The 229913-nt window shown below is 60.7% G+C and carries 192 protein-coding genes, 15 pseudogenes and 1 riboswitch (1 of these 208 running past the window's edge); of the genes and pseudogenes, 108 read left to right on the plus strand and 99 right to left on the minus strand.

Annotated features, from left to right (window positions below):
- Window positions 1-50 precede the first annotated feature (50 nt).
- Window positions 51-777: pseudogene (locus tag HKK54_RS22725) on the plus strand (aldehyde dehydrogenase family protein); the annotation flags it as partial.
- A gap of 45 nt (window positions 778-822) precedes the next feature.
- On the opposite strand, the gene tnpC (HKK54_RS22730) reads toward HKK54_RS22725, so the two are convergent.
- Together tnpC (HKK54_RS22730) and tnpB (HKK54_RS22735) are read right to left on the minus strand one after the other, a co-directional pair.
- Window positions 823-2355: an IS66 family transposase gene (gene tnpC / locus HKK54_RS22730; protein WP_169387910.1), complete on the minus strand. Its 1533-nt coding sequence runs from the start codon at window positions 2353-2355 to the stop codon at window positions 823-825.
- An 18-nt stretch (window positions 2356-2373) separates the two neighbouring features.
- Window positions 2374-2733, minus strand: coding sequence for an IS66 family insertion sequence element accessory protein TnpB (tnpB, locus tag HKK54_RS22735; protein WP_237150975.1), 360 nt, complete (start codon window positions 2731-2733; stop codon window positions 2374-2376).
- Between the two features lie 83 nt (window positions 2734-2816).
- Between tnpB (HKK54_RS22735) and HKK54_RS22740 the strand changes: the two are divergent.
- Window positions 2817-3500: pseudogene (locus tag HKK54_RS22740) on the plus strand (aldehyde dehydrogenase family protein); the annotation flags it as partial.
- 1210 nt (window positions 3501-4710) lie between these two features.
- Here the strand turns inward: HKK54_RS22740 and HKK54_RS22745 are convergent.
- The 6 genes from HKK54_RS22745 to HKK54_RS22770 all read right to left on the minus strand — a co-directional run bounded on the left by HKK54_RS22745 (window position 4711) and on the right by HKK54_RS22770 (window position 10735).
- The gene (locus HKK54_RS22745) at window positions 4711-5589 is read right to left on the minus strand and encodes an HDOD domain-containing protein (protein ID WP_169387911.1); all 879 of its coding nucleotides are present in this window, start codon (window positions 5587-5589) and stop codon (window positions 4711-4713) included.
- A complete protein-coding gene (locus HKK54_RS22750) occupies window positions 5582-6016 on the minus strand; it encodes a hypothetical protein (protein ID WP_169387912.1) in 435 nt (144 codons plus the stop codon). Before HKK54_RS22750 ends, HKK54_RS22745 begins: the two co-directional genes overlap by 8 nt.
- A gap of 854 nt (window positions 6017-6870) precedes the next feature.
- Window positions 6871-7623: an SDR family oxidoreductase gene (locus HKK54_RS22755; protein WP_169387913.1), complete on the minus strand. Its 753-nt coding sequence runs from the start codon at window positions 7621-7623 to the stop codon at window positions 6871-6873.
- A gap of 24 nt (window positions 7624-7647) precedes the next feature.
- The gene (locus HKK54_RS22760) at window positions 7648-8343 is read right to left on the minus strand and encodes a histidine phosphatase family protein (protein WP_169387914.1); all 696 of its coding nucleotides are present in this window, start codon (window positions 8341-8343) and stop codon (window positions 7648-7650) included.
- A 2-nt stretch (window positions 8344-8345) separates the two neighbouring features.
- Window positions 8346-9476: a phosphotransferase family protein gene (locus HKK54_RS22765; RefSeq protein WP_169387915.1), complete on the minus strand. Its 1131-nt coding sequence runs from the start codon at window positions 9474-9476 to the stop codon at window positions 8346-8348.
- Complete coding sequence (locus HKK54_RS22770) at window positions 9473-10735, minus strand: acyl-CoA dehydrogenase family protein (protein WP_169387916.1); 1263 nt, start codon at window positions 10733-10735, stop codon at window positions 9473-9475. Before HKK54_RS22770 ends, HKK54_RS22765 begins: the two co-directional genes overlap by 4 nt.
- 79 nt (window positions 10736-10814) lie before the next feature.
- Between HKK54_RS22770 and HKK54_RS22775 the strand changes: the two genes are divergently transcribed.
- Window positions 10815-11750 carry a LysR family transcriptional regulator gene (locus tag HKK54_RS22775; protein ID WP_169387917.1) on the plus strand — a complete coding sequence of 312 codons (936 nt, stop codon included), beginning with the start codon at window positions 10815-10817 and terminating at the stop codon, window positions 11748-11750.
- Between the two features lie 134 nt (window positions 11751-11884).
- Here HKK54_RS22775 and HKK54_RS22780 read toward each other — a convergent pair whose 3' ends face one another.
- Both HKK54_RS22780 and HKK54_RS22785 read right to left on the minus strand, forming a co-directional pair.
- Window positions 11885-12055 (minus strand): hypothetical protein, encoded by a 171-nt coding sequence (locus tag HKK54_RS22780; RefSeq protein ID WP_169387918.1) that lies wholly within the window; start codon window positions 12053-12055, stop codon window positions 11885-11887.
- A 259-nt stretch (window positions 12056-12314) separates the two neighbouring features.
- The gene (locus HKK54_RS22785) at window positions 12315-13181 is read right to left on the minus strand and encodes a LysR family transcriptional regulator (RefSeq protein WP_169387919.1); all 867 of its coding nucleotides are present in this window, start codon (window positions 13179-13181) and stop codon (window positions 12315-12317) included.
- Window positions 13182-13299: 118 nt separating this feature from the next.
- Between HKK54_RS22785 and HKK54_RS22790 the strand changes: the two genes are divergently transcribed.
- Complete coding sequence (locus HKK54_RS22790) at window positions 13300-14274, plus strand: quinone oxidoreductase family protein (protein WP_169387920.1); 975 nt, start codon at window positions 13300-13302, stop codon at window positions 14272-14274.
- Window positions 14275-14390: 116 nt separating this feature from the next.
- Here the strand turns inward: HKK54_RS22790 and HKK54_RS33850 are convergent.
- Window positions 14391-16553: pseudogene (locus tag HKK54_RS33850) on the minus strand (tyrosine-type recombinase/integrase).
- Window positions 16554-16810: 257 nt separating this feature from the next.
- Entirely contained in the window at window positions 16811-17398 is a 588-nt protein-coding gene (locus HKK54_RS34035) for a tyrosine-type recombinase/integrase (RefSeq protein WP_442962311.1), read from the minus strand.
- A 685-nt stretch (window positions 17399-18083) separates the two neighbouring features.
- Between HKK54_RS34035 and HKK54_RS22810 the strand changes: the two genes are divergently transcribed.
- The 3 genes from HKK54_RS22810 (at window position 18084) to HKK54_RS22820 (ending at window position 21284) form a co-directional block, all read left to right on the plus strand.
- Window positions 18084-18569, plus strand: coding sequence for a MerR family transcriptional regulator (locus HKK54_RS22810; protein ID WP_169387921.1), 486 nt, complete (start codon window positions 18084-18086; stop codon window positions 18567-18569).
- Between the two features lie 501 nt (window positions 18570-19070).
- Window positions 19071-20306, plus strand: a complete 1236-nt coding sequence (locus HKK54_RS22815) for an NADH:flavin oxidoreductase/NADH oxidase family protein (RefSeq protein WP_169387922.1) — start codon at window positions 19071-19073, stop codon at window positions 20304-20306.
- A gap of 108 nt (window positions 20307-20414) precedes the next feature.
- Complete coding sequence (locus HKK54_RS22820; RefSeq protein ID WP_169387923.1) at window positions 20415-21284, plus strand: bile acid:sodium symporter family protein; 870 nt, start codon at window positions 20415-20417, stop codon at window positions 21282-21284.
- A 553-nt stretch (window positions 21285-21837) separates the two neighbouring features.
- Here HKK54_RS22820 and HKK54_RS22825 read toward each other — a convergent pair.
- The 10 genes and pseudogenes from HKK54_RS22825 to HKK54_RS22875 all read right to left on the minus strand — a co-directional run bounded on the left by HKK54_RS22825 (window position 21838) and on the right by HKK54_RS22875 (window position 31821).
- Entirely contained in the window at window positions 21838-22233 is a 396-nt protein-coding gene (locus tag HKK54_RS22825; RefSeq protein ID WP_169387924.1) for a VOC family protein, read from the minus strand.
- A 53-nt stretch (window positions 22234-22286) separates the two neighbouring features.
- Window positions 22287-23808: pseudogene (gene tnpC, locus HKK54_RS22830) on the minus strand (IS66 family transposase).
- Between the two features lie 61 nt (window positions 23809-23869).
- Window positions 23870-24127 carry an IS66 family insertion sequence element accessory protein TnpB gene (gene tnpB / locus HKK54_RS22835; protein ID WP_237151091.1) on the minus strand — a complete coding sequence of 86 codons (258 nt, stop codon included), beginning with the start codon at window positions 24125-24127 and terminating at the stop codon, window positions 23870-23872.
- A 180-nt stretch (window positions 24128-24307) separates the two neighbouring features.
- Window positions 24308-25081 carry a sulfite exporter TauE/SafE family protein gene (locus HKK54_RS22840; RefSeq protein ID WP_237150979.1) on the minus strand — a complete coding sequence of 258 codons (774 nt, stop codon included), beginning with the start codon at window positions 25079-25081 and terminating at the stop codon, window positions 24308-24310.
- Between the two features lie 44 nt (window positions 25082-25125).
- Window positions 25126-25629: pseudogene (locus HKK54_RS22845) on the minus strand (AAA family ATPase); the annotation flags it as partial.
- Window positions 25630-25651: 22 nt separating this feature from the next.
- Window positions 25652-27209: pseudogene (gene tnpC, locus HKK54_RS22850) on the minus strand (IS66 family transposase).
- Between the two features lie 81 nt (window positions 27210-27290).
- Complete coding sequence (gene tnpB / locus HKK54_RS33505) at window positions 27291-27920, minus strand: IS66 family insertion sequence element accessory protein TnpB (protein ID WP_237150980.1); 630 nt, start codon at window positions 27918-27920, stop codon at window positions 27291-27293.
- Between the two features lie 232 nt (window positions 27921-28152).
- Window positions 28153-29253: a polyamine ABC transporter substrate-binding protein gene (locus HKK54_RS22865; RefSeq protein ID WP_169387927.1), complete on the minus strand. Its 1101-nt coding sequence runs from the start codon at window positions 29251-29253 to the stop codon at window positions 28153-28155.
- A gap of 12 nt (window positions 29254-29265) precedes the next feature.
- The gene (locus HKK54_RS22870; protein ID WP_169387928.1) at window positions 29266-30297 is read right to left on the minus strand and encodes a histone deacetylase family protein; all 1032 of its coding nucleotides are present in this window, start codon (window positions 30295-30297) and stop codon (window positions 29266-29268) included.
- A gap of 618 nt (window positions 30298-30915) precedes the next feature.
- Complete coding sequence (locus HKK54_RS22875; RefSeq protein ID WP_169387929.1) at window positions 30916-31821, minus strand: LysR family transcriptional regulator; 906 nt, start codon at window positions 31819-31821, stop codon at window positions 30916-30918.
- A gap of 93 nt (window positions 31822-31914) precedes the next feature.
- On the opposite strand from HKK54_RS22875, the gene HKK54_RS22880 reads away from it, so the two are divergent.
- The 7 genes and pseudogenes from HKK54_RS22880 (at window position 31915) to HKK54_RS22905 (ending at window position 39472) form a co-directional block, all read left to right on the plus strand.
- A complete protein-coding gene (locus HKK54_RS22880; RefSeq protein ID WP_169387930.1) occupies window positions 31915-32694 on the plus strand; it encodes an SDR family NAD(P)-dependent oxidoreductase in 780 nt (259 codons plus the stop codon).
- Window positions 32695-32744: 50 nt separating this feature from the next.
- Window positions 32745-33503 (plus strand): SDR family NAD(P)-dependent oxidoreductase, encoded by a 759-nt coding sequence (locus HKK54_RS22885; protein ID WP_169389336.1) that lies wholly within the window; start codon window positions 32745-32747, stop codon window positions 33501-33503.
- Window positions 33504-33544: 41 nt separating this feature from the next.
- Entirely contained in the window at window positions 33545-34945 is a 1401-nt protein-coding gene (locus HKK54_RS22890) for an aspartate aminotransferase family protein (protein WP_169387931.1), read from the plus strand.
- A 69-nt stretch (window positions 34946-35014) separates the two neighbouring features.
- Window positions 35015-36382 (plus strand): glutamine synthetase family protein, encoded by a 1368-nt coding sequence (locus HKK54_RS22895; protein ID WP_169387932.1) that lies wholly within the window; start codon window positions 35015-35017, stop codon window positions 36380-36382.
- Window positions 36383-36672: 290 nt separating this feature from the next.
- Window positions 36673-37665, plus strand: a pseudogene (locus HKK54_RS34040) (methyl-accepting chemotaxis protein); the annotation flags it as partial.
- A gap of 144 nt (window positions 37666-37809) precedes the next feature.
- Window positions 37810-38523: a methyl-accepting chemotaxis protein gene (locus tag HKK54_RS34045; protein WP_442962338.1), complete on the plus strand. Its 714-nt coding sequence runs from the start codon at window positions 37810-37812 to the stop codon at window positions 38521-38523.
- A gap of 133 nt (window positions 38524-38656) precedes the next feature.
- Window positions 38657-39472: a helix-turn-helix domain-containing protein gene (locus HKK54_RS22905; protein WP_169387934.1), complete on the plus strand. Its 816-nt coding sequence runs from the start codon at window positions 38657-38659 to the stop codon at window positions 39470-39472.
- Window positions 39473-39672: 200 nt separating this feature from the next.
- On the opposite strand, the pseudogene HKK54_RS22910 reads toward HKK54_RS22905, so the two are convergent.
- Window positions 39673-40814 (minus strand): annotated as a pseudogene (locus tag HKK54_RS22910) (IS3 family transposase); the annotation flags it as partial.
- A 111-nt stretch (window positions 40815-40925) separates the two neighbouring features.
- Here HKK54_RS22910 and HKK54_RS22915 point away from each other — a divergent pair.
- A pseudogene (locus HKK54_RS22915) lies at window positions 40926-41574 on the plus strand (IS66 family transposase); the annotation flags it as partial.
- Between the two features lie 136 nt (window positions 41575-41710).
- Here HKK54_RS22915 and HKK54_RS22920 read toward each other — a convergent pair.
- The 9 genes and pseudogenes from HKK54_RS22920 to HKK54_RS22960 form a co-directional block, all read right to left on the minus strand.
- Window positions 41711-42193 carry a GNAT family N-acetyltransferase gene (locus HKK54_RS22920; protein ID WP_169387935.1) on the minus strand — a complete coding sequence of 161 codons (483 nt, stop codon included), beginning with the start codon at window positions 42191-42193 and terminating at the stop codon, window positions 41711-41713.
- A 236-nt stretch (window positions 42194-42429) separates the two neighbouring features.
- Window positions 42430-43132, minus strand: a pseudogene (tnpC, locus tag HKK54_RS22925) (IS66 family transposase); the annotation flags it as partial.
- Between the two features lie 64 nt (window positions 43133-43196).
- Window positions 43197-44444 (minus strand): group II intron reverse transcriptase/maturase, encoded by a 1248-nt coding sequence (gene ltrA, locus HKK54_RS22930; protein ID WP_169387936.1) that lies wholly within the window; start codon window positions 44442-44444, stop codon window positions 43197-43199.
- A gap of 548 nt (window positions 44445-44992) precedes the next feature.
- Window positions 44993-45586, minus strand: a pseudogene (locus HKK54_RS22935) (IS66 family transposase zinc-finger binding domain-containing protein); the annotation flags it as partial.
- Between the two features lie 81 nt (window positions 45587-45667).
- Window positions 45668-46009 (minus strand): IS66 family insertion sequence element accessory protein TnpB, encoded by a 342-nt coding sequence (gene tnpB / locus HKK54_RS22940; protein WP_169387937.1) that lies wholly within the window; start codon window positions 46007-46009, stop codon window positions 45668-45670.
- A gap of 877 nt (window positions 46010-46886) precedes the next feature.
- Window positions 46887-48407 (minus strand): IS66 family transposase, encoded by a 1521-nt coding sequence (gene tnpC / locus HKK54_RS22945; RefSeq protein ID WP_169387938.1) that lies wholly within the window; start codon window positions 48405-48407, stop codon window positions 46887-46889.
- 81 nt (window positions 48408-48488) lie between these two features.
- On the minus strand, window positions 48489-48824 hold the full coding sequence (tnpB, locus tag HKK54_RS33665) for an IS66 family insertion sequence element accessory protein TnpB (protein WP_169387939.1): 336 nt from the start codon (window positions 48822-48824) through the stop codon (window positions 48489-48491).
- Window positions 48821-49138: an IS66-like element accessory protein TnpA gene (gene tnpA / locus HKK54_RS22955; protein WP_169387940.1), complete on the minus strand. Its 318-nt coding sequence runs from the start codon at window positions 49136-49138 to the stop codon at window positions 48821-48823. The genes tnpB (HKK54_RS33665) and tnpA overlap by 4 nt, the downstream gene beginning before the upstream one ends.
- Window positions 49139-49248: 110 nt before the next feature.
- Window positions 49249-49998 (minus strand): hypothetical protein, encoded by a 750-nt coding sequence (locus tag HKK54_RS22960; RefSeq protein WP_169387941.1) that lies wholly within the window; start codon window positions 49996-49998, stop codon window positions 49249-49251.
- A gap of 319 nt (window positions 49999-50317) precedes the next feature.
- On the opposite strand from HKK54_RS22960, the pseudogene HKK54_RS22965 reads away from it, so the two are divergent.
- Together HKK54_RS22965 and HKK54_RS33670 are read left to right on the plus strand one after the other, a co-directional pair.
- A pseudogene (locus tag HKK54_RS22965) lies at window positions 50318-50538 on the plus strand (IS630 family transposase); the annotation flags it as partial.
- 12 nt (window positions 50539-50550) lie between these two features.
- Window positions 50551-50715: pseudogene (locus tag HKK54_RS33670) on the plus strand (methyl-accepting chemotaxis protein); the annotation flags it as partial.
- Window positions 50716-51054: 339 nt separating this feature from the next.
- On the opposite strand, the gene HKK54_RS22970 reads toward HKK54_RS33670, so the two are convergent.
- Window positions 51055-51894, minus strand: coding sequence for an EcsC family protein (locus HKK54_RS22970; RefSeq protein ID WP_178120991.1), 840 nt, complete (start codon window positions 51892-51894; stop codon window positions 51055-51057).
- Window positions 51895-52058: 164 nt separating this feature from the next.
- On the opposite strand from HKK54_RS22970, the gene HKK54_RS22975 reads away from it, so the two are divergent.
- On the plus strand, window positions 52059-53186 hold the full coding sequence (locus tag HKK54_RS22975; protein ID WP_169387943.1) for an alpha/beta hydrolase: 1128 nt from the start codon (window positions 52059-52061) through the stop codon (window positions 53184-53186).
- Window positions 53187-53302: 116 nt separating this feature from the next.
- The gene (locus HKK54_RS22980; RefSeq protein ID WP_010173681.1) at window positions 53303-54124 is read left to right on the plus strand and encodes a DeoR/GlpR family DNA-binding transcription regulator; all 822 of its coding nucleotides are present in this window, start codon (window positions 53303-53305) and stop codon (window positions 54122-54124) included.
- Here HKK54_RS22980 and HKK54_RS22985 read toward each other — a convergent pair.
- The 8 genes from HKK54_RS22985 to HKK54_RS23020 form a co-directional block, all read right to left on the minus strand.
- Window positions 54121-55191 carry an alpha/beta fold hydrolase gene (locus HKK54_RS22985; RefSeq protein ID WP_169387944.1) on the minus strand — a complete coding sequence of 357 codons (1071 nt, stop codon included), beginning with the start codon at window positions 55189-55191 and terminating at the stop codon, window positions 54121-54123. The two genes, HKK54_RS22980 and HKK54_RS22985, sit on opposite strands and share 4 nt — an antisense overlap.
- Before the next feature lie 69 nt (window positions 55192-55260).
- Window positions 55261-56043: a 2-oxo-tetronate isomerase gene (otnI, locus tag HKK54_RS22990; RefSeq protein ID WP_169387945.1), complete on the minus strand. Its 783-nt coding sequence runs from the start codon at window positions 56041-56043 to the stop codon at window positions 55261-55263.
- Between the two features lie 21 nt (window positions 56044-56064).
- On the minus strand, window positions 56065-57525 hold the full coding sequence (locus HKK54_RS22995) for a GntT/GntP/DsdX family permease (RefSeq protein ID WP_010173675.1): 1461 nt from the start codon (window positions 57523-57525) through the stop codon (window positions 56065-56067).
- A 181-nt stretch (window positions 57526-57706) separates the two neighbouring features.
- Window positions 57707-58345 carry a 3-oxo-tetronate 4-phosphate decarboxylase gene (gene otnC / locus HKK54_RS23000; protein ID WP_169387946.1) on the minus strand — a complete coding sequence of 213 codons (639 nt, stop codon included), beginning with the start codon at window positions 58343-58345 and terminating at the stop codon, window positions 57707-57709.
- A complete protein-coding gene (otnK, locus tag HKK54_RS23005; RefSeq protein WP_010173671.1) occupies window positions 58342-59634 on the minus strand; it encodes a 3-oxo-tetronate kinase in 1293 nt (430 codons plus the stop codon). Before otnK ends, otnC begins: the two co-directional genes overlap by 4 nt.
- A gap of 10 nt (window positions 59635-59644) precedes the next feature.
- Window positions 59645-60580: an L-threonate dehydrogenase gene (ltnD, locus tag HKK54_RS23010; RefSeq protein ID WP_272903153.1), complete on the minus strand. Its 936-nt coding sequence runs from the start codon at window positions 60578-60580 to the stop codon at window positions 59645-59647.
- Between the two features lie 249 nt (window positions 60581-60829).
- A complete protein-coding gene (locus HKK54_RS23015) occupies window positions 60830-61552 on the minus strand; it encodes a FadR/GntR family transcriptional regulator (RefSeq protein WP_010173668.1) in 723 nt (240 codons plus the stop codon).
- 56 nt (window positions 61553-61608) lie between these two features.
- Window positions 61609-63345 (minus strand): IlvD/Edd family dehydratase, encoded by a 1737-nt coding sequence (locus HKK54_RS23020; RefSeq protein ID WP_169387947.1) that lies wholly within the window; start codon window positions 63343-63345, stop codon window positions 61609-61611.
- A gap of 192 nt (window positions 63346-63537) precedes the next feature.
- On the opposite strand from HKK54_RS23020, the gene HKK54_RS23025 reads away from it, so the two are divergent.
- From HKK54_RS23025 to araH, 7 genes are all read left to right on the plus strand, one after another.
- A complete protein-coding gene (locus HKK54_RS23025) occupies window positions 63538-64860 on the plus strand; it encodes an MFS transporter (RefSeq protein ID WP_010173666.1) in 1323 nt (440 codons plus the stop codon).
- A 21-nt stretch (window positions 64861-64881) separates the two neighbouring features.
- Window positions 64882-65874: an AraD1 family protein gene (araD1, locus tag HKK54_RS23030; RefSeq protein ID WP_169387948.1), complete on the plus strand. Its 993-nt coding sequence runs from the start codon at window positions 64882-64884 to the stop codon at window positions 65872-65874.
- An 11-nt stretch (window positions 65875-65885) separates the two neighbouring features.
- Complete coding sequence (locus HKK54_RS23035; protein ID WP_169387949.1) at window positions 65886-67466, plus strand: aldehyde dehydrogenase (NADP(+)); 1581 nt, start codon at window positions 65886-65888, stop codon at window positions 67464-67466.
- Between the two features lie 39 nt (window positions 67467-67505).
- Window positions 67506-68381 (plus strand): SMP-30/gluconolactonase/LRE family protein, encoded by an 876-nt coding sequence (locus tag HKK54_RS23040; protein WP_169387950.1) that lies wholly within the window; start codon window positions 67506-67508, stop codon window positions 68379-68381.
- 56 nt (window positions 68382-68437) lie between these two features.
- Window positions 68438-69442, plus strand: a complete 1005-nt coding sequence (locus HKK54_RS23045) for a substrate-binding domain-containing protein (protein WP_010173662.1) — start codon at window positions 68438-68440, stop codon at window positions 69440-69442.
- A gap of 64 nt (window positions 69443-69506) precedes the next feature.
- Window positions 69507-71048, plus strand: coding sequence for an L-arabinose ABC transporter ATP-binding protein AraG (gene araG / locus HKK54_RS23050; protein ID WP_169387951.1), 1542 nt, complete (start codon window positions 69507-69509; stop codon window positions 71046-71048).
- 10 nt (window positions 71049-71058) lie between these two features.
- Complete coding sequence (gene araH / locus HKK54_RS23055) at window positions 71059-72027, plus strand: L-arabinose ABC transporter permease AraH (protein WP_169387952.1); 969 nt, start codon at window positions 71059-71061, stop codon at window positions 72025-72027.
- 45 nt (window positions 72028-72072) lie between these two features.
- Here the strand turns inward: araH and HKK54_RS23060 are convergent, their stop codons facing one another.
- A complete protein-coding gene (locus HKK54_RS23060) occupies window positions 72073-73221 on the minus strand; it encodes an aldose epimerase family protein (RefSeq protein ID WP_010173656.1) in 1149 nt (382 codons plus the stop codon).
- A 139-nt stretch (window positions 73222-73360) separates the two neighbouring features.
- Here HKK54_RS23060 and HKK54_RS23065 point away from each other — a divergent pair, with 139 nt between their 5' ends.
- The 5 genes from HKK54_RS23065 (at window position 73361) to HKK54_RS23085 (ending at window position 78158) form a co-directional block, all read left to right on the plus strand.
- The gene (locus tag HKK54_RS23065; RefSeq protein WP_010173654.1) at window positions 73361-74143 is read left to right on the plus strand and encodes an SDR family NAD(P)-dependent oxidoreductase; all 783 of its coding nucleotides are present in this window, start codon (window positions 73361-73363) and stop codon (window positions 74141-74143) included.
- 132 nt (window positions 74144-74275) lie between these two features.
- Window positions 74276-75145, plus strand: coding sequence for an isocitrate lyase/PEP mutase family protein (locus HKK54_RS23070; RefSeq protein ID WP_010173651.1), 870 nt, complete (start codon window positions 74276-74278; stop codon window positions 75143-75145).
- A 162-nt stretch (window positions 75146-75307) separates the two neighbouring features.
- Window positions 75308-76294 carry a taurine ABC transporter substrate-binding protein gene (tauA, locus tag HKK54_RS23075; RefSeq protein WP_010173649.1) on the plus strand — a complete coding sequence of 329 codons (987 nt, stop codon included), beginning with the start codon at window positions 75308-75310 and terminating at the stop codon, window positions 76292-76294.
- 2 nt (window positions 76295-76296) lie between these two features.
- Window positions 76297-77130 carry a taurine dioxygenase gene (tauD, locus tag HKK54_RS23080; RefSeq protein WP_010173647.1) on the plus strand — a complete coding sequence of 278 codons (834 nt, stop codon included), beginning with the start codon at window positions 76297-76299 and terminating at the stop codon, window positions 77128-77130.
- Between the two features lie 14 nt (window positions 77131-77144).
- Window positions 77145-78158 carry a GNAT family N-acetyltransferase gene (locus HKK54_RS23085; protein WP_169387953.1) on the plus strand — a complete coding sequence of 338 codons (1014 nt, stop codon included), beginning with the start codon at window positions 77145-77147 and terminating at the stop codon, window positions 78156-78158.
- A gap of 8 nt (window positions 78159-78166) precedes the next feature.
- Here HKK54_RS23085 and HKK54_RS23090 read toward each other — a convergent pair whose 3' ends face one another.
- The 13 genes from HKK54_RS23090 to paaG form a co-directional block, all read right to left on the minus strand.
- On the minus strand, window positions 78167-78718 hold the full coding sequence (locus HKK54_RS23090; protein WP_169387954.1) for a GNAT family N-acetyltransferase: 552 nt from the start codon (window positions 78716-78718) through the stop codon (window positions 78167-78169).
- A gap of 141 nt (window positions 78719-78859) precedes the next feature.
- On the minus strand, window positions 78860-80914 hold the full coding sequence (gene paaZ, locus HKK54_RS23095) for a phenylacetic acid degradation bifunctional protein PaaZ (RefSeq protein WP_169387955.1): 2055 nt from the start codon (window positions 80912-80914) through the stop codon (window positions 78860-78862).
- A 29-nt stretch (window positions 80915-80943) separates the two neighbouring features.
- Window positions 80944-82590, minus strand: coding sequence for a cation acetate symporter (locus tag HKK54_RS23100; RefSeq protein ID WP_178120992.1), 1647 nt, complete (start codon window positions 82588-82590; stop codon window positions 80944-80946).
- The gene (locus HKK54_RS23105; RefSeq protein WP_010173637.1) at window positions 82587-82895 is read right to left on the minus strand and encodes a DUF485 domain-containing protein; all 309 of its coding nucleotides are present in this window, start codon (window positions 82893-82895) and stop codon (window positions 82587-82589) included. Before HKK54_RS23105 ends, HKK54_RS23100 begins: the two co-directional genes overlap by 4 nt.
- Window positions 82896-82943: 48 nt before the next feature.
- Window positions 82944-84020: a 1,2-phenylacetyl-CoA epoxidase subunit PaaE gene (gene paaE / locus HKK54_RS23110; RefSeq protein ID WP_010173635.1), complete on the minus strand. Its 1077-nt coding sequence runs from the start codon at window positions 84018-84020 to the stop codon at window positions 82944-82946.
- A 33-nt stretch (window positions 84021-84053) separates the two neighbouring features.
- The gene (gene paaD / locus HKK54_RS23115) at window positions 84054-84587 is read right to left on the minus strand and encodes a 1,2-phenylacetyl-CoA epoxidase subunit PaaD (protein WP_010173633.1); all 534 of its coding nucleotides are present in this window, start codon (window positions 84585-84587) and stop codon (window positions 84054-84056) included.
- Complete coding sequence (gene paaC / locus HKK54_RS23120; RefSeq protein ID WP_169387956.1) at window positions 84574-85335, minus strand: 1,2-phenylacetyl-CoA epoxidase subunit PaaC; 762 nt, start codon at window positions 85333-85335, stop codon at window positions 84574-84576. Before paaC ends, paaD begins: the two co-directional genes overlap by 14 nt.
- Window positions 85336-85343: 8 nt before the next feature.
- A complete protein-coding gene (paaB, locus tag HKK54_RS23125) occupies window positions 85344-85625 on the minus strand; it encodes a 1,2-phenylacetyl-CoA epoxidase subunit PaaB (protein WP_003208899.1) in 282 nt (93 codons plus the stop codon).
- Between the two features lie 27 nt (window positions 85626-85652).
- Window positions 85653-86642 (minus strand): 1,2-phenylacetyl-CoA epoxidase subunit PaaA, encoded by a 990-nt coding sequence (paaA, locus tag HKK54_RS23130; RefSeq protein ID WP_003208897.1) that lies wholly within the window; start codon window positions 86640-86642, stop codon window positions 85653-85655.
- A 1001-nt stretch (window positions 86643-87643) separates the two neighbouring features.
- Window positions 87644-88969, minus strand: coding sequence for a phenylacetate--CoA ligase PaaK (paaK, locus tag HKK54_RS23135; RefSeq protein WP_010173628.1), 1326 nt, complete (start codon window positions 88967-88969; stop codon window positions 87644-87646).
- Window positions 88970-89070: 101 nt separating this feature from the next.
- Complete coding sequence (gene pcaF, locus HKK54_RS23140) at window positions 89071-90282, minus strand: 3-oxoadipyl-CoA thiolase (protein WP_169387957.1); 1212 nt, start codon at window positions 90280-90282, stop codon at window positions 89071-89073.
- Entirely contained in the window at window positions 90275-90724 is a 450-nt protein-coding gene (gene paaI / locus HKK54_RS23145; RefSeq protein WP_169387958.1) for a hydroxyphenylacetyl-CoA thioesterase PaaI, read from the minus strand. The genes pcaF and paaI overlap by 8 nt, the downstream gene beginning before the upstream one ends.
- Window positions 90725-90737: 13 nt before the next feature.
- Window positions 90738-91529, minus strand: a complete 792-nt coding sequence (gene paaG, locus HKK54_RS23150; protein WP_169387959.1) for a 2-(1,2-epoxy-1,2-dihydrophenyl)acetyl-CoA isomerase PaaG — start codon at window positions 91527-91529, stop codon at window positions 90738-90740.
- 362 nt (window positions 91530-91891) lie between these two features.
- Here paaG and paaY point away from each other — a divergent pair, with 362 nt between their 5' ends.
- From paaY to feaR (HKK54_RS23165), 3 genes are all read left to right on the plus strand, one after another.
- Window positions 91892-92482 (plus strand): phenylacetic acid degradation protein PaaY, encoded by a 591-nt coding sequence (gene paaY, locus HKK54_RS23155; protein WP_010173617.1) that lies wholly within the window; start codon window positions 91892-91894, stop codon window positions 92480-92482.
- A 61-nt stretch (window positions 92483-92543) separates the two neighbouring features.
- On the plus strand, window positions 92544-93467 hold the full coding sequence (gene paaX, locus HKK54_RS23160; protein ID WP_010173615.1) for a phenylacetic acid degradation operon negative regulatory protein PaaX: 924 nt from the start codon (window positions 92544-92546) through the stop codon (window positions 93465-93467).
- A 76-nt stretch (window positions 93468-93543) separates the two neighbouring features.
- Window positions 93544-94458 carry a transcriptional regulator FeaR gene (gene feaR / locus HKK54_RS23165; RefSeq protein ID WP_169387960.1) on the plus strand — a complete coding sequence of 305 codons (915 nt, stop codon included), beginning with the start codon at window positions 93544-93546 and terminating at the stop codon, window positions 94456-94458.
- A gap of 162 nt (window positions 94459-94620) precedes the next feature.
- On the opposite strand, the gene HKK54_RS23170 is transcribed toward feaR (HKK54_RS23165), so the two are convergent.
- The 7 genes and pseudogenes from HKK54_RS23170 to HKK54_RS23200 form a co-directional block, all read right to left on the minus strand.
- Entirely contained in the window at window positions 94621-95142 is a 522-nt protein-coding gene (locus HKK54_RS23170) for a cytochrome C (protein ID WP_169387961.1), read from the minus strand.
- Window positions 95143-95267: 125 nt separating this feature from the next.
- A complete protein-coding gene (locus HKK54_RS23175; RefSeq protein ID WP_003208877.1) occupies window positions 95268-95789 on the minus strand; it encodes a methylamine dehydrogenase light chain in 522 nt (173 codons plus the stop codon).
- A 19-nt stretch (window positions 95790-95808) separates the two neighbouring features.
- Complete coding sequence (gene mauD, locus HKK54_RS23180; protein ID WP_169387962.1) at window positions 95809-96429, minus strand: methylamine dehydrogenase accessory protein MauD; 621 nt, start codon at window positions 96427-96429, stop codon at window positions 95809-95811.
- A 3-nt stretch (window positions 96430-96432) separates the two neighbouring features.
- Entirely contained in the window at window positions 96433-96972 is a 540-nt protein-coding gene (locus tag HKK54_RS23185) for a MauE/DoxX family redox-associated membrane protein (protein WP_169387963.1), read from the minus strand.
- Window positions 96973-96984: 12 nt separating this feature from the next.
- A complete protein-coding gene (locus tag HKK54_RS23190; protein ID WP_169387964.1) occupies window positions 96985-98133 on the minus strand; it encodes an amine dehydrogenase large subunit in 1149 nt (382 codons plus the stop codon).
- Between the two features lie 486 nt (window positions 98134-98619).
- Window positions 98620-100172, minus strand: a pseudogene (locus HKK54_RS23195) (IS3 family transposase).
- 575 nt (window positions 100173-100747) lie between these two features.
- On the minus strand, window positions 100748-101872 hold the full coding sequence (locus tag HKK54_RS23200; RefSeq protein WP_169387965.1) for a sensor histidine kinase: 1125 nt from the start codon (window positions 101870-101872) through the stop codon (window positions 100748-100750).
- 211 nt (window positions 101873-102083) lie between these two features.
- On the opposite strand from HKK54_RS23200, the gene HKK54_RS23205 reads away from it, so the two are divergent.
- The 9 genes from HKK54_RS23205 (at window position 102084) to feaR (HKK54_RS23245) (ending at window position 110033) form a co-directional block, all read left to right on the plus strand.
- On the plus strand, window positions 102084-103232 hold the full coding sequence (locus HKK54_RS23205) for an acyl-CoA dehydrogenase family protein (RefSeq protein ID WP_169387966.1): 1149 nt from the start codon (window positions 102084-102086) through the stop codon (window positions 103230-103232).
- 17 nt (window positions 103233-103249) lie between these two features.
- On the plus strand, window positions 103250-103621 hold the full coding sequence (locus HKK54_RS23210; protein ID WP_169387967.1) for a hypothetical protein: 372 nt from the start codon (window positions 103250-103252) through the stop codon (window positions 103619-103621).
- Window positions 103622-103624: 3 nt separating this feature from the next.
- Window positions 103625-104095, plus strand: a complete 471-nt coding sequence (locus HKK54_RS23215; RefSeq protein WP_169387968.1) for a nuclear transport factor 2 family protein — start codon at window positions 103625-103627, stop codon at window positions 104093-104095.
- Window positions 104092-105219: an amidase gene (locus tag HKK54_RS23220; protein ID WP_169387969.1), complete on the plus strand. Its 1128-nt coding sequence runs from the start codon at window positions 104092-104094 to the stop codon at window positions 105217-105219. The genes HKK54_RS23215 and HKK54_RS23220 overlap by 4 nt, the downstream gene beginning before the upstream one ends.
- 24 nt (window positions 105220-105243) lie before the next feature.
- Window positions 105244-106527, plus strand: a complete 1284-nt coding sequence (locus HKK54_RS23225) for an aromatic ring-hydroxylating oxygenase subunit alpha (protein ID WP_010173602.1) — start codon at window positions 105244-105246, stop codon at window positions 106525-106527.
- Window positions 106524-107015: an aromatic-ring-hydroxylating dioxygenase subunit beta gene (locus HKK54_RS23230; RefSeq protein ID WP_169387970.1), complete on the plus strand. Its 492-nt coding sequence runs from the start codon at window positions 106524-106526 to the stop codon at window positions 107013-107015. The genes HKK54_RS23225 and HKK54_RS23230 overlap by 4 nt, the downstream gene beginning before the upstream one ends.
- A 208-nt stretch (window positions 107016-107223) precedes the next feature.
- Window positions 107224-107964, plus strand: a complete 741-nt coding sequence (locus HKK54_RS23235; protein ID WP_169387971.1) for an SDR family NAD(P)-dependent oxidoreductase — start codon at window positions 107224-107226, stop codon at window positions 107962-107964.
- 137 nt (window positions 107965-108101) lie between these two features.
- Window positions 108102-109052 carry a PDR/VanB family oxidoreductase gene (locus HKK54_RS23240; protein WP_169387972.1) on the plus strand — a complete coding sequence of 317 codons (951 nt, stop codon included), beginning with the start codon at window positions 108102-108104 and terminating at the stop codon, window positions 109050-109052.
- A 60-nt stretch (window positions 109053-109112) separates the two neighbouring features.
- Window positions 109113-110033: a transcriptional regulator FeaR gene (gene feaR, locus HKK54_RS23245; protein ID WP_169387973.1), complete on the plus strand. Its 921-nt coding sequence runs from the start codon at window positions 109113-109115 to the stop codon at window positions 110031-110033.
- Between the two features lie 599 nt (window positions 110034-110632).
- Here the strand turns inward: feaR (HKK54_RS23245) and HKK54_RS23250 are convergent.
- A complete protein-coding gene (locus HKK54_RS23250; RefSeq protein WP_169387974.1) occupies window positions 110633-111238 on the minus strand; it encodes a response regulator transcription factor in 606 nt (201 codons plus the stop codon).
- A 219-nt stretch (window positions 111239-111457) separates the two neighbouring features.
- Here HKK54_RS23250 and hpaC point away from each other — a divergent pair, with 219 nt between their 5' ends.
- Window positions 111458-111970 (plus strand): 4-hydroxyphenylacetate 3-monooxygenase, reductase component, encoded by a 513-nt coding sequence (gene hpaC / locus HKK54_RS23255; RefSeq protein WP_169387975.1) that lies wholly within the window; start codon window positions 111458-111460, stop codon window positions 111968-111970.
- A 127-nt stretch (window positions 111971-112097) separates the two neighbouring features.
- On the opposite strand, the gene HKK54_RS34050 is transcribed toward hpaC, so the two are convergent.
- The 3 genes and pseudogenes from HKK54_RS34050 to HKK54_RS23265 form a co-directional block, all read right to left on the minus strand.
- A complete protein-coding gene (locus tag HKK54_RS34050; RefSeq protein WP_442962339.1) occupies window positions 112098-112928 on the minus strand; it encodes a methyl-accepting chemotaxis protein in 831 nt (276 codons plus the stop codon).
- Window positions 112929-112952: 24 nt separating this feature from the next.
- A pseudogene (locus tag HKK54_RS34055) lies at window positions 112953-114239 on the minus strand (HAMP domain-containing protein); the annotation flags it as partial.
- Between the two features lie 53 nt (window positions 114240-114292).
- A complete protein-coding gene (locus HKK54_RS23265; RefSeq protein WP_169387977.1) occupies window positions 114293-115615 on the minus strand; it encodes a hypothetical protein in 1323 nt (440 codons plus the stop codon).
- Window positions 115616-115841: 226 nt separating this feature from the next.
- Here HKK54_RS23265 and HKK54_RS23270 point away from each other — a divergent pair, with 226 nt between their 5' ends.
- From HKK54_RS23270 to HKK54_RS23295, 6 genes are all read left to right on the plus strand, one after another.
- A complete protein-coding gene (locus HKK54_RS23270; RefSeq protein WP_169387978.1) occupies window positions 115842-116231 on the plus strand; it encodes a c-type cytochrome in 390 nt (129 codons plus the stop codon).
- Window positions 116232-116244: 13 nt separating this feature from the next.
- Entirely contained in the window at window positions 116245-117735 is a 1491-nt protein-coding gene (locus HKK54_RS23275; protein WP_169387979.1) for an aldehyde dehydrogenase family protein, read from the plus strand.
- Window positions 117736-118686: 951 nt separating this feature from the next.
- The gene (locus tag HKK54_RS23280; RefSeq protein ID WP_169387980.1) at window positions 118687-119196 is read left to right on the plus strand and encodes a sigma-70 family RNA polymerase sigma factor; all 510 of its coding nucleotides are present in this window, start codon (window positions 118687-118689) and stop codon (window positions 119194-119196) included.
- A 9-nt stretch (window positions 119197-119205) separates the two neighbouring features.
- Complete coding sequence (locus tag HKK54_RS23285) at window positions 119206-120162, plus strand: FecR domain-containing protein (RefSeq protein ID WP_169387981.1); 957 nt, start codon at window positions 119206-119208, stop codon at window positions 120160-120162.
- 91 nt (window positions 120163-120253) lie between these two features.
- A complete protein-coding gene (locus tag HKK54_RS23290; protein WP_169387982.1) occupies window positions 120254-122047 on the plus strand; it encodes an ABC transporter ATP-binding protein in 1794 nt (597 codons plus the stop codon).
- On the plus strand, window positions 122041-123780 hold the full coding sequence (locus tag HKK54_RS23295; protein WP_169387983.1) for an ABC transporter ATP-binding protein: 1740 nt from the start codon (window positions 122041-122043) through the stop codon (window positions 123778-123780). Before HKK54_RS23290 ends, HKK54_RS23295 begins: the two co-directional genes overlap by 7 nt.
- A 35-nt stretch (window positions 123781-123815) precedes the next feature.
- Here the strand turns inward: HKK54_RS23295 and HKK54_RS23300 are convergent, their stop codons facing one another.
- Window positions 123816-125555 (minus strand): dipeptidase, encoded by a 1740-nt coding sequence (locus HKK54_RS23300; protein ID WP_169387984.1) that lies wholly within the window; start codon window positions 125553-125555, stop codon window positions 123816-123818.
- Between the two features lie 199 nt (window positions 125556-125754).
- Between HKK54_RS23300 and HKK54_RS23305 the strand changes: the two genes are divergently transcribed.
- On the plus strand, window positions 125755-126678 hold the full coding sequence (locus tag HKK54_RS23305) for an ADP-ribosylglycohydrolase family protein (RefSeq protein ID WP_169387985.1): 924 nt from the start codon (window positions 125755-125757) through the stop codon (window positions 126676-126678).
- A gap of 7 nt (window positions 126679-126685) precedes the next feature.
- On the opposite strand, the gene rtcR is transcribed toward HKK54_RS23305, so the two are convergent.
- The gene (gene rtcR / locus HKK54_RS23310; RefSeq protein WP_169387986.1) at window positions 126686-128293 is read right to left on the minus strand and encodes an RNA repair transcriptional activator RtcR; all 1608 of its coding nucleotides are present in this window, start codon (window positions 128291-128293) and stop codon (window positions 126686-126688) included.
- Window positions 128294-128496: 203 nt separating this feature from the next.
- Here rtcR and HKK54_RS23315 point away from each other — a divergent pair, with 203 nt between their 5' ends.
- The 5 genes from HKK54_RS23315 (at window position 128497) to HKK54_RS23335 (ending at window position 135069) form a co-directional block, all read left to right on the plus strand.
- The gene (locus HKK54_RS23315; protein WP_169387987.1) at window positions 128497-130047 is read left to right on the plus strand and encodes a vWA domain-containing protein; all 1551 of its coding nucleotides are present in this window, start codon (window positions 128497-128499) and stop codon (window positions 130045-130047) included.
- A 337-nt stretch (window positions 130048-130384) separates the two neighbouring features.
- Window positions 130385-131611 (plus strand): RtcB family protein, encoded by a 1227-nt coding sequence (locus HKK54_RS23320; RefSeq protein ID WP_010173547.1) that lies wholly within the window; start codon window positions 130385-130387, stop codon window positions 131609-131611.
- Window positions 131612-131615: 4 nt separating this feature from the next.
- Window positions 131616-132947, plus strand: coding sequence for a hypothetical protein (locus tag HKK54_RS23325; protein ID WP_010173546.1), 1332 nt, complete (start codon window positions 131616-131618; stop codon window positions 132945-132947).
- A gap of 35 nt (window positions 132948-132982) precedes the next feature.
- A complete protein-coding gene (rtcA, locus tag HKK54_RS23330) occupies window positions 132983-134008 on the plus strand; it encodes an RNA 3'-terminal phosphate cyclase (protein ID WP_169387988.1) in 1026 nt (341 codons plus the stop codon).
- A 104-nt stretch (window positions 134009-134112) separates the two neighbouring features.
- Window positions 134113-135069 carry a Dyp-type peroxidase gene (locus HKK54_RS23335; protein WP_169387989.1) on the plus strand — a complete coding sequence of 319 codons (957 nt, stop codon included), beginning with the start codon at window positions 134113-134115 and terminating at the stop codon, window positions 135067-135069.
- Between the two features lie 14 nt (window positions 135070-135083).
- On the opposite strand, the gene HKK54_RS23340 is transcribed toward HKK54_RS23335, so the two are convergent.
- A complete protein-coding gene (locus HKK54_RS23340) occupies window positions 135084-135953 on the minus strand; it encodes an undecaprenyl-diphosphate phosphatase (RefSeq protein WP_010173540.1) in 870 nt (289 codons plus the stop codon).
- Window positions 135954-136144: 191 nt separating this feature from the next.
- On the opposite strand from HKK54_RS23340, the gene HKK54_RS23345 reads away from it, so the two are divergent.
- Window positions 136145-136651, plus strand: coding sequence for a GNAT family N-acetyltransferase (locus HKK54_RS23345; RefSeq protein ID WP_029616027.1), 507 nt, complete (start codon window positions 136145-136147; stop codon window positions 136649-136651).
- 4 nt (window positions 136652-136655) lie between these two features.
- Here HKK54_RS23345 and HKK54_RS23350 read toward each other — a convergent pair whose 3' ends face one another.
- A complete protein-coding gene (locus HKK54_RS23350) occupies window positions 136656-137612 on the minus strand; it encodes a GlxA family transcriptional regulator (RefSeq protein ID WP_010173536.1) in 957 nt (318 codons plus the stop codon).
- Between the two features lie 166 nt (window positions 137613-137778).
- Here HKK54_RS23350 and HKK54_RS23355 point away from each other — a divergent pair, with 166 nt between their 5' ends.
- Together HKK54_RS23355 and HKK54_RS23360 are read left to right on the plus strand one after the other, a co-directional pair.
- The gene (locus HKK54_RS23355) at window positions 137779-138456 is read left to right on the plus strand and encodes a type 1 glutamine amidotransferase domain-containing protein (protein ID WP_169387990.1); all 678 of its coding nucleotides are present in this window, start codon (window positions 137779-137781) and stop codon (window positions 138454-138456) included.
- Between the two features lie 97 nt (window positions 138457-138553).
- The gene (locus HKK54_RS23360; protein ID WP_169387991.1) at window positions 138554-139678 is read left to right on the plus strand and encodes an alkene reductase; all 1125 of its coding nucleotides are present in this window, start codon (window positions 138554-138556) and stop codon (window positions 139676-139678) included.
- 8 nt (window positions 139679-139686) lie between these two features.
- On the opposite strand, the gene HKK54_RS23365 is transcribed toward HKK54_RS23360, so the two are convergent.
- Window positions 139687-140292, minus strand: coding sequence for a glutathione S-transferase (locus HKK54_RS23365; RefSeq protein WP_169387992.1), 606 nt, complete (start codon window positions 140290-140292; stop codon window positions 139687-139689).
- 350 nt (window positions 140293-140642) lie between these two features.
- On the opposite strand from HKK54_RS23365, the gene HKK54_RS23370 reads away from it, so the two are divergent.
- Complete coding sequence (locus HKK54_RS23370) at window positions 140643-141131, plus strand: hypothetical protein (protein ID WP_169387993.1); 489 nt, start codon at window positions 140643-140645, stop codon at window positions 141129-141131.
- Between the two features lie 28 nt (window positions 141132-141159).
- Here the strand turns inward: HKK54_RS23370 and HKK54_RS23375 are convergent, their stop codons facing one another.
- Entirely contained in the window at window positions 141160-142158 is a 999-nt protein-coding gene (locus HKK54_RS23375) for an NAD(P)H-quinone oxidoreductase (RefSeq protein WP_169387994.1), read from the minus strand.
- Between the two features lie 176 nt (window positions 142159-142334).
- On the opposite strand from HKK54_RS23375, the gene HKK54_RS23380 reads away from it, so the two are divergent.
- Window positions 142335-143210, plus strand: a complete 876-nt coding sequence (locus HKK54_RS23380) for a LysR family transcriptional regulator (RefSeq protein WP_169387995.1) — start codon at window positions 142335-142337, stop codon at window positions 143208-143210.
- Between the two features lie 107 nt (window positions 143211-143317).
- Entirely contained in the window at window positions 143318-143716 is a 399-nt protein-coding gene (locus tag HKK54_RS23385) for a DoxX family protein (RefSeq protein WP_010173513.1), read from the plus strand.
- Window positions 143717-143771: 55 nt separating this feature from the next.
- Here HKK54_RS23385 and HKK54_RS23390 read toward each other — a convergent pair whose 3' ends face one another.
- The 3 genes from HKK54_RS23390 to HKK54_RS23400 all read right to left on the minus strand — a co-directional run bounded on the left by HKK54_RS23390 (window position 143772) and on the right by HKK54_RS23400 (window position 146987).
- Entirely contained in the window at window positions 143772-144590 is an 819-nt protein-coding gene (locus HKK54_RS23390) for an alpha/beta fold hydrolase (protein ID WP_010173511.1), read from the minus strand.
- Window positions 144591-144702: 112 nt separating this feature from the next.
- Window positions 144703-146094 carry an alginate export family protein gene (locus HKK54_RS23395; protein WP_169387996.1) on the minus strand — a complete coding sequence of 464 codons (1392 nt, stop codon included), beginning with the start codon at window positions 146092-146094 and terminating at the stop codon, window positions 144703-144705.
- Window positions 146091-146987 (minus strand): glyoxalase, encoded by an 897-nt coding sequence (locus HKK54_RS23400; RefSeq protein ID WP_169387997.1) that lies wholly within the window; start codon window positions 146985-146987, stop codon window positions 146091-146093. The genes HKK54_RS23395 and HKK54_RS23400 overlap by 4 nt, the downstream gene beginning before the upstream one ends.
- Before the next feature lie 149 nt (window positions 146988-147136).
- Between HKK54_RS23400 and HKK54_RS23405 the strand changes: the two genes are divergently transcribed.
- Window positions 147137-148204: an NAD(P)-dependent alcohol dehydrogenase gene (locus tag HKK54_RS23405; protein WP_169387998.1), complete on the plus strand. Its 1068-nt coding sequence runs from the start codon at window positions 147137-147139 to the stop codon at window positions 148202-148204.
- A 136-nt stretch (window positions 148205-148340) separates the two neighbouring features.
- Here the strand turns inward: HKK54_RS23405 and mntP are convergent, their stop codons facing one another.
- From mntP to HKK54_RS23450, 9 genes are all read right to left on the minus strand, one after another.
- The gene (gene mntP, locus HKK54_RS23410) at window positions 148341-148904 is read right to left on the minus strand and encodes a manganese efflux pump MntP (protein WP_169387999.1); all 564 of its coding nucleotides are present in this window, start codon (window positions 148902-148904) and stop codon (window positions 148341-148343) included.
- Between the two features lie 5 nt (window positions 148905-148909).
- Window positions 148910-149082: riboswitch (yybP-ykoY riboswitch) on the minus strand.
- 40 nt (window positions 149083-149122) lie between these two features.
- A complete protein-coding gene (locus HKK54_RS23415) occupies window positions 149123-150073 on the minus strand; it encodes an oligopeptide/dipeptide ABC transporter ATP-binding protein (RefSeq protein ID WP_169388000.1) in 951 nt (316 codons plus the stop codon).
- Window positions 150070-151065, minus strand: a complete 996-nt coding sequence (locus tag HKK54_RS23420; RefSeq protein WP_010173499.1) for an ABC transporter ATP-binding protein — start codon at window positions 151063-151065, stop codon at window positions 150070-150072. The genes HKK54_RS23415 and HKK54_RS23420 overlap by 4 nt, the downstream gene beginning before the upstream one ends.
- Window positions 151062-151961: a D,D-dipeptide ABC transporter permease gene (gene ddpC / locus HKK54_RS23425; protein ID WP_010173497.1), complete on the minus strand. Its 900-nt coding sequence runs from the start codon at window positions 151959-151961 to the stop codon at window positions 151062-151064. The genes HKK54_RS23420 and ddpC overlap by 4 nt, the downstream gene beginning before the upstream one ends.
- A gap of 1 nt (window position 151962) precedes the next feature.
- Window positions 151963-152979, minus strand: a complete 1017-nt coding sequence (locus HKK54_RS23430; RefSeq protein WP_008431420.1) for an ABC transporter permease — start codon at window positions 152977-152979, stop codon at window positions 151963-151965.
- A gap of 188 nt (window positions 152980-153167) precedes the next feature.
- The gene (locus HKK54_RS23435) at window positions 153168-154718 is read right to left on the minus strand and encodes an ABC transporter substrate-binding protein (protein ID WP_010173493.1); all 1551 of its coding nucleotides are present in this window, start codon (window positions 154716-154718) and stop codon (window positions 153168-153170) included.
- Window positions 154719-154836: 118 nt separating this feature from the next.
- A complete protein-coding gene (gene ddpX, locus HKK54_RS23440; RefSeq protein ID WP_169388001.1) occupies window positions 154837-155379 on the minus strand; it encodes a D-alanyl-D-alanine dipeptidase in 543 nt (180 codons plus the stop codon).
- Between the two features lie 21 nt (window positions 155380-155400).
- A complete protein-coding gene (locus tag HKK54_RS23445) occupies window positions 155401-156255 on the minus strand; it encodes a MurR/RpiR family transcriptional regulator (RefSeq protein WP_010173489.1) in 855 nt (284 codons plus the stop codon).
- 136 nt (window positions 156256-156391) lie between these two features.
- Window positions 156392-156703, minus strand: coding sequence for a hypothetical protein (locus HKK54_RS23450; protein WP_010173486.1), 312 nt, complete (start codon window positions 156701-156703; stop codon window positions 156392-156394).
- A 162-nt stretch (window positions 156704-156865) separates the two neighbouring features.
- Here HKK54_RS23450 and HKK54_RS23455 point away from each other — a divergent pair, with 162 nt between their 5' ends.
- Genes HKK54_RS23455 through HKK54_RS23465 form a run of 3 tightly spaced genes read left to right on the plus strand, consistent with a single transcriptional unit; the run spans window position 156866 to window position 159047 of the window.
- Window positions 156866-157540, plus strand: a complete 675-nt coding sequence (locus tag HKK54_RS23455; protein WP_050543216.1) for a secretin and TonB N-terminal domain-containing protein — start codon at window positions 156866-156868, stop codon at window positions 157538-157540.
- Window positions 157537-158082, plus strand: a complete 546-nt coding sequence (locus tag HKK54_RS23460) for an RNA polymerase sigma factor (RefSeq protein WP_169388002.1) — start codon at window positions 157537-157539, stop codon at window positions 158080-158082. Before HKK54_RS23455 ends, HKK54_RS23460 begins: the two co-directional genes overlap by 4 nt.
- A gap of 38 nt (window positions 158083-158120) precedes the next feature.
- Window positions 158121-159047, plus strand: a complete 927-nt coding sequence (locus tag HKK54_RS23465) for a FecR family protein (protein WP_010173480.1) — start codon at window positions 158121-158123, stop codon at window positions 159045-159047.
- A gap of 850 nt (window positions 159048-159897) precedes the next feature.
- Here HKK54_RS23465 and HKK54_RS23470 read toward each other — a convergent pair.
- Both HKK54_RS23470 and gspH read right to left on the minus strand, forming a co-directional pair.
- Complete coding sequence (locus tag HKK54_RS23470; RefSeq protein ID WP_169388003.1) at window positions 159898-160494, minus strand: type II secretion system protein GspJ; 597 nt, start codon at window positions 160492-160494, stop codon at window positions 159898-159900.
- On the minus strand, window positions 160487-160939 hold the full coding sequence (gene gspH / locus HKK54_RS23475; RefSeq protein ID WP_169388004.1) for a type II secretion system minor pseudopilin GspH: 453 nt from the start codon (window positions 160937-160939) through the stop codon (window positions 160487-160489). Before gspH ends, HKK54_RS23470 begins: the two co-directional genes overlap by 8 nt.
- Window positions 160940-161024: 85 nt before the next feature.
- Between gspH and HKK54_RS23480 the strand changes: the two genes are divergently transcribed.
- Window positions 161025-161456, plus strand: a complete 432-nt coding sequence (locus HKK54_RS23480; protein ID WP_010173463.1) for a type II secretion system protein N — start codon at window positions 161025-161027, stop codon at window positions 161454-161456.
- Here HKK54_RS23480 and gspI read toward each other — a convergent pair.
- Window positions 161443-161841, minus strand: a complete 399-nt coding sequence (gene gspI / locus HKK54_RS23485; protein ID WP_169388005.1) for a type II secretion system minor pseudopilin GspI — start codon at window positions 161839-161841, stop codon at window positions 161443-161445. The two genes, HKK54_RS23480 and gspI, sit on opposite strands and share 14 nt — an antisense overlap.
- Before the next feature lie 148 nt (window positions 161842-161989).
- On the opposite strand from gspI, the gene gspG reads away from it, so the two are divergent.
- The 9 genes from gspG to HKK54_RS23530 all read left to right on the plus strand — a co-directional run bounded on the left by gspG (window position 161990) and on the right by HKK54_RS23530 (window position 185095).
- Window positions 161990-162427 (plus strand): type II secretion system major pseudopilin GspG, encoded by a 438-nt coding sequence (gspG, locus tag HKK54_RS23490; RefSeq protein ID WP_010173458.1) that lies wholly within the window; start codon window positions 161990-161992, stop codon window positions 162425-162427.
- An 8-nt stretch (window positions 162428-162435) separates the two neighbouring features.
- The gene (gene gspK / locus HKK54_RS23495; protein ID WP_169388006.1) at window positions 162436-163383 is read left to right on the plus strand and encodes a type II secretion system minor pseudopilin GspK; all 948 of its coding nucleotides are present in this window, start codon (window positions 162436-162438) and stop codon (window positions 163381-163383) included.
- Window positions 163380-164492 carry a type II secretion system protein GspL gene (gene gspL, locus HKK54_RS23500; protein ID WP_169388007.1) on the plus strand — a complete coding sequence of 371 codons (1113 nt, stop codon included), beginning with the start codon at window positions 163380-163382 and terminating at the stop codon, window positions 164490-164492. The genes gspK and gspL overlap by 4 nt, the downstream gene beginning before the upstream one ends.
- The gene (gene gspM, locus HKK54_RS23505) at window positions 164485-165009 is read left to right on the plus strand and encodes a type II secretion system protein GspM (RefSeq protein WP_169388008.1); all 525 of its coding nucleotides are present in this window, start codon (window positions 164485-164487) and stop codon (window positions 165007-165009) included. The genes gspL and gspM overlap by 8 nt, the downstream gene beginning before the upstream one ends.
- Window positions 165006-167315 (plus strand): type II secretion system secretin GspD, encoded by a 2310-nt coding sequence (gspD, locus tag HKK54_RS23510; RefSeq protein ID WP_169388009.1) that lies wholly within the window; start codon window positions 165006-165008, stop codon window positions 167313-167315. The genes gspM and gspD overlap by 4 nt, the downstream gene beginning before the upstream one ends.
- 856 nt (window positions 167316-168171) lie before the next feature.
- Window positions 168172-169590: a type II secretion system ATPase GspE gene (gspE, locus tag HKK54_RS23515; protein WP_169388010.1), complete on the plus strand. Its 1419-nt coding sequence runs from the start codon at window positions 168172-168174 to the stop codon at window positions 169588-169590.
- The gene (gspF, locus tag HKK54_RS23520) at window positions 169590-170801 is read left to right on the plus strand and encodes a type II secretion system inner membrane protein GspF (RefSeq protein ID WP_010173446.1); all 1212 of its coding nucleotides are present in this window, start codon (window positions 169590-169592) and stop codon (window positions 170799-170801) included. Before gspE ends, gspF begins: the two co-directional genes overlap by 1 nt.
- Before the next feature lie 369 nt (window positions 170802-171170).
- Window positions 171171-172394, plus strand: coding sequence for a substrate-binding domain-containing protein (locus tag HKK54_RS23525; RefSeq protein ID WP_169388011.1), 1224 nt, complete (start codon window positions 171171-171173; stop codon window positions 172392-172394).
- A 185-nt stretch (window positions 172395-172579) separates the two neighbouring features.
- A complete protein-coding gene (locus tag HKK54_RS23530) occupies window positions 172580-185095 on the plus strand; it encodes a filamentous haemagglutinin family protein (protein ID WP_169388012.1) in 12516 nt (4171 codons plus the stop codon).
- 65 nt (window positions 185096-185160) lie between these two features.
- Here the strand turns inward: HKK54_RS23530 and HKK54_RS23535 are convergent, their stop codons facing one another.
- The 3 genes from HKK54_RS23535 to HKK54_RS23545 all read right to left on the minus strand — a co-directional run bounded on the left by HKK54_RS23535 (window position 185161) and on the right by HKK54_RS23545 (window position 190406).
- The gene (locus tag HKK54_RS23535; protein WP_169388013.1) at window positions 185161-186768 is read right to left on the minus strand and encodes a hypothetical protein; all 1608 of its coding nucleotides are present in this window, start codon (window positions 186766-186768) and stop codon (window positions 185161-185163) included.
- Between the two features lie 78 nt (window positions 186769-186846).
- On the minus strand, window positions 186847-188583 hold the full coding sequence (locus tag HKK54_RS23540) for a hypothetical protein (RefSeq protein ID WP_169388014.1): 1737 nt from the start codon (window positions 188581-188583) through the stop codon (window positions 186847-186849).
- Entirely contained in the window at window positions 188580-190406 is a 1827-nt protein-coding gene (locus HKK54_RS23545; protein WP_169388015.1) for a tyrosinase family protein, read from the minus strand. Before HKK54_RS23545 ends, HKK54_RS23540 begins: the two co-directional genes overlap by 4 nt.
- Window positions 190407-190565: 159 nt before the next feature.
- Here HKK54_RS23545 and HKK54_RS23550 point away from each other — a divergent pair, with 159 nt between their 5' ends.
- The 12 genes from HKK54_RS23550 (at window position 190566) to HKK54_RS23605 (ending at window position 204196) form a co-directional block, all read left to right on the plus strand.
- On the plus strand, window positions 190566-191030 hold the full coding sequence (locus tag HKK54_RS23550) for an Lrp/AsnC family transcriptional regulator (protein WP_032882017.1): 465 nt from the start codon (window positions 190566-190568) through the stop codon (window positions 191028-191030).
- Between the two features lie 977 nt (window positions 191031-192007).
- A complete protein-coding gene (locus HKK54_RS23555) occupies window positions 192008-192601 on the plus strand; it encodes a transposase (protein ID WP_010173422.1) in 594 nt (197 codons plus the stop codon).
- 59 nt (window positions 192602-192660) lie between these two features.
- Window positions 192661-194259, plus strand: coding sequence for a ShlB/FhaC/HecB family hemolysin secretion/activation protein (locus tag HKK54_RS23560; RefSeq protein ID WP_169389338.1), 1599 nt, complete (start codon window positions 192661-192663; stop codon window positions 194257-194259).
- A gap of 24 nt (window positions 194260-194283) precedes the next feature.
- A complete protein-coding gene (locus tag HKK54_RS23565) occupies window positions 194284-196083 on the plus strand; it encodes a DUF2341 domain-containing protein (RefSeq protein WP_169388016.1) in 1800 nt (599 codons plus the stop codon).
- 11 nt (window positions 196084-196094) lie between these two features.
- Window positions 196095-196520, plus strand: coding sequence for an ExbD/TolR family protein (locus tag HKK54_RS23570; RefSeq protein WP_010173416.1), 426 nt, complete (start codon window positions 196095-196097; stop codon window positions 196518-196520).
- Between the two features lie 3 nt (window positions 196521-196523).
- Entirely contained in the window at window positions 196524-197231 is a 708-nt protein-coding gene (locus HKK54_RS23575) for an energy transducer TonB family protein (protein ID WP_169388017.1), read from the plus strand.
- Between the two features lie 41 nt (window positions 197232-197272).
- Window positions 197273-198976, plus strand: a complete 1704-nt coding sequence (locus tag HKK54_RS23580; protein WP_169388018.1) for a putative porin — start codon at window positions 197273-197275, stop codon at window positions 198974-198976.
- A 17-nt stretch (window positions 198977-198993) separates the two neighbouring features.
- Window positions 198994-199620 carry a hypothetical protein gene (locus HKK54_RS23585; RefSeq protein ID WP_010173410.1) on the plus strand — a complete coding sequence of 209 codons (627 nt, stop codon included), beginning with the start codon at window positions 198994-198996 and terminating at the stop codon, window positions 199618-199620.
- A 20-nt stretch (window positions 199621-199640) separates the two neighbouring features.
- Window positions 199641-200129 carry a YbjN domain-containing protein gene (locus HKK54_RS23590; RefSeq protein ID WP_010173408.1) on the plus strand — a complete coding sequence of 163 codons (489 nt, stop codon included), beginning with the start codon at window positions 199641-199643 and terminating at the stop codon, window positions 200127-200129.
- A complete protein-coding gene (locus HKK54_RS23595) occupies window positions 200126-201061 on the plus strand; it encodes a peptidylprolyl isomerase (RefSeq protein WP_169388019.1) in 936 nt (311 codons plus the stop codon). The genes HKK54_RS23590 and HKK54_RS23595 overlap by 4 nt, the downstream gene beginning before the upstream one ends.
- 51 nt (window positions 201062-201112) lie before the next feature.
- Window positions 201113-202090, plus strand: a complete 978-nt coding sequence (locus tag HKK54_RS23600; protein ID WP_010173403.1) for a LysR family transcriptional regulator — start codon at window positions 201113-201115, stop codon at window positions 202088-202090.
- 555 nt (window positions 202091-202645) lie between these two features.
- Complete coding sequence (locus HKK54_RS23605; protein WP_169385884.1) at window positions 202646-204196, plus strand: IS3 family transposase; 1551 nt, start codon at window positions 202646-202648, stop codon at window positions 204194-204196.
- 421 nt (window positions 204197-204617) lie between these two features.
- On the opposite strand, the gene HKK54_RS23610 is transcribed toward HKK54_RS23605, so the two are convergent.
- From HKK54_RS23610 to HKK54_RS23620, 3 genes are all read right to left on the minus strand, one after another.
- Window positions 204618-205451 carry an alpha/beta fold hydrolase gene (locus tag HKK54_RS23610; protein WP_237150981.1) on the minus strand — a complete coding sequence of 278 codons (834 nt, stop codon included), beginning with the start codon at window positions 205449-205451 and terminating at the stop codon, window positions 204618-204620.
- Between the two features lie 65 nt (window positions 205452-205516).
- Window positions 205517-206836, minus strand: coding sequence for a putrescine-ornithine antiporter (gene potE / locus HKK54_RS23615; protein WP_169388020.1), 1320 nt, complete (start codon window positions 206834-206836; stop codon window positions 205517-205519).
- A gap of 50 nt (window positions 206837-206886) precedes the next feature.
- Window positions 206887-207783 carry an AraC family transcriptional regulator gene (locus HKK54_RS23620; RefSeq protein WP_178120993.1) on the minus strand — a complete coding sequence of 299 codons (897 nt, stop codon included), beginning with the start codon at window positions 207781-207783 and terminating at the stop codon, window positions 206887-206889.
- Window positions 207784-207922: 139 nt separating this feature from the next.
- Between HKK54_RS23620 and HKK54_RS23625 the strand changes: the two genes are divergently transcribed.
- Together HKK54_RS23625 and HKK54_RS23630 are read left to right on the plus strand one after the other, a co-directional pair.
- Window positions 207923-208666, plus strand: a complete 744-nt coding sequence (locus HKK54_RS23625; protein WP_169388021.1) for an SDR family NAD(P)-dependent oxidoreductase — start codon at window positions 207923-207925, stop codon at window positions 208664-208666.
- A gap of 16 nt (window positions 208667-208682) precedes the next feature.
- The gene (locus HKK54_RS23630; protein WP_169388022.1) at window positions 208683-209087 is read left to right on the plus strand and encodes a VOC family protein; all 405 of its coding nucleotides are present in this window, start codon (window positions 208683-208685) and stop codon (window positions 209085-209087) included.
- Window positions 209088-209109: 22 nt separating this feature from the next.
- On the opposite strand, the gene HKK54_RS23635 is transcribed toward HKK54_RS23630, so the two are convergent.
- Window positions 209110-209541 carry a hypothetical protein gene (locus tag HKK54_RS23635; protein ID WP_169388023.1) on the minus strand — a complete coding sequence of 144 codons (432 nt, stop codon included), beginning with the start codon at window positions 209539-209541 and terminating at the stop codon, window positions 209110-209112.
- Between the two features lie 148 nt (window positions 209542-209689).
- Between HKK54_RS23635 and HKK54_RS23640 the strand changes: the two genes are divergently transcribed.
- The gene (locus tag HKK54_RS23640; protein ID WP_169388024.1) at window positions 209690-210082 is read left to right on the plus strand and encodes a RidA family protein; all 393 of its coding nucleotides are present in this window, start codon (window positions 209690-209692) and stop codon (window positions 210080-210082) included.
- Here HKK54_RS23640 and HKK54_RS23645 read toward each other — a convergent pair whose 3' ends face one another.
- The gene (locus HKK54_RS23645; protein ID WP_010173393.1) at window positions 210083-210979 is read right to left on the minus strand and encodes a LysR family transcriptional regulator; all 897 of its coding nucleotides are present in this window, start codon (window positions 210977-210979) and stop codon (window positions 210083-210085) included.
- A gap of 159 nt (window positions 210980-211138) precedes the next feature.
- On the opposite strand from HKK54_RS23645, the gene HKK54_RS23650 reads away from it, so the two are divergent.
- Window positions 211139-212152, plus strand: a complete 1014-nt coding sequence (locus tag HKK54_RS23650) for an ABC transporter substrate-binding protein (RefSeq protein ID WP_169388025.1) — start codon at window positions 211139-211141, stop codon at window positions 212150-212152.
- 74 nt (window positions 212153-212226) lie between these two features.
- Here the strand turns inward: HKK54_RS23650 and HKK54_RS23655 are convergent, their stop codons facing one another.
- Entirely contained in the window at window positions 212227-213126 is a 900-nt protein-coding gene (locus HKK54_RS23655) for a LysR substrate-binding domain-containing protein (RefSeq protein ID WP_169388026.1), read from the minus strand.
- A 172-nt stretch (window positions 213127-213298) separates the two neighbouring features.
- Here HKK54_RS23655 and HKK54_RS23660 point away from each other — a divergent pair, with 172 nt between their 5' ends.
- The 7 genes from HKK54_RS23660 to HKK54_RS23690 all read left to right on the plus strand — a co-directional run bounded on the left by HKK54_RS23660 (window position 213299) and on the right by HKK54_RS23690 (window position 219768).
- A complete protein-coding gene (locus HKK54_RS23660) occupies window positions 213299-214246 on the plus strand; it encodes a branched-chain amino acid ABC transporter permease (RefSeq protein ID WP_010173388.1) in 948 nt (315 codons plus the stop codon).
- Window positions 214243-215328 carry an ABC transporter permease subunit gene (locus tag HKK54_RS23665; RefSeq protein ID WP_169388027.1) on the plus strand — a complete coding sequence of 362 codons (1086 nt, stop codon included), beginning with the start codon at window positions 214243-214245 and terminating at the stop codon, window positions 215326-215328. Before HKK54_RS23660 ends, HKK54_RS23665 begins: the two co-directional genes overlap by 4 nt.
- On the plus strand, window positions 215325-216098 hold the full coding sequence (locus tag HKK54_RS23670) for an ABC transporter ATP-binding protein (RefSeq protein ID WP_169388028.1): 774 nt from the start codon (window positions 215325-215327) through the stop codon (window positions 216096-216098). The genes HKK54_RS23665 and HKK54_RS23670 overlap by 4 nt, the downstream gene beginning before the upstream one ends.
- Window positions 216091-216807, plus strand: coding sequence for an ABC transporter ATP-binding protein (locus HKK54_RS23675; RefSeq protein ID WP_169388029.1), 717 nt, complete (start codon window positions 216091-216093; stop codon window positions 216805-216807). Before HKK54_RS23670 ends, HKK54_RS23675 begins: the two co-directional genes overlap by 8 nt.
- A 66-nt stretch (window positions 216808-216873) precedes the next feature.
- Window positions 216874-218013: a branched-chain amino acid ABC transporter substrate-binding protein gene (locus tag HKK54_RS23680; RefSeq protein ID WP_169388030.1), complete on the plus strand. Its 1140-nt coding sequence runs from the start codon at window positions 216874-216876 to the stop codon at window positions 218011-218013.
- A 31-nt stretch (window positions 218014-218044) separates the two neighbouring features.
- Window positions 218045-218536: an L-2-amino-thiazoline-4-carboxylic acid hydrolase gene (locus HKK54_RS23685; RefSeq protein ID WP_169388031.1), complete on the plus strand. Its 492-nt coding sequence runs from the start codon at window positions 218045-218047 to the stop codon at window positions 218534-218536.
- Window positions 218533-219768, plus strand: a complete 1236-nt coding sequence (locus HKK54_RS23690) for a Zn-dependent hydrolase (protein WP_169388032.1) — start codon at window positions 218533-218535, stop codon at window positions 219766-219768. The genes HKK54_RS23685 and HKK54_RS23690 overlap by 4 nt, the downstream gene beginning before the upstream one ends.
- 72 nt (window positions 219769-219840) lie before the next feature.
- Here HKK54_RS23690 and HKK54_RS23695 read toward each other — a convergent pair whose 3' ends face one another.
- Complete coding sequence (locus HKK54_RS23695) at window positions 219841-220629, minus strand: AraC family transcriptional regulator (protein WP_010173375.1); 789 nt, start codon at window positions 220627-220629, stop codon at window positions 219841-219843.
- A gap of 85 nt (window positions 220630-220714) precedes the next feature.
- Here HKK54_RS23695 and HKK54_RS23700 point away from each other — a divergent pair, with 85 nt between their 5' ends.
- The 8 genes from HKK54_RS23700 to HKK54_RS23735 all read left to right on the plus strand — a co-directional run bounded on the left by HKK54_RS23700 (window position 220715) and on the right by HKK54_RS23735 (window position 228038).
- Window positions 220715-221713 carry a bile acid:sodium symporter family protein gene (locus tag HKK54_RS23700; RefSeq protein ID WP_169388033.1) on the plus strand — a complete coding sequence of 333 codons (999 nt, stop codon included), beginning with the start codon at window positions 220715-220717 and terminating at the stop codon, window positions 221711-221713.
- 88 nt (window positions 221714-221801) lie between these two features.
- A complete protein-coding gene (locus tag HKK54_RS23705) occupies window positions 221802-222992 on the plus strand; it encodes a sugar transporter (protein ID WP_010173373.1) in 1191 nt (396 codons plus the stop codon).
- A gap of 42 nt (window positions 222993-223034) precedes the next feature.
- Entirely contained in the window at window positions 223035-223601 is a 567-nt protein-coding gene (locus HKK54_RS23710) for a hypothetical protein (RefSeq protein ID WP_010173372.1), read from the plus strand.
- 361 nt (window positions 223602-223962) lie between these two features.
- Window positions 223963-224166 carry a toxin-antitoxin system YwqK family antitoxin gene (locus HKK54_RS23715; protein ID WP_442962340.1) on the plus strand — a complete coding sequence of 68 codons (204 nt, stop codon included), beginning with the start codon at window positions 223963-223965 and terminating at the stop codon, window positions 224164-224166.
- A complete protein-coding gene (locus HKK54_RS23720) occupies window positions 224163-224591 on the plus strand; it encodes a hypothetical protein (RefSeq protein ID WP_010173370.1) in 429 nt (142 codons plus the stop codon). Before HKK54_RS23715 ends, HKK54_RS23720 begins: the two co-directional genes overlap by 4 nt.
- A gap of 18 nt (window positions 224592-224609) precedes the next feature.
- The gene (locus tag HKK54_RS23725) at window positions 224610-225080 is read left to right on the plus strand and encodes a hypothetical protein (RefSeq protein WP_010173369.1); all 471 of its coding nucleotides are present in this window, start codon (window positions 224610-224612) and stop codon (window positions 225078-225080) included.
- A gap of 482 nt (window positions 225081-225562) precedes the next feature.
- Window positions 225563-227116 carry a TerC family protein gene (locus HKK54_RS23730; protein WP_169388034.1) on the plus strand — a complete coding sequence of 518 codons (1554 nt, stop codon included), beginning with the start codon at window positions 225563-225565 and terminating at the stop codon, window positions 227114-227116.
- A gap of 79 nt (window positions 227117-227195) precedes the next feature.
- On the plus strand, window positions 227196-228038 hold the full coding sequence (locus HKK54_RS23735; RefSeq protein ID WP_178120994.1) for a PhzF family phenazine biosynthesis protein: 843 nt from the start codon (window positions 227196-227198) through the stop codon (window positions 228036-228038).
- Here HKK54_RS23735 and HKK54_RS23740 read toward each other — a convergent pair.
- Both HKK54_RS23740 and HKK54_RS23745 read right to left on the minus strand, forming a co-directional pair.
- The gene (locus HKK54_RS23740; protein ID WP_029616022.1) at window positions 227974-228351 is read right to left on the minus strand and encodes a thioredoxin family protein; all 378 of its coding nucleotides are present in this window, start codon (window positions 228349-228351) and stop codon (window positions 227974-227976) included. The two genes, HKK54_RS23735 and HKK54_RS23740, sit on opposite strands and share 65 nt — an antisense overlap.
- Window positions 228352-228499: 148 nt before the next feature.
- Window positions 228500-228736, minus strand: coding sequence for a hypothetical protein (locus tag HKK54_RS23745; RefSeq protein WP_169388035.1), 237 nt, complete (start codon window positions 228734-228736; stop codon window positions 228500-228502).
- Between the two features lie 334 nt (window positions 228737-229070).
- On the opposite strand from HKK54_RS23745, the gene HKK54_RS23750 reads away from it, so the two are divergent.
- On the plus strand, window positions 229071-229913 hold the 5' portion of the coding sequence (locus tag HKK54_RS23750) for a transporter substrate-binding domain-containing protein (RefSeq protein WP_010173359.1). It continues 6 nt past the right edge of the window; 843 of the gene's 849 nt are visible here — the first part of the coding sequence; it begins with the start codon at window positions 229071-229073; the stop codon falls past the right edge of the window.

A 229913-nucleotide genomic window follows, 5' to 3' on the forward strand; every position in this document is an offset into this window, starting at 1 on the left:
CAGGGCTCATGGGCGTTTGACGTGCAGGGCTGTTCCGCCAGTAAGTCTTCATTGATGGCGCTTGGGTCGATGCGGACAATGGTCAAGCGATCAAGGCCAACAACCCCGCGACCGGCGAAATCCTCGGTACCGTGCCAAAATGGGCGCGACCGAACCCCGTCGTGCCATTTGAAGCGGCTGACAAGGCGACCTGCGGCCTGGCGTGCACTGACCGGCAAGGACTGCGCCAACAAGCTGCGTCGCTGGTTCGAGCTGATCATCGAGAACCAGGACGACCTGGCTCGCCAGATGACCCTGGAGCAAGGCAAGCCGCTGGCTGAAACCAAGGGCGAAATCGTTTACGCCGCTTCGTTCATCGAGTGGTTCGCCGAAGAAGCCAAGCGCGTCTACGGCGACGTGATTCCGGGCCACCAGCCGGACAAGCGTCTGATTGTGATCAAGCAGCCAATCGGCGTCACCGCCGCCATCACGCCGTGGAACTTCCCCGCCGCGATGATCACCCGTAAGGCCGGCCCAGCCCTGGTTGCCGGTTGCACCATGGTGCTCAAGCCTGCGTCGCAAACCCCGTTCTCGGCGTTCGCCCTAGCTGAACTGGCCCAGCGTGCCGGCATTCCGAACGGCGTGTTCAGCGTGGTCTCCGGCAGCGCCGGCGACATCGGCAGCGAGCTGACCAGTAACCCGATCGTGCGTGAGTTGTCCTTCACTGGCTCCACCGAAATCGGTCGCCAACTGATGGCCGAATGCGCCAAGGACATCAAGAAAGTATCCCTGGAGTTGGTAAGCGCTCCATAAACCCCACCGACTTCAAGATGGGTAATGCGCCTAGCTAGGCGATGCCGGCGAGCAGTTCCACGGTAACAGCGCTTCGTAATCTTCAACCGAGGTCGCCATTGGCAGCCGCTCTAATGCGTGGCGCAGCCACGCATAGGGCTCTTGGCCGTTGGCTTTAGCAGTCTCGACCAGGCTGTAAAGTTGAGCGCTGGCCGTTGCGCCTTTGGGCGTATCGCTGAACAACCAGTTCTTTCTTCCGATGACGAAGGGCCTGATCGCACGCTCGGCGGGGTTGTTGTCGATCGGCAAATAGCCTTCCTCGGTGTACCGTTCGAGTTTGTTCCAGTTACTCGCCAGATAGCCGATGGCTTTGCCTAAGGCGTTCTGAGACGTAACGTGTGGCTGCGTCTTTTCCATCCAGCTTTTTAACTGAGCCAGCACTGGCAGGCTCCGATCATTCCGGCCGGTTTTACGATCGTCGTCGCCCGTATCCTTCAGATCACGCTCGACGCCATAAAGTTTATTGATCAGATTCAGTGCGATATCAGCGCGTCCTGTCTTGCCTTTCGGCTGCACTTTTTGCGCCTCAACAAACTTGCGCCTTGCGTGCGCCCAGCAGCCCAAACGTTCGACTCCAGCCTGCGCGCCCAACGCGTTATAACCGGCGTAATCATCGGTCACCACGTAGCCACGATAGCCATCGAGCAGGCGTGTCGGCACCTCCTGCGCGCGGCTGGTGGAGTAGTCAAAAAGGATCACTGGTTTATCTGGCGGGCCGCCGGTTTGCACCCACATCCAGGACTGGCTGCTTGGGTCTCGGTCAGGCTCTTTCAACACCTGTACCCGTGTTTCATCGCAGTGGATAACACGGCTGCCCAGTAGGCTATCGCGCATTAAATTCAGCAGCGGCTGGAAGTGTTCACCGAACTGGATAACCCAGCGTGCCAAGGTCTGGCGCGGGATATCGACGCCATGGCGGCCCAAGACTTTTTCGAAACGGTGAAGCGGTAGTCCATCGACGTACTTGGTGGTCAGCAACATCGCCAGAACACTTGGGCTGGCCATGCTTTTTTCAATCAGTTGAGCCGGCTTGTCAGCAGTGACCGGCGCCATCTCGCAGTCGCGGCAACCGTAAACTTTCCGAACGTGTCTGATCACACGGATCTGCATCGGAACGATTTCAAGCTGCTCGCTGACTTCTTCGCCAATAGTGTGTTTGCGGCAGCCGCAGACGCACGTCAGTTCATGCTCGGGAAGTTCGTGGATGATCTCGATGCGTGGCAGATCGGCGGGCAGTGGCTTGCGTTTGCCGCGGCGCTTGGTCGGGGCAACGACCTCTTCATCTGAGGCTTCGTCCACAGGCTCGACGACGCTTTCTACTTCATTGAAGAGGGCCAGTTGCGACGTTGCCGCATCAGCTGTTTGCTCGGACTTACGTCCGAACAGACGCTGAAGCAGGAGGGCATTCTGTTCTTCTAGCCGAACAATCTTTCCCTTGTCCAACTGACGCTCGTCGAGCATCTGCCCAAGCATTTGCTTGAGCAGAACGGGATCATCTGGAAGATTTTCGGGCAAGGAATTCATGCCCTGGATTATACCGAATCAGGCTACGAATCGCGGCGTCAAAACTTGATGAGGACGGTTGCGCCAGAGGTCGAAGCCATCGAGCATCCAGTTGAGTTCCTGGACGGTCAGAACGATCGCCTCGTCGGTGGCGTCAGGGGATGTTTTGAATCGTTCGGACTCGAGACGTTTGAGCCAAAGACAGAAGCAGTTGCGCTCCCAATATAAAATTTTCACTCGGTTGCGGGGCTTGTTGAGGAAGACGAAAAGCACGGGGTCGAATACTGCGACTTTAATATCCAGCTCGACTAGCGCAGCCAAGCCGTCGATCGATTTTCGGAAGTCGACCGGCTTGGGGTACAGATACACTTTTTCGACTTTGGCATCGGGTCGCATCATGGCGAGCTGGCTCCTGAGGGAATCGGGAGCACAGCATCCGGGATCCGATAAGCGCTTTGAATGTGGGGTTTATGGAGCGCTTACTGGAGTTGGGCGGCAACGCGCCGTTCATCGTGTTCGACGACGCACACCTGGATACGGCCGTCGAAGGCGCGATCATCTCCAAGTACCGCAACAACGGCAAGACCTGCGTTTGCGCCAACCGTCTGTACATCCAGGATGCGGTGTACGACGCGTTCGCCGAAAAATTGAAAGTGGCTGTGGCCAAGTTGAAGATCGGTAACGGTCTGGAAGAAGGCACCACCACCGGCCCGCTGATCGACGAAAAGGCTGTGGCCAAGGTTCAGGAGCACATCGCTGATGCCCTGAGCAAAGGCGCCAAACTGCTGGCCGGCGGCAAGGTCATTGATGGCAACTTCTTCGAGCCGACCATTCTGGTCAACGTGCCGAAAGACGCTGCCGTGGCCAAGGAAGAAACCTTCGGACCATTGGCGCCATTGTTCCGCTTCAAAGACGAAGATGAAGTGATCGCGATGTCCAACGACACCGAGTTCGGCCTGGCTTCTTACTTCTATGCCCGCGACCTGGGCCGTGTGTTCCGTGTGGCTGAGGCCCTGGAATACGGCATGGTCGGCGTCAACACCGGGTTGATCTCCAACGAAGTGGCACCGTTCTGCGGCATCAAGGCTTCGGGCCTGGGCCGTGAGGGCTCCAAGTACGGGATCGAGGATTATCTGGAAATCAAATACCTATGCCTTAATATCTAAAAACAAGAGAATTGTACAATTTTAGGCCCAGCTTTCAGTTTGGAGGATGCTGCGGAATTCGCTCCGCGGCTTGTCCTCGGGTTAGTTTTTGATAAAGACAGCCAAGCATGGCGGCTAGTAGCACATTAACCACTTGCATTGGGCGTTCTTCGGTTACACAACTGTCTAGGCGCTCTATACGCAGAGTCATGGAGCATGGGCTTACCTTTCATAAATCGCGTCAATACTTTTCTTCGACATCCCGAGATATCTCAGAATTCATTGATTGGAATGGACACGTTGAATTCGCAGCGCTCAACTTTCATCATTACACTGAATCAAAATAGGATACCGATGCACCAGTCCGTATCATTTTACTGGGGATTACGACACCTCCAGAGGCAATATCGCTCTACCCGTCGACTATACGAAGTGTCGAAATCGGCATCCTTGTTGCATCTTTATTGCCTGTATTTCAGATAAAGGCCTGCTCGATCTTAATCGTTGCTCGCACGGGCACATCTCGACGGAAACAGGGCCGGCGGAAGTGAAAGCTCACCCTGGGAGATTGCTGAAAATATTGCGTAATTTATCCTGGATACGGTGAGGGCTCGAACATTATGCAGGGGGTTCAGCAGGGATTACCCGACGATCACGCAACTTAGGTCCGAAGCAGACACTTGCACCGGATTATTTTTTTTGGAGGGGGTGGCTCGGAATGAATTACCATTTCCAAAAAGCAGACTCAGTTCGCTTCACGTCAAGAAGCATAAGTCGATAGCACTCCGTACGGCATCTGAGTCAACACGTATTTTATTATTTGGTTTTCGTCTTAACAATTAAGCGCCACTCAATTTTACGAGCATTTTTACCGATATGTTCATGCGATACTGGAAAAGGCTCCCCTTTGGGTGAAGCAAGTTCATCATCGCACCCTTCGCACCGGTAGATACCTGATGCAGGGGCTAGGTTACCCACTTTGTATGGGGTGTTCCACTCAATATTGGTAAATATGAAACATAGGTTTGAGTTAGGTGCTGAACAGCTTTTTCGAATACAAGTGCCATCTTCTGCTGGTCCTTAATAATAGTGATGATTCAATGATTTTCATCGAGCGAAAATCTGATTCTAAAACCTTTTGCTTTGAGTCTCGCCAACTATAAAAATTTTTACTTTTGTCGGCCTGTTCAAAGCATTATTCATAGTAAATAAATATTTATTTTGCTTTCGGTCATCGATAGCTTGTCGCGCCGAAATCAATAATGTCATTTTTAATCTGTGAGAATTCGTACTCGCTCAGCCCTACCTGTTCAAGGATTTCAGCGCCCACAATTTTCCATTCATAGTCTATTTTTTGGTTGCCAAGGATCTTTGAAGATTTACATATGTTATCTGCCATTTTCAGAATAGCTAGATGTTGTTTGACACGCATAGTGCAAGGTGATTTGTGCTTAAATATAGGTATCACATTATGATGATATGCTATAGAAATACAGAGATCGTCAGGTAGTTGCCAAGCTTTTGAAATGTAATGTCCTACTACAGCATGATTCGTATTAAAATGTATATTTTCATAATCTACGACACGCCTGTTCTCGGAGACTTCAGCATATGCCGTTTCCAATGTAGGGAAATAGTTAGCAAAACGCTTCATCATTAGAGGTATGCCACAGTCATGGAATAAACCCAGTGCGTACATCTCATCCGGATTTTCAGAAGATAAATGCTTCGCCAAGGCTAGCGACGTCATCGCAATGTCCTGAGCGCCATCCCAAAACCTATTGAGTGATATTATTTGATCGTTGCCTAGCGCTTCTCTCACCGATAGTGAGTTAATAATATTTACTACTGATCGGCTTCCCAGGAGAGAGACCGCTTTATGAATGGAAAGAACTTTTGTGCTTAAGCCAAAATAAGAAGAGTTTACGAGTTTTAGTAAGGCCCCTGACAGCCCTGGATCTTGGGCGATCAACTTAGATATCTTGCCAAAGTCCGGATCTGGCATGCACTGCTCAATTTGTAGGTCTACCATGATTTGGGGTTGCGGCGGTATGACAATCCCTTTTAGGAGTTGCTCAATATCCGCGTTAGAAAGCTTATCCTCATTCATGAGTTTTACTCTTATTGAATATATCGTTGTGATCATTTAAAGAGGCTTGCAAATTTTTAATCATGCGCTCCTGTTCCGCACTCTCTAAATCCAATCTTCCGAGTAGGACGTCAAATAGCTCAATTTGCCAATCGATTAGAACAAAGCACTGCTGCAAAGCATAAATTGTAGAGTCTTTCATGCAAATATCAATATTCGTGTCTTCAAAAGTATCGATTATCAGGAGGCAGAACTCCGAGGTTTCTTTCATGCCAGTTTGCATGGCAGATTCGGATAGTTCAAAAAGTGTCTGAAAGAGCTTGGTGCAAGCATCTTTATCATTGGGGAAATGTTCAAAATGCTCAGCGCAAGAACAAAGAACATTGAGCAATGCAGATGCGCGACCAATCAGCAAACCTTGTTTTGTCCTATAAAAATGTGTATCCATGCTTCCTCCCAAAAACCTACAGATCCAAATTTTTAGGCTGCTCCAAACTTGAGTGTGTAAAAGATGCTACGAATTAGCGTCTTGTCGCGCTATTAAAAATTTATGGGTTGAGGTTGTAGAGCAACTCAATCCATTAACTATCTTTTGTGCCAGCTATACTAATGGCTTGCGGTAGCGAGCCAGTGACGGCAAAAACTATTGACTGGTAGTTCAAAGTGTCAATATCAAGGGCAGCAATTGCAACCTGATAAGTCATAAATAAAGCGATGCTACTAGTGCGATATTGTGAAGTGCTGGCATATTCCGAAATCGTATTGCATTCATTCGCAATGAACTAATCGGCATCAAGAGCTAAATAGTTTTAAGATGGGATTTGATTGACAACTAATAGTTCGCTGTCCTAGACAACGTCTGCTCCGATATCAGGACTCTTTGTCTACAGTTGGTTGAATGATCGATAGCAAGAACTCCTCTGTGTCAACCATTATCGCTATTTAATTTGGTTTTCATGATTTTAATAACTCCTCAAAGGCAATAGCTAGCGGATCTGATAAGCGGCTATTGTCTGTTGGTAAAACAGTCAGGCAGCTTCTCATGAAGGTACATAGTTTGCGTATTGCCGGGAAGCTAGCGTTTAATCTCTGGAGGGCGATAACTCCACGCCCTTGTTGCCAGCAGTAATGGCTAAATTCTCCCTTCCATTAAACAGCGCTTACCTGGATTTACCAAAGCTGCCACCATTGATGGCTGTTGATCAATGCATCTGTCCCGCTGCGCAAACATATTTTCTCTATATTCATACCGCGCGACTTTGAAATCCTGACAGGGGCGAGGCTACAAAAGGTAGCTCGGGATCAATTGAGACGGGCCACCCAGCGCAGTGGCAACACCTGCATCAAAACCCCCACCACCTTCCACGGCCAAGCAGGAACACAGGCGCTGACAGGTTCGCGTTCTATTGCGCGTACAAGTGCGTGACATCCGATGTCCTGATCTATCTCAAAAGGCAGCTTTTTAGCTCCAGCATTGAGCTCTGTGCGTATGTAGCCCGGATAAATGGTGCTGACTTTGATGGGAGTACTTAACAACTCTGCTCGTATGCCTTCACAAAGAAACGCCAAGCCGGCCTTGCTAGCGGCATAGGTTGTCAAGTGTTTCGGCAAACCTCGCTTGGCGCTCATTGAAGACATCGCAACAAGGTGGCCGGAGTTTTGTTTTCGGAAGATTTCCACGGCCGCTTCACACTGAGCCAACGCGGCAATGAAATTTGTTTCCGCGGTTTGTCGATTGATGGCAAAGTGTCCAGTGCCTATCCGTCGTCCGTTGCCTACCCCTGCGTTTACGATGATTCGTTCCAGGCTACCGAAGGTTCTTAAAAAGTCCTGAAAGACTTCGAATACTTGGTCGTGGTCATTCACATCCAGAGACCGCACTTCAATACGAACGTCATAAGACTCTTCCAATCTGTTTTGAAGATCGGTTAATCGCTCAGTACGCCGAGCACATAGCGCAAGGTTGTAGCCGCGGGCGGCGAACTCATGGGCGAGACCAGCACCCAGCCCCGAACTTGCGCCCGTAATCAGGACAGTCTTACGCTTTTGCAACATGTCACTCTCCGGATAAATGGGCGTTTAGCGCCATGTCAACATGTGGATATGTTCGCCCCGAAAATGCGCGTGCTCGTTCAAACTCAAAAGCCTATGTTCGCCGCGGCTATTGTTCTGAACGCAGGTTATGCTGGCGTTGGCAAGCGTCCAATTCACCTGCATAGCTACTGTGTCACTTAGTCCGAGAAGAGCCTGTGTTATGACGGCGATGACTCCACCTGAAGTGATCACGATATGGGTTTCGCCGCTTTGCGTAATTCTGAACAACCTTTCCAGCGTAGCCATGACTCGACGTTTGAACTGAGTCCAAGTTTCGTTATATTCGTCATCTGCATTGCCCTCGTACCAGCGTTTCAATGCGGCACTAAACATTTTGGCGAATGCATCCTGAGGCACATTTGCCGCACCAAGCTCATCGAGCATTATTTGGTGATTGTGGTAACGCGGCTCATAGCGCTCGATTACCTCTTGGTGGTCGAACTCATCAAAGCCGCGAAGGCTTTGGGGTAAGAACTCCCAGTCAGCGCCCATGAGCAGGCGCTGAGCTGTTTGTAGGTGACGTCGGAGAGAACCAGTCCATAGGCCATCGATATTTTCGCCGCTCTCTCGCAGGACTCGCCCCAAGTGTTCGGCCTGCTGTATTCCTACATGGGAAAGGGCGTCATAGTTAGCCTCACCAAACGACGCCTGACCGTGGCGAATCAAGATAAGTCGTGCCATGCCTATCCCTTCTCACTCTGGCGAATCAGGCGCAGACAGCGTCTATGCAACGCATGCCCCATAAGCCAAAAATGCTTGAATCCTGGATTACGTGTTTGCTTATGGTAATAGCGGTAGTAGATCTGCTGAATGATGACTGCTAGACGAAACAGGCCGAAGACTTCGTAAAATAACCAGTTTTCAGTCGTTACTCCGGTTTTTTGCTGATAGTAATAAATCACTTCCTGGCGGGTTAGCATCCCCGGCAAGTGAGTCGGCTGCCGTCGTGATGCGCGAAATAGATAGTTGTCGTCGGGCTCCACCCAATAGGCTAGCATCGTGCCGAGATCCATCAGGGGATCCCCCAGAGTTGCCATCTCCCAATCCAGAACGCCGATGACACGTGTTGGTTGCTGCACACACAGCACCACGTTGTCGAAACGCCAGTCGTTGTGGATGATGCAAGTTTTGCTGTCATCGGGAGTATTGGCTTTAAGCCATGCACGCACTTTGCGGTATGACGGAACATTCCATGTCACGCTCTTCTCATACCGCGCGTCCCAGCCCTCGATTTGGCGCTTGCAGTAGCCAGCGCCCTTGCCTAGATTTTCCAATCCTGCCTTGCGGTAATCAACTTGATGCAGGGCTATGAGCTGATCCAACACATTCAAGCACAGCTCTCGAACACGGGTTGCTGTGAAGTTCAAATCGCGAGGAAGGGTGGCGCGAGGGATGATTCCGATAATGCGGTGCATGACATAAAAATCGCAACCGATCACTGAATGATCCAAGCATAGTGCGACCATGGTCGGCACTATGGGGTAAGCCGATTTGAGTTGCTTCTGGATGTGGTACTCACGCGCCATGTCATGTGCGCCGGCAGCTTTTGTACCTGTTGGTGGGCGCCGCAAGATCAAGTCTTGGTCAGGGTATTCCAGTCGATACGTCCAGTTGGACGCTCCGCCTGAATATTGGGTTACCTTTGGTTGACCGATCAAATCTTCGAGCTGTGTTTTGAGCCAGCGATCCACCGCAAGCACATCAAGTTCTTCACCAAGGCGTACTGCTCCCCCCTGATCGATGGCTGTACTGATTAGGCTTGTGCTTTTGCTGAATTTACCGGCCGCGTCGAGGCTGGATTCACGCTTGTTCATTTGCTTGCACCTTTTACACCGGCACTCGACTTCGAAAACCCACGTTTAGCGATCTCTACCTTGGCGATGACTCCTTTATGGACCTCGTCCGGTCCATCGGCCAGGCGAAGGCTACGAGCTTGCGCAAAGAATGCCGTCAGAGGGGCATCGTGACTCAGACCTGCACCTCCGTGTAACTGGATTGCCATATCGACCACTTGTTGCAGAACATTGGGAGCAACCACCTTGATTGCGGATATCTCGGTCATTGCGGCGAAGGTCCCCAGTTTGTCCATTTTCCAAGCGGCATACAGTGTCAAAAGTCGAGCTTGGTCGATCGCAATGCGCGCATCGGCCACCCGCTCGCGATTACCGCCCAAGCTCAGAAGGGGTTTGCCAAAGGCAGATCGTTGCATTCCGCGATCAATAGTCATTTCGAGTGCCTTTTCAGCGGCGCCGATGCATCGCATACAATGGTGAATTCGGCCAGGGCCAAGGCGACCTTGGGCAATTTCAAACCCCATACCTGGGCCGCCGATGAAATTGTCGATTGGGACATGCACATTCGTAAAACTAATCTCGCCATGGCCATGCGGTGCGTCGTATTCGCCAAACACTGGCAGCATGCGTTCAATTTTCACACCTGGGGTATCGAGTGGAACCAGTACCATCGAATGCTGATGATGGCGATCTTTGCTGGCATCCGGTGTATGGGCCATGAAGATGACAACCTTGGCGTTCGGGTCACCAATGCCACTTGCCCACCATTTGCGGCCATTGAGGACTACCTGGCCATCCTCAACGATGGCGGTAGCTTGCATGTTGGTGGCGTCGGAAGAAGCTACTTGAGGCTCTGTCATGCAGAACACAGAGCGAATTTCACCGGCCAACAGAGGCATAAGCCAACGCAGCTTTTGCTCATCACTACCGTAGCGCCAGAGCACTTCCATGTTTCCGGTGTCAGGGGCGTTGCAGTTGAAAACTGTTGGGGCTAATAGACTGCGACCCATTTGCTCCGCGATCAGCGCGTAGTCCTGGATTGGAAGACCTGCACCTAGCGTCTCGTCAGGTAGAAACATGTTCCAAAGTCCCTGGCTGCGGGCCTTAGCCTTGAGGTCTTCGAGAATATGCGGAACCTTCCATTGGCTCCAGGCGCCACCGGGGCAGTTAGCAGCTACCTCTGCCCAGTAAGCCGCTTCAACCGGTTCAATTTCCTCTTTGATGAAGGCTACTACCCGGGTAAAGTAATTACGCCCCTTGGTGCTGCTCTCGAAGTACATAGCCGAATTCTCTGGTGAATTGCGGTCATCCTACAAACTTGCGTATGATGAGCGAAATGATAAATACTCATCGAAAGTCATGAATAAATCTAATGACTCACAAGGTCTAGCAAGGCTTGATCTAAATCTCTTTCGGGTCTTTGCGGTGATTTACCAGGAGCTCAATTTGACTCGCGCGGCTGAACGCCTGTGCATTAGCCAATCAGCGGTCAGTCATTCATTAGCTCGAATGCGTGAACAGCTGGACGATCCTTTATTTGTCCGAGAGTCGCAGGGAGTGCTGCCAACGCCATTAGCGAAGCGTATCTGGCCGGATGTAGAGGAGGGGCTTCGGTATTTTCAGCGGGCGTCCAAGCGCAGTGAGAATTTTGATCCATCACGCGATATTGAACAGATCACCTTCGCCATGAATGACGAAGTAGAGCCCACGCTGCTTCCGATTTTGGTGAGTGCTCTCCGTCAGGAGGCGGCATACATTCGTATCGCTTGCGTCAGGGTCGATCGATCGTCGCTGAAATCTGACTTGGCAACTGGAAGGTTGGATTGCGTCATTGATGTTGCCCAGGCCGCAGATGAACAACTCATGCATACCTCATTGACCAAGGATGATTTTGTTGTCATGAGTCGTAGCCAAGCCGTTATTGATTATGCAACCTACTTGGCGGGTGAGCACGTTACAGTATCGTCCCGAAGGGCAGGGCGCAGCCTGGAAGACTGGGAGCTCGCCAGGTTAGGTATTCATCGCCAAATTACGGTACGTGCTCAGCACTATCAGTCGGCCTGTCGATTGGTCGCAGATAGCGATTTGCTCCTGACCATCCCGCGAAGCCTTGCCCAATCACTGAATGCGGTTTTTAACAACTGCGTCCAAGAGCTGCCGGTGCCCATACGACCCGTCGAACTGCATCTTTTCTGGCATGAAGAGCGGGATAAAAATCCTGGCAGCGTTTGGTTGCGCGATACCGTGTTAAACGCACTCGGTGCTGTGCGAGTGAGCGAACATTTAAGGCACTGAATCCCCCCCCAAAAAAAACCTTGCCGTGATCAGTATCACCTCAATCTGCCGGTAGCCCTGAATCTGCCGGTACGGTGTGGTCTCCCTTATCCGCTTGGATCATCAGATAGCGCACAACCCGTTCAACGGGTATGTCACAGTTCTTCCATGATTAAGGTGCGCCCATATGGTTTGAAATTACCTGGAAAGATCCAACTTGCGGACGGCTGGTGTATTTCACTCCGCAGATGGTCGAAGTCTTCGAGCGGTACATCAAGGGTGAGAACGGTGCAAATGCGGGCGTTATTCTGCTTAATTAGTTTCATGGTATCCACCTGGAGGTCATGCAGCCCAGGTCTAAGGGGCGTGCGGCTGAAGTATTTTTTTTATGTGGAATAGAAATTCAATGGGAGTGAATATTTTTTCTCCTCGTGGCTCCTAATACGCAATCTGTATTTATGATGACTCTCCTTAGCTTTCTACACGTCGATTCATCAATGAAAGCCGCCGCATGTCAGATCACCAGAGAGCGCCCGAATAAGCGTATCAATATAGAAAGGTTATTGCGTAACTAACCAAAAATGCTCAAGGTCGTAGGTCCATATTGTTCGCAAAAGACTCAGCAAAATAATCCATCACAGTACGCACAATTATTGAGCGTTTCATGTCCCGGTGGGTGACTAACCAAATATCACGTGAAAACGACATCCCGTCATGCTCTAACTTTATTAACGCTGAATCTGCATCACCCAAAAAGCAAGGCAGACCGGCAACCCCCACGCCAGATCGAGCGGCAATTAGATGGCTGCTAATATCGCTAAGTTCGCACACCACTTTGCGGTTGCCTGCTATCTCAAGTAGCCATCTTTGTTGGGGCATATCGGAGAACTCTTTTTGATATGCAATGAACGCCCAATTCTCCGGTATCGGAAGATCCGAATAAATATGGCTTGCGTATAGCTCGAACCGCATCGTTCCCACCCGCCGAGCGACGTTACTCGGTTCGCTCGGGCGAACGTGCCGGACGGCGATATCTGCTTCACCACGGCTTAGAGAGACCTGATGCGCCTGCGCGCTGATCGATAACTGAATATCCGGATACTTCTGGCGGAAATCCAACATGCGTGGCGCGATGAAGTGAGTGGTGAGCACAGGGGATGCGCTTAATGTAACGCGCCCATTCAACGACACCTGATCGGACTTCACCTGCCGAGTGACGTCGAACGCGACGCTCTCCATGCGCCTTGCCTGTTCAGCGATCACTGCGCCCGCTGCCGTCAGGCGGCATGCTCGTGGCAGACGCTCGACTAAAACCGTTTGCAGTTCAGCCTCAAGCGCCGCGACTCGTCGACCGACTGTCGCGTGGTCCACTCCCAATTCGCGTGCGGCACCCGAGAGCGTCCCAGATTTCGCCACAGCTAAAAAATTACGCATGTTTTCCCAGTCAAACATCGGTGCAAATTCTCACATTAGCATTGCATGTATGTGGAATTTACATGATAAGCACGCCAAGAATAGCCTTCCGTTTACGGGCTGAAGCCGGATTAACGTATTAGGGGGCAAAGAAAAAATGAATCTTTCTATGGCGATGACGCGAACCGGTGATCCGGATGTCTTACAACCAATTGATATCAAAGTCGGAAGTCCTGGACCCCTTGAGGTGTTAGTTACCCAATCGGTGATCGGCGTCAATTTTGTCGACACCTATTTTCGAAGTGGTCTTTACCCGGTTGCGACGCTTCCAGCCGTTCTCGGCTTCGAAGGTGCTGGCGTGGTGGTTAGTATCGGTAAGGAAGTAAGCCATTTACGACCGGGCGACCGGGTTGCCTATGCAGGCGGAGCGCTCGGAGCCTATACGGAGTCGCGCCTGCTCCCTGAGAGCCGACTCGTTAAGCTTCCTGACGAGGTGTCTTTCGAGGCAGCTGGCAGTTCCATGCTACGCGGGCTCACCGCGCATATGCTCTTACACAAAGTTCATGCGACGAAGCAGGGCGATTGGATTCTTGTCCATGCAGCGGCAGGGGGATTGGGGCAGATCGTTATTCGCTGGGCGAAACGGCTTGGTGCCAACGTCATTGGCACTGTTGGCTCAGTTGAAAAGGTAGCGCTTGCTCGCCAAGCAGGTGCCGACTTTGTGCTTTTGCATCCTAACGGTGATTGGGCAGAAGAAGCCGTGCGCTTGTCAGATGGAAAGGGTGTCCATCTTGCAATCGATGGCATCGGAGGCAGCATGGTGAACCAATCATTGAGCGTCGTCCGACCTTTTGGAGTTGTCGCGAGCCTAGGTCAGCCTGCCGGGCCGATTCCACCGGTACGGGTCGAAGATCTGGGCTTCACCCGCTCAATCTCTCTTATACGACCCAGCTCTCTTCTGTACGCAAATGATCCACAGTTATACAAAACAGGAACCGACGAGCTATTAGAAGTACTGATGGACGGCATGATCACACCGATCGGTGCGCGCTATCCGCTAATAGACGCTGCAAGGGCTCACGCTGACCTGGAATTAGGCAAGACGACGGGGAGTGTGATCCTCATGGTATGACAGCGGACTAAAACGACGCTTAGATTTGACCTTTTCAAGTGTAAGAGCATCAACGAGTCGGGCGCCAAAAACGTTTCGGATTAAATTCGACCACCAAGTTGTAATGGGGCTACAGTCTATTGCTGTCCTTTACTCGCATCTATCTCGCTCGGCGTCCCACCATCCAGAATTGGCACTTTGTCCAGCTTTCGAATCATGCTGTCGAGCTTTTCCAAGTCGCCATCCACAATGGCCCGTTCATCCACCGTCAACGGCACCGCCTCCAGGTAACGTCCAATTGAAACTTTGCTTTCCAGGGCCTGGGCCCGAGCGCTGGCTTTCGGCAGGTTAAAATCACATCCAGCACAAGCCATGCGGTGCGGGCAACTGCTCCAAAACGGATTCGAGCAATACGAGTCGCCTAAGTCATAAAATGCGTAGGGTTCTTGCGCCTGGCGGGAGATGACATCATGGTCAATGAGTAATGACACTATGTGCGACATCTGATCGGCCTTGGCAAAAGAGGCCGCCAGCTTGGTGGATCGGATCCGAATATAATGCAACGTCGAACTCGGTGAGCTGTGTCCCGACCACTGCATCAATTCAATCAGTGACATGCCCTGTGGAACGCTGGCCAGCGCCGTCACTGCGGACGCTCGACCACGGTGACTAGTAATACGGCCACGGCTGTCCTCCAGTGGCACACCGGCTTTAGCGCAAAGCATGGGAATGATCGTGCTATTGATGACACCAGCCCCCATGCGTTTACCGCGAAACTGGAACAGGTAGCTGACTTTTTTCACCCGTCCGCTCATCCAGCAGCGATGCTTGATTGACGGGCCTTTCGAGCAGCCAGCCGTCAATGCGCTCTTTGACTACGGCTGCTACGGGTTTGACGAAGGCTTTAAACGTTTTACTGGCCGGAATATCAAGGTAGCACAAGGTTCCTGCAGGAACGGTGTTACCGTCTTCATGCACGACATCGCTCGACTGAGTATGGGGGCAACCGATGGCAAGTCGCCTAATTTCATTGCTGCGCAGCCCCGAATGCGTCCATACGACGGCCATTGCTTGGACCATGGACAGCGGGTAATGAATTTCCGAGAGCAAATCCTTGCGTTCTAAATTAAGACTGGCCCAGATCAATTTGAGCCAGCTTGAATCGTCAATGATGCGAGGGTTGATACCCGAATTGAAGGCCACGGACTGAGGAGTCGCCAGATGGTGCCGAGGACTGAATTTCAAGCGCGCCCAGCCCCACAGCTCAACGTCGATAAAAAACCGTCGCATGGCATGCAAAAAACAACCTTTTGAATTGGGCGCGATCGGTAGGCCAAGCCTCCTGAGCTTGGTACCACGCCCCGACGGCAGAGCCCATTCACCGACGGTCATGCGATCAACCGATGCAATAAACGCGGCGCAGGTCGACATGCTCCAATCAACAGGGGAGCTAACCCCAGGTTGCTCACGCGCGAGCCAGATGCCGGTTCTCAAGATAAAACTGTAGTTGCTTTCCCGAGTACGGGGACGCAAGGTTGAGGTGTCTCGCCATCGACGACACCAATTGACCCAGCCGGATCAATGCCCTCAATGCTTTTTGTACACCAGCTCACATAGCTGCGCATGCGCAGTGGTTTTTCCAAAATCCCCAGCGCAGCCAGCCCGTGCGAAACCTTTCCAACCGATCTGGCCACACCTTCGCTTCGATGCGCCTGGCCTTTCAACAAAAGCGCTTCTGTGAAGGTTTCAAGCCGCGGGTCGCCATTTTCCAACATCAGTGCACCGAGCACACTGCTCAGAAATTGCTTGAGGTGACGTGCCTCATATCCCAGTGATTTCAACACCTTGCTTAAACGCGCATGTTCAGATTCGAATATCGAGTGGCCAGAGATAAAGGATGCGTAGATCGCCGATTGGCGAAATTTCGCGATGCGTTGGGGCGTATGAAAGCCTCCCAGTTGGTAAGCGACCGCCGCCAGGTACGGACGAGATCCTGCTCGAGTGTTGAGTAAGTCGAGCCATTGCATGTCTGACCAGGCCCAATAGGGGCTGCCAATCTTGCTGATCTGCCACAGTATGGTCGCTACTGACGGCGCGGCCAATCGATCAGACACTCCACTGTAGACGACGAGGTCAATCAGGGGATTTATAAGCCCCGGCATTATCGATTGCAGATAAGGCCAATCAGAACGGTAAAAGTGATTAGAAAGCACGACCTGCTCATCATCGGACAGCACCTCTTGCCGCGTATACCGACCCGCATCAAACGCTACATAATCCGCTACCGGTGCAAGGTTCATGACAATGACTCCGAACTAAAGAGCTCACTGAACAACCGCTCATCCAGGCTACCCACTGATTTCGCCATTTTCGCGGTTAGGTCTGCGCCGGATAAGTGCAGGTATATCCGGGGGGGGGCGGATCGCGATCACCGGCGTAGGCCGTGAGCTCATGGAGCTTCCAGCCTGCGCGAGCCAAATGCGTCAGCCGCAGGTGGCGGAAGGTGTGCGTGCTGAGACCGTCAAGGTCCGACTGCCTGGCCCAGGCCTCTACTGTTTTACTCCAGGTCCAGCGTGTCAGCCCCGCGCCCCGGTTGCGGTCTGAATCGGAGCGAAACAGGGGGCCTTTTGTCCACCCGGTACGGTGAAGCTGTTGAAGGTGGGTCATCAAGACGGGGGGCAATGGCGGGGGTGTAGCACACCACTCGGCTAAGTCGGCCCTTAGTTGTTTCAGCCCGCACCGAGATCAGTCGGTGAGCCACGTCAAGATCTTCGACTCTTAAGGCCACCAATTCCGCGCGCCGTAGTGCCCCACAATAAGCCAGCGAGAGTATCAGTCGGTCGCGCACCGACGCGCTGGCGGCAATGCTCAAGAGATGCCGCCATTGTTCATCGTTGAGGATGTTGGGTAGTTTGACCAGACGAGGCACCAGGCCCCGGGTAAACCCCGCGTGAGTCGGTGGGTGGAGCAGACGCGTATGTTGTCCGCGCGGCACGGGGTTTTGCTCGCGAAGGCCCTGAAAGACCAAGTGGTCGTACCATAAGCGGAGGGCGGTGAGGCGTTGGTGCAAGGTGGCATTCGCCACCGCGTTGGCTTGACCGGGTAGAAGTTGGCGGATGTAGAGGGTGATCTGCTCAAAAGTCACGGCTTCAGCGTCCCACCCAGCGGTTTCGCAGTAGCACAGGTAATGCGCCAGACCCCGCGCATACGCATCGAGCGTAGCCGGTGCACGGCCCAGGTTACCGAGCAGTTGCAGCCACTCGTCAACACTGGAGTAGCGGTTTAAAAATCACGGCATAGGAGGGCGTGGAAGTCATGGGTGTATCCCCAGAACGCCAGAGGGTTCAGCCCAGCTCAAGAAAAAGCCTTCCACCTAACTTACTCGAGCGTTTAGTCGATGGATCACGGTATTGCCGAACGCCGGTGGCGAGATAGCAACAGGTTGGTACGGTTTTTCGGAGAGTTTACGCGCGCATCCTGAAGATCGTCCGGCGCCGTCTGGTTTAGATATCGCGAGTGTCTCGCGGTCAGTGGCTTTTTACTGTCACCCAAGCCGGCCCTCGAATTTACGTTTCAAGACCAATTGCGATTTGAAGATATATCTTGCCAACCTCGCTAGATATCTAGCCGCAGCTATCGGCGTTCTGTCACTTTGTCCGTTGCTGACTTTTTTGCGGATATTAATCACCTTAGCTTTTTCCTGCCCAAGCGGGAAAACGTAAGTGCCTTTGTGCTGGCGTATAACAACGTCATTCTAGAAAACCTAGCCGAATACTTTAATGTTAAAATGGAGCTCAGCGCCAAATCAACAGATAAAGGAGCCTTAAAACATGAAAATTGGCGAGTTGGCGGAGCAAACTGGCCTTGCTCCTTCGCGTATCCGGTTCTACGAAAGCATAGGTCTTTTGAAGATGGTAAAGCGCCAAGCAAACGGCTACCGCGCCTATCCGAGTGAAGCAGTTATGGTACTCAATCTGATCAAGACCGCGCAGAAGGCGGGCTTCAGCCTCGATGAGCTTCGCACACTACTGCCCTCCGACCTATCTCAATGGGAGCATGGTGCATTGCTCGAAACACTCCGTAGCAAGGTGCGGGATATTGAGGCGCTGGAGGAGCGACTGGTGCAGGCCAAGGCGCAAATCGTTGCGCTGACAGCGGAGATTGAGGCGAAGCCAGCAGATATCGACTGCGCTGCCAACGCTAAAAGAGTATTGTCGTGGGTGCAGGGCGAACAGAAAAAATCGCGCCCCACGATCCAAGACAGCTCGTTAAGCGAGCGCGGGCCATCCAAGAGTCGTCCGACCAACAACGGATGACTGCATATCATCAAGTGACACTCCCACCATCGAACTCGCGCCGCCACATAAATGATCACCATGGCCCAACGTATAACCGATGGTGCCACTGATTGACGAAGATACCCGCCCTTGAGCTACCAGAACAGCTTCATCAGGAAGCGTATGGGATTGATGAAGGTGTTCACTATGAATGCCCTTATCGCGACTAAAACTGACAGTGCCTCCATACGGACTCAAACGCCAGCACCCGTCCGCACAACTCCGAAATAGATTACTGGCAGCTAAAACCAGAACATTGGAGCAGCAAGTAATCCCCGCGTTGCTGGCCGCAATGACGAATGAAGCGATCCGAATATCAAAGTCAGTAGCGAGCTTCCCACTTGTCTAGAGGTAACCGACGCTCGAAATACCGAGTCTTTGTTCTGCATCAATCTCAAGTAGAAAACCTCGAAAAGACATGTTGACATTAAAGCCAGCTTTAACCTTAGAGTAAGGGCACGATAAACCGAGGTTTTCCTAATGAACGTGTTCGACAAGTTAACACTCCCCAACGGTTCGAGCATTCCGAACCGCATCGCTAAGGCCGCTATGGAAGAGAACATGGCGGATAATGACCATGCTCCGTCCGAGAAGTTGATGCGTCTCTATCAGGCTTGGGCGGATGGCGCGGCCGGCCTGATCATCACTGGCAACGTAATGGTCGACAACCGCGCAATGACAGGCCCAGGCGGCGTGGTCCTTGAGGATGACAGGCACCTGGATAGGTTCAAGCGCTGGGCCCAGGTTGGCCGCTCCAGAGGGGCGCAATTTTGGCTGCAGATCAATCATCCCGGCCGCCAGATGCGAGCCAATCTGGGACAAAAGACTTGGGCTCCCTCGGCGGTCCCCTTGAATCTGGGCAAGATGTCCAAGCATTTCAACACGCCCTATGAAATGACGCAGAATGTCATCAACGAGGTGATTCAGCGATTCGCCCGTACCGCCCAGCTGGGGGAACTGGCCGGTTTCACTGGTGTGGAAATACATGCAGCCCATGGCTACTTGCTGAGCCAGTTTCTTTCACCACTCACCAATCACAGAACGGATGAGTGGGGGGGATCTTTGGAAAACCGCGCCCGCTTATTGCTGGAGATCGTCAAAGCTGTTCGCGCAGTGGTATCTTCCCGATTTGCGGTTGCTGTCAAGCTCAACTCCGCAGATTTCCAGCGCGGTGGTTTTAGTACTGACGATGCCCTGCACGTGGTCACACTGCTCAACAAGTTGGACGTCGACTTGGTCGAGCTGTCGGGAGGGAGCTACGAAGCCCCCGCCATGCAGGGAGATTCCCGGGACGGCCGCACGCTCGCCCGTGAAGCCTATTTCCTGGAGTTTGCCCGCGAGATCCGGACGGTAGCTAAGATGCCCGTGATGGTCACCGGAGGAATCCGCCGTCAGCCAGTTGCTGAAAAAGTGATTAACAGCGAAGTGGACATGGTCGGTATCGGTACGGCTTTGGCCATCGATCCGTATCTACCGCGTGACTGGCGTATAGGCAAGGACAGTGCCCCAGAACTACAGGCAATAACTTGGAAGAACAAGGCACTGGCTTCCTTGGCGAACATGGCTGTCGTCAAGTTCCAGTTACGCAAGCTGAGCGTGGGTAAGGCGCCCAATCCGCATGTTTCGCCTTTGCGGGCGCTAATCATACAACAGATAGCAAATGCACTCCGTACCCGCCAGTACCGCCGAAGAATGACGCAGCGCGTGCACAACTGACGTCAGATGAGAACGCCAGCAGTGCCGGAAGTAAAACGAAATCCCATAGTTGAGGGGTGTATGGCACAAAATCCATCAGCACACGATCCAAAATAAGGAATTAAAGAAATGGAGCAATCAGTACTGATAGAGATAGGCCTACCGGCTGCGCTGTTCATCATCATGGCAGGCATGGGCATGACGCTCGTGCCGTCGGACTTTTATCGCGTGGCCTCAAGTCCGAAGGCGCTAATATGGGGTAGCGTGGCGGCGCTACTGCTGTTGCCGATAGTGGGCATCCTTTTGGCCATGTTGCTGCGACTACCTCCAGAGATAGCGGTCGGCCTGGTTATTATCGCCGCCTGTCCTATCGGTACTACCTCCAACTTGATCTCGTTCCTGGCGCGAGGCAAGCTTGCACTGTCGATCGCAATGACCGTCGTTGGCAGCCTGGCAACGATCGTGACCTTGCCACTTTTCGTGAACTTTGCCCTTGAGCGTTTCGTCGATGCCGATACACGCGTCTACCTGCCGGTGCTAGAAACCATCAGTATGTTAGTATGTATCGTCCTGATCCCAGTCCTCGTCGGTATGTTTACTCGCTACAAGGCCCCCGCGTTAGCCGCTCGGATTGAGCGCGCAGTGAGTGTCTTCGGTGCGGTCGTGCTACTTACCTTGATCATCGGAATTAGCGTTTCGGTAGTCGACCAATGGGCGAAAATTCTCACCACTGCCGGGCCTGCGGTGGTCGCTCTGAGCATCTGCGGCATTGTGCTCGGGTTTCTCGGATCTCGCCTGCTTGGTATATATGCAGTGGAAGCTATTTCCGTGGTGGTGGGCATGAGCGTCAGGAATGCCGCCATAGGCATGCTGATTGCAATCAACATGATGAACTCACCTGAAACGGCTGTGCCGGCAGCCCTCTACGGCCTGCTCATGTATCTCTTCGGCTTCGGCCTGATCGGCTACGGCCGTATGACGATCAAGTCAGCTGTGTAAAGAGAAACGAATGGACGGCTGACCACCACGTTGCGACGTGTGAAAGGTCACCGTTCTACCACAAGGTAGCAATTTGCATTATGCAACAATCGGCAGGAATGAATGTTCAATAGGCACAACTAGGATTATTTTTTGCTCCACATCTGGCGACAGCACAAATGGGCACCAACTCATCTCTGAAGTGCTATTGACCTAACGTTCCATCGGTCACTCAAGGCCTGCGCAAGTATCAGTTTTTTCGCAACAGAAAGTATCCCGTGTTAAGAATTGTAATCCTAGGCAATGCCAGTGGCAGCAAATTTACCTTTGCCAGAGCAATTGGTAAGGGCATGCTTTCCTCCAGTACACACAGTACACAGGAAAAGCTGTTTAGTGGGAGCCCGCCTGGGTCGGACCTGACGCCAAACAGTTCCGCATATAGCCTGCAAATTGATCGGACCGAATACCTGATTTTTTGAACACACCTATGCCTAGTGTGCGCTCAACGTAAGCGTCTGCCCAAGTCACCTTGCGTGACTCAGAACCCGCTGAGTCGGCAACCAGAAGTCGAAGGTCAGTCAGCGCTGTGGCATACGCAACATATCCTGTTGCCGTCGGGGTCTCTGATGTAAGCACCGTAATAATCCGGAGAGTACTGAGGACGCAGCCCTGGTGCGCCTTCGTCTGATGCCCCGTTAGCCATAGCAATCGCGTAGAAGTCATCAACCTGCGCCCGCGTTTGGGCTTCGAACGCAACCATCGACCCGTTACCTGGTGTCGCGCGTTCGCCATTTAGAGGGCTATAGATGCAGAACGCCGTACCTGAGTCAGTCGTGCTTTGGGTGAATAGAACGCGTTCAGGATTGTGCTTGAGGGCAAGCAACGTGATGCCTAGCGGTGTAAGTAGCCGCCCATAGAAGTTTGTGGCGCTGGCGAGGTCGTTGGTGCCGATTGTGATATGGCTGAACATGAGGCGCTCCGATGGGATTAGGGTATGCGTCCACCCAACTTACCTTGTGTAAGTTAGGCGGGCACCCATTGATGCGGCAAAAGGTTACCGATTTCACTCGCCCTCTGCGTCGGCAGGCGCGTGAGGACGTCCTTCAAATAAGCATACGGATCATGCCCGTTGAGCCGCGCCGACTGGATCAAACTCATGATCGCCGCCGCGCAGTGATCCGGCAAAAAACCAGTTTGAGCGTCCAAGTGCCCACGGGCGGACCTGGTTCTCGACCTGGTTGTTGTCAATGGGCACAGCCCCTTCGTCCAGGTAGCGCGTCAGCGCTACCCAGCGTTTAAGGCTGTAATCCAGGGCTTTGGCTGTTGCCGATCCGTTGGGCGCCAGATCACGCTGGTCCAACATCCAGTCATGCAGCGTTTTGATGATCGGTGCTGCCTTTACCTGGCGTATTCGCCAACGATCCTCATTGCTCATGTCTCGTGCCAGGCGTTCAACCTCGTACAAGCCGCCAATCGAGTGCAGCATCTGTTCGGCCAACTGGCTTTTGTTCGCCACGTGCAGATCGAAAAACTTCCGGCCTGCGTGAGCCATGCGGCCAATTTCAGTCATGCCTTTCTCAAAACCGGCTTTGTAGCCTGCAAAATCGTCGCACACCAGCTTGCCGTTCCACTTCCCAAGGAAGTTGCGCGCATGCTCACCGGCACGGCTGGGACTGAAGTCGTAAACCACGGCCTTGAGCGCCGAAAACGGCGTGGTGCTGTAGGCCCAAACATACGTGCGGTGAGTTTCCCTCTCACCCGGCGCCAGCATTTGAACCGGGGTCTCATCGGCGTGGATCACGCCCTCGGACAGCACCGCTTCGCGCAGCGCATCGACCAAAGGCTGAAGCTGCACGCCGGTTTGTCCAACCCACTGCGCCAGCGTCGAGCGGGCGATCATCAACCCAGCGCGGCCAAAGATTTTCTCTTGCCGGTACAGCGGCAAGTGGTCAGCGAACTTCGCCACCATCACATGAGCCAGCAGGCCGGCAGTGGGGATGCCCTTGTCGATCACCTGCGGCGGCACGGGGGCCTGGATCAGTATTTCGCACTGACGGCAGGCCCATTTTCCACGCACATGCTGCTCGACGGTGAATACGCCAGGTGTGTAATCGAGCTTCTCACTGACGTCTTCGCCAATGCGCTGAAGTTGGCAGCCGCAGACGCACGGGGTGTTTTCTGGCTCGTGACGGATCACAGTCCGTGGGAACTGCGGTGGCAGCGGCGCACGCTTGGGTTTCTGACGTAGCTCGGTCGGTGCAGGTGGCGGATTGACCGCTTTCAGCTCGGCCTCGATAGCCGCGATATCAGTGTCGAGCAGGTCGTCGAGCAAGCTACCTAGGTCAGGGCTTAGCTGTTCGCTGCGCTTGGCGAACTTGTGTCGCTTGAGGATGGCGATCTCATGAGCGAGTTGCTCGTTGACCGTTTCAAGGCGGTGGATTTTCTGGCCCATCGAATCGACCTGGGACAGCAACCGCAAGGCCTGTTCGGCCAAGGCACGCAGCTGTTCCGGTGTCATTTGATCGAGATTGGGCGAGGAAGTCATGCTGCTGATTGTGCCAGAGCAGGCGGCCAGCGGCGATAAACCGATAGGCTAATGGCAGGTGCTACAGCAGTGTGATCGAGCCGCCCGCGCCGACTCGCTGCCACGGTAAACCCAGCACCAAGGCTTGAAGTTGCTCGTTATCGAGTTCGACTTCCGATCCGCGATGGATGCCAGGCCAGTGAAACTTTCCTTGGTTTAATCGTCGTGCCGCAAGCCAAATGCCCACTCCGTCATGCACTAAAACTTTCATCCGGTTGGCTCGGCGATTGGCGAAGAGATAGGCACAGTGCGGCTTCGCCGCACCGAACACCGTGATCACCCTGGCCAACGCGGTCTCTGCCGACGCGCATATCCATGGGCTCGGTGGCGAGCCAGATGGCGTCGATGCGGATCATCGCAGCAGGTCTCGAAGAAAGGTCGCGCAGGCAGCGGCAGAACGGCAATTTGTAAGCGTTTCGTGAACACATCTTCCAATTTGGATGGTCTGCGTGATTTCTGCTCACCAGAACAGCATTCTCAATGCCAGCGCGATTACGATTATATTAAAAACTGACTCCATCCACTGGTCGCCCTTCTGTAACGCAAACTTCGCGCCGGCATTTGCACCCAATAGCGTTCCAGTAACCAGGCAGAGTCCGTAAGGCCAGTTAATGATGCCGCTGACGCCAAAAATTATGAGTGAGCCCACGGAGAGGACTAGCCCACCGACTTTGCGGGTGCCCACCGATTCGCTGATTGTTTTTCTGAAAAAGATAATGAATAAATACGTCGAGAGTTTGGCTTGTCCACCCAATAACCCACCAATCATTCCTACTGGGATGAAGAGGATATAGCCAAACAGGCGCCTGATCGCTGAAGGAGGTGTTTCGCAGCTACGCGGTTTTTTTATAAGGGAGAGTGCCACCAGCAGCAACGTCAGGCCGCCAATTACTTTATGCAGCAGCGCGGGATCTATTTGAAGAAGAAGGCTGGCTCCTCCCAGAGCCCCGGCCAGCCCCAGTGCCGCAGCCCGAACCGCAAGCGCATAATCGACCTTTCCCTTATTATGGAAGTGCCGCAGCCCTGCAACCATGGTGCCTACGGAGGCCAAGCGCGCGGTGGCGATCGACGATTGAGGTGGAATCCCCAGCCAGATCATCACCGGGACGGTTAAAAACACACTCCCACCCGTATTGCTTCCAACGAATCCCGTTATTATTCCGAGGAAAACCAGACCGGCGCCTGTCAACCACTCATGACCAATCATGTTGAAATGCTCGCGTAGGATAGGCATCTGCTGATCACACCTTGTGATCTTCGGGCTTTTAGCTGGCGCTGCTCATTATGTAAAAATCTCTCGGTGATCATCGCCACCGCCTTGGCCGGAGACGTCAGGGTTGTGTCTATAGTAAACAGAGCGTTTTCCCAAGCCTCATATTCTTGATCCAGTACAGATTGCCAGGTCGGTGGAGTCAGCTTCGGAATATCAATTTTCCTGGTTTCTAACCGTCGCTGGTGCTCATGTTTGTCAGAGCAGATCACTTGGATGTTGACTAACGGAGCACCAGAGCGTGCAGCGATATCGCTCCACGCTTTTCGGCTTTCGATTACTGGGTTAACACAGTCAACTATTTCCGTGCTGCCAAAACGAAGAATGCTCAGAGCGAGCTCATTGGCGACCATGTAACCGCTCCGCCCAACGTCTTGTGCAACAGCACCGGAGTTTCGAATAGATTGCTCAATCGTATCAATCCTCAGATACACGGCACTTGTTCTGGTGGCGAGGTCACTTGCGGTAGTCGTTTTTCCGGTACCTGGAAGGCCGCTGAAGACAATGAGCATTTTATCTCCGTAAATTAGTGAGTTAACGCTGTTTGGGTGGCTGCCACTTATGCGGCAGCATCTGATCGATTTCGCTCACCCGTTGCGTCGGCAAGCGCGTGAGCACATCCTTTAAATAAATGTACGAGTCATAACCATTCCGCCGCGCCGACTGGCTCAGACTCATGATTGCTGCCACCCGCTTTCCGCTGCGTAGCGAGCCTGCGAAGAGCCAGTTCTTGCGCCCCAAGAGCCCATGGCCTGATTTGGTTTTCGGCCCAATTGTTGTCTATGGGTACGGCCCCGTCATCAAGGTAGCGCGACAGCGCTGCCCAGCGTTTCAGGCTGTAATCGGGTGCTTTGCTGATGGCTGAGCCTTCGGGCACGAGGTCACGCTGGGTGATCATCCAGGCGTGCAGCCTATTCATCGCCGGCACGGCTTTCTCTTTCCGTATTCGGCGCCGTAAATCCGGCTCCAGATCGCGGACTTCGCTCTCGACTTCGTACAACAGCTGGATGTAGTGCAGGGCCTGCTCAGCGATCTGGCTCTTGTTGGTTGCATGCAACTCAAAGAACTTGCGCCGGGCATGGGCCATGCAGCCGATCTCGGTCACGCCGAGTTCGAAGCAGGCCTTGTAACCGCCAAAATCGTCACAGACCAGTTTGCCTTTCCAGCCGTGCAGAAAGTTACGAGCATGCTCTCCGGCGCGACTGGGGCTGAAGTCATAACCACCGCCGCCACATCCGAGAACTGGCTGGTGGCGTAGGCCCAAACATAGGAGCGGTGGGTTTTTTTTGTTCCCGGCATGAGCATCTACACCGGTGTTTTATCGGCATGAATAACCTGCTGTCCGAGTACCACGTCGCGCAGCGCATCGACCAGCGGCAGCAACTGAACTCCGGTCACGCCAACCCATTGAGCCAAGGTTGAGCGTGGAATCGCCAGGCCCGCTCGACCGAAGATCGATTCCTGACGATAAAGCGGCAGATGGTCAGCAAACTTGGCGATCATGACGTGTGCGAGCAGACCCGAATTCGGGATGCCCTTGTCAATAATTTGCGCAGGTACTGACGCCTGGATCAGCGTTTCGCAGTCATCGCATACCCACTTGCCACGCACATGACGCTCGATGGTAAACACGTCCGGCGTGCAGTCCAGCTTCTCGCTGACATCTTCACCGATACGCTTGAGTGCGCTGCCGCACTGGCAGTGGCTGTAGTCGGGTTCGTGATGGATCAGGGTGCGCGGAAACTGCGGCGGCATCGCGGTGTGTTTAGGTTTTTGCCGAGCCTCGGTCGAAGCCGGCGCAGCTTGCAGCGCCTCAAGTTCGGCTTCGATGGCTGCGATATCGGTGTCGATCAGGTCATCGAGCAGACTGGCTTGATCCGGGCTTAATTGCTCGCTGCGCTTGGCAAACTTGAAGCGCTTGAGTTGCGCGATCTCGTGAGTCAGTTTTTTCGATGACTGTTTGATCACGGTTGATTTTATTGCCCATTGTCTCGACTGTCTGATCGAGACACTCGACACGCGGCATCAACTGCGCTGCCAGAGCGCGCAGTTGTTCAGGGGTTAGGTGGTCGAGATTGGGGAACGAAGTCATGCTGCCGATTTTGCCAGAGTAGGCGAAAACCGACGACAGGCTGATCGGACAATTGCACGGCCAGGCGGGATGTGTCAGAGATTACAGGATGGAAATGGCGCTGCCTGGCCCGACTCTTTGCCAAGGCAAACCCAGCACCAGGGCGTGCAGTCGTTCGGCGCCTAATTCCATCAGAGAGCCGTGTCGAGAACCCGGCCAGAAGAACGTGCCCTGATGCAGGCGGCGCACCGCCAGCCAGATACCCAGCCCGTCATGCACCAGCACTTTCAGGCGATTGGCGCGGCGGTTGGCAAACAGATAAGCACAGTGCGGCTGCGCCGCATCGAACACGGCGACCATGTCCATCGGCTCGATGGCGAGCCAGATGGAGTCGATGCGGATCATCGCAACAGGTCTCGCAAAGGTCGCACGGGTAGCCGTGCTTTCGGTCGGCCAGTTCACTTTGACGGTACCGCGTGGGTCTGGGATTTCGAGGCAGATCATGGCCGGGGTGATATCTGATCGTGACGCCGACGACGGTAAAGCCACGGGGATAAAAGCAGGTTGCAGAACGGCACTTTTCTGCGATTGCAGCCGAATCAACTTGTGGACGAGGTTCGCGTTGAGGCTGTGGCTCAGTGCGACGCTGGCAATCGAAGCGCCGGGCTGGGCGCACTCTTGAATGACCTGGCCCTTGAAGGATTTGGAGTAGGAACGGCGTTGTGGCTGCATGAAAGACCCGCTTAAAAGGCTAGAACTGGCGCCCACTTAGATTTAAGTGCACACCATGTCCTGGCATTGCGGGGTAGGGTAGATAACTTGGCCGGACGCGTACGCATTTCCGTGCTGACAAAAGAGCGATGCAGTTGCCATCAGGCGAGGATTGTCATGTAGTCGCTATCAGTTAGCTGTCGTTCCTGAAGGGAAAAGCCCCGCAACGCTGCGGGGCCTTTGTTCGAGGTTATCAGATTCCTGATTTGATCTTGGTCCATGCCCGCGTTCTGGCGCGCTCTGCATCGCGGCCGAGCGGCTTTAAAGTGTAGAGCGTCGCCATGGCTGCCTCGGTGGGGTACAGGTTGGGGTTATTGCGTATCGCCGGGTCAACCAGTTCGGTGGCGTCCTTGTTCGGATTGGGATAACCGACAAAGTCGCTGATTGGAGCGATCACCTGGGGTTGCAGCAGGTAATTGATAAAGGCGTAGGCAGCTTCCGGATTTTTTGCTCCCTTGGGAATTGCGAGCATATCGTACCAGATCGGTGCGCCCTCTTTCGGTAGACGCATGTCGACTACCACGCCGTTCTTGGCTTCTTTGGCGCGGTTGGCGGCCTGGGAGAAACTACCGGAAAAGCCTACGGCAACGCAGATGTCTCCGTTGGCGATATCTGCCATGTACTTGGAGGAGTGGAAGTAGGCTATGTAGGGACGGATTTTCATCAGCAACGCTTCGGCTTTGACGTAGTCTTTGGGGTTGCTGCTGTTGGGGTCTAAGCCCAGGTGTTGCAGTGCTAGCGGCAACATATCCGCTGGCGAGTCCAGCAGCGTCACCCCGCATTGCTTTAGCTTGCTGACGTTCTCTTCATTGAAGATCAAGTCCCAGCTGTCCACCGGCGCGTTCTCACCTAAGGCAGCCTTCACCTTAGCTGGGTTGAAGCCTATCAGGATGGTGCCGTACATATAAGGCACGGCGAACTTATTGCCGGGGTCGTTGGCCTCGATCAGCTTCATCAACTTGGGATCGAGGTGGTTCCAGTTCGGCAGCTTGCTACGGTCCAGCGGTTGAAATACCCCGGCATCAATCTGCTTGGCGAGGAATACGTTCGACGGCACCACCACGTCATACCCGGAATTTCCGGTCAGCAGTTTTGCTTCCAGCGCCTCATTGGTATCGAAGATATCGTAGACCAGTTTGGTCTGAGGGTTTTGTGCCTTGAAATCTTCAAGAGCTTTTGGGGTGATGTAGTCGAACCAGTTGTAGACGTGTAACGTTTGTTCTTCTGCGTGAACGGCACCACTGAACACCATGAAGCAAAGGGCGGGAGCGATAAGGCATTTGAGTCTGTTCATTGTTCTAATTCCTCATTGGGCGCTTTCAAAACCTTCGAGAACGTTCACGGCATTGATGCCGATTTCTTTTACCGCATAACCGCCTTCCATCACGAACAGCGTCGGCTTGCCGAGCTTCGCGATTCGTTCACCCATAGCCAGGTAATCCGGGCTGTCGAGCTTGAAGTGAGAGATCGGATCATCCTTGAAAGTGTCCACACCCAAGGACACCACCACGATGTCGGCGCCATAGCGTTCGATTTCCTCGCAAGCCTGTTCCAGCGCGGCGCTCCAGGTATCCCAACCTGAGCCTGCGGGTAAGGGATAGTTGAAGTTATAGCCAGCACCCGCACCGTCACCCAACTCCTCTGCGTAACCGAGGAAATACGGATACTCCGCTTCGGGGTGGCCATGTATCGAAGCGAAAAGCACGTCGCTGCGGTTATAGAAAATCGATTGGGTGCCGTTGCCATGGTGATAGTCGACGTCTAGGATCGCGATTTTCTTGTGCCCCTGATCAATGAAGGCCTGTGCAGCAATAGCGGCGTTATTGAAGTAGCAATAGCCGCCCATCAGGTCACTGGCCGCATGATGGCCCGGCGGGCGACACAAGGCGAAAGCACCGCGAGCGCCTTGTTGGACCGCCTGTTGCGCAGTCAATGCCACTTGGGCAGCACTGTAGGCAGCTTGCCAGGTGCCGGCGGTAATCGGTGCGCCGCCGTCGAAGCTGTAATAACCGAGTTGACCATGCAAGCAGGTGGGCATAACCCGGCGCAAGGTGCGAGCGGGCCAGGCGGACGGCAGCAAGTCTCCGTCTCGGCCGAAGGTGGTCCAGCGTTGCCAGGCTCCCTTTAAGAAGTCTAGATAGTCGGCGCTGTGGATGCGTTGCAGCGGCGCCAAGCCGAAGTCGTGGGGCGCGCGTACCTGCCCCAGTTCGCGATCTTTGACCCGTTGCAAAACGTGATCGGCGCGCGATGGCATTTCAAAGCAGGGCATCAGTTGCCCGTGCATCAGTTCGCTCCGGCCGTGGTGCAGATGATGATCATCCGAGTAAATCGTCAGCATATTGTTGTTTTCCGCAGGCTGTGTTTGTGCATGCAGTCTTGCTGCGGGCGGGGTTTATGAGAATGGCAGGAACGGCCACAATGGGATAAATATGGCCAACATGAGTGTCCGAAATTCGCTCCTGAATGAAGCGGTCATGCCCTTAAATGGGGCGAGAGCCGAAATTGACTCGGCGACACTCCGCTCCAGTGCACAAACGCGAGCCTGAAACAGGGGGGTACGCTTAAGCTTAGTGCCTCGGCAATCCCGAAGACCGGTAGCTCATCTTTGGCCCGCAACTACTTGGCCTGATCGAAGCGCCGTTCCGCGAGCAGTTCTTGGTCGCTGAGGCCTTGCTCACGTAGAAGTCGACTCGAGGCGCTAGCCGAGCATCTGGAAGGTTTTCCCAGCAGAGCCAGATAATGCAGCGACGGCCGCAACGCGTCACCGAAAGTTGCACCTACAAGCCGGGCATCGGCAAGCACGCCGCAGTAGGAAACGTGCATGTGCGGGCACAATTATTTGTGTGTTTGCATGATGTTCCATTTTGTTGGCGTTTTTTGTTTTTCTAGCCAACCAGTGGGCAGGTTTCACGGGTTACTTGAAATTGGAAGAGATGCATCATTGCCTCTCAACTTATTAAAAGCGGCTTGGCCCGCTCCTGACAATTTCGCGCATCAGGCTCAGGTAGCGACTTGCCCCCAACCCCAGTGGCCGGTTTTTGACCCAGACGATATCGACCCACAAGCGCATCTGACTAGCCATGTTGTCAAAGACCACTTCAGTCAGGACGCCCGTGGCGATCAACGGTTGGACCAGAGGCTGTGGAAGATAGGCCCATCCCAATCCTGCTTGCACCATGTCCAGCGTCGCCAGATAACTATCGCTGAGCCAGACTCTTCGTGACAGAACCACTCGCGGATCAGAGCCGGTGGGCTCACCCGTTGCCACGATAATCTGGCGGATGTTCACTAACTGCTCTTCATTCAAGGGGCTGTTCTTGCCGGCGGCTGCGGGATGATCCGGAGATGCAACGGCCACCAGTAACTGGCTTCCTGCCTCAAGGAAGGTCTCACGCTCATCAATTCCCGGCCGCTCGAACACCAGTGCCAACTGCACGCTGCCTTCATGGAGCATGCGTACTGCTTCCGATTGAGAAGCAGAGCGAACCTCGATTTCAAGCGTGGGGAACTCCTTGGCCAATGTAGACAGCGGGCGGCTCCAAGCTCCCGTCTGCAGCTCCGGTGCCATGGCCAAAATCAGCCGACTCTCCAAGCCTTGGTGAAGCTGAAGGGCATGCGCGTCCAGCAAGTTCAATTGACTCGCGACTTGTCTTGCCTGGGGTTCCAATGCTCTTGCGGCTGCCGTAGGGATGGCTTTGCGGGTTGAACGGTCGAAAAGCAACATATCCAGTTCCGCCTCAAGCTGCGACACCGCCATGTTGACTGCCGAAGGCACCCGTCCCAGCTTTCGCGCGGCTGCGGAGAAGGAGCCGCCGTCGACGACCGAAAGGAATACTTTTACTGACTCGCTGGTAAATGCCATAGCGTTGTCAACTTATCTGATAACAATCGTCTTTTTTTATCAGATAAATGCACCTAGATTCCAGCCCCACAACAACCGTTCTTGGGGAATGCCATGCAAAACGTTATAGGGCAGGGCCACGTGGCGCTTGTCAGTGGAGCTGGAAGTGAGCTCGGAATCGGTATGGCGATTGCCCGAAGGCTAGGGGCGGCCGGGGCCAAATTGATCGTCACGGCGAGCAGCGCCCGCATTGCAGATCGCGTTGCAGAGTTGCGTGCCGAAGGCTTTGAAGTCGTAGGGCGGTCCGCCGATCTTACCGATGAACATCAAGTGCGTGAGTTTGGCCTGTGGGCCGAGTCTATTTGGGGACGGATCGATATCCTGGTTAACAACGCCGGTATGGCCATGCAAGGAAGTCCCGAGCCGTTCTCGGAGTTAGCGGCTATGGATCTGCATATGTGGAACCTTTCGCTGGTTCGAAACCTAACTACGGCCTTTCTTCTTACGCGAGCACTTTTGCCCGGCATGCAGGCACGCGGATACGGACGCATCGTCAATATCAGCTCCACCACTGGCACTCGATGCAGCAATCCCGGTGAAGCAGCCTATAGCGCCGCAAAGGCTGCAATGGTTGGCATGAGCATGGGGCTGGCGCTTGAGGTGGCCAAGCAAGGGATCACGGTGAACAGCGTCGCTCCTGGCTGGATCGCCACCGGGTCGAGTTCACCCGAGGAAGTCAACGCCGCGGGTTACACACCGGTTGGCAGGGCCGGACGTCCTGCGGAGGTGGCTGCTGCGGTAGCTTTCCTTGCGTCTTCAGAGGCGAGCTACATCACCGGCGAAGTCATTGTGGTGGATGGTGGAAATTGCTTGGTCGAGAACAAGGCTCCTTGAGCCTGACCGCACGCCACATGTTCTTAAACTCTATTTTGGCAGGAGGTTTCATGGGCCCTCGGACTGTACTCATCACTGGTGCAGCAGGTGGTGTTGGTCGCGCGCTGGTTGAACGTTTTTTGAATGAAAACTTCAAGGTTTTCGCGACGGATTTGGACGCAGAAAAGCTCGCAGACCTGCACGTTGACTATCAGGTGTCAGGCATTTTTTGCGGTGATATCCGCCAACCAGCGGTGTGTGCCGCGGCCGTTGCTGCGGCGGTCACAGCAATGGAGCGGCTCGATGTATTGATCAACGCTGCGGGAGTTTGGCGCGAAGGTCCGGTTGAAGATTTTACCGAAGAGGATTTCGACATTGTTCTAGACGTGAACCTCAAGGCCACGTTCTTCATGTGCTCTGCCGCTATACCCCATCTGAAATTGTCAGAGGGCTTGATCCTGAATATTTCAAGCGATGCCGGCCGACAAGGCAATCGAAACGCTGCTGCCTATTGCGCAAGCAAGGGCGGCGTGACCCTGCTGACAAAAACCCTAGCGTTGGACTTGGCACCCTTTGGCGTGCGCTGCAACGCTATTTCACCGGGCGACATCGAAACCCCAATGCTCAAGTTTCAAGCCGCCCACTACGGGCAGGGAAGCCCGCAGGCCTACTACCAAGATTTGCTGGACAAGTACCCCCAAGGTGCCCGGGCAAGGTTCATCCAGCCGCAAGAAGTGGCCGAGCTGGCGCTTTTCTTGTGCCAACCCGGTGCGCGATCCATCACCGGCGCGGACATGGCGATTGATTGCGGCGTCTCTGCTGGAAACTAACAATTGCCCATTGGGCTGATACCTGACAAAAGGGTTTGATCATGTCGAAAAGTGGAATTTGTGAATCGGCGGTGGCTATTTTTGCTGCGAACGAGCGTCGTCGTTTCATCGAAAGCAACCCCAAGTCGGTGGCGCTTGCAGAACGGGCCAAGGCCAATTTGTTCAACGGCGTGCCCATGCACTGGATGAGTGACTGGTCCATGCCCACCCCGCTCTTTGTCCAGCATGCCAAGGCTGCACGCTTCACGGATGTCGATGACCATGAGTACATCGATTTCTGCCTGGGCGACACTGGTACCATGTTCGGCCATTCGCCAGTCCCCATCGCCCGCGCCATCGCTGAGCAGGCGAACAAGGGGCTGACCACTATGCTCCCTGGCGAAGATGCTGTGGTCTGTGGTGAATTGCTTGCCCAGCGCTTTGGCCTGCCTTTCTGGCAAGTCACCGCCACAGCCACCGACGCCAATCGTAATGTGCTGCGTTGGGCACGGGCGATTACGCGGCGCAACACGCTGCTGGTTTTCGACGGCTGTTATCACGGCACAGTGGATGACGTGATGGTGCGCTGTCGCGATGGCAAAACCGTGCACCGTTCCGGCCTCGTCGGTCAGGCCTACGACATGACCCAGTACAGTCGGTCCATCCCCTTCAACGATATCCAGGCGTTGGAAGCCGCGTTGGCCCAATGCGATGTTTGCGCGCTGATGTGCGAACCGGCGATGACCAATATTGGCATGGTGCTGCCCGACCCGGGATTCATGCACAAGTGTCGGGAACTAACCCTCAAATACGGCAGTTTGCTGATCGTCGATGAGACCCACACCATTTCTACCGGCATCGGCGGATGTACTCAACTGTGGGATCTGCAACCCGACTTCTTCGTGGTGGGCAAGCCGATCGCGGGTGGCGTCCCTTGTGCGGTCTTTGGCTTTACCGAGCAGGTTGCCTTGGCAATGACGGACGCGCAGGAGAACGTCCGCAAGGATAGCGGCGGGCATGGTCACAGCGGCATGGGCACGACGCTGTCCGCTAACGCACTGGCGATGCGTTGTATGCGTGCCAACTTGGAGGAGGTTATGACGCAAGCGGCCTACGACTACATGTTGCCGCTCGCCGCAGGGTTGGCCCAGGGGCTTAGGTACTTATTCAAGCAGCACCGCCTGGACTGGTCTGTGGCCGAACTGGGCGCGCGTTGCGAATTCCAGTTCTGTGCCACTCCCCCAAGAAATGGAGCTGAAGCCGAGGCGGCCTTCCATGACAGCCTACAAATAGCTCTGCACCTCTACCTCATCAATCGCGGGATCCTGATCACACCGTTCCACAACATGACGCTGTGCAGTCCACAGACAAGTCATATGGATCTCGACAGGTTGATCGGCGAGTTGGATGGTGCTTTGACCGCCCTCCTTGCCATACCGGGGGCCCGCGTCGCGTCCACATAGCAAAGACATGGAGTAAACATCTCTTTTAAACATTTCCAAGGCGCTTGAATCAACGCTAAGAGGATTGAAATGCAATTTGCTGATCGAAAAGAGGCTGAAGACTATCTTGCAGCCCACCCAGAAGTCCGCAGCATCGAGTTGTTTCTCATCGACGCCAACGGTGTGCCGCGCGGCAAGTTGTTACACCGCGATGAGTTGTTGGCTATTTACGAAAACGGACGACCGCTGCCCAGTTCCATTCTCGCCTTGACCGTACAGGGTGAAGACGTGGAAAGCACTGGCCTGGTCTGGGACGTAGCTGATGCCGATTGCTGGACCTATCCTCTGCCAGGCAGCCTGACCTTGCAACCCTGGCGAGCCACCCCTACGGGGCAGTTGCAGGTGACCATGCACCCGACGCTGGGTTTGCCTGCGGCTCCAGCTGATCCGCGACACGTGTTGGTGCATGCCATCGACCGGCTCAAGGCCGACGGCTACCATCCGGTGATGGCTGTTGAGTTAGAATTTTATCTGCTCGATCAGCAGTGCGACGCCAATGGTCGTCCGCAGCCAGCACTGCAGGCCAACGGCGTGCGCCCCCAGGCACCGCAGGTCTACGGCATCTACGAATTGGAACAGCTTCAACCATTTCTTGATGACCTCTACGCTGCCTGCGCGGTGCAAGGGCTGCCGGTGCGTACGGCGATCTCTGAGTACGCTCCGGGTCAGGTCGAACTGACCCTAGAGCATCGTTTCGATGCGCTGCAAGCAATTGATGAGGGCGTTCGCTACAAACGCCTAGTCAAAGGTGTGGCTAACAAGCATGGACTACAAGCGTGTTTCATGGCCAAGCCGTTTGGCGACCAAGCTGGAAGTGGCCTACATTTACACGTCAGCTTGGCGGATGAACATGGCAACAACCTGTATGCCAGTGACGACCCACAGGGTACGCCGCTGCTGCGTCATTCGATCGGCGGAATGATGGCCACTCTGCTCGATTCGCTGGCGATATTCTGTCCCCACGCTAACTCGTATCGGCGTTTTCAGGCCAGCAGCTATGCGCCGCTTGCCAAGAATTGGGGTGTGAACAATCGCACCGTATCGTTCCGCGTGCCCGGTGGCACCGCGAAAAGCCGGCACATCGAGCACCGCATCTGTGGCGCTGATGCCAACCCCTATCTTGCTGCGGCTGCGTTGCTCGCCGGAATTCACTACGGCATCCGCCACCAGAGCGACCCCGGTGCACCGATTGAGGGCAATGGCTACGAACGGGCGACCGATTTCCTGCCCACCGATTGGCTTACCGCATTGCTAGCACTGCAACGTTCAAGCTGGGCCAGCGAAGCGCTGGGGGCTGAATTCCTCAAAGTGTTTCTGGCGATTAAATGGCGCGAGTATCGCCAGTTCACCGCTGAAGTAGGGGAACAGGATTGGCGCTGGTACCTGACCCACGCCTGAGCTGACCTTCGGTGAGCCTCCATGGCGGCTCACCGAAAGGGCATGATTTCTGCTTGTTATGCTGAGTCTGTTGATCACCTCGTTGGAGGTATCGAAAAACAGCGGTGCAATCGTATAGACACCTTTACCGCCAAAAGTGCAGCAGACTCCCAGGGACAGGGTTCCAGCTACCTAAAAGCCAAGACCATACCGCCTTACGAGGGTTAGAGAGGATGAGTAAATTTTTCGGCAATATTAGTGTCCGGCTCAAACTGGCGCTGGGATTCGGTTTGGTCTTGCTGCTGACTTTGATGATCGCCTTGACCGGCTGGTTTGAGTTGGATTCTTTGGTCCAGCGCGGTGACAAGCAAGCTTCAATATCGGAGCTCGAAAAAGCTAGCCAAGATCTACATATCGCTCGCCAGCTCTATACCTCCAGTTTCGATGCTACTCATGCAGCTGCCGTGTTCAAGTTGCTGGATAATCTCGACCAAAGATTGCTACTCGCTCAAATACAACATAGGTCGCCTCGCGATATCCAAGCGATAGAAGAGAGCATCAATGTTGTCCGCAACTACCGCGAATCGTTTAACCAATTCAGCCAGTCCATCGCGGTTCGCGAATCCACTCGCGACGATTTCGGCAAGTATGGTGATGCCGTCTCGAGCAGCCTCAACGAGGCCGATGACGTACTCCACAAGCGGAACAGCACAGACGAAGATGCTAAGAAACAAGAGCCGTTGCTGGATGCCGTTGCCAATCAGAAACTGTTGATGCAGAAGGCGCGATTAGAGCTGCTTGGCTACACCTATAGCGGTAATTCTGAGCTGGAAAATTCTGCGTTGGACACCATTGATCTAGTTCAGAGCAATATCGAACAGTTGGTCAACAGCATGCCTCCAGAGCTCGCTAAAGGAATGCAAAGCGCCAGTCAGGCACTGGATGGCTTTCGCTCGGCTGTTGGCCAGTTCAGTAATGCGCAATTGGCTACGGAGCGGGCGCGGAAAATTCAGGATGGCTACGCTACTCGATTGTTTGAGTTATCTGAGCAAATGTCGGCTGATCAGATTATGAAACGCAATCAGGAGTCTAAGGACGCTAAGGTACTGATCAGCGTCGCGGCACTTGTGGCTTTGCTGTTGGGGATTTTGGCCGCCTTTATCATCAGTCGTCAGATTACCTTACCGATTCGTGAAACTCTCAACATCGTCGAACGTGTTGCAGCAGGCGATCTCACTCAGGGCCCGGCGGTCACCCGCCGTGATGAATTGGGTGTGTTGCAGCAGGGCATTGAGCATATGGGTGACACCTTGCGTCGCCTCATCCGCGGCATTCAAGACGGGGTGACGCAAATCGCTAGTGCTGCGGAAGAGCTATCGGCCGTAACCGAACAGACCAGCGTAGGAGTGAACAACCAGAAAGTTGAGACCAATCAGGTCGCTACCGCCATGCACGAAATGACCGTTACCGTACAAGAAGTCGTGCGTAATGCAGAGCAAGCCTGGCAAGCTGCCGCAGATGCCGATTGCGAAGCTCTTGAAGGAGAAAAAGTCGTTGGAGAAGCTATCGCGCAAATTGAGCGACTGGCCGCTGAAGTCGCTCGCTCGACCGAAGCCATGATGGTATTGCAGCGGGAGAGCGATAAGATCGGCGGCATTATCGACGTGATCAAGGCTGTGGCCGAGCAAACTAACCTGCTGGCACTCAATGCCGCCATCGAAGCGGCCCGTGCCGGTGAGGCTGGTCGTGGCTTTGCCGTGGTCGCCGACGAAGTTCGTGGTCTTGCCCGGCGTACACAAAAGTCTGCCGGGGAAATCGAAGAGCTTGTTGCCGGTTTGCAGAGCGGAACCGGGCAGGTTGCTAGCATCATGAACAGCAGCAGCGGTCTGACCGACAGCAGCGTGGCGCTGACTCGCAAGGCCGGTGTCTCACTAGGGACCATCACTCGCACCGTTTCAAACATCCAATTGATGAATCAGCAGATTGCGGCGGCTGCCGAGCAACAAGGTATCGTGGCAGAGGAGATAAGCCGCAGTATAATTAACGTACGCAACGTCTCTGAACAGACAGCCGCCGCCAGCAACGAAACCGCCGGGTCCAGTGTTGAATTGGCGCGACTGGGCAACCAGTTGCACATGATGGTCAGCCATTTCAAACTCTGACGAACCCAGTCTGTAAAAGCGGAGTGCTAATCCTGAATAGGCTGCTGTGATGAGCGATAGACACGATATTGCCCACGGAAACTGCAATTTTTTTGATATAGGTCATACCCAGATCTTATTCGCCGAGCCATTTATGCACGCCGATGATGATGGTCCGCTGCAAACCCAGGCCACGGGCGAGACAGTCATGCGCTACCACTTGTGCTGGAAGCACCGAGACTTGGATGGCGTCATGGCGCTGTACCACCCGGACATCCAGTACCACGATTTTTTCCAGAACCGCGTGATGGGGTTGGACGAACTGCGCGAGTACATACGCGACAGCATGCCGCGCAATCCTGGTGAAGCGTTGGAGCATTCGGATCGCATTCGACTGGACGGCAATACCGCGTTTATTCAATACAAAATGACCTTGCGCGGTAGCGAAGGGATGGTGTCGCTCCGCTCCAGCGAAGCTATCACTGTGCGTGACGAGCTCATCTGGAGCATTAACCAATACGCCTCCCTGGTGCGCGAGCAGCCCTCCAGCAAAACCATCACTGCCTTGCGTCCGGCGGCCGTTCGGCTTGGCTTGTCGACGCGGCAACTGAGCTTTCTGGCCGAAGACCTGCAGCAATACTTCGAGCGCCAGCAACCGTATCTGGACCCGGAGCTCGATTTGCAGCGGGTGGCGAAGGAGTGCGGTTACAGCCGCAATCAGATTTCCTACCTCTTAAACCAGGTGCTTGGGCAGAGCTTCTATCGCTACGTTAACCAGGCGCGTTTGCAGCATCTGCTGGCAGCACTGGATAACGCCACACCTCCGCTGCGGGTCGACGAGTTGGCGTTTGCCGCCGGTTTCAACTCGCTGTCGGCGTTTTACAGTTGTTTTCGCCAGCACACCGGCCAGACTCCCAAGGCCTACGTCAAACAAATTTCTTTGCATGCACGCGTGCAAGACGGCCTCTGAGCTCACGCTCTAGGAACGCGATTATCGAAGCTTGAGTGGCTGAATCTTGTATGCAGGCGTGTGGCGCACCACCTGGTGGATGAATCAACTCAGCGACTCGTTGTTAGAGCTCCCGGGGCGGGAACACTACTTGGGTGTCGACGAAACCGATATAGGACTGTAACCATCTGGGCGACTGAATCGCCCCGGATTCTATAGAAACTTTGCAAGCTCATTGCGTAACACTTTTCAAACTCTACCGGTGACAGCTGATTGTTGAAACCATGGCGGCGTTTTACGTTGTAGAACATCTCGATGCAATCGAACACATCGCTACGAGCATCTTCGCGCGTGGAATAGATTTTCCGCTTGATCCGTTCCCGCTTTAGAAGCTGGAAAAAGCTCTCGGCCCCGGCGTTGTCATGACAATTCCCTCGGCGACTCATGCTGGCAACCAAATTGTTCGCCTTCAAAAAGCTGCGCCAATCGGAGCTGCTGTACTGGCTGCCCTGGTCGGAATGAACCATCACCTCTTGCTTCGGTTTACGCCTCCAAACCGCCATCAATAACGCATCAATGGCCAAATCACTGGTCATTTGCGACTTCATTGACCAGCCAACGACCTGACGAGAAAACAGATCCAGCACCACCGCCAAATACAACCAGCCTTCATACGTACGAATGTAGGTGATGTCGGTGACCCAAACCTTGTTGGGTGCCACGACATCGAACTTACGCTTCAGCAAATTGGGTGAGGCGACCGCTGGCTTACCGCCGTACTTTCCAGGGCGGCGTCTATAACCTGTCTGAGAACGCAGACCTTCAAAACGCATCAGCCTCGCCACACGATGACGACCACAATCCTCACCGACCTCGCGCAGATCATCATGAATTTTGCGATAGCCATAAACGCCGCCGCTCTCCAGCCACGAATGCTTGATCAAGCCCAGCAATCGCTGGTCGTCTTTAGCGCGTGCAGCTTGCGGCTCAGACAGCCAGGCGCAATAACCGCTGGGATGGGCTTTAAGCGTCAGGCAAAGCCGTCGAATCGAATAGTCTTCCGAGCTGCTTAATAAAAGCGTACTTCAGCCGCACTCCTTGGCAATGTGCGCGGCGGCCTTTTTAATATGTCTCGCTCTTCTGTGACACGCTTGAGTTCCGCTCGCAGGCGACGCAGTTCGGCGTGCTGATCATCATCCTGCTGCCGTTGTTCTTGAGGTTTGCTGTAGCGCTTTATCTAGCCATAGAGGCTATGCGTCGACACGCCAAGACGTGCCGCCACATCAGCGACGGGTAGCTTCTTTTCGGTCACTTGATTGACCGCTTGGATTTTGAATTCTTCGGCGTAACGCGGGTTGCTCATGGCACCTCCTAATTGGCCTCACTTTAAGGCAAAGAGGTGTCTACGAAACCCGGGGCGATTCAGATACCCGTTGGCGAACTATCATCACAGTGAAATGAACTGCGTCCGCTCCTGAAGGATGCGCCGAGTTCATCCAAGAGCTTGCCCAGTGATCCGAATCGACGCCACCGCCTTGAAACAGTCAATGAGCAACTTGCTCATGAGATCGCGATCCTCAGATGCCACAAGTTCGCCAAGCGCAGTAAACGGCTGAGCCCTGATCAGGGTAGGCTCCTCGACCCCTTGCTGGACATTGATATCGCGGCCATTGAAGCCGAGCTGAAAGCGGTCAATCCGCCAACCGCACCGGCCGAGCCACGCGAGAACCCCAAGCGTGGCCCGCTGCCAGCTTCAGCGTATCGGCGAAGACGTCAGCGAGAAACTGGATTACATGCCGGTCGTGTTTATCGCTGAGCAGCATGTGTGCGGGAAATGGGCCTGTCGCCAGTATGAAACGCTGATCCAGGCGCCGGTACTTGCGTAGGTCATCGATAAAGGCATCCCTACGGCAGGCTTGTTGGCTCACGTAATGGTGGCGAAGTTTGCCGACCAGTTACCGTTCTATCGCCAGGAATCTATTTTCGGTCAGGCCGGCTTGCCGATTGCGCGCTCAACGCTGGCGCAATGGGTTGGACTAACAGGTGTTCAACTCCAGCCGCTAGTTCATGCGTTGCGCGATGCCGTGCTGCCCGCAGCACTTAAGCGTCCAGCGAAGTCACCTTACTAACGCCTCCGCAGCGGGCATGAATGCCTAGCTAATAAGTGCGTCATCTGTCGATGGAAGTCGACTGGGCTACCAATTGCCAAGGGTCGCTATTTAGCAGATGCAGCTAGCGAAGCGCATGAAACTCAAGATCCTAGATGTCGGTCAGATCTACCAACTGCTTGCGCATAGGCACGCATGCCAATTGGAGCCCGGAGGCAGAGTTGAAAACAGCTTGAGCGCTTCTGGTGAAGCCACAGCACTGATAAAAGTTTTCAGCATTCAGCGTGGCTTCAAGGTGGATCTCAGCAAGTCCCGCCTTTCGTGCTAGATGCTCAAGATGAGCGACCATCTTTTTACCTATGCCTTGGCCCATGAATTTGGGTAACACAAAGATTGCCTCCAGTTCCCCGCTCTGGAGATTTATCAGCCCTGTAGCCACAGGAAGTCCATTCACGCACGCCAAGTGATAATCTTTTTCCACCCAGGATCTGTAATTATCCGTGAGTGGAACGCAAGTCCAAGCCACCACTTGAGCATTCGTGTAAACGGTGCGGCATTGGTTCTGAATTGCCTGAAAGCGGATATCGAATGCTGCCTCAGCATCACAACGCTCAGCTCGACGAATCTGCAACATCTTCACACTCCTGAGATTGGCCATTCTGAACGGAGAATGAAAAAGCCCCGTCCATTCCTGACGGGGCTTAAGTCAATGCACCTAGTACCTACGCCGCATCACATTATGGCCCGCCCAAGGCGGTCATCAAGGTATGCATCATTTTCAGTCGGTAGGTAATAGTCATTGATTTATAATCTGGGGATTTATCTCGACTGTCAATATTGGCGTCTATAAATCTATGCATGCTGGCGAGCAGGCGCCAACCGGTGTGGCAGGTAGCGCGACAGCGCTGCCCAGCGTTTCAGGCTGTAGTCCAGCGCTCTGCTGATGGCTGAACCTTTGGGCACAAGATCGCGCTGGGCGAACATCCACGCATGCCGCGCATCCATCACAGGGGCAGCCTTTTCTTGCCGTCTTCGACGGCGTAAATTCGGTTCCACGTCGCAGACTTCTCTTTCGATTTCGTACAGCAACTGAATGCAGCGCAGGGCTTGCTCGGCGAGCATGCTCTTGTTGGTAGCATGCAGTTCGAAAAGCTTGCGCCGCGCATGGGCCATGCAACCGATCTCGGTCACACCGAGTTCGAAGCTGGCCTTATAACCACCAAAATCGTCACAGACCACCTTGCCCTTCCAGCCGTGCAGGAAGTTGCGCGCATGCTCTCCGGCGCGGCTGGGGCTGAAGTCGTAAACGACTGCCGCTGTTTCGCAGAATTGGCTGGTGGCGTAGGCCCAGACATAGGAGCGATGGGTTTTCTGTGAGCCCGGAGCGAGCATCTGAACCGGTGTTTCATCGGCGTGGATGACCAACTGCCCGAGCACCACGTCGCGCAGCGCCTCAACCAGCGGCTGTAACTGAACCCCAGTCACGTCAACCCATTGCACCAAAGTTGAGCGGGCGATGTAGGCCTGCTCGACCAAAAATCGATTCCTGACGGTAAAGCGGTAGTTGAGTGGCGCAGGGGAGTCTCACCCCTGCGCTCTCCCAGAACCGGACATGAACCTCTCGACTCATCCGGCTCCTATCGTCCAGCCATTCGTATCGCTGCACCCCAATGAGGAAATAACGTGGGGGCACGTTGCTGAAGATCAGACAACCACCGCCATGCCATTGAGACATGGCCGCGAAGCTTCTTGTACTTGCGCTGCGCCCATCGCACCAGATGAAAGTCCAGTGTCTTCAGGGAGCGTTGCAAAGTCGATGGATGGAAGAGCCCGTAATAACGCACCCAGCCAACAATTTTCCGGCGAATCAGCGAGAGCAGCTCACCCAGATCATATCGGCTCAGGCGCGAAAGGCCCCAATTACGCATCTCACGTCGCATAGCTTTTGCCGCTTTGTCGCTAACGGCCGGTGAGAAGCTGGTGAACAGCTTCCCCTTCCGATTTATCGACTTCCGGGGCTTAAACGTATAGCCCAGAAAGTCGAATCGCTTCACGCCATATTTACCACGTCGATTGGCATCGACGCAGTACACCACCTGAGTTTTCTCCGGATGCAACTCCAGCTGACACTCCGTCATTCTGACCTTCAGGTCAGCCCATAAAGACTGAGCTTCGGCTTCGCTGTCACAGTGGCAGATAACGTCATCCGCGTAGCGCTCAAACAGCACTGTGGGGTGGTGCCGCTCCATCCATTTATCGAACGCATAATGCAAAAAGAGATTAGCCAGCAATGGGCTGATAACACCACCCTGTGGCGTCCCTCGTTCTCGCATTTGCCGAGTACCATCCGGCAACACCACGTCCGTGGTTAGCCAGCGCTTGATATATAGCGCTGTCCACCGGCAGTCGGTGTGTCGCTGCACAGCCTTCATCAGCAGGTCATGATCAATATTGTCAAAGAACCCTTTGATGTCGAGATCAAGCACCCAAGAATGCCGCCAACTCCGACCTCGGGCGACGCGCAAGGCATCATGTGCAGAGCGCCCCGGTCGGTATCCATAAGAGTCTCTGTGGAATATCGGCTCCAGCAACGGCTCAAGCTGCTGCCGAACGACCATCTGTGCAATCCGGTCAGCAATCGTAGGAATCCCCAGAGGACGCGTGTTGCCATCACCCTTTGGAATGTCCACGCGTTTGACCGGTGACGGAAAGTAGCTACCCGAAGCCATTCGATTCCAGATCCGGTACAGATTTCTACCTAAATCTTGATCGAACTTATCAATGCTGACTTCGTCAACTCCAGCTGCGCCACGATTAGCTTTGACGCGCTTGTACGCGTCCCAAACTTCAAGCTTTGCGATATCAAACGACTTTGCCTCAGACATAGACGTCATCCCCTTTCAGGTTGTGACTATGCTGAGGCCGAACGACGGTGCCCCTTCGATCCAGCCCCATTACAGGGCCTTCAACCCTACTACGAGCACCTCCGTCCCTGTGCCCCGCATCGGTACTCTCGCTCTTGCAGAGGCTGTCTGCTTGAACTTCTCCCTTAACATCGGGACGACAGGTTCTCACGTTCCTTACTGAAGCCTGGTACAGAGTCACGCCGCCTTCATGCCGGGCGCCGGTCGAGCAGTCGGCAGGCATCCCTCGACCTTCATCCCGGGCCAACCACCAAAGCCCGGTTTCGACACCATCTGAATACGTTTCGACACCACATCGACGGTTCATTTTCATTCGTCTCTCTGTACCGCACCTGACGCGGTCAATGCCGCGCCTTTTCCTCAACGCTCACCACCAAGGCTCTTTACCCCAGCAGCTTGAGGTGGTTTGGAGCCTGCTCCTGCAAACCGACTCCGAGGGGCCCACCCTCATCTTCAATAAAGCACCACAACTCTCCGTTCAGCTATGGAGGTTGTGTTCGTGACACACGGTGGTCAGCAAACTTGGCAATCATGACGTGAGCAAGTAACCCGGCGTTGGGATGCCCTTGTCGATGACCTGCGCCGGAACCCGTGCCTGGATCAGCGTTTCGCAGTCATCGCAAACCCACTTGCCACGCACATGGCGCTCAACGGTAAACTCGCCCGGAGTGTAGCCCAGCTTTTCACTGACATCTTCACCTATGCGTTTCAGTGCGCAGCCGCATGGGCAGTGCGTATTGTCCGGTTCGCGATGTATCAGTGTGCGTGGAAACTCAGCCGGAATGCAGTGCGTTTAGGTTTTTGCTTTGTCTCGTTTGCAATGCCTGAAGCTCAGTCTCAATCGCCGCGATATCGGTATCGAGCAGATCATCGAGCAGACTGCCTTGGTCGGGGCTCAGTTGCTCCCTGCGCTTGGCAAACTTGAATCGCTTGAGTTGCGCGATCTCGTGAGTCAGTTTTTCGATGACTGTTTGATCACGGTTGATTTTATTGCCCATTGTCTCGACTGTCTGATCGAGACTCTCGGCACGCTGCATCAACTGCGCCGCCAAAGCGCGCAGTTGTTCAGGGGTTAGGTGGTCGAGGTTTAGAAGCGAAGTCATGCCGCCGATTTTGCCAGAGCAGGCTACAACCGGCGATTGGCTCATCGGACAATTGCACGGCCAGGCGGGATGTGTCAGAGATTACAGGATGGAAATCGCGTTGCCTGGCCCAACTCTTTGCCAAGGCAAAACCAGCACCAGGGCGTGCAGCTGTTCGGCGCCAAATTCCATCTGTGAACCGTGTTGAGAACCCGGCCAGAAGAACGTGCCCTGATGCAGACGGCGTGCCGCCAGCCAGATGCCCAACCCGTCATGCACCAGCACTTTCAGGCGATTGGCGCGGCGGTTGGCAAACAGATAAGCACAGTGCGGCTGCGCCGCACCGAACACGGCGACCACCCGCGCCAGCGCGGTGTCGGTGTCGGTGTCGGCGCGCATGTCCATCGGCTCGGTGGCAAGCCAGATGGAATCGATGCGGATCATCGCAACTAGTCTCGAAGAAAAGTCGCGCGGGTAGCCGCGCTTTCGGTCGGCCAGTTCACTTTGACGGTGCCGCGCGGGTGTGGGATTTCGAGGCAGATCATGGCCGGGGGATATCTGATCGTGACGCCGACGACGGTAAAGCCACGGGGATAAAAGCAGGTTGCAGAGCGCCACTTTTCTGCGATTGCAGCCGAATCCACTTGTGGATGAGGTTCGCGTTGAGGCTGTGGCTCAGTGCGACGCTGGCAAGCGAAGCACCGGGCTGGGCGCACTCTTGAATGTAAGCGGATGGCGAACTCACCTACCGAATCGCCGTTATGGCTGGGATCAGGTAGCTGAGTTCGCCGGACGGTTACGGATTTTCATCGCATTCGTTGTTATATCTCCCATTTTCATGGGACACCTTTATAGTGCGCGTTTAGGCGATCCTCAACGTGTTGGGGCTCCCAGACTTCGCATCGATCCAAGCCTACACACTCTTCTCGGGTAGACGCTGTGATGGTGCCCCCGAGGTATATCTGGAATCCAATGAAGTTCTGGATGAACATGGGACGCGGAGCTAGCAGGTTTTGTGGTGGGGCAATTTTACCCACCTTGAGCCATCGCCCTTGAGACCAGGCGCTTTTGTGTACCCCGACAGTAAAGAGTATAGGTAGGTCGAGTAAGGTTCCTAAGTCTGCTAAAGGGGCTATGGAGCGCGCATCTAAGAAAGCGAAGTCCGCTTCCGGCAGTGTCAGGGCATAAGTGTGCATATCATTGTCCAGAGGGACTCGAAGCACCGCTCCGATCGCACGTTGCTGCCTTTTCATACTGGATGTATTCCTTGAGCTGGGCTTACCTGTTTATTTAAGCGCATGGTGAGCACTCCTTGCGCAGATCAGGCGGGCGTCCATTGATGCGGCAATAGCTGGCCAATGTCACTCGCTCGCTGCGTTGGCAGCCGCACCAGCACATCGTTGAGATACGCATACGGATCGTGCCCATTCATCCGCGCCGACTGGATTAGGCTCATGATCGCAGCCGCCCGCTTGCCGCTGCGTAGCGAGCCTGCGAAGAGCCAGTTCTTACGCCCCAACGCCCAGGGGCGGATCTGGTTCTCCGCCCAATTATTGTCAATGGGTACAGCCCCGTCGTCGAGGTAGCGCGACAGCGCCGTCCAGCGTTTTAGGCTGTAATCCAGAGCTTTGCTTATCGCCGAGCCGTCGTGCACGATCTGGCGCTGGGCGATCATCCAGGCATGTAGAGCATCCATCACCGGCACCGCTTTTTCTTGCCGGTGGCGTAAATATGGTTCCAGGTCGCGGACTTCGCTCTCGACTTCATAAAGTAACTGGATGTAACGCAAGGCATGCTCGGCGAGCTGGCTCTTGTTGGTGGCGTGTAATTCGTAGAACTTGCGCCGCGCATGCGCCATACAGCCGTTCTCGGTGACACCGAGTTCAAAGCTGGCTTTGTAGCCACCAAAATCGTCGCAAACCAGCTTGCCTTTCCAGTCTTGCAGGAAGTTGCGTGCATGCTCTCCGGCGCGGCTGGGGCCGAAGTCGTAAACGACCGCCGCCAAGTCCGAGAACTGGCTGGTGGCGTAGGCCCAGACATACGCACGATGGGTTTTCTTTGCGCCCGGCGTAAGCATCTGCACTGGCGTTTCATCGGCATGGATTACGCCATGTTCAAGAACAGCATCGCGCAGGGCATCTACCAGCGGCTGGAGCTGCACGCCACAGTTGCCGACCCATTGCGCTAAGGTTGAGCGAGCGATGGCCAAACCGGCTCGACCAAAAATAGATTCCTGGCGATAGAGCGGTAACTGGTCGGCAAACTTCGCGATCATCACATGGGCCAGCAGCCCGGCGGTCGGGATGCCCTTGTCGATGACCTGCGCCGGAACCGGTGCCTGGATCAGGGTTTCGCACTGATCGCAGACCCACTTGCCACGGATGTGCCGCTCAACAGTGAACACGTCCGGCGTGTAGTCGAGCTTCTCGCTGACGTCCTCGCCGATACGCTTGAGGGCGCAGCCGCACTGGCAGTGGCTGTTGTCGGGTTCGTGGTGGATCACGGTGCGCGGAAACTGCGGCGGCAAGGCCGTGCGTTTAGGTTTTTGCCGAGCCTCGGTCGAAACAGAAGCGGGTTGCAGCGCCTCAAGTTCGGCTTCGATAGCCGCGATATCGGTGTCGATCAAGTCGTCGAGCAAGCTGGCTTGGTCCGGACTTAGCTGCTCGCTGCGCTTGGCAAATTTGAAGCGTTTGAGCAACGCGATCTCGTGGGCCAGCTTCTCGTTGACCGATTTGTGATGAGTAATTTGCTTGTCCATCGTCTCGACACGCTGGATCAACTGCGCCGCCAAGGCACGCAGTTCTTCAGGGTTTAATTGATCGAGATTCAGATGCGAAGTCATGCCGCCGATTTTGCCAGAGAGGGCTAATGGCGGCGATAGACTGATGGGCGAATTGCGCTGGTAAGCGCGCCATGGCGGGTGTTAAAGCATCGAGATAATTCCGCCTGCACCGACGTGTTGCCAAGGTAAACCGAGTACCAGGGCCTGAAGTTGCTCGGCATCCAACTCAACTTCGGAGCCGTGTCGCACACCAGGCCAAAAGAAGCGCCCTTGATTCAAACGCCGGGCTGCAAGCCAAATCCCCACACCGTCATGCACGAGCACTTTCATGCGATTGGCGCGACGGTTAGCGAACAGATAGGCGCAGTGCGGCTTCGCCGCACCGAACACCGCGATAACTCGCGCGAGCGCGGTTTCAGTTCCGGCCCGCATATCCATGGGCTCGGTGGCGAGCCAGATGGCATCGACGCGAATCATTGCGCGAGTCTACGGACAAAGCGGGCGCAGCCTTCAGGGTTGGAAGTTGGCCATTTCACTGTAATCGATTGCTCGCCAAGCGGCAGCTCAATAATCGCCAACGCTTCCGCCTGCCGTTTGGGTGTAGCTCTTAACGGAACGAAAGCCGGCAACGCCGCTGGCGGCTGGTCTCGGTAAAGTGGTCGCCATTTGCGGATAACGTTGGCGTTGATGCCGTGGCTGATGGCAACGCTGGAGAGGGTCGCGCCGGGTTGCAGGCATTCCTGAACAACCTGGGCCTTGAAGGGGTTCGGATAAGAGCTTCGTTGGCGCATGGAAATCCTGACATTAAGGGCTATCGCGTCCGCTTAAAATACGCGGACACCATCGCCCTTAATGCTGGAGTTCGGAAGGTGTGTTCGCCGGCCCCTTACAGTATTTCGGTCTATCTACCCTTTTTGAGGATGCGATTGGCTGCGGCCAACTTTTCATCCAGCGTTCGTTTGCTGAGGCCTGGCACATCGTTATGGCGTGCGATAACGGCATCGACGATTGCTGCTTGATTTTTGAATACGGAAAGAGGCTTTCCGGCGGGTGAATGGTCCAGAAAGAGGTTGAGCAAAGCACCGATGATGTTCTGGTAGGTGAGTTCGCTACGTTCGCTGAGCTGTCCGTACGTTTTGACCATCGCCTTGAGGTCATCCCGTTCAAGCCCAATGGCCCGGAGATCTACCAAAATATCTTGGAGGTGGTGCTGTAGCGTGTTGAGCTCTCGTAGGAGGGTATCCCGATCCGCTTGTAGCGCAAGGAATGTTCCGATACTGACTTTTTCATGAGTGACTCTGTCTGATCCAAACAGAAAGCCAGGCTTTTGATCGGGATAGTAAACCTGCATCCAGAGGCGTAAATCGGAGTGACGTATCGTTAGCTGACAGGGCTCCACGTAACTTCCTCTGGGAACCGAAATGCCGAGGCAGCCATAAGGCAGTTCTCCGTTACGCAACGCGTCGTAGATTTTGTCGGTAGTCGCCTGTAGGCATGGCCATTGAGAGAACAGTGCGGAGAAATCCTCTGGAATGGCCAAAGCAGCTTGTATTATTTGTACTTCGTAATTTACGAGGTTACACCAACGTAATGCTGCATCTATTGGAAGATAGAAGATTTTGGCGTGTGGGTTAAACACATTAGTGGACATAATAGCAATGGACCTCCATTCCCAATTGATGACCCTCCCACCTGCACCATCAAACCAGTTAGTCGTTTCCTATATATTCGGGTTCGATCCGGTGAAGGTCATTCTATTCGCTTATTTCTCAATGCTATTTACATATGTCATTGCAAGAGTTTGTTTGTCATAGAACTATGATGAGTTTATAGCCTATGTCGATTTGTGGGTTGAGTTCAAGAGCTGTTTCGTAGATTGGAGATAGGTGACTCGTTGTTTCTTGCATGATTGCATATCTGAAGCTCGAGGAATTATTGGGGGGGCATTTATAAAAGATCTGAAGTGCCCAATTATGCTGGATGCTGAAGGCGAAACCGGAGATAACATTGCACCGCTGACCGGTATTTCCTGTCCAAAGATCACCTGCTGGTGCCCGCGTTTCCAGGTTTATCGCTGGATGGATTAGTCGATAATCCGGGACATGGACGCAAATCTTCTTTGCCTGCCGAGACTGTTCGCTTTGTTCTGGAACGGGTTACCCGACCTTGTTCCGGAGAACCGCGCTGGAGTGGGGAACATGGTGACGAACAAGCTTCCCTGCTGGCTGCTTTGGCTGCAATGCAGCCCGGTTTACGTTAGACCACCCAACACATTTCCGGCTCGGCCACTCAACTTTTCTCGGCGGCAGAAGAACTCAACGCTGTTACCGAAGAACCTTCCAAAGGCTTGCAACAACAGAATTTAGAGTGCCCTTTGGGTCTGGCTATCCACGCGAATTTAGGTGATGCTGCTTGCGAGTTTGCACCGACCAAGTGCCTGGGTATTCGCTACTGCTGATTACAGGATCGCTTCGGGCATGGGTAGATCCAATAGCCTTGCTTAGAATTACCCCTTTTTTCTCTCTTGAAACACGCCAAAAACAAGTCCAGAATCGAGTCTTTTCCGGCTTCGGAAAGAAAATAAACCCCTTAGATTTCAATGGGTCGGACGCTAGATGTGAGTCTCGTTTCCCGCTCCAAATATAGAAAAGCGCCACTCATTGAGTGGCGCTTTTTTTTGCCTTTTTTTATTCCAGTGGCCCGGTCTCTAGCTGACCCGAGGCACCGCCTTGATGGCCATGTACGCTTCCTTGATCTGCTCAAAACCATATTTCTCTTCAAGCCGTTTGACGATGAAGTGCCCCCGCGCCATGTCCTGATAGAAATGGGTGAACAGGGCATTGATCGTCGCCCCGGTAAAGGCGCCCATCACGGGAACGGCCTGCGCCGCGAACTTGCTGGAGATGGTAAAGCCGAAACGTGTCGCGACTTTGTCGATCAGGATCGCCAGCCATTTTCCGGCTTGCCCAGGCGACAGGCTGCCGATGGCCTTTGAGCCCTGCTTGGCGGCGATCCCCGCGAGTTCCTTCGACAGCTGTTGCATGGCCTGGGTGGTGAAACTGCGGGTGATGTAGTAGCCCGTCTCGGTGGCATCGTCGGCCTGGCTGGCGCCGCCCATGGCAAACACTTCGATACACGCCTGCTTGGTGGCAAAGTCTGCCAGGTCAAATCCCTCGCTGCGCGCCACGTCGGCCACCGAGCGCATCATGATGGTGGTGGAGATCGGTAGCTCGATAAACAACGCCGCAACACCGAATGCTCCGCCAATGGCGCCCGAGGTTGCCGCATAAACCTTGTGCCAGCGGGTCGAGGCGGACTTTTTCGGGTTGTTCTCCAGGCTCCACAGCGCTGCGTCAGCGGAGGATTGCAGTGCCGCTGCCACAGCGCCGTTGATCCTTTTTGAAACCACGGCGGGCAATGCCTTTACCGCACTTTCGATGGGGGAGCCGATCATGCCGGACAGCCTGGCCGTCAGGGAGGGGGACTCCAGCAAGCCGACGGCCCGCTTGAGATCCTGGTAGTCCTCGGGGTGGTCTTTGATGCTCACGGGCGTCTCCTTGAAGTTTTTCTGGCTCTCATAAAAACAAAGACCCGCGAGGAGGGCCATCGTGCCGTCACGCTTTACCCATTCTTTACCTGAGCGAGTGCTTTCTTCGCCAGCGGCTCGGTTAGGCTGCCAGTCATCTTGATCTGAACGACGGTATGCATCGAATGAACCTTCAATCTCGGTACTGGCTGGCTGTGGGCGCCCTGGTGGGTAGCCTGGGATTGATCGCGGGTTGCGCGGGCGACCCGCCAAACCCGCGAGCCGCATTCAGCGAGCGGGTCAACAAAGAGCTGAGCACCGCGTATCAACCGTCCCGCTACGAAACCGCTGGCTGGGGCGCAACCTGGCAGTTCGACCAGCAAGCGGTGGAGGTTGCGTGGCTGGCGCCGGTGACCCATGAGCGCTTGCCGCTGATTATTTACTTGCCCGGTTTGGGTGAGTCGGCCTCGGGCGGGGTGGCGTGGCGCAAGGCGTGGGCACAGGCCGGCTATGGGGTGCTGTCGGTTCAGGGGCACGCCCATGACCCGTCGGTGTTCGCCTCGCAGCAGGCGTTGTATGGTGATTTTCGCGGGATGGCGAGCGGTCATTACTCCGCCGCCTCCTTGCGGGACAGGCTGTCTACGTTGCAGAAAGTCCTGGCCGAGGTTCGGGCACGGGCCGCCAAAGGTGACCCGCAGCTGGCTGCCATCGACTGGAACCAGGTGGTGGTGGTCGGCTTTGATTTAGGCACGCAGACCGCTGAAGCACTCGCCGGCGCGCTGGAGCCTGGCGCTACGTCGGGCGTCGCGATTCAGCCCAAGGCGCTGTTGCTGCTCAGCCCTTATGTGGACGCCGATGCCCGGCCAGACCGGTTCGCCCGGATATCGGCGCCCGTGCTGTCGATGACCGGGCAGCAGGATGAAGACCCGTTCAACTGGGTCAGTTCTTATCGCCAGCGTGAAGTGTTGGGCGAGTCGGTGACGGCGGCCGGCAGTGTCCAGTTGGAGTTGAACAGTGCGACCCACAAGATCTTGTCGGGTAGCGAACTGTTCAGCCGACCGGCAAAAAAGGCTGACAAGGGCGCTGATGCCTCCGGTGATGCCCCCAAAGGCCGAGGGCACAAGCATAGTTCCAGGCCCGGTGGCGGTAGCCCGATGGCAGGCGAGCCGGCGCCAGACCCCAAGCAAGTGGCTGCGATCCAGGCCATTGGCGTGGCGTTTCTGGACAGCCGCATCAAGCACAATCCCGCGGCCACTGAGTGGTTGCACAACGGCGCGCCAGGCTGGCTGGGTGAGGCGGGGCGGTTGAAGTAGCACAGGTCATGCGTTTTGCGGCGACTGCTTTTTCTGCCAGGCTCGCGCGGGCTGCAGTGGATTCGCTACTATGTGGTTCACCCGAACCCCATCCGCCGTATCCGTTGGAGCCTTGAATGCCAAGCCAGAAGGACATCACCGCCGAGAGCGGCGCACCGATGATTCCTGATCAGCGCCGTGAGCTGATACTGCGTCAGTTACGCAAGCATCAAGTGATGAGTGTTCATCAGTTGATGGAGATGTTCGACTGCTCGCACATGACGGTGCGGCGCGATATTGCGTTGCTGGAACAGGAAGGCCGGGCGTATTCGGTCACCGGCGGGGTGCGCATTGCCAGTCAGCTTCACAGCGAGCCGAGCCATCAGCTCAAGGCCGTGGTCGAGTTACCGCAAAAGCAAGCCATGGCCAGGCTTGCCGCGCGTTTGCTGCGTGCGGACATGACGGTTTACCTGGACGCCGGCACCAGTACGCTGGAGATCGTGCCTTATATCAAGGCACTCGCCGGCATGACGGTGGTGACCAACGACTTCGGCGTGGTGCAGGCGCTGATGGACGCCCCGCAAGTCACGGTGATTCACACGGGCGGGCAGTTGGATCACTCCAACCATTCGTGTGTCGGCGGGCTGGCGGTGGCCACCCTGCGCCAGGTGGTCACCGACATTGCCTTCATCTCCACCAGCTCCTGGGACCTGCGGCGTGGAATCACCACCCCTTCGGCGCTGAAGGTGGAGGTCAAGCAGGTTGCCATGCAGTCGGCGTCGCAAGTGGTGCTGGTGGCCAGCAGTTCCAAGTACGGCACCTTCAGCATGTACAAGATCGCCGGGCTTGAGCAGTTCGATATCGTCATCAGTGATGCAGCGTTGGCGCCCGCCGCGGCAGACGGCATCCGCAAGCAAGGGGTCGAACTGATGTTGCCGTCCGACCCCGAACAGGCCTAGCGCGCTTTTTCGGTCTGCTGCATGAACTGCCCCAACGCCTTCGCATAGAATTTCGCCATGCCGGTGGTGCCATGGCCGCGGGTTTCGGCGCTGGCCGGAATCAGCAGCAACCGAGCATCCTTGAGTTCCCGCAGCGAGGCTTCCAGGCGACCGGTTTCCGGTGGGTTGCGTTCGTCGTCCGCCGAGTTGATGACCAGCACCGGAGCCTGGATTTTGCCCAGGCCTGGTGTTGCGTCGTAGTCGGCCGATGATTGCCACTGGTAGATAAAGTCATTGGCGTCGCCGGTTTGCGGCGCGTTGAGGCGCTCATCCACCAGCTCGTCGGCCAGGGCCCGGGTAGGCGCCGCCGCCTGATAGGCCAGGGTGCCACCGCTGGTGCCGACACCGAACAGTGCATTCGCCAGGCGCAAGGACGGTGGTTGCACGCTGTAGTTGCCCTTGTTCCAGGCCGGGTCCTGTTTGATCGACTCCACCAGCAGCCGGCGCATCATCCAGTTGCGTGACGACATCTCGGTGGGTTGTGAGGCCATAGGCACCAGGGCGTCCATCATCTGTGGCCAGGTCTGCCCCCACATCCAGGTCTGCATGCCGCCCATGGAGTTGCCGATGATCAGCCGCAGGTGCTTGACCCCCAGGCCCTCGGTGATCAGCCGGTACTGGGCCTGGACCATGTCCGTGTAGTTGTACTCGGGGAATTTGGCGCGCAGGCCGTCCGAGGGTTTGCTCGATTGGCCGACACCAATCCCGTCGGTGGAAATGATGTAGTACTTGCTGGCGTCCAGCGGCTGCCCGGGGCCGAACAGTTCGCCACCGAAATCCTTGCTCAACACATCACTGCCGGGCCGATAGGTGCCGTGCAGGTAGAGGATGGCCGGGTGCTTCGGGTTGCCGAGGGTGATGTAGTGCAGTTTCAGGTTGGCGAGCTTTTCACCGGTATGGAAGGTGAACTCGGGGGCTACCCAGTCACCTTCGGTCGCGGCCGGCAACGGCGCGGCGCTCACAGTGGAACCGGTAACGATCAGCGAAAACAGCAGCCCGATAGCGGGCCGGGAAGCGAAGCGCTGCATGGGAAGTGTCCTGTTGTTTTGTTCTGGGAGCCCCTGCGCGAGCGGCGCGCAGGGGAGGGTCGCATTGGCTTAACGTGCCTTCCAGTCCCGCAGCCATTGCAGGCCGGCCGAGGTGTCGCCGCGCGGTCGGTATTCGCAGCCAATCCAGCCGTCATACCCCAGTTCGTCGATCAGCTCGAACAGGTAAGGGTAATTCAGCTCCCCAAGGTTCGGCTCATGCCGGTCAGGCACGCCGGCGATCTGGATATGGCCGATGCCGCCCATGTCGCGACGCAGCTTGACGGCCAGGTCGCCCTCGACGATCTGGCAGTGATAGCAGTCGAACTGCACTTTCAGGTTGCTGGCGCCGACTTCCTTGCAGATGGCCTGTGCCTGGTCCTGGCGGTTGAGGAAAAATCCCGGCATGTCCCGGGTGTTGATCGGTTCCAGCAGTACCGTGATACCGGCCTGCTGCGCCTGGGCGGCAGCGTAGGCGAGGTTCTCCAGGTACACGCCATGGTGGCGCGCACGGTCGCTTTCCGACGGCAGCAAACCGGCCATCACGTGGACGCGGGTATTGCCCAGCACGGCCGCGTATTCCAGCGCCCGGTCGAAGCCGGCGCGAAACTCGTCCTCGCGACCGGGCAAGGTCACGATGCCGCGCTCGCCCGCCGCCCAGTCACCGGGCGGCGCGTTGAACAGGGCTTGTACCAGGCCGTTGTCGGTCAGGCGTTGTTGCAGTTCCTGTGGGCTGTATTCATAGGGAAAGAGGTATTCCACCGCTTCAAAACCATCGGCTGCGGCCGCGGCGAAGCGCTCCAGAAACGGATGTTCGGGGTAGAGCATGCTCAGGTTGGCAGCAAAGCGAGGCATGTGAACTCCTGGTAAAAGCGATCAGACAAAAGGCCAGATCAACAGGGTGATAAGGAAGCCCAGGGTGCCCAGGAGGGTGGTGATCACCGTCCAGGTGCGCAGGCCGTCAGCCACGTTGAGCCCGGCCAGTTTAGTAAAAATCCAATAACCGGCGTCGTTGATGTGCGACATCGCCAGCCCGCCACCGCCCATGGCCAGGCACAGCAGCGCCATATGGTTGGGCGTGAGGTTGAGCGTGGCGATCAACGGGCTGATGATACCCGCAGTCGTCACCAGCGCCACGGTGGTCGAACCCTGCACCGCGCGCAGCAGCATGGTCAGCAAAAAGCCCAGCGCCAGCACCGGCAGCCCGGTGGTGCGCAGCAGGTCGGAGACCACCGCGCCGATCCCGGTGTCCACCAACACCTTGCCGAACACACCGCCGGCGCCCGCGATCAGGATCACCATGGCCACGCCGGGCAATGCCGAGCCGATCACATCGGACACCTGGGTACGGCTCCAGCCGCGACGGGAACCGAGTAACCAGGCGCACAGCAAGGTGTCGAGCAGAAGCGCCACCAGCGGTGCGCCGAGCACGGTCATGATCGCCCGCAGGGTCGATTCGATGGGCAGCAACGACGTCGCGAGGGTGCCCAGCAGAATCAGAATGATGGGCAACAGGATCAGGCTGACGATCAGCCCGAAACCCGGCGCCGGGGCGGGTGGCAGCTTGGCCACGATGCTGCTGGTGGATTCTTCCAGGCCCATGTGCGCGACGGCGCCGGCAGCCTGTTCGACATTCTGGGCATTGCCTTCGTGCCAGGCGCGCAGGTCATCGTTGGTCACGTGCGGCCCGTACACTTCTGCACGGATATCATCGGACATCGGGTAGAAGCGCCGCGTCATGCGTCCCGCCACGCAGTAGCCGACGTAGCACAGGAATGCCGTGAGCGGCAGCCCGAACATCAGTACCCGGCCGAGGTCGGCGCCCAATTGGCTGGCGGCCGCCACGGCACCCGGATGGGGTGGCAGGAACGCATGCACCGTGAGCAATGCCGCGCACATCGGCAAGGCAAACATCAGCAGCGGTTTGCGCGCGCGGCGGGCGACGCCGTACGCCAGCGGCATCAGGATGATCACCCCCACTTCGAAGAACACCGGCACGCCGATGATGAAGCCGGCAATGGTCAGCGCCAGCGGTGTGCGCCGGTTGCCGAAGCGTTCGATCAGGGTTTTCGCCAGCGCCTCGGCGCCGCCGGAGAGTTCGATGATGCGCCCGATCATGGCGCCCAGGGCGATGATGATTGCAATGTGGCCGAGGGTCTTGCCCATCCCGCCTTCGATGGTGGCGACCAGGTCGGCCGGTTTCACCCCGGCGACCAAAGCCACCAGGATGCTCACCAGCATCAGCGCCACAAACGGCTGGAACTTGTATTTGAGGACCAGGAACAGCAGGAGCGCGATCCCGAGACCGGCGGTTGCCATCAGAATAAGCGGGCTCATCGCATCCACCCGTCGCGTCGAACGTGTGAAGGGTGAGCGACACGGTAAGCGTCAACACTGCAGTAGGGCTGGGTCATGCTGGAATGTCCTGTTGTTTTTATTGTTCAGGCACGTTGTCGCGACAGCGTGGCAACCTTGCCGCGAAGGCGTGCATCAAGGGGTTGCGGGTAAATCCCGGCGCCTACCACTGGGCGCCGAACGTCTCCCGCAGTTCGTCCAGTGCGGCCTGGCCCAGTGGCGCCGGTCGCGGGTTGCTCATCAGCCAGAGTCGTGCGGTTTCTTCGAGTTCTTCCAGGGCATAACTGGCCTTGGACACGGAGCTTTCCCAGACCACCGGGCCCAGTCGTTCTAGCATCACGCCGCGCACACGGTTGGCCAGTTGGGCCACCTGTTCGGCGACATTTGGGGCGCCGGGGCGTTGATAGTTGATCAGCGGGATATGGCCGACTTTCATCACCTGGTACGGCGTCAGCGGCGGCAGGATGTCGTCCTGGCTCCACACGCCGGCCAGCGTCAGGGCCACCAGGTGCGTGGAATGGGTATGCACCACGCCACCGACCCCGGGGTTGCGGTCGTAGACCTGACGATGCAGGGCCAGGGTCTTCGACGGCTTGTCCCCCGAGACCCATTTGCCCGCCAGGTCGACCTTGGCAATGGTCGTTGGGTCCAGGCGCCCCAGGCAGGCGTCGGTGGGGGTGATCAGCCAGCCGTCATCGAGCCGGGCGCTGATATTGCCGGCGCTGCCCACGGTAAACCCGCGCTGGTAGAGGCTGTGCCCGACCGTACAAATTTCCTCGCGCAGAGCGTTTTCGCGACTCATTGCGCACCTCCGGCCAGTTGTTTCAGGGCCTTGTCGAAAAAGTCCCGGCCGCCGAAGTTGCCGGACTTGAGGGCCAGCGCCAGCGGCTCGGCAGTGTTGCTCACCGTGGCCGGCACGCCGGGGTCGATCTGTGCGCCAATCTGCAACAGGTGCACGCCGAGGGCTTTCACCACGGCGCCGGAGGTTTCACCGCCGGCTACCACAAAGCGCCGCACACCGCTGTCGCGCAGGGCTTGGGCGATGGCGCCCAGAGCGTTCTCCACCAGCTCGCCGGCATGCTCGACGCCCAGTTGCTGCTGGACCGCCTTGACCTCGTCCGGCGTACTGGTGGCGTAGATCAATACGGTGTGTGGTTGGTTGCGTGCAAAGGCCACGGCGTTTGCCACCACTGGCTCACCGGCTGCCAGGGCCAGTGGATCGATGCGCAGCGCGGGCCGCCCGGCTTCGATCCAGGCCGCTACCTGACCGTTGGTGGCGATCGACGCACTGCCAGCCAGCACTACTTCGCCGCCTTCAACCGTTGGCAGCGAGGCCGGGTCGAAGTCGCGCAGCTTGCCGGCACGGCGGAAGTTTTCCGGAAGCCCCAGGGCCAGGCCCGAGCCGCCGGTCAGTAGCGGCAAGTCGGCGCAGGCAGCGCCGAGGGTATAAAGGTCCTGGTCGGACAGGGCATCGGCAATCGCCATGCCGACACCCTGGGCGCGCAGCTCGGCGATCTTCTCGCGCACCTGCGTAACGCCCTGGGCGATGCTGTCGTAGCGCAGCAGGCCGACGGTATGTGAGGTTTGCGATTGCAGCACGCGCACCAGGTTGGCATCGGTCATCGGGGTCAGCGGATGGTGCTGCATGCCAGACTCATTGAGTAACTGGTCGTGCACGAACAGGTGGCCACGGAAGATCGTCCGGCCGTTTTCCGGAAACGCCGGGCAGGCAAGGGTGAAATCACTGCCCAGCGCCTTGAGCAGGGCCTCGCTGACCTGGCCGATATTGCCAGCGGAGGTTGAGTCGAACGTGGAGCAGTACTTGAAGAAAATCTGCTCGCAACCCTGTGCGCGCAACCATTCCAGGGCTGCCAATGAGTCGGCGACGGCCTCTGCAACGGGCAGGGTGCGGGATTTCAGGGCAATGACGATGGCATCGGCGTCCAGCCCGGCCGCGACTTCGTCGCTCGGGATGCCAATGCTCTGCACGGTACGCATTCCGCCGCGCACCAGCATGTTGGCGAGGTCGGTGGCCCCGGTGAAATCGTCGGCGATGCAGCCCAGCAAAGGGCGTGCGGCAGGTCGGTTCATGAAGCGGTCCTTATACGGAGTCAGGCTTGGCAACCGGCAGTTCGATGCCCGGGAAAATCTTGATGACGGCTGAATCGTCCTCGCGCCCGAACCCCGCGCTGGAGGCCTGCATGAACATCTGGTGAGCGGTGGCCGACAATGGCAGCGGAAACTTGCTGGCGCGTGCGGTATCCAGCACCAGGCCCAGGTCCTTGACGAAAATATCCACGGCGGACAACGGCGTGTAATCGGCCTTGAGAATGTGCGGCACGCGGTTCTCGAACATCCAGGAATTGCCGGCGCTGTGGGTGATCACCTCATACAAGGCGTCGGCGTCGACCCCTTCGCGCAGCCCCAGCGCCATCGCTTCGGCGGAGGCCGCAATGTGCACGCCCGCCAGCAACTGGTTGATGATCTTGACCTTGGAGCCCAGGCCATGCACGTCGCCCAGGCGATAGACCTTGCCGGCCATGCCCGCGAGTACGTCGTCAGCCTTGGCATAGGCCTCGGTCGGGCCGGACGTCATCATGGTCATCTCGCCGGCGGCGGCCTTGGCGGCACCCCCGGAGATAGGGGCGTCGAGGTACAGCAACCCGGCATCGGCCAGGCGCTTGCCCAGCTCCACGGCGTAGGTCGGTGCCACCGTGGCGCAGCCAATCACCAGGCTTCCCGGGCGCAATGCAGCGGCAGCGGAGTGCTCGCCAAACAACACGGTCTCGGTCTGTTCGGCATTCACCACCACGGTGATGATCACATCGCATTCACCTGCCATATGGGCGGGTGAACTGCAGGCCACGCCGCCTTCGCTGGCGAACTGTTGGGTGACGGCTTCGCGCACGTCACAGGCATGCACATTGAAGCCGTTGCGCAGCAACGAGCGGGCAATGCCCAGGCCCATCGCGCCCAGTCCGATAACGCCTACGTTTTTATTATTCATGGGGGTTCCTGTTGGGTTGTCAGGGGTGATGCGTGTTGGCCTGATAATCCACCAGTGATCAGATTATGTGAAGTTATTTTTTCAAATAACATATTTTAACATTGGTGGTTTCGCCGTTTCACAGCGCCGGGCAGGGGGCGGTGGTCGGCATGAAAGCCGCCCAGCAGAGGGCGCAGCGCGGTGTTGCGCTGGCCGATCAAGCAGGTTCGGTAAATAGGTAGGAGCGAAAGGGCGCCCGCGAAGCGGTGGAGGCGCTGAGCAGGCCTCCCGTTCACCGGGTTACAGGGGCGTCAGCACATTCATCACGGTATCCAGCGCCACCCGGGTGTCATCCAGTTGCACCAGGGACGCATGCCGGGCGCCGAGGGCGTCGCGGTTCTGGATCGCGGTAAGGATCGCCTTGTGCCGGGGCAGGCTCAGGCCCTGGATGTCCGGGCGGCGGTTGGTGATGTTGATCGATTCGCGCAGCGGCAGCGACAGCATGTTGCACATGTAGGCGAGCAGGTCGTTGCGGGTCGCGTCGGCAATCGCGCGGTGGAAGTCCAGGTCAGCCTGCAACAGCGCGTCGTGGGTGTTCGCGGTTTCCATGCCGAGGTAGGCTTTTTCGATGGTGGCGATGTCGGCGTCGGTGGCGGTCGTCGCGGCCATGGCGGCGATTTCCGGCTCCAAAATCCGCCGAACACCGGCCAGGGTGTTGAAAAACTCGCTGTGGGGCGTCGACTGCATCAGCCAGGACAGCACGTCCGGGTCCAGCAAGTGCCACTGCGCCCGTGGCCTTACCACTGCGCCGACCTTCGGCTTGGAGATCACCAGGCCCTTGGCGCTCAGCACCCGAGTCGCTTCACGCAAGACCGACCGGCTGACTTTGTATTCCTCGCACAGGCTTGCCTCCATGGGCAGTCGTTCTTCGGGCTTGAAGCGTCCGGAAACGATGTGCATGCCCAAGTCCTGAACGATTTGGGCGTGCATGCTCTTGCGCGGCTTGGTCGGCTGCTGATCCATAACAGGAAGGCTACTCTGGCGAAATTGGCGGCATCATAGCATTCCTCCCGTCCCAATTAGTGGGAATGACGCGGCACTTCGGCACCCCGGCAGCCCACCAGGAAGTCGAAGTCGCAGCCCTGGTCTGCCTGCAATACGTGGTCGATGTACAGCTGCCGGTAACCGCCGACAATCAACTGCTGTGGCGGCGCCAGGTCAGCCATGCGTGCTGCCAGTTCGGCGTCCGGGATGTCCAGGTGCAGGCGCCCGTTGGCGCAATCGAGCTCGATCCAGTCGCCTTCTTTCACCGTGGCCAGCGGCCCGCCGGCCGCCGCTTCCGGCGCCACGTGCAGCACCACGGTGCCGTAGGCGGTACCGCTCATGCGCGCATCGGAAATACGCACCATGTCGGTCACACCCTGGGCCAGCAGCTTGGCCGGCAAGCCCATGTTGCCCACTTCCGCCATGCCTGGGTAACCCTTGGGGCCGCAGTTTTTCATCACCAGGATCGAGTTGGCATCGACGTCCAGTTCCGGGTCGTTGATCCGTGCCTTGTACATGTCGAAGTTCTCGAACACCACCGCGCGCCCGCGATGTTGCATCAGTTCAGCGCTGGCCGCCGAAGGCTTGAGCACCGCACCCAGGGGCGCGAGGTTGCCGCGCAGCACGCAGATCCCACCGTCGGCGCGGATCGGGTTGTCGAGGGTGCGGATCACTTCGTCCTGTCCGTAGATTGGCGCCTCCCTGGTGTTTTCGCCGAGGGACTTGCCGTTGACGGTCAAGGCGTCGGGATGGGGGATCAGGTTGGCTTCCCCGAGGCGGCGCAGCACCGCCGGCAGGCCGCCGGCGTAGTAGAACTCTTCCATCAGGAAGCGCCCGGACGGTTGCAGGTCGACGATGGTCGGCATGCCGCGGCCCATGCGGGTCCAGTCGTCCAGGTCGAGCTCGACGCCGATGCGCCCGGCGATGGCTTTCAAGTGAATCACCGCGTTGGTCGAGCCGCCGATGGCTGCGTTGACGCGAATCGCATTTTCAAAGGCTTCCTTGGTCAGGATCTTCGACAGCTTGAGGTCTTCGCGCACCATCTCAACCGCACGCATGCCAGACATGTGCGCCAGCACATAACGGCGCGCATCCACCGCCGGAATCGCCGCGTTGTGGGGCAGGGAAGTGCCCAGTGCTTCGGCCATGCAGGCCATGGTCGAGGCGGTGCCCATGGTGTTGCAGGTACCCGCCGAGCGCGACATGCCGCCTTCGGCCGCGAGGAAATCGTCCAGGGTGATGGTGCCGGCCTTGACCTGTTCGCTGAGCTGCCACACCACGGTGCCCGAGCCGATGTCCTGGCCCTTGTGCTTGCCGTTGAGCATCGGCCCGCCGGTGACGACGATCGCCGGTACGTCGCAACTGGCGGCACCCATCAGCAGCGCCGGGGTGGTTTTGTCACAGCCGGTCAGCAGTACGACGCCGTCGATGGGGTTGCCGCGAATGGCTTCCTCCACGTCCATGCTGGCCAGGTTGCGGGTGAGCATGGCGGTGGGGCGCAGGTTCGATTCGCCGTTGGAGAACACCGGGAACTCCACCGGAAAGCCACCGGCTTCAATCACCCCGCGTTTCACATGCTCGGCAATCTGGCGGAAGTGCGCGTTGCAGGGCGTCAGCTCCGACCAGGTGTTGCAGATCCCGATGATCGGCTTGCCATGGAACTGATGATCGGCAATCCCCTGATTTTTCATCCAGCTGCGGTACATGAAGCCATTTTTATCGGCAGTACCAAACCAACTGGCGGAGCGCAGGACGGGCTTTTTCTCGGACATGATGTGTTCTCTTATTGTAAGACTATATTGATCTAATCTCGGCTTAACATAGGCGTAAATTCCCTGGTTTGGAAGTGTTGTTGATTAAATAGTAATACTATATAGTCCGGATCAACGAGGCCTGGCCCTGGCGGTTTTCCGCGAGAGGCGACCCGCAACGCTCTATAAAAATAACAATCGGAGACTGCCCGCATGAGCCAGGAACAGCGGCTGATACGTCGCATCACGCTCAAACTGATTCCCTTCCTGATCCTGCTGTACCTGATTGCCTACGTGGACCGCTCGGCCGTGGGCTTCGCCAAATTGCACATGGGTGCGGATGTCGGCATCGGTGATGCGGCGTATGGCTTGGGGGCAGGGCTTTTCTTTATTGGCTACTTCCTTCTCGAAATCCCCAGCAACCTGATGCTCGACCGTTTTGGTGCGCGGCGCTGGTTTGCGCGGATCATGGTCACCTGGGGCGCCATCACCATTGGCATGGCGTTCGTCCAGGGGCCCCACAGTTTCTACGTGATGCGTTTTCTGCTGGGCGCGGCCGAAGCCGGGTTCTTCCCGGGCGTCCTCTACTACATCACCCAATGGTTCCCGGTACGCCACCGCGGCAAGATCCTCGGGCTGTTCATCCTGTCCCAACCCATCGCCATGATGATCACCGGCCCCGTGGCGGGCGGTTTGCTCGGCATGGACGGGATCCTCGGCCTGCACGGCTGGCAGTGGTTATTCATCGTCATCGGCACCCCGGCGATCCTGCTGACCTGGCCGGTGTTGCGTTACCTGCCGGACGGCCCGCAGCAGGTCCGGTGGATGGACCAGGCCGAGAAGGATTGGCTCACCGGCGAGCTGGCCAAAGACCTGCAAGCCTACGGTCAGACCCGGCACGGCAACCCGCTGCACGCGCTGAAAGACAAACGCGTGCTGCTGCTGGCGCTGTTCTACCTGCCGGTGACCTTGAGTATTTATGGCCTGGGCCTGTGGTTGCCGACCCTGATCAAACAGTTCGGCGGCAGCGACCTGACCACCGGGTTCGTGTCGGCAGTGCCCTACATCTTCGGGATCATCGGTTTGCTGATCGTCCCGCGCAGTTCCGACCGCCTGAATGATCGCTATGGCCACCTCGCGGTGCTTTACGTGTTGGGCGCCATCGGCCTGTTCTTCAGCGCCTGGCTGACGGCGCCGCTGTGGCAACTGGCAGCGCTGTGCCTGGTGGCATTCGCGCTGTTCTCTTGCACGGCAGTGTTCTGGACCTTGCCGGGACGGTTCTTTGCCGGCGCCAGTGCGGCGGCGGGCATCGCCTTGATCAACTCGGTGGGCAACCTCGGCGGCTACATCGGCCCGTTCGTGATCGGCGCCCTCAAGGAGTACACCGGCAATCTCGCGTCGGGCTTGTACTTCCTGGCGTGCGTGATGGTGTTGGGGGTGGTGCTGACCGGCGTGGTCTATCGGCTGCTGGAGCGCAAGCACGTGCTGCCGCCCGACCAGTTCGCCGCCAGCGCCCGCGGCGCCACGCGTACTTAATTGGCAATCAGGAGAACACTCATGGGTTTAGTGCAGTTTGAATTGAACAACGGCGAACGCCGGGTGGGCGTGGTCGAGGGCGGGCAGGTACGCGAGGTGCAAACCGCGCGCACGGTGCGCGACCTGGCACTCGCCGCCATCGAGGCCGGCGTCACCTTGCACCAGCAGGTGGAGCGCCTCGGGCTCGGGGCCCGCCACGACTATGCCGAGTTGCTGGCCGGGCAGCGGATCCTGCCGCCACTGGATCACCCGGACCCGGCGCACATGCTGGTCAGCGGTACCGGCCTGACCCACCTGGGCAGCGCGTCGGCGCGGGACAAAATGCACCAGCAGGCCGGTGACGAGAGCGCGATGACCGACAGCATGCGCATCTTCAAATGGGGCGTGGAGGGTGGTAAACCCGCCTCTGGCGAGGTGGGTGTGCAACCGGAGTGGTTCTATAAGGGGGATGGCAGCGTCGTGGTGCGCCCGGGTCAGCCGTTCCCGGTGCCGGCATTTGCCGAAGACGCCGGCGAAGAGCCGGAAATCGCCGGGCTGTATGTGATTGGCCAGGACCGCAAGCCCTACCGGCTGGGCTACGCGGTGGGCAACGAGTTTTCCGACCATGTGATGGAACGCCAGAATTACCTGTACCTGGCCCACTCCAAACTGCGCAGTTGCAGCTACGGGCCCGAGTTGCGTTTGGGTGAACTGCCCCAGCACCTGGCGGGCACCAGTCGCATCGTGCGCAACGGCGAGGTGCTGTGGCAGAGCGAATTCCTCAGCGGCGAGGCCAACATGTGCCACAGCCTGGAAAACCTTGAATACCACCACTTCAAATACACCCAGTTCCTGCGCCCGGGGGATGTGCATATCCACTTCTTTGGCACGGCAACCCTGTCGTTTGCCGAAGGCATTCGTACCCGGCCCGGGGATGTATTTGAAATCAGCCAGGCCGAATTCGGCGCGCCCTTGATCAACGGCATCGCAGTGGCCGATAGCGTCGTGGCCCCCGCCGGCGTAGGCATTCTTTAAAGGAGACAGGCATGACCCGGATCAGCGGCCACAACTACATCGGCGGCCAGCGCAGCGCGGCCGGCAGCGTCACGCTCCAGAGTGTCGACGCCACCACCGGTGAGGCCTTGCCCTTTGATTTCTACCAGGCGACGGCGCAGGAAGTCGACGCTGCGGCCAATGCGGCGGCGGCGGCTTACCCGGCCTATCGAAACTTGAGTGCGCAGCATCGCGCATCGTTCCTGGAGGCGATCGCCGATGAGCTGGACGCCCTTGGCGATGACTTCGTCGCGCTGGTCTGCCGCGAAACGGCATTGCCCGCCGGGCGGATCCAGGGTGAGCGCGGCCGTACCAGCGGCCAGATGCGGCTGTTCGCCAAAGTGCTGCGTCGAGGTGATTTCTACGGTGCGCGTATCGATCGGGCGTTGCCGGACCGGCAGCCTTTGCCACGCCCGGATCTGCGCCAATACCGCATCGGTCTGGGGCCGGTCGCGGTGTTTGGGGCGAGCAATTTTCCCTTGGCCTTTTCCACTGCCGGTGGCGACACCGCCGCCGCGCTGGCCGCCGGCTGCCCGGTGGTGTTCAAGGCCCACAGCGGCCATATGGCCACCGCCGAGCGGGTGGCCGATGCGATCCTGCGGGCGGCCCACACCACCGGCATGCCCGATGGCGTATTCAACATGATCTTCGGCGCCGGTGTGGGGGAAGCGCTGGTCAAGCACCCGGCGATCCTGGCCGTGGGGTTTACCGGTTCGCTCAAGGGCGGCCGAGCCCTGTGTGATATGGCGGCCGCGCGCCCGCAACCGATCCCGGTGTTTGCCGAGATGTCCAGCATCAACCCGGTTATCGTCCTGCCCCAGGCCCTGCAAGACCGGGCAGGCACCGTCGCCCGCGACCTGGTCGCCTCAGTGGTACAAGGCTGCGGCCAGTTCTGCACCAATCCGGGCCTGGTGATCGGGATTGCGTCGCCTGCGTTCCGTGCATTCATCCATCAGGTCGCTCAGTTAATGGGCGGCCAACCGGCACAAACCATGCTCAACGCAGGCACGTTAAGCAGCTATGGCAAAGGCCTGCAAAAGCTTCACGCCCACCCTGGCATTGAACACCTGGCTGGCCAGGCGCAAGCCGGCAACCAGGCGCAGCCCCAGCTGTTTGAAGCGGATGCCAGCCTGCTGATCAACGGCGATGAAGTGCTGCAGGAGGAAGTGTTCGGCCCCACCACGGTCTTTGTGGCGGTCGCCGACCAGGTGCAACTGAGTGCCGCGTTACACGGCCTGCACGGCCAACTGACGGCGACAATCATTGGCGAGCCGGCCGACTTCGCGCAGTTCAGCGAATTGACACCGCTGCTGGAACAGAAAGTCGGCCGCATCCTGCTCAACGGCTACCCCACGGGCGTCGAGGTGTGTGATGCGATGGTCCATGGCGGGCCTTACCCGGCGACTTCAGATGCTCGCGGCACCTCGGTAGGCAGCCTGGCGATCGATCGTTTCCTGCGACCTGTGTGCTTTCAAAATTACCCTGATAGCCTGCTTCCCGACGCACTGAAGAATGCCAACCCGTTGCGCATTCAGCGTCTGGTGGATGGGCAGCCGTCTCGCGAGGCGCTGTAACCCTTACCCTCTGAAAACAACCAGAACGCAGGAGGTTTCATGTCGTGGACCGCAGTGACACCGCACCGGGCCCGGTTGGGCGAAGGCCCGTTCTGGGACGTGCCGGACCAGGCGCTGTATTGGGTGGACATCATCGGCCAGCAGGCGTTGCGCCTGCAGGGCGGGCAACTGCGCACCTGGCAACTGCCGGAGCCCGTCTCGGCCTTTATCCCGTGTGCAAGCGGCGACGCATTGGTGACCCTGAGCAGCGGCGTGTATCGGCTCGACCTCAATTCGGCGCCGACCGATCCACGCCTGACCTTGCTCTGCGTCGCCGACCCGCAACCGGGCAACCGTGCCAACGAAGCCCGTTGCGATGCCCGGGGCCGGCTGTGGCTGGGCACCATGCAGAACAACATCGGCGCCCAGGGTGAAGACCTGCCGGTACTGCGGCGTTCCGGCGGCTTGTTCCGGGTGGATGTCGACGGGCAGGTCACGCCGTTGCTGCAAGGCCTGGGGATTCCCAACACCTTGTTGTGGAACGACGAAGCCACCCACGTGAATTTTGGCGACAGCCTGGACGGCACGCTGTATCGACACGCGATCACCGACGCTGGGCAGCTCGCACCCGCAGAATCCTGGTTTGGGCCTCACCCGCGCGGTGGCCCGGACGGCTCGGCCATGGACGCCGAAGGCTATCTCTGGAACGCCCGCTGGGACGGCAGTTGCCTGCTCCGGTTGACGCCGGGTGGCGAAGTCGACCGCGTGATCGAGCTGCCGGTCAGCCGGCCCACCAGTTGCGTGTTCGCAGGCCCTGACCTCAAGACCTTGTACATCACCAGTGCCGCCAGCCCCCTGAATCACCCGCTGGACGGCGCGGTACTGGCGATCGAGGTCGATGTGCCGGGGAAAATCTGCCACCGGTTTGCAGGATAACCCCCGGGCTACACCGCTGTTCAACGTACTCAAAAACAACAACAAGGAGTCACCCTATGAAACGTCGTCGTGGTATCCGTTCGCTGTGCTGCGCCGCTGTGGCGGTCTCGGCCGTCAGCCTCAGCAGCCTGTTGCTGGCTGCAGAACCGGTGAAGATCGGTTTTCTGGTCAAGCAGGCCGAAGAGCCCTGGTTCCAGACCGAATGGGCTTTCGCCGAAAAAGCCGGCAAGGACAAAGGCTTTGAAGTGATCAAGATCGCCGTGCCCGACGGCGAGAAAACCCTCTCGGCCATCGACAGCCTGGCCGCCAATGGTGCCAAGGGCTTTGTGATTTGCCCGCCGGACGTGTCCCTCGGCCCGGCCATCATGGCCAAGGCCAAAGCCAACGGCTTGAAAGTGATTGCCGTGGATGACCGTTTTGTCGATGCCAAGGGCAACTTCATGGAGGACGTGCCTTACCTGGGCATGGCTGCTTTTGAAGTCGGCGAGAAGCAGGGCAGCGCCATGGCCACCGAAGCGAAAAAACGCGGCTGGGACTGGAAAGACACCTACGCGGTGATCAACACCTACAACGAACTCGACACCGGCAAAAAACGCACCGACGGTTCGGTCAAGTCCCTGAAAGCGGCGGGTATCCCGGACGACCACATTCTGTTCGCCGCCCTCAAGACCCTCGACGTCCCCGGCAGCATGGACGCCACCAACTCGGCGCTGGTGAAACTGCCCGGCGGCGCGAAAAACCTGATCATCGGCGGCATGAATGACAACACCGTGCTTGGCGGCGTGCGTGCGACAGAAAGCGCCGGCTTTGCCGCCGCCAATGTCATCGGTATCGGCATCAACGGCACCGACGCCATCGGCGAGTTGAAGAAAGCCAACAGCGGCTTCTTCGGTTCCATGCTGCCCAGCCCGCACATCGAGGGCTACAACACCGCGAGCATGATGTTCGAGTGGGTCACCACCGGTAAGGAACCCCCGAAGTACACGGCGATGGACGAGGTGACGCTGATCACCCGCGAGAACTTCAAGCAGGAGCTGGAAAAGATCGGTCTGTGGAACTGAAGACCGCTGGCGTTCCCCGGCGGCCCTGCTGACAGGGCTGCCTGACCTGTGTGAAGAGGTGCTTATGCACGCGCAACTGAAACAACCCGACAGTGCCGGCGCCAGCCTGTGCTTCAACGGCATCGGCAAGACGTTTCCCGGGGTCAAGGCGCTGGATGGCATCAGCTTCAGCGCCCACCCCGGACAGGTCCACGCCTTGATGGGCGAGAACGGCGCCGGCAAATCCACGCTGCTGAAAATCCTTGGCGGCGCGTACGTACCGAGCAGCGGCAGCGTGCAGATCGGCGCACACACCATGGCCTTCAAGTGCGCGGCGGACAGCATCGCCAATGGCGTCGCGGTGATCCACCAGGAGTTGCACCTGGTGCCGGAAATGAGCGTGGCCGAAAACCTGTTCCTCGGGCATTTGCCGGCCAGCTTTGGCTTGATCAATCGCAGTGCGTTGCGCCAGCAGGCGTTGGCGTGCCTCAAGGGCCTGGCGGATGAAATCGACCCCCAGGAGAAAGTCGGGCGGCTGTCCCTGGGCCAGCGCCAGTTGGTGGAAATCGCCAAGGCACTGTCTCATGGCGCTCATGTGATTGCCTTCGACGAACCCACTAGCAGCCTGTCGGCGCGGGAGATCGACCGCCTGATGGCAATCATCGGGCGCTTGCGGGACGAAGGCAAAGTGGTGCTGTACGTGTCCCATCGCATGGAAGAGGTGTTCCGTATCTGCAACGCGGTGACGGTGTTCAAGGACGGTCGCTACGTACGCACCTTCGAGGACATGAGCACGCTGACCCATGATCAGTTGGTGACCTGCATGGTCGGTCGCGACATTCAGGACATCTACGATTACCGCCCCCGCGCTCGGGGTGCGGTGGCGCTCAAGGTCACTGGCCTGCTGGGCCGCGGCTTGCGTGAGCCCGTGAGTTTCGAGGCCCACCAGGGCGAGATTCTCGGCCTGTTCGGGCTGGTGGGCGCCGGGCGCACCGAGTTGTTGCGGCTGCTGGGTGGCCTGGAGCGCACGACCGCCGGCGGTCTTGACCTGTGCGGCACGGCCCTGCGCCTGCGCTCACCCCGTGACGCCATCGATGCCGGCATCTTGCTGTGCCCCGAGGACCGCAAGAAGGAGGGCATCGTGCCGCTGTCCAGCGTCGCCGAGAACATCAATATCAGCGCGCGCGGTGCACATTCGCGCTTTGGCTGGTTGTTGCGCGGCCGTTGGGAGAAGCACAACGCCGCCACGCAGATCAAGGCGCTCAAGGTCAAGACACCCACGGCGGCGCAGAAGATCATGTACCTGTCCGGCGGTAATCAGCAGAAGGCCATTCTCGGTCGGTGGCTGTCGATGCCGATGAAAGTGCTGCTGCTGGACGAGCCCACCCGGGGCATCGACATCGGCGCCAAGGCCGAGATTTACCAGATCATCCACGACCTTGCGGCTCGCGGGATTGCGGTGATTGTGGTGTCCAGCGACCTGATGGAAGTGATGGGGATTTCCGACCGGATCCTGGTGCTGTGTGAAGGCGCAATGCGCGGCGAAATGCTGCGCGAACACGCGAATGAATCCAACCTGCTGCAAATGGCCCTGCCGCGCCAACGCGCCGACGGCCAGGGGAACTGACGAGGTGACTATGACAAGCCAAAACACTGCTTTGCCTACGGCGCGCAAGCCCCTGGACCTGCGCAGCCTGCTGGACAACTGGGCGATGCTGTTGGCAGCGGTGGGGATCTTCGTGCTCTGCACCTTGCTGATCGACAACTTCCTGTCGCCGCTCAACATGCGCGGCCTGGGGCTGGCGATCTCCACCACCGGGATTGCCGCGTGCACCATGCTGTATTGCCTGGCGTCCGGGCATTTCGACCTGTCCGTGGGCTCGGTGATTGCCTGCGCCGGGGTGGTAGCGGCGATCGTGATGCGCGACACCGACAGCGTTTTTCTGGGTATCGGTGCAGCGCTGCTGATGGGCCTGGTGGTGGGGTTGATCAACGGAATCGTGATCGCCAAGCTGCGGGTGAATGCGCTGATCACCACGCTGGCGACCATGCAGATCGTGCGCGGGCTGGCCTATATCTTTGCCAATGGCAAGGCGGTAGGTGTGTCCCAGGATTCGTTCTTTGTCTTTGGCAACGGCCAGTTGTTGGGTGTGCCGGTGCCGATCCTGATCACCATCGTGTGCTTCCTGTTCTTCGGCTGGCTGCTCAACTACACCACCTACGGGCGCAACACCATGGCCATCGGCGGCAACCCGGAAGCGGCGTTGCTGGCGGGTGTGAACGTGGATCGCACCAAGATCATCATCTTCGCCGTGCACGGCGTGATTGGCGCCCTGGCCGGCGTGATCCTGGCCTCGCGCATGACCTCCGGCCAGCCGATGATTGGCCAGGGTTTTGAGTTGACGGTGATTTCTGCCTGCGTGCTGGGCGGGGTGTCGTTGAGCGGCGGGGTTGGCATGATTCGCCATGTGATTGCCGGGGTGCTGATCCTGGCGATCATCGAGAATGCGATGAACCTGAAGAACATCGATACCTTCTACCAGTATGTGATCCGGGGCTCGATCCTGCTGCTGGCCGTGGTGATCGACCGCATGAAACAACGTTGATCCCTGTGGGAGCTGCCGCGCTGAAGCCCGGCAGCTCCCATCGGTTTACTCGGCGGAGAATTTCAGCACGGTGTTATGGGTGTAGGTCTGGCCAGGGTCGAGGCGGGTGGAAGGGAAGTTCGGCTGGTTGGGCGCGTCGGGGTAGTGCTGGGTTTCCAGGGTAAACGCGCTCCAGTGGGCGTAAGGCTTGCCACCCTTGCCCTTGAGCGAGCCGTCGAGGAAGTTGCTGGTATAGAACTGCACGCCCGGCTCACTGGTATAGAGTTGCAAGCGGCGGCCGGACTGCGGGTCGCTCACCTCGACGGCCACTTTGCCCACATCGCCCTGGGTATCCAGCACCCAGTTGAAGTCAAAGCCTCCTTGTTTCGGTTCGGCGAATTTCAGCTGGGGATGATCGTCCTTGATGTGCTGGCCGATGGCGGTGGGTTTGAGAAAGTCCATCGGTGTACCGGCGACCGGGGCCAGCTCGCCGGTGGGAATCAAGGTGCTGTTGACCGGGGTGTAATGGCTGGCATGCAGGGTGGCCAGCTGTTTGAGCACGTCACCGTTACCGGCGCCGGCGAGGTTGAAGTAACTGTGGTTGGTGAGGTTCAGCACCGTGGGTTTGTCGGTGGTGGCCTTGTAGTCGATGTGCAGCTCGTTTTTGTCGTTCAGACTATAAGTGACGTCGACTTTGAGGTTGCCGGGAAACCCCATCTCACCGTCCTTCGACAGGTAGCTCAAGGTCACGCCCACCGAATCCTTTTGTTTGACGGGCTGGGCTTTCCACACGTGCTTGTCGAAGCCCTGGGCGCCGCCATGCAACGAGTTCGGCCCGTCGTTGAGGGGCACCTGGAAGTGCTTGCCGTCCAGTTCGAACGCGCCCTTGGCCAGGCGGTTGCCAAACCGGCCGATGGTCGCACCAAAGAACGCAGTGCCGGCCTGATAGCCCTGGACGTTATCGAAGCCCAGTACCACGTCGGCGAACTGACCGTGTTTGTCCGGTACCTTGAGCGACTGCAATACAGCGCCGTAGGTGATGACCGTGGCTTGCATGCCATGGCTGTTACGCAACACGTACTGCTCGACGGCGGTGCCGTCATTGGTCTTGCCGAAAGGTTTGTGTTCGCTGGACAGGCCAGCGGCATGAGCGCCAAGGCTGGCCATCGCCAGGGAGAGGCCAAGGCTGGTAAGCAGGAATCGGGATTGCCGCATGACAGAGCTACCTTTTATTGTTGTTGATTAAATAGTTCGACTATTTATTGTATTTAGATCACATGCAGTGCTGATATATAGACATAAACGCGAAATTTGCAATATAAAATAAGACTAAATGGATCGGAGTGACCGTCACATGAACACTGAGAAACAGCCTGTAGCCCACGCGACGTACCCGGACCTGCGGGATAAAACCGTGTTGATTTCCGGCGGTGCGTCCGGGATTGGCGAGTCCATGGTGCGTGCCTTTGCACGCCAGGGCGCCAAGGTGGCGTTTGTGGACCGGGCACAAGGGCAGGGCGACCGGTTGGCGGCGATATTGTCGGCCGAGGGCCATGCCGTCGAATTCGCCCATTGCGACATCACCGACGAGATCGCCTACAAGGCCGCGATCGGGCGCCTTGCGCAAACCCTGGGGCCGATCAACGTGCTGGTGAACAATGCCGCCAACGACGTTCGGCACACCCTGGATCAAATCGACTCAGCGCTGTTCGACCAGCTGATTTCGGTCAACCTCAAGCACGCTTTTTTTGCCACCAGGGCCGTGGTACCGATGATGAAGGCCGCGGGTGGCGGGTCGATCATTAACCTGGGTTCCGTCGGCTGGATGATGGCCTCCAGCGGCTACCCGGTGTACGCCGCCAGCAAAGCCGCCGCCCACGGCATGACCCGCGCACTGGCACGGGAACTGGGGCCTGGACGGATCCGGGTCAATACCCTGGTGCCGGGTTGGGTGATGACCGAAAAGCAACTGGCGATGTGGGTGGACGATGCAGCCCGGGAACTGATCAGCCGCAGCCAGTGCCTGCCGGGCAGTGTGCAGCCCGAGCATATCGCCAACATGGCGCTGTTTCTGGCGTCTGATGTGTCGGCGATGTGTTCGGCGCAGAATTTTATTGTGGATGGGGGGTGGGTCTGAAACGCCGGTGCCAAACGTGATATCTAAGTTTCTCAAACGTCATCAACCATTTTTTTTCGGCGTGATACGCTAGCGTTACTTTTGAATTGGCACTGGTCGTTCCCGCGTATACGGCGACAGTGAGGAGTGAACATGTCGAAAATTTCCCACCAGGATCTACGGCGCTCGTTTCGCGAGTTGCTGGCCTCCCAACACTGCTTTCACACGGCTTCGGTATTTGACCCGATGTCGGCCAGGATCGCCTCGGACCTGGGCTTTGAAGTCGGTATCCTGGGAGGCTCGGTCGCGTCGCTGCAGGTGCTGGCTGCGCCGGACTTTGCGCTGATTACCCTGAGTGAGTTCGTCGAGCAGGCCACCCGGATCGGCCGGGTGGCGCAACTTCCAGTGATTGCCGACGCCGATCATGGCTACGGCAATGCGCTGAACGTGATGCGCACCGTCCAGGAACTGGAGCGTGCGGGCGTTTCGGCGCTGACGATTGAAGATACCTTGCTGCCCGCACAGTTCGGGCGCAAATCCACCGACCTCATCAGCACCGAAGAGGGCGTGGGCAAGGTCAAGGCGGCGCTGGAGGCACGGGTTGATCCGCAGCTTTCGATCATCGCCCGGACCAACGCCGCCGTGCTGCCGGTGGAAGACGTTATCCATCGCACCAAGGCGTATCAAGAGGCCGGTGCAGACGGCATCTGCATGGTGGGCATCCGTGACTTCGACCATCTTGAACAGATCGCTGAAGGCCTGACGGTTCCGCTGATGCTGGTGACCTACGCCAACCCGAACCTCAACGACAATGAACGCCTGGCCAAACTGGGCGTGCGGATCGTGGTGGCCGGCCACGGCGCCTACTTCGCTTCGATCAAGGCCACCTACGACAGCCTTCGCGAGCAGCGCAACCTCACCCGCAGCACGTCAAACTTGACGGCCAGCGAATTGACCCATACCTACACGTTCCCCGATACCTACGTGAACTGGGCCAAAGAGTTCATGGACGTTCAAGAGTGAAACCCTGCAGGAGCGAGCAAGCTCGCTCCTGCAGAGGCTCTAAGCTAATTCCATAAAATTATTTATTTTATTTTTTATAGATCAATATCATCTAACTGAGTTGACCCTTGGAGAGCCGGGAACCGCGCTGCTCAAGTCTTATCCGCTCAGGAATCTATAAAAATGAAAACGCTGAAACTGGCCCGGAATCTCTTCTCGGCTGTGGGCCTTGCTGTCCTTTCCCTAAGTGCTCAATCCGCTGACCTGACCTTCGGCTACATCAACGGCATCGACCCAATCAAACGCGCGATTGCCGATGGCGAATATGAAAAGGGCATTGGCCAGAAAATCGATTGGCGCGCATTCGATGCGGGCCCGGCCGTGTTGGCGGCCATGGCGTCCGGCGATGTTCAGATCGGCAATCTGGGTTCCAGCCCGCTGGCCGCAGCAGCTTCGCGCAACATGCCGTTGGTGGCGTTCATTGTCAGCGCACAGATTCGCAGTTCCGAGGCTCTGGTGGTGCGCGACGGCAGCGGGATCAAGAACCCTGACGACCTGATCGGCAAAACCATCGCCGTGCCGTTTGTCTCGACCTCCCATTACAGCCTGCTGGGTGCGCTGAAGCACTGGAACCTGGACCCGCGCAAGGTCAACATCGTCAACCTGACACCGGCGCAAATCACCGCCGCCTGGGCCCGTGGCGATATCGACGGGGCATTTACCTGGTCGCCTGCCCTGGGTGAAATCCGCAAGACCGGCAAGATCCTGACCGACGCTGGCGAGGTTTCAAACTGGGGCGCGCCGACCTTTGAAGTGTGGGTCGCACGCAAGGATTTCGCCGAAAAGAACCCCAAGGTCGTGGCCGACTTTGCCAAGGTCAGCCTGGCAGCCATTGCCGATTATGCGGCGCATAAAAAAGACTGGACCGCCGACTCTGCCCCTGTGAAGAGCATCGCCCGGCTCACCGGGGCCAACGCTGCGGACATTCCCGAACTGCTCGATGGCTCTTCGTTCCCGACAGCCGCCGAACAGAAAAGCGCCCAATACCTTGCCGGCGGCACCGCCAAGGAAATCGCCAAGACCGCCGAATTTCTGAAGGAACAAGGGAAAATCGAACAGGTCCTGCCGGACTATTCAGCCTTTGTCAGCGACAAGTTCATCGGAGAGTAATCATGGGCCTGACGCTTCATCCCCTTGGCCCTGCCATCGGCGCCGAGGTTGAGGGGCTGGATATGTCCCGGCCTCTGACTGACCAACAGCGCGACTGGGTGGAGCAAGCACTGCTGCAGCATCAGGTGTTGTTCTTCCGTAACCAGGCCATTACCCCCGCGCAGCACGTAGCGTTTGCCGCGCGGTTTGGTGATTTGCACCGGCATCCGATTTATCCGCACGTCGATCAGCACCCGGAACTGCTGCTGATCGACACCGCCGTGACCGATGTACGCGACAACGCCATCTGGCACACCGACGTGACCTTCCTCGCCGCGCCGGCGATGGGCTCCGTGCTGGCGGCCAGGCAAGTGCCGGCCTTCGGCGGGGATACGTTGTGGGCCAATGGCGTGGCGGCGTTCGAAGCGTTATCGGGCCCCCTCCGGCACCTGCTTGATGGCCTGACCGCTACCCACGAGTTGACCAAGTCCTTTCCCACCGAACGGTTTGGCAGCACGCCCGAAGCATTGGAACGCTACGAAAAAGCCAGGAAGGATCACCCGCCGCTGTCACACCCGGTGGTCAGGAGCCATCCCGCTACGGGTCGCAAGGCATTGTTTGTGAATGAAGGCTTCACCACGCGAATCAACGAGCTTGAGGCGGCAGAAAGCGAGGCGCTGCTGCGGCTGTTGTTCAGCCACGTGAGCCGCCCGGAATTTACCGTGCGTTGGCGGTGGAAGGCGAATGATGTAGCGTTCTGGGATAACCGCATTACCCAGCATTACGCAATTGATGATTACCGGCCGCAAAGGCGGGTGATGCACCGCGCGACGATTTTGGGTGACGTGCCTTTTTGATGGAGGATCAGTCGATGGACCTGCCCTTGGTGATCAACCCGGACGACTATCTGGAAACCGAGTTCGGCAGGGAATTCACGCCTGAGCGAAATCGGCGGGCATGGCAGCTGGCGTATGCACGGTTGAGGCACGTACTGTCAGAAGCCGAAGCGGGCGCTCATGTGTACGTGGTCATGGGCGTGCAAGGGGCTGGCAAGTCGCGGTGGGTGTCGGAAAACCTGGAGCGGTTGGGTCGTGGGGCGATCGTCTTTGATGCGGCCTTGCCGGCGCGGCGTCATCGGGAGGAGCTGCTTTCCATCGTCAGGGAATATGCAATCCCGGTAACGGGCATCCTGGTGAGCGCACCCTTGGAGCTGGCGTTAGCGCGAAACGCACAACGCAGCGCTGACAAGAGGGTGCCGGAGGAGGCGTTGAAAAGCGTGTTCAATATGCTTGAGACGCCTAGTGAAGACGAAGGATTCGTATGGGTGCAAACCATTGAACAACAAGCTCCGCTGCCCACAACCCTGCAAACTGACCGGATGACCCTGGTTGCGCCTGATGTGGCGCTCGCTGAAAAACTCGCCGATGCGTTGAACGCCAGCTACGCACTGCACCGCCAGTTTCTAGTATGGAGCAAGCCGCACTGGACGCTGGAGGACGCGCAGGAAAGCTTGCAGCGGGCGAAAAAAGACTTCGATGAACCTGCCGGGGAGAAAAGGTATTTTCTGTTATCTCGCGACGATCCGCAGATATTGGTGGGCTGTATCGGCCTGCTGCCGCTGGCCGATGAGGTTCACAGCTTCGAAGTTGGCTATTGGGGCAATCAGGCTCACGCCGGCCTGGGGCTGATGAGGGAGGCTTTGGCTGCTCTGGTTTCGCAGTTGACCGGGCACACACTGCGTCTGACCACTTCCTCGGCGAACCTATCCAGCCAACGACTGGCTGAGGCTGCGGGATTTGAATGGGTGGAAACCCTTGAAGGCGCGCGTCGCTGCGAGTACTTCGGAGTGCGCGATACGCTGGTTTACCGCCGGGTCGCACGCTGACCCCTTTATTAACGGTACTCACACTCCCCACGCAGCAGCGAAAGCTGTACCAGGTCTTGGTGACTTCCGTTCCAGTAACCGGCCTGCCTCAGCGTGCCTTCACGCACGAACCCGGCTTTTTCAAGCAGGTTCAGCGACGGTGTGTTGTCGGGGTGGACCAATGCTTCGATCCTGTTGAGCGCCATGTGCTGGAACGCCCATTGAACGGCGGCGTAAACCGCCTCCTTCATGAGCCCGCGGCCTTGTGCCGATGGCGCCAGCTCAAACCCGATGGCGCAACTGCGCCACCCACGATTCCATTTGAAGAAGCCACAGGTGCCGATCAGCGCTGCCGTGGCGGTGTCCTCAATCCCCCAGCGAACCCCCGGATTGGCCGAGGTGCGCCAACTGGCAAACAGCTCGATCAATTGCTCCGCCTGCCGAGGCTCGGTCAGCGGATCGGTGCCGAACCACTTCATCGCCTCCGCATCGCCATGAATCGCAAACAGCACCGCTGCGTCCTGCGGTGTCAGTTCCCTGAGCCGCAGGCGTTCGGTTTTGATGAGGGGGAAGTCGGACACGGTGGCCGTCACCTTTTGGAAAAACGATCCCTACGGTGTGTTGTACGGCGCAAAAAATCAATCAGGCGGAAGGCAAACACATTCTCCTGATCAACCGAGATCCAATGTGGGAGCTGTCGAGCCCCACATTGGTCTGAGCGATCAGTCTTCGCGTTTCACCACCAACGTCAAGATGTCATAACTGGCCACCAACTCACCCAACTGGTTGGTCACCTCCACATCCCACGCCACCACGCCCTGGGGAATGCCTTGCGGGCTCTTCTTGCCCTGGTCAATCTTGCGTTTGCACGTCAGTCGCGCCTGGATGGTGTCGCCAATGCCCACCGGGTTGATAAAGCGCAGGGTGTCGAGCCCGTAGTTCGCCAATACCGGGCCCGGCGCCGGGGACACAAACAGACCGGCCGCCGCCGACAGCACAAAATAACCGTGGGCGATGCGCTTGCCGAATTGCGATTCCTTGGCGGCGATGTCGTCGAAGTGCATGTAGAAGTGGTCGCCCGACAGGCAGCCGAAGTTCACCAGGTCGGCCTCGGTGACGGTGCGGCGGTGGGTCAGCAGCGATTCGCCAATCTGCAGGTCCTGGAAGAACCGGCGGAACGGGTGCACTTCGGTCTCGATGACCTTGGCACCGCGCACGTATTCGCCGGTGACCGCCGCCAGCATGGTCGGCGAGCCCTGGACCGCCGCGCGTTGCAGGTAGTGTTTCACTGCGCGCAGGCCGCCGAGCTCTTCGCCGCCACCGGCGCGGCCCGGGCCGCCGTGTTTGAGCTGGGGCAGGGGGGAGCCGTGACCGGTGGACTCGGCGGCGGATTCGCGGTCGAGCACCAGCAGGCGGCCGTGCCAGGCGGCTGCCACCGGGATGGCTTTGGCGGCAATCTGCGGGTCTTTGGTGATCAGGCTGGCGACGAGGCTGCCTTTGCCGCGTGCGGCCAGGGCGAGGGCTTCGTCCAGGTCGTCGTAGGCCATCAGGGTGCTGACCGGGCCGAAGGCCTCGATGTCGTGGGCGCCACCCTCAGCGTGCGGGTCGCGCGCTTGCAGCAGGGTCGGGGCGAAGAACGCGCCCTGGCTGACGTTTTCACCGCGCGGCTCAAACCCGTCGCGGGCGCCGAACAGCATGTCGCTGCTCTGCAACAGGCTTTCCAGGCGCTCGGCCACGTCTTTCTGTTGGTCGTGGGAGGCCAGCGCACCCATGCGCACGCCTTCCACCGACGGGTCGCCCACCACGACTTTTTTCAGGCGGTCCCGCAGGCGGGTGGCAACCGCATCGATGTGTTTGGCCGGCACAATGGCGCGGCGAATGGCGGTGCATTTCTGCCCGGCCTTGGTGGTCATTTCCCGGGCGACTTCCTTGATGAACAGCTCGAACTCTTCGTCGTCCGGGGTGACGTCCGGGGCGAGGATCGCGCAGTTCAGCGAGTCGGCCTCGGCATTGAACGGCACCGAGTTACGGATCAGGTTCGGGTTGACCCGCAGTTTGGCCGCGGTGTCGGCGGAGCCGGTGAAGGTCACCACGTCCTGGCCTTGCAGGCGGTCGAGCAGGTCGCCGGTGCTGCCTATCACCAGTTGCAGGCTGCCCGGTGGCAGCAGGCCGGATTCGTCCATCAGGCGCACCACGGCTTCTGTCAGGTAGCTGGTGGCGCTGGCCGGCTTGACGATGCACGGCATGCCCGCCAGAAAGCTCGGGGCGAATTTTTCCAGCATGCCCCAGATCGGGAAGTTGAACGCGTTGATGTGCACCACCAGGCCGCCACGGGGCACCAGGATGTGGGTACCGGCAAAACTCCCCAGCTTGCTCAACTGCATTGCCGGGCCTTCGTGGACGATATTGCCCGATGGCAATTCCCGCGAGCCGAGGCTGGCGTAGGTGAACAGCGTGCTGTTGCCGCCTTCGATATCGATCCAGCTGTCGGCGCGGGTCGCGCCGCTGTGGTGGGAGAGGGCGTAGAGCTGCTCTTTGCGCTCGCTCAGGTACAGGGCGATGGCCTTGAGGCGCTGGGCCCGTTGCTGGAAGTCCAGGGCCATCAGCCCGCTGACACCCTGGCGGCGCCCGTGCTCGATGGCTTCGGCGAAGTCCGGACGTTCTTCATGAGTGCGCGCCAGTTCGTGGCCTTCGATGGCGCTGCGCAGCACCTGGGCGCCGTGTTGGCCGATCCAGCGGCCAGCGATAAAACTTTGCAGGGTAGGGGCGTGAGGCATCACGATTCCTCCGGGTTGGATAAAGAGAGTTAGTGTTTGCTGGCGCCTGCGGCACCAATGCCGGTCATGGAGCGAATGAACTGCGCCAGGTAGCGGCCGCGCTCAATGGCGGCGCGGGGCGAACGGTCGGTGACGGAAAAGGCCCAGGCGCTGAAAAACGCCAGGCTCATGGAGAACAGGGCCGGGTTGGAGTACGGGAACAGCGCCTTGTCGTAATGCAGCACGTTGACCCACACCGCCGGGCTCAGCACCAGCAGCACGATGGCCGAGACCAGCCCCGCCAGGCTGCCGGTCACCGCGCCACGGGTGGTCAGGCCCTTCCAGTACATCGAGAGGAACAGCACCGGGAAATTCACCGAGGCGGCGATTGCCAGTACCAGGCCCGACAGGAACGCAATGTTTTGCGACTCAAACAGCAGGCCGAGGATGATCGCCAACACGCCGATGCACAGCGTGGCGATGCGCGACACGCGGATTTCCTGCTGCTCGCTGGCCTGGCCCTTGCGGATCACACAGGCATACAGGTCGTGGGACACCGCCGATGCGCCGGACAATGCCAGCCCGGCCACCACCGCCAGGATCGTCGCGAAGGCCACCGCCGAAATGAACCCGAGGAACAGGTTGCCACCCACGGCCTGGGCCAGGTGCACGGCGATCATGTTGCCGCCGCCGATGATTGCGCCATTGGCATCGCGAAAGCCTGGATCGGTGCCCACCATGACGATGGCACCGAAGCCGACGATGATCAGCAGCAGGTAGAAGTAGCCAATGAAACCGGTGGCGTAGAACACGCTTTTGCGCGCTTCCTTGGCATCGCTGACGGTAAAGAAACGCATCAGGATATGCGGCAGCCCGGCGGTGCCGAACATCATGCCAAGGCCCAGGGAAATCGCATCGATCGGGTTCGACAGCAAGCCGCCCGGCGCCATGATCGCGTTGCCCTTGGCATGCACGGCGGTGGCCCCGGCGAACATCGCTTCGGTGCTGAAACCAAAGTGCTTGAGCACCATGAACGCCATGAAGGTGGTGCCGAACAGCAGCATTACCGCCTTGATGATCTGCACCCAGGTGGTGGCGAGCATGCCGCCGAATGTCACGTAGAACACCATCAGCACGCCCACCAGCATTACCGCATACAGGTAGTCGATGCCGAACAGCAGCTCGATCAGCTTGCCGGCACCAACCATCTGCGCCACCAGGTACATCAGTGCCACGGTCAGGGTGCCGAAGGCCGAGGTCAGGCGCACCGGCGTTTGCTCCAGCCGGTAGGACACCACATCGGCAAAGGTGTATTTGCCCAGGTTGCGCAGGCGTTCGGCGATCAGGAACAGGATGATCGGCCAGCCGGCCAACACACCCAGGGCGTAGAGCAGACCGTCATAGCCGTTGAGGAACATCATCGCCGAGATGCCCAGGAATGACGCGGCGGAGATCATGTCGCCGGCGATCGCCAGGCCATTCTGGAAACCGCTCATGCCACCGCCGGCGGTGTAGAAGTCGCTGGCGGAGCGGGTGCGCAGGGCGGCCCAACGGGTGACGCCAAGGGTGAACAGCACGAACACCAGGAACATGCCGATGGCGTTCCAGTTCAATGGCCGGGACGCGCCATCGGCGGCCACCGCCAAGTCCGTGGCCAACGCCAAAGGCAGGAGAAACCACGCCACCAGCCGGCTCATGCTGCGCACTCCTGCTTGAGTTTGTCGTTCAGCGGGTCGATCACATGATTGGCGCGGTACACATAAAAGCCGGTCAGCGCGAACGCCAGCAGCACAATCACCACACCCACCAACATGCCCACGGTGGTCACGCCGCCGCTCAACGACTGCCCGAGGGTGGCCGGGGAGAACGCCACCAGCAGCACGAAGCCGAAATAGATCACCAGCATGATCAGCGACAGCGACCAGTACAGGTTCTGTTTGCGGCGTACCAACTGGATGAAGTCGGGATGTCGACGGATGCGTTCGATATCGTCGGGGGTCATGACGGTGTGCTCCTTTTTATTGTTGTGGTTGTGGTGTTGCGGCACGCGTTACAGCTGATCGAAATCCAGTACCACCTTGTCGCTGACCGGGAACGCCTGGCACGACAGCACATAGCCGGCGGCTACTTCGTAGTCTTCCAGGGCGTGGTTGCTGTCCATCTCCACTTCGCCTTCGATCACCTTGCATTTGCAGGTGGAGCACACACCGGCCTTGCACGAATACGGCAGCTCGGCGCCCTGGGCGTTGCCCGCGTCAAGAATGCTCTGGCTGTTGCGCGGCAGGTCGAAGGCCAGGGCGCGGCCATCGCTGATCACGGTGATCTGGCTGACCGCCGCATCCACTTGCCGCGCCGCTTCACGCGCCTCGCGTTTGTGCTGGCTGCCGGCGGCGGCGAACAGTTCGAAGTGAATGCGCTCGGGCGCCATGCCCTTGGCCTTGAGGCTGTCGCGCACGGTTTCGGTCATTTCCTGGGGGCCGCAGATAAAAGCCGCGTCGAGGGCTTTTACGTCGAGCCAGCGGGAGAACAGTTGCTCGCATTTGTCGGCGTTGATGCGGCCGTTGTAGAGGTCCACGTCCTGCTGTTCGCGGCTGAACACGAAGATCAGGTTCAGGCGCTGCAGGTAGCGGTTCTTCAGGTCTTCGAGCTGTTCGCGAAACAGCGCTCCCGAGCTGGAACGGTTGCCGTACAGCAGCGTCACGCGGCTATGGGGCTCGGTTTGCAGGGTGGTCTTGATGATCGACAGGATCGGCGTGATGCCGCTCCCGGCCGCAACCGCCAAGTAATTGCCATGGCGCGCGGGATCAAGGTCCACATGGAAATGCCCGGCGGGCGGCATCACTTCCAGGCTGTGCCCGGCCTTGAGCTGCTCATTGGCAAACGCCGAGAACCGCCCACCGGCCACGCGCTTGATGGCGATGCGCAGTTCACCGTCATTGACCCCGGTGCAGATCGAATAGGAGCGGCGCACTTCCTCGCCATCCAGCCGGGTGCGCATCACCAGGTGCTGGCCCTGGGTGAAGTGGAAACTGTCTTGCAGGTGCTGCGGAATCTCGAAGGCGATGGACACCGCGTCACGGGTCTCGTTGCGCACATCCTTGATGGTCAGGCTGTGAAATTTGCTCATTGTTGTTCTCCAACCAAGCGGGCCGCTGGCCCCTCAGATGCACTTGAAATAGTCGAACGGTTCGAGGCAGTCGCGGCAGCGGTGCAGCGCCTTGCAGGCGGTGGAGCCGAATTCGCTGAGCACTTCGGTGTGAAAGCTGCCGCATTGCGGGCAGGCAATCACCGGGCTTTCGCCGAGCAGGCTGCGCTTGCTGCTACTGCCTTGGGGCGGTGCGATGCCATAGGCCCGCAAGCGTTCGCGGCCACTGTGGGTGATCCAGTCGGTGGTCCAGGCCGGGGTCAACTTGCGTTCCAGTTGCGGCGCACGAAAACCCGCTTGCTCCAGGGCATCGCGGATATCGCCCTCGATCACCTCAGTGGCCGGGCAGCCGGAGTAGGTCGGCGTGACCACCACGTGCAGATGGCCGGCCTGCCAGTCCAGGTCGCGCACTATCCCCAGGTCGACCACGCTCACCACCGGCACTTCCGGGTCCATGACCTGGGCGAGGGTGGCCCACGCGGCGGCCAGGTCGGTGGGTTGCGCCGGCCGTGCGCCCTGGTCGCTGGCGATCAGCTCACCAGGTTGCATCGGGGTACGCTCGGGGCAGGAATTGCATTTCCGCCAGCAAAATCCCCAGGTGCTCGCTGTGCAAACCACGGCGGGCGTCCAGGTAGAAGTAGCTCGCGGCAGGCGGCAGGGGCAGGGTGGCGCTGGTGAAGATCTCGCTGACCTTGGCCTGCCACGCTGCGCCGACCTGGGCGGCGTCCGGCGTGATGCCGGCGGCGTTCAGGCGCTGTTCACTGTCGTCGGCGCTGGTCAGTTCCACGGTAAAGCGCCACAGCTCGGGGATCGCCGCGAGCATGCGCGTGTGGCTTTCGTCGGTGCCGTCTCCCAGGCGCTCCACCCATTCGCCGGAGCGGCGCAGGTGATAGGTGACTTCCTTGACAGCCTTGGCGGCGATGCCGGCGATACGTTCGTCACTGGACTGGGCCAGGCCGCTCAACACCGGCAAGTGCCAGGCGTCATACAGGAATTGCTTGAGGATGGTCACCGCGTAGTCGCCGTTGGGTTGTTCCACCAGCAGCAGGTTGCGATAGGCGCGCTCGTCCCGGCGGAAGGCCAGGTGATCGGCGTCGCGCCCGTCGTCCAGCAACTCGGCGGCGTACTCCAGCCAATTGCGAGCCTGGCCCACCAGGTCGAGGCCGACGTTCATCAGCGCCAACTCTTCTTCCAGCGCCGGCGCGTGGCCACACCACTGGCACAGGCACTGGCCCTGGATCAGGGCGCTGTCGCCGAGGCGCAGCAGGTATTCGATCAGATCGGTTTCAGTGTTCATGGTCGACCTCACATGTGCCCGACTTCAGCCGGCAACTCGTAGAAGCTGGCGTGGCGGTAGACCTTGTCGTCGGCGGGGTCGAACAGTGGGTCTTTCTCGTCCGGCGACGAAGCGGTGATCAGCGCCGAAGGCACCACCCACAGGCTCACGCCTTCACTGCGTCGGGTGTACAACTCCCGGGCGTTTTCGATGGCCATGGTGGTGTCGGCGGCATGCACGCTGCCCACATGCTTGTGATTCAGGCCGTGCTTGCTGCGCACGAAAACTTCAAACAGGGTCCATTCAGACATAACGGTGACTCCACATCAGGTGGCCGATCAGGCGGCGTTCTTGTTCTGTTTTTTGCGGGCGTGGGCGACGGCGGCTTCGCGCACCCAGGCACCGTCTTCAATAGCTTTGCGGCGGGTGGCGACGCGTTCCTGGTTGCACGGGCCATTGCCCTTGAGCACCTCGTAGAACTCGCTCCACTGAATCTCGCCGAAATCGTAATGGCCGCGCTCGGCGTTCCACTTCAGGTCCGGGTCGGGGCAGGTGCAGCCCAGCAACTCCAACTGCGGGATGGTCTGGTCGATAAAGCGCTGGCGCAGCTCGTCGTTGCTCTGGCGCTTGATCTTCCAGGCCATGGACTGGGCGCTGTTGGGGGAGTGTTCGTCGCTGGGGCCGAACATCATCAGCGACGGCCACCACAGGCGGTTGATCGCGTCCTGGACCATGTCTTTTTGCGCCTGGGTGCCCTGGCGCATCATGGTCAGCAGCAGCTCATAGCCCTGGCGCTGGTGAAAACTTTCTTCCTTGCAGATGCGCACCATGGCCCGGGAGTAGGGGCCGTAGGAGGTGCGCTGCAGCACCACCTGGTTGACGATCGCGGCGCCGTCTACCAGCCAGCCCACTGCGCCCATGTCGGCCCAGTTCAGGGTTGGGTAGTTGAAGATGCTGGAGTACTTGGCCTTGCCGCTGTGGAGCTTGGCGATTTCTTCGTCGCGGTCGGCGCCCAGGGTTTCCATGGCGCTGTACAGGTACAGGCCGTGGCCAGCTTCGTCCTGGATCTTGGCCATCAGCTGCAGTTTGCGTTTGAGGGTAGGGGCGCGGGTGACCCAGTTGCCTTCGGGCAGCATGCCGACGATTTCCGAGTGGGCGTGCTGGGAGATCTGGCGGATCAGGGTTTGACGGTAGGCGTCGGGCATCCAGTTCTTGGCTTCGATCTTGATTTCGGCGTCGATCTTTTCCTGGAAGGCGCGCTCCTGGTCGGACATCTCCGAGAGGTCCTTGATGCGCTTTACTCCGGTTTCTACAAGCTGTGCGTACATGGGGGGTCTCCCGCCTTGTGTTTTGTCGTAGGCATGGAGAACTTTATAAGCGATACGGAAATTAATATCAAACACAAAATTTAGTGTCGGTATTTGGTTTTGTATCGCTTTGGGTGGGGGGTATATCCGTTTCTTCGGTAACGGCTTCCTATGGTTTCGCTCTTACAGCGACTCACTTTGGAAAAGCCCCAAAGTAAGCAAAGGGCTCTGCCCCGCCTGTCGGCACCTCGCCTAGGCTCGGTGTTCCCTCACTCCGGCATTGCTCCGCGGGCCGCCGCGACGGGGCGTCCCTGCCCCGTCGCGGCTAAACCGGCGTCCTGCCGGTTTACCCGCTCCTCAATCCCTGCGTTCGGCCTCGGGCTTATTGGGGCAGTCAGATCAAGATCAAAAGCAAGAGCACAGCGGCCTACAGGCCGGCTTGAGTGGTAGAAGCCAGAGCAAAAGCCAAAGCGAAAACCAAATCTGAAACGGATGCGGCTCTGCTTTTCTGTGGGAGCTGGCTTGCCTGCGATGCAGACACCTCGGTTTTTCAGATGCACCGAGGCGAGGCCATCGCAGGCAAGCCAGCTCCTACAGTTGGACCGTGCCCGCTGTAGATTTTGATCTTGATGTTGTCTTTGCTTCACACCACTCAAGCCGGCCTGTAGGCCGCTGTGCTGTTGATCTGCTGTTGATCTTGATCTTAGGCGCCCCGTTAAACCACGCTGGCCGAACGCAGGTAGTACGGAGCGGGTAAACCGGCAGGACGCCGGTTTAACCGCGACGGGGCAGGGACGCCCCGTCGCGGCGGCCCGCGGAGTAATGCCGGAGAGAGGGCACACCGAGCCTAGGCGAGGTGCCGAGTGGTGGGGCAAGAGCGTTTTGCTTACTTTTGCGCTGTTCAAAAGTGAGCCGCTGTAAGAGCGGAACCATAGGCGGCCATCACCCAGATAACGGATATGTACACCACCCAAACGAGCAAAAAAAAGCCCCGCAAAGGCGGGGCTGAAAAGGTGCAGCAGTCATGCTTTAGGACGTCTGTCCATCACGTGGCAAGCCTTGCCCTCGGACCGCTTGATCGAATGCAGTGGCTGCAAAACGATACGCGAGCTGATCCCGATATACGTCTTGATGTGCTTGCTCAACTCACTGGACACCGCTCGCTGCTGCTCATCATTGAGATGCTGATGCTCAGCCTTGAGCTCCACATGCACATCCACGCTGTCCAGGTTCCCGTTGCGATACAGATGAATCTCATAGCACTCGGAAAGCTGTTTTACTTTAAGCACCTGCTCCTCAATCTGCGTGGGAAACACGTTAACCCCGCGAATGATCAGCATGTCGTCACTGCGCCCGGTGATCTTGTCGATACGCCGCATCGGCCGCGCAGTCCCCGGCAGCAACCGCGTCAGGTCGCGGGTGCGGTAGCGAATCATCGGTAACGCTTCCTTGCTCAAGGAGGTAAACACCAGTTCACCCATCTGCCCATCCGGCAATACCTCACCCGTCACCGGGTCAATGATTTCGGGGTAGAAATGGTCCTCCCAGATCGTCGGCCCATCCTTGGTCTCCGCACATTCCATGGCCACCCCCGGGCCCATGATTTCCGACAGCCCGTAGATATCCAGCGCAGTAATCCCCAGCCGCGCCTCGATCGCACTGCGCAGCTCGGCAGTCCACGGCTCGGCACCGAAGATCCCCAATCGCAATGCCAGCTTGTGCGGATCAATGCCCTGGCGCTCGATTTCATCGGCGATGTTGAGCATGTAGGAGGGCGTGACCATGATGATGTCCGGCTGGAAATCCTTGATCAGTTGCACCTGTTTTTCAGTCTGCCCGCCGGACATCGGAATCACCGTGCAACCCAGGCGTTCCGCACCGTAGTGGGCGCCGAGGCCGCCGGTGAACAGCCCGTAGCCATAGGAGATATGTACCTTGTCACCACGTCGGCCACCGGCGGCGCGGATCGAGCGGGCCACCACATTGGCCCAGGTGTCGATGTCGTTTTGGGTGTAACCCACCACCGTCGGCTTGCCGGTGGTGCCGCTGGAGGCGTGCAGGCGCACCACCTCGTTCATCGGCACGGCAAACATGCCGTAGGGGTAGCTGTCCCGCAGGTCGCTCTTGGTGGTGAACGGGAATCTAGCCAGGTCGTCCAGGGACTTGATGTCATCGGGGTGCACCCCCAGCGCGTCGAAACGCTGACGGTACAACGGCACATTCTGGTAGGCGTGGCGCAGGCTCCAGCGCAGGCGCTCCAGTTGATGGGCGCGCAGTTGGTCGACGCTGGCGGTTTCCAGCGGGTCCAGCACAGGGTTAAGCACGGCGTTTGGAATAGGCATGTTCATGAGTTCACTCGAATTATTTTTGTGTATCAGCCCACCGCACACCGTGGGCTTTGAGTGCATGCCCCAAGGATACCGCTAGGTTCCCCGGGAATCGCGAATCTTTAGTCGGACAACCGCTCGATGATCAGTGCGATGCCCTGGCCCACGCCGATGCACATGGTGCACAAGGCGTATCGGCCGCCACGTTCCTCCAGTTCATGCAGGGCGGTGGTCACCAGCCGTGCGCCGCTCATCCCCAGCGGATGGCCGAGGGCGATGGCGCCGCCGTTGGGGTTGACCCGTGGGTCGTTGTCCCCCAGGCCCAGCTCCCGCAGCACCGCCAGACCCTGGGCGGCGAAAGCTTCGTTGAGTTCGATCACGTCCATGTCCGCCAGGCTCAGGTTGGCCAACTCCAGCACCTTGCGGGTCGCCGGCACCGGGCCGATGCCCATGATCCGTGGCTCCACGCCGGCGGTGGCCATTGCCACCACCCGGCCGCGGGCGACCAAGCCGTGACGCTTGGCAACTTCGGCGCTGGCCAGCAGCAGGGCGCAGGCGCCGTCGTTGACCCCGGACGCGTTGCCGGCGGTGATGCTGCCGCCTTCACGGAACGGCGTGCCAAGTTTCTGCAGTTGTTCAAGGGTGGTGTCGCCGCGCGGGTGTTCGTCGTGTTCCACCACCCTGGCCGGGCCTTTGCGCTGGGGGATTTCCACCGCGACGATTTCCCTGGCCAGGCGCCCGCTGGCCTGGGCCGCCGCTGCACGTTGCTGGCTGCGCAGGGCAAATGCATCCTGGTCGGCGCGGGAGATGTTGAACTGCTCGGCGACGTTTTCGGCGGTCTCCGGCATTGAGTCGATCCCGTAGGCTTTTTTCATCAGCGGGTTGACGAAGCGCCAGCCGATGGTGGTGTCGTACAGTTGCGCGTCGCGGGCAAACGCCTGCTCGGCCTTGCCCATTACCAGCGGCGCACGGGACATCGATTCGACGCCGCCCACCAGCATCAATCCTGCCTCGCCACAGCGAATCGCCCGGGCCGCGCTGCCGATGGCGTCCAGCCCCGAACCGCACAAACGGTTGAGGGTGGTGCCCGGCACGCTCACTGGCAACCCGGCCAGCAGCGCCGACATCCGGGCCACGTTGCGGTTGTCCTCACCGGCCTGGTTGGCGCAGCCGTAGATCACATCGTCGACGCTGCTCCAGTCCACTTGCGGGTGGCGGCGCAGCAGTTCACGCAGCGGCACCGCACCGAGGTCGTCGGCGCGCACGCTGCTCAAGGCGCCGGCGTAGCGGCCGATCGGGGTGCGTACCGCGTCGATGATCAAGGCGTCATTCATTCGGATTCTCCTGCGCCAGCACCGTGCCGCGCACTTTGTAGGATTTGCCATGGAACAGCGCAATCAGCTGGCCCAGTTGGTTTTCGATACGGACGTCGTAGTTGCCGGTGCGCCCCGAGCGGCTTTGCTCGCGGCAGTCGGCACTCAAGGTGTCGCCCAGATGCGCCGCAGCGATGTAGTCGATGCTGCAGCCCAGCGCCACGGTGGCGTCGTTGTAGCTGTTGCAGGCCAGGGCAAAGGCCGAGTCCGCCAGCGCAAACAGATAGCCGCCGTGGCAGGTGCCGTGGCCCTGGATCATGTCGGCGCGCACGCTCATGCCCAGTCGCGCGCAGCCCGGCGCCACCGAGAGCAGGCGCATGCCCATGCCCTGGCTCGCGGCGTCGCGGCTGAACATCGCTTGGGCGCATTGGTTCGCCAGGTTCATGGCTTCATGGTTGGTCATGCCGTGCGCTCCCTTAGCGGCCCTTGAAGCTCGGGCTGCGTTTTTCCATGAAGGCGGCGACGCCTTCGCGGTAATCCTCGCTGCGCCCGGCCAGGCGTTGCAGGTCGCGCTCCAGCTCCAGCTGTTCGTCAAAGCTGTTGCTCAGGCTGGCATTCAGGCTGCGCTTGATCAGCGCCAGGCCGTAGGTCGGTTGGGTGGCCAGGTGGCGGGCGAGGGTCAGGGCTTCGTTGCGCAATTCGGCGTCGTCCACGCAGCGGTAGATCAGGCCCCATTGCTCGGCTTGTTCGGCGCTCAGGCGGTTGCCCAGCAAGGCCAGCGCCTTGGCCCGGGCGATGCCCACCAGGCGCGGCAACGTCCAGGTGCCGCCGGAGTCGGGGATCAGGCCGATCTTGCAGAACGCTTGAATGAAATTCGCCGAGCGCGCGGCCAGCACCAGGTCGCAGGCCAGGGGGATATTGGCGCCGGCCCCGGCCGCCACGCCGTTCACCGCGCAGATCACCGGCAGGGGCAGGTCGCGCAGTTGGCGGATCAGCGGGTTGTAGAACTTCTCGATGGACTCCCCCAGGTCCGGCACCGCACTGCCGGGCGCCACGTTGCGGTCGCTGAGGTCTTGCCCGGCGCAAAAGCCGCGGCCTTCGCCAGTCAGCAGCAATACCCGCACGTCGGGATTCTCCCGGACCTGCTGCAGCGCTTGCTGAACCTCGCCGTGCATCTGCGCGTTGAAGCTGTTGAGCTGGTCGGGACGATTGAGGCTGAGCAGGGCGACGCCGGCCTCGATGGAAAACAGGATGTGTTCGAAGTTCATGGTCGTGAGGCCCTCACGGTGCACGCTCGGCGGTCAGCCGGCTCATTATTGGATCGGCCTGGTCAGCCGGTTTTGCCGGAGTATAGCTTTAACGTGATACATAAATGCAACGATAAAATTGATTTGGTGTGTCTTGTTTTGCGATTGGTAAAAATTGATATCCCGCGATATCGGTCTGTGAGCAGCTGATAAACCCCATATTTCATTGGCTTAAACCTGATTTTTAAACGCGCTGCGCACGGTCGCCTCGGCGGTCATATCAAGCGATACGCTTTTTCAGCTTTGTGCTTGCAAAAATGATGTGATACAAAATAAGCCAAGATCGGCATCGCTTTGCGAATACGCCCTATAAGGAATTCTCCATGACCTGCTACAGTCTCGACGGCCTGACTCCGGTGGTCGACCCCACGGCCTACGTTCACCCCTCGGCCGTACTGATCGGCGACGTGATCATCGGCCCCCATTGCTATGTGGGGCCGCTGGCGAGTTTGCGCGGCGACTTCGGGCGCATCGTCCTTGAAGAGGGCGCCAACCTGCAGGACACCTGCGTAATGCACGGCTTCCCGGACAGTGACACGGTGGTTGAGCGCAACGGCCATATCGGCCACGGCGCAGTGCTGCACGGTTGCCGGATCGGCACCGATGCATTGGTGGGCATGAATGCGGTGGTGATGGACAACGCGCGCATTGGCGCTCGCTCGTTCGTCTCGGCGGCGGCCTTTGTCAAAGCCGGTTTCGAATGCCCCGAGCAGTCGTTGGTGATGGGCACACCGGCCAGCGTCAAGCGCAGCCTCAGCGACGAAGAGGTGCACTGGAAGCAAACCGGCACCCGCGAATACCAGCGCCTGGCCCAGCGTTGCCTGGAGCAGATGCACGAATGCGAACCCCTGAGCGCACCGGAAGCCGACCGGCCACGGATCAGCGACAGCGGCCTGCGACCCAAGGGCACGTGAATCGCCTGCATCCTGACGCCGCTAAAAACGGTATATTTTCTCTTTTTGCCTCGGTACGCCCATGTCGTCACTGACACCCCTGAACCAACTGATCACCCGCTTTCAGGAGCAGACGCCGATTCGCGCCAGCTCCCTGATCATCACCTTGTACGGGGACGCCATCGAGCCCCACGGCGGGACGGTGTGGCTGGGCAGCCTGATCCAGTTGCTCGAACCCATCGGCATCAATGAACGGCTGATCCGCACCTCGATCTTCCGCCTGACCAAGGAAGGCTGGCTGACCGCCGAGAAAGTCGGACGCCGCAGCTACTACAGCCTGACCGGTGCCGGGCGTCGTCGTTTCGACAAGGCTTTCAAGCGGGTCTACAGCTCCAGCGTGCCGGCGTGGGATGGTTCGTGGTGCCTGGTGATGCTCACACAGCTGACCCAGGACAAGCGCAAACAGGTGCGTGAAGAGCTGGAGTGGCAAGGTTTTGGTGCGATTGCCCCGACCGTGCTGGCCTGCCCGCGCAGCGACCGCGCCGACGTCAACGCCACGTTGCTCGACCTCGGTGCCCAGGAAGACACCATCGTCTTCGAGACCACGGCGCAGGATGTACTGGCGTCCAAGGCCCTGCGGGTGCAGGTGCGCGAGAGCTGGAACATCGAGGAGCTGGCGGCCCATTACAGCGAGTTCATCCAACTGTTCCGACCGCTCTGGCAAGCGCTTCGCGAGCAGGAACAGCTTGCGCCTGCCGACTGTTTCCTGGCACGGGTCCTGCTTATTCATGAATACCGCAAACTGCTGCTGCGCGACCCGCAATTGCCCGACGAATTGCTCCCCGGCGATTGGGAAGGCCGCGCCGCCCGCCAGTTGTGCCGCAATATTTACCGGTTGATCTACGCCAAGGCCGAGGAATGGCTGAACAGCGCGCTGGAAACTGCCGACGGCCCGTTGCCGGACGTTGGCGAGAGTTTTTACCGGCGGTTCGGAGGCCTGAAATAAGGAGCGACGCTGTTCAGGAGAACGGGTGGAGTGATGTGGCGTAGAGAATAAAAATAAGCCTGCGTGAGGCCTGAACATGATGTCTTCAATTGCACAGCGCTGTGATGGGTTCGACCAATGGATCCATCAGATCAATCAGATCTGCGGCGCGTTTGATGCGCAAATCCTGGGGGATGGTTTTTCCGGGCAGATCCGCGAATACCAGAGCGGCGCGCTGAAGCTCAGCTTTGTCGACGCCTGCCAGGCGCGGCTGTTTCGTACCCCCACGCAAATCGCGGCGGGCGAGGGCGGCAAGTACTTTGCGGTGTTCCAGCTCGACGGTACGGCCGGCATGGCCCAGGGCGACAGCAAGGCGCTGTTGCGTGCGGGCGACATCACCCTGATCGATGCCGCGCACCCCAGTGATTTCACCTACAGCGAGAACTCGCGGCAGTTGTCGCTGATCCTGCCGTCGTACCTGGTGGAGCAGACCTTGCGCTTCAACCCGGTCAAATGCGGGCACCGGATCGAGGCGACATCGCCGATGGCGATGCTCTCCCGCCAACTGATTCTGGAAGCGACCCGCCAGGACAACCTGACCTTGCAGGAAAGTGAAGCGACGCTGGAGGCGATCATCAATTTGTTGCGCCCGGCCATCAGCCAGGCGGGCGAAGGTAGCGACGCCCATGAACGGGTGTTTCGCAAGACCCTGGAGTGCATCGACCAACACATTCGCTCCGAAGAGCTGTGCCCTGAATGGCTGGCGCGGGAGGTGGGAATGTCGGTGCGCGGGCTGTACCGGATCTTTGCGCGCAAGGGTTTGGTGGTGGCGCGGTACATCAAGAACCGGCGGCTGGATTTGTGTGCCGAGTCGCTGCGCCAGTCCAGGGTGGAGGAGAAGCTTTCGGTGCTGGGGTATTCGTGGGGGTTTTCGGATTCCAGCTACTTTTCGACGGCGTTCAAGTCGCGGTTTGGCATTGCGCCGGGTGAGTACCGCAAGCAACACACCTGATCAGGGGATACGCCGATCAAAAATGTGGGAACGGGCTTGCTGTGGTGAGCGGGCTTGCCCCGCGTTGGGCTGCGAAGCAGCCCCATCAATCTGTGGTGAACCCGACGGGGGACAAGCCCCTCACCACAGCAAGCCCGCTCCCACATTTGGATCGCGTTTCGTTCAGTTGGGCATTCCGTCTTCGATCGCAATCCCTTGGGCACGCATCTCCTTGATCAACCCCGCCCGCGTCCCCGGCAGATTGAGCATTGCCTTGTGCCGCAACTCAGTCACCTCCGCCGCGCTATAAGGTTTGTAATCCACCGGCGTACTCTTGCCCGCCATCCCGTCCGGGCGCATCAGCCAGTTCAGCAGGTCCGCCAGTTGCCCATCGTTCAGCGCCGACTGTGACATCCCCGGCACGCGCACCAAAAACTCCCGGCCTCCCGGCACCTTCAGAAAGTTGCCGACAAACCCGGTCATCCTCGGCGTGTCGTTCGCCGCCGAGCCCATGCCGCTGCCCAGATGACAGCCGGCACATTGCAGCTGATAGTTGGTCGCCACGCTGTACCCGGCCTGGGCGATGGGCGTTTGCGGCGATTCATTACCTGGTGCGTGCTTCTGGTTCGGATTGGGAATCGCCCGTGCCTGGGCGAGCGGGGCGGCGAAGACACACATCAAGCTCAGCAAAAACAACGTACGCATGACAAGCCTCTTTGCACTGACCTGTGGCGAGGGAGCTTGCTCCCGTTGGGCTGCGCAGCGGCCCTAAGATCTTTGGGAGCGCTTCGCACTCCAGCGGGAGCAAGCTCCCTCGCCACAGGGGTGAGTTAAACCGCGACGCCGCGAATGATCGAGACCGTGCAGTGGTAGATGTGGGATTTAGCGGCCAGGCACCAGTTCACATCGTTGTTGTTGAACGGGCGGTACGCCGGTTCTTCACTGTCGTTACGCGTGCACGCGCACTGGGCGCAGCTTTGCTTACCGCAGCAGTCGTTATAGGAAATGATGTAGTCCTTGCCATCCGCCGGGTTGCGGCAGGTGCCGATCCAGGTCACCTGGGACGCCTCGGTGCCGGGTGGGCAGGACGTCACCGAACCGCCGCAGCAACTGCACAGGAAGCCGTCGATGGAGCAGTAGCGCCAGTAGTCGCAGCTGTTCGGGTCGCCCGGGTCACCGGCTTTCGGGTTATCGGCGGCCAGCGCCTTGCTGGTGCGGTCCAGGGGCAGCAGCAGGGGCAAGGCGGCGCCTGCGACCATCAGCGAACCCATGCGGGCCAACAGTTTGCGCCGTGACGTGGTGTCGGCCAGGCGACGGGTCGAGCGCTCGAATAACAGATCCAGCAATTTCATGAGAGTCTCCCTGCCTTAATCAGTGGCTATGGCCGTGGCTGTGGTCGTGGGGCTGCGGCTGGCTGTTGAGGTATTCCTGCAGCGTGGCGCTTTTCAGGTGTTCGACTTCGAACAGGCTGTCCAGGTGCTCGCGGGAATTGACCAGGCCCTTGGCGCGCAAGGTGCCGCTCTTGTCGATCAGCGCGGCATACGGCAGCTTGCCGATCTGGTAGGTCATGCCGACTTCCGGGCCGACCACGTAGGTGACGTCGTCCAGCTTGTGCTCGGTGATCAGCGCTTGCTGGGCTTCCATGTCGCCGTCGCTGATAAACACCACATCAAGGCGGTCAGCCTGCTCCTTGGCGATGGATTTGATCGCCGGCAACAGGGATTTGCAGATCGGGCAGGTCGGCGAGAGGAAGAACAGCAACTGGTTCTTCTCACCGGCATAGCCGAAGTTCACCGGGCGACCCTTACGGTCGGAAGCAGTGACTTGCGGCGCCGGCTCATTCACCGCCACGCCCTTGTCCACCATCAGCGCGCCGGCCGGGGCGATGCGCCCGTGCAGTACACCAATCTGGCGCACCAGGCCCATCACGGCAAACGCCAGTGCCAGCAGCAGGACCCACAGCAGTACGTTGGAAACAATCAGGCCTTCCATTGATCACCTACCAATCAGTTTGAGCAGAAGAGGGGAGTTCGCCAGCAGGCCATCGGCTGCGGCGTAAATCAGCAGCGCGACAGCGCTGGCGGCAACAGTGACGAAGCCGTCGAAAAAGCCGAGGTTACGGGCGATCGGCAACACGCTGGCCAGCAGGGCCACGGCCACCAGTGCGCCGTTGCGCAGCAGCAGGATCGGTCGCAACGGCTGCGCCTGGTCGGGCCCGGCGCAACCGCAGTCGATGTTCCGGCGACCGCGCCACAGGTTGATGCCAATCGCGGCGGCGTACAGCGCAATCAGGCCGGCGGCACTGAGGGCTGCCCAGGAACGGGTCGCCGGTACCAGCAGCGCAAAGGCAATCACCAACTCCAGTACCGGAATCACCCGGGCGCCGGGACGGATCACCGCCTCGGGCAGTAACTGGTAGTCCGCCAGTTGCCGGGCAAAGCGTGCCGGTGCGCGCAACTTGTGGGTTGCGGCACTGGCCAGCAACACCGCAATGGCGAGGGCGCTGGCAATGATGAAGATCGGGTCGATATGCATGGCCGAACCTCTTTAGTAGCTCATGATCTGGGTTGCGGTCTTCGCAACCTTGGCCATGCTACCGGTGAGTTTGTTGGTCTTCAGGTCGAAGATCTGCAGGCCGCCTTCGACGTCGGCGCCCAGCAACAGGGGCTTGTCGTCGCCGGTGGCCTGCATGCTCCAGACCGGCGTCGGGGCTTCCAGGGTGGCTATCTTCTTCATGGTCTTGAGGTCGTAGGCCCAGATGATAGTGCTGGGGTCTTCCCACTTCATCGGTTCGTGGTTGTCGTGCATCAGCACGTACAGGCGGTTGAGTTTTGGCGCCACGGCCATCAACTGCCAGCCGCCGGGTGCCCAGCCGGTTTTCTTTTCCGCGTCGGTGGTGAGTAACCACGATGGCAGGATTTTCGGGGTGTCGCCGGAGAAATCGACAGGGCGGATGGTGCCGGTGGTGGTGGTGAAGTAGTAAGTGTCACCCACATTCACCGCGCGTTCGTTGAGCTTCTCGGCGTTGGGGTCGAAGAAGTGCGTGCGGTTGCGTGAGGTTTCCTGGCCCTGGTCGTTGAGGGTGACCACTTGCAGGCTGCCGTCGCCGCACAATGAGGCGAAGCGGCGAGTGCCGACCGGGTAATTGAGCACGCAGCCCGGGATTGCGATTTCGGCGGTGACGGCGCGGGACTGGGTGTCGACCACGGTGACCGACGTCGACGGGGTGAAGTTGTAGACGTAGACGAAGCGGTCATCGCCGCTGGTTTTCAGGCCGTAGCGCTGGGTCAGGGATTCGGCGCGTTTGTTCGGGATCAGCACTTCCCACGACGGCGACAGGCTGGAGCTGTCCCAGGCGGTCAGCACGTCGGTGCGATCGCCACGGGTGCCGCGGGAATAGTAGATATCGGCGCTGTACAGGGTCTTCTGGTCGTGGCTCAGGGCCGAGGGGGCGGCGAAGCCGGTGGGCACCATGCCGAGGACGCGCTTTTTGTCGGGGTCGACGACGGTGACACGGCCGACCACGAAGCTTTCGAACTCGACGTCTACCACGAAGGCGCGGTGGGCTTCCGGCGGGAAGGCCAGGGTGGTCTGGCCGATGGTGTCTGGCGGTAAATCCGCCTGGGCGCTGTTCAAGCCGAGTACAAGCAGGCCCAGACCCAGCGCTGACTGTACGTTGATCCTGTTGCTTCGCATTAGGGGCACTCCCTGAATTATTGTGTTTTGCTAATCGCGGGTGCTTTGGCAGATTCTTGCAAGTGGATTCTGCCTTGTGGGGGGATTGCAAGAATTGTTGTGGCTGCCAAGTGGTTGTGTGTCTGTGCCAATGGTTTGGGGTGGGGTGTATATCCGTTATTTGGGTGATGGCTGATATCGGTTCCGCTCTTACAGCGGGTCACTTTTGAAAGGAGCCCAAAAGTAACCAAAAGGCTCTTGCCCCACCACTCGGCACCTCGCTTAGGCTCGGTGTGCCCTCACTCCGGCTTTGGAGCGTGGGCCGCCGCGATGGGCCATCCTTGGCCCAGCGCGGCTAACCCGGCGTCCTGCCGGGTTACCCACGCTCCAAAGCCTGCGTTCGGCCAGCGTGGTTTAACGGGGCGCCTAAGATCAAGATCAAAAGCAGATCAACAGCACAGCGGCCTACCGGCGTTTTTCAAGGTAGTTGTCGCGTTCACCGTCGTACTACGCGGCTTTTATCACCACTGTCAGCTCCCTTTCAGGGTTCAGATACACCGTCCCGATAGGGTTCCAGTTGCGTGTCTCACCTGACCATCTTTCCGGTCTTCTCTCTCTGGCTTGCCTGTATACCGCATCTCGGCGAGCCAAGATTTCCCGGTCTTTCCCTTCGTGACGTTGAGCGGGTGTCACGAAGCGGATCCGACTATGACGGTGCACGGTGTTGTACTCAGGTCATAAAATTCCTTACCCAGATACGCGCCTCATCCAGGCTGGAAAACCCGTCCTGCGGCCACTGCGGGCAGTATTTCAGCGTTCTGAACAACGATTCCGAGTACGGGTTGTCGTTACTGACCCGTGGTCTACCGCGAGACGGCGTGATGCCCAAGTCGTACATCTTGGTTAGTAGCGTTAACGATTTCATCGGCGCACCGTTGTCCGAGTGAAGCACCAACGGCTGGAGCCAACACTTTTCCTGAGTCACGCTTCGTTGCAGCAACGCGGCTGCTTTTTCACCGCTTTCTGCTTCGTAAACTTCCCAACCCACCGCCTTCCGGCTGTAGATATCCTCGATCAGATAGAGGTAGTAAAACTTTCCGCGAACCGGTGACGGCAAGTAAGTGATGTCCCATGACCACACTTGATTGGCGGCGGTCGCCGCATAAGTCGTGGGCGCCTCATGACGATGCGGCCGCTTGGCACGCGAGCGATGTTGCTGCTGACCTGCCGCGTGCAGTACGCGATAAAATGTCGCCTCCGAGGCCATGTAACGCCCCTCGTCAGCCAGCTGTGGCACGATTTGGCTCGGCGGCAGATGCGCATAGGTTTTGCTGTTGCACAGCGTCACGATACTTTGCCGTTCAAGCTCACTGAGTGCGTTGTTCGGCATCCGCCTGAGCGTCGTCGTGCGCCCATCCGCCAAGATTTCTTCCGGCAAATTCCAGCGTTGCAGTGTCCTCAGTGAAAGGCCTACCTCCTGACAAGCAGGCGCCCTGCGGGCGCCCGCCAGGATGGCTTCATTGAGCCAACCAACGAGTAAATACCGTTCTGGCAACAAGGTCAGTTGTCCTCGTCGTCGCTCCCCAGTAGGCATTGAGCTTTTTTCTCAGCACCAGTAACGCCGCCGTCTCGGCCAGCGCCGCATCCTTGCGGCGTAGTTCGCGCTCAAGCTCACGGATCCTTTTTTTATCATCCCGTGACTGCCCTGAACTCGCCGTTTTCGCAGCTGGTTTTTGGGTGCTACTGGCGATAAACGCATTACGCCAATCGGTAATCTGCTCGGGAAAAATACCTTTTCTTCGGCAATATTCACCGATCTCCAGTTCCGACAGCGAACCGGTCTCTATGATGACCGTCAGTTTGGATTCGGCTGACCAATTTTCGGCGGGTTGTTTAGCGTCGGACAATTGCGTTCCTCTGGCAGCAGCTTGTTTGCGCCAATAATGGAGAGACATATCGCTGCAACCTTCGCGGCGAGCGACCTCCGCTGCTGAAAGGCTCAGGGGCGGAAGCATCATTTTCAGCAGTGCGGCTTTACGTTCATCTGAGTAGAAAGGCATGACCATACTCTTGCCGCCCCCGAAATGTGTTCAAAAAGCGGTGGACGCGACAACTACCCTGACACCGGGGGTCAAGATCAAAATCTAAAGCCAGAGCGGGCACGGTCAAAAATGTGGGAGCTGGCTTGCCTGCGATAGCATCAACTGGTTGTACCTGAAAAACCGAGGTGTCTGCATCGCAGGCAAGCCAGCTCCCACAGAAAAGCAGACCTGCAGCAGTTTCAGATTTGGTTTTCGCTTTGGCTTTTGATCTGGCTTCTACCACTCAAGCCGGCCTGTAGGCCGCTGTGCTCTTGCTTTTGATCTTGATCTGACTGCCCCAATAAGCCCGAGGCCGAACGCAGGGATTGAGGAGCGGGTAAACCGGCAGGACGCCGGTTTAGCCGCGACGGGGCAGGGACGCCCCGTCGCGGCGGCCCGCGGAGCAATGCCGGAGTGAGGGAACACCGAGCCTCGGCGAGGTGCCGACAGGCGGGGCAGAGCCCTTTGCTTACTTTGGGGCTTTTCCAAAGTGAGTCGCTGTAAGAGCGAAACCCTAAGCCGCCGTTACCCAAATAACGGATATGCCCCCAATCTCACGCCCCCACCAACGGCAGCGAAAAACTGAAAACCGCCCCACACGGCTCAAGATTCTGCGCCCAGATATCCCCATGATGCCGACCAATAATGTTCTTGCACAACGCCAACCCAATCCCGTTACCACCCACCTTCGACGAAAAGAACCCGTCAAAGATTTTCTCCCGCGCCACAGCCTGAATCCCACGCCCACAATCCTCGACACTCAACCGCGCCACGCCTCCATCCCGACAGGTATGCAACCGCAGCACCCGACGCTCAAGGGGCAGCTCGCTCATCTCTTCGATGGCATTGAACGCCAGGTTCAGAATCACCTGTCCAATCAACACCCTCTCACACTGCACCATCAGCGGCTCCGCGCTCGGGATGATCTCCAGCCGCACCTGGCCGGGCTCGGCCCGCAGGCTGATGAAGTACTGGGTCTCGTGCAGCAACTCATTCAAGTCCACCAACTCGGCGCTCTGCTCCAGCTTGACCACGTAATCACGCACACTCTTGATGATCAATGAAGCGTGCTCCACCTGCCGCACGGCACTTTGCAGCCCCCAGTTCACCCCCTGGTCGGCACTGTGGGTATCACCCAGGCGAATCAACACCCCTTCGATAAAATTGCGGATGGCCGCCAGCGGCTGGCTCAGCTCATGGGCAATCGCCACAGCCATCTCGCCCATGGCGTTATAGCGCGCCAGATATTCAAGCTGTTGCTCGCTGACACGCCGGGCTTCCTCAGCGCGGATCAAGTCGCGCTTGACCTTGTCTTCCCGGGAAATATCGCGGAACTGCACCATCAGCACATCGCGCCCGTCCAGGTGCACCAGCGTCGCAACAGCCTCCGAAAGAATCTCCACACCGGCCTTGGAGCGGTAACACCATTCGATGGTGCGCTGGCCGCTGCGGGCCGCGCGTTCCAGCCAGCGCAGGCCGATGGACCGCTTGTACTTCGGCGCATCGCGGGTCATGTCCGGGGCTTTCAGCGGGATCAGTTCTTCCAGGGTAAAACCCAGTGCCGACAGCGCGGCGGTGTTGGCCCAGAGGATGTCCTTGCTCTGCGCATCATGAAGGATGGTGCAGATCGGCATGGCTTCGATCAGGGTGTGGAAATCATGGTGATTGGGTTGATACATCGCGTAGCCCTTGGCGGTGGAGGGGACGACTACAGTGGCAAGTTATACCGGTTTGCCTGCGCGGGCACGCTCAGAAGTTATCGGGGGCGCACTAGGGGATTTCTTTAGCCAGGGGGCGGCACGCCCCAATAGTTGACGGCGGATGGGCTTTTTACACTGGACCCATCAACGCCGGCCACGGCGTCCATAACAACGACAACGGAGAAAGCCCATGCTGCGTTCGGCCCTCGTGCAACCAGACGCTTTACCCGACGTGCAGCCCGCGCTGTTCCAGCAGGTGCTGGACGAGGTGCGCCAGCGCCGCGATGAGTTCGATGCCTGCTCCCATGTGCCACGGGACATGATCGAACGCTTCAAGCAGGTGGGCATCTACCGGGCCGCCACGCCGCGTTGTTTCGGCGGCGATGCCCTGGCCCCGGCGACGTTTTTGCAGATGATCGAGCGTATTGCCGAAGCCGACGGTTCGGCCGGCTGGGTCGCCAGTTTCGGCAGCGCCGGGGTGTACCTGGCAGCCTTGCCCAAGGAGACCCTCGCCGAGCTGTATGCCGACAGCCCCGACCTGGTGTTTGCCGGTGGGTTGTTCCCGTTGCAGCCGGCAGAAACCGTCGACGGCGGCTGGCAGGTCAACGGCACCTGGAAGTTTGCCAGCGGCTGCAAAGGCGCCGATCTGCTGGGCGTAGGCATCGGTGCCGCGGGCGGCAAGCCACGCACCGCCGTGTTCAAGCCAGGCCAGGTGGAAATCATCGAAAACTGGGACGTGGTCGGCCTCAAGGGCACCGGCAGCCATGACCTGCGCGTCACCGACCAATACGTCGACGAGCGCTGGACGTTCATCCGTGGTGGCGCCGCCACCGTCGACGAGCCGCTGTTCCGTTACCCGTCGATCGCCTACGCCGCCCAGGTGCTGGCGGTGGTCAACCTGGGCCTGGCCCGGGCCGCCCTCGATGAAATCAGCGCCATGGCCAGCGGCAGCGGCATCACCGGCGCGCCGAAGCTGGCGGACCGCGCCTACGTGCGCATCGAAATCGCCAAGGCCGAAGCCCGGCTGAGCGCCGCCCGTGGCTTCTTCTACGGCGCCACCGAACAAGTGTGGAACTCGATCCTCGCCGGCAACCCGGTCACGCCCGAGCAGACCAGCCTGCTGCGCCTGACCGCCATACACGTCTCCCAGGCCGGCGCCGCCGTGGTGCAGAGCGCCTACAGCCTGGCGGGCACCACCGCGATTTACCTGCGCCACCCGCTGCAACGCTACCTGCGCGACGCCATGGTGGTTACCCAGCACGCCTTCCTCAGCGAAGGCCTGTACGACGGCGCGGGCTCGGTGTTCCTCGGCGTTCCGCCATTCCCTGGCTACATCTGACTTTCAAGGATCAACCCATGTCCCAAGCCACTCAAGAACCGCTGCGCGTTGTGTTTTGCATCGGCATCACCCAGAACTTTTTCGACCTGCCGACCGGCGAAGGCCTGAGCGTGTGGAAAGGCTTCAGCCAGATGATGGGCGACCTCGGCGCCATGCCGGGCATCAATGTGCTCGGGGCGATGGATGACGACCGCTTGATGGTCGGCCCGTCGACCACCGCGCCGTGGACCGTCTACATCATGGCCGACGTGGATTGCCACCAGTCGGTGATCGACGCTTGCAACCTGTTTCGCACCACGCCGGTGGGTGAATACAGCCTGTGGCGCTACGCCAGGATCGAGGCGCGTATCGGCCGGCCGCTGACCATCCCCGACGCGGCCAGGGTGTGAGCCATGGACCTGTTGCAGCGTCTTGAGACCCTTGAAGGGGAGAGCCAGGTCCGGCGCTTGATGGCGCGCTACATGGACTTGTGCGACGTGCCCCGGGCGGCGATGAACGTTCGCGAGTTGGCCGGGTTGTTCAGCGTGGATGCGGTCTGGGAAGGCATTGGCACAACGACTGTGCAAACCTTCGGCCAGCACCGGGGGCGCGACGCGGTGGCGGCGTTTGTCGGCAGCTACCTGCCGCCGTCCGAGCACTTCGCGCTGAACCTGCATTACCTCACCAGCGAGTCGATCCAGGTGGACGGCAGCACGGCTGCGGGTCAGTGGATCATGCAGCAGATTTCCACCTACGCCGACCAGCGCAGCGAGTTGTTCGGCACGCGGCTGAACATCGATTTTCGTCGTGTCGACGGCACCTGGCTGATCGCGCATTTCCGTACGCAGCGCCTGTTCAATACCGTTTTTGGGGTGAACCCATGAGTACCTTCGTCAGCGAATTTTTACTCGGTGGCAGCGGTAAACGCGTGGCCATCAAGGATTCCATCGACATCGCCGGGCACCCGACCCGTTCCGGCAGCCGTGCCTTTGCCGACGCATCGCCCGCGACCCGGCATGCGGACGTGGTGCAGTTGGCGCTCGACGCCGGCTGGCAGATCGTCGGCAAGACCAACCTGCATGAACTGGCATTCGGCGTCACCGGTATCAACGACTGGAGTGGTACGCCGATCAATCCCCAGGCGCCTGACCGGGTGCCGGGCGGTTCGTCCAGCGGTTCGGCGGCGGCGGTTGCGGCAGGCCTGGCGGATATCGCCATCGGCACCGACACCGGCGGCTCGGTGCGGGTGCCGGCGGCGTGCTGCGGGATTGCCGGGTTGAAACCGACTTACGGGCGAGTCAGCCGGGCGGGTGCCCAACCGGCAATGTCCAGTCTCGACTGTGTCGGGCCGTTTGCCGCGAACATGCAGGACCTGATTGAAGCGATGCAGGTGATTTGCCCGGGCTTCGAGCCGCAGGCTGCACCGACTGGCAGTGCTCATGTGGGCTTTCTGGATGTGGCCTGTGAGCCATGGCTGCAGGCGAGCCTGATGGCCGCCGTCGACGCTGCCGGCTGGCGTCAACAGCGCCTGCACCTGGACGATTTCGATGCGGCGTTCGGCGCCGGCCTGACGGTGATCAATGTCGAAAACTGGGCGGCCTTCGGTCACCTCACCGGCAAGGGCCTGATCGGCGCCGACGTCGAACAACGCCTGCTCGCCGCCAGCCGCACCAGCGCCGCTGATTTGGCCCAGGCCGAAGGCGTACGCAGCCGTTTCAGTCACCAGGTGGATGCCGCGCTCGAAACGTTTTCCGTGTTGCTGTTGCCGACCCTGCCAGACCTGCCACCGACCCTGGCCGAAGCCCGCAACGGCAGCCAGGCCGTGGCCGGCATGACGCCGCTGGTGCGGCCCTTCAACCTCAGCGGCCACCCGGCGCTGACGGTGCCGGTCACCCTGGTCGACAGCGGGCTGAAGGTGGGCCTGCAGATTGTCGGCCGCAAGGGCCAGGACGAATGGGTGTGTGCCCTCGGCGCACAACTGCAGCAGAGCATCACGGCTCACCAATAAGAACAACGCCTTGAGGAGGGCTCCATGAGTACCCATGAATACCGGCTGATTGCCAAATCCAAGAGCCTCGACGAACTGGTCAGGCACGACCGCGTCGATGTCTCGCTGTACAACGACCCGGCGCTGTTCGAAGCCGAACTGGAAAAGATCTTCTACCGCACCTGGGTCTGGGTCGCCCATGAAAGCGAAGTGCGCAACAGCGGCGACTTCAAGACCGCCACCATCGGCCGCCGCCCGGTGATCGTGGTGCGCGACAAGAAAGGCGCGATCAACGTGCTGGAGAACCGTTGCCGCCACCGTGGCGCCACGGTCTGCGAAAAGCACAAGGGCAACGCCACCGGCTTCACTTGCCCGTATCACAGCTGGTCCTATGGTTTGGACGGCAAGCTGCGGGCGCTGCCGTACCCGGATGGCTACGAAGGCATTCTGGAGAAATCCGAATTACCCCTGACCAGCCTGCGGGTCGACAGCTACGCCGGGATGGTATTCGCCAGCTACAACGACGACATCGAGCCGTTGGCCGACTTCCTCGGCGGCGCCAAACACTGGATGGACCTGTTCATGAAGCAGGGCGCCGGCTACCCGATCAAGACCCAGGGCGAACACAAATTCAGCTTCAAGGGCAACTGGAAGATCCAGCTGGAAAACACCACCGACGGCTATCACTTCCCCATCGTGCACAAGTCGTTCATGTCGTCGGTGGATGCCGAAACCTCGGAAATGCTTTCGTTCATGACCGACGAGCAAGCCGTCACCCATTCCCTGGGCAATGGCCACAGCGTGATGGTGATGGTGCCCGAGCATGTCGACCTGGACCACGATGACGGTACCGAGCCGTTGCAGGAGCGCTTCGCCCACGTCACCGAAGAACTGTCGAAAACCATGGAGCCGGCGCAGGTGCGGCGCATCGTGCGTTCACTGCATGGCGCCGGGTTCAACCTCAACCTGTTTCCCAACGTCGCCATGTCGATGTCGTTCTTCCGGGTGCTGCGGCCGGTGTCGGTCACCGAGACCGAAATCCGCCACGTTGCCCTCGGCATGGACGGCGGCCCGCAGATTGCCAACCGTGAGCGCCTGCGCATCCACGAACACTTCCAGGGCCCGTTCGGCTTTGGCAGCCCCGATGACGCCGAGGCCTGGGACCGGGTGCAACGCGGTTCGTATGCCGGCGTGGATGCACCGATCCTGGTCAACCGCGGCCTGAACCGCGAAGTGCTGGCCGACAACGGCGATAAGGTTTCCCACGCCACCGATGAAGGCGGCATGCGCGGGGCCTATGACATGTGGAAAAGGATGATGAGCCAATGAACACGCTGACTGGTTTTACTACACCGCTGGCCCAGGCCGTCGAATTCATCTGGCGTGAAGCCGAACTGCTGGACCACAAGGACTATGTGCAATGGGCGGCGTTGTGGAGCGAGAGCGGGCGCTACGTCGTGCCGATCGACCCGGACACCGACGATTTTGAAGCCAGCCTCAACTACGCCTACGACGGCGCGCGCCTGCGTGGTTTGCGGATTGAGCGGCTGACGGCGGGGTATTCGCCGTCGGCGGTGGATGCGGCGAAAACCGTGCGCAGCGTGTCGCGATTCACGCTGGTGGAAGCGGCGGGAGAGGTGGTGGAGGTCAACTGCGCGCAGTTGCTCTATGCCTACAAGCGCGGGGTGCACACGCCGTTCGTGGCCGACCTGAATTACCGCATTCGCTTCAGCGCCGGCACGGCGACCCTGGAGCGCAAGGTGGTGCGGCTGATCAACTCCACCGACAGCCTGAGTGCACTCGGCTTTCTGTTGTAAGCAATATCCAAACAACGACACAAAACCAATGTGGGAGCGGACTTGCTGTGCTGAGCGGGCTTGCAGGGGTGAGCGGGCTTGCTGTGGTGAGCGGGCTTGCCCCGCGCTGGGCTGCGAAGCAGCCCCATCAATCTGTGGTGAACCCGACGGGGGACAACCCCCCTCACCACAGCAAGCCCGCTCCCACAGTTGAGATGAGGACATCCTGATGAACCGAATCGCGCTTGTAACCGGCGCCTCCCGTGGCCTCGGCGAATGCATCGCCCGGCGCCTGCACGCCGCCGGCTACCGCGTGGGCCTGGCAGATGTGCGTCTGGACGGCGTGCAGCGGCTGGCTTCTGAACTCGACACCAGCGGCGAAACCGCCGTCGCTATCGAGCTGGATGTGCGCAACAAAACCGATTTTATCCGCGCCCGGGATCTGCTGTCTGAGCGCTGGGGCGGCACCGATATCCTGGTGAACAACGCCGGGGTGTCGAAAGTCGCGGCGCTGATGGACATCACGCCCGAGGAGTTCGACGAGTCGATGGCGATCAACCTGCGGGGCACGTTCGTGGCCTGCCAGGTGTTCGGCGCGCACTTCGCCGAGCGGGGGTTTGGGCGCATCGTCAACATCGCCTCCCTGGCCGGCCAGAACGGCGGCACCGCCACCGGCGCGCATTACGCCGCGGCCAAGGGCGGCGTGGCCACACTGACCAAGGTCTTCGCCCGTGAACTGGCGCCCCGGGGTGTGACGGTCAACAGCATCTCGCCAGGCCCGCTGGACTTGCCAGTAGTGCGCGAAACCGTGGCCCCGGAGCGCCTGGAGCAGATCCTCAAGATCATCCCCACGGGCACCCTCGGCGACCCGCACACCATCGCCGACACCGTGCTGCTGTTGATTGCCGACCATGCCGCTTCGGTAACGGGTGCGTGCTGGGACATCAACGGTGGCCTGTTCATGCGCTAGTCACCCCTGTGGTGCTTGTCCCCCTTTGGGGTGCGAAGCGCACCCAAGAGAGTGGGCCTGCTGCGCAGGCCAACGGGAGCAAGCTCCCTCGCCACAGGAATAGCGTTCAACCGAAACAACTGTATTCAGGTGCTGCAATGATGAAGGTGAAGATCGAACGCATCGTCGACGAAGCGCTGGATATCCGTTCCTTTCGCCTCGTGCGCAGTGACGGCCAGCCCCTCGACAGTTATGAACCGGGGGCCCATGTGGACATCACCGGGCCCACCGGTGTCACCCGTCAATATTCCCTGTGCAGCCCGCCCCATGATGGCCGCGCGTACCTGGTGGCGGTAAAGAAGGAAGCGCAATCCCGGGGCGGCTCCCTGGCCCTGCACGAGCAGGTGCAAGAGGGCATGGAGCTGGAGATGGGCGCGCCGCGCAACCTGTTCCGCCTCGACCCCGAAGCGCCGGCCCATGCGTTGTTTGCCGCCGGTATCGGGGTGACGCCGCTGTTGAGCATGGCCTATCGACTGGCCGACAGTGGCCAGCCGTGGCGCCTGCATTATTTTGCACGTTCGGCGCAGTACGCGGCGTTTACCCAGCTGCTGGCCGATACGTTCGGCGAGCATGTGCAGTTTCACTATGGCGTCGAACCGGGCGCACTGGATGCGGCCTTGAGCGGCTGTCTGGAGCAGGCCGGTGATGCGGCCCACGTCTACACCTGCGGCCCGGCGCCGTTCATGAACAAGGTGGTGGAAGTCGCCGCGCGCAGCCGTCCCGGGGAGGCGATTCACCTGGAGCACTTCCAGGCCGACCCGGCGGCGAACGCCGGGCCCAGTGGTGGTTTTGAAGTGCAACTGGCCAGCTCCGGCGTGGTGCTGAAGATTCCGCCAAATACCAGCCTGGTGGACGTGCTGCAGGCCCACGGTTGCGACATCGACACCGAGTGCCGCGAAGGCATCTGCGGCACCTGCATTGTCGAGGTGCTGGAGGGCGTGCCCGAGCATCGTGACCACTGCCTGTCGGCCAAGGAAAAGGCCGCCAACCGGCAGATTTGCGCGTGTGTTTCCCGGGCGGTTTCCGCTCGTCTGGTATTGGATATTTGATCGGCAGTGCCAGTAAGATTGCTTGGACCAAAAAAATAAAAAACGTGAGGCCTTGCGGTCATGATGAGTTCAACGGTGCAACGTAACGAATCGTTCGAGCGTTGGTTACATCAGGTCAATCAGGCCTGTGGACGCTTCGATGCCCGTGCCCTGGGCACGGACTTCTATGGCGAATTGAGCGAGTTCCGCAGCGGCGCGATCAAGCTCAGTGTGGTCGACATGGCCCATGTGCACCTGTATCGCAGCAGCAAGGAAGTCAGCACCGGCAACGAGGGGCACTACTACGCGGTGTTCCAGTTGCAGGGCAGCGCGCAACTGGAGCAGGGCGACAACCGGGCGCAACTGGGCTGCGGCGACATCGCCCTGATCGACGCCTGCCGTCCCAGCGACATGACCTACCACGACAACGCCCGGCAACTGTCGCTGATCCTGCCGCGCCAGGTGGTGGAGCGTGGTTCGCACTTCAACGCCGTCAACTGCGCGACGCGGATCTCGGCCCACACGCCGTTGGCGGTAATGGCCCGCCAGATGGTGCTCGACGCCCGCCAGCAAAACGACCTGGGCATGCAGGAAAGCGAAGCGGTGCTGGACGCGCTGGTGAGCCTGTTGCTGCCGGGGATCAGCGCCCGGGACAACGGCGTGGACACCCAGGAACGGCAGTTTCGCAAAACCATCGCCTACATCGACGCGCACATCGGTGCCGAAGAACTCTGCCCCGAGCTGATCGCCCGGGAAGTCGGGGTGTCGGTGCGCGGGCTGTACCGGATGTTCTCCAAGCGCGGGCTGGTGGTGGCGCAATACATCAAGCACCGGCGCCTGGATTTCTGCGCCGAAACCCTGCGCCATTCGCCGGCGGAGCAGAAGCTCTCGGCGCTGTGTTATGCCTGGGGCTTCTCCGATTCCAGCTACTTCTCATCGGCGTTCAAGTCGCGCTTCGGCGTGTCGCCGGGGGAGTACCGCAAGCGCTATAGCCATCATTGATGCGTGCCGCTCCCGGACCTGGAATGCATTTTCCTGTGGGAGCCGGGCTTGCCCGCGATGCAGGCCACTCGGTCTGACAGGCACACCGCCGCGATCCCATCGCAGCCTCGCTAAAGCTCGACAGCTCCCACATTGGAATGAGGTCAACTGTGGGAGCTGGCTTGCCTGCGATGCAGGCCACTCGATACCCCAGGTACACCGCAGCGATCCCTTCGCAGCCTCGCCAAGGCTCGACAGCTCCCACATTGGAATGAGGTCAACTGTGGGAGCTGGCTTGCCTGCGATGCAGACCACTCGATACCCCAGGCTCACGGCCGCGATCCCTTCGCAGCCTCGCTAAAGCTCGACAGCTTCCACATTGGAATGAGGTCAACTGTGGGAGCTGGCTTGCCTGCGATGCAGGCCACTCGATACCCCAGGCACACCGCAGCGATCCCTTCGCAGCCTCGCTAAAGCTCGACAGCTCCCACATTGGAATGAGGTCAACTGTGGGAGCGGGCTTGCCTGCGATGCAGGCCACTCGATACCCCAGGTACACCGCAGCGATCCCTTCGCAGCCTCGCCAAGGCTCGACAGCTCCCACATTCAATCATCGCGCCCTACGGATACAACACCTCACGGACCAGCATGGCAATGCTGGTCACGCCCATCTTTTCCTTGATCTTGGTGCGGTGCACGTCAACGGTCTTCACGCTGATGTTCAGCTCGCGGGCAATCACTTTGCTCGCCTTGCCATCCACCACCAGCATCAACACTTCCCGCTCCCGGCTCGTCAGCAGCGCCAGCTTGCCTTGCAGGTGCTCGCGCTGTTCCTGGTCGGCCTGGGTCTGTACGGCGGTCTTCAGCGCGGCCTGGATACGGTCGATCATCTGTTGCGGGTTATAGGGCTTCTCGACGAAGTCCAGCGCGCCGTTTTTCATCGCGGTGACCGACATCGGGATGTCGCCGTGGGCCGACACGAAGATCGTCGGCAAGGTGCTTCCGCGCCGGTTGAGGATCTCCTGCAACTGGAAGCCGCTGGTCTGCGGCATGCGCACATCCAGCACCAGGCACGCGGGCTGGCGCGGGTCGTAGTGTTCGAGGAACTCTTCGGCCCCGGCGAAGCATTGCGCCTTTACGCTGACTGACTCCAGCAGCCAGGCCAGTGAGGTACGCAGGTCTTTGTCGTCATCAACGATGTAAACGATCGGTGTGCGATTTTCCATCAGGGACTGCCACGAGAATTTCTAATTATTGTTTTCGCACGCAGGCACGCAGCGGCGGACATTGGCTCATCCAGGGAACCTTGCAAGCAGAATACCCAGTGTGAACGGCCCTGACGATAAAGAAACCACCTAGTCGGCATGGGGATCGTCTGAATGGTCGCGCCCCACGGGGCGCCTTAGTCTGGTTGCATCACCCACGGACCGTAAAGGGGCACCGACATGGCCGACCTGAGCCAGCAGCAAATCGACTTTCGCAACGCCATGGCGCAACTGCCGGCCGCGGTGAACATCATCACCACCAACGGCCCGGGCGGGCGTTGTGGGATCACGGCGAGTGCCGTGTGTTCGGTGACGGATTCGCCGCCCACGGTGTTGGTGTGCGTGAACCGAGGCAGCGCGACCCATGATGTGCTCCGCACCAATGGGCAGTTGTGCGTGAACGTGCTGTGCGGCGAGCAGGAAGAGCTGGCGCGGCATTTTGCCGGGATGACCCAGGTGCCCATGGCGGAACGGTTTGCCTGGGACCTGTGGGACGGCGGCGAGGCAGGCGTGCCGGTGCTGCGGGATGCGCTGGTGCAACTGGAAGGGCGGATCAGTGAATGCAAGGAAGTGGGCTCGCATTCGGTGATGTTCGTGGAGTTGTCGCGGGTCGGGGTGCGGGGGCAGGGCGACAGCCTGGTGTACTTCAATCGGCTGTTTCACCGGATTGAACATGCTGGCGCCCATTGCTGAAGGACAACTCGATCGTTCCCACGCTCTGCGTGGGAACGCCGCCCTGGACGCTCCGCGTCCGCTTTTAAAGTCGTGGCGCGGAGCGCCACAAGAGGCATTCTCACGCGGAGCGTGGGAACGATCAGCCTCAAATCCGAAAGCTGCCCACCAGCTGATTCAATCGTTGCGCCTCCCGCTCAAGCTCGGTACAGGCCTGCAGCGTCGACTGCAGGTTTTCCACCCCGGCCTGGTTCAGCATATTGATTTCGGTAATGTCCACATTCAACGCTTCCACCACCGACGTCTGCTCCTCGGTCGCCGCCGCCACCGACTGGTTGACGTTATCAATCTCGCCAATGCGCAACGTCACACTGGCCAGCCGCGTGCCCGCCAGGTTGGCAATGCTGACGCTTTCCTCACTGTGCTGTTGGCTCTCGGTCATGGTGCTGACGGATTCCCGGGCGCCCACTTGCAGCTCTTCGATCATCTGCTGAATTTCCAGCGCCGATTCCTGGGTGCGATAGGCCAGGCTGCGCACCTCATCGGCCACCACCGCAAACCCGCGTCCGGCTTCACCGGCCCGTGCGGCTTCAATGGCGGCGTTCAGCGCCAGCAAGTTGGTCTGTTGGGAGATACCCTTGATCACTTCGAGGATCTGCCCGATGTTCACCGTCTTGTGATTCAGCGCATCGATATGCACGCACGAGGCACTGATCTTGCCCGACAGTTCATTCATCACCGCAATCGTGCGCTCCACCACCTGGCGCCCGTCCTCGGCCTGGTGTCGGGCGCCGGAGGCTTGTTGCGAGGCGTCGGAAGCATTGCGGGCGATTTCCTGGGCGGCGGCGCCCAGCTCATTGATCGCCGCCGCGACGCTGTTGGTGCGGGTGGCCTGTTCGTCGAAGTTGTTCAGCGAGGAGTTCGACGCCAACAACACGCGCTTGACCACCTGGTTGACCCCAAGCCCTGCCGACGACACTTCGCGGATCGACTGGTGGATGCGTTCGACAAAGCGGTTGAACGCACTGGCGAGTTGGCCGATCTCATCCCGGGACTGCACCTCCAGCCGCCGCGTCAGGTCGCCTTCGCCCCGGGAAATATCTTCCATCACCCGGGTCAGGGTTTGCAGCGGGCGGGTAATGCGCAAGGCCGCGTACCAGATCAACAACAAGCCGAGCAGGGCCGAGCCGCCGCCCAGCAGCAGTTCCAGGGCGGTGCTTTTTACCCCTTGGGCGTCCAGTTGCTGTTGCAGAGCGGTGACCGGTGCCAACAGCACCGACTGCGGCACGCCCACCAGCACGCCCCACGGCGCAGCACCGGCGATCGGTGCCAGTGGCTCAAGCAGTTTGATCTGTTGTTGATCGATAAAGGTGTGTGGCTGCCCCTGGCGCAGCGCGTCGAGTATTTGGGCACCGTCCGGCATCACGGTGCTGATTGGCTGCCCCAGGTGGCTGGCATCCTCGCTGTAGGCGGAAACAACCCCCTTGGGGCTGACGATGCTGACTTGCCCGTGGCCGTCGAACAGTTGCCCGGCGCTGGTTTGGCTGGCCTGCTGCAAGGCCGCCAGGTTGATGTCCAGCCCGACCACCGCAATCACCTTGCCGTGTTCCATCAGCGGGAACGCAATGCTGGTCACCAACTTGCGGCTGCCGGACGCCTCGTCGAAATACGGCTCCAGCACACAAGCTTTGGCGGTGTCGCGGGCGCAGGTGTAGAAGGCGTTGTACGGCGCGCCGCTGGGGCCGGGAGAGGTATTGGCCAACAGCGCTTCGTCGCCGACCACCGCCGTCAGCTCGCCCGGTGTGGCCTGGACCCAGTACTGGGCGAAACGCCCGGCTTCGTTACTGCCCACGGCCGCCTGGCCGATGAACTGTGCATCGTCGCCGTCCAGGGCGTTGGCTTCAAAAATGACATAAATCCCGAGCAGGTCGGGCTTGTCGATCAGGGCCTGGTGCAGTTGGGTATTCAGCTCCTGGCGCAGTTGCGGGCGGGTCAGCTTGCCCTGCTGTTGCAGTTGCCGCAGGTACCGCACATAGCGCGACAAGCCCTGGCCGTATTCGTGGGTTTGCATAAAGGTGCGTTGCACTTGCATGGCTTGCACTTGCCCCAGGGCCTGCATGTGTTCCCTGGCGGCGGCGGCGAGCATTTCGCTGCTGGCCTGAGCCACGTGCTGGCTGCTCTGGTGGGTCTGGTACAGCGACAGGCTCATCAGCAAGCCGACTACCAACAACAGGCAGAGGCCGGCGAGCAGGGCGATCTTGCTCTGGATCGTGAGGAATTTCTTGTGCATGGCGAAGGCCTTGGCCAGGCGGGGCGATGGCGGCGCCACCGCCCCGGCCGGGCTTAGAAGTTAGTGGCGAACACCACTTGGCTGTAGAGGTTTTTATCGTGGTTGCCCAGCTGCGTGCCGCCCTGGTCGGCGCTCTTGTCCGGCTGGTACAGGCCAATCAGCGGCATCACCGTCAGGTGTTCGTTGACGTGCCATTCGGCATACAGGTCCAGCTCGTGGCCGTCGTTGTTGCCGAGGTTGCGGTCGATGGTCTTGAAGTCGAACAGCACCGCACCGACGCTGAGGTTTTCCAGGGGCGAGACCTTGAACGTGACGTTCTGGATGCGTGAATTGTTGTTGAACGGCCCGGCGTAGTTGCCCGCCACTTCACCCTGGAACCAGGTGCCATAACCACGGCTGAAGCCGTAGAACAGTGGGTCGAAACCTTCCGAGAAACGGCTGTAGCGGTAGCTCACATACGGCGTCCAGGTCACGTCGGCAAAGGTCCAGCCGGCTTCCAGGTACCAGGCGTCTTCGTTGCCGGTGTGGGGTTTGTCCTGCCAGGCGTACTCGCCGGACAGGAACAGGTTGGTCACCCCGGCATTGCCCGTGGCCCGCAGGCTGTAGGTCTTCATGCCGTCACGCTCCAGCTGGGTGGGGGAGGCGTACTGCTTGTCGACATCGGTGGTGTCGATGTAGGTCAGCCCCACGGTGCCTTCGGTGGCCACGTGTTCGAGGGTGGCGACGTACATTTCGGTCTTGGCCTGGGCGCGATTATCGGACTTGAGCCACATCAGGTCGCTGCGCCAGCCTTCCTTGCCGCCGAGGCGCAACACGGCGGTTTCGTCGAAGGCTTTGCGGGCAGCGATGTAGTAGCCGCCGCCGCGATTGAGATCACCATCGGCCACGCCCTTGCCGAAGTTCAAGGCGTCGCCGTCGATCAGGAAGCCGTCGCCGACCACAATGTTCTGGCGGCCGAAGGACAGGTCTACGCCATTCTCGCCCAGGGCCTCAAACAGCTTGCCCGAGCGCCAGCCGAGGTAGGCGTCTTCGAATTGGGTGGTGTGCTCCGAACCGTCGCTGAAGCCGGCAGCGTCGCCGTCGCCCCAGGTGCCGGAGCTCAGCAGGTTGGCCGCGCCGTAGGTGGTGCCGGCGCCGCTGAAGCTCTTGTCGAAGCTCAGGCCGTACTTGACGTAGCCCTCGCGCCAGGACGAGGAACCTTTGACCAGGCGGCCGGAGGGGGCGTAGTTCTGCTGGCTGTGGAAGGCACCGAATACCGCCTCCAGGGTGGCGTTCAGGTGACTGCTGTCATCGGCGTACAACTCATAAGCGCCGGCCTGGTTGGCGCCGATCATCAGCGCGAGGGTCGAGAGACGAAGCAAGGGGGACTTGAGCATGGTGTGGCATCCATTCTTGTTCATGACCACAGGGTTGGGGTCTGCCGCGATACTAATGCTGGCGAAGTGACGTGCCTTTTGTCTGGTTGCCAAAGACTTGACTGTGCTTGCCAGAATCCATGGTTTGGCAGCCCCGCCAACACAACTGGCACGCAGGGCAAAACCCGAGCGACCTTGAGCCCTGACAATCGTCGGCAACTTCGATGGTTTCCAAGGTCGCTTTTCTATGTTCACTGCACACAGATTGTCCCTGGCCGGCGTGTTGTCGCTGGTCCTCGCCCACAACGCCTTTGCCGCTGAATGCGGCCCTGTCCAGAGCCGTGGCGCCCAGGTGTTCGCCAACGAATGCAGCGTGTGCCACGCGGTCACCCAGGGCGGCGCGACGATGATGGGGCCAAACCTGGCCGGCGTGTACGGGCGCAAATCCGGCTCCCTGGCAGGCTTCAGCTATTCCCAGGCGATGCGTGACAAAAACGTCGAGTGGCAAGCCGAAACCATCGCGCAATTCATCACCCAACCCCAGGCGTTTGTGCCCGGCACCTACATGCCCTACATGGGCCTGGCTTCGGCCGACGATCGCCAAGCGGTCGCCTGCTTTCTCAAAGAACAACAGTGAATACAGGTGAATCATGAACAACGTTGAAATCCTGCCGCAGGTGGCTGCATTCCTCGACCGTCGTCATGGCTGCTTTATCGATGGCCGGTGGGTGTTTGCCGAAGGCGAGCACATCAAGGTGGTCAACCCGGCCACCGGGCAAACCCTGTGCGAAACCCTGGACGCGCCGCTGCACGTGGTGGAGCAGGCGGTGCAGTCATCCCATGCGGCGTTCAAGTCCCGCGTGTGGTCGGGTTTGCGCCCGGCTGACCGCGAGCGGATCCTGCTCAACTTCACCGCGTTGGTAGAGGCCCATGCCGAAGAGCTGGCGCAGCTGGAAACCTTGAGCCAGGGCAAGTCGATCAACCTGGCGCGGGGGCTGGACTTGAACGCCACCGTGGAGTTCATGCGCTACATGTCGGGTTGGGCCACCAAGATCGAAGGACAGACCTTTGACGTGTCGATCCCGTTGCCGCCGGGGGCCAGGTTCACTGCGTTTACCAAGCGCGAGCCGGTGGGCGTGGTGGTGGGCATCGTGCCGTGGAATTTCCCGCTGCTGATTGCGGCCTGGAAATTGATGCCGGCCCTGGCCACCGGGTGCACGGTGATCATCAAGCCGGCGATGGAAACACCGCTGACGGCCATGCGCCTGGCTGAGCTGGCGCTGGAAGCGGGGATTCCGGCGGGGGTGTTCAACGTGGTCACCGGTGGTGGTGCGTCGGTGGGTGGGGTGCTGACGGCGCATCCGCTGGTGAGCAAGGTGTCGTTTACCGGCTCGACTGCGGTGGGCAAGAGCGTGGGTGTGGCGTGCATGGAGAACATGACGCGGTTTGCCCTGGAATTGGGGGGCAAGAATCCGATGATCGTGTTGGCGGATGCGGACATTGATAAGGCGATCCAGGGGGCGATCCTGGGTGGGTTGCTGAACAACGGGCAGGTGTGTGCGGCGGCTTCGCGCTTCTATGTGCATCGTTCGGTGTATGACCGGTTTGTCGAGGGGTTGGCGGCGGCGGTGTCGGCGATGCCGTTGGGGGCCGGGATGGATGGTGAGGCGGCGATTAATCCATTGGTGTCGCGCAAGCAGCAGCAGGGCGTACTGCGCCATATCGAGCAGGCTCGGGCTGAAGGGGCGCGGGTGGTGATCGGTGGGGATGAGGTCGTGGGTGAGGGGTTTTATGTGCGGCCGACGATTTTGGCGGATATCGATCATGGGATGGCGGTGGCCCGGGAGGAGGTGTTTGGGCCGGTGTTGGGGGTGATGGCGTTTGACGATGAGGATGCGGTGATTGCTTTGGCCAACGACAATCGTTATGGGTTGGCGGCGAGCCTTTGGACCAATGATCTGGGTAAGGCGATGAACCTGGTGCCGCGGATCGAGGCGGGGACGGTTTGGGTGAATGCGCATGTGCTGCTGGACCCGGCGATGCCGTTTGGCGGGGTGAAGCAGTCGGGGATGGGGAGGGAGTTTGGGCGGGCGGTGATTGAGGCTTATACCGAGTTGAAGTCGGTGTGTATTGCGCATTGATCGGGTGTATATCCGTTGCTGCGGTAACGGCCGCTTATGGTTTCGCTCTTACAGCGAGTCACTTTGCAAAAGCGGCAAAGTAACCAAAGCGCTCTGCCCCGCCTGTCGGCACCTCGCCTAGGCTCGGTGTTCCCTCACTCCGGCGATGCTCCGCGGGCCGCCGCGATGGGCCATCCTTGGCCCAGCGCGGCTAAACCGGCGTCCTGCCGGTTTACCCGCTCCGCATCACCTGCGTTCGGCCTCGGGCTTATTGGGGCAGTCAGATCAAGATCAAAAACAAGAGCACAGCGGCCTACAGGCCGGCTTGAGTGGTAGAAGCCAGATCAAAAGCCAAAGCGAAAACCAAATCTGAAACTGATGCAGCTCTGCTTTTCTGTGGGAGCTGGCTTGCCTGCGATGCAGACACCTCGGTTTTTCAGGTACACCGAGGCGATGCCATCGCAGGCAAGCCAGCTCCCACATTTTTGACCGTGCCCGCTCTGGCTTTAGATTTTGATCTTGCCTTTGCTTCACACCACTCAAGCCGGCCTGTAGGCCGCTGTGCTGTTGATCTGCTTTTGATCTTGATCTTAGGCGCCCCGTTAAACCACGCTGGCCGAACGCAGGTAGTACGGAGCGGGTAAACCGGCAGGACGCCGGTTTAGCCGCGACGGGGCAGGGACGCCCCGTCGCGGCGGCCCGCGTAGTAATGCCGGAGTGAGGGCACACCGAGCATTAGCGAGGTGCCGAGTGGTGGGGCAAGAGCCTTTTGGTTACTTTTGGGCTCCTTTCAAAAGTGACCCGCTGTAAGAGCGGAACCCATACCAACCGTTACAAAAATAACGGATATGTACACCCCAGCCCCCCAACCCCCGCATTGCACCCACGCCCCAGAGCCGATAGTCTTGCAAACTGTTACCAACAACCCAATGCCCCAGCACTCCCGGGACCATTGGGTAAAAGGAGAGGTTTGTGAACATCGGACAGTTCGCCTTTCAACGCCAGGTTGAAACTCTATACGTCGACCACAACGGCTGGCTACGCACCGTATTGCGGCGCAAGCTGGGCAACGCGTTCGACGCCGCCGACCTGGCCCACGACGTCTACCTGCAACTCATGCGCAAGGGCCAACTGCCGCCCACCGGCGAGTCCCGGCGTCATCTCACCCAGATCGCCAACGGCCTGGTCATCGACCTCTACCGGCGCCGCCAGATCGAATCCGCCTACCTGCAAGCCCTGGCCCTCTTGCCCGAACCCTCGGCACCGGACGAAGAAACCCGAGCCCTGGCCATCGAGGCCCTCATCCAAATCGACGCCGCCCTGCACAGCCTGCCACCCAAGGCGCGCCAGGCGCTGTTGCTGTGCAAGCTCGACGGCCTGAGCTACCGCGAGATCGCCGCCGAGTTACAGGTCTCCGTCTCGTCGGTGGAAAAATACATCGCCGCCGGCCTGATGGCCTGCTACCAGACCCTGCACGGCTGACCCGCCGCGATGTCGACCGAGCAGCCCATCTCCCCGGATATCATCGAACGCGCCACCGCCTGGATGGCGCGCCTGTGGGCCGATGACGCGAGTGAGGCGGACCACGCCAACTGCCTGAGCTGGCGTGCCGAACACCCCCATCACGAACTGGCCTGGACACGCCTGCTGGGCTTCGAGCAAAAACTTCACAGCGTGCCCGCCTCGGTAGCCAAACACAGCCTGGCCGAACCCGACGCCCCTGACGCCCTCAATCGTCGGAGCACCCTGCGGTTGCTCGGCCTGCTGGTCGCGGCGGGTGGCCTTACCTACGGCGTGCGCCGCACCGACGCCTGGCAACTGGCAAGCGCCGGCCATAGCACGGCCACTGGCGAAGTTCGCGAAGTCGCATTGCCCGACGGCACCCGCGTGGTGCTGGCGTCCGCCTCGGCGATTGACGTGCAGTTCGACGACCATCAGCGCCTGGTGCTGCTGCGGGCCGGCGAGGTGTTCATCACTACCGCGCCGTCACCCCGGCCGTTTCGGGTACAGACGCGCCAGGGCCTGCTTCAGGCCCTGGGCACACGTTTCAGCGTGCGCCAATGCGATGACAGCTGCCAGGTGGCGGTGCTGGAGGGCGCCGTGCACGTCCAGCCCGCGCACGGTGCCGGTGTGCGGGTTGAGGCCGGCCAGGGCACGACGATCTCCAGAGACCAGGTACACCCCGTCACGCAGGTGACTGACCGCAACGTCGCCTGGGTCAAGGGCCTGCTGGTGGCCGACGCTACGCGGCTTGATGAACTGGTCGCCGAGCTGGCGCGCTATCGCCCCGGTGTACTGCGTTGCGCGCCGGAGGTGGCAATGCTGCGGGTCAGCGGGGTGTTGCACCTGGACAATACCGACCTGGCGCTGGACAACCTCGCCGCCGCGTTGCCGATACGCGTGGTGCGGCGGACGCGCTACTGGGTGACCGTCAGCGCCCCTGCCTGAATATTTTTTGCCTGTTCGATTGAGGGTTTTGGCCGCTCGTTCGGAAGACAAGGTAAGGGCGAGCACAGGCTCATTCAGTCAGGGAGACTTCATGAGTAACAAGGACAGGGCTGCGGCCAAACCCGGGGGGCGGGGCGCGGTCTCGCAGGTGTTGAGGCCGGTACGCGGGCGATTGGTCGCTGCGGCGCTGCTGGCCGGTGTGGGTAACATGCTGACGCTGGTGCCGCTGGGCGGGATTGTGCATATCGCGAGGATCGCCCTCGGAGGGCCGTCGATGGCCCAGGCCTCGAGCGAGGTGTGGTTGACGATCGGCGTCAGCCTGGCGAGCCTGTTCACGGGCATGCTGCTGCTGACGCTTGCCGAGACCATTGCGCACCTGGCCGACAATCACCTCACTCGCCACCTGCGGCTGGCGATCGCCCGGCGACTGAGCCAAGTGCCGCTGGGCTGGTTCACCGAGCGGGCGTCCGGCGAGGTCAAGCAGGCGATGCAGGACGATATCGGCATCCTGCATGGCCTCACGGCGCATTTCTACACCACCGTGGGCCGTTGCGCCGGGGCCGTGCTGCTGTCGACGGTCTATCTGTTCACGGTGGACTGGCGCATGGCGCTGGTCTCGCTGCTGCCGTTTCCGGGGTTTTTCCTGTTTTTTGCCCGGGCGATGAACGCCAGCGGCAGCCACATGCAGGCCTTTGTCGAGCGCATGACCCGGGTCAATAACGCGGTGGTCGAGTTCGTCAACGGCATTCCCGTGGTCAAGGCTTTCGGCGCCACCGGCAAGGCCCATGCGGGTTACCGGGAGGCAGTGGATGATTTCAGCGAAGCCTTTGTTGCGTTCACCCGGCCGCTGGTAGGGACGATGGCCAACGCCAACGCGATGATCGCCCCGGTGACGGTGCTCGCGGTGGTGCTGACGTTCGGCATGCTGTTTGTCAGCCTTGGCTGGATCAGCGCCGTGGAGGTGCTGCCGTTTGCCCTGGTTGCGCCGGGCATTTGCGCGCCGCTGATGCTGCTGAGTTACATCGCTCACGATCTGGACAACGCCGCCGGTGCTGCCCAGCGTGTGCAGGCACTGCTGGCAACGCCGGTACTGGCGCAGGTGGAACCGGGTTCCGAGCGGCTACCCAAGGACGCCGAGGTGCGTGTCGAAAACCTCGGCTATGCCTACCACCCACAGAACCCGGTACTTTCCGACATCAGCTTTACCCTCAAGCCCGGCACGGTGACGGCCATTGTCGGGGCCTCGGGTTCGGGCAAGTCGACCCTGGCGCGCCTGTTGCTGCGCTTTTTCGACCCGACCGAAGGGCGTATCACCCTGGGGGGCGTCGACCTGCGGCAGGTCGAGGCCTCGCAGCTCTACAGCCTGATCGGTTTTGTGCTGCAAGAGGTGCGGCTGGTCCACGCCAGCGTGGCCGAGAACATCGCCCTCGGCCGGCCCAGCGCCAGCCAGAAGGAAATCGAGGCGGCCGCGCGGGCGGCGAATATTCATGAGTGCATCATCGGTTTGCCCCGGGGCTACGCCTCGGTGATCGGCGAGGACGCGCAACTGTCCGGTGGCGAGCAGCAGCGCATCAGCATCGCCCGCGCCGTATTGCTGGCGCCGCCGGTGCTGGTGCTGGATGAGCCCACGGCCGCCGCCGATGCGGGGAACGAGGTCGCGATCCAGGAGGCGCTGTCACGCTTTGCCCAGGGCCGCACGCTGCTGGTGATCGCCCATCGCCTCGATACCGTGATGCACGCCGACCACATCATCGTGCTGGAAAACGGCCGCATCGTTGAACAGGGCACCCACCCTCGACTGATCGCGCAGGAGGGCCGCTACGCGCGCCTGTGGGCGTTGGGCGGTTACAAACAGACCCGGGAACAGGCGCTGCCGACATGCTGAAAACCTTTATCGAACTGCTGGGCGACGAGGGCCCGGTGTTCCGTCGTTACGTTGGTAAGGTGGTGTTCTACGGCGCGCTGTGCGGGCTGACCCTCGCCGCGCTGGTGCCGGTGCTGACCGATATGCTCAACGGTGACCTTGCCGAGGCCGCGTTGTGGCTGGTGGTGTTCCTCGCCGCGGTGGTCACGTGTTGGGCCACCCGCCGGGAAGTCGAGAAGGCCGGCGTGGCGGTCGGCGTAGCGGTGCTGCAAGGCGGGCGTCAGCGCATCGGCGACCACGTGGCCAGCTTGCCTGTCGGCTGGTTTACCCCCGATAACACGGCGCGGCTCAACCAGGTGGTGACCCAAGGCATGATGGCCGTGGCCCAGCTTCCCGCCCATGTCTTTACCCCGGTGCTCAGCGGCGTGGTGACGCCGTTGGTGCTGGTGCTGGCGTTGTGTGTGCTGCACTGGAAGCTGGGATTGATCGCGGTGTTGGCGCTGCCGATTCTCGGCGCAGCGTTTTGGTTCAGCGCGCGGCTGGGCCGGCGTGCCGACCGGGCGTTCCAACGCAGCTCGGCGCAGACCAGCCAGCGCATGCTGGAATTCGCCCAGTCGCAGTCGGTGTTGCGCGCATTCAGTGGCAGCGGCAGTGCGGTGTTCCTGCAACGGGCGATTGAACAGCAACACGCAACCGGGGCGCGCCTGATCCTGCTGTCCGCGACGTCGGTGCTGCTGAATATGTGGCTGGTGCAAGGGGTGTTTGCGGCCTTGTTGATCACTGCCGCATTGTGGCTTGACGCCTACCTGGGGAACGCCTTGCACGTGGGCTCGGTGATTGCGGTGATGGTGTCGCTGTTGCTGGTCAGCCGCTTCATTGACCCGCTGCTGGAGGTGGCCGGCTATGGCGAGACCCTGCGCAGCGCCGCGGTGCAGCTTGAGGCGGTACGGGAGATCCTGGCCGCATCACCGCTGCAGGAACCGGGCGCGCCGCACTCTCCACGGGACGCCTCGGTGGAATTGTTCGACGTCAGCTTCCGCCACCCGGGCGGTCCTCGGGACGTGCTGCGCGGGGTAAACCTGCGGATAGAGCCTGGCAGCATGACCGCACTGGTGGGCGCTTCGGGCTCCGGCAAGACCGCGCTGCTGCGGCTGGTCGCGCGGTTTTTCGAAGTCAGCCAAGGGCAAGTATGTGTGGGGGGCGTTGACGTGCGGCAGATGTCCGGCGAACAACTCAACGCGCAGATCAGCCAGATTTTCCAGGACACGTACCTGTTCCAGGGCAGTGTCGCCGACAACATTCGCCTCGGCAAACCCGACGCCAGCGATGCGCAAGTGCTGGAGGCCGCGCGGCAGGCCGGTGTGCAGTCGATTATCGAGCGCCTGCCCATGGGGCTTTCCACCCGTGTCGGCGAGGGCGGGGCGCGCCTGTCCGGCGGCGAGCGCCAGCGCATCGCGATCGCCCGTGCGCTGATCAAGGGCGCGCCGATCCTGCTGGTGGACGAAGCCACGGCGGCACTGGACGCCGAGAACCAGGCGGTGATCGCCGACACCCTGGCACGCTTGCGCGGCACGTGCACGTTGATCGTGATTGCGCATCAGTTGTCGACAGTGGTGATGGCTGACCAGATTGTGGTGCTGGATGAAGGGCGGGTGGTAGAGCAGGGCACGCCTGAACAGTTGACGGCGCGACAGGGGCGCTATGCCCGGTTCCTCGCGCAGCGGCGAGCGTCGAAGGGCTGGCGTATTGCCTAGTGGACCCGCCAGGACGGCGGGTCCGACGGGGAGGGTCAAAGCTTCGGAAGTTGCCCGATGCGGCCCATCATTTCAGTGACAATCTGCAGGTCCAGCAGGAACTGGTCGACGGTCTTGAACTCGTTGTCGGTATGGCCGGTGTACTTGACCTCCGGCCGCGCCAGGCCGAACTGCACGCCATTCGGTAACTCATGCACCGAGGTCGCGCCGGCCGATGTGCCGTACTTGTGCTCCATGCCCAGGTTTTCGCTGGCCACCGCCAACAGTGCCTTGACCCACTCGCCCTCAGGGTTGCGGTACATCGGTTCGGCGATGGAGTAGTCGAAGCTCACGGCCACGTGGTTCTTCTGGGTCCAGGCGGCCAGCTTGTCAGCGATTTCAGCCTTGAGCGCTTCCGGCGACTTACCCTTCGGCACGCGCAGGTTGACGGCCAGTTTGAAGGTGTTGTCATCCTCGCCCACATAGGTCAACGACGTGGTCAGCGGCCCCATGAACGCATCGGAGAAACCCACGCCCAGCTTGCCGCCCAGGTAATCCAGGCCCCAGTTATTGGCGGCATAATGCGCCGCGTCGGTGAACTGGTTGTGCTTGAGCGCCACCTTGCCGTCGAGGCTATTGAGGAAGTCGAGCACCCTGGCCACCGGGTTCACCCCGGACTCCGGCTCGGAGGAGTGGGCGGACACGCCGGTGACGGTCAACTGAACGTCTTTGCCGACCACCTTGGCCGCCACTTCGAAGTCGCCGCCATTGCGCTTGGCGTACTCGCTGCCGGCCTTTTGCAGGCTGGCGGCCAGTTCGGCGGGCTTGTCAGTGAGCAATGTCACCACCGACGCCGAAGGAATCTGATTGGTGGCCTTGCCGCCGGTCATCGAGATGATTTCTGCGCCTTTGCCTTCAGCCTTGCGCTTGGGAAACTTGGCCATGACCGTGCCGTAGCCTTTCTCGGCGATCACCACCGGGTAGCCGCCATCCAGCGCCAGGTTGTAGTTAGGCGTTGGGTTGTGTTCGAAATAGTACGGGATCGCGTCGCCGGAGGTTTCCTCGGTGGTGTCCACCAGCAGCTTGAAGTTGCGCGCCAGGGGCAGCTTCTCTTCCTTGATCACCTTCATCGCGTACATCGCCACCACGATGCCGTTCTTGTCATCCTCTGTGCCACGGCCATACATGCGGTCGCCGATCAGCGTGACCTTGAACGGATCGAGCTTGGTGCCATCTTTCAGCACCCAGTTTTCCGGGGTTACCGGCACCACGTCGGCGTGGGCGTGGATGCCGACGACTTCATCGCCGCTGCCTTCCAGGGAAATCTCGTAGACACGGTTGTCGATGTTGCGGAAGTTCAGGTTGAACGACTCGGCCAGGCTTTTGATCTTGGCGGCGATCTTGGTGAACTCGGGGTTGTCATGCTGGGCTACGCCGGCCACCTGGAAGGTCGGAATCTCCACCAGCTCGCGCAGGGTTTCGGTGGCGGCGGCGCCGTACTTCACCCGCGCATAGAGGCCCAGCAGGCGATGGATTTCGTTCTGCTGGTCGGCGGTCAGGTTCTTGTTGTCGAGGAAGGCACTGATGGCCGGGCCGAGGTTGTCGCTCTTGGCCACGTCGCTCTTGGCCAGGCTGGCGAGGAACTGCCGGAAATCCTTGACCGAAGCATCGCTGAAGGTCTTCAGGATGATCGCGTTCTGTTGTGGCGTGAGGTTGGCTTGAGCCTGGGTGGTAAACACCGAAAGACTGGCGGCCATCAGGGTGGCTACGGCCAGTTGCTTGAGGGAAAAGTCCATTGCTGAGGGCATTCCTTTGCAGGGAGTGAGTGAGAAATGTCTGATCGAAAGGTCAGAAACAATTTCACACACTACCATCGGGAGGTTGGGGTAGGGGAGTGCTTGAGTAGGAAATTTCCCAGAGAAATGCGCGGCGCCCCACAGAGCAGGAAGCTCCGGTATGGTTCTCTGCTTGGGGTGTTATTTGTGAAAAGGAGTGATGTTGATGAAGCTTTCAGACCGTTACCGCGGCAGCCTGCTTGGCCTGGCGTGTGGTGATGCGGTAGGGACCACCGTTGAGTTCATGCGCCGTGGTTCGTTTGCTCCGGTTACCGATATGGTCGGTGGCGGCCCCTTCCAGCTTTTGCCGGGCCAGTGGACGGATGACACGTCCATGGCGCTGTGTCTGGCCGAAAGCCTGCTGCGCAAGAATGGTTTTGACGCTGCCGATCAGATGGGGCGTTATCTGAACTGGTGGAAGTGGGGCTATCTGAGCTCGACGGGGGAGTGTTTCGATATTGGTACGACGGTTCGTGATGCATTGGCGGAGTATCAGCTCAGCGGTGACCCGTTCGCAGGCTCTACGGACCCATACTCGGCGGGTAACGGGTCGATGATGCGCCTGGCTCCGCTGGTGCTGTTCTATTTTCCTGATGCCGAGCGGCTGAGTGAGTTCACCGTCGACAGTTCTCGCACTACCCATGGCGCGTTGGAGGCGATTGAGTGCTGCCTGGTATTGGCGGAGTGTATTGCGAACGCGCTGCGCGGAGATCCGAAAGCGCAGGTAGTGAAGGTGGACTATCTGAAGTTAAGCCAACCCAAAGTTGCCGACATTGCCAGCGGCCACTACCTCGATAAGGCGCGCAGCGACATCGTTGGTTCGGGTTACGCAGTGGCTTCGCTTGAGGCGGCGCTGTGGTGTTTTCATCACACCGACAGCTTTGCCGAAGCCGTTTTGGTCGCGACAAACCTGGGCGATGACGCCGACACCACTGCGGCAATCGTGGGGCAGTTGGCTGGCGCGTATTACGGTGTGCAAAGCATTCCGGCCGAGTGGTTGGACAAGTTGTGGCAGCGTGAAGATATTCAGGAAACTGCCGACGCGTTGTTTCAGGCTGCACAAACCCAGGCTGCCGCATTTTAGATATCCATCAGCCCTTCAACTCCGCCAACTGCTTCCAGTCAATCGAAAACCGCGCCAGGTATTTGCGCAATCGGTCGGCATCGTTCGGTTGCGCCTTGGCTTGTCGGGAGACGCCGAACAGGCGTCTCCCCGCATCGGAAATACTGTCGGACTGGTGGCAGATTTCGATCACGGCGTTGAGTTGCAACTGGTCGAACAGGTCCAGTTCGGTATCGACGCCCAGGCGTGACAGCCAATCGTTTTGCGGCGACTCCACGCCCCAGGCGTAGCGCAGTCGATCGATTTCTTCCTGGGTCTGGCTTTCGTCGATGCGCCCGCTGTCCGCCAGGGTGGCCATGCGCGTGATGGACGCCGACAGTTCGCGAAAGTTGCCCAGCCACGCCGCTTCGCTGGAGCAGGCAAAGGCGAGGTAACGCCGGCGTGCTTCCAGGTTGAAGCGCACCACCTGGCCTTGTTCGCGTGCATGGCGCTCCAGTTCGAAGTCGATGTTGGGCTCGATGTCTTCGCGGCGCCCGGCCAGGCCCGGCAGGTCGAAGGTCCAGAGGTTGATCCGGGCGTACAGGTCTTCGCGGAACAGCCCTTCGGCGACGCGGCCGCGCAGGTCGCGGTGGGTGCCGGCGATGATCAGGAAGTCGCTGGTGACTTCCTGGTCTCCGCCGAGGGGGAAGAAGCGTTTTTCTTCGACGGCCTTGAGCAGCATTGCCTGTTCGTCGAGCCCCAGTTCGCCAATCTCATCCAGGAACAACATGCCGCCATCCGCCGCGCGCAGCAAGCCATCGCGAGCGTTCTGGGCGCCGGTGAAGGCGCCTTTGATATGGCCGAACAGCGCCGACATCGCGCCATCGCCGCGCAAGGTGGCGCAGTTCACTTCGACAAAGCGCCCCTGGACTTGATGCCGGCTGCGCTTGAGTTCGTAGATGCGCCGCGCGAGGAATGACTTGCCGGCACCTGTTGGGCCGATCAGCAGCATCGGCGCTTTGGAGCGTACGGCCACACGTTCGATTTGTTCGATGGAGCGATTGAAGGCCGGGTTGCGGGTGGCGATTCCGGATTTGAGGAAGGCCAGGCTTTCCAGACGCTTGTGGGCGAAGCGCGATGCGATACGGTCGTAGCGTGACAGGTCGAGGTCGATCAGGGCATGGGTGCCGGTGGCGCGCTCTTCTTCGTTGCGACGGCGAGCCGGGGAGGTCTGGATCAAGCGGGCGGGCAGATAGCGCGCTTCCGTCAGCAGGAACCAGCAGATTTGCGCGACGTGGGTGCCGGTCGTGATGTGGACCAGGTAGTCCTCGTGGTCGGTATCGAAGTGGTAAGCGGCGGTGAAGTCGTGCAACGCGCCGTACACCTCCTCGAAATCCCAGGGGTTCTTCAGGTGCATCGGGTGCAGCCGCACCTCGGTTTCCGGCGAAACCTGCTGGATGTCGTCGCGGACTCGCTGAGCCAGGCTGACGTCGCGGGCATCGATGCCGTGAATCAGTTCGAGGCGATTAATCAGTACCTCTTGCTGCTGGCAGAGGCCCACGCTGGGACGCCAATGGTTCCAGCGGTTGGCACCTTTGCCGACCCGGTCGAGGGTTGAGCCGATAAAACCGATGGCAACGGTGCGTTTTTGACTCATGGTGATACCAAAATATATATGACGATATGTAAGGATAAGTAATTTGTGATGCGAATGTCACCGCTGCTGAGCGGTGAAATGACAATAATTAAAAATAACTATATAAAACAAATAGATAAAAAATTTCACGTTCAAAAAATAGAACTGGCATGGCGGCTGCAATAACTCTCGCAACGAAACACACAACAGAGCGAGACGCCACGATGGCCAACTCCCAGGTCTTCAACACCCAGCAGGCGAAACTGCCTGCATGCGACACCTTGAACGCTACACAGGTACCGGCTTATGCCTACAGTGCCAAGCACAAACTGGCCCAGTTGGCAGTCACCGGTTGCTTGAACCAGACCTTCCACGCCTCAGCTGAAAGCCAGCTGGACAGCGTATTGCAACTGGCCGGCGAGCTGGACAGCCGTTATGTCGCCAAGGTCGCGTGTTATGCCCGCCGCCAGGGCCACATGAAAGACATGCCGGCGTTGCTGTTGGCTGCATTGGTGGCCCAGCGTTCGGTGATGGTGCCGCAGGTGTTCGAGCAGGTCGTGGACAGCGGCAAGATGTTGCGCAACTTCGTGCAAATCCTGCGCAGCGGAGTGACCGGACGCAAATCCCTGGGTTCGCAGCCCAAACGCCTGGTACAGAACTGGTTGAACACCGCGACGGAGCGTCAGTTGTTGCAAGCCTCGGTGGGTAATCAACCGTCGTTGGCGGATGTGGTGAAAATGGTTCACCCCAAGCCCACTGAACCATGGCGTGAAGCGTTCTTCGCCTGGTTGATCGGGCGGCCAGTGGATGTACAGGCCTTGCCGGAGTTGACCCGGGCTTTGCTCGCCTTTCGTAGCGGTTCAAGCACCGAAGTACCGGCGGTACCGTTCCAGTTGCTTGGAAACGAGAAGCTCAGCAAGGAACAGTGGGCTGCCCAGGCCGATAACATGGGCTGGCAGGCGCTGCGCATGAACCTCAACACCTTTGCCCGCCAGGGCGCATTCGAGGTGCCAGGGTTTGCATGGCAAGTGGCAGCGCGATTGGCTGATGCAGAGGCGATCGCCAAGGCGCGGGTGTACCCGTACCAGCTGCTGGCGGCGTATCGGATGGCCGGAGATGACGTACCGGCGCGTGTGCGGGAGGCCTTGCAGGATGCTCTTGAGTTGTCCCTGGCCAACGTGCCGGTTTTGCAGGGTTCGGTAGTGGTTTGCCCTGATGTGTCGGGCTCGATGCACAGCCCGGTGACCGGTTACCGCGAGGGCGCCACGAGCGCTGTACGTTGCATCGATGTGGCGGCCTTGATTGGCGCCGCGATCTTGCGCAAGCAGCCGGACGCATGCTTGATGCCGTTTGAAAATCATGTGGTGGATATCCGGCTCAACCCGCGTGACAGTGTGATGAGCAATGCGAAGAAACTGGCAGCCATCGGCGGAGGCGGGACCAACTGTTCGGCGCCGCTGGCCAAGATAGCCGGCGCCAAAATGAAAGTGGACACGGTGATACTGGTGTCCGACAACGAGTCGTGGATTGACGCAAGGCGCCAGCGCGGTACCGAAACCATGCGCCAATGGGAGCTGATCAAACAGATCAACCCGCAAGCGCGGTTGGTGTGTATCGATATGCAGCCGGGCGCGACGACGCAGGCGGCGGACCGCCAGGACATTTTGAATGTAGGAGGCTTCAGTGATGCGGTATTTGATGTGATCGCACAGTTCGCCGAAGGGCGCTACGGTGCGCAACATTGGGTACGGGCGATTGAAGCAATGGAAGTTTGATTTCACTGGCGCTGAATGCCGACGGGACTACATCAAAAGACGTCTCGTCAACCCTTGTCAGCGTCAGTGACGGCACGAATGCCTGTGGCTGTACATCTCTGGTAAGCCGGTATGTTCCGGCGCTCAGTCACACTTTTTGTCGTGCCACCTTTTTACGATTTTGGCAGTGAATGCCACGGGTACTCCTTCGTGTCGCAGGTTCGATTCCTGCCCCGGCAACGGGTAGCTCAGTTGGTAGAGCAGCGTATCCGTGATCCCTTGTCACTGCCTACGGGCCTGGCCCATTTCTTCAAGGACTACGCCGCCTGAGTGTGGCGAATGGAAAAGAGTCGAGAACATGCAAGCACCTACTTTTCAACTGCTGGAAGTTGCCAACGGCAAGCCCATCAAACTCTGGACCCAAGGAGTGCCGGTGGAGCCGGAAGCTCGCCAGCAATTGATGAACACGGCGAAGATGCCGTTCATTTTCAAGCACCTTGCGGTGATGCCGGATGTGCATCTGGGCAAGGGCTCCACCATTGGCAGCGTGATACCCACCGTGGGCGCGATTATCCCGGCCGCCGTTGGCGTGGATATCGGCTGTGGCATGATCGCCGCGCGCACCTCGCTGACTGCCGCTGACCTGCCGGATAACCTCCATGGCCTGCGCTGCGCGATTGAAGCGGCGGTGCCCCATGGTCGCACCAGCGGGCGCAACGGGCGTGACAAGGGTGCCTGGGACAGTGTTCCGCAGCAGGCCGATGTTGCCTGGGCGGCATTGCATCCACGGTTCAAGACGATCACCGACAAGTACCCGAAGCTGCTGAAAACCAACAACCGCCAACACCTCGGGACGTTGGGCTCGGGTAACCACTTTGTCGAAGTCTGCCTGGATGAAGCCGACCGGGTCTGGTTCATGTTGCACAGCGGTTCCCGTGGTGTCGGCAATGCCATCGGCAACCTGTTTATCCAGTTGGCTCAAGAGGACATGCGTCAGCACATCGCCAACTTGCCGGATCGGGACCTGGCGTATTTCGAAGAGGGCAGTGAGCACTTCGATGATTATGTTGAAGCGGTTGGCTGGGCCCAGGACTTCGCCCGGCAGAACCGTGAGCTGATGATGCAGGCGGTGGTTCAGGCGACACGCAAGGTGATCCACAAACCGTTTGAAGTGGCGCTGGAGGCGGTGAACTGCCACCACAACTACGTGCAAAAAGAGCGGCATTTCGGCGAAGACATTCTGGTTACCCGCAAGGGTGCGGTGTCGGCCAAGAAGGGTGAGTTGGGGATTATTCCGGGCTCGATGGGCGCAAAAAGTTTCATTGTGCGCGGGCTGGGTAACGAAGAGTCGTTCTGTTCCTGCAGCCATGGTGCTGGCCGGACCATGAGCCGCACCAAGGCTAAAAACACCTTCACGGTGGCCGATCAGGTACGCGCAACGGCCCACGTGGAATGCCGCAAGGACGCCGCGGTAATCGATGAGATTCCGATGGCCTACAAGGACATCGACCAAGTGATGCATGCCCAGCGCGAGCTGGTGGAAGTGCTGCACACGTTGCGTCAGGTGGTATGCGTAAAAGGGTAAGACAATGAACAGCATGCAGGCGTTGGAGCGTTATCGGGCACTGGATCTCAAGCGTGCTGATGACGCTCAGAGGTATGTGCGGGAAGCTCTGGCCACCCAGGACGTAAAGGAAGCCTGGCTCACCCTTAGCAGGTTCGGTAATGGGTATGTCCGGGAAATAGCGGTTCGCGCGCTGGCTGGGTACGCCTCGCAGCAAGCCCTGGAGGCACTGCTGGAGCGCCTGAATGATTGGGTGCCGCAGGTTCGCGAGCAAGCGGTGCTGGGGGTTGAACGCTTCCTTGTAGAGGAGCGTGCCGAGTTGTGGTTGCAGGTATTGGGCGCGGTGCTGGCGTTGGCAGGAAAGGGCCGTGCTGACCACGACCTGACATTGTCCAAGGTGCGCCGTTTGTTGGTGGCGCAGCAGGTGCGGCCAGCTGCGCAAGCCGCATTTGTTGGCAGCCGTGGCAAGACGGCACGGTTTCTCTTTGAGCTGCTGCAGGATGGCTCACAGGAGTTGGTGGAGTTGGCGCTGGAGCATGCCGATGTGTCGGTTCGCCAGCGGGGCGTTGATGCCAGTGCTGGTCTGCCGGCAGCTCAGGCGTTGCCTTTGCTCGAAAAGGCGATGAGCGACTCTGCCGCCAGCGTACGGGTCATGGTGCTGCGCAGGTTGCTGACGTTGCTCCAGGACCCGCGCGAATACCTGCGCAATGCACTGCTGGAGGCGTCGCCGGCTATGCGCTCGTTGGCAAGATGGGCAGCCCATCGCTGGCAGCTGGATTGTCGTGAAGTGCTGTTGGCGCGGCTGAGTGCAGAACCTGCGCAGACTCGTCGCGAATGGCTGGGACTGATCGGGCTGGTCAAGGACCTGAACGAGGTCTCGGTTGACGAGATGATAGTGCCGGCTTTCATGTCGCCATCGCCGCATGTCCGGCAGCTGGTGCTTGAAGCGCTGGGTGATCGCGGCCTGGCGTTGCAACTCCGGGCCCTCGACGACTCCTCGGCGAAGGTCTTCAGATGTGCAGTGGCGCTCCTGAACCAGCAGTCGTGGGCGGTTATCGATGGCGCGGTGGAGGCGCTGCTGGATAGTCAGTGGTACGCGTTGCCGGACGATCGTCGGCGAGCGCTGTTAGGGCTCAAGCCGCTATGGAGGCAGCTTGAGTACTTGCTGGAGCGTTTTGCGCGGTCGTCGAGTGATTCGGCCTACTGGCTGGAGAGGGTGAGCGCCTGGTGTGATGAGCAATACACCCTGGTCGATCCGCAAACGCCCAAGGCAGTACGCGATGCCTTGTTGATGCAGGTCCAGCAATTAGAGGGCGGTGAGTTGCTGCCTCCTGGGACTTCAAGACGGCTGCACTGAAAGAAACGCTGGAGCACTACGCATAAGGAATGGATATGAACCAGGATGTGATCGAGTTGGACGGCGCCATGGGCGGCGGCCAAGTGTTGCGTAGCGGCCTGAGCCTGTCGATGGTGACCGGGCGTACGCTGCGGATTAAAAATATTCGCGCCAGGCGCAGTCGGCCAGGGCTGTTGCGTCAGCACTTGACGGCAGTGCTGGCCGCCGCCGAGGTATGTGGCGCGCGGGTCGAAGGTGCTGAACTGGGTTCCCAGGCGTTGCTGTTCGAGCCGGGGCGGATCCAGGGTGGGGACTATACGTTCTCTATCGGTACGGCCGGCAGTTGCACCCTGGTATTGCAGACGTTGCTGCCGGCATTGCTGCTGGCTCTGCAGCCCAGCCGTGTCAGCATTTGCGGCGGCACCCACAACCCGATGGCGCCTCCGGTGGATTTCCTTGAGCGTGCCTGGTTGCCGCAACTGCGTCGGATGGGCGCCCGGGTCGAGCTGACGCTGGTGCGTCATGGCTTTGTACCGGCTGGCGGTGGCGAGCTTGTGGCATTTATACATCCAGGCGCATTGATGCCATTGCACCTCACTGAGCGGGGTGAATTGAAGGGCGCCTGTGCCACCGCGTTGAGTGCCGGGCTGCCCGTTCACGTCGCCGAGCGCGAGCTGGGACGTGTTCGTCAGCGGTTGTCCATCAGCCCGGAGCAGTTGCGCGCGGTGAATCTTGATCCGGAGCACGGGCCGGGCAATGTCCTGTTGTTGGAATATGCTCATGCGCACGTCACCGAAGTGTTCAGTGCCTTTGGCCAGGCGCGATTGCGAGCAGCGGCGGTAGCCGACCAGGCTATCGAGCAGGCGCTCGAGTGGCTTGCCAGTGAAGCGGTCGTTGCCGAGCATCTGGCCGACCAGCTATTGCTGCCGATGGCACTTGCCGGCGGCGGCAGTTTCACCACGCTGCGGATGACCGAGCACTTGCAGAGCAACATGGCGGTGATCCAGCGGTTTTTGCCGGTGGTTATTGAATGCCACGATCACGGCCCTCAATTGCTGAGGATTGAATGCCGGGCGCTGTAGCCCGGCAAACGGGACCGCTCTCTAAGCGCTGAGCCGCGACCGTCCGTCTTCTGTCTGCTAATCTGCCGTCGTTGAAATCTCGACCGCCACCCGTGGACCTCTCAATGACTACGCCAACCGATCAGAACCTTGAACCCCAATCCGTCTGCAGCCCGATCACCAGCAGCGCCATTTTCATGGTCGCGACCCTGGCTCCCGGCAGCGATTCAGCCGAGGCGGTACGCAGCTGGTGTGGCGACATTGCTGGCCTGGTGCGTTCGGTCGGCAAGCGCGTTCCGGCCGGCAACCTGTCGTGTGTCGCAGGTTTTGGCTCAAAGGCGTGGGACGCGCTGTTCGGCAGCCCGCGTCCGGCGGCGTTGCATCCGTTCAAGGAAGTGGGCGTGGCCGGGCGGCTGGCACCCGCCACGCCGGGCGATATCCTGCTGCACATTCGCGCCGATCAAATGGACCTGTGTTTTGAATTGGCCACGCAGTTGATGGCCGCGCTGGGCGATGCGGTGACGGTGGTGGATGAGGTCCAGGGTTTCCGCTACTTCGACATGCGCAGCATTATCGGTTTTGTCGACGGTACCGAGAACCCGGTCGGGCGCAAGGCGGTGGGTTTCACCATTGTCGGTGATGAGGACCCGGCGTTCAGCGGCGGCAGCTATGTGCTGGTACAGAAGTACCTGCACAACATGCAGGCCTGGAACGCATTGTCGGTCGAGGCGCAGGAGCGGGTGATCGGGCGCACGAAGCTGTCGGACATCGAACTCGACGATGCGGCCAAGCCGACCAACTCCCACAGTGCGCTGACCACCATCACCAAGGACGGAGAGGAAGTGAAGATCCTGCGGGACAACATGCCGTTTGGCCGGCCGGGTGCAGGGGAGTTTGGGACGTACTTCATTGGCTACGCGCGGTCGCCGGAGCCTTTGGAATTGATGCTGGAGAACATGTTTGTCGGTCGACCTGCCGGCAACTATGACCGCCTGCTGGACTTCAGCACGGCGGTCACCGGTGGCCTGTTCTTCATACCGTCAGCCGATTTGCTTGAAGAACTGGCCGACCGCGCACCGTAGGAGCACGCTCGCTCCTACAGGAACCCGGTGCTCACCGCGACAATCAGGAACACCCCCAGCACCGCGCGGTAAATCACGAACGGCCAGGTGGAGAACCGCTCCAGGAATTTCATCAGGCCCCAGATCGCGAAGAACGCCGAGACGCTGGCAACCACCAGGCCGAAGATCAGGTGCGGCCAGGCGTGGGCGGGCAGTTCGGCGTGGAACAGCACCCACAGCTCCTTCAAGCCCGCCAGGGCGATCGCCGGCAAGCCCAGCAGGAACGAAAACCGCGCGGCTTCTTCACGCTTGAAGTTGAGGAACAGGGCGGCGGTCAGGGTCGAGCCCGAGCGGGAAACCCCCGGAATCAATGCGCCAATCTGCGCAACTCCGACGATCAGTGCATCCCGCAGGCGCATTTCGCCTACCGTGCGCTTATGCCTGGCGCTGAGTTCAGCCGCCGCCAACAGCGCCGCCATCACCAGGCAGGAAATCCCGATCACCATCAGCCCGCGCAACGGCGAGTTGCACGAGTTGAGCGTCGACGACAAGGCAATCCCGGCGATACCAATCGGAATCGTCGCCAATACAATGGCCACCGCCAGCTTGAACCACTGGTTGTTGTAGTCACCCTGGCGCACTGCGCTGATGCTGCCGACCGTGACCTGGCGCACGTCCTTCCAGAAGTAACTGACCACGGCCGCCAGTGCGGCCAACTGCATCGCCGCGGAAAATGCCGAGCCGGGATCCGGCCAGCCGAGCAGGGCGGGCACGATGCGCATGTGGGCGGTGGAAGACACGGGCAACAATTCGGTGATGCCTTGAATGATGCCCAGGAAGCCGATTTGCAGGTAATCCAGGGACGCAAAGCCCACATCGAGGCCGCTGGTGCAGACGTTTGTCAAAGTACTTATCCTGAAAACAAGGGGGGAGGAAGTGCTGCGGAGTTTAGTCTAACTTTGTAATAGTTTTGTCGTTGACAAGAGAAAATCACGATCGGTTCAGCAAGCAGAAAGCTTGGCCGATGTATTGGCATTGCCGCTGGCTTTTGTTGACAATGGCGCCCTGTTTTTTTGCCGAGATGCCCATGCCTGCAATCCCCGATACCACCGTCGAATTGATCGAGACCGGCCCTGAACACGCCGCGCTGATCGCCAACCTCTACCAGTTCTACGCCTACGAGTCCTCGGACTGGGAACAGGAAGACGTCGAGGTGGACGGCCGCTTCTACATTCACGAAGAACACCTGGCCCGCTACTGGGAAGACCCGCAGTGGAGCGCCAACCTGCTGCTGGTCGACGGCTTTATCGCAGGCTTCCTGCTGATCGAAGGCAGCGAATTGCCGGGAATCGACGCACTGGAACTGGCCGACCTGTTCATCTTGAAACGCTACCGCCGCAAGGGCATTGGCCGCGCCATCGCCACCCAAGTGTTGAGCAGTGGCGAGGCGAATTGGCTGGTGCGGTTCTATGACCAGGATGAAGTGAGCCAGGCCTTCTGGCGGACGGTGCTGGATAACCTGCCACGCCCGGTGCAGGCCATCGAGCTGGATGATGAGCCGAACCTGCTGAGCTTCCTGGTGACCCGGGCCGCCCTGCACTAATCCGTCAGCTGAATGCTGCGCCAGCCCCTGCACTGAACAACGCTGCCTGCATCGCCTGTGGCGGCTGGCCGAACGCCCGCAGAAATGCCTGGCGCATGCGCTCGCGATCACCGAACCCGGTCTCGCGGGCGACCACTTCCACTGGATGCCGGCTGGTCTCCATCATCGCCCGGGCGGCTTCCACCCGCAGGGACTCGATGGCTTTGGCCGGGGTTTGCCCGGTTTCCTCGCGGAACACCCGGCTGAATTGGCGCGGGCTGAGCCTGGCGACAGCCGCGAGGGCTTCGACGGAAAGGTCGTGGGTCAGGTTCTCCCGGGCGTAGGCCAGGGCCAGTTGCACGCGGTCAGATTTGGGGTCCAGTTCCAGCAGCGCTGAGAGTTGCGACTGCTCGCTGCCGCGCCGCTGGGCAATCACCAGCTTGCGCGCGATGCGCCGGGCGAGGTCGCTGCCCAGGTCGTTCTCGACCATGGCCAGTGCCAGGTCCACCCCGGCGCTCATCCCGGCGCCGGTCCAGATCTGGCCGTCGACCACAAACAGCTTGTCTTCCTCCAGCCGAATCTGCGGGTAACGCTTGCGAAAAGCCGGTGCGTGCAGCCAGTGGGTGGTTGCGCGCTTGCCCTCCAGCAATCCGGCCTCGGCCAGTACGAAGATGCCCATGCACAGCGAAGCAATTCGCCGCGACTGCTTCGAGGCCGCCTGGACCAGCGTCGGCAGGCTGGCGTCAGGCAGTTGGAACTCCAGGTAACCGCTGACGATCAATGTGTCATAGCCCTCGGGGCGGATCGGCGTGCTGTTCACCGAGAAGCCCTGGGACGTCATGATCGGGCCGCCATTCTCCGACACCAGGTGAAACTCATACGCCTGCTCGCCCCGCAGCAGATTCGCGCACTCGAACACCGAGCCCAGGCTAAGGCTGAGGGATTGAAAGTTCGGGTAAACCATCAGCGCAATGCTGTGCATCTCATTTCTCCAGGGGGCGCGGAGCGGTGATTGTCGGCGTGTACCGGGTAAACGGCAACCGGCTTGGCGCAATGTCCGGAATCCTTGCGGACATGACATTGTGCGGTATTGGCCCGGCTCCTAAGCTTCACTCCATTCCAACCACATCACCCCGAGGCACTGGCACATGAAAGTATTGATGGTTTTGACTTCTCACGACCAGCTTGGCAACACCGGCCGTAAGACCGGGTTCTGGCTCGAAGAATTTGCTGCACCGTACTACGCGTTCAAGGACGCCGGGGCCGACGTGACCCTGGCCTCGCCAGCCGGTGGGCAACCGCCGCTGGACCCGGTCAGTGACCTGCCGGACTCTCAAACCGACCAGACCCGCCGTTTCGCCACCGACCCGGCGGCGCAACAGGCCCTGGCGACTACCGTGAAGCTGGAGTCGGTCAACGCCGGCGACTTCGACACCGTGTTCTACCCAGGCGGCCACGGCCCGCTGTGGGACCTGGCAGAGTCGAAAACCTCCATCGCCCTGATCGAAGCCTTCGAACGAGCCGGCAAGCCCATCGGCTTTGTCTGCCACGCCCCGGGCGCACTGCGTCACGTCAAGGCCGTCAACGGCGAGCCGCTGGTCAAGGGCCGGCGTGTCACTGGCTTCTCCAACTCCGAAGAGGCGGCGGTTGGCCTGACCGACGTGGTGCCATTCCTGATCGAAGATGATTTCAAGGCGCTGGGCGGCAAGTACGAGAAGGGTGCCGACTGGCAGTCCTTTGTGATTGAAGATGGCCTGCTGGTCACCGGGCAGAATCCTGCCAGTTCAAGCGACGTTGCCAAAGCGCTGTTGAAGCTCACCGCGTAACCCGCTAACCCCCCCAAAAAAGCAAGTTGCTGGCGGCTCCCCTGACCGGGAGCCGGCAGCTTCTGCTCGCCTGACATTTACCTCTGGAATTCCCCTCATGAGTAACCGCGCTTTAGGTACCCCGATCAAACTGGGGCGCCACACCCTGAAAAACCGCATCGTCCTGCCGCCGCTCACGCGCCAGCGAAGCGCCCAGCCCGGCGACATCGCCACAGACTTGATGGCCGTCTATTACCGCCAGCGTGCCACGGCCGGGTTCATGGTCAGCGAGGGCACGCAAATCGAGCCCCGCGGCCAGGGTTATGCCTGGACCCCGGGCATCTACACCCCGGCGCAGATCGACGGCTGGCGCACAGTGACCGATGCGGTGCATGCCGAAGGCGGGGTGATCTTCGCCCAGCTTTGGCACGTGGGCCGCGTGTCCCATCCGGACCTGCAACCTGACGGCGCAGCCCCGGTCGCGCCTTCGGCGATCCAGCCGCAGCAAGTCAAGGCGTTCATTGAAACCGGGCCGGGCACCGGCGAGTTGGTACAGCCGCCACAGCCTCGCGCGTTGGCGACCGCTGAGGTCAAGGCGCTGGTTGGGCTTTACGTCCAGGCTGCAAAAAATGCATTGGCCGCCGGGTTTGATGGCGTGGAAATTCATTCGGCCAACGGCTACCTGGTCAACCAGTTCATCTCGGCGCATTCCAACCAGCGCGACGATGAGTACGGCGGCTCGCTGCACAATCGCCTGCGGTTCCTGCGGGAAATCGTCGAGGCGGTGGCCGACGTGGTCGGCCCGGAACGCCTGGGTGTGCGTTTTGCGCCCTTATTCAGTGGCACCGATCAGGACCGGGTCTACATCGGGCTGGTCGAGGAAGACCCGCATCACACCTACATCGAAGCGATCAAAGTGCTCGAAGCCGCCGGCATTGCCTACGTGTCCATTGCCGAGGCCGACTGGGACAACGCGCCCGAGCTGCCCGAGGCGTTCCGCCGCGCGGTGCGCGACACCTTCACCGGTCGCATCATCTACGCCGGCCGCTACACCGCAGAGCGCGGCGTGCGGCTGGTCGAGGCGGGGTTGGCAGACCTGATTGCGTTTGGTCGGCCATACATTGCCAACCCCGACTTGCCCCAGCGCCTTCTCAACGGTTGGCCACTGAACCCGTTAAATGCTGCCGGCCTGTATGGCGGCACGGAAGTGGGCTTCACCGATTACCCGGTGTACGCCGGGTAATCACTCGCTTACTCGATCGGGTACTTGCGGAACGCCGGATGCTGCTCGGCAAGTGCCGCGTGGCGCTGCAAGTGGGGGAACGCCTCGGCCTTGACCACGTCCGCGATCTTGAGCTGGCTGAACGACCAGGCGACCGCCGCCGTCAGGCTCGCCTGGTTCAGTGGCGCCTCGCTGTCGCGCTCGGCCACCCGCGCTTCCAATAGCGAATAAGCCGCCAGCAGTTGCCCGGTCACGCGGTCGATCCACGGCTGATGCAGCTTTTCGGCGGGTCGCAGGTGATGCTCGTAAACGATCTGCACGGTTTTTTCGCACGCGGCCAGCGCCAGGCCGATCACCTGCAGATCCTTGGCAAGCGCTGCTGCCTGTGAGGGCAACAGCTTGCTGCCGGCCGGTGCCAGGGCTTCCAGGTAGTCGAGGATCAGGCCCGAATCCATCAGCACCGTCCCGTCGTCGAGCACCAGCGTCGGCGCCTTGACCACCGGGTTGATCCTGGAAAACTCTTCGAAGGTGCTGAACACCGACAGTGCCTGGTGTTCAAACGCGGCACCGTACAGTTCCAGGGAAATGGCCACGCGGCGCACGTAGGGCGAGTCCAGCATACCGACCAGTTTCATGAAGCCTCCATTTACCGCAGTGTTAAATCCAGATGACTTTGTCGGGCGACTTACCCTCGTAATATCTATCTTTTTTATCATGAAAGGTTAGCCACGCTTACATGAATGTTTTCCCACCCTTGACCGCGTTGCGCAGTCTCGAAGCCACCTCCAGGCTTGGGAGTGTGACACTGGCCGCCACGGGAGCATTGGGCGAACAAGCAGCGGGCATTTTCCGAGGGGGTGTTCGCCCAGGTGGAGGCCTACCTGCGTGATGTGCCCGTGAAAACTGGACAGAATGATGGCTAATTACTAGCTTTATGGCCTAAGGCCGGCACTGAGACCTGCCTCTTACAAGGAACGTAAATGCCATGGAAAGACCCATTGAAGTAAAGCGTGCCATTCAGTGCATGTTGCTTAGTTTTGCACTCGGGATTGTATCGATCCTGATGGACCTGCCCCGCCTGGAGATGCAAGGGCTCACCCTCGGGATGGCGTTTGTGGCGGCGTTGCTGGTATCGATTTTTCCGCTGATTGTTCTCTACAACGTTTACAAGGGCCGGGACTGGGCGCGAATCATTTTTACGATAATGATTGTGGCCGGATCCATATCGACCCTTTCAAGTATTCCTGATCAGATCGTGCGCTCACCGTTGATCGGCATGATCCTTAGCCTTCAGACACTTTTACAGTTTTTTGCCGTGTGGCTTCTGTTTACCTGGCCGGGCAAAGGTTGGTTCATGAAGAACAAACTGCTGATTCATACGAGCGTGCGACGCGTCCAGCCGGGCGATTCACCGCCCGGCGAGGCGGACGCGTCGGGCGGTGTTGACGGCTTGGTGACTGAGGACCGCCGGTGAGGTTATAAACCGTTTTTCTCCCTGTTTCTCAATCCACCCGCAACACAATCTTGCCGATATGATCACCACCTTCCATCCGCGCATGGGCCTGCGCGGCGTCGGTGTAGGCGTACACCTTGTCGATCATCGGCAGGCAACGCCCGGCCGACAACACTGGCCACACGTGTTTGCGCAACTGCGCGGCAATCGCGGCTTTTTCTTCCCGGGTGCGGGAGCGCAACAGCGAGCCGGTGACGATTGCGCGTTTGCCGAGGATCGCCAGCAGGTCGATATCCTTGGCGCGGGCACCGCCGAGGAAACCCAGCATCACCAGTCGACCTTCCATGGCCAGGGCGCTGATGTTGTCGTTCAGGTAGGAGCCACCCATGATGTCGAGGATCACGTCGACGCCCTTGCCAGCGGTTTTGTCAGCGATGACCTCGGCGAAATGCTGTTCACGGTAGTTGATCGGTTCGGCGCCCAGCTCACGGATGGCTGCGCATTTTTCTGCACTGCCGGCGGTGGCGAACGCTTCGATACCCAACTCGCGGCAGAGCATCAGCGCGGTGGTGCCGATGCCGCTGGTGCCGCCATGGATCAATACGCGCTGGCCTTTGTGCGCGCCGCCGATGCCAAACAGGTTGGCCCACACGGTGAAGAAGGTTTCCGGGATCGCTGCTGCCTGAATCCACTCCATGCCGGCGGGAATCGGCAAGGTCTGGCTCGCGGGCACTGCGCAGTACTGCGCATAACCGCCGCCATTGGTCAGGGCGCACAACTTGTCGCCCACTGCGTACTCGCTGACGCCGTCGCCCAGCGCGACCACCACACCGGCCACTTCCAGCCCGGGGATCGGGCTCATGCCGGGTTTCATCGGGTAGGTGCCGGCGCGTTGCAGGGCGTCCGGGCGATTGACGCCGGCGGCGTGTACGCGGATCAGCACTTCGCCGGGGCCGGCAACGGGCATGGGTTCCTGGCGAGGCTTCAGAACCTCGGGGCCGCCGGGGGTGGTGATTTCGATCAGGGTCATTTCGTGGGGCAAAGTCATTTGAGTGCACCTGTAGCAATGAACGTATGGGTTGGGACCGCACCCAGTGAAGGGCGGTTCAGCACGTTGGCGATCCTGAGGATTTTCTCTGGTGCCCAGCATATCCCTGATAAGTGATGCAATTATGCTGCGATTACACGTCACGATGATGCATAAATGCATCACAGGGGGAAGCCATGAACTGGGATGACGCGCGGGTGTTCCTCGCGGTGTGCCGCGAGTCCACGTTACGGGGGGCCGCCCGGGTGCTGGGTGTGGATCAGGCCACGGTCGGGCGGCGGGTCAACGCCCTGGAAAAGTCCTTGAACGCGACGTTGTTCCTGCGCACCTCCGAGGGCTATGCGCTGACGGCCGTGGGTGAAGCCGCCTTGCAATCGGTGGAGAACATGGAGCGCTCGGCGCTGGACCTGGAGCGTCAGGTGCTGGGCCTGGACGACCGCCTGACGGGCACCGTGCGGGTGACCACCACCGATTCCCTGGCCATCGACTTCTTGATCCCGGCCATCGCCCGGCTGCACGACACGCACCCTGACGTGCGCGTGCAGATGGATGCTTCGACCCAGTTCCTTAACCTGGCCAAACGCGAAGCCGACATCGCCGTGCGCAACACCCGCCCCGACAACCCGGACCTGATCGCCCGGCGCATCGCGCGCTGGCCGGTGGGGTTGTTTGCCTCGCAGGGCTATCTCGACCGCCACGGCGAGCCGGAACCGGGCAGCCTGTTCGAGGGCCACGACCTGGTGGTCTATCAGCCGCATCTGCACAGTCAAAAAGACCTGACCCTGGTTTCCGAGCCCCTGGGGCGTGGGCGCATTGTCGCGGCCTTGAGTTCCAGCCTGCTGGTGCGCCGGTCCATTGCCGCCGGGCTCGGCATCGGTGAAATTCCGCTGATTTCCGGTGAGCGGGACGGGCTGGTACGTCTGTGGCCGGACCGCACCCGGCCGTTGCCCTACGATGTGTGGCTGGTGACCCATGCCGACTTGCGCCATACCGCGCGGGTGCGGGTGGTGATCGACGAGATCGTCGCCGGGTTTGCCGGCACGGGCGAGTGAGGTGTCAGGTCAGCACATCGCTGCAATTTCCGCGGCGTCCGTGGCCGCACAATCGGCTCCGGTTCCGGCCTGAAAAGGCCGGTGTAAGTCACGGGCACAGGTCGCTTATGAACGCATCACAACGGGATGAACGGGCACGGGATTTCGGGCTGCTGTTTTTGCGGGTCAGCGGGGGATTGTTCCTGCTGTGGGTCCATGGCCTGCCCAAATTGCTGGACTATGGCGAACAGTTGAAGGTGATCGAGGATCCCTTTCACGTGGGGGCGAGCGTGACACTGTTGCTGGCGATCTTCGCTGAAGTACTCTGCCCGCTGTTGATTGTTGCCGGGGTGCTGGTGCGCCTGGCGTGCTTGCCGATTCTGGCCGTACTGCTGGTGGCGTTGCTGGTGGTGCATCCCGAGTGGTCGTTATTTGAGGGACAGTTTGGCTGGCTGTTGTTGATCCTGTTTACCAGCATTCTGATCGCAGGGCCGGGGCGTCTGGTGCTCAGCCAGCGTGTTGGCTGAATAAAAAAAGGCCGGGCAAGCCCGGCCAAAATAAGGAGAAGAGGGTCCAGCTGCTTCAGCGGCTCAGGAATGCCAGCAGGTCTTCGTTCAACTGCTGGGTGTGAGTGGCCGCGAAGCCGTGTGGCGCATCCTTGTAAACCTTCAGCTCAGCGCCCTTGATCATCTCGGCAGCCACCTTGCCGGTGGTTTCGAACGGTACGATCTGGTCGCCATCGCCGTGGATGACCAGGGTCGGCACGTCGATCCTGGCCATGTCCGGGCGGAAGTCGGTTTCCGAGAACACGGTGACGCAGTCCACGGTGGACTTGAGCGAGGCGAGCAGGGCGATCTGCAAGGTCTGGGTCAGCACGCCGTCGGAGACTTTCTGGCCCTTGTTGATGCCATAGAACGGCGTGTTGAAGTCCGAGATGAACTGCGCGCGGTCCTTCAGCAGGCCGACCTTGATGCCATCGAACACCGCCGTGGGAACGCCTTGCGGGTAGTCGGCTTTCTGGCCGAACAGTGGCGTCACTGCCCCCAGCAAAACCAGGCCGGCCACGCGCGCGCTGCCATGGCGTGCAATATAGCGGGCGACGTCGCCACCGCCCATGGAGAAGCCCACCAGGGTCACGTCTTGCAGGTCCAGGTGGTTGATCAGTTCGGCAATATCGTCGGCGAAGGTGTCGTAGTCGTTACCGGTCCAGGGCTGGTCCGACCGGCCAAACCCGCGGCGGTCAAACGCGAGGGTGCGGTAGCCGCGGCTGCTCAGGTATTCCATCTGGTATTCCCACATGTCGGCGTCCAGCGGCCAGCCGTGGCTGAACAGCACGGGCTTACCGCTGCCCCAGTCCTTGAAGTAGATTTCGGTACCGTCTTTGGTGAGGAAGGTGCTCATGGAAACTCCTTGAGTGCGCGCCTGATCGGCATGCATGGGTGGGGATCAAAGACAAAGGCTGACTATTGCCGAAAAGCCCGGGGCGAGCTTGTACGGGTGTGCTTGGTTGGGTTTACCAACTGAACTTGAGTTCGACCCCCAGGTAATTGCTGTCATGCCCGCCCGCATCCTGCAGCGTCTGGCCGACCGCGTAGTGCACGGCCTCGACGGCGCCGGTGAGGTTGGGGGTAAACCCATAGTCGGTGCGGACTTGCGCATAGGCGCCGGTCCAGCGCTCACCCTGGCCTGCGGTTCCCGCAACGGGGAGGTTTGGCTGAGTGTAGACCGCGTCTGCGGTGGTTTGCCGCCAAAGCAGGCCGACGGCAGTCTGCACGCTCAGCTTGGCGATGGGCTTGACGGTGATCGACGGTTTGACGTGAATCAGGTTGCTGTAGCCCGTATAACCCGCCAGGGAAAAGTAGTAACCATTGGGAAACAGCGGGTTGAACGTGCCGATTGTGCCGTCCCCGGCGTGGCGATCGCCCGAGGCAATATCCATTTGCAGCCCCAGACGCGGTGCCCAGGCCAGGTTGTCGAAGGTGTAGCCCACGCGGCTGCCGCCGCCCCAGGCGCGAATATCCTTGTGGCCCACCGAGCCCCCTTGCAGCATGGCTTCAATGTCCCAGTCGAAGCCCAGGGCCGCGCCGCCCAGCCGCGCGTCGAACAGCTGGCGTTTCTCATCGCCGTCGCCGTCCAGGTAGTGGGCATCGCTGCGTTCATACACCCCGTAATAGGCTGACAGCTCATTCTTGCCACCCACCAGTCGCTCGACCCGCAGCATGTGAAACTGCGCGTCAGCGTTGGATTTATCGTCGAAGTGCCGCTCATCCTGGTATTGCACCGGGTGGCTGGCGATCCCGATAAAACGCCAGTTCGAGGTTTCCCAGTCGGCCCACAGCGCATCAAAGGACTGGCGCACATTCGGCCCGTCCCGTGACGAGATGAAGCGCTGCAAGTCGAAGGCAAAGTCTTGCCGGCCGATGCGCGCCTTGAACGTGCCGGCACGGAAGGTGTTGATGTACTCGGCAAAAGCCAGGCGCAGGTCGACACGGTTCTGGTCGGCGCCACCGATTGAGGTTTTGTCATAGGCCCGCGCGTCCTCCAGCTGGGTAAACACCCGCCAGTTTTCGTTCAGGTGCAGGTCGGCATGCACCTGGAACCGCTGGATCAGGTACCGGTCGCGGGCCACGTTCTTCACACCGAAACCGCCGGCGTCGTTCATCTCGAAGCGCTCCCGCAAGGTCGCACCCAGGGACAGGTAAGTGAACGGGTTCGCATCGGACAGCGAGATGTACTTGAGGTTATCCAGCGGCTGCGTACGCAGCGCCGGGTCTTTGAGCACCGACCAGTCTTCCTGCCAGCGGTTGGCCTTGATCGTCGGGCGCGTCGGTTGATCGTCGGCGTGGACGCCGGCGGCCAGCAGTGGCCACAGCACCGCGAGGCCCCAGCCTGTGCCGCGGATCATTTTGCCCCGCTGAGCTGGTGAATCTCCGCGACGTAACCGCCCGGGAATTCCACCAGCGCGCTGCGCCGGCCCTTACTGTCAAACGCCGGGACCAGCACCTTGGCACCGGAGCCAGTGGCTTTGCCCAGGGTGTCGGTCAGGTCGGCCACCTGGTAGCCGGTGGTTTCATGGCCGAAGGGGTAGGGCAGTTGGCCGTTGGTGACCAGCACCGCCATGCGTCCGAACGGCGACTCGATGTCGACACGGCGGTAGTTGCCACTGGCTTGCCCGATATCCACGGCGGGCGCGTGCTTGTCATCCGCCAGGACCTTGCCGTGGGAAAATCCGAGGAACGCCTTGATAAAGGTGTCGGCGCGATCACCCGAGACATATACCCGGTTTTCCGGAACCGTCTGGAACGCCGCATAGTCCGGCGTTTTGGTGTGCCAATAGAGCTGCATATTCACGCCTCCCGGCCATTGAATCACCGCATCACGGCCGATAGGGTCGGGAAAATCACTGACGATCACTGCCGCGCCGTTTTCCCGGGCGGCCTTCAGGGCAACGTCCATGTCCTTGACCAGGTAGCCGTTACGCTCCTGACCAAATGGATGCGGGACAGGCGTGGTGAAGCCGAACAATGACACGGTGCCCGCCGGCGTCTGCAGCAGTTGCGAGGTGGTGCTGCTGGGCACTGGCAGTACATTCACCACCACCTGGGGCGTGCTTTTGCCACCGAACGTGGCGAGAAAACTCTGGGCAAAGCGGTCCACGTCGGCCGGGGCGACATAGACGTGGCTGGTGTCGTATTGCGGTGCCACGGCCACATTCGGGGTTGCGGCAAACGCATTGCCCGTCATCTGTGCGGCCAACAGCGTCAAGGCCAGGGATATCGTCGTCACTTTCTTGCACATGCCCACTCTCCAGCACTTTTCAGCGTGATCGAAAAGTCGCCAGCTTAGGGGCCTGTCTGTCGGGCGGATTGTATGGACGTGCTCGGTTGAACGGTTCAGCGTCTGTGCGGGTCCACTGATTTCAACGTCTGAACACACAGGTGAACGAAATGGCCAAGACTTACAGCTACGCCGCTCGTGACTCCAAGGATTCACTCAAACCCTTCACATTCGAGCGTCGCGCCCCCGGGGCCGATGACGTGCAGATGGACATCCTCTACTGCGGCGTCTGCCACTCGGACCTGCACACCGTACGCAACGAATGGAACAACACCCTGTACCCGTCGGTGCCGGGCCATGAAATCGTTGGCCGGGTGACCGCAGTGGGCGACAACGTGAGCAAATTCAAGGTAGGCGACCTGGCCGGTGTCGGCTGCATGGTCGACAGCTGCCAGCAGTGCGAATCCTGCGCCGAGGGCGAGGAGCAGTACTGCGAAAACGGTTTCACCGGCACCTACAACGGCCCGGCGTTTGGCGGCGAAAACACCTTCGGCGGCTATTCCGACAATATCGTGGTCAAGGAGAAGTTCGTCCTGCGCATCTCCCATGACGAGAGCAACCTCGCGGCAGTCGCGCCCTTGCTGTGCGCCGGCATCACCACCTATTCGCCGCTGCATCACTGGAACGTCGGGCCGGGCAAGCGCGTCGGCGTCGTTGGCCTGGGTGGCCTGGGGCATATGGCGGTGAAAATCGCCCACGCCATGGGCGCCTACGTGGTGCTGTTCACCACCTCGCCGAACAAGCGCGAAGACGGCCTGCGCCTGGGCGCTGATGAAGTGGTGGTGTCGAAGAACCCGGATGAAATGGCCAAGGTCGCCAACTCCCTGGACTTCATCCTCAACACTGTGGCCGCGTCCCACAACCTGGATGCGTTCCTCAACCTGCTCAAGCGCGACGGCACCATGACCCTGGTGGGCGCGCCGGACAGCCCGCACCCGTCACCGACGGTATTCAACCTGATCTTCAAGCGCCGCAGCCTGGCCGGGTCGTTGATCGGTGGCATCCAGGAAACCCAGGACATGCTGGATTTCTGCGCCAAACACGGGATTGTCTCGGACATCGAAATGATCGACATCCAGAACATCAATGAAGCCTACGAGCGCATGCTCAAGGGCGATGTGAAGTATCGGTTCGTGATCGACATCGACAGCCTGAAGAAAGAAAAACACGCGGCCTGAGGTACGCTCGATAAGTTGCAGCAGATTCAGTGTGGGAGCTGGCTTGCCTGCGATGGCGATGTATCAGTCGATATCATTGTTGACTGACACTCCGTTATCGCAGGCAAGCCAGCTCCCACATTTTTGTATGCGTTGATCAGGCCGACAGGTGCTCATACAAAATCGTCGCACCCACCAGCATCAACACCACGCCGCCGACCATCTCGGCGCGCTTGCCCACCACCGTGCCCAGCACCCGGCCGAGCATCATGCCGAGGGTCACCATGGTCATCGTCGCCAGACCGATAGCCGCGGCGGCCACCAGGATATTCACGTCGACAAACGCCAGGCCCACGCCCACGGCCAGGGCATCAATGCTGGTGGCAAACGCCGTCACGGCAAGGATCATGAAGGAGTGCTGGCTCGGTTTCTCTTCCTCTGGATCATCGGCCTTCAAACCGTTGTAGATCATGTGCAGGCCCAGGCCGACCAGCAGGGTGAAGGCGATCCAGTGGTCCCAGTTTTGCACCCAGCGGGTGGCGGCGTGGCCGATGGCCCAGCCGATAATCGGCGTGATGGCTTCAATCACACCAAAGATCAGGCCGGCCCGCAGGGCTTCGGTCAAGCGTGGTTTGTGCAGGCTGGAGCCTTTGCCGATGGCCGCCGCAAAGGCGTCCGTGGACATGGCAAGGGCGAGAAGGATCAGGGAAATGGGGTTCACGGCAAGATTTCCAGTCGGGCTATATGAGTCAACGACACAACCACACGCCCGACTTCAGGCATGGATGTGTCGCTGGTCTCACCAACCAAAATGGTGTTCGCACCACGGCATGTTGCCGAGAATGTTGATACGAACGCTTCGAGAATCCGAAGCAGGCTACTCCCCAACGAGGTGGCGGATCATAGCCTTGGCCATATGAAAATTTTGTTAACGGATGATCACGGGTGCTCCAGATGGCACCGCACCTGCTGGCTCATGCCCCCCGTCAACCGCTGCGGCCGCTCACACCCTTTGGTGCGCCTCGGGCAGCGGTCGAGAAAGAAACACCCGGCCGGCAATACGCGGTTCCCCGGCAGCTCCGTCGGCGCGCTGACGTAAGCATCATCCAGCGCCACCCCAAGCTTGGGCACCGCCTCCAATAGCAATTGGGTATACGGATGCTTCGGCTGTTCCAGCACCTGCTCGGCACACCCCAGTTCCACAATCTGCCCCAGGTACATCACCGCCACCCGGTCGGCCATGTGCCGCACCACCGAGACGTTGTGGGAGATCAGGATATAGGTCAGCCCCAGCCGGCGTTGCAGCTCGGCCAGCAGGTTGAGGATTTGCGCCTGCACCGAGATGTCCAGCGCCGAGGTGGGTTCGTCCAGCACCAGGATGCTCGGGTTGGAAGCGAGTGCGCGGGCGATGGCGATGCGTTGCCGTTGGCCACCGGAGAACTGGTGCGGGTAGCGGTCCAGGTATTCGGCGCGGATGCCCACTTGGGCAGCGACTTTGGCAGCGATGGTGCGCATTTCGCTCTTGGGCGTGTCACCGAGGGCGAACAGCGGTTCGGTGATGATTTTCCAGATGGGCAGCCGTGGGTCGAGGGACGATTGCGGGTCCTGGAACACGATCTGCACGTGGCGGTGACGTTCCCGGGCGCTTTCGTAGACCCAGTCGACTTCGCCGTCGCTGGGCTTGACCAGGCCCATCAACAGTTGGGCGAGGGTGCTTTTGCCGCAGCCGGATTCGCCGACAATGCCCAGGGTTTCCCCACGGCGCACTTGCAGGTCGATGCCATTGAGGGCATGGGCGTAACCGCGCGGGCGACCCAGCCAGTCGGTTTTTACCGGGAACTTGACCCGTACATCTCGCAGGGCCAGCAGTGAATCCTGGGACACTGTCATTGCACCGACTCCCCGGCAGTCAGCCAGCACGCGCTTTTGCGGGTGCCGACAGGGTTGATCAGATCCAGGCGCGGGCGCTCGATGCATTGGCTCATGGCCTGTGGGCAACGTTCGCGGAAGGTGCAGCCTGAGGGCAGGGCGGCGAGGTTGGGCACCTGGCCGGGGATGGTCAGCAGGTCGTCACCGGGTTTCACCTGTTCCGGCAAACCGCTGAGCAGGCCCTGGGTGTAGGGGTGGCGCGGGTCGCTCATGACCTGGGCGGTGGGGCCTTCTTCCACCACGGCGCCGGTGTACATCACGTACACCCGGTCGCAGAACTGCGAGACCACGGCCATGTCGTGGGTGATCAGCAAAATCGCGGTGCCGCGTTCCCGGGCTTTTTCCCGCAGCAGCAACAGCACCTGGCGTTGCACGGTGACGTCGAGGGCAGTGGTGGGTTCGTCGGCGATCAGCAACTGCGGGTCGCAGGAAAACGCCAGGGCGATCATCACCCGCTGGCGCATGCCGCCGGAGAGTTCGAAGGGGTAGCTGTCGAGCACCTGTTCGGGGTCGGCGATGTGCATGTCCCGCAGCAGGGCGATGGCCTTGGCGCGGGCGTCGGCCTTGCTCAGGCGCTGGTGATGGATGATCACGTCGAGCATCTGCCGGCCGATGCGCCGGGTCGGGTTCAACGCGGTCATCGGCTCCTGGAAGATCATTGCCGCGTCACGCCCGCGAATCTGCAACAGCTCTTTCTCGCTGGCAGCCAGCATGTCGCGGCCCAGCATCTGCAAGCTGCCGGCGGTGATGCGGTAACTGCGCTCCGGCAGCAGGCGCAGGCTGAGCATCGCGGTCACGGATTTGCCGGAGCCGGACTCACCTACCACGCCGACGACTTCGCCGGGGTTGACGTGCAACGACACGCCGTTGAGCGCCTGCACATTATTACGGTAAGCCGGAAATTCCAGGCTCAGGTTGTCGATGGCAAGGACTGCCGAACTGGACATGGTCATTTCCCCTGTTGCCGTGGGTCGAGCAGGTCACGAACACCGTCACCCAGCAGGTTGAAACCGGTGGCGGTGACCAGGATCGCCAGCCCCGGAAAGGTCGAGTACCACCAGTTGTCGAGGATGAAATTGCGCCCGGTGGCAACCATCGCCCCCCATTCGGCGGTGGGCTGTTGCGCACCGAGGCCGATGAAACCCAGGGCCGAGGCCATCAGGATCGCGCTGCCGATGTCCAGGCTCAGTTGCACCAGCAACGGTGGCATCGCATTGCGGCCCACGTGCCACGACACGATGTGCCAGCGCCCGGCGCCGAAGGTCTGGGACGCCTTGACGTAGCCCATCTGGCGAATGCTCAGGGCCTGGCCACGGGCCAGGCGCACGTAGAACGGAATGCGCACCACGGTGATCGCCAGCATCGCGTTGAACAGACTCGGGCCCAGTGCCGCGGCCAGGGCCATGATCAGCACCAGGGACGGCACCGACAGCATGATGTCCATCAGGCGCATGATCAGGCTGTCGAAACGCCCGCCGATAATCCCCGACAGGCAGCCCAACAGGCCACCCACCAGGCAGGATGAAAACGCCACGAACAGCCCGACGCCCACCGATTGGCGGCTGCCGTACAGCACCCGGCTGAACAGGTCGCGGCCGACTTCATCGGTGCCAAACCAGTGTTCAGCCGAGGGCTCGGCGAGACGTTGGGCCAGGTTCAGGGCGTTGGGGTCATGGCTGGCCAGCCAGGGGGCGAACGCCATGCAGATCAGCACGATCAGGGTGATGGTCAGGCCGGCAATGGTCAGCGGGCTGCGGCGTATTTGATACCCCAGGTATTCCAGTCGCGCGCGCCAGGTGGGGCGCTGCTCCAGGGGCACCGGTACGGGCATGGTCACGGGAGCGGTCATCTCAATTCACCTCGCCGATGCGCGGGTCGACCACGCGGTAGAGCAGGTCGATCAGCATGTTGAGCAGTACATAAATAAACGACACCAGGATCGCGAAGCCCATCACTGCCGGGAAGTCCAGGGACTGGATCGACTTGACCACATAGGCGCCCATGCCCGGCCAGGCGAACACGGTTTCGGTGAGCACCGCGCCGTAGAGCAGGTCGCCGAGGGTCAGGCCGAGCACGGTGATCGACGGGATCAGCGCGTTGGGCAAGGCGTGGCGCAGGATGACGGCCCAGCGCGACAAACCATAGGCGCGGGCGGTGCGGATGTAGTCTTCGCCCAACTGGTCGAGCATCGCCGAGCGGATCTGCCGGGCGACCACGCCGAGGTTGACGAAACCCAGGGTCACGGCGGGCAGGATCAGGTGCTCCAGCGCATTCAGGAACAGCGGGATATCGCCGGCCAGCAGCGAGTCGATCAGGTAGAAACCGGTAATCGTGCGCGGAGGTTCGAGGCCTTCGTCCAGCCGACCGCTGCCGGGCAGCCAGCCGAGTTGGCCGTAGAACAACACGATCAAACCCAGGCCGAGCCAGAAGGCCGGGGTGGAAATGCCGGTGACCGCCAGCGTTCGGGCGATCTGGTCGATGGCGCGGTTGTGATACACCGCTGACAGCACGCCCAGCGGCACGCCCACCAGCACCGAGAGCAGCAGGGCGGCCACCGCCAGTTCGAGGGTCGCGGGGAAGAAGGCTTTCAGGTCTTCCAGCACCGGGCGGCTGGTGCGGATCGAGGTGCCGAGGTCGCCGTGTAGCAGGTCGCTCATGTAGCGGCCATATTGCTGATACAGCGGCAGGTCGAGGCCGAGTTGATGGCGGATGTTCTCGACAATGGCGTCGCTGGCCCGGTCGCCGGCAATCAGGCGCGCCGGGTCACCCGGGATCAGGTGGGAGATGCAGAAAGTAATCAGCGAAACGCCGACGACGACCAAAATCAGGCCGAACAGGCGTTTGCGCAACATATTCAGGAAGGCCATGGGTACCTCATTGTGGCGAGGGGGCTTGTCCCCCGTTGGGCTGCGAAGCAGCCCCCAGCAAGATCAGTGCATTTTCCCGGCCAATAACCCGGTGGCGAACTTAGGGCTGCTGCGCAGCCCAACGGGGGACAAGCCCCCTCGCCACAACAGCGGTCGTACCACAGGGTGTATTGGCGCCGGAGCGGTATTTACTTGCTGATCTCAGCCACGTTAAACACCTGCTCCAGCATCGGATGGAACACATAACCCTTCACCGAATCACGCATCGGCAAGGTGTAGTTCTTCTGGTACAGGTAGGCGTACACGCTGTCCTTGAGCACAATCTTCTGTGCTTCCTGGTACAACTCGGTGCGTTTGGCCGTGTCGTTGTTGGCCGCTGCATCGCGGATCAGTTTGTCCACCACCGGGTTGCTGTAGAACGAACGGTTGCCCGGCAGCCCTTGCAGGGAGGAGTCGAACCAGAAGTTCATGTACATGTAGGGGTCGGAGAAGTCCGGTGCCCACGAGCCGATCGACACATCGAAGTCACCCTTGCCCAGGCGCTCGCGCATGGTGGCGTTGGCCAGTTTTTCCATCTTCAGGTTGATCCCCAGCGGCGCCAGGCTGGCTTGCAGGGTCAGGCCGATGGATTCCCAGTCAGGGTCCTTGTCGGAGTACATGTAGTTCAGGTTGGTGATTTTTTGCGGGAGTTTCTTCAGGTTGGCGCCGGCGCCGTCCAGGTCCTGTTTCATCATGGGCAGGCTTGGGTCGTTGGCCCACATGCCGGCGGGAATCGGCCCGTTCATCAGCTTGGCCTGGCCTTTGAGGATGCCGTCGACGATGCCTTTGTAGTCCACCGCATCAACGATCGCCTGGCGGGCGTTCTGGTTGTTCAGCGGGGCTTTCTGGTTGTTCAGGTACAGGTAGGTCACCCGCAGTGACGGGAATTCCTTGATCACTACGTCTTTCTTTTTGGCCAGGTTGGTCAGTTGGTCCTGGGGCATGTCTTCGGCGATGTCCAGGTCACCGCGTTCCAGTTGCAGGCGGCGCACCGAGGCTTCGCTGATGATCTTGATCACCACCTTGTTCAGCGCGGGCTTGGTGCCGGCGTAATAGGTGTTGGGCTCCAGGGTCAGGCTCTGGCCCTTCTGCCAGTTGGTCAGGCGAAACGCACCGGAGCCGGCGGTGTGGGTGGAAAGGTAGGCGTTGACGTCACCCTGTTTCACCACGTCCGGGTTGATGATGCCGGCGCCGTTGTGGGCGAGGGTGTAGAGGAAGGGCGCATAGGGTTTGGTCAGGGTGAAACGCACGGTCAGTGGGTCGACCACCGTGACCTTCATGTCATCCGGGAACGCGCCGGACGGGCCTTGCTTGAGCTGCATCACGCGGTCGAAGGAGAACTTCACCGCATTGGCATCAACGTCGGCGCCGTCATCGAACTTGTTGCCGGGCTTGAGCTTGAAGTCCCACACCAGGCCGTCGGCGGAGGTGGTCCAGCTGTCGGCGAGGTCGCCCTTGACCTCGGTGCTGCCCTTGCCGTTTTCGACTTTGTAGGCCACCAGTTTCTGGTACGCCGGGTATGTCACCGCCCAATCGTTATTGTCGATGGTGACGGCCGGGTCGAGGGTTTGCGGGTCGGCGGCCTTGCCGATCATCAGGGTGTCTTTGGGGGCGGCGGCACTTGCCGATTGCCACGCGCCCAGGCTCAGGGCGGCGCACAGCAGGGAGAGTGCGAGGGTCTTGCGGTTGCTTGGGGTCATGCCGGTTTCCTTGATTATTTAGAGGAAAAAGCGGGTTGGTTTTTTTTTATGAAATCTATAACCGGGCAGTTGGAGCTAAAGGGTGCAGCTAATTATTGTGATGGTACGTTCCCTGGGGTCAGTGCGACTCCTCAATTAATGGGAAAAGTTCGGCATCCGGCAATTCGTAATGCCACCACTCGGTGGCAATCGCCTTGAAGCCGGCACCGAGCATGATCCCCAACAGCAGCAGGCGATTGCGCTGCACCTGTGGGGGCAGGTCGGGGTAGAACTGGTGGGACTTGGGTTCCATGGCATCGAATGCCGTGCCCATGTCCAGCGGGGTACCGTGTTCATCAAGCAGCGTCAGGTCGACGGCCACGCCACGGGTGTGGTGCGAACCCAGGCGCGGGTCGCGCACGTAGTCCGGGTTGGGCAGGGCTTGCCACAGCAGTTGCTGGGCGTAGGCGGGGCGATAGGCGTCGTAGATCAGCAAGGTCATGCCGGCCTGGCGTGCGAGTTCGCTGGCCTTGCGCAGGCAGGCGGCCGCTTCGGTGTGCAGCAGGCAACGGGCGTTGCGGTAGATCACGGTGCCTGCCAGGTTGTCGGCACTGGCGTAGATCAGGTCGACCTGTACCGGGTACTCCGGTGGGGCGATTTCTACCAATGGGCTGGTATTCACTCAAGCATTTCCTTTCAAGGGTCAGGATTCGAACTGGCCGAAGGCCTGTTGCAGGGCGCGGTTTTTCGCCAGGCGGGCATCCAGGCGCTCGCCGTATCGGTCGGCGACGGCAGACACCATCAGGTTGAACAGGCACGTCAGCGGCGCCATGGAGTCCCAGAACTGGCCGACGTCGGTTTTCAGTTGCAGCAGGTCCAGGTCGTAGTCCCGGGCCCAGGGGCATTGCAAGTCGGTGATCAGCGCCAGGGGCAGGCCATGGGCATTCGCGGTCTCGCAGAACGTGGGCGTGATGCTGGAATAGGCGCGAAAATCGGCGGTAATGGCGTAGGGTTTTTCAAAGCCGGAGTTCAGGGTCTCGGCGTAGATCCCCGACAGGCCGTCGACGTAATAGACCTTGGGCCGAATGTATTCCAAGTGGCTGTGGAACGCATTGAGGATGCCTCGGGTGGACTGGACACCGAGGATAAACACCGCGTCGGCGTCCACGATATGCTGCACGATGTCGGCAAACGCCTGGCTGCGGGCCAGGCCGTAGACGTGCTGGATGGCTTCGATCTCGCGGTTGAGCGAGCGGTCGAGGGCGTCTTCCTGGTCATTCTCCTGGCGAAAGGCGCCGAGGCGGTCGGTGATCAGCCAGGACGCTTGCGGGTCGCCACGCAGGCCTTGTTTCACATCATCGAGGTTGCGATAGCCCAGGGTGCGCAGAAAACGGCCCACCGAAATCCCGGTGGTGCCGGCTTGCTGGGCGATGCTGTCGGCGGTTTCGAACGGTAGTTGCTGCAGGTTGCCCAGCAGGTAGGTAGCGATGCGCTTGCCGGTGGGGGTCAGCGTCGGGAACTGCTGTTCCAGCGTGCGCTGGAAGCTGTTTTTATCCATGACACTCTCGCGGCTACCGGTCATTGATGTTACTCGAATGTCGTATTTTTAATTTCTGTTAGAAACATAACATCGGCTGTCGCGATAACACAATGGCTTTTTTTCGAGCGGGTACACAGGGGGGGACAAGCGGCGATCAAGGCCGCTGGGGTTTCACCGAAGTACCAAAGGTATTGCCCATGCGCACGCTGGTCGCCGCCGGTGTGGAAAGCCCGATCTGGTTCGGCTTGCGCTTTTCGATGGGCACTTGTTGCGCCTCCTGGTTCTTCTGCGTCGCCTTGGCGGCATCCGGGTTGTTGCCCATCTGCTGGCTCAGGCAGCCGTAGTCCGGCGCCTTGTAGCCATCCACATTGACCTCGGCGCAGCCACCGGGCTTGCCTTCGGCGTGGGCCGCCAACGGCAGGGCTGCACACAGCAACAGGCTGGCGAGGGTTGGGAACAGGTTCATCAGTGCCTCCTGGCGGGCCCTGGGAAATGGGCCGGTATGGCGCAAAAGTGTAGTGCAGCGGGCTGCCCGTCACCGTGATGTTTTTTTTGCTGGCACCGTAACATCAGGTTCATAAACTGGCCTCAGGATGACGGTTTTGTAGGCTATGTCGGACGTGTTGCGATGCTGAGCAGGAGCGCTTGGAGGCACGCGGGCTGCTGCCTGGCCCTGCTATGGGGCCTGGCGTCGAGCGTGCGGGCCGACGTGATCCTGGACCTGCCTGCGCAGACGCTGGACAGCGCCCTCCAAGCGTTCAGCCATGCCACCGGCATGGCGGTGCTGGTGGATCGCGAACTGACCCGGGGCCGGCGTTCCATCGGCGTGCATGGCCGCTACAGCGCGCAGCAAGCCCTGAGCCTGCTGCTGACAGGGAGTGGCTTGATGGCGCGATATGCCCGCAGTGATGCGTTCACCCTGCAAGTCCCCGAGGTCAGCCAGCCGGCAGCGACCCGAGGAAGGAAGGCGGCGAACGCGGCACGGATCAACAACAGCTACGCCACGGCCTTGCAGCAGGCGATCGAGCGCAGTCTGTGCCGGTCGCCGCTGACCCGTCCCGGCAGTTTCCGGGCGCTGGTGCAGGTGTGGGTCAACGGTGACGGGGTGATCGAACACAGCCGCCTGGTCAGCTCCACCGGTGACCTGCAGCGTGATGAAGCGCTGGTCCTGGGCCTCGGTTCCACCCGGGTCGAACGCCCGGCGCCGAGTTCACTGCGCTTGCCGGTGACCTTACTTTTGATGCCCGACTCAACAGGAACACGCATGGAATGCACAGCAGGGGAAGGAGTTTCCGGGGCATGAAAGACACCGGCCACAGCACGATGGTCAGCCTGTTCCTGGCGTCCTACGAGGACTTCAAGGTACGCCTGCGCAAGCGCCTCGGGTCAGAAGACCTGGCCAACGACGTGCTGCACGAAACCTACCTGCGGGTCGACCGCATGGACGTGCCGCCGAACCTGGCGCAACCCAATGCGTACCTGTACCGCATGGCCTTGAACATCGCCGCCGACCGTCGCCAGGCAGATGCCCGGTTGCTGACCGGCAGCGAAGTCGAAGAACTGTTGCAGACGGTGGATGAAGCCCAGGACCCGTCGCGGGTGGTGGGCGGCCAGCGCGAAATCCAGTCCCTGCTCAAAGCCCTCTACGAACTGCCGGCGCGGCGGCGCCATATCCTCATCGCCGCGCGCCTGGAAGAGGCGCCGCACCTGGAAATCTCCAAGCGTTTCGGGATTTCCACGCGCATGGTTGAAAAGGAAATCAAGGCCGGGTTGGGGCATTGCGCACAGCGCCTTGAAAGAAAAGTGATCCAGCGGTTCGGTCCCGGGGCCGGAAAACCGTCTTAGTGATTGAGTCCCTGAAAAATCCGTGAGTACCTGCGCGCTTGAACATTTTTAACCTCTCCACTGCCCGGGATACGCCAGACAGCCCCCTGCACAACGAAGCGCGTGACTGGCTGGTGCTGCTGACCTCGGGTCGGGCCACCGTCGCCGATGCGAAGGCCTTGCGCCTGTGGTGCGCCCAGAGCCCGGAACATGCCCGGGCGTTCGAGCAGGCCAAGGTGGTGTGGCAGCACTTGGCACCGGCCGCCGAGCAGTTTTCCCGGCCACGGCATTTTGGGCGCCGCGCGTTTTTGGGCGGCGCGATTGCGGCGTCGGCGGCGGTATTTATGGTGCGGTTTACCGTGCCGGGCGGGTTTGCCGGGTTGACGGCGGATTACCGCACGGAGGTCGGTGAGCAGCGGCGGGTGGAGTTGAATGACGGTGTTCGGCTGGAGCTCAATACCCAGACGCGGATCAGTCGGCGTGATGACGGGATTGAGTTGTTGGAGGGGGAGGTTGAGGTGCTGGCCAATGTGGCGATGCCGCTTCGGGTTCAGGCGGGTGGTGGGTGGTTGAGTACGGCGCAGGCGCGGTTCAATGTGCGTAATACGGATCACAGTGTGTGTGTGACGTGCATTGACGGCGCGGTGGCGGTGGCGGTGGGTGGGCGTACGGTTCGGCTTGAAAGCGGGCGGCAGGTGACGTATGACGCTGGCGGTGTGGGTGAGCCGGTGGCGGTGGATGCGCAGGCGGTGGTGGCCTGGCGGGAGCAGGTATTGGTGTTTGATAACGCGACCCTGGCGACGGTGGTGGATGAGATTAATCGCTATCGGCCGGGGATGTTGTTGTTGATGAATGCTGAGCTGGGCAAGCGGCGGGTGCAGGCGCGGTTTAGTTTGCATCAGTTGGCGGGGGTGGCGTTGTTGATTCGCGATGCGTATGGGGCCAAGTGTACGGAGTTGCCTGGCGGTGTCGTTTTGTTGAGTTAGATCGGTGTGTATATCCGTTATTTGGGTAACGGCTGCTATGGGTTCCGCTCTTACAGCGGGTCACTTTGGAAAAGCCCCAAAGTAACCAAAGGGCTCTGCCCCGCCTGTCGGCACCTCGCCTAGGCTCGGTGTTCCCTCACTCCGGCATTGCTCCGCGGGCCGCCGCGACGGGGCGTCCCTGCCCCGTCGCGGCTAAACCGGCGTCCTGCCGGTTTACCCGCTCCTCAATCCCTGCGTTCGGCCTCGGGCTTATTGGGGCAGTCAGAGCCAGATCAAGATCGAAAGCAAGAGCACAGCGGCCTACAGGCCGGCTTGAGTGGTAGAAGCCAGATCAAAAGCCAAAGCGAAAGCCAAAGCTGAAACTGCTGCAGGTCTGCTTTTCTGTGGGAGCTGGCTTGCCTGCGATGCAGACACCTCAGTTTTTCAGGTACACCGAGGCGATGCTATCGCAGGCAAGCCAGCTCCCACATTCGACCGTGCCCTGCTTTAGATCTTGATTTTGCTTTTGCTCCACACCACTCAAGCCGGCCTGTAGGCCGCTGTGTTCTTGATCTGCTTTTGATCTTGATCTTAGGCGCCCCGTTAAACCACGCTGGCCGAACGCAGGTAGTACGGAGCGGGTAAACCGGCAGGACGCCGGTTTAGCCGCGACGGGGCAGGGACGCCCCGTCGCGGCGGCCCGCGGAGTAGTACCGGAGTGAGGGAACACCGAGCCTAGGCGAGGTGCCGAGTGGTGGGGCAAGAGCCTTTTGGTTACTTTTGGGCTCCTTTCAAAAGTGACCCGCTGTAAGAGCGGAACCCATCGAAGCCATCACTCAAATAACGGATATGTACACCACCCAGAAAAGCCCTACCGCAAGGGCCCCAAAACCTGCCGATACCGCTCCACCCCCTGGCCCGTCTCCCGCACCAAAACCACCTCGATCCCTTGCGGATCCTCCTGCCGATTCCCGCTCAGTTGCCGCCACCCCTTATCCCAAACGCGGACCTGCAAATCCCTGACCTGCCCAAGCACCGCCACCGCATCCCGGGGCGCAGGCAGTGGATACCGATCCCGCGCCGGTGCCGCCGCCCGGTACAGTGTGTCGCCCTTGAGCCACCACCGCACCCGCTGCAACCCGTCCCCAGGAATCGGAGCACTGCGGATCACCTCCAGCCGAAACCCCTTGCTGTCCGAACTCCTCACCGACACCGCCGCCAACGCCCCAGGCCTGGGCGCCTCGTCGACAATCGGCGGCCTCAACTCAACCCCCGCCCGCAAGCTCACATCCAGCTGCATCTGGTTCAACGCCCGTAACAGCCCCTCAACCTGCTCGCTGCTGGCCTGCAAATGCTGATCAGCCCGGGTGACGCTGTCCAGCCCGCGCCAGGCAATCACGCTGACCACCGCCATCAGCATGATCGCCACCATCACCTCGATCAGCGTAAAACCCTTTTGATCATTCATGCGCCACCACCCGCAACAACCCTGCCGCATCCCGTTGCACACTCAGGCTGTGCTGCCCATCCGACAGCACCACCCGTACCGGCGGGTTCACCCATTCGGCATCCAGCACCAGGGTTTTCCCCGGCTCGATACGCACCTGCATCGGCGTGTTGTCCCAGGCCCGTGGACGCAGTTGCTGATCACCGCTGAAGTTCTCCAGTCCCAGACCGTCATCCGTAACGCGGCTGAAGCGAAACCCCTTGGCATCGGCCTTCCAGGTAATCACCCGACCATCGGCACGTGCCTCGGCCTGGGCCACCTGCAGCAGTTGGCTCAACCGTTCAGCATCCTTGCGCAGCAGGTGCAGCGGGTCCGGCTTGATGCTCAGGCTGATGGCCGCACTGGCGATGCCGATGATCACCAGCACCACCATCAGCTCGATCAACGTGAAGCCCTGCTGTTTCATTTTTTGCTCCCTGACGGACCGCTGAAATAAAAAGGTGTGAATTGCCCTGTAGCCTGAAGCAACGGACAAACAGGAGGTCCCGCCCATGGCATTCACCCATCGTTTTTCACCCGCCCACGGCGTGCAGGCTGTGGCGCTGCTGGCAGCGCTGGCGGGGGTGGCGACCTGGACGCCGCTGCTGCTCACCTCGGCCGAGTCGCACACCCCGCAGGCCGCGCCCCAGGCGTTGGCTGCCCGCAGCGACAACCCGGCGCTGCAATGGTTTTCCAATACCCCGGCGGTCATGCAGATCAAGGTCTCCGGTGTGCTTGCCGGGGCGCGTGGCGCGGTGGCGATCCTCAGCCTCAACGACGGCCCGCCCCGCAGCTTTCTGTTGGGGGAACGCTTAAGCCCCGGCGTGCGCCTGACGGCCATTGAAGGCGACAGCGTGGAGATCGAACGTGGCGCCGAGAAAATCCGCGTGCCCCTCGACAAGTTGCCCGACGGCCCGGCCTTGCCCAGCCTCACTCGGCAGTGACCGCGCGCTTCACGGGCGGGCGCCCCAGCACCGTCTCCAGGCGTGCCAGGGGCGGCGCTTCACGGGTGGCGTCCAGCACGTGCACGCTGACCTGGAACAGGCGCCCATCCGGCCCGTTGCTGATGGTCTGTTCGCAACGCAGTTTCAGCCGGCCCTGGTCGCAGTCGAACGTCTTGCGCCCCGAGCTCAACCGACCTTCCAGGCGCAGTTCCGCCAGGCGACTCTGGGCCGCCAGCAACGCCATGGATTTGTCCCGCAGCAGGCCGTTGCTGGTGGTCATCAGCCCGGCCACGCGCACGGCAGCGGCCATGGCCACGGCGATGATCGCCAGGGCCACCAACACTTCAATCAGGGTGAAACCTTGCTCGTTGCGGGGGTCGCCCATGGCGTACTCAAAACCGGGAAACAAGCCCGCAGACTAGCCCCGGGAGTTGACCGATTGGCGACCAAAGCTCCCGAGGATTTTCAACGTGACTGACATGTGTTCTTGCAACACTGCGCCACGAAATGCACTCAAGCCAAGGAATGTCGAGATGGATATCGCACACTTCACGTCCCCGCGCAGGCAGCGCGGTTTCACCCTGATCGAGATCATGGTGGTCGTGGTGATTCTGGGGATTCTGGCGGCGCTGGTGGTGCCCAAAGTGCTCGACCGCCCGGACCAGGCACGGGCCACGGCGGCCAAACAGGACATTGGCGGGCTGATGCAGGCCCTGAAACTCTACCGCCTCGACCATGGCTCGTACCCCAGCATGAACCAGGGCCTGAAGGTGCTGGTGGAGCGCCCGGCCGATGCGAAAAACAGCAACTGGCGCGCCTACCTCGAACGCCTGCCCAACGACCCATGGGGCAACCCGTATCACTACCTCAACCCGGGGGCCAACGGCGAGGTGGATGTGTTCTCCCTCGGCGCCGACGGGAAACCGGATGGCGACGGCGTGAACGCCGATATCGGCTCCTGGCAGCTGTAAGGCCGGCGATGAACAGTCATTCGCCCTCCGTGGCGAAGCAGCGCGGCATGGCCATTATCAGTGCCTTGCTGATCGCGGCCGTGGTCGCGGTGATTGCCGGCGCCATGCTCACGCGCCAGACCGTATTTACCCGCAGCCTGGAAGCCGAACAACTTCGCATCCAGGGCCAATGGCTGTTGAACGGCGGCCTGGAAACCAGCCGCCAGATCCTTTGGGACGCGCGCCGCCAGGACGTATTGACCCGGCTTGATCAACAGTGGGCACGGCCCCTCGGCGGTGCGTTCGAAGGTCGGATTGAAGACGAGCAGGGCAAGTTCAACCTGCGCAACCTGGTGACCCAGCAACAGCCGGACGCCGTGCAATTGCAGAGCTTCGAGCGCCTGTGCGAATTGATCGGCATCGACCCGGCCGTGAGCCGGCGCATCAGCCGTCGCGTGATCGACTCCTACGACCAACGCGTGGGCGCGGCCTCATTCACCGGGGGCTTCAACAGCAGCCGCGACACCTCGCCCGGTGCCGCAGTGCCCTTGATTCCGGCCAAATACCCGATGTTGCGCAGCCTCACCGACCTCAGCGGGATTGACGGCCTCGACCCGCGTCAGTTGCGGCGCATGGCGAGCTACGTCAGCGTGCTGCCCGGCAACACTTGGGTCAACGGCAATACCGCCAGCGCCGAGGTGCTCAGTGCTGTGGTGCCGGGGCTCAGCCTGTCGCAGGCCCAGGCACTGGTGGCCGAGCGCGACGGCGGGCGCTGGTTTATCAATCGCGGGGATTTCGTCAACCGGTTGCGCATGCCCCAGGTGGCGGTGGACACGGTGCAGGTGGGGATTACCAGTGAGTGGTTCCGCGTGCAGGGCCAGGCGCGCCGTGAGCAGCGTCGGGTCACCCTGGAGGCGTTGCTGTATCGCCCCGAAGACCGTCAGCCCCAGGTGATCTGGTCGCGGGTGGGCGTATGAAACGTCTGCGCATTGCGTTGCCACCGCTGGATGAACTCACTGCCGAGAGCCCGGTGCAGTTCGCCTGGCTGGACCGCGCCGGGCAGGTCAGCCAGCAAGGGCAGGGCAGCCTGATGCAATGGGCGAATGCCCAGGCGGAGTTTTTTCTGCATCCGCGAGACAGCCTGCTGACCAGCCTGGAGCTGCCGCAATTGGCCTCGGCCAGGATCGACGATGCCGTGACCTGTGCCGCGCAGGCGCTGATCCTCGGCCCGGTGGAGTTGATGCATGTGGCTCACGGTCCACGGGAAAGCAATGGCCTGGTGCAGGTTGGCTGGTTGCCCAAAAGCAGCCTTGAACACTTGGGCCGGGTAACGACCCCGTTGAAAATCAAAGTGCGCGGCCTGTACCCGGCGCCCTACGCGTTGCCGGTCGGCGGGCAACCGAGTGCAGCCTTCAGCGAGGGTTATTTGTTGCTGCGCCACAGCGTGCAGCAGGGCGCCGTGCACCCCCTGGGACAGCAGGCGCTGGATGACCTGCTTGCCACCGGCGTCGAGGTGCAGCAAGTGGCGGGCGACGCCCGCTGGAGCGGCGCGCTGCCGGGCTGGGGGTTGCACGGTCGGCTCCAGCCAGCGGCAACCGGTGGCTGGGGCCGGGCGCTGGCCTGTACGGCGCTGGCGGTGGTGATCTGGACCCTGGGCCTGAACCTCTACGCCGCCCGCCAGGTCGACGAAGGCCAGCGCCTCAAGGCGCTGATGAGTCAACAGGTACGCCAGGCGTTCCCCGAGCTGCCGGTGATTCTCAACCCGCTGCAACAAGCCCGTCAGCAACTGGCCGCCCGCCAGAGTGGTGCGGCGGCCGAGCCCGGCCAGCGCTTCACCGGCTTGCTGGCGCTGGCGGGCAGCAGCCTGCCGTCTTTGGCGGGCAGCGTCGACAGCCTGACCTACGCCCAAGGCCGTCTCCAGGTGAGCCTGCAGCCCGACGCCCGCAGCCCGGCGCTGGCGGCTGACGCGCAAGCGCTGCTGGCCCAGGCCGGTTTCAGCGCCAGCCGCGACGACCAGGGTTGGACCCTCGGCCCGCTCACCGAGCAGGTCGAAACCGATGCGGACGAAGAGGCCGAAGATGAATAAGCGCTGGCAGCTGCTGCGCCGCCAGGCCGAGGTGTTCTGGCGCGGCCTGGCCCTGCGGGAAAAACGCATGCTGGTGGGCGCCGGGTTGGTGTTGGCCGGTTTGCTGATCGGGGTGCTGTTGATTCAGCCACCGCTGAAGAAGATCGATTACTGGCAGGCCGAAACCCCAAAACTGCGCAGCCAGGCCGAGGCGTTGCAGGTGCTGCTGCAAGGTGTCGCCACTGCCCCGCGCAGCGGTGACCTGGAAACCGCCTTGCACCAGTCCCTCGACAACGCCGGGCTACAGGGCCGCTATCAATTGCAGCCGCAGGAAACCGGGAGCTGGCGCCTGACCTTTGAGGACGCTCCGGCGGATGCCGTGGTCGACTGGCTGCTGGCCAGCCCCCGGCCCTTTTCCCTGGAAGTCTCCGAGGCCCGCCTGCAACGCGCAGGCGAGGCCACCCCTTCACACTCGGCCGGCACCTTGTCCGGGACCGTTCGCATGGATCAGGCGCCTGGCGCTAAGGAAGCTTCATGAAGTGGTCATTGCCCAATGCTGCGCCTTTTCGCAAGGTCGCCCCTTTCCTCCTGTTGGCGCTGGGCGCGTGCAGCAACCCCCAACCCTCCAAACCGCTGTTGGTGGACAGCGAACTCGGCCAGCCCCTGGCCGACACCCGGCGCAGCGGCGACACCGCACTGGACCGCCAGCGCGAACCGCTGCCGCCACCACGGGTGCAGCACCCGGTGACCAACAGCGCCCGCAGCCACGCCGCTGCACCGGCCAAGGCGCGCAACCCGCTGGGTGATCAACCGGTGCAACTGAACTTCGTCGACGCTGATATCCAGGCGGTGGTGCGCGCCTTGTCCCGTGCCACCGGCCAGCAGTTTCTGGTAGACCCGCGGGTAAAAGGCAACCTGACCCTGGTCAGCGAGGGTCAGGTGCCGGCGCACCAGGCCTACGACATGCTGCTGGCAGCACTGCGCATGCAGGGCTTCAGCGTGGTCGACGTAGGCGGGGTGGCCCAGGTGGTGCCGGAGGCGGATGCCAAGCTGCTGGGCGGGCCGATCTACAGTGGCGCCAACCCGGGCGGGCAGGGCATGCAGACCCGCACCTTCCGCCTGCAATACGAAAACGCCGTGAACCTGATCCCGGTGCTGCGTCCGATCGTGTCGCCGAACAACCCGATCAACGCCTACCCCGGCAACAACAGCATCGTGATCACCGACTACGCGGAAAACCTCGCGCGGGTGGCGCAGATCATCGACGGCATCGACACCCCGAGCGCCATCGACACTGACGTGGTGAAAGTACAGAACGGCATCGCCGTGGACATCGCCGCCATGGTCTCGGAACTCCTCGAAACCCAGGGCGCCGACCAGACCCAGAAAATCAACGTGATCGGTGACCCGCGCTCCAACTCCATCATCATTCGCGCTGGCAGCCCGGAGCGCACCGAGCTGGCGCGCAACCTGATCTACAAGCTGGACAACGCCCAGAGCAACCCGAGCAACATGCACGTGGTGTACCTGCGCAACGCCCAGGCCGGCAAACTGGCGCAGTCGCTGCGGGGCCTGCTGACCGGCGAGAGCGACACCGGCAGCAGTGACAATGCGCGGGGCAAACTCAGCAGCATGGGCGGCAACACCCAGACCGGCCAGGGCAGCACCCAGAACAGCAGCGGCACCCCCACCGGCAGCGGCACTGCCCAGCCCAGCGGTTATGGCCAGGACGCCAGCGCTACCGGTACTTCCTCCGCCAGCGACCAGAACACCGCGTTCAGCGCCGGTGGCGTGACGATCCAGGCGGACGCCACCACCAACACCTTGCTGATCTCGGCGCCGGACCCGCTGTATCGCAACCTGCGGGAGGTGATCGACATGCTCGACCAGCGTCGCGCCCAGGTGGTGATCGAGAGCCTGATCGTCGAGGTTGGCGAAGACGATGCCAGCGAGTTTGGTGTGCAGTGGCAGGCCGGGAACCTGGGCGGGAAGGGTGGCTTTGGCGGGGTCAACCTGGGGGGCAGCGGGTTGAATGCCGCGCCCACCAGCAAGACCAGCATTGACGTGCTGCCCAAGGGTTTGAACATCGGGCTGGTGGACGGCACGGTGGATATCCCGGGGATTGGCAAGGTGCTGGACCTCAAGGTGCTGGCCCGGGCGTTGAAGAGCAAGGGCGGGACCAATGTGCTGTCGACACCGAACCTGCTGACCCTGGACAACGAGGCGGCGAGCATTTTTGTGGGGCAGACGATTCCGTTTGTCACCGGCAGTTATGTGACGGGTGGCGGGGGCACCAGCAACAACCCGTTCCAGACGGTGCAGCGCGAGGAGGTGGGGTTGAAGCTGAACGTGCGGCCGCAGATTTCCGAGGGGGGGACGGTGAAGCTGGATATCTACCAGGAGGTCAGCAGTGTCGACACGCGCGCCTCGGTGGATGCGGGGACGGTGACGAACAAGCGGGCGATTGATACGAGTATTTTGCTGGATGACGGGCAGATCATGGTGCTCGGCGGGTTGTTGCAGGATGGCTATAGCCAGAGCAATGACGCGGTGCCGTGGTTGTCGGATATCCCTGGGTTGGGGGCGTTGTTCAGGAATGAAAAGCGCAGTGTGACGAAGACGAATTTGATGGTGTTTTTGCGGCCCTACATTATTCGCGACAGTGGGGCGGGGCGCAGTATTACGCTGAATCGCTATGAGTTTATGCGCAGGGCTCAGGGTGGGTTGCAGCCGGAGCACAGCTGGGCGATGCCGGATGTGCAGGCGCCGCAGTTGCCTTCGGTGGATAAGGCGATTCCCGAGGCGCATGGGGTTAGGGCGGTGATTCGGGCGGTGCCGCGGTGATGCTTTTTGGGGGGCGGGATGGTGTGCATATCCGTTTCTTCGGTGACGGCTGCTTAGGGTTCCGCTCTTACAGCGGGTCACTTTGGAAAAGCCCCAAAGTAACCAAAGGGCTCTGCCCCGCCTGTCGGCACCTCGCTAAGGCTCGGCGTTCCCTCACTCCGGCATTGCTCCGCGGGCCGCCGCGACGGGGCGTCCCTGCCCCGTCGCGGCTAAACCGGCGTCCTGCCGGTTTACCCGCTCCTCAATCCCTGCGTTCGGCCTCGGGCTTATTGGGGCAGTCAGAGCCAGATCAAGATCAAAAGCAAGAGCACAGCGGCCTACAGGCCGGCTTGAGTGGTAGAAGCCAGATCAAAAGCCAAAGCGAAAACAGAGCTGCTTTTCTGTAGGAGCCGGCTTGCCGGCGATGGCATCACCTCGGTGTGTCTGATGTACCGAGTTGTCTGCATCTCAGGCAAGTCAGCTCCCACATTTGACCGTGCCCGCTCTGGCTGTAGATTTTGATTTTGCCTTTGCTTCACACCACTCAAGCCGGCCTGTAGGCCGCTGTGCTGTTGATCTGCTTTTGATCTTGATCTTAGGCGCCCCGTTAAACCACGCTGGCCGAACGCAGGTAGTACGGAGCGGGTAAACCGGCAGGACGCCGGTTTAGCCGCGACGGGGCAGGGACGCCCCGTCGCGGCGGCCCGCGTAGTAATGCCGGAGTGAGGGCACACCGAGCCTAGGCGAGGTGCCGAGTGGTGGGGCAAGAGCGTTTTGCTTACTTTTGCGCTGTTCAAAAGTGAGCCGCTGTAAGAGCGGAACCCTAAGTAGCCATAACCGAAGGAATGGATATGTACACCAACCACCGGACACAGCCATGAGCCTACTCCCTTACGCCTGGGCCAAATCCCAACGCATCCTCCTCCACCCGGGAACCCAGGGCCCGACGCTGACCATCTGCCCCTCAACCCCGGGCTGGTCCATCAGCGAAGTCCATCGCCAGTTCGGCCAGACCCAGCTCGTGCAGGTGCGCGACGACGAACTCGACGGCCTCCTGGCCACCGCCTACGCCGACACCGGCAGCGCCGCCGCCGTCGTGGGCGCCGCCGAAAACGAGGTGGACCTCGACCGCCTCATGCAAGACATCCCCGAAATCACCGACCTGCTCGACACCCAGGACGGCGCCCCGGTGATCCGCATGATCAACGCCTTGCTCACCCAGGCCGCCCGCGACGAAGCCAGCGACATCCACATCGAACCCTACGAAACCCACTCCGTGGTGCGCTACCGCGTCGACGGCACCCTGCGTGACGTGGTGTCCCCGCGCAAGGCCCTGCACGGCGCGCTGGTCTCGCGCATCAAGATCATGGCCCAACTCGACATCGCCGAAAAACGCCTGCCCCAGGACGGTCGCATCGCCCTGCGCGTGGCCGGTCGGCCCATCGACATTCGCGTGTCCACCGTGCCCACCGGCCACGGCGAACGCGTGGTGATGCGCCTGCTGGACAAACAAGCCGGGCGCCTGCAGCTGGAAACCCTCGGCATGGACCCCGCCGTGCTCGGCAAACTCGACACCCTGATCCGCCAGCCCCACGGCATCGTGCTGGTCACCGGCCCCACCGGCAGCGGCAAGACCACCAGCCTCTATGCCGCCCTGGCCCGGCTGGATGCGAGCACCAGCAATATCCTGACCGTCGAAGATCCGGTGGAATACGACCTGCCGGGCATCAGCCAGATCCAGGTCAACGCCAAGATCGACATGACCTTCGCCCTGGCCCTGCGGGCGATCCTGCGTCAGGACCCGGACATCATCATGATCGGCGAAATCCGTGACCTGGAGACCGCACAAATTGCCGTGCAAGCCTCGCTCACCGGCCACCTGGTGCTCGCCACCTTGCACACCAACGATGCCGTCTCGGCGGTCAACCGCCTGATCGACATGGGCGTCGAACCGTTTCTGCTGGCGTCCTCTTTGCTCGGCGTATTGGCCCAGCGCCTGGTGCGGCGTCTGTGCCCGCACTGCAAGCAGGAAGACCCGGCAGCGCCCGGCACCTGGCGGCCGATCGGGTGTGCGCAGTGCAACCAGATCGGCTACAGCGGCCGTACCGGCATCCATGAATTGTTCTGTATCGACGACGAGCTGCGCAGCCTGATTCACCAGGGCGCCGGCGAGCAGGACTTGAGAGCCGCCGCCCGCCGGGCCGGCATGTTCAGCATGCGCGAAGACGGTGAGCGCTGGGTGCGCAGCGGCGCCACCGCCCCCGAAGAAATCCTGCGCGTAACACGGGACGCCTGATGAACCGATACCGCTACGAAGCCGCCGACGCCACCGGCAAGCTGGAGTCCGGGCACCTTGAGGCAGACAGCCAGAGCGGCGCCTTTGCCCACCTGCGCAGCCGTGGCCTCACGGCCTTGCGGGTGCAGATCGAGAACAACACCCCGCCAGCCGGCGGTAGCAGTCTGTTCAGCGCCAAGCTCTCGGACAACGACCTGGCGTGGGCCACGCGGCAGCTGGCGAGCCTGCTTGGTGCGAGCCTGCCACTGGAGGCGGCGTTGAGCGCCACGGTGGAGCAAGCCGAGAAAAAACACATCGCCCAGACCCTGAGCGCGGTGCGTGCCGACGTGCGCAGCGGCATGCGCCTGGCCGATGCATTGGCCGCGCGGCCGCGGGATTTTCCGTCGATCTACCGGGCGCTGATCGCGGCGGGGGAGGAGTCCGGCGACCTGGCCCAGGTCATGGAGCGCCTGGCCGATTACATCGAGGAACGCAACAACCTGCGAGGCAAGATTCTCACCGCGTTTATCTACCCGGGCGTGGTGGGGCTGGTGTCCATCGGCATCGTGATTTTCCTGCTGAGCTACGTGGTGCCCCAAGTGGTCAGTGCGTTTTCCCAGGCCCGTCAGGACCTGCCGGGGCTGACCCTGGCGATGCTCAATGCCAGTGACTTTATCCGCGCCTGGGGCTGGTTGTGTTTTGCCGGAATCGTGGGCGGTTTCTGGGGCTGGCGCCTGTACCTGCGCAACCCCGTGGCACGGTTGAGCTGGCACAGTCGCGTGCTGCGCTTGCCGCTGATCGGGCGCTTTGTATTGGGGTTGAATACCGCACGGTTTGCCTCGACCCTGGCGATTCTCGGCGGCGCCGGTGTGCCGTTGTTGCGTGCCCTGGAAGCGGCGCGCCAGACCCTGTCCAACGACCGCCTGAGCCAGTGCGTCACCGACGCCACCGCCAAGGTGCGCGAGGGCGTCAACCTGGCCCCGGCGCTGGCGGTGGAAAAGGTCTTCCCGCCGGTGCTGATCCACCTGATCGCCAGCGGCGAAAAGACCGGCTCGTTGCCGCCGATGCTGGAGCGTGCGGCGCAAACCTTGTCGCGGGATATCGAGCGTCGGGCGATGGGCATGACTGCGTTGCTGGAGCCATTGATGATCGTGGTGATGGGCGCCGTGGTGTTGGTCATCGTCATGGCGGTGCTGCTGCCGATCATCGAAATCAACCAGCTGGTGACCTGACTGCTGACGAAACGCGGTCAACACCATTTTCTTGCGCCGGGCACGCGGGTCCCAACCTCGGGTTCCCCGTTCTGTCATCTTCAACCCTTCTCGCCACGGCCCCTGACGCCTCCAGCCCGGTGCTCGAAACCCGGGCTGAAACCTCGCTGTCACCTCACCCCCAAACCGTTCAAAAGTGTGACCAAAACACCCGAGAATCTTTTTAAAAATCAAGCCGTTCCTCCCGAGGTTTTTTCCTTTGACTGTCATCGGATGCTGCGAGATTTCATACCCATGGCCTCACCCCCGGTGACCCCCGGAACACAGCCTGGGACCGAAGCCATAGCGTCATCTACCCCAACGTACAAACACGACGAAAGGAGCTTCTTCATGTTTAAGCGCAACGTTCTCGCGGTATCCATGACCCTCGCTGCACTGTGCTCGGCCCAGGCTGCAATGGCTGACGTCAACGGCGGCGGCGCCACCCTGCCACAACCGCTGTACCAGACTGCCGGCGTATTGACTGCCGGTTTCGCCCCGTACATCGGCGTGGGCAGCGGCAACGGCAAGGCTGCTTTCCTGAACAACGACTACAGCAAGCTGGACGCCACCGTCACCGGCAAGAACGTGCACTGGGCAGGCAGCGATTCCAAGCTGTCTTCTACCGAGCTGAGCAACTACGTGTCTGCCCATGGTTCTGCCTGGGGCCCGCTGATCCAAGTGCCTTCGGTGGCCACTTCGGTTGCCATTCCGTTCAACAAGGCCGGTGTGGCGGGTAAAACCGTCAACCTCAGTGTCAACGATCTGTGCGGTGTATTCTCGGGTCGTCTGACTACCTGGAACCTGATCCCGGACTCCGGCCGTACCGGCCCGATCACCGTGATCTATCGCAAAGAAAACAGCGGCACCACCGAGCTGTTCACGCGCTTCCTGAACGCCAAGTGCAGCCCGGCCCTGGAAGGCGGCACCTTCGCCGTGACTCAGGCCTTCGGCAGCAGCTTCTCCGGCGGCTTGCCGGCCGGCGCACTTAACCCATTGCAACAAGCCAACCCGGCCGGTGGTTTCTACGCCGACACCAGCGCTGGCGTAATGAGCACGCTGAACGCTGCTGACGGCCGCATCACTTACATGAGCCCGGATTACGCGGCCGCTACCCTGGCCGGTCTGGATGACGCCACCAAGGTGGCAACCGTCGCCGGTGTTTCGCCTGCTCCAGGCAACGTGTCGGCGGCAATCGGCGCGGTGGCTGTACCTGCCATCGCCAACCGTACCCTGCCCAACAACTGGGTCCCAGTGTTTGCGGCTACCACCAGCGCTACCGACCCAAGCGTCGTCGCCTACCCAAGCACCGGTTACCCAATCCTGGGCTTCACCAACGTGGTGTTCAGCCAGTGCTACGCCAACGCTGACCAGACCTCCCAGGTCCGCACGTTCTTCACCCGTCATTACAACACCAACGCGTTCAGCAGCAACGATACGGCTATCCGCAATAACCGCTTCGTGCCACTGCCAACCACCTGGAAAACCGCAATCAACGACACCTTCCTCAGCGCTGGCAGCGACCTGAGCATCGGCAAGTCGAACATCTGCAACGGTATTGGTCGTCCGCTGTAACCCAAGCGTTCCACGACCCCGCAACACCGATCAGCAACGGCCTGTGCCGTTGCTGATTTTTTTTCGTTAACAGCCTCATATGAACTTTCGATGACAGAAGTTCAGTCCCGTCCCTCGCCAACCGCCTAACCCTCATACATGAGCGTGTCTTGCCCCCGGGCGATTACAAATAAGGAAGATTCCTGATGGTCCGCTGCACACCACTGGTTAACCTGAATGCCCGGGCGCCGCGCGCCCAGACAGTCCTGCGCCTGAAGCCACTGGCCCAGGCCATTGCCTTGTTGATGGTGGCGGGCAATGCCCATGCCGCTTCGGCGGCGTTCAGTTCCGGCTGGTTTGCCGACAAGGGCGCCTCCCAGGCCACCACGGCGGCACGTCTCGGCGCCGGGCAGGTGCCGGGGATCCCGGCGTTGAATCAACAGGCAAAGGTCAATCAGCAGCTGGCACGGTCCATCAGCACGTTGAACAACAGCGTCGCGGCGATTGCCGCCCAGCAGGCGGCTCAGGCGGCCGGCCGGCAGGCTGCGCTTGGCCAGGTCTCGACGATTCCCGATGGCCTGGGCAAAGGTGGCCTGCAGGTCGACAATAGCCTGACCCAAGGCTGGGTCAATGCCAAAGGGCCGACCCAAAGCCAGGCCGGCGGCAAGACCACGGTGACCATCGAGCAGACCGCCGACAAGGCGATCCTCAACTGGGAAACCTTCAACGTCGGGCGCAACACCACGGTGGATTTCCAGCAGCAGTCCAACTGGGCCTTGCTCAACCGGGTCAACGATCCCAACGCACGGCCCAGCGAGATTCAGGGTCAGATCACCGGCGCCGGAACGGTGATGATCATGAACCGTAACGGCGTGGTCTTCAGCGGCACCAGCCAGGTCAACGTGCGCAACCTGGTGGCCGCCGCCGCCAACATCACCGATGAGCAGTTCACCCAGCGCGGGATTTACGTCGACATCAACGGCTCCCAGCCGACCTTTACTGATGCCGCGGGCAAGGTCGAGGTGCAACGTGGCGCGCTGATCCAGACCCACACCCCGACGCTGTCCACCGACTCCGGCGGCTACGCCTTGCTGTTGGGCTCCGAGGTCGAGAACGCCGGCACGATCATCACCGCCAAGGGCCAGACCACCCTGGCCGCTGGCGACAGCTTTTATATTCGCCGTGGCGTGGGCACCTCGGGTAACCAGAACTCCACCACCCGTGGCAACGAAGTGGCCACCAGCCTCAAGCCGGGCAGCGGTGCGGGCAAGGTGAGCAACAATGGGCTGATATTGGCTGCTACGGGCGATATCACCCTGACCGGGCACCAGGTGCAGCAAAACGGCGTGGCCCTGGCCAGCACTTCGGTGGACAACCGGGGCACCGTCCACCTGCTCAACTCGGTCACCGATACCACGGGCAGCGTGACCCTGGGGCAGGGCAGCACCACTGCAATCCTTCTCGACAACACCGGCAACACGGCGCTTAACAGCCAGCGCGACAACGGCCTGATCAACCTCGATGGCCGCCCGGACGCGGTCAATATGGCCACCGGGCGCTTCAACAACCTGAGCACGGTCAGTGACCGTATCGATCAGTCCCGGGTGGAGATCGTCAGCGGCGGCACCGTGGAGTTCAAGGACGGCTCGATCACCCTGGCCACCGGCGGCCAGGTCGCGGTGACGGCGGGCCAGCGCAGCCTGGTGCGTGACGGAGCGATGATCGATGTGTCCGGCGCGATTGGCGTCAAGGTGTCGATGGAATCCAACAACATCAAGATCAACGTCCAGGGTAACGAACAGCGCGATGCGCCGGTCAACCGTGACGGCGGCCAGTTGATCAACAACAATGTGTGGGTTGATCTGCGTGACTTGGTGTTTGTGCCTGCGGGCACCAACGGCTACGCCACCGATCGCTGGTACACCGCCGGTGGCCTGCTGGAAGTCGGCGGTTACCTCGGCACCCAGGGGCATACCGTCAGCGAGTGGATGGCCCAGGGCGGCACGCTGACGTTTACCGGCAAGGAAGTGGTGACCGAGCAGGGCGCCCAGTTCAACCTGTCGGGCGGTACGATTGATGTGCAGGACGGCTACATCCGGCAAAGCTGGCTCAAGGGCCCGGACGGCCGCCTCTATGAGCTGTCCAAAGCACCGGGGGACATTCTCTACTCGGGTTTCTACAAGGGCTTTGAAGACACCAGCGCCCGCTGGGGCCGCACCGACCATTACTACAACCCGCTGATTGCCGCGCAGCAACGCTACGAGGCGGGTTACACCGTAGGCCGCGACGCGGGCAAGCTGGTGATCGGCACCACCAGCGCGGTGCTTGAAGGCCAATTGATCAGCGACGTGTTCCATGGCGATCGCCAGAGCAGCACCCCGACGATCAACATCGATGGCTATCAGCAGTCGCAAAAGGCTGCCGCGCAACGCGCGCAACTGATCATCGGCAGCTACACACCGGTGTTCAATAAAAGTACCGGCACCTTGCGCTACAACCTGAACCCGGTGACCGGCGAGATTCTGTTCGAGCCCGGCGCGCAAAAGATCGCCGATGGCCTGGACCTGGACACGGCCTTGCCCGCTGACCGCCAGGGCAAGGTGATGCTTGACAGTGACCAACTCAACGGCTTCGAACTGGGCGCGATCAAAGCCGCCGCCGCGCAACAGATCAACGTCAACGGTGCGCTTAAAGTGGCCGACGGTGGCGACATCACCCTGTTTGCGCCTCGGGTGGCGGTCAACGCCAATCTGACTGCCCACGGTGGCAGCCTCAATGCGGGCAACCTGCTTAACCAGCCGGACAGAGATCGCAACATGGTTGTCGGCGATGTGTACCTGCTGCCAACGGCAGGTACCCAGGCTTGGGTCAAGGTGACCGAGGGGGCCAGGCTGGATGCTTCCGGGCGCTGGAGCAACCTGGCGCAGGACGGCGTCAACAACGCCGGCGCGGCGTATCTGAATGGCGGCAAGGTGTCGCTGCGCAGCACCGGCGATGTGCAACTGGCGCCAGGCAGTGTGGTGGACGTGTCCTCCGGGGCCACCCTTGGCCTGGACGGCAAGGTCATCGGTGGCAAGGGCGGCAGCGCGACCCTGGCGGCCTTGAACGCGCTTGAGCTGGGCAGCGAGATTCGCGGTTACGGTGTCAGCGGCGGCGGCACGCTGGCCGTACAGGCGCGCAAGGTGCAGATTGGCGATAACGCCGGTTCGCCGGGCGACGACACCCTGCACCTGGCAGGGGACTTCTTCAACAAGGGCTTCTCGGCTTACGACATTACCGGCAACGAAGGGCTGCTGGTCACTGACGGCACCCGGGTCGATGTGTCCATGCCGGTCTACCGTTTGGGCGAACAGGCTCTGTCCACCCCAAGCGGCAGCGACCCGACCACGGCGCTGGAGCGCTGGACACCTGGGCTGTACCAGGAAGACGCCGTCAAAGGCGTGCTGACTCAACGCCGTGGCGCCAGCCTGAACCTCAACGCCGGTACCACCATCGCTTCAGGCGCGCTGGCCGCGACCACCGCCCTGACCGTCGGCAAAGGCGCGGTGATTAGCGTCGACCCCGGCCAGGGGATCAACCTGCGCAGCATCGGCCAATTGACCGTCGACGGCACGCTCAATGCCTGGGGTGGCACGGTGAGCCTGGCGGGCTTGAGCAGCGCTGACTCCACACAAGTCGAAGGCAATGGCCATGGCCGCTCGATCTGGGTCGGCGAAACAGCGGTGATTGACGTGGCCTCGCGGGCGGTGACCGCTGTTGACAATCGTGGCGGTGTGTATGGCCAGGTGCGTAATGGCGGCCAGATCACCGTCGGTGGCGATGTTGATCCGGTCACCGGCATAGCCAAGGCCAGCGACCTGTTTGTGGTGGTGCGCGAAGGTGCACGCCTGGATGCGTCCGGCAGCCAGGCGCTGCTCGATCTGCCGGGCCAGGGCCGCGCGCTGGTGGCCAGTAACGGCGGCAACATTGCTTTTGCTTCCAACAACGGGTTGTACCTGGACGGCAGTTTCGTGGCCAATGCCGGTGGCGCCGGAGCGGCCGGCGGGCGTCTGGCGCTGGCACTGGAGTCGCCGTATTACTTGAAGCTGCACGTCAAGGACCGTGTGCTGCCGGTCCGTGAACTGGTGATCAACCGTCAACATCAGGCCAGCGCCTTGCCCGACAACGCAGAAGCGGCGGCAGACGCGTTGATTTACGGTCACGGCGCACTCGGAATTGACCAGATTCAGGCCGGTGGTTTTGACAACCTGACAGTGCTGGTGCGGGGGGCGTTGAACGTTGACGGTGATGCCTCGCTGCACATGGGGCAAAGCCTGCAGCTGTATTCCGGCGGTATTGGCCTGACCCGTAACGCGAACCCGACTTCGCAGATTAATCTCAGTGCTCCCCATGTGCTGCTCAGCGGCTTGCTTGAGCCGGACAAGCCCGGGATGGAAGCGTGGACCCGGGCGTATATCCGCGATACCTCGCCGACTTTCCGCAGCCAGGGCGTTTTGACCGTCGACAGCGACTTACTGGACATCCGCGACCGCTTCGCCTTTGGTGCCGATCAGGGCTTCGATCAGGTCCGGCTCAACAGCCGTGGCGACCTGCGCTTCCTGGCGGGGAGCGACGGCGGCAATACGCCCAGCGGCTTCAGTACCCTCTTGAGTTCGGCGGGCGACATGACCCTGCGCGCCGCGCGCATCTACCCGGGCTCCGAGATCAAGGCCCAAGTGCTGGTGGGCGGTATCGGCGTCAACGGCAATCAAATGATCTTCGACCCGACGCGCACCCTGACGATTGAGAAGGTCGGCGATGACAATGGCGTTGCACCGGACTCGGTGTTCGGGCGCCTGCAACTGGGTGCCGCCACCATCAAGCAGGGCGGCGTATTGCGTGCGCCGCTGGGGTTGATCGAACTCGGTAACCTGGGCAGTACCCAGGTCGAATTGCTGCCCGGCAGCCTGACCTCGGTCAGCGCCAAGGGCCTGGTGTTGCCGTATGGCGGCACCGTGGATGGCCAGGTTTATCGCTATAACGGCAAGACCGTGGTCTTCACCGGGCAGGGCGGGATCGGAGCGACCAACAGTGGAGAGCTGTCGGTCGGGGTGATTTTGGGCGGCAAGTCGGTGGACGTATTGCCCGACGCCACGCTCGACCTGTCCGGTGGCGGCGAATTGTTGGGTGCCGGCTTTATTTCCGGGCGCGGCGGTTCCACCGATGCGCGTTTCAACCCGCTGGTGCAGTTCGGGGCCAATGGCGGTTTCACCTTGCCGGGGCTGAGCACCAACCCGGTCTATGCCATCGTGCCGGGCGTGCAATCAGGCTATGCGCCGGTGGCTGGCGAAGCCGGCGCCAGTACCCCGCTGCTGGGCCAGCAGATCACCATCGGTGTCGGCGTGCCGGGATTGCCTGCAGGCACCTACACCTTGATGCCGTCCACCTATGCATTGAAACCGGGGGCCTTCCGGGTTGAGATCAACGGTCTCGCGGCACAGGGCAGCGACGGCGCCACCACGCTGATGCGCAACGGTTCGTGGTCGACGGCCGGGCAACTGTCGATTATCAACACCGGCATTCACAACAGCGTGAATAGCCAGGTGATCCTGACCTCGGCCGACACCTTGCGCCGCTACTCCCAGTACAACGAAACCAGCTACGCTCAGTTCGCCATTGCCGATGCCGCCAGGCTCGGTGTACCACGGCCAATGCTGGAAGTGGACGCCAAAACCCTCAAGCTGGCGTTTAACGGCGGCGGGGGCAAAGAGACGTTCTCGTTCCAGGGCGTTGGCAACTTTGAAGCGGCGAAAGGCGGCTACGGCGGCACGGTGGGTGTGATCAACCTGGGCGGTAGCACTGCCGAGAGCCGAGAGACCCAGATCGTTGATGCCAACAGTCCCTTGCCAGCCTACGAGGGCCTGACCCTCACCGCCCAAAGCCTTAATAATCTGGGCGCCAAGCGCCTGATTATTGGCGGTTTGACCCAAGTGGAATATGGCCGTAACGGTAATATCATCCAATTCCCCTACGGCTCTAACACCGTGGGTTACGGAATCACCCTGCGCAGCGGTGCAAGCCTGTCGGCGCCGGAAGTGATCATGGTGTCGGGCACCGGCGATATCGTGGTCGAGCAGGGCGCTTCGATCAGTACTCTTGGGCGCGGTGCGGCGGCCTATGACGCGCGTGACGGCTTTGTTTATAAGGGCGTGCCAAGCATGCTGGCCGTGTCCAACGGCCTGCTCAATGTGCTGCCTTACGTAAACCTGACCAATAACCCCTCGGGCGGAATCAAGATCGGCGTGTGCCCGAGCGGCAATTGCTCGGGCCAGACCTCGATCTATTCCGAGGGCAGTATCATCGCGGCGACCGACACCGCTCTGCAGCTGGACGACCAGGTGCGCTACGGAACCCGCCACCTGGCGCTGGCCCTGAGCAATATCAACGTCGGCAGCGCGGCGGGGCTGGCCGATGCCGCTGCGCGCAATGTGTTGCCATCAGGCCTGACCCTTAACCAGCAAGTGCTCGAACGCTTGATGCGCGGAGACACCCAGGCCGGTGCTCCGGCGCTGGAAACCCTGCAACTGTCGGCCGGCCAGGCGTTCAACTTCTACGGCACCACCACCCTTGATACTTATGATTCGGTGACCGGCAAGTCGTTGCTGAGCAATCTGGTGCTGTCGACGCCGGCGATCTACGGTTCGGGCAATGCCGATGATGTGGCGAGCATTCACACCGCCAACCTGATTTGGCAAGGCGCCACAGGCGGGCCTGGCGCGGTCATCAAGAACGGTGCCGGTAATGGCAGCGGACGCCTGGATATCAACGCCGAGTGTATCGAGTTCGGTTATGGGCCTTTTGCCCAGGCAAACACCAACACGGTCTTTGACCGTTTGGTACTGGGCTTTGCCAACGTCAACCTGAATGCCAGCGAGCGGATTACGGCCAACTACAAAGGCAGCCTGTCGGTGTATCAACGCCAGGGCGCGTATGACCCGGTCACCGGTTTTGCCTACAGCGGCGGCAACCTCAACATCGTGACGCCGCTGATGACCGGTGAAGGCGGCTCGCTGAACCGCATCACCGCTGGCGGCACGATTGATGTCGCAGGGGCTGCCGACACCCGTGGTGCGGCCACAGGCTACGGCGGCGAACTGTCGTTCAAAGGTCAAACCGTTCGCCTGGCCACCGCTGTGGTCTTGCCGAGCGGCAAGGTCACGCTGGAGGCCACTGACGATGTGGTGCTGACCGATCAAGCGTTGATCGACGTGGCCGGTCGTGCGGTGGTGTTCAATGACATCACCCAATATGGCGCAGGCGGCGATGTGCTGCTCGACAGCCGCAATGGCAATATCCGGCAGGCGGCGGGCTCGACCATCGACCTTTCGGCCAAGTACAACCAGGGCGGCAAATTGCGCGCCGTGGCGGTGAATGCGGCCGGTGGGATAGTCGACCTGCAAGGCAAGATCCTGGGGCGCAGCAGCGGTTACTACAACGCGGGTGGCACCTATGTGCCGTATGCAGGCGGCATCGTGGAAATCCAGGCCCAGCGCCTGGGCGCCAGTGGCTCGCTGGATCAGCAGTTTGCTGAACTCAACCAGCGCCTGAACCAGGGCGAAGTGTTCGGCGCGCGCAGCTTCCAGCTCAAGCAGGGCGACCTGACCATCGGCAACGGCCTCAAGGCCAACACCCTCAATGTCTCGGTGGACAACGGCAGCTTGCGTGTCACCGGCTTGGTGGATGCCAGCGGTGAGCGCGTCGGCAGCATCAACCTGGCGGGCAAAACAGGCCTGACCCTCGACGGCAGTGCAGTGCTGGATGCCCACGGCAGCCAGGTGCGGGTCGACAGCTACGGCAAGATCATCGACTCACCGAACCGGGCGATGGTGGTGCTGGGGTCCGGCACCGGGCAACTGACCCTGGGCGATGGCGCGACGATCGACCTGCGTCACGGCACGGCAGGCACGGCAGGCAATGACGGACGTAATCGCGGCACCCTGGAGTTGAACGCACCGCGCATCAACACCAATGACATTGCCATTGATGCCCGTGGCAACCTGACGATCCAAGGCGCACGGGCGATCACCCTCAACGGCATGGCGACTTACGACGATGCGCCGCTGATGACCGACCCGACCGCCAGCGGCAAGCCGTACCAGGTCATCGATCAGGCGTACCTGGATGGCAAGCACGTGCTGAGCACGGCGTTTATCAACGCCGCGTTGCAAAACACCACTCTGTTGAACAACAAACTGGCCGGTTTGAACAACGCCACTTACGCCGACGCGTTCCACCTGCGCCCGGGCGTAGAGATCATCAGCAAGACCCCGGACGGCGACCTGGTGGTGCAGGGAGATGTCGACCTTTCCGGCTACCGCTACGCCAGCCTCAACCCCAACACTCAGAAAACCTCAGTGTATGGTTCGGGCGAGTCCGGCAGCCTGACGTTGCGGGCCGGCGGCGACCTGAACATTTATGGCAGCCTCAACGACGGCTTCTCGCCGCCACCGGAAACGATGAATGACAAGGGCTGGCTGTTACTGGCGGGCCGGGACTTCACCGGCGGCGAGATCATCGTGCCGGGCAATGGCGTGGTCCTGGCCGATGGCACTACCTACATCGGCGGCTCGGTGCTGAACTACGATTTGCCGATCAAAGGCATGACCGTGGTGGCCGGCACCCGCCTGCCAGCCCGGGCAACGCTGGCCCAGGACCTGACCTTGCCGGCAGGCACTGTGCTCGCGGCCGCGATACTGGATGCGTCGGGCACTGTGTTGTTGGCGGCCGGCACGCTGTTGAACCAGCCGTATACCCTGCAAGCCGGGGTGCAACTGGAGGCCGGCACCTTGCTGAACCAGCCCACCCAACTGCGAGCCATGATCTGGCCCAAAGGCGTGCCATTGCCTGGCTTGAACGGGGCTTTGGACGGGGGCAAGAATGTCGTCACCCTGGATGGCAATATCGCCCTGGCGCGTGGCGCGCTGATTCCGGTCGGCACCGATGTCAAGCTGGTGGGCGGGGTGGATTCGGTTGAGTTGCGCCCTGAAGTGGCCGGGCGGCAGGGGCAACTCTGGGCCATTTCCCCGATGCTGGCCGAAGGTTCCCAATCCTGGTCATTGCGTCTGGTCGCCGGGGCTGACACCGAGGCTGCGGACAGTCGGCTGCTCAAGCCGGACCCGAGCAGCGGCACGCTGCGTCTGGCTGACAGCCACTACGGCATGTTCGCCAAAGAGTTGCCGCCTAAAGGGGTATTGGTCTGGACTGCCCATGCGGTTAGCGACCTGGGAGACGCAGGGGTGGTGATCAAAGAGGGCGACCCGGTAGATCAAGCCATTCTGGATGAGTTCGGCCTGGGTTCGATTGCGGATTTCTGCAACAATTTCCCGGATTACTGTGGCGCCAAAGCGGCCTTTGCCTGGAGCAAACAGGCCGCCGATGAACTGGCTGAGCAGGGGATTATTGTTCAGGCCGGAAGTGCGATGGATGACGCCTGGATGCTCGAAATGGTAGGCCAGACCGTGGCGGAATTCTGCCAGGGCACACCGGCGTATTGTGTGGCCATGGGCGGCAAGGAGTACGCGCCAACCCCGTCAAATTCGCTGTTCAGCGTGGTCCGTACCGGCACCGGTGACTTGCAATTGTTGAGCGCGGGCAACCTGACTGTGAACTCGACGTACGGGGTGTACACGGCCGGCACCTCGTCCACCACCACTGAGGCGGGCGACCCTTTCAACCAGCCGCGCGCCCTGGCGGGCGGCACCACGGTACTCAAGGATCCCAACAGCTACTTCGAACAGTTCGTCAATGGCGGCAGCCAGAGCCTGTACCGCGCCTGGTACCCGGAGGCGGGCGGTAACCTGACGCTGAACGTCGGTGGCAACCTGACAGGCCACCTGGATGCCGGAGGTCTCTCAGTCCCTTCGCGCCCCGACCCCTATGACGGGGGCAGCAATACGGCCGAAGTCGGCACCTGGTTGTGGCGACAGGGCAGTGGCAATTTCGCAACCGGCGGGCAGGCCCAGCCCACGGCGTGGTGGATCAACTTTGGCACCTACACCAATATCGTCGCTGACAACCTGGTTGGCTTCACCGGTTTCGGCACCTTGGGTGGCGGTGATCTGGATGTCAATGTGGGCGGCGATGCGGGCACGTTGAACATCCCGAATTTCGTTGGGGATCTCACCAACAAACGTACCCAAGGCCTGGTACTGGCAGTCGGCAGCACCGGCCGGGTAAACAGCGACGGCAGCCTGCAACTGACCGGTGGCGGCGACATGCGGGTGCGCGTCAGCGGTGCGTTCAACCCTGTCGCCACCCTGGAGGTTCCCGACAGTCGTAACGGCGTGCTGGTGAATACTCGCGGCAATGTGCAAGTGCAGGCCGCCAGCATCGGGCGCATCGACTTGCAGTACGGTGTCGGGATCCAGGTTCCTGGCGAGGTCCGTGCGCAGGAACCGCTGCGGGCCAGCCGAAGTGCGCCGCAAGGTGGCCTGACCCTGGTGGCAGGCGACTCTACGTTCAGCTTGCAGACCTTGGGCGACCTGGTGGTGCAGACGGTTGAAGATGCCGGGCGTGTGCGCCAGTACAACCGCTCTGCCTTCAGCCGTGACGGCGTGAACGGTGGCTCCAGCAGTTGGTTTAGCTTATGGACCCCAAACACCGCCATCGATCTGTATGCCGAGGGCGGTAACCTGACGCCTTTTGTCCTCGCTGCGGCTAACACGGATATGGCGGTCGTCTATCCATCGATCGTCAGGGCGACTGCGGCCAGCGGCAGTCTTTACTATGGCAAAGCCGCCACATTTCGTGATTTCCCCAGCTACACCTACCCGCTGCTCCTGGCCCCTGGCAAAAACGGGCAACTGCAGTTCCTGGCGCAGGACTCGATTTACGCCGGTGGTTTTACCGTCACCCAGTCCGGTTCGGCGCCGAGCAGCATGGCGACCCCCTGGAATCCGGCCATTGTTGCCAGCCTGGGAGCGAGCAACTACGGCAACACGTCCAGCACGGGCAACTACAACACCTACGGCAATCAGGGGATGTCGTTGTTCGCTTTCGGCCCGGGCACAGCCGCTGAGCCGTTGAGCAACAGGGCGGATCCTTCACGTTTCTACGCCGTGACCGGGGATCTGGTTGGCGTCAGCAGCGGCCGGATCATCGGCTACAACACCATCAATTTGCCTCATAACGGAGAGACCTGGTACGAAGGCAGCCGGCCGGTATGGATGATGGCCGGGCGCGATATCGTCAGCAGCGGTGCCAACCCCAATGACAATGGCGAGATTTATCCGGGCGTGCTCACCACGGGCAACCTGTTCGTTCACAACAACGCCACCGACATTTCCATCGTTTCTGCCGGACGCGACATTCTCTACAGCAGCTTTAACATCGCAGGGCCTGGCGCGCTGGAGATCACTGCCGGACGCAATATCGTGATGGACGACAAGGTCAGCGTGACGAGTCTCGGGCCGATCCTTGCCGGCGACTTGCGTCCAGGCGCAAGCATCGTCATGCAGGCCGGTGTCGGTGCCAACGGCGGGGATTACCAGCGCTTTGTGGCGGCTTACCTCAACCCGGCCAACCAGCTGGCCGCGGGTGAACCGTTGTCGGCCTCGGGCGGCAAGGTGGCCAAGACCTACGAAAACGAACTGGTGGCGTGGCTGACCGAGCGCTTCGGTTTTGCCGGTGACAGCGAGCAGGCCGTGGCTTACTTCATGCAATTGCCGGCCGAGCAGCAACGGGTGTTTGCCCGTGAGGTGTACTTTGCCGAGCTGGAGGCGGGCGGTCGTGAGTACAACGAGAGCGGCGGCGTACGGCAAGGCAGTTATGCCCGTGGCCGGGCGGCGATTGCGGCACTGTTCCCGGAGAAAGACGTGGCCGGCAACACCATCACCTACCAGGGCGATATCCGCCTGTTTGGCGGGGCAGGTGTACACACCAACTTCGGCGGCTCGATCCAGATGCTCACCCCCGGCGGTAGCCAGACCTTCGGTATCGAAGGCGTGGCACCCCCGGCTTCTGCGGGGGTTATCACGCAGGGCACGGGCAACATTCAGCTGTACTCCCTGGGCAGCATCCTGCTGGGCCAAAGCCGCATCATGACGACCTTCGGCGGCTCGATCATGGGCTGGTCGGCCGAGGGCGACATCAACGCCGGTCGCGGTTCCAAGACCACCGTGGTGTACACGCCGCCCAAGCGTGTCTACGACAACTGGGGCAACGTGAGCCTGTCGCCGGCGGTGCCGAGTACCGGTGCGGGGATTGCCACGTTGAACCCGATTCCGGAGGTGCCGGCCGGCGACATCGACCTGATCGCGCCGCTGGGCACCATCGATGCGGGCGAGGCGGGGATTCGCGTCTCCGGCAACATCAACATCGCCGCGTTGCGGGTGGTGAACGCGGCGAACATCCAGACCCAGGGCAAATCGTCCGGGGTGCCGGTGTCGGCAGCAGTGAACACCGGGGCCATGACGTCAGCGAGCGCGGCCGGTGCGGCGGCGTCCCAGGCGGCGGAAGATGCCGCCCGCAGCCAGCAGGCGGCGGCCAAACAAGGCCGGGCGTCGATTGTCACGGTGGAAGTGTTGAGCTTTGGCAGCGAGCCGGTGCAGCACAAGCCTGAAGACGGGCAGAAGACCTCCGGCTACAACCCCAACAGCCCGGTGCAGGTGCTGGGCGCCGGACCGTTGAGTGACCAGGCGCGGGCGCAGTTGACGGATGAGGAGCGCCAGCAGATCAGCTTGTAGTTTCGGAAAAGGACCTCTCGTTGTATTTGGGGCGATCATTGATCGCCCCTTTTTTTTCGGCTTCTTCAGGGCTGGTCCTTGAGGGTCTCGAACGCCTTCACCCGCTTGACCAGGCTTTTCTTGCTGGCCGAGTCGGCGCTGTTGAACAGGAACGAAAAGTCCGAGGCCAGGGTCGAGCTGCCGGCGATGGTCGCGTACTGGTGACAGGCGTTGCAGTTGTCGCCCTGGACGTAGGTCTCCAGGGTGGTGTTGGCCACGGGCACATTGCCCTGGCTGATAAACGGCCCGTAGGACAGCGGCACCTGCGCGCTGACGCCCGGCTCCGGCTGGGTGGGCGGGTTGGGCGTGAGGGTCCAGAGCACGTTGATCAGTTTGTAGTACTGGAACACCGACTTGCCCTGGCTCTGCTGAGCGAAGTTGGCCTGCACCGCGCCGTTCAGGGCATGCAGCTCAGTGGGCAGCGGATGTTCCCGGGTGGTTTGCACCGGTTGGTCACGTGGATACGGCTCGGTGCAGTCGCGGTCGGGATGATGCTGTTTGCACTGGATACGCGCCACGTTCGGCGTGCATTCGGGGCCGGTGCCACAGTTCGGGTTGTTGAAGGCAAAGCTGTCGGGCGGTGTCTGCTGTGGCGGCACCTGGTCGGGTTCCGGCACGTTGTCCACCTGCTCGAAGGTGGTCCAGATGAAGTTGGGCGAAGCCTGGGTCTTGTTGATGATGTGCAGGCCCACCAGGCCCACCACTTGCTGGGTGCACTGCAACGTGGCCGGGTTTTTGAGCCAGGCGACGGTGGTCAGGTAGCGCCCGTAGAGCTCGGGTTTACCGGTGAGGATCCGCCACGCGGCCTTGACCTCCAGGGCCCCGAGTTGCTCCTGCGGCACCGGGTCTGGCGGCAGCGAGCGCATGGGTTCACCGATGGGCAGGGACAGCCCGCCCGGGTTCTGGTTGTCGAGGTTCTGCGCCACTGTCAGCTGGTTGGCGGCGTCGTACAGCCTTTTGCTGACGATGTAGTCAAACTCGGCCTTGCCGACCTTGCGTTCAAAAAACACCAGGTTCTTCGACTGGTCCGTCAGCCAGCCGCCGGAGGCTTCCATGATCGGGTCCGGAATCGAGGCCAGGGTGCCGCTGGACAGGTGAAACCCGTGCCGCGCGTTGATCGCGCTTTCCGAGGTGGCGGTCATGAACTTGCGTGCCCCCACCGCCATCGCCTTGAGGCTGCCCTGGGTGCTGCAATTGGACGGTACCAGGGTTTGCACGCCCCATCCGGTGGGCACGGGGGCGCCGGGCAGGAAGATATCGTTGGCGTCCTTGTAACTGGCCCACACCGGCGCCACGGTCATCGGCTGCCCGGAGGCGGGCGGCACGCCGAACTGGGCGAGGCTGCTGTGCATGTCCGGCTCACCCGCCAGGGCGGGCGTGGCTGGCCAACCGGGATTCACCGGCCAGTTCAGGGCAATGAACAACTGCCAGCCGAAGCAGTTCATAAAGCTCTGGCCGGTGGCGTTGAAGTTATTGACCGGCAGGAATCCACCGCTGGCCGGGTTGAACACCAACTGTTGCTGGACGCAGGCGTCGGCATCGGATTGTGGCGTCGCATAGGCCGACTGCACCGCAAACAGGCTCAGCACCACACTGGTCAGCAGCGATAAAACACTCAAGCGTAACCTGGACATCATCGCGCTCCTTGCAAGAAGATAAACCTGTGGTGAGGGAGCAAGCGCCCTCACCACAAGGAAGGTGGAACGTTCAGATCAGGCGGCAGGCACCAGCGCCAACCCGGATTCCCATGGGTGCTGCGCCGCGCTGGGGTTATCGGCTTCGCCCGGGTTGAGCGCGCGCACCGTCACCAGCCCCGGTGCGGCGGTGGGGCTCACGGTGATGGTCAGCAGGTAGCCCTGGGTGCCGCCGGAGTTGGTTTGCCCGGGGATGGCCGAGGCGTCGGGCAGGAACTTCGTGACCACCGCCGTGACGCCGGGATTGGAAAACTGCACCCGCGCCGTCTCGGCGGTGGTCTTGAGGTCGGCGCCTTGCACCACCAGGGCAAACTGCCCGCTGGTACCGGGTGCCAGCCACGCTGGCAGGTCGGTGGGCGACTGCCCGTAGAACAGATCCAGCGGCAGCAGTTGTACCGGCCAGGGTTGCACACCGTTGACCCGATCGGTCACGCACGGGCAGGAATCCGGTGTCGGGCTGATGGGCGTGGTGGTCACGCTCAGCCCCACCAGCAGTTGCTGGGCAATCACCCACACGTAGTCGATGGACTGGCCGCTGATGGTGATGTCGTTGATCGAGAACCCGGCGCTGACCGGCACTTCGAACACCGCCTGCAGGATCTGGTCGGAGCCGTTGGCCGCGGATTTTGCGGTGCCCCGGGTGATTTTCCAGTACTGGCTGACGTCCTGGCCCTGAGGACCTTTCCACGCCGAGAAGTCGGTGGGTTGTTGCAGGTACAGGCCGATGGGATTGGTCAGGGACAGCCGGTTATTCACCGCCACGCTGTTGGCCGAAAAGCCGATATGCGGGTCGGAGTTGCGGTAGTTCTGCCCGTATTGCGCGCAGCAGATCAGCGCTTGGGAATTCTGGCTGCTGGCCAGTGGACGCAGGATGGTTGCTGCGGCCGCCAGGTACACCTCGGCGCTCAGGGTGTTGGGGCCGGAGGTCAGGTGCATCGCGCCGCCATATTGGCCGGGCACGCAGGCGGTGCCGGCGTTCCATTTGTTGACCGTGTCATAGGCCGGTTGGCCGGTGGTGGGGTCGATGACCGGGTCGCCGGCCTTGCCGGTCGGGCAGTCGGCGGTGTAGCGCAGGTAGAGGTCTTCGAGTTGCACCTGTGGGTCGATGTAGTCGCGGTACAGCCCCAGCACCGCATTCGGATCGATGCGCCACATGGCCAGGAAATACGCCGGGTTCTCGCAGGTGAAGGTGATCTTGCGCATGTTGCCGTCCGCATCGCGCACGATGGACCACTCGCAATATTCGTCGAGCCAGCCACGGGGCCCCGAGGGCGAGAAATCCTTGTACTTGCCTTGCCAGTCGATGCTCGGGCAGCGGGTCACGGGCAGTTGCAGCAGGGTGCCTTGCTTGTTCGGATCGTAGAGCGTGTACAGGGTGTTGTTGAGGGTGATCTGGCCGTTGTCGGTCAGCTCCATCACCTGCTGCAACGTCATGGCCTTGCCGCCCAATTGCGGAATCACCGCGGTGCCATTGTTGTAGAAGAACGTCCACAGCCGGTTGGGGAAGGGCGCCCAGGTGATCGCCGGTGGCGTGGTGGGGCCGTAGCCTTCCACCAGCGGGTTGTAATAGCCCGAGCGCGGCGCGTCATTGAGGCCCGACCACGGGTTGCCGATGATCGCGGACTGGGTCCAGCCGGTGAGGTCGTTGTTCCAGTCGGTTTCAAACTGCGGCAACTGGTTTTCCAGGCCCAGCTTGTTGTAGTCCTTGGGGGCTTGGCCGGCGGGCGAGGTGAATTGATTGAAGGGTGTGCTCATGTCGGTTCTCCAGGTGTTGTGGTAGTGGAAGCAGAGCAGCAACCGGCACTGGGAGCAGGGCCGGCAATGGCCTGGCGCGGGTCGTCCCACACCAGTTGGGCGATAAAGCCTGGCAGCGGCGCGTACTCTTGCGGCGTCAACACCCGGGCACTATCGAGATGGGTCACCACCACGGACAACTGCGTGGCGTCAGTGGGGCCAAGGTTCAGCGCCCTGGCATTGCGTGCGGCATTCAATGCCCGGGACACGCCCTGGGTGATACAGCGGCCCTTGTCATCCACCAGGCCCATGCCGATGCGACTGAAGCGCCCGACGTAGTGCGGATTGTCGGCACTCACCTGCTGTGGCGTGGCGTCGGGCTGGTTGAGGAATACGTCGATCAGGTAGGTGTCGTGGGTGCAGCGCACATGGTCGAACACCACCCACGGCCCAAGGCCGGCGGCGTTGTTCGTCGCCGGGGCGGGCGCCGAACGGTGTTGGCAGCAGGCCTTCGCCGCCGCCCTGGTCGCGCCAAACTGCGGGGCCACGGGCGTGCCGTAGTCGTAGCCGATATGCCGACTGTCCTGGGCCATGTCACCCAGGGTGGTGTAGCGCCAGGCATCGGCGCTGGTGAAGGTGACGGTGCTGGCGTCGCTCCCGGCAAACGGCTGGAGCAGGCACTGGGTGGTGTACTGCGCCGCCGGGTTGGCGCGGATCCAGACTTCCAGCATCCGGTCGATATTGGCGTGATACGAGCTGAACACCGGGTCGAACGCGGTGTAGGCATTGTCGGCCATGTCGCCGCCGATCCAGCCGTGATAGTTGTCGTGGGGTTGCTCGTAGAGCCCGTCGAAATTCAGTGCGCGGTTGGGGTACAGGTCGTCTTTCTGCGGCGGGTCAAACACCGGAATGTTCGCCCACGGATAGCCCGGCACGCCTTGGGGTTGGCTGAACGAGGTGAACTGCAGCGCATCCACCACTTGTTGCTGGAAAATCCGGCTCATCGCGTACAGCTCCGTGCGCTCATGCCGGAACGGTTCGCCCTGGGTGTAGAACAGCGGGTTGCGCTGCACGAAGCGACAATCCACCCCGTTGACCGCGCCCCTGGCGCACACCTTCGAGGTGCCGTCCTTGGCGGCGGCGTAACGCAACGGGTTGGGCCGCACTTCACCGGTGTGCGGGTGCACGTAGGTTTCATCGAGAAACGCCTGGGGCAAACCGGCCTGGGGGCTGCCGTCGACACTGGCGTCTTCGGCCATCCAGTCCCAATAGGGAATCGGGCAGTCGATCAGCGCCTCCAGGTACAGCAGATAGGCCCGGTGCCACAGGGCAAAGGCTTCCTGGTAATGCAGGCACCAGTTGGTGTGGATATAGGCGTAGCGCTGCCACGGCGAACCGCTGTCGGGGTCGGCCACCTGCATCACGTCATCCAGGCGCGAGCGGTACAGGTTCAGTTGTTCGGTGCTCAGGGCGCGGATGTCCTGGCGCACGCGCTTGACCGGGTGGGGCAGGTCGGGAGGGGGAATGCGCTCGGCGATATCGAACGGTGAGCTGGGGGTCAGGCGCCAGCCCTGGTTGACCCACAGCCTGAAGGTTTCCAGGGCGTCTATGGGCCAGAACTGCTGCGGGTCGAGGGTCAGCGGCATGCTGCGCGAGGCCAGGTGCTGGTAGATGGTTTCGGACCAGGTCTTGACCGACGCCGGGTCTTCGAGGAACACGAAGTAGGCGTTCATGCAGCCCACCCAGGAGGCGGCGACGGCGGCGCGTTGTGCGGGCGGTATCCAGTAAGGGGCGCTGAAGAGGCCGTGGATATCGGTGGCCCATGTCGGTTTCGCGACTATCATAAGATCCCTCTCATGCCGCCCCGATGCCTGATTTGGCTGGGCTGCTAAGCTGGATTGATGTTAGTGCGCCGCTGCGCAGGATTTGTGCAAATTGACGGGGTTTTACGGTGGATTCATTGCAGTTTTTTCAAGGAAGATATGGAAAAAATGACAGATGCCATGGATTTGAAAATTCTGGGGAAGTTGCAAAGGGATTGCAGCCAGAGTCTGGAGTTGTTGAGTGACAGTGTGGGGTTGTCTTCGACCAGCTGCTACCGGCGTATCAGGCGGCTGGAGAGTGTCGGGATTATCAAGGCGAAGGTGGCGGTGCTGGATGAGCGCAAGCTTGGGATTCAGGTGACGGCGTTCTTTTTGATCAAGCTTGATAGGGACAGCAATGACATTGACCGCAAGATGCAGCATATCCTGGCGAGTCATCCGGAGATTCAGGACTGCTATCTGCTGACCGGGGAGTTTGATTTTGTGATGGTGGCGAAGTTTCGGGATGCCACGGAGTACACGGATTATATCTATCGGTTTTTAGACATTTACCGGGATATTCCGATTCGTACTTATTCTTCTACGTTGGTGGTGCGGACGGTTAAGAAGTCTTATGAATTGCCGTTGCCTTTGTCGTTGCTGTGATTGGGGGGCATATCCGTTATTTAGGTAACGGCGGCTTATGGTTTCGCTCTTACAGCGACTCACTTTGGAAAAGCCCCAAAGTAAGCAAAGGGCTCTGCCCCGCCTGTCGGCACCTCGCCTAGGCTCGGTGTTCCCTCACTCCGGCGCTGCTCCGCGGGCCGCCGCGATGGGCCATCCTTGGCCCAGCGCGGCTAAACCGGCGTCCTGCCGGTTTACCCGCTCCGCACCACCTGCGTTCGGCCTCGGGCTGAGTGGGGCAGTCAGAGCCAGATCAAGATCAAAATCTACAGCACAGCGGCCTACAGGCCGGCTTGAGTGGTAGAAGCAAATCAAAATCTAAAGCGGGGCACGATCAAATGTGGGAGCTGGCTTGCCTGCGATGGCATCAACAGGGTGTACCTGAAAAACCGAGGTGTCTGCATCGCAGGCAAGCCAGCTCCCACAGAAAAGCAGAGCTGCAGCAGTTTCAGATTTGGTTTTCGCTTTGGCTTTTGATCTGGCTTCTACCACTCAAGCCGGCCTGTAGGCCGCTGTGCTGTTGATCTGCTTTTGATCTTGATCTTAGGCGCCCCGTTAAACCACGCTGGCCGAACGCAGGCTTTGGAGCGTGGGTAACCCGGCAGGACGCCGGGTTAGCCGCGCTGGGCCAAGGATGGCCCATCGCGGCGGCCCACGGTCCAAAGCCGGAGTGAGGGCACACCGAGCCTAGGCGAGGTGCCGAGTGGTGGGGCAAGAGCGTTTTGCTTACTTTTGCGCTGTTCAAAAGTGAGCCGCTGTAAGAGCGGAACCAATAGTGGCCGTTACCTAAATAACGGATATGCCCCCCAAACCCCCCCGCCCAAAAAAAGAAGCTTTTATGACAAAAGTTCGGTAGTCCCCAGCGACCCCGGTCTTGGCTATGTAACGCGCTCAACAACGCCAAAACAGGCGATGCCAGAGCCGCAAGCAGGATGCCAGGAGTGGGGCGAATGGGAACTATGGAACGTTACTCGAAAGTCGGCATGCAGGAGCTCGACCAGCGCCTGTCAAAGATCGTCGAAGCCGCGCGCAAAAAGCCGGTCTCGGTCTACCGCTATGGCGCACCGTGGGTATGGATCGTCTCCCAGGACGACTGGCAAGGCGCACTCAAGGAAGTCTCCAGCTATATCCCCGCAGGCCATTCACTGGTCCTGCTGCGCCCGCAGATCGACGACATCCTCGACCACCACCGCGACCTGCTCCAGGCCGAACCCGGCACCCGGATCGCCCCCCAGACCGTCTTGCAGATCCTGCTGCTGCAACTCCTGTACTCGGTCCCCAACGAACAGCAACTGCACGAACAGCTCAACTACAACCTGCTGTTCCGCTGGTTCGTCGGCCTCGACCTGAACCAGAAAGTCTGGGGCATCAACCTTCTTCAACGCGACATCGCCACCTTCCTCGGCAACCCGCAGGCGGTGCAACTGATCCAGAAAATCATCGGTGAAGTGTTCTGTGGCGCCTTGCTGCACATGCCGGAGTTCTCCCTGAACTTCGCCCTGCTGCACACCTGGCTCGCACGGCACGGCAACACCTCGATATCCAGCAATTGAACAGGCCAGACGCCGGGCAAACGGCGACGGCAATCATCTTGAGTAAACCAGGGGGCGGTGTGGAGCATCTGTTCAAATCAACGCTGGCGCTGTGCTGGCTGACGCTGGGCGCATTGGCGCAGCCGGTGCAGGCCGAAGAGCAGGGCGCCCAGCCCGAAGCTCCGGCACGGCGGGTGGACGTCAACGAGTACTTTGTGCGCGGCAATACCGTGCTCGATGCCCGGGCGATCGAAGAAGCGGTGTACCCGTTTCTCGGCCCGCAAAAGACCCTGGCCGATATCGAAGGCGCCCGGGATGCCTTGCAGAAGATCTACCAGGAACGCGGCTACCAATCGGTGTTCGTGGAGCTGCCGGAGCAGAAGGTCGACGACGGCATTGTCTACCTGCAAGTCAGCGAGACCAAGGTCGGCCGCGTCCGTGTGGTCGGCGCCAAGCATTATTCGCCAGTGGAAATCCGCGAAGAAGTGCCGGGCCTGAAGGAGGGCGCCGTACCGGACTTCACCCGCGTGCAAACCCAGCTCGCCGGCCTCAACCGCGGCGTCGGGCGCCAGGTCACGCCGCTGGTTCGCGAAGGCCAGCGCCCCGGCACCATGGACGTCGACCTGCAGGTGGAAGACCAGAACCCGTGGCACGCCAGCCTCGGCCTGAACAACGACTACAGCGCCGACACCAAGGAGCTGCGCAGCGTGGCCACGCTGGGTTACGACAACCTCTGGCAGTTGGGCCGCAGCATTTCCCTGACCTACTTTACGGCGCCCCAGGACAGTGACAATGCCAAGGTCTGGTCGGGCTCCTACACCGCACCGCTGAATGATCGCTGGAGCCTGCAGTTCTCCGGTTACCAGTCCGACAGCAACATCGCCACCATCGGCGGCAGCAACGTGTTGGGCAAGGGCCATTCCTACGGCGTGGCGGCGATCTACAGCCTGCCGGCCAGCGGCAGCTGGGCCAACTCGTTCTCGGTCGGTGTGGACTTCAAGGACTTCAAGGAGCAGATGAAGTTTGGCAGCAGCACGGACGATATCCCGCTCAAGTACGCACCGCTCACGTTCGGCTACAACGGCTACCGCTACACCGAGCAGTCGCAGCTGGGCCTGGGCTTGAACCTGATCGTCGGCACCCGCGCGTTTTTTGGCTACGGCAGCGACGCCGAAGAGTTCCAGTACAAACGCGACAAGGCCAGCCCGAGTTTCGCCGTGCTCAAGGGCGACCTGAATTACACCTACACCTTCGGCAACGACTGGCAATCGGCGTCCAAGGCCGGCTTCCAGTTGGCCTCGGGGCCGCTGGTGTCCAACGAGCAATATTCCGCCGGCGGTGCCACCTCGGTACGCGGTTACCTCGCCGCCGAGCGCACCGGTGACGAAGGCTACCTGCTGTCCCAGGAACTGCGCACGCCGTCGCTGGCCAAGTTCCTCGGCAGTTATGTGCAGGAGTGGCGCTTCTACGCGTTTGCCGAAGGCGCGCGCTTGCGCCTGCATGATCCGCTGCCCGAGCAGGAAGACGAATACAGCCTGGCCAGTGTCGGCCTGGGCACCCGCGCCAGTTTGAGCAAGTGGTTGTCCGGCAGCCTGGATTGGGGCTACCCGCTGCTCGATGGCCCAAACACCCAGAAACAGGACTCGCGACTGCACTTCAGTGTGCAGGCGACTTTCTGACCCTTTTTTTCGGAGACTCCTGACATGCAACGCCTATTTCTGAGCCTGTTGATCTGCCTGGGCTTCGCGCTCCCGGCCACCGCCCATGCCTGGTGGCAGGACGACTGGCACTACCGTAAACAGATCACCGTGGACACCACCTCCCAAGGCGCGGCCATCAGCCAGGCCCTGGGCCGCACGGCGCTGTTGGTACGCCTGCACACCGGCAACTTCACTTTTGACGGGGTCAAGGACGACGGTGCCGACCTGCGTTTTGTCAGCGCCGACGACAAGACCGTGTTCAACCACCAGATCGAAAGCTTCGACCCACTGATGGGCATGGCGCTGATCTGGGTCGATGTGCCCAAGGTCGAAGGCGGCCAGCGCCAGGACCTGTGGATGTACTACGGCAATCAGAAGGCCCCGGCCACCGCCAACGGCCAACTGACCTTTGACCCGAACTACACCGCGCTCTACCACTTTGACGGTGCCAATGGCACGCCGCCCCGGGACACCACGGCCTACGGAAACACCGCCCTGAATGCCACCGGCGCGAGCATCGACGGGGTCATCGGCCGCGCGTTGCAGTTCAGCGGCCAGCCGTTGCTGCTGCCGGCCAGTCCGTCGCTGCAACACAGCGCGGGCAGTGCGTTTACCTTCAGTGCCTGGTTGCGGCTGGACCAGGCCAGCGGTGAGCAAGTGGTGATGGCTCGTCGCGAGGGTGCCCACAGCCTGTTGCTGGGCTTGAACCAGGGCATGCCGTTTATCGAAATCGACGGCCAGCGCGCGGTCTCGACCCAGCTGCTGAACCCGGGGCAATGGCAGCACCTGGCGTTCAGCGCCGAGGGCGACAAGGTTTCGCTCTACGTCAATGGCCGCGAAACGGCGAGCCTGGCGATAGCGATGCCGGCGTTCAATTCCCAGCTGGCCATCGGTGCTGACTTGCCGGAAGCCGCCAGCGGGCACTTGCCGTTTGCCGGTGCCATGGACGAGCTGCGCCTGTCCAAGGTCGCGCGCCCGGCAGCCCTGTTGCTGGCCGATGCCACGGCCCAGGGCGCCGAGTCGAAACTGGTGACCTACGGCGTGGATGAAGAACAGTCGGGCTTCGGTTTCGGCAGCCTGGGGTTCCTGCTCAAGGCCGTGCCGGTGGATGCCTGGGTGATCATCCTGGTGCTGGTGGGGATGATGTTCCAGTCGTGGTTCATCATGGTCCGCAAGAACCGCCAGGTCAGTCGCGTGAGTGCGGCCAACGAGATCTTCCGCGAGGAATTCGCGCAGATCGGCACCCGCCTGGAGATGTACTACGACGACGCATTGCTGGCCGAGCGCCTGACCCATTCCTCGCTGTGGCGCCTGTACCGGGTGGCGGTCAAGGAAATCCGAACCCGCCGCGCCCAGGGCGCCGACACCTCGTCGGTTTCGGCGGCGACCATCGAAGCCATTCGCTGCTCCATGGACGGTGTGCGCACCCGGGAAAACCAGTTGCTCGGCGCCAAGCTTTCAACCCTGTCCAACGCCATCGCCGGCGGCCCGTACATCGGCCTGCTGGGCACGGTGCTGGGGATCATGGTGGTGTTCCTCGGCACGGCAATGGCCGGTGACGTGAACATCAACGCCATTGCCCCGGGCATGGCGGCGGCCCTGCTGGCCACGGCCATGGGTCTGTTTGTCGCGATCCCCGCGCTGTTTGGCTACAACCGCCTGATTACCCGCAACAAGGAAGTCAGCGCCGACATGCGCGTGTTCGTCGACGAGTTCATCACTCGCCTGGCGGAGATGCACGGCGAGAGCCAGCACAGTGAAGCGGCGCACCGTCGCGACCACCACGCCACCGTCCCGGCCTGAGGAGAATCAGCATGGCTTCCGTGAATGCCTCCCACGACGATGACGATGACGCACCCGTCGACAGCATCAACATCACGCCCCTGGTGGACGTGCTGATGGTGGTGTTGGTGATGTTTATCCTGACCGCCACCGCCCAGGTCTCGGGGATCCAGATCCACCTGCCCAAGGCCAGCGCCTCGGTGTCGCTGTCGGAGGCCAAGACCAAGGCGATCTCGGTAAACGATGGCGGCCAGGTGTTTCTCGACGCTTACCCGGTGACCTTGCCCGAGTTGGAAGAGCGCCTGCGCATCGAGAAAGCGCAGAACCCGGACTTCCCGGTCATCGTGCGCGGCGACGCCATGGTGCAGTACCAGAAGGTCATCGAAGTGCTCGACTTGCTGCGCCGCCTGGAGCTGTCCCAGGTCGGGCTGGTCACCGGCAAACCGAGCCAGGGCTGACCCATGACCGCACAGATGCCGATCACGCCGACGCCAGTAAAAACCAGGCCGCCGCTGCGTCCATTGAAGTGGGGCGTTGGCCTGTTGCTGGGCGCCGTTGCCGCCTGGTTTCTCTGGCAGTGGGCCAATGACATGAGTGGCGTGCGCCGGGAAGCGCCCAAGGTGCCGACGATTATCCCGTTGCCGCCACCACCGCCACCGCCGCCGGAAAAACCCAAGGAGCCCGAGCCCGAGGTGCAGGAAAAAATCCCGGAGCCGGAACCCACACCGACCCCGGACGAGGTCAAGCCCGAGGAAGAAGCACCGCCTTCACCGGCGGACGACCTGGCCAACCCGATGCAGATCGACGGCGACGCGCAGGCGGGTACCGACGGTTTCAACATCGGCGCCGGCAAGGGCGGCGGCATGGCCGGTTCCGGTGGCGGCGGCCTGGGCACCGGCACGTTCAAGCAGTACCTGGCCGGTGTATTCCAGCGCCTGCTGCGGGAAGACCCGGAGCTGCGCAAGAAGGCCTACACGCTGCAGGCCGACCTGTGGCTGAGCGCCGACGGCGAGGTGACCCGCGTGGAGCTGGCCAAGTCCAGCGGCGACGCCGAGACCGACGCCCAGGTGCTGGCCGCCTTGCGTGCCACGCCGCGCCTGAAGGAACGCACACCCGCGTCGCTGACCCTGCCGGTACGCCTGTCTCTCAAGGGGCGGCGCCCGGATTGATCGAACCCTTTTTTGCAGTTTTCTACAGGAGTTGTGTGCAGATGATTTCCCACGTGAATCGATTGACCCTGGCGGTCGGCATGGTCGTTGCGACCCTGGTCGGCCAGGCGACGGCAGCCACTGCCGCACCTTCGGAAAACGCCACGGTCAACCTGATCCGCCTGCTGGTGCAGCAAGGTGTGCTCAAGCAGGAACAGGCCGACGGGTTGATCGCCCAGGCCGAGAAAGAAGCCCAGCAAGCCCGCCAGGCCAACGCGGCCACAGGGGTGGCGGCGACCGGCCCGGCAGCCGCCCCTGGCGATGTGCGGGTGCAATACGTGCCGGCAGCGGTGCGCGATCAGATTCGCGACCAGGTCAAGGCCGAGGTCATGGCCACCGCCAAACAGGAAAACTGGGCCCAGCCCAACACCTTTCCGGACTGGGTCTCGCGCATCAGCTTCGACGGCGACATTCGCCTGCGGGATGAGTCGCGCTACTTCTCGGGCAACAACAGCAATGAAATCGTCGATTACGCCAAGCTCAACCAAAGCGGGCCCTACGACGTCAACAAGAACACCAACACCCAATTGCCGCCGTTGCTCAACACCCGCGAGGACCGCGAAAACCTGTTCCGCCTGCGCGCGCGCCTGGGCATGAAGGCCGTGATCTCGCCCGACTGGACCGCCGGCATCCGCCTGGGCACCGGCAACGACAACAACCCGGTGTCCACCACCCAGACGCTGGGCGGCGGCTTTGGCAAGAAAGACATCTGGCTCGACCAGGGCTACCTCACCTGGAAGACCACCGACTACATGACCCTGACGGCGGGGCGCTTCGCCAACCCGTTCTACTCCACCGACATGATGTATTCCGGCGACCTCAATTTCGACGGCGTGGCGGCGATCTTCAACCACAAACTCAACAGCGACTGGGGCCTGTTCGGCACCCTCGGTGCATTCCCGGTGGAGTACAGCCCCGACACGGCCACCACCAACGGTTTCGACAAGGACGAGAGCGAAAACAAATGGATGTTCGGCGGGCAGATCGGCGCCGACTGGAAGATCAACCGCAGCAACAGCCTGAAAGGCTCGATGGCCTACTACCACTTTGGCGACATCCAGGGCGAACGCTCCAGCCCTTGCTCGCCGTGGTCCGGCCAGCCGGCCTGTGACACCGACGGCACACGCCTGGCGTTTATGCAAAAGGGCAACAGCGTGTTCCTGCTGCGTGACATCGCCCCCAACCCGGCAACGCCCGGCCTGACCCCGCAACCGCAATTCGTCGGCCTGGCCTCCAAGTTCAACGTGCTGGACCTCAACCTGGCGTGGGACAGCGAACTGCCGGAAGACCTCAAGCTGCGCAGCCAGACCAACTTCATCCACAACCTGGCCTACGACAAGGGCGAGATGCTCAAGCGCAGCGAAGGCCAGATCGTCAACAACATCAACAGCGATGGCCAGTTTGAAAGTGGCGGCAACGCGTTGCTCGTGCAGTTCACCCTCGGCAGTGCGCTGGAGATGCGCAGGAAGGGCGACTGGAACGTGCTGGCGGGCTACAAGTACATCCAGCCGGACGCCTTGCCGGACGGCTTCAACGACTCCTCCTTCCACCTCGGCGGCACCAACGCCAAGGGCTATTTCATCGGCGCCAATTACGGCCTCGACAAGAACATCTATGCCAGCGCCCGTTGGCTCAGCGCCTCCGAAGTGTATGGCGCGCCGTTTGAAGTGGATGTCATGCAACTGGAACTCAACACGCGCTTCTGATGCGCCGGAGAAAGCTCATGAACACGCGAATTTGCGGCCTGCTGTTGCTGCTGATTACCACCGGCGCTTCGGCTGAAGGCATGGAAGAGCGCCTGCGCACCCAACTGCGCAGCACCACCCAGCAGTTGCAGGCGCTGCAAAGCGAACAGGCCCAGGCCAGTGCCGCGCGCATCGCTGCCGAAACCCAGGCCAAACAGGCCCAGGCGCAGATCAAGCAACTGACCGCCGAGCTGGAAAAGACCCGTGGCGTGGCCGAGCAACTGGTGGGCCAGCAACAGAACCTGCACAGCCAGGCCCAGGCTCAGGTGGCGGCCAGCAACGAGCAAGTCGGCAAGTTCAAGAAGGCCTACGAAGACCTGCTGGTGATCGCCCGTGGCAAAGAGACCGAGCGCGCACGTTTGCAGGCGCAACTCACGGAACGTGACACACAAGTGCAGCAATGTTCAGTCAAGAATCAACAGATGTACGGCGTGGCCCAGCAGTTGCTGACGGCCTACGAAAAAATCGACGTGGCCGACGTGATGAGCATCCGCCAACCGTTCGCCAGCAGCACCCGGGTCAAGTTCGAGGAACTCGCCCAGGGTTTTGGTGATGGTCTTTACCTTAATCGGTTCGATGCTCCACAGACCGTCACTAATCATTGATCAACAAGGAAGAGACCACTATGAACGACGTACAACTGATCACCAGCGTTACCCCGCAGGCCTTGACCGAGCTGCTGCAGGAAGCCGGCTACCGGGTCAACCAGACCGAGCAGAACGGCATCGTGCAATTGCTCAGCGCCAGCCAGGGCATCGGCTTTGCCGTGCGCTTTGGCAACCCGGCGGTGGAGCAGGGCAGCTATGTGGATTTCACTTACAGCTGCGCGCTGCGGGTGCAGGGCGAATTGCCGGACGGCCTGGCGCAAGTGTGGAACGCCTCCCGCCGCTTTGCGCGGCTGTCGTTGCAGGGTGAATTCCTGCTGATGGAGATGGATGTGGTGGCGGCCGGCGTGGGTACCCCGTACCTGCGCAACCAGCTGGAATTGTGGGACCGCCTGCTGCAGGAATTTATCGTCTACCTGCGTGAATACAGCCAGCAAGCGGCCCAGCTTCAGGCCCAGGCCGCAGCCGCGCCGGCTGTCGACGCGCGCGAAGAGGCGCCTGCCCTGTGAAGAAACCAACCCTTGTGGTCGGCGCCGGCGCCCTGGTGGTGCTGGCGGTCGCGGTGGGGTTGAGCCTGCGACCGGGCAGTGACCCGGTCGCAGCCCAGCAGCCGGCGCCGGTGGCCGTGAAAGACGGGCCGGCAGTGGCTCGCCTGGGCAACCAGCAGATCGACCTGCTTGAACTCAAGACGGTGCTGGCGGCGCTGCCGGTGGAAACCCGCGAGCAATTGCGCGGCAACCGTGGCGCCCTGGAAACCTGGCTGCGTTCGCGCCTGGCGCAAAAGGCCGTGCTTGAACAGGCCGACGCCCAGGGCTGGCGCCAGCGCCCGGAAGTAGAGCAGCAGACCCGTGCCGCCACCGAGCAGATCGTGTTTCGCGACTACATGCTGTCGGTCAGCCAGGTACCGGCCGACTACCCCAGCGCGGCCGAGTTGCAGCAAGCCTATGACAGCGGCAAGGCGCAGTGGGTGACGCCGCCGTTGTACCGGGTGAGCCAGATCTTCCTCGCCGCCAGCGACCCGCAAACCCTCGACACCGTACGCCGCCAGGCGCAGGAATTGAGCCGCCGGGCCCAGGCTGCGCCGGGTGAGTTTGCGGCGTTGGCCAGCCAATACTCCCAGGACCCCGACAGTGCCAAACGCGGTGGTGATTCGGGGATGCAACCGTTGCAGCAACTGGTGCCCGAGATGCGTGGCGTGGTGGCGCGGCTCAAGACCGGCGCGGTGTCGGAGCCGGTGCAGAGTGCGGCGGGGTTCCACGTGCTCAAACTCACCGGGCAACAACCGGCGCGCACCGCGACGCTGGATGAATTGCGTGAGCGCCTGACCGAGGCCCTGCGTGCCCAGCGTCAGGAGCAAATTGCCAAGGCCTACCTCGAAGGCATGCTTAACACCGCCACCTTGAGTATCGATGGCGCCGAGCTGAACAAGGTGCTGGAGTAAAAACGTCTCACCGCATTGGATGCACAGTACCCACAAGACAGGGAGTCTCCCATGGTATTTCTTGACCCGGTTGTACCCCACGGCACCACGCCTTATCGCGGGCTGACGGAGTCCCGCGAGGCCTGGCTGGCGCTGGCCGCCACCATCGAGCCCGAGGTGGCGCAGTACTTCCTGATCAGCGCACGTTGTGGCTGTTTCATGCAGGCCGCCCGCAGCCTCAACATCAAGGCCACACAGTTGCGCAAGCGCCTGGCTCAACTGGAAGAGCAACTGCGCCGCTCGCTGTTCAGCTATCAGGGCAATGTCCTGGCCCTCAGTCGTGAAGGGCAGCAGTTGCAGGCGCAGCTGATTGCCCTGGCCCATGAACGACGCCTGCCGGTGCTGGAGCAACCGCTGATTCGGCTGGCGGTGGCCGAGTCGATCCTGCATGACATTTTGGGACGCGACCTGATTGCCCTGTTGCGGCGCAATGCGAGTGTGCGGCTGGAGATCATTTCCATCGACAGTGATTTGGCGTTGCAGGCACTGGAGGCCGATGTGGTGGTGTGGTTGTCGGGGATGGAGTCGCCGGGGGCCGGGCCGAGCTTTGCCATTAGTGCGCCCGAGGTGTTGGCGCGGTTGGATTATTCGCCGCACATTGCCAAGCGTTATTCACGGTTGGCGGTGCGGCCTGACAGTATCGAGGACCTGGCGGATTACATGCTGGTGCAGTGGCAGCCGGATCGGCAGGTGGAGGCGTTGCGGCCCTGGAACAGCCTGGTGGAGCAGCGGTTGGCGGGGGTGGTGCAGGTGCAGGCTTATCCGTTGATGCTGGAGATGATTCGGTGCAGTGCGTGTATTGGGTTGTTGCCGCGGTATATGGGGTGTTTTGATCGTGGGTTGACGGCGTTGGATGGGGTGTTTTTGGAGGGGATGCAGCGGCAGGTCTGGATGGGGGTGAATGCTGAGGTGCGGCATCCGCAGGAGGTGGGGTGGGTGGTGGAGATGATTCGGAATACGTTTCGGGAGAGGGGGGAGTGGTTTGATTGATTGTGTACATATCCATTTTTTCGGTAACGGCCACCTATGGTTTCGCTCTTACAGCGAGTCACTTTGGAAAAGCCCCAAAGTAACCAAAGGGCTCTGCCCCGCCTGTCGGCACCTCGCCTAGGCTCGGTGTTCCCTCACTCCGGCATTGCTCCGCGGGCCGCCGCGACGGGGCGTCCCTGCCCCGTCGCGGCTAAACCGGCGTCCTGCCGGTTTACCCGCTCCTCAATCCCTGCGTTCGGCCTCGGGCTTATTGGGGCAGTCAGATCAAGATCAAAAGCAAAAGCACAGCGGCCTACAGGCCGGCTTGAGTGGTAGAAGCCAGATCAAAAGCCACAGCAAAAGCCAAAGCGAAAACCAAATCTGAAACGGATGCAGCTCTGCTTTTCTGTGGGAGCTGGCTTGCCTGCGATGGCATCACCTCGGTGTGTCTGATGTACCGAGTTGTCTGCATCGCAGGCAAGCCAGCTCCCACATTTGACCGTGCCCCCCGGTGTCAGGGTAGTTGTCGCGTCCACCGCTTTTTGAACACATTTCGGGGGCGGCAAGAGTATGGTCATGCCTTTCTACTCAGATGAACGTAAAGCCGCACTGCTGAAAATGATGCTTCCGCCCCTGAGCCTTTCAGCAGCGGAGGTCGCTCGCCGCGAAGGTTGCAGCGATATGTCTCTCCATTATTGGCGCAAACAAGCTGCTGCCAGAGGAACGCAATTGTCCGACGCTAAACAACCCGCCGAAAATTGGTCAGCCGAATCCAAACTGACGGTCATCATAGAGACCGGTTCGCTGTCGGAACTGGAGATCGGTGAATATTGCCGAAGAAAAGGTATTTTTCCCGAGCAGATTACCGATTGGCGTAATGCGTTTATCGCCAGTAGCACCCAAAAACCAGCTGCGAAAACGGCGAGTTCAGGGCAGTCACGGGATGATAAAAAAAGGATCCGTGAGCTTGAGCGCGAACTACGCCGCAAGGATGCGGCGCTGGCCGAGACGGCGGCGTTACTGGTGCTGAGAAAAAGCTCAATGCCTACTGGGGAGCGACGACGAGGACAACTGACCTTGTTGCCAGAACGGTATTTACTCGTTGGTTGGCTCAATGAAGCCATCCTGGCGGGCGCCCGCAGGGCGCCTGCTTGTCAGGAGGTAGGCCTTTCACTGAGGACACTGCAACGCTGGAATTTGCCGGAAGAAATCTTGGCGGATGGGCGCACGACGACGCTCAGGCGGATGCCGAACAACGCACTCAGTGAGCTTGAACGGCAAAGTATCGTGACGCTGTGCAACAGCAAAACCTATGCGCATCTGCCGCCGAGCCAAATCGTGCCACAGCTGGCTGACGAGGGGCGTTACATGGCCTCGGAGGCGACATTTTATCGCGTACTGCACGCGGCAGGTCAGCAGCAACATCGCTCGCGTGCCAAGCGGCCGCATCGTCATGAGGCGCCCACGACTTATGCGGCGACCGCCGCCAATCAAGTGTGGTCATGGGACATCACTTACTTGCCGTCACCGGTTCGCGGAAAGTTTTACTACCTCTATCTGATCGAGGATATCTACAGCCGGAAGGCGGTGGGTTGGGAAGTTTACGAAGCAGAAAGCGGTGAAAAAGCAGCCGCGTTGCTGCAACGAAGCGTGACTCAGGAAAAGTGTTGGCTCCAGCCGTTGGTGCTTCACTCGGACAACGGTGCGCCGATGAAATCGTTAACGCTACTAACCAAGATGTACGACTTGGGCATCACGCCGTCTCGCGGTAGACCACGGGTCAGTAACGACAACCCGTACTCGGAATCGTTGTTCAGAACGCTGAAATACTGCCCGCAGTGGCCGCAGGACGGGTTTTCCAGCCTGGATGAGGCGCGTATCTGGGTAAGGAATTTTATGACCTGGTACAACACCGTGCACCGTCATAGTCGGATCCGCTTCGTGACACCCGCTCAACGTCACGAAGGGAAAGACCGGGAAATCTTGGCTCGCCGAGATGCGGTATACAGGCAAGCCAGAGAGAGAAGACCGGAAAGATGGTCAGGTGAGACACGCAACTGGAACCCTATCGGGACGGTGTATCTGAACCCTGAAAGGGAGCTGACAGTGGTGATAAAAGCCGCGTAGTACGACGGTGAACGCGACAACTACCTTGAAAAACGCCGGTGCCCGCTGTAGATTTTGATCTTGATGTTGCCTTTGCTTCACACCACTCAAGCCGGCCTGTAGGCCGCTGTGCTGTTGATCTGCTTTTGATCTTGATCTTAGGCGCCCCGTTAAACCACGCTGGCCGAACGCAGGTAGTACGGAGCGGGTAAACCGGCAGGACGCCGGTTTAGCCGCGACGGGGCAGGGACGCCCCGTCGCGGCGGCCCGCGTAGTAATGCCGGAGTGAGGGCACACCGAGCCCAAGCGAGGTGCCGAGTGGTGGGGCAAGAGCCTTTTGGTTACTTTTGGCTGGGCCGGCATTCCGGCTCCTTTCAAAAGTGACCCGCTGTAAGAGCGGAACCAATAGAGGCCATCACCGAAAAAATGGATATGTCCCCAATCACCGCACCCGCCCCAAAAACCCCTCAATCAACCCATTCACCTCCTCGGGATTCTCCAGCGCCGCGAGATGCGCAGTCCGCGCCATCACCACAAACTCCGCCCCGGGAATCACCTGTGCCATGGCCCGGGTCTCCGCCACGGCAAACGTGCGATCTTCTTCACCCGCCACCACCAGAATCGGCGCACGAATCGCCGCCAGCAACGCCCTCTGATCCGGCCGCTTGGGCACCACACTGTCCACCGCCCAAGCGATCGAATCGACATCGCACACAGCCAATGCCTGATGAATCCGGGCGATCGCCTCTGGCCGTTCCCGCTCGGTAGTCGGCCCCACAAACGCACGGGTCGCAGTCCCCACCATCCCCAGCCGAAACCCACCCAACAGCCGAATCACCACCGCCAGCAGCGGAAACTCCAGCCGATGCCGCAACCCCGCCGGCGACGCCGTACAGTTCATCAACACCGCCGCCTCGACCCGCGTCGGATACATGGCCGCAAACGTCCCGCCAATCATCCCGCCCCAGGAATTCCCCACGAAGGTACAGCGCTCAATCCCCAACCCATCCAACACCTCACTCACACACTGCGCACACTCGGCAAAGGTAAACCCGCGGCTCAGCGCCTCACTGTCACCATGCCCCGGCGGGTTGATCAGCACCACCCGATAGCGCGGGCTGAAATACCGCGCCTGGGCCATCCACATGCGCGCATCCATCAACAGGCTGGACCAGAACACCATCGCCGGGCCCTCGCCGACACTGCGCACGCGCACGCGGCCGAGGCAGGTGGGAATGTCCTGCACCTGAAGATCGTGATATTCAAGCAGCGCCATGACGGCCTCGCGCACAAGGGAGATGAACGCCTTAGCCTATACCTGCCAGGCTGCAGGCGGCGTTATCAGCCCATATCAGCCGCGGTGATAAATCGACGGGCCAGAAACCCATACAGCAGATAACCAAACGCCAACACCAACGTCGCGCCAAACACCGCTTCTTCACCACAGGCATAAATCGCATACAGCGAGTACCCCACGGCGATCAGCAGCACCGTGGTATTGCGCGCATAAACCGCCGCTGTCACCCGTGCCTTGTGCATTATCACCAGCAGCCCGGTGAGTGCCGTGACGTAGGGGATCAGATTGGTCACCACCGCCAGGTTCACCAGCTTGCTGAACTGGGCGCTGGCGGTGGGTGATATGGTCGACAAGGCAATCAGGCTCTGCAACGCCGCACAGGCAACCATTCCCACTACCGGCGCATGGGCGCGGGTGACCCGGCTGAAGAAGCGCGGAAACAGGCGCTGGTCCGCCGACATCTTGGCCGTTTGCGCCAGGGTGAATTGCCAGCCCAGCAGCGAACCGATGCATGCCACCACGGCCAGGGCCATGATGATGTCGCCCACCAGCGGCGTGAAGATCTGCGCGTACACCAGGGCAAACGGCGCTGAAGACTCGGCCAGTTCGGCGTTGGGCACGATGCCCTGGATCACGCTGGTGGACAGCACATACACCAGTGCCGCACCGAGGGTGCCCAGCAGGCAGGCGAGGGGCACGGTGCGCTTGGGGTCTTCCACGGCGTCATAGCCCTGGGCGGCGGACTCCATGCCAAGGAATGCCCAGAGCGTCAGCGGGATGCTCGCGCCAATGGCGTCCCACAGTTGCAGTTGGTTGGGGTTCCAGGCGTCGGTGAACACCTCGGCCTTGAAATAGAACCAGCCGATCACACTCAGCCCCGCCACGGGAATGATCACGCCCCACACCGTGATCACGCCGATCCGCCCGGTCAGGCGCGGGCCGCCGAAGTTGGCCACGGTGGTCAGCCAGATCAGCCCCAGGGTGCCGATAAACAACGGGATCGGCCCGCTGCCCAGCCACGGGATAAAGGACGACAGGTAGCCCACCGCCGAAATTGCAATCGCCACATTGGCGATGATCAGCGACAGGAAATACAGAAACGAACAGAGGAAGAACCCCGACTTGCCGTGGGCCTCTTCGGTGTAGGCCGACATGCCGCCCGTGCGCGTACAGAAGAGGCCGCATTGGGCGAAGCAATACGCGATCGCCATCGAGCCCACGGCGGTGATCACCCACGACAGCAACGAAATCGCGCCCAATTGCGCCATGCTGGAAGGCAGCATGATGATGCCCGAGCCCATCATATTGATCGCCACCAGGGTGGTCAGGCCCATCAGGCTCATCTTCTTGCTTGGCTCGGCCATCGGCAACTCCTTGTCGTGGGGGCGTGCGATGGCAGGCTAGCACGTTGTGCTCACTTCGCCTTCGGGACCCGGTTTTCTCCCAGGATCCGCGCGGCATCCCGTGCCGGTGGCAGGCCGAATACCCGGGCGTAATCGCGGCTGAACTGGGTCGGGCTTTCATAGCCGACTTCAAAGGCGGCGCGGGTGACGTTTTTGGCGCTGGCCACCATCAGGGTGCGGGCCTGCAGCAAGCGCACGCGCTTCTGGTACTGCAATGGGCTCAGGTTGGTGACGGCCTTGAAGTGCCGGTGAAAGGCCGACACGCTCATCGCGGCTTTCTGCGCCAGGGCTTCCACCCGGATCGGCTCGGCGAAGTCCCGGCGGATCCACTGGATGGCCTGGCTCACCCGGGCCATGGCCGTGTCGGGCGCTGCTATTTCCCGCAGCATCCAGCCGTGGGGCCCTTGCAGCACGCGATAGAGAATCTCGCGTTCATACACCGGCGCGAGGGCGGTTATGGCCTCAGGGTTACCCATTAGCCGCAGCAGGCGCAGCCAGGCATCCATCAGTTCAGGGGTTACGGCGGCCACTGAAAATCCCGCCTCCCGGTCGTAGCGTCCGGCAGGTTTGGGCAAGTCGCCGAGCAGCGTCGCAAGTACCGTCGGGTCCAGTGTCAGGCTGACCGCCAGGTACGGTTCACCGGAGGCCGCAGGGTGCACAGTGCCCACGGCGGGCAGCTCGATGGACATCACAAAATACGTCGCCGGGTCATAGCGCAGTGTGCGATCACCCACGGTCATGGATTTGCTGCCCTGCAGGATCAGGTTGATCATCGGCTCATACACGGCAGCCAGCATGTGCTCGGGAATCGCGCCCTGAACCATGGCCACGCGCGGGATCCCCGTTTCAGTGCGGCGGTTTTCGGCCTTGGCGGCCAGGGTGCGCAGTTCGATCAGTTGTGTGTTCATGCCGGGCATGCTGAGCGTGCGGGTGTGACTTGTGCAAGCGAAAAGCAGAAACAGGCAGGTTTCGAGCACGAACGGCTGCGTCGGCGCAGGCGTACACGCCTACTGTGGTCACTCCTTTGAACAAGCAGTGGAGCCACACATGGGCGTTATCCTCATCACCGGCGGTAGCCGTGGCATTGGTGCCAGCACTGCAGAGTTGTGTGCCCGTAAAGGCATGGGTGTGATCCTGACCTACAACAGTCATCCGCAAGCCGCCCAGGCGGTGGTGCAGCGGATCGAGTCGGCGGGCGGCCAGGCGGTTGCGCTGCCACTGGATGTGGCTGACGTCCGCTCGTTTGAGGGGTTTGGCGAGACGGTAAAACGGACGTTATCGGCAACCTGGGGCGTGGGCGGTTTGAGTGGCCTGGTGAATAACGCAGGTTTCGGCCTGTTCAATCCCCTGGCCTCGGTCACCGAGGCGCAGTTCGACGGGCTGTTGAATGTGCACCTCAAAGGCCCGTTCTTCCTGACGCAAGCCTTGCTGCCGTTGCTGCAAGCCCATGCCTGCATCGTCAACCTGACCAGCGCGACCACCCGCGTGGCCACCGCCGGCGTAGCGCCTTACGCGGCTTTCAAGGGCGCACTGGATGTGCTCACCCGCTACATGGCCAAGGAGTTCGGCGAGCTTCAGATCCGTGCGAACGCCGTCTCTCCGGGCGCCATTCGCACCGAGCTGGGCGGCGGGCTCAATGATGAGTTCGAAGCGCTGCTGGCTTCACAAACCGCTCTCGGCCGAGTGGGCGAACCTGAGGATGTGGCACGTGTGATCGCCCTGTTGCTCTCGGAAGAAGGCCGCTGGATCAATGCCCAGACGATCGAGGTCGCGGGCGGTTACATCATCTGAAAAACGAGGCTGAACCATGCTGGATCATCTGTTTTTGTCGGTCCGCGACCTACAACGCTCGATTGATTTCTACCGCGCCGCACTGACACCGCTGGGCATCACCACGCGCCACGACTACGCCGGCAAGGACGGCCCGCCGGGCCATCCGGACCTCAAGGGTTTCGGCGCCAACGGACGCATATTCTTCTGGTTGCGCGAGGGCGTGGTTGAGGGCAGGGCGGTGCACGTGGGTTTCGTCGCCAGCAGCCGCGCCGAGGTCGATGCGGCCTACCAGGCGGCGATGAGTGCTGGCGCCGTCGACAACGGCGCCCCGGGCGCGCGTTTGCACTACGACCCGAACTACTACGCCGCCAACGTGCTGGACCTGGACGGCTACAGCCTGGAATTCGTCTACAAGAACTGGCAGCACGCCCAGTCGTAGCAACTGTCGGAGAGGGAGGCGATCAGCCCGCGGCCTGCGGCTGCATCCGCCACTCACCGTCCACATCCTTGACCAACCCACTGGCCACAAACAGCGGCGCCAGGCGTTTGTGCAACTGCGGCTCGACAAACTCTTTCACGGTGTCCAGGGCCAGCGCGCCGCTCAGCGGCAGCTCGGCCTTGGTGTAGGACAGCCAGGCCTTTTTCAACATCATCAGCACGTCGCTGCCGGCGGTGGAGGCGAAGCGGCGGTGGACTTTCTTGCCGTCGAAATCGAAGGTGTGCTGGAACTCGTAACCCGCCTCGTTGCCTTCGCTGGCGACGCAGCGGATGCAGGTGCAGGGGCCATCGCCGAAAGCGCTGCGCAGGTAGGTGTTGAAGTCCACCACGGGCTTGAGTGACAGGCGCTTGTCCACCTCGAACAGGTCGCCGGTCATTTTTTCGTCAGTGTTCAAGGTCCATTTCCTCGCAGCGGTTTTTTCAAGGGCGGCACGATACCAGCCGAAGGGCATGGGCGGGTAGTTTTTGGTCGCTTCAGTGGGGACGTCCATTCGCCAATGCCCTTGTTAGAGTTTCCATAAATCACCCCCAGAGGAAACCGGCATGAGCAGCACACCCACGATCTACAACCACGGCGTTTCATGGGAAGAGGGCAACAGCGTCAGCCAGGGCTACCGCGTCAACGGCACGATCTATATTGCCGGGCAGTTTTCTCACACCCTCGACGGCGAATTCGTTGACGGTGATGCGGCCGTCCAGACACGCCAGGCCCTGGAGAATCTTGATCACGTGTTGGCAGGCTTTGGCGTCAGCCGCTCGAACATTGCGGCGGTGGATTTCTTCCTGGTGCACGCCAAGCGCGACTTTGAGGCGGTGGTCAAGGTGTGGAAGGAATACATCGGCGGCCATCGCCCGGCCGCGACCCTGGTCGGCGTGAATTACCTGGCGTCGGATGCACAGATCGTCGAGATCAAGGTGATTGCCCACGCCGACTGATCAGCCCGCGAGTTCATCCACCATCAGGTCGATAAAGCGCCGTACCCGGGGTTCCAGGAAGCGTTTGCTCGGGTACATCGCCAGAATCTCCACGTCTCCCGCGTCCAGGTTGGGCAACACGGGCACCAGGCGCCCGGCGGCCAGGTCCTCGGCCACCAAGAAATCCGGCAGCAAGGCGATGCCCAGCCCGGACACGGCGGCGTCACGCAGCGCTTCGCCGCTGTCCAGGCGCAGGCGGCTGCGCCCGTAAGCCTTGACCCAGGTGCCGTCCGCCTCGCGAAAACGCCAGCTTTGTTTGCGTGTACGGCTGCTGAAGTACAGGCAGTCGTGGTGGGCAAGGGCGTCCATGTCTCGGGGCGTGCCGTGCTCGGCGAGATAGCCCGGCGCGGCGCAGAGCAGTGCCTGATAACGGGCGACCACGCGGGAAACCAGCTGGCGGTCGGTGTTCGCGCTGCCGATGCGGATGGCCAGGTCGAAACCGTCCTCGACGATATCGGCGGTGCGGTCGCTGAAGCTGACTTCCACCTGCACCTCGGGCCACGCCTGCAGGTACTTTTTCAACAATGGCAGCAGCACCTTGCGCCCGAAGGCGTCGGGCACGGTGAGCCGCAGCAACCCGCGTGGCACGCCGGTGGGCTGGCCGATACGGCTTTGGGCGTTGTCCACCGCCGCGAGGATCTCCAACCCCTGGTCATACAACGCGCGGCCCTCATCGGTGAGGCTCAAGGTGCGGGTGGTGCGGTTCAGCAGGCGCACGCCCAGGCTGTCTTCCAGGCGCGCCACGGCCTTGCCGGCGGCCGAGCGCGTCAGGCCCATCGCCTGGCCACCGGCGACGAAGCTGGCGCCATCGACCACCGCCATGAAAATCAGCATCTCGTTAAGGTTGGTGCGCAGCATGCGAGGCGTCTCCGGACCACATCATCAGGAACAGGCGCGCAATATAGCAGCGCCGGCGGGGAGTGTTTTTCGTATATCCATAGATCCCGATGTTCTTTTTCCATGTGGCCGTTCGTCGCTACGCTCGCAGCCCTTCTCATTAACCCGGCAGACCCCCTCATGACCGTCAAGCGTCCCTCATTGACCCTGCTGGCTGCTGCCCTGGCGGCGACCGGCGTGTTACTCAGCCCAGGCGCCCAGGCCGAAGGCAAGATCAGCATTGCCCAGCAATTCGGCATCGGCTACTTGATCCTCGACGTGGTTCGCGACCAGCACCTGATCGAGAAACACGGCAAGGAGCAGGGCCTGGACATCAAGGTGGAGTGGAACAGCATCTCCGGCGCCACCGCGATGAACGAGTCGCTGCTGGCTGGTGCGCTGGACGTGGTGTCGGCGGGTGTGCCGCCCATGCTCACGCTGTGGGACCGCACCAAGGGCAAGCAGAACGTCAAGGCCATCGCCTCGCTGGGGTCGATGCCCAACTATTTGCTGACCAATAACCCGGACGTGAAGACCCTCAAGGACTTCAGCGAAAAAGACCGCATCGCCGTACCGGCCGCGGGTGTGGGTTTCCAGTCGCGCACCTTGCAGATTGAAACCGCCAAGCAATTCGGAAACGACAACTACAAGAAGTTCGATGACATCTCCATCAGCCTGGCTCACCCGGACGCCACAGCGGCGCTGATTGCCGGCGGTTCGGAGATCAACGCGCACTTTTCCAGCCCGCCGTTCCAGTACCAGGAGCTGTTGAATCCCAAGGTGCACAAGGTGCTGAGTTCCTACGACATTCTCGGTGGCCCGGCCACGTTCAACGTGCTGTACACCACCGAGAAATTCCATGACGAAAACCCCAAGACCTACAAGGCGTTCTATGACGCGTTGGCCGAGGCCGAGAAAATCATCAAGGCCGACAAGCCGGCAGCGGCCCAGGCTTATATTCGTGTAGAGCAGTCGAAGCTACCGCTGGCGCTGGTGGAGAAGATCGTCCAGGACCCGGAAATCGACTTCACCATCGTGCCCCAGCGTACGTACATCTATGCCGAGAAACTGCAGGAGTTGGGCGTGCTGAAAAACAAGGCGGGGAGCTGGAAGGATTACTTCTTTGAAGAGGCGCATGGCGGTGACGGGAGCTGACACCGTCTCGAATTGAAATGAGTACAAAATGTGGGAGCTGGCAAGCCCGCTCCCACATTGGATCTACGGTGTTTTCAAGTTCCTGCAAGACTGGTTTTGATCCAGTCATACAAGTGATTCCCCTCACTCGACAACTCGCTGTTGGCCCGCCGGCACAGGTAGTACTGGCGGCCATCGTCGACCTGTAGATCAAACAGTTTCACCAATTCCCCATTCGCCACATGCGGCGCCACCAGTGGCTCGCGCAGCAGTGAGCAGCCCAGCCCGGTCAGCGTCGCCGTCAGCGCCAACTGACCATCCTCCAGCAGCAAACCATTCAGCGCTGTGCCGTGATGCACGTCGGCAGCCTGGAACCATTGGCTCCAGGTGCCGCGCTCTTCGTCGTGCAGCAACGGCAACTCGCTCAGGGCCTCGGGCGTGTCGATCGGGCCGTGTTGCTCCAGGAATGCCCGGCTGCAATAGGGCGTCACCGCTCCGGAGATCAACGGCTCGCTGTGATACCCCGGCCAGTGCCCGGTGCCAAAGCGGATCGACAGGTCGGCCGCATCGCTGGGGTAGCTGCGGTGGTTGGCGTAGGTGACGTTGATGTCCAGCGCCGGATGGTCCTTGAGGAACTGCGCCAGGCGCGGGATGAACAGGTTGATGCCGAACAGCGGGATCAGGCTGATGGTGACCTGGCGCGTGGCGCTTTTTTCCCGCACGTGTTCGGTGGCGCTGCGCAGCACGGCGAAGGCCGAGCGAATCGCGCGGTAGTACTCGCGGCCTTCTTCGGTGAGCACCAGGTTGCGGCCCTGGCGCAAGGTCAGCGGTTGCTGCAGGAAGCTTTCCAGCAGGTGCAGTTGATGGCTGACGGCGGAGGGCGACACATCCAGCTCGCGGGCGGCGGAATTCACCCCGCCGTGGCGGGCAAATGCTTCGAAGGTGCGCACGGCACGCAGGGGCGGGTCATTGGCTAACTGTTCTAAATTATTCATGTGTTGAATTAAATACTAAGTGTGATGGAAAATAAAGAGCCATAAATGCCGTATTTATGGCGGTTATAGCGCTTTATGCGTTTGGCATAACCATATGAATTTCTGATATTTGATAAAAATAGAATAGATGCTTAGTGTGCCGCCCTCGTAAGTAGTGAGGTCGATGGTGTTCATGGATGCGTTTATCCAGCAACTGCTCAATGGCTTGATGACGGGCAGTCTCTACGCGCTAGTGGCCTTGGGTTACACCATGGTCTACGGCATTTTGCGGATCATCAACTTCGCCCATGGCGACGTGTTGATGATTGGCGCCCTGGTGGGCCTCTCGGTGATTCGCCTGTTGCAGGCGACATGGCCGGCAATGCCGCCGGTGCTGGTGCTGCTGGTGGCCACCGTGATTGCCATGGCGTTCTGCGCGGTACTCGCGGTGTTGATCGAGCGGGTCGCTTATCGACGCCTGCGCAACGCGCCGCGCCTGGCACCGTTGATCAGCGGCATCGGGGTATCGTTGTTGCTGCAAACCATCGCGATGCTGGTGTGGACGCGCAACCCGCAGATGTTCCCGCAACTGCTGCCACTGGAACCGATTGAAGTGCTCGCCGGCGCTTCGGCCCATCCGGCGATCACCAACGCTACCGCCCTGACCACCATTGCCGTCGCACTGTCGGTGATGGTCGCGCTGCTGGTGCTGGTGGAACGCACGCGCTTTGGCCGGGCCATGCGCGCCGTGGCCGAGAACCCGCAAGTGGCGAGCCTGATGGGCATCAACCCGAACCGCATCATTGTGCTGACTTTCGCCATCGGCGGCGCCCTGGCGGCACTGGCCGGGATCATGATGGCGAGCAACTACGGCAGTGCGCATTTCTACATGGGGTTCCTGCCGGGCATCAAAGCCTTTACCGCAGCGGTGCTGGGCGGCATCGGCAACCTCAAGGGCGCGATGCTGGGCGGCCTGCTGCTGGGGCTGATCGAAGCCCTGGGCACCGGTTACCTCGGCGCGGCCACTAACGGTGTGTTCGGCAGCAATTACCAGGATGTGTTTGCCTTTATCGTGTTGATCGCGGTGCTGGTGTTTCGTCCTTCGGGGCTGTTGGGCGAACGACTGGCGACCCGCGCATGACTGTCTTGAACGCTTCCAGCCGGCGCGCCAGTCTCGGCCTTGTGCTGTTTGCCGTGGCGCTGGTGTTGGCGCCGTGGATTGTCGGGCACGCCGGTGGCAACACTTGGGTGCGCACCCTCGACTTTGCCTTGCTGTACATCATGCTGGCTTTGGGCCTGAACATTGTGGTGGGCTACGCCGGGCTGCTGGACATGGGCTTTATCGCGTTCTACGCGGTGGGCGCCTACCTCGCGGCGTTGCTGTCTTCACCACACCTGCTGCAGCAATTCCCGGCGCTGATGGCGCTGCTGCCGACGGGCATGCACACCTCGATCTGGTTGATTTTGCCGTTGGCCGCGCTGCTGGCGGCAGGCTTTGGGGTGTTGCTGGGCGCGCCGACCTTGCGCCTGCGCGGCGATTACCTGGCCATCGTCACCCTGGGCTTCGGCGAAATCATCCGCATCCTGCTGCGCAACCTCGATCGCCCGGTAAACATCACCAACGGCCCCAAAGGCATTGCCCAGGTCGATCCGGTCAACCTGCTGGGGATCAACCTCGGGCGCACCCAGGAGCTGTTCGGCCTGCGCCTGCCTTCGGTCTATCTGTATTACTACCTGTTCGCCGCGCTGGTGGTGCTGATCCTGTTTGCCTGCGTCCGCCTGGAGCGCTCGCGCATCGGCCGGGCCTGGGTGGCGATCCGCGAGGACGAAGAAGCGGCCCAGGCGATGGGCGTCAACACCTTGCGGCTGAAGTTGCTGGCGTTTGCCATCGGTGCCGGGTTTGGCGGGGTGAGCGGGGCGTTGTTCGCTTCGTTCCAGGGCTTTGTCTCGCCGGAGTCCTTCACCCTCAACGAGTCCATCGCCGTACTGGCGATGGTGGTACTCGGCGGCATGGGCCACATCCCGGGGGTGATTCTCGGCTGCGTATTGCTGGCGGCGTTGCCGGAGGCGTTGCGCGCAAGCATGGGCCCATTGCAGCAGGCGCTGTTTGGCCAGGTGCTGGTGGACCCGGAAATCATTCGTCAGTTGTTTTACGGGCTCGCGCTGATCCTGGCGATGCTCTATCGCCCGGCAGGCCTGTGGCCAAAAGGAGTGGCGCGATGAACCAGCCGTTGTTGCAGATCGACCAGGTGAACAAGCACTTCGGCGGCGTGGCGGCGCTCACCGACGTGAGCCTGAGTATCCAGCCCGGGGAAATCTATGGATTGATCGGTCCCAATGGCGCCGGTAAAACCACCTTCTTTAACGTGATGACCGGCCTCTACACCCCGGATTCCGGGCGCTTCCAGCTCGACGGCCAGGATTACAAACCGGCCAGCGTGCACCAGGTGGCCCGGGCCGGCATTGCCCGGACCTTTCAGAATATCCGCCTGTTCAACGCCATGAGTGCCCTGGAAAACGTCATGGTTGGCCGCCATGTGCGCACCCGCAATGGCTTATGGGCCGCCTTGAGTCGCCATCGCCGTGCGCAGGAAGAAGAAGCGCAAACCCGCGCCCATGCCCATCGCCTGCTGGCGTATGTGGGGCTGGCGGGGTTCGCCAATTACCGCGCCGACAGCCTGTCTTACGGCCATCAACGCCGCCTGGAAATCGCCCGCGCCCTGGCCACCGAGCCACGCTTGCTCGCCCTCGACGAGCCCGCAGCCGGGATGAACGCCAGCGAGAAAGTGCAACTGCGCGGCCTGCTGGAAAAGATCCGCGACGACGGCCACACGCTGCTGCTGATCGAGCACGACGTGAAGCTGGTGATGGGCGTTTGTGACCGCATCAGCGTGCTCGATTACGGACAAGTGATCGCCGTGGGCGCGCCCGCTGAGGTGCGCCGCGACCCTGCGGTAATCCAGGCCTATCTGGGAGCCAGCGCCCATGTCTGAACCGCTATTGAAAGTCGACGGCTTGCAGGTGCGCTACGGCGCCATCGAAGCGGTCAAGTCCCTGGATTTGCACATCGGTGAAGGCGAGCGCGTGACCTTGATCGGCGCCAACGGTGCCGGCAAGACCTCCAGCCTCAAGGCCCTCACCGGATTGCTGCCGGCTGCGGCGGGGCAGATCCGCTTTGCCGGGCACTCGATCCTCGGCCAGGCGCCGGACCAACTGCTGCGCCAGGGCATTGCGATGGTGCCGGAAGGGCGCGGCATTTTTGCGCGCATGAGCGTGATGGAAAACCTCCAGGCCGGGGCCTTTTTGCGCCGCGACACCGAACAGGTCAACCGCGAGATCCGCCAGTTGTTCGAGCACTTCCCGCGCCTGGAAGAGCGCCTGCAACAGTCCGCCGGCCTGCTGTCCGGTGGCGAGCAACAAATGCTCGCCCTGGCCCGGGCACTGCTGTCCAAACCGCGCCTGCTGGTGCTGGACGAACCGTCCATGGGCCTGGCGCCGATCATGGTGGAGAAGATCTTCCAGGTGATCGACGACGTGTGCCGCCAGGGCATGACCCTGCTGCTGGTGGAGCAGAACGCCCGGCTCGCGCTGCAGGTCACCGACCGCGCCTATGTGATGGACACCGGGCGCATCAGCCTCAGCGGCCCGTCCCACGAATTGCTCGACCACCCCGAGGTGCGCAGTGCCTACCTCGGTGAATGAATTAACCCTGACGCTACCGGACGCCCGGCGTGTTCCGACCCGCCCGTAAACAAGCAGGAACTACTGATGAAGACTTTCAAACACACCCTAGTGATCGGCCTGGCCCTGAGCAGCCTGGCGAGTGCCGTGGCCCAGGCCGACCAGACCGTACTGATCGGCCTGGCCGGCCCGTTGACCGGCCCGTCGGCGCGTATCGGCAAAGACCTGGAAAACGGCGCGCAACTGGCCATCGAGGCGGCCAACGCCAAGCACCCGAAAATCAACGGCGAGGCGGTAACGTTCAAGCTGCTGTCCGAGGATGACCAGTCCGACCCGCGCACCGCCGTGACCGTGGCCCAGCGCCTGGTGGACGAAGGCGTGGTGGGGGTGGTCGGCCACTGGAACACCGGCACCAGCATTCCTGCCGCCCGGGTTTACCACGACGCAGGTATCGCCCAGGTCGCACCGGTGGCCACCGGGCACGCGTACACCCAGCAGGGTTTCGACACCAGCTTCCGGATCATGGGCCATGACGACGATGGCGGCCAGGTGGCCGGCGACTATGCTTTGAACACCCTCAAGGCCCGGCGCATTGCGGTGATCGACGACCGTACCGCGTTTGGCCAGGGCCTGGCGGACCAGTTCGTCAAATCCATCGAGGCCGGTGGCGCCAAGGTGGTCTCCCGTGAATACGTCGACGACAAGACCATCGACTTCAGCGCGGTGCTGACCAACATCCGCAGCCAGAACCCGGACCTGATTTTCTTCGGCGGCGTTGATTCCCAGGCGGCACCGTTGGCCCGGCGCATCAAACAGTTGGGCATCAAGGCACCGCTGATGGGCGCCGGTGGGTTTGTCAGCCAGACCTTCCTGCAACTGGCGCAGAACGAAGGCGAGGGCGTGATTGCCCTGGAGCCGGGCCTGGCGGTGTCGCAGATGCCGGGTGGCAAGGCGTTCGAGCAGGCTTACAAGGATCGCTACAAGGCGTCGATCGAACTGCACGCGCCGTTCGCCTATGACGGTGTCGGGGTGTTGGTGGCGGCGATCGAGAAAGCCGACTCGGTGAACCCGCAAAAGTACCTGCCGGTGCTGCGCGCCATCAGCTACCAGGGCGTGACCGGGACTATCGCGTTTGATGCCGAGGGCAATCTGAAGAAGCCGTCGTTCACGGTGTATCAGGTCAAGGGCAATCAGTGGCAGCCAGTGAGTGTGGCGGGCGGCAAGTAAACGAATTATGTGGAGCTGACGGAGGCACACAATGAGCAAGCTGGAAGGTGAACTGGGCATCCTGGCCCGGCGGCGGATCGAAGCCGAAATCATCAAGCCGATCTACGAGATCCTGGTGCGCGAGCAAGGCAAGGACTTTGCGGCGGCGGTGATCGGCGAGGCGGTGGGCAATGCGGCGATCCAGGCCGGCAAGCACTTTGCCGAACTGGAAGAACAGGGTGCCGACCTCAAGAGTTTCGTCGAGCTGCAAGTGCTCTGGGAAAAGGACGATGCGCTCAAGGTCGAGATCATCGCCAGCGACGCCGAGCACTATGACTACGACGTGAAGCGCTGCCGCTACGCCGAGATGTACCACGAGATGGGCCTGGGCGAGATCGGCCACTTGCTGTCCTGCAACCGCGACGAACTGTTTATCGTCGGCTACAACCCGGACATCAAGCTGACCCGCACCCAAACCATCATGGGCGGCGCCCATCACTGTGACTTCCGCTACCGGGCCAAGCCTCAGGGGCCCCGCTCATGAGTGACTTGGCGCGGGTCGACGGCGAGCGCCTGTGGGGCTCGCTGATGGAAATGGCGCAGATCGGCGGCACGCAAAAGGGTGGGGTTTCACGCCTGGCCCTCACCGATGAGGACCGCCGCGGTCGTGACCTGTTTGTGCGCTGGTGCGAGGCGGCGGGTTGCAGCATCCGGGTGGATGCCATGGGCAATATCTTTGCCCGTCGCGCCGGGCGCCGGGATCACCTGGCGCCGGTGCTGACCGGTTCCCACGGCGACTCCCAGCCGGCGGGCGGCAAGTACGATGGCATCTATGGGGTGCTGGCGGGGCTGGAAGTGGTGCGCACCTTGAACGACCTCGGGATCGAGACCGAGCGGCCGATAGAAGTGGTCAACTGGACCAACGAAGAAGGCTCGCGGTTTGCCCCGGCGATGATTTCTTCCGGGGTGTATGCCGGGGTGTTTGACCTGGAGTACGGCCTGTCCCGCGAAGACAAGGCTGGCGTCACCATCGGCCAGGCGTTGCAGCAGATTGGTTATGCCGGTGCGCACCCGGTGGGTGGCCAGGCGGTGCATGCCGCGTTTGAGCTGCACATCGAACAGGGGCCGATTCTTGAAGCCCAGGACTTGACCATCGGCGTGGTGACTGGCGCCCAGGGCCAGCGCTGGTATGAAGTGGAACTGAGCGGGCGCAGCGCACATGCCGGTACTACGCCGATGGATCACCGCCTGGATGCGCTGCTCGGGTTTGCCCGGGTGGTGGAAGCGGTCAACCAGATTGGCCTGGAGCAGGGCGCCGAAGGGCGAGCGACGGTGGGCATGGCGAATATCTTCCCTAACTCACGCAACGTGGTGCCGGGGCGGGTGTTTTTCAGTGTCGAGTTCCGGCACCCGGATGAAGCGGTGCTGGCGCATCAGGACCAGCAGTTGCAGGCGGCGGTGGCGCGGATTGCCGAGGGGATTGGCCTGCAACACAGCGTGAAGCAGATCTTCCAGTACGCGCCGATTGCCTTCGACAGCGCGTGTGTGGACGTGGTGCGGGCTTCGGCGCAAGCGTTGGGGTATAGCCATCGCGACATGATTTCCGGGGCCGGGCATGATGCCTGCTACCTGAACCGGGTGGCGCCGACGGCGATGATTTTTGTGCCGTGTGTGGATGGGCTGAGCCATAACGAGGCGGAGGAGATTTATCCGCAATGGTCGACGGCAGGGGCGGATGTGTTGTTGCAGGCGGTGTTGGCCAAGGCGCAGGAGTGAGCGAGGTGTAACTGTTCAACTGGATTCCCACAGGGGACCGAGTTCCCGCTCTGGAGCTTCTTTGTCTGGGGATCAGCGGAAGAATTCGCCGGGTGTGGCGTCGAATTGCTGGCGGAAGGCGTTGATGAACGCCGAGGTGGATTCGTAGCCGCAGGCCAATGCCACATCGGTCACCCGTTCGCCTTGCTCCAGCGCGGGCAAGGCGCTCAGCAGGCGCAAGCGCTGGCGCCAGGCGCGGAAGGTCAGGCCGGTGTCGCTCAGGAACAGCCGGCTGAGGGTTTTTTCGCTCACCGCCAGTTTCTGGCTCCACTGCCCCAGGGTGGTTTGCTGCTCGGGGTGCAGGTTCAGGCTGCGGTAAATCTGGCGCAAGCGGCTGTCGGCGGGCAGTGGCAGCATCAAATCGACCTGGGGCGCGGCGGCCAACTGGTCCAGAACCACCTGGGCCAGTCGCCCGTCCGGGCCATCCTCGGCATATTCCACCGGCAACTCGCTGAAGCTGCGGATCAACTCCCGCAACAGGCTGCTCACCGCGAGCACCTGGCAGCGGTCGGCCGCCCAGCCGGTGACGCTGCAATCCAGGTACAGGCTGCGCATCTCGGTATGGGGCGAACTGAACACCCGGTGCGGCATGCCGGCCGGGATCCACACCGCGCGCTGGGGCGGCGCGACGAAGCGTCCTGCACTGGTCTGGATCTCCAGCACCCCGGAAATCGCATAGGACAACTGCACCCACGGGTGACTGTGACGACGGGTCAGTGCGCGGTTGGGCAGGGATTCGGTACGGCCATACACCGGCCTCGGCAGGCTGGAAAGCCCGGGCACGCTGCGGCGCACGGTTTTTTCATGTCCTTTAGGCGGCATTTACTGGCTCATTGGCGTTAGTCGGTAACAAGCCGTTACGTTAGAGTCGCGAGGATGCTCTTGGCAACCCCTGGAAGATTGGCTTATGACCCGCCCACGTTTTTTACCTGACAACTTCACCCTGACCCTGGTCGCGACGGTGATCCTCGCGTCCCTGCTGCCCGCCAGCGGCCAGACCGCCGTGGCCTTCGGCTGGGTGACCAACCTGGCCATCGCGCTACTGTTTTTCCTGCACGGCGCCAAACTGTCGCGCCAGGCCATCGTCGCCGGTGCCGGCCACTGGCGCCTGCACCTGCTGGTGTTCAGCCTGACCTTCGTGCTGTTCCCGCTGCTGGGCCTGGCGCTCAAGCCGGTGTTGTCGCCGCTGATCGGCAAAGACCTGTACATGGGCATGCTCTATCTGTGTGCATTGCCTGCCACGGTGCAGTCGGCGATTGCCTTTACGTCCCTGGCCCGGGGCAACATCCCGGCGGCGATTTGCAGTGCGGCGGCGTCGAGCCTGTTCGGGATCTTCCTCACGCCGTTGCTGGTGACCTTGTTGCTTAACGTGCACGGCGACGGCGGCTCGACGGTCGACGCGATTCTGAAGATCAGCGTGCAACTGCTGCTGCCGTTCGTCGCCGGGCAAATCGCCCGCCGCTGGATCGGCGAGTGGGTAGGGCGCAACAAATCCTGGCTGAAGTTCGTCGACCAGGGCTCGATCCTGCTGGTGGTCTACGGCGCGTTCAGCGAAGCGGTCAACGAAGGCATCTGGCACCAGATTCCGCTGTGGGAGCTGGGTGGCCTCGTGGTGGCCTGCTGTGTGTTGCTGGGGCTGGTGCTGGTGGCGTCCACCGTGCTGGGCAAGGCGTTCGGGTTCAGCCAGGAAGACCGCATCACCATTTTGTTCTGCGGCTCCAAGAAGAGCCTGGCCACCGGTGTGCCCATGGCCCAGGTGCTGTTCGCCGGGGCGACCATGGGCGTGCTGATCCTGCCGCTGATGCTGTTTCACCAGATCCAGTTGATGGTGTGTGCCGCCCTGGCCCAGCGTTATGCCAAGCGTCCGGAATCGATTCCGGAGCTGATGGGACAGGTCGATCCCTGAACCGTCGTGTTACTATTTTTTGCGCGCGGCTCAAGGGCCGGCATCGGGCCGGCTTGATCTGCGCGCAAACGAGTACGACGACCTGTAAATGAGCATTTCCGCCGCAACACCTCAAGCCAACTGGCAACCGGTCTTCGCCCTCGCGTTGGCCGCCTTCGTTTTCAATACCACCGAATTTGTGCCGGTCGGCCTGCTGAGTGCCATCGGCGCGAGCTTCGACATGCCCATCGCCAGCGTCGGCCTGATGCTGACCATCTATGCGTGGATCGTGTCCCTGACCTCGCTGCCGGTGATGCTGCTGACCCGCAACGTCGAGCGGCGCAGGCTGCTGATCGTGCTGTTCGGCATGTTTATCGCCAGCCATATCCTGTCCAGTGTGGCCACCAGTTTTGGCATTTTGATGCTCAGCCGGGTGGGTATTGCGTTGTCCCATGCGCTGTTCTGGTCGATCACGGCGTCCCTCGCGGTGCGCCTGGCGCCGGAGGGCAAGCAGGTGCAGGCCCTTGGTCTGCTGGCTACCGGTACTTCGCTGGCGATGGTGCTGGGTATCCCGCTCGGCCGCTTGCTGGGCGAAGCCATGGGCTGGCGCACCACGTTTCTGGTGATCGGCGCGTTTGCGGCCGGGCTGGTGTTCTGGCTGGCGCGCACCTTGCCGCTGCTGCCGAGCCAGAACTCCGGTTCGTTGCGCAGCCTGCCGCTGCTGTTCAAACGCCCCGCGCTGGTGGCGCTGTATGTGCTGACGGCGATGGTGGTGACGGCGCAATTCACCGCCTACAGCTATGTTGAGCCGTTTGTTGAAGGCGTTGCCGGTATGAGTGGCAACACCGTGACCCTGATCCTGCTGGTATTCGGTGGAGCGGGCATCATCGGTTCGTTGCTGTTCAGCCTGGTGCACCGCTTTAACCCCCATCGTTTCCTGATCAGCGCGGTGACCATCCTCGCGCTGTGCCTGGCGTTGTTGCTGCCGTTGAGTGGCGAGGTGTCGTATCTGGTGACCCTGAGCGTGTTCTGGGGCATGGCCATCATGGGCTTTGGCCTGGCGCTGCAATCCAAAGTGTTGGTGCTGGCGCCGGATGCGACGGATGTGGCGATGGCGATGTTTTCCGGGATCTACAACATCGGCATTGGCGGTGGGGCGCTGATGGGCAGTTGGGTCGGCAGCCACTTTGGGTTTGCCTGGATAGGTGCGGCGGGCGGGTTGTTGGCGGCAGTGGCGTTGATTGGGTATTGCCTGGCGATTTATCGGTTTGGGCAGGGTGTGGCCCGCGGCCCTCTGTAGGCGCGACATTCTTAATGCAGTGGTTTTTTCTAGGGATTTAGTATGAAAGCAGGGTTGCTGATCGTTGTTTTATTGATGCTGGGTGGTTGCGTCACCAACCAGTTGCACTTCGCTTCTTATACCTCTGACGCGGAGTTGGCCAGCATTAAGAACAGTGCTGTTCAGTCGGATATTGTCGGGGTTTCAGGCTACGAGCGTTGTGGGCCCTGTACTGAGCGAAGCAAGATTGTATGGCATGCCGCGAACCACGAAATCGTCAGCCTCTACGAGGGGATGGCCAATGTTCCTGTTGATGATTGGGTTGGCTTTACCAAGCGGGCTATAGGGTCTGATTCGGCATCGTCCATTAAAGCCCGGGTCGAGATTGATCGGGTTTTCGTAAAAACCTGGAGTGATCCCGAATACTATGCGGCTGATGTAGAACTTTCGGTTTATATCGGCGGTGTCAAATATGCCGGGCATTCACGAATCAAGATAAAAGGCGCAGGCCAGACGCTTATTCAGCGGGATAAAGTGGCTTTCAATTCAGCTACCCTCGATGCCGTCAGTGTGGGGTTGAAGGCGGCTTATCTGGATGCGTTTGCAAAGTTTAAAACCTCAACTCACTGATGGCGCCGCTTACTGCTTGCTCCTACAGGAGGTATTTCCATGGCAGTTCGTTTGATTAAACCGGCGGTATTTGCAGTGCTCGCCGGGTTTTCCGTGTTGTGGCTCAGCCCTGCAAGCCTGGCGGCCAGTTTTTATTGATGAGCGGGTGATGACGAAGGGGCCGTTCTGAATAACGGGCATAAAGGTACAACGCCGGCTAAAGTCAGTTTTCTCAACAGAGTCTGAAAGCACATCAACATACCGCAGCAGGTTTGCCATGGACGAAAAACCAAACGCGTTACACATAGCGGAAATTCCCTACGAGACCGGAGAGGTTCGATTCAGGTATTCGCGTTACCTGTCCGACGACGGCACGCAATGGATTCGGCATGGGCTTTTTCGCGCCTACCACCCAAACGGCAACCTGGCTTCCGAGGGGAATTACGTGGACGGTGCCGAACACGGCGATTGGCGGGACTACCACGCCAATGGACGGGTGGCGGCGCAGGGCGCTTATGAGCGTGGCCAGGAAGTTGGGGTGTGGTCGTTCTGGGATGCAGATGGATCTCTGGAGGAGTCCTCATGACCACTGAGCTTGCGTCGTCGCTGCACGGAGAGATCCAGTCGCTATGCAGTGCAGGTGATCAATTGGCCGATGAAGGCCGCTATGAAGAGGCCATCGAGCAATACAACAAGGCCTGGATCTTGATCCCCGGACCGCAAAATAACTGGGAAGCCTCCACCTGGGTATTGGCGGCCATCGCTGATGCATGCTTTTTATCCGGATTCAACGGCTCAGCCCGGGATGCCTTGGACTATGCGATGACCTGTCCGGGCGGTCTCGGAAATCCGTTTTTACATTTGCGCCTGGGGCAGGTTTTGCTGGATCAAGGCCATGATGACCAGGCCGCCGATGAATTGATGCGGGCATACATGGGCGCAGGGGCCGAGATCTTTGAGAACGAGGATGGGCGCTATCTGCGCTTTCTTGGCACGCGGGCAAATCTCTAGACGAGAGGGCGGGTGTTGATGTCCACGTTGGCAATGATCCGGCAGCAATGTTTGCTTTTGAATGGCGCGCGCGCCGTTGAGCCTGGGTTTCTTGATGAGGTGCAGAGCCAGCTTGGCCTGGCGCTTGCGGATGATTTTCGTGAGGCTGCCGAGTTCTTCGATGGCTCTGGAATCTACGTTTTGCCCTTGCACGCGATAGGGTGGTCGCTTGCGCCGAATGTCCTGGATGAAACCAGACGTCTTCGAGAGCGTGCCGAGCTTGCGCGGCAGTTTTTGGTATTAGCCCAGCCGCCGGCCAGTTTGATCGTGATGGATTGCTCAGGCGGAGGCGGTCGGGTGATTTGGTGTGACGACGTGGATGTGTGTCGCCTTGGTAGGGAGGCCTTGTTGACTGCGCCGGATTCATGGCCGACGTATACCGCGTTTCTTGAATACCTGATCAGTGAAGAGCAGCAAGATCGTGTGGATCTGCCCGACGATAAAGCTTGATGCTACAAGCCTGGCTGAAGTCCGGCGCGAGGGTGACGCGGAGCGTCACGGTATGCATTCCCACGCAGAGCGTGGGAACGATCGATGAGGAGTTTCTGCTCGGCAGAAAACTTATTAAGTCTATCGATTGGTTGGACTGGGTGTGAAGGGTTGAAGTGAGAGGGCCTGGATGTAGAGGCCCTTCAACCCATGCAGGACAATCGTCGACACCTTACCTGTTACAGATCTTGTAATAATTTTAGATTGTAGGAAATTCCCGTTTCGCCTGTACGATTCAAGTCCTTTTTCCATAACAGGACCTACATGAACACCCTCTCGGAGCCTCCCAGTCGTCTTTCCCCAAGACATTCACTGCCGCCGTTCCCGCTGATCGCCTGCCTCAACGCCAAGCACCCCTTATTCCAATTGCCTACCCTTACCCGGTCCCTCGACCGTGCGTTGCCGTGCCCGGCATTCTGAAAAACTTGAAGAGATACTGAAAAATGGAATGGTTAGCGGATCCAACGGCCTGGCTCGGCCTGTTGACTTTGATTGTGCTGGAGCTGGTGCTGGGCATCGACAACCTGGTGTTTATCGCGATCCTGGCGGACAAGCTGCCGCCGGAGCAGCGTGACCGTGCGCGTCTGATCGGTTTGTCCCTGGCATTGCTGATGCGCCTGGGCTTGCTGGCGAGTATTTCGTGGTTGGTGACCCTGACCCAGCCCTTGTTCGAGGTGTTCGACAAGAGCTTCTCGGGCCGTGACTTGATCATGCTGTTTGGTGGTGTGTTCCTGTTGTTCAAGGCCACCATGGAATTGCATGAGCGCCTTGAGGGGCATGTGGCTCAGCGCACTGGCAACGTGGCTTATGCGATGTTCTGGCCGATCGTTGCGCAGATTGTGGTGCTGGACGCGGTGTTCTCCCTCGACGCGGTGATTACCGCCGTGGGCATGGTGGATGAGCTGGCAGTGATGATGATCGCGGTGATCATTTCCATCGGCCTGATGATCATTGCCAGCAAGCCGCTGACCCGTTTCGTCAACGCCCACCCGACGGTGATCATGCTGTGCCTGGGCTTCCTGATGATGATCGGTTTTGCCCTGACCGCCGAAGGCCTGGGTTTCCATATTCCGAAGGGTTATCTGTACGCGGCCATTGGTTTCTCGATTTTGATCGAGGTGTTCAACCAGATCGCCCGGTCGCGCCGCAAGAAGTCGGCCCAGGGCACGCTGCCGAGGCGTGAGCGTACGGCCCATGCGGTGATGCGTTTGCTCGGCGGGCGTAATTTGGCAGTGGAGGAGGTAGGCGAAGAGGTCGCCGACCTGCTGGACAACCCCGATGCCAGCGGCGGGCCGCTGTTCGACCGGCGCGAGCGGGTGATGATCAGTGGCGTGCTGCAACTGGCTGAACGCCCGATCCGTACGCTGATGACGCCTCGGGCGAAGGTGGACTCTATCGATCTGTCGGACGATCCCGACACTATCCGCCTGAAACTGATGCATTCGTCTTACTCGCGTCTGCCCTTGATCCGCAACGGTAATGTCGACGAGCCATTGGGTTTTGTGCACAAGAAGGAGTTGCTCAAGGAATACCTGGCCGGTAACGAGCCGAACCTGGAGCACCTGGCACGCCGGGCGATCAACCTGCTGGAGAGTTTTTCGATCCTCAACGCCCTGGAGCAGATGCGCCAGGAGTCGACCCACATTGCCTTCGTTATCAACGAATTTGGCGACTTTATCGGGGTGTTGAGCATGACCGACATCCTGGAATCCATCGCCGGTGAGTTGCCGGATGCAAGCGAAGTCGAAGGGCCGGATATCGTCGAGGAGGCGGGCGGTTTCCGGGTCAACGGTGCGTTGAACCTCAACCTGATCCGCCAGCGTACCGGCTTCAAGGCCGTGGCCACGGAGGATTACCAGACCCTGGCCGGGTTGGTGATGAGCCTGCTGGATCGCCTGCCGGTGGTGGGCGATAGCCTGGAACATGAAGGCTGGCGCCTGACCGTGGCCGCAGTGGAGGAACGGCGGGTTACGCAGGTGCTGCTGGCACGGCTGTAGCGGGTGGATTTCATTCGACGCTGGGCTGGCCTTTGGATAGCATCGCCGCTCACTGAACCGTTAAGGAAGGGTTACCCGAATGACTTTGGACGTGCTTAAGATTTCTGCATTCTGTGATGGCAACCAGGGCGGTAACCCGGCCGGCGTATGGATCGGTGACCACTTGCCGGAAGCCGCAGAGATGCAGCGTATCGCTCACGAAGTCGGGTTTTCGGAAACCGTATTCGCCTGCCCGCAGGACGATGGCTGGCGCGTGCGTTACTTCGCGCCTCAGGCCGAAGTCGCCTTCTGCGGGCACGCCACCATTGCCCTCGGCGCAGCCCTGAGCCTGGCGCTGGGCGACGGCGAATTCCACCTGACGTTGAACAATGGCGATATTTCTGTCAGTGGCCGCAGCCAGGGCGACCTGATCGAAGCGGCCTTGCAATCCCCGCCAACCCGCAGTGCACCGGCAAACGATGCGCTGGTGGACGCGGGCCTGAGGTTGTTCGGCTACACCCGCAACGACCTGGACCCGAACATCCCGCCGGCTATCATCCATGGCGGTATCGACCACCTGGTGCTGGCCCTCGACAGCCGCGCCAGGCTCAGCCAGATGCACTATGAGCTGGAGGCCGGTCGCCGCTACATGACCGACGCCGGCTTGGGCACCGTGGTGCTGGTGTTCGCTGAAAGCCCGACGCTGTTTCACACCCGCAACCCGTTCGCGGTGGGCGGTGTGTACGAAGACCCGGCCACGGGCTCCGCTGCCGCCGCATTTGCCGGCTACCTGCGGGACCTGGGCTGGCCGCACAACGGCCGTATCGACTTCATCCAGGGCGAGGACATGGGCAGTCGCTCACGCTTGCAAGCGCAGATCACCGCGCAGCGGGGTGCGTCGATTCGGGTGTCGGGTACGGCGCGGTTGATGTTGGAGGACTGATTCTGGTCTTGGCGAACGTCTCGCTCAGAATTTTTTCGTCGAACCCCTTCAGCTTCTCGATCATTCGGCCATTCCGGAACACCAGCAGGGTGGGTGTGCCAGTCACATCCGGGTGCCTGGGGGTTTGGGCCGTATCGAGCACCAGGCTTTTCACGGTGCTGCCATATTTTCCGGCAATCTGCTCAAACAGTGGCCCGGCCTGACCGCAGGCCGGGCAATGCTGCGAGACAAACAACATGAACACCGTCTCATGCGACGCGAGCACTTGCTGATATTCCTCGGCATTGGCAATCACCGCCGTTGCAATTCCCATGATGATCTCCTTGGCAAAAGGGCAAGGCCCACGCTAAACCCGGCGATCAAAACGGTCTACTGTCAAAACTAACAGGTCCCCTGCAGCAATCCGCTTTTGTGGTGAGGGGGCTTGTCCCCCGTTGGGCTGCGCAGCAGCCCCAAGGCTTTCAACGCTGCGCCCGTTCCCGAGCCTTCTTCGCCAACCCCACGCACTGCTTATAGTCGCCCTGTTCCTTGGCGTCCTTCGCCCGGCGATAACCATGATGATTCTGGGTGGTGTAGTTCGTACTGAACGCCGCCTTGAGCTTGACCAGCTCGGCCTTGCATTCGCGCCGGTCATCCTTGGCAAACACCTGGCTGGCAAACACCAGCGACAACACCATAAGCACAAGACTGATCTTCATCTGAGCGCATTCCTTGGGGGCGGATCACCTGCAAAGGCTAGCCCAGCCACGGGATATTTCCATTCGGCCATCGCACCGCTTTCGTGCACGGTAACGCGCTGCTCCCGCACCCAAATGTGGCCTGTCACCCCGGTGTGTGGCCAACGGTAGCAATCTGATTGCAACGACTAGCCCAGCGCCTCATCGCCGATAAAAATTTATCTAATTGATTTTAAAAGAAATTAATCCCGAAATATTTTTCTGTTACTGCGTGTGGCACACTTTCTGCTGTCTATTCCGTTGTTACATACTAAGTTCCGGTATAGCGGAATACACAACTCCTGGAGTGCTTGTCATGCATCACCGACCTTCCGTGTTTAAAGCGTGTGTTTTTCTCTTCGCCGCATCGGCTTCCCTCGCAAGCGTAGTGCAAGCGGCGGACAGCAAGCTCGATACGGTGCTCAAGCGTGGGCACCTGATCGTGGGTACAGGCAGTACCAATGCGCCGTGGCACTTCCAGGGAGCGGATGGCAAGTTGCAGGGTTTTGATATCGACATCGGCCACATCGTCGCCAAGGGGCTGTTCAACGACCCGAGCAAAGTCGAGTACGTGGTGCAGTCCTCCGACGCCCGGATTCCCAACCTGTTGACCGACAAGGTCGACATGAGCTGCCAGTTCATCACCGTCACCGCCAGCCGTGCGCAGCAAGTGGCCTTCACCCTGCCGTACTACCGCGAAGGCGTGGGCCTGTTGCTGCCGGCCAACAGCAAGTACAAGGAAATCGAAGACCTGCAAGCCGCAGGCAGCGACGTCACCGTGGCCGTGCTGCAGAACGTCTACGCCGAAGAGCTGGTGCACCAGGCATTGCCTAAAGCCAAGGTCGACCAGTACGACAGCGTCGACCTGATGTACCAGGCCGTGAACTCCGGCCGTGCCGACACCGCCGCCACCGACCAGTCCTCGGTCAAGTACCTGATGGTGCAAAACCCGGGTCGCTACCGCAGCCCGAGCTACGCCTGGAGCCCGCAGACCTACGCGTGCGCCGTCAAGCGTGGCGATCAGGACTGGCTGAACTTCGTCAACACCGCGCTGCATGAAGCCATGACCGGCGTGGAATTCCCGATGTACAAGGCCTCGTTCAAGCAATGGTTCGGTGTGGATCTGCCAGAGCCTGCGATCGGTTTCCCGGTTGAGTTC

Origin of the sequence: Pseudomonas sp. ADAK13 (assembly GCF_012935715.1) — a bacterium.
Taxonomy (GTDB): Bacteria; Pseudomonadota; Gammaproteobacteria; order Pseudomonadales; family Pseudomonadaceae; genus Aquipseudomonas.

Excerpts from the sequence above, each read along its gene's own strand:
- tnpC (WP_169387910.1), bottom strand. The coding sequence starts at position 2,355 with ATGAATTCCTTGCCCGAAAATCTTCCAGATGATCCCGTTCTGCTCAAG.
- tnpB (WP_237150975.1), bottom strand. The coding sequence starts at position 2,733 with ATGATGCGACCCGATGCCAAAGTCGAAAAAGTGTATCTGTACCCCAAG.
- HKK54_RS22745 (WP_169387911.1), bottom strand. The coding sequence starts at position 5,589 with ATGAATGAGGATAAGCTTTCTAACGCGGATATTGAGCAACTCCTAAAA.
- HKK54_RS22750 (WP_169387912.1), bottom strand. The coding sequence starts at position 6,016 with ATGGATACACATTTTTATAGGACAAAACAAGGTTTGCTGATTGGTCGC.
- HKK54_RS22755 (WP_169387913.1), bottom strand. The coding sequence starts at position 7,623 with ATGTTGCAAAAGCGTAAGACTGTCCTGATTACGGGCGCAAGTTCGGGG.
- HKK54_RS22760 (WP_169387914.1), bottom strand. The coding sequence starts at position 8,343 with ATGGCACGACTTATCTTGATTCGCCACGGTCAGGCGTCGTTTGGTGAG.
- HKK54_RS22765 (WP_169387915.1), bottom strand. The coding sequence starts at position 9,476 with ATGAACAAGCGTGAATCCAGCCTCGACGCGGCCGGTAAATTCAGCAAA.
- HKK54_RS22770 (WP_169387916.1), bottom strand. The coding sequence starts at position 10,735 with ATGTACTTCGAGAGCAGCACCAAGGGGCGTAATTACTTTACCCGGGTA.
- HKK54_RS22775 (WP_169387917.1), top strand. The coding sequence starts at position 10,815 with ATGAATAAATCTAATGACTCACAAGGTCTAGCAAGGCTTGATCTAAAT.
- HKK54_RS22780 (WP_169387918.1), bottom strand. The coding sequence starts at position 12,055 with ATGAAACTAATTAAGCAGAATAACGCCCGCATTTGCACCGTTCTCACC.
- HKK54_RS22785 (WP_169387919.1), bottom strand. The coding sequence starts at position 13,181 with ATGTTTGACTGGGAAAACATGCGTAATTTTTTAGCTGTGGCGAAATCT.
- HKK54_RS22790 (WP_169387920.1), top strand. The coding sequence starts at position 13,300 with ATGAATCTTTCTATGGCGATGACGCGAACCGGTGATCCGGATGTCTTA.
- HKK54_RS22810 (WP_169387921.1), top strand. The coding sequence starts at position 18,084 with ATGAAAATTGGCGAGTTGGCGGAGCAAACTGGCCTTGCTCCTTCGCGT.
- HKK54_RS22815 (WP_169387922.1), top strand. The coding sequence starts at position 19,071 with ATGAACGTGTTCGACAAGTTAACACTCCCCAACGGTTCGAGCATTCCG.
- HKK54_RS22820 (WP_169387923.1), top strand. The coding sequence starts at position 20,415 with ATGGAGCAATCAGTACTGATAGAGATAGGCCTACCGGCTGCGCTGTTC.
- HKK54_RS22825 (WP_169387924.1), bottom strand. The coding sequence starts at position 22,233 with ATGTTCAGCCATATCACAATCGGCACCAACGACCTCGCCAGCGCCACA.
- HKK54_RS22840 (WP_237150979.1), bottom strand. The coding sequence starts at position 25,081 with ATGCCTATCCTACGCGAGCATTTCAACATGATTGGTCATGAGTGGTTG.
- tnpB (WP_237150980.1), bottom strand. The coding sequence starts at position 27,920 with ATGCAGCCACAACGCCGTTCCTACTCCAAATCCTTCAAGGGCCAGGTC.
- HKK54_RS22865 (WP_169387927.1), bottom strand. The coding sequence starts at position 29,253 with ATGAACAGACTCAAATGCCTTATCGCTCCCGCCCTTTGCTTCATGGTG.
- HKK54_RS22870 (WP_169387928.1), bottom strand. The coding sequence starts at position 30,297 with ATGCTGACGATTTACTCGGATGATCATCATCTGCACCACGGCCGGAGC.
- HKK54_RS22875 (WP_169387929.1), bottom strand. The coding sequence starts at position 31,821 with ATGGCATTTACCAGCGAGTCAGTAAAAGTATTCCTTTCGGTCGTCGAC.
- HKK54_RS22880 (WP_169387930.1), top strand. The coding sequence starts at position 31,915 with ATGCAAAACGTTATAGGGCAGGGCCACGTGGCGCTTGTCAGTGGAGCT.
- HKK54_RS22885 (WP_169389336.1), top strand. The coding sequence starts at position 32,745 with ATGGGCCCTCGGACTGTACTCATCACTGGTGCAGCAGGTGGTGTTGGT.
- HKK54_RS22890 (WP_169387931.1), top strand. The coding sequence starts at position 33,545 with ATGTCGAAAAGTGGAATTTGTGAATCGGCGGTGGCTATTTTTGCTGCG.
- HKK54_RS22895 (WP_169387932.1), top strand. The coding sequence starts at position 35,015 with ATGCAATTTGCTGATCGAAAAGAGGCTGAAGACTATCTTGCAGCCCAC.
- HKK54_RS34045 (WP_442962338.1), top strand. The coding sequence starts at position 37,810 with ATGCACGAAATGACCGTTACCGTACAAGAAGTCGTGCGTAATGCAGAG.
- HKK54_RS22905 (WP_169387934.1), top strand. The coding sequence starts at position 38,657 with ATGCACGCCGATGATGATGGTCCGCTGCAAACCCAGGCCACGGGCGAG.
- HKK54_RS22920 (WP_169387935.1), bottom strand. The coding sequence starts at position 42,193 with ATGTTGCAGATTCGTCGAGCTGAGCGTTGTGATGCTGAGGCAGCATTC.
- ltrA (WP_169387936.1), bottom strand. The coding sequence starts at position 44,444 with ATGTCTGAGGCAAAGTCGTTTGATATCGCAAAGCTTGAAGTTTGGGAC.
- tnpB (WP_169387937.1), bottom strand. The coding sequence starts at position 46,009 with ATGATCCGCATCGATTCCATCTGGCTTGCCACCGAGCCGATGGACATG.
- tnpC (WP_169387938.1), bottom strand. The coding sequence starts at position 48,407 with ATGACTTCGCATCTGAATCTCGATCAATTAAACCCTGAAGAACTGCGT.
- tnpB (WP_169387939.1), bottom strand. The coding sequence starts at position 48,824 with ATGATTCGCGTCGATGCCATCTGGCTCGCCACCGAGCCCATGGATATG.
- tnpA (WP_169387940.1), bottom strand. The coding sequence starts at position 49,138 with ATGCGCCAACGAAGCTCTTATCCGAACCCCTTCAAGGCCCAGGTTGTT.
- HKK54_RS22960 (WP_169387941.1), bottom strand. The coding sequence starts at position 49,998 with ATGTCCACTAATGTGTTTAACCCACACGCCAAAATCTTCTATCTTCCA.
- HKK54_RS22975 (WP_169387943.1), top strand. The coding sequence starts at position 52,059 with ATGAACCTTCAATCTCGGTACTGGCTGGCTGTGGGCGCCCTGGTGGGT.
- HKK54_RS22980 (WP_010173681.1), top strand. The coding sequence starts at position 53,303 with ATGCCAAGCCAGAAGGACATCACCGCCGAGAGCGGCGCACCGATGATT.
- HKK54_RS22985 (WP_169387944.1), bottom strand. The coding sequence starts at position 55,191 with ATGCAGCGCTTCGCTTCCCGGCCCGCTATCGGGCTGCTGTTTTCGCTG.
- otnI (WP_169387945.1), bottom strand. The coding sequence starts at position 56,043 with ATGCCTCGCTTTGCTGCCAACCTGAGCATGCTCTACCCCGAACATCCG.
- HKK54_RS22995 (WP_010173675.1), bottom strand. The coding sequence starts at position 57,525 with ATGAGCCCGCTTATTCTGATGGCAACCGCCGGTCTCGGGATCGCGCTC.
- otnC (WP_169387946.1), bottom strand. The coding sequence starts at position 58,345 with ATGAGTCGCGAAAACGCTCTGCGCGAGGAAATTTGTACGGTCGGGCAC.
- otnK (WP_010173671.1), bottom strand. The coding sequence starts at position 59,634 with ATGAACCGACCTGCCGCACGCCCTTTGCTGGGCTGCATCGCCGACGAT.
- HKK54_RS23015 (WP_010173668.1), bottom strand. The coding sequence starts at position 61,552 with ATGGATCAGCAGCCGACCAAGCCGCGCAAGAGCATGCACGCCCAAATC.
- HKK54_RS23020 (WP_169387947.1), bottom strand. The coding sequence starts at position 63,345 with ATGTCCGAGAAAAAGCCCGTCCTGCGCTCCGCCAGTTGGTTTGGTACT.
- HKK54_RS23025 (WP_010173666.1), top strand. The coding sequence starts at position 63,538 with ATGAGCCAGGAACAGCGGCTGATACGTCGCATCACGCTCAAACTGATT.
- araD1 (WP_169387948.1), top strand. The coding sequence starts at position 64,882 with ATGGGTTTAGTGCAGTTTGAATTGAACAACGGCGAACGCCGGGTGGGC.
- HKK54_RS23035 (WP_169387949.1), top strand. The coding sequence starts at position 65,886 with ATGACCCGGATCAGCGGCCACAACTACATCGGCGGCCAGCGCAGCGCG.
- HKK54_RS23040 (WP_169387950.1), top strand. The coding sequence starts at position 67,506 with ATGTCGTGGACCGCAGTGACACCGCACCGGGCCCGGTTGGGCGAAGGC.
- HKK54_RS23045 (WP_010173662.1), top strand. The coding sequence starts at position 68,438 with ATGAAACGTCGTCGTGGTATCCGTTCGCTGTGCTGCGCCGCTGTGGCG.
- araG (WP_169387951.1), top strand. The coding sequence starts at position 69,507 with ATGCACGCGCAACTGAAACAACCCGACAGTGCCGGCGCCAGCCTGTGC.
- araH (WP_169387952.1), top strand. The coding sequence starts at position 71,059 with ATGACAAGCCAAAACACTGCTTTGCCTACGGCGCGCAAGCCCCTGGAC.
- HKK54_RS23060 (WP_010173656.1), bottom strand. The coding sequence starts at position 73,221 with ATGCGGCAATCCCGATTCCTGCTTACCAGCCTTGGCCTCTCCCTGGCG.
- HKK54_RS23065 (WP_010173654.1), top strand. The coding sequence starts at position 73,361 with ATGAACACTGAGAAACAGCCTGTAGCCCACGCGACGTACCCGGACCTG.
- HKK54_RS23070 (WP_010173651.1), top strand. The coding sequence starts at position 74,276 with ATGTCGAAAATTTCCCACCAGGATCTACGGCGCTCGTTTCGCGAGTTG.
- tauA (WP_010173649.1), top strand. The coding sequence starts at position 75,308 with ATGAAAACGCTGAAACTGGCCCGGAATCTCTTCTCGGCTGTGGGCCTT.
- tauD (WP_010173647.1), top strand. The coding sequence starts at position 76,297 with ATGGGCCTGACGCTTCATCCCCTTGGCCCTGCCATCGGCGCCGAGGTT.
- HKK54_RS23085 (WP_169387953.1), top strand. The coding sequence starts at position 77,145 with ATGGACCTGCCCTTGGTGATCAACCCGGACGACTATCTGGAAACCGAG.
- paaZ (WP_169387955.1), bottom strand. The coding sequence starts at position 80,914 with ATGCCTCACGCCCCTACCCTGCAAAGTTTTATCGCTGGCCGCTGGATC.
- HKK54_RS23100 (WP_178120992.1), bottom strand. The coding sequence starts at position 82,590 with ATGAGCCGGCTGGTGGCGTGGTTTCTCCTGCCTTTGGCGTTGGCCACG.
- HKK54_RS23105 (WP_010173637.1), bottom strand. The coding sequence starts at position 82,895 with ATGACCCCCGACGATATCGAACGCATCCGTCGACATCCCGACTTCATC.
- paaE (WP_010173635.1), bottom strand. The coding sequence starts at position 84,020 with ATGAGCAAATTTCACAGCCTGACCATCAAGGATGTGCGCAACGAGACC.
- paaD (WP_010173633.1), bottom strand. The coding sequence starts at position 84,587 with ATGCAACCTGGTGAGCTGATCGCCAGCGACCAGGGCGCACGGCCGGCG.
- paaC (WP_169387956.1), bottom strand. The coding sequence starts at position 85,335 with ATGAACACTGAAACCGATCTGATCGAATACCTGCTGCGCCTCGGCGAC.
- paaB (WP_003208899.1), bottom strand. The coding sequence starts at position 85,625 with ATGTCTGAATGGACCCTGTTTGAAGTTTTCGTGCGCAGCAAGCACGGC.
- paaA (WP_003208897.1), bottom strand. The coding sequence starts at position 86,642 with ATGTACGCACAGCTTGTAGAAACCGGAGTAAAGCGCATCAAGGACCTC.
- paaK (WP_010173628.1), bottom strand. The coding sequence starts at position 88,969 with ATGAACATGCCTATTCCAAACGCCGTGCTTAACCCTGTGCTGGACCCG.
- pcaF (WP_169387957.1), bottom strand. The coding sequence starts at position 90,282 with ATGAATGACGCCTTGATCATCGACGCGGTACGCACCCCGATCGGCCGC.
- paaI (WP_169387958.1), bottom strand. The coding sequence starts at position 90,724 with ATGACCAACCATGAAGCCATGAACCTGGCGAACCAATGCGCCCAAGCG.
- paaG (WP_169387959.1), bottom strand. The coding sequence starts at position 91,529 with ATGAACTTCGAACACATCCTGTTTTCCATCGAGGCCGGCGTCGCCCTG.
- paaY (WP_010173617.1), top strand. The coding sequence starts at position 91,892 with ATGACCTGCTACAGTCTCGACGGCCTGACTCCGGTGGTCGACCCCACG.
- paaX (WP_010173615.1), top strand. The coding sequence starts at position 92,544 with ATGTCGTCACTGACACCCCTGAACCAACTGATCACCCGCTTTCAGGAG.
- feaR (WP_169387960.1), top strand. The coding sequence starts at position 93,544 with ATGATGTCTTCAATTGCACAGCGCTGTGATGGGTTCGACCAATGGATC.
- HKK54_RS23170 (WP_169387961.1), bottom strand. The coding sequence starts at position 95,142 with ATGCGTACGTTGTTTTTGCTGAGCTTGATGTGTGTCTTCGCCGCCCCG.
- HKK54_RS23175 (WP_003208877.1), bottom strand. The coding sequence starts at position 95,789 with ATGAAATTGCTGGATCTGTTATTCGAGCGCTCGACCCGTCGCCTGGCC.
- mauD (WP_169387962.1), bottom strand. The coding sequence starts at position 96,429 with ATGGAAGGCCTGATTGTTTCCAACGTACTGCTGTGGGTCCTGCTGCTG.
- HKK54_RS23185 (WP_169387963.1), bottom strand. The coding sequence starts at position 96,972 with ATGCATATCGACCCGATCTTCATCATTGCCAGCGCCCTCGCCATTGCG.
- HKK54_RS23190 (WP_169387964.1), bottom strand. The coding sequence starts at position 98,133 with ATGCGAAGCAACAGGATCAACGTACAGTCAGCGCTGGGTCTGGGCCTG.
- HKK54_RS23200 (WP_169387965.1), bottom strand. The coding sequence starts at position 101,872 with ATGTATCAACCCAATCACCATGATTTCCACACCCTGATCGAAGCCATG.
- HKK54_RS23205 (WP_169387966.1), top strand. The coding sequence starts at position 102,084 with ATGCTGCGTTCGGCCCTCGTGCAACCAGACGCTTTACCCGACGTGCAG.
- HKK54_RS23210 (WP_169387967.1), top strand. The coding sequence starts at position 103,250 with ATGTCCCAAGCCACTCAAGAACCGCTGCGCGTTGTGTTTTGCATCGGC.
- HKK54_RS23215 (WP_169387968.1), top strand. The coding sequence starts at position 103,625 with ATGGACCTGTTGCAGCGTCTTGAGACCCTTGAAGGGGAGAGCCAGGTC.
- HKK54_RS23220 (WP_169387969.1), top strand. The coding sequence starts at position 104,092 with ATGAGTACCTTCGTCAGCGAATTTTTACTCGGTGGCAGCGGTAAACGC.
- HKK54_RS23225 (WP_010173602.1), top strand. The coding sequence starts at position 105,244 with ATGAGTACCCATGAATACCGGCTGATTGCCAAATCCAAGAGCCTCGAC.
- HKK54_RS23230 (WP_169387970.1), top strand. The coding sequence starts at position 106,524 with ATGAACACGCTGACTGGTTTTACTACACCGCTGGCCCAGGCCGTCGAA.
- HKK54_RS23235 (WP_169387971.1), top strand. The coding sequence starts at position 107,224 with ATGAACCGAATCGCGCTTGTAACCGGCGCCTCCCGTGGCCTCGGCGAA.
- HKK54_RS23240 (WP_169387972.1), top strand. The coding sequence starts at position 108,102 with ATGATGAAGGTGAAGATCGAACGCATCGTCGACGAAGCGCTGGATATC.
- feaR (WP_169387973.1), top strand. The coding sequence starts at position 109,113 with ATGATGAGTTCAACGGTGCAACGTAACGAATCGTTCGAGCGTTGGTTA.
- HKK54_RS23250 (WP_169387974.1), bottom strand. The coding sequence starts at position 111,238 with ATGGAAAATCGCACACCGATCGTTTACATCGTTGATGACGACAAAGAC.
- hpaC (WP_169387975.1), top strand. The coding sequence starts at position 111,458 with ATGGCCGACCTGAGCCAGCAGCAAATCGACTTTCGCAACGCCATGGCG.
- HKK54_RS23265 (WP_169387977.1), bottom strand. The coding sequence starts at position 115,615 with ATGCTCAAGTCCCCCTTGCTTCGTCTCTCGACCCTCGCGCTGATGATC.
- HKK54_RS23270 (WP_169387978.1), top strand. The coding sequence starts at position 115,842 with ATGTTCACTGCACACAGATTGTCCCTGGCCGGCGTGTTGTCGCTGGTC.
- HKK54_RS23275 (WP_169387979.1), top strand. The coding sequence starts at position 116,245 with ATGAACAACGTTGAAATCCTGCCGCAGGTGGCTGCATTCCTCGACCGT.
- HKK54_RS23285 (WP_169387981.1), top strand. The coding sequence starts at position 119,206 with ATGTCGACCGAGCAGCCCATCTCCCCGGATATCATCGAACGCGCCACC.
- HKK54_RS23290 (WP_169387982.1), top strand. The coding sequence starts at position 120,254 with ATGAGTAACAAGGACAGGGCTGCGGCCAAACCCGGGGGGCGGGGCGCG.
- HKK54_RS23295 (WP_169387983.1), top strand. The coding sequence starts at position 122,041 with ATGCTGAAAACCTTTATCGAACTGCTGGGCGACGAGGGCCCGGTGTTC.
- HKK54_RS23300 (WP_169387984.1), bottom strand. The coding sequence starts at position 125,555 with ATGGACTTTTCCCTCAAGCAACTGGCCGTAGCCACCCTGATGGCCGCC.
- HKK54_RS23305 (WP_169387985.1), top strand. The coding sequence starts at position 125,755 with ATGTTGATGAAGCTTTCAGACCGTTACCGCGGCAGCCTGCTTGGCCTG.
- rtcR (WP_169387986.1), bottom strand. The coding sequence starts at position 128,293 with ATGAGTCAAAAACGCACCGTTGCCATCGGTTTTATCGGCTCAACCCTC.
- HKK54_RS23315 (WP_169387987.1), top strand. The coding sequence starts at position 128,497 with ATGGCCAACTCCCAGGTCTTCAACACCCAGCAGGCGAAACTGCCTGCA.
- HKK54_RS23320 (WP_010173547.1), top strand. The coding sequence starts at position 130,385 with ATGCAAGCACCTACTTTTCAACTGCTGGAAGTTGCCAACGGCAAGCCC.
- HKK54_RS23325 (WP_010173546.1), top strand. The coding sequence starts at position 131,616 with ATGAACAGCATGCAGGCGTTGGAGCGTTATCGGGCACTGGATCTCAAG.
- rtcA (WP_169387988.1), top strand. The coding sequence starts at position 132,983 with ATGAACCAGGATGTGATCGAGTTGGACGGCGCCATGGGCGGCGGCCAA.
- HKK54_RS23335 (WP_169387989.1), top strand. The coding sequence starts at position 134,113 with ATGACTACGCCAACCGATCAGAACCTTGAACCCCAATCCGTCTGCAGC.
- HKK54_RS23350 (WP_010173536.1), bottom strand. The coding sequence starts at position 137,612 with ATGCACAGCATTGCGCTGATGGTTTACCCGAACTTTCAATCCCTCAGC.
- HKK54_RS23355 (WP_169387990.1), top strand. The coding sequence starts at position 137,779 with ATGAAAGTATTGATGGTTTTGACTTCTCACGACCAGCTTGGCAACACC.
- HKK54_RS23360 (WP_169387991.1), top strand. The coding sequence starts at position 138,554 with ATGAGTAACCGCGCTTTAGGTACCCCGATCAAACTGGGGCGCCACACC.
- HKK54_RS23365 (WP_169387992.1), bottom strand. The coding sequence starts at position 140,292 with ATGAAACTGGTCGGTATGCTGGACTCGCCCTACGTGCGCCGCGTGGCC.
- HKK54_RS23370 (WP_169387993.1), top strand. The coding sequence starts at position 140,643 with ATGGAAAGACCCATTGAAGTAAAGCGTGCCATTCAGTGCATGTTGCTT.
- HKK54_RS23375 (WP_169387994.1), bottom strand. The coding sequence starts at position 142,158 with ATGACTTTGCCCCACGAAATGACCCTGATCGAAATCACCACCCCCGGC.
- HKK54_RS23380 (WP_169387995.1), top strand. The coding sequence starts at position 142,335 with ATGAACTGGGATGACGCGCGGGTGTTCCTCGCGGTGTGCCGCGAGTCC.
- HKK54_RS23385 (WP_010173513.1), top strand. The coding sequence starts at position 143,318 with ATGAACGCATCACAACGGGATGAACGGGCACGGGATTTCGGGCTGCTG.
- HKK54_RS23390 (WP_010173511.1), bottom strand. The coding sequence starts at position 144,590 with ATGAGCACCTTCCTCACCAAAGACGGTACCGAAATCTACTTCAAGGAC.
- HKK54_RS23395 (WP_169387996.1), bottom strand. The coding sequence starts at position 146,094 with ATGATCCGCGGCACAGGCTGGGGCCTCGCGGTGCTGTGGCCACTGCTG.
- HKK54_RS23400 (WP_169387997.1), bottom strand. The coding sequence starts at position 146,987 with ATGTGCAAGAAAGTGACGACGATATCCCTGGCCTTGACGCTGTTGGCC.
- HKK54_RS23405 (WP_169387998.1), top strand. The coding sequence starts at position 147,137 with ATGGCCAAGACTTACAGCTACGCCGCTCGTGACTCCAAGGATTCACTC.
- HKK54_RS23415 (WP_169388000.1), bottom strand. The coding sequence starts at position 150,073 with ATGACAGTGTCCCAGGATTCACTGCTGGCCCTGCGAGATGTACGGGTC.
- HKK54_RS23420 (WP_010173499.1), bottom strand. The coding sequence starts at position 151,065 with ATGACCATGTCCAGTTCGGCAGTCCTTGCCATCGACAACCTGAGCCTG.
- ddpC (WP_010173497.1), bottom strand. The coding sequence starts at position 151,961 with ATGACCGCTCCCGTGACCATGCCCGTACCGGTGCCCCTGGAGCAGCGC.
- HKK54_RS23430 (WP_008431420.1), bottom strand. The coding sequence starts at position 152,979 with ATGGCCTTCCTGAATATGTTGCGCAAACGCCTGTTCGGCCTGATTTTG.
- HKK54_RS23435 (WP_010173493.1), bottom strand. The coding sequence starts at position 154,718 with ATGACCCCAAGCAACCGCAAGACCCTCGCACTCTCCCTGCTGTGCGCC.
- HKK54_RS23445 (WP_010173489.1), bottom strand. The coding sequence starts at position 156,255 with ATGGATAAAAACAGCTTCCAGCGCACGCTGGAACAGCAGTTCCCGACG.
- HKK54_RS23450 (WP_010173486.1), bottom strand. The coding sequence starts at position 156,703 with ATGAACCTGTTCCCAACCCTCGCCAGCCTGTTGCTGTGTGCAGCCCTG.
- HKK54_RS23455 (WP_050543216.1), top strand. The coding sequence starts at position 156,866 with ATGCTGAGCAGGAGCGCTTGGAGGCACGCGGGCTGCTGCCTGGCCCTG.
- HKK54_RS23460 (WP_169388002.1), top strand. The coding sequence starts at position 157,537 with ATGAAAGACACCGGCCACAGCACGATGGTCAGCCTGTTCCTGGCGTCC.
- HKK54_RS23470 (WP_169388003.1), bottom strand. The coding sequence starts at position 160,494 with ATGAATGATCAAAAGGGTTTTACGCTGATCGAGGTGATGGTGGCGATC.
- gspH (WP_169388004.1), bottom strand. The coding sequence starts at position 160,939 with ATGAAACAGCAGGGCTTCACGTTGATCGAGCTGATGGTGGTGCTGGTG.
- HKK54_RS23480 (WP_010173463.1), top strand. The coding sequence starts at position 161,025 with ATGGCATTCACCCATCGTTTTTCACCCGCCCACGGCGTGCAGGCTGTG.
- gspI (WP_169388005.1), bottom strand. The coding sequence starts at position 161,841 with ATGGGCGACCCCCGCAACGAGCAAGGTTTCACCCTGATTGAAGTGTTG.
- gspG (WP_010173458.1), top strand. The coding sequence starts at position 161,990 with ATGGATATCGCACACTTCACGTCCCCGCGCAGGCAGCGCGGTTTCACC.
- gspK (WP_169388006.1), top strand. The coding sequence starts at position 162,436 with ATGAACAGTCATTCGCCCTCCGTGGCGAAGCAGCGCGGCATGGCCATT.
- gspL (WP_169388007.1), top strand. The coding sequence starts at position 163,380 with ATGAAACGTCTGCGCATTGCGTTGCCACCGCTGGATGAACTCACTGCC.
- gspM (WP_169388008.1), top strand. The coding sequence starts at position 164,485 with ATGAATAAGCGCTGGCAGCTGCTGCGCCGCCAGGCCGAGGTGTTCTGG.
- gspD (WP_169388009.1), top strand. The coding sequence starts at position 165,006 with ATGAAGTGGTCATTGCCCAATGCTGCGCCTTTTCGCAAGGTCGCCCCT.
- gspE (WP_169388010.1), top strand. The coding sequence starts at position 168,172 with ATGAGCCTACTCCCTTACGCCTGGGCCAAATCCCAACGCATCCTCCTC.
- gspF (WP_010173446.1), top strand. The coding sequence starts at position 169,590 with ATGAACCGATACCGCTACGAAGCCGCCGACGCCACCGGCAAGCTGGAG.
- HKK54_RS23525 (WP_169388011.1), top strand. The coding sequence starts at position 171,171 with ATGTTTAAGCGCAACGTTCTCGCGGTATCCATGACCCTCGCTGCACTG.
- HKK54_RS23530 (WP_169388012.1), top strand. The coding sequence starts at position 172,580 with ATGGTCCGCTGCACACCACTGGTTAACCTGAATGCCCGGGCGCCGCGC.
- HKK54_RS23535 (WP_169388013.1), bottom strand. The coding sequence starts at position 186,768 with ATGTCCAGGTTACGCTTGAGTGTTTTATCGCTGCTGACCAGTGTGGTG.
- HKK54_RS23540 (WP_169388014.1), bottom strand. The coding sequence starts at position 188,583 with ATGAGCACACCCTTCAATCAATTCACCTCGCCCGCCGGCCAAGCCCCC.
- HKK54_RS23545 (WP_169388015.1), bottom strand. The coding sequence starts at position 190,406 with ATGATAGTCGCGAAACCGACATGGGCCACCGATATCCACGGCCTCTTC.
- HKK54_RS23550 (WP_032882017.1), top strand. The coding sequence starts at position 190,566 with ATGGATTTGAAAATTCTGGGGAAGTTGCAAAGGGATTGCAGCCAGAGT.
- HKK54_RS23555 (WP_010173422.1), top strand. The coding sequence starts at position 192,008 with ATGGAACGTTACTCGAAAGTCGGCATGCAGGAGCTCGACCAGCGCCTG.
- HKK54_RS23565 (WP_169388016.1), top strand. The coding sequence starts at position 194,284 with ATGCAACGCCTATTTCTGAGCCTGTTGATCTGCCTGGGCTTCGCGCTC.
- HKK54_RS23570 (WP_010173416.1), top strand. The coding sequence starts at position 196,095 with ATGGCTTCCGTGAATGCCTCCCACGACGATGACGATGACGCACCCGTC.
- HKK54_RS23575 (WP_169388017.1), top strand. The coding sequence starts at position 196,524 with ATGACCGCACAGATGCCGATCACGCCGACGCCAGTAAAAACCAGGCCG.
- HKK54_RS23580 (WP_169388018.1), top strand. The coding sequence starts at position 197,273 with ATGATTTCCCACGTGAATCGATTGACCCTGGCGGTCGGCATGGTCGTT.
- HKK54_RS23585 (WP_010173410.1), top strand. The coding sequence starts at position 198,994 with ATGAACACGCGAATTTGCGGCCTGCTGTTGCTGCTGATTACCACCGGC.
- HKK54_RS23590 (WP_010173408.1), top strand. The coding sequence starts at position 199,641 with ATGAACGACGTACAACTGATCACCAGCGTTACCCCGCAGGCCTTGACC.
- HKK54_RS23600 (WP_010173403.1), top strand. The coding sequence starts at position 201,113 with ATGGTATTTCTTGACCCGGTTGTACCCCACGGCACCACGCCTTATCGC.
- HKK54_RS23605 (WP_169385884.1), top strand. The coding sequence starts at position 202,646 with ATGCCTTTCTACTCAGATGAACGTAAAGCCGCACTGCTGAAAATGATG.
- HKK54_RS23610 (WP_237150981.1), bottom strand. The coding sequence starts at position 205,451 with ATGGCGCTGCTTGAATATCACGATCTTCAGGTGCAGGACATTCCCACC.
- potE (WP_169388020.1), bottom strand. The coding sequence starts at position 206,836 with ATGGCCGAGCCAAGCAAGAAGATGAGCCTGATGGGCCTGACCACCCTG.
- HKK54_RS23620 (WP_178120993.1), bottom strand. The coding sequence starts at position 207,783 with ATGAACACACAACTGATCGAACTGCGCACCCTGGCCGCCAAGGCCGAA.
- HKK54_RS23625 (WP_169388021.1), top strand. The coding sequence starts at position 207,923 with ATGGGCGTTATCCTCATCACCGGCGGTAGCCGTGGCATTGGTGCCAGC.
- HKK54_RS23630 (WP_169388022.1), top strand. The coding sequence starts at position 208,683 with ATGCTGGATCATCTGTTTTTGTCGGTCCGCGACCTACAACGCTCGATT.
- HKK54_RS23640 (WP_169388024.1), top strand. The coding sequence starts at position 209,690 with ATGAGCAGCACACCCACGATCTACAACCACGGCGTTTCATGGGAAGAG.
- HKK54_RS23645 (WP_010173393.1), bottom strand. The coding sequence starts at position 210,979 with ATGCTGCGCACCAACCTTAACGAGATGCTGATTTTCATGGCGGTGGTC.
- HKK54_RS23650 (WP_169388025.1), top strand. The coding sequence starts at position 211,139 with ATGACCGTCAAGCGTCCCTCATTGACCCTGCTGGCTGCTGCCCTGGCG.
- HKK54_RS23655 (WP_169388026.1), bottom strand. The coding sequence starts at position 213,126 with ATGAATAATTTAGAACAGTTAGCCAATGACCCGCCCCTGCGTGCCGTG.
- HKK54_RS23660 (WP_010173388.1), top strand. The coding sequence starts at position 213,299 with ATGGATGCGTTTATCCAGCAACTGCTCAATGGCTTGATGACGGGCAGT.
- HKK54_RS23665 (WP_169388027.1), top strand. The coding sequence starts at position 214,243 with ATGACTGTCTTGAACGCTTCCAGCCGGCGCGCCAGTCTCGGCCTTGTG.
- HKK54_RS23670 (WP_169388028.1), top strand. The coding sequence starts at position 215,325 with ATGAACCAGCCGTTGTTGCAGATCGACCAGGTGAACAAGCACTTCGGC.
- HKK54_RS23675 (WP_169388029.1), top strand. The coding sequence starts at position 216,091 with ATGTCTGAACCGCTATTGAAAGTCGACGGCTTGCAGGTGCGCTACGGC.
- HKK54_RS23680 (WP_169388030.1), top strand. The coding sequence starts at position 216,874 with ATGAAGACTTTCAAACACACCCTAGTGATCGGCCTGGCCCTGAGCAGC.
- HKK54_RS23685 (WP_169388031.1), top strand. The coding sequence starts at position 218,045 with ATGAGCAAGCTGGAAGGTGAACTGGGCATCCTGGCCCGGCGGCGGATC.
- HKK54_RS23690 (WP_169388032.1), top strand. The coding sequence starts at position 218,533 with ATGAGTGACTTGGCGCGGGTCGACGGCGAGCGCCTGTGGGGCTCGCTG.
- HKK54_RS23695 (WP_010173375.1), bottom strand. The coding sequence starts at position 220,629 with ATGCCGCCTAAAGGACATGAAAAAACCGTGCGCCGCAGCGTGCCCGGG.
- HKK54_RS23700 (WP_169388033.1), top strand. The coding sequence starts at position 220,715 with ATGACCCGCCCACGTTTTTTACCTGACAACTTCACCCTGACCCTGGTC.
- HKK54_RS23705 (WP_010173373.1), top strand. The coding sequence starts at position 221,802 with ATGAGCATTTCCGCCGCAACACCTCAAGCCAACTGGCAACCGGTCTTC.
- HKK54_RS23710 (WP_010173372.1), top strand. The coding sequence starts at position 223,035 with ATGAAAGCAGGGTTGCTGATCGTTGTTTTATTGATGCTGGGTGGTTGC.
- HKK54_RS23720 (WP_010173370.1), top strand. The coding sequence starts at position 224,163 with ATGACCACTGAGCTTGCGTCGTCGCTGCACGGAGAGATCCAGTCGCTA.
- HKK54_RS23725 (WP_010173369.1), top strand. The coding sequence starts at position 224,610 with ATGTCCACGTTGGCAATGATCCGGCAGCAATGTTTGCTTTTGAATGGC.
- HKK54_RS23730 (WP_169388034.1), top strand. The coding sequence starts at position 225,563 with ATGGAATGGTTAGCGGATCCAACGGCCTGGCTCGGCCTGTTGACTTTG.
- HKK54_RS23735 (WP_178120994.1), top strand. The coding sequence starts at position 227,196 with ATGACTTTGGACGTGCTTAAGATTTCTGCATTCTGTGATGGCAACCAG.
- HKK54_RS23740 (WP_029616022.1), bottom strand. The coding sequence starts at position 228,351 with ATGGGAATTGCAACGGCGGTGATTGCCAATGCCGAGGAATATCAGCAA.
- HKK54_RS23745 (WP_169388035.1), bottom strand. The coding sequence starts at position 228,736 with ATGAAGATCAGTCTTGTGCTTATGGTGTTGTCGCTGGTGTTTGCCAGC.